Raw genomic sequence first — 230,686 nt, forward strand, 5'->3', positions numbered from 1 at the left:
CTGCGCGGTTTCGCCATCACGGATTTCGCCAACCATGATTTTGTCCGGGTCGTGACGCAAAATAGAGCGCAGGCCGCGCGCAAAGGTGAGGCCTTTTTTCTCATTGACGGGGATTTGCAATACACCTGGCAACTGGTATTCCACCGGGTCTTCAATGGTGACTATCTTGTCCTGCCCGGTATTGATCTCGGAAATCATGCCATATAAGGTCGTTGTTTTGCCGCTACCGGTCGGGCCGGTGACCAGGAACATGCCATATGGTGCCTCAGCCTGGGTTCGGATTTGCGTGAGCATGGCCGGTGCAAAGCCCAACACTTCCAGGCTGATGCCCTGCGCCTCGCTGAGCGCCTTGCGGTCCAACACCCGCAGCACGGCATCTTCACCAATCACACTGGGCATAATGGATACGCGCAGGTCGATTTCCCGACCCAGCGCATGCACTTTACAACGCCCGTCCTGCGGGATGCGGCGCTCGGCGATATCCAGTTCCGACATGACTTTGATCCTGGAAATCGCCTGCTCCGCCTGCATGACGCCACTCAGGCCGCCGACTTCATTGAGCACGCCATCAATGCGGTATTTCACGCGCAGGCCATGCACTGTGGATTCCAGGTGGATATCACTCGCGCCAGCTTTCAGCGCATCGTATAAAGTAGAACGGACGAACCGCACCACCGGACTGCTATCTTCGCTGATGGATTTGAGTGACAGCTGCTCGACAGGCACCTGATCATCACTGGCAACCCCGTCTTCGGTATGCATCTGGTCCAGCGCACGCATTTGCGATTCGTGGAACTGCAGACAGGTGGCAATATCGTTGCGGTGCGCCAAGCACCATTGCACAGGCAAGCGCACGCTGCTCTGCAAGCGTAATTGCAAGCCGTGATCAAACGGGTCTGCAATCACCAACCTCGCCTGGCCATCCTCGTGCTGCATCAATACCGCCTGCATGGCCACCGCCTCATTGAAGTTCAAGCGGTCAAACAGGGGTTGCATGGCATTCAAATCCAGGGCATTCAAGGGGGGATAATGCATCAGGCCAGACAGGGCAATCACAAACGCATCCGGCGATAAAGCAGATAACTCTTCCAGCACTTCGATCACAGGACGCCCGGTCTGTGCTGCCAGTTTTTTGGCTTCAGCCAGCAACTCTGCTGTCAGCGCGTGCCCTTCTGTTCCGGCCATTGGCAAATCCTGCATATTCATTCAATGGCTCCTTTGATTTTGGCTAGCCATCACGCGATGGACGTTTTGGTTTTGGGGTGCCATCATTCGATGGGGCTGTTTGCTTGGGGTAGCCATTATTCTATGGGGCTTTTTGTTTTGAGGTGCCATCATTCGATGGCTCCTGCCAACTCAAAAATCGGCATATACATCAACACCACCACCAGCCCGACAATCAGTCCTATCAACACCATCAGCGCTGGTTCCAGCAGCTTGCTCAACCACTCGACCCGCCGCGCTGTATCTTCGTCATAAAAAACACCAATGCGCCCCAGCATGTCATCCATTTGCCCTGTGCGCTCACCTACGCGTAGCATGCGATTGGCAATCGAGGTGGTCAGGCCATGTGCTTCCATCGATGCGGAGAGTTGTTTGCCTTCGCGCACTTCGCTGATCACCCGCTGTAATACTTGCTGCAACTCTTGCGGCAGCAAAGATTGCACCATGCCCAGTGCGGTGAGCAAGGGAATTCCTCCCTGCAATAACATGCCCAGCGTGCGGTAAAACCGCGCCAGCTGGTAAATGCGCAAGGCCTCGCCCAAACTGGGGATGCTCCACACGCGTTGCATGACCCAGATTTTGCTGGCCGGGCGTGAAAAGACCAGCCACAACAGCAGGCTGATGCCTACAGTGCCCATTAGCACTAACTCGCCATGACCCTGTAGCAATTGCCCCCAGCGCAATAACATGCGGCTGGCCCAGGGCAGGTTATCGCCGCCACTTTCATAGATAGTACTGAAGCGCGGCACCACATAACCGAGCAGGAACAAGATGACCATGCCGCCGACGACGATCAGCAACACCGGGTAGATGGAAGCAGAAATGATTTTTTTGCGGATGGCATCCACTTGCGCCTGATAAGCCACATGCCGCCGCAACGCCTGTGCCATATCACCAGTGCGTTCGCTGGCACGAATCAATGCGACATATAAGGCGCTAAACACCTCGGGTTGCAACGCCAGTGCCTGCGACAGTGGCAAACCTTCATACAAAGAAGTAGTGAGGCGGGTCAACACATAGCGTGACTGGTCGTGTTGCTCTTTCTCGGCCAGGCCTTCAATCGCTTCAATGAGGCTGAGCCCGGATTCCAGCAACGCCAACAACTCCTGGCTGAATAGGCTCAGATTAAAACGTTGCTTATTGAAGGGCCATTTCGGCAGCCAGCCGGCGCCATCCGCCTGGCGGATCTGCAAGATGCCATAGCCTTGTGCCTGCGCCTGCTGCCGTGCAGATTGCTGGTCTGCCGCGTCCAGCGACAGCCAACTCACTTGCGTGCCTTGCATGACTTTCAACTCAAACTTCATGCATGCCTACTTTCTTGACTGGCATGGTTAACAATGACGACCGATGCCTGAAATAAACAGGGTCTGAAATCAACTATGACTGAAATCACCAGTTACCGACATCACTATCCGCATCCTGCCCGCCGGCGACACCATCACTGCCCAGGCTCCAGACATCATAATCGCCATGTTCGCCCGGGTAGCGATATTGGTATTGCCTGCCCCAGGGGTCGGCCGGTACGCCTTTTGCGAGATAAGGCCCTTGCCACTTGGCCTCGTTATCAGGGTTACGGTTCAGCGCGGCCAGGCCTTGCTCTGTAGTGGGGTAATGCCCGACATCGAGGCGATAAGTATCCAGTGCGCGCGACAAGGCTTCGATTTGTGCCTTGGCAGTTTTGGTTTCCGATTTGCCGATCTGGGCAAAGTATTTCGGGCCGACATAGCCTGCCAGCAAACCGATAATCACCATCACCACCAGCAACTCCAGCAAGGTGAAACCTGATTGTTTCATTGTTTTCAAAACACTGTTTTTCTTCAAGATATAGCCCCTTCGTAAAGCTTTATTTTTTTGCTATAAATAACTGGCTGACACGACTTAATGTATCTAGTGTCAGCAGCCCACTACTGAACTGCAAGTTTACCCAGTCGCTAATCAGGCTGTAATAGGCCTTGGTCAGCGACAGTTGATTGGTAAATAATTTCTGCTGTGCATCCAGCACTTCGTGGTTGGTTTTAAAGCCAGCCTGAAACCCTTTTTGCGTGCCGTCCAAGGCCACTTTGGCGGATTGCACCGCCTGCTGGTAAGCGGTGATGGATTGCTGCTGGGCGATCAGGTTCTGGTAGTATTTGCGCACATTGAATTCAATCTCGCGCGACTTGGCGGTCATGGTTTCTTCACTCGCCGTGAGGCGGCTGGCGCTCTGGCGCACATTGGCATTCACATAGCCACCGGCAAACAAAGGCACGTTCATCTGCAAGGCGATAGTTGAGGTATCAAAGCGTGACCCAAGTGTGTTGTTACTGTCGTTCTGGCTATAGGAGCGCACACCGACCAGGTCCAGCGTCGGGTAATGCCCGGCCTGTTTTTTTTCTACATCTTTCCTGGCGACATCAATATCCAGCGTCGCCGCCATCAGCTCCGGATGATGTTGCCGGGCAGTCTCTATCCAGCGCTCCACACTATACTCGGTCACAGAGAGGGTATTTAAGCCATTGACAAGGAGTTCGGCTGACAACGTATGTGTACTGCCGGTCAGAATCTGCATGCTTTGCTGGTTGGAGAGTAAATCGTTGGCAGCCTGGATCTTCTCGACCTTGGCAATATCCAGGTTGGATTGCGCTTCATTCACCTCGACCACTGTGCCACTGCCGCGGCTATACCGTTGCTCGGCCTGTCGCAACTGCTGGTTCACGGCTTCCAGTTTATTGGTCTGCAAATTCACGCGGTCCTGCGCATACAGGGTTTCCAGATATACCGACACCAGCTTGAGGATCAGCTTGGCATTTTCTTGCTCCAGCAATGATTCCTGCGCGGTGACATAAGACTTGGCGCCGCCATAAATAGCAAAGGTTTCCTTGTTGTACAAAGGCTGGCGGACGGTCAGGCTATAGTTTTCAAGCTCATAATTGATGTCAGAATTGATAGCACCGATACTGGTCTGCGTGGTGCGGTCTGTATTGCCGCGCCCTTTCATCATCCCCAGTTGCACCTTGGGGTAAAACAGCGCTTTTGCCTTGGTCAGCTCTTCGCGTTCGGCTTCGGTATTGGCGAGTGCCGCGCGAAAATCCGCATTGTGGGTAACGGCTAACTGGTATAAACCATTGAGGTCATCTTGCGCCTGTACTGGCATCAGACACAGCAACAACGCAACACCAGACCATGCTTTTATTGTGGCACACAACCGCATTACTCTTCCTTCATCGAGGCTGCTAAACGCTTGCTCAGGGGATGCATCCAGTAATCCCATAGCGTACGTTCACCGGTTTTAATCACTACTTGTACCGGCATGCCAGGTTGCAGCTGGCGGCCTTGCAAGGCTTTGGTGCCTTTTTCCGTCAACACTATCCTGGCCAGGTAATAGCTTTGGCTGCCTTCAGCGGTCGCAGCGGGTTTGCTCAGCAAATCTTTTGACAGCGACTTCAACTGCCCTTCTACCAGCAATTGCGGGCTATTGGCAAAAGTGGAGAAGCGCACATCCGCCGCCTGCCCGGTGTGAATCTTATCGATCAAATGCGGCGGTATCTGCGCGTCAACGATCAGCGCCTCACCGGAAGGCACGATATCCATCAGCTTCTGACCGGGCTGGATGATGGCACCCAGGGTATGCACCTGCAAACCGACCACTTGCCCGGAGGCTGGCGAACGGATCTCGGTACGGCCTAACTCATCGCGCAACGCCAGCACTTTTTGGGCATCGGCTTCGACCTGCAACTTGACCTGTGCCATTTCGGCATCCATCTCTTTGCGCTCTAACTGGTTGCGTTGATTGATCTGTTGTTGCAACTCCATGATCGCGCGTTGGGCACGGATGATATTCGCCTGGGTATTGGCGCGTTCGCCGTGCAGCGCTGCCACGCGTTGTTCCAGGTCATTCTGCTGGTTACGCGGGGCATATCCTTCCGCAGTCAGGCCGCGCACGCCCTGCAATTGGTCTTCGAGCAGCACCAGTTGCGACTCGTGGCTGGAGAGCATGCCCTGGTAACCCTGCACCATGGCCTGGTAACCGGCGATAGACTCGCGTTTCCCGGCGATATCAGCCGCCAGCGCAGCTGTCCTGGCTGCCAGCAATTGTGTCTGGTTGCGCATTTGTTGCTGTATCAATGGGTCATTCTGCTGTTTCAATAAATCCGGATGGAAATCAATCACGCTGTGGTGCAATTGCTCGGCACGCAAGCGGTCTTCCTGCGCACGCAGGCCGGCATAGCGCTGACGCACTTCTTCATAGCGCGCTTTGCTGGCCATATCATCCAGTTTAAAAAGCACATCGCCCGCTTTTACTTCTTTGCCTTCGTGCACCAGCAAGGCACTGACGATGCCGCCAGATAAATGCTGCACCACCTTGTGGTTACTCTCTATGCTGATCTGCCCTTCAGTCGGCACACCTTCGTCGAGTGGCGCGTAAGCCGCCCACACGACAAAACCGATCACCCCGGCCAGCAAAATGAATGCACCTTTTCTGGTGTGGCCTGTGTTCTGCGCATAGCTTTCAATGGCATGCACATTGCCAGGAACAGGGTTGGTGATATTTGAAAGCCCAGTATTTAACTGCATAGGAATAAACTCATGTGGATTCTGCAGGCATGCTGGTAGCAGCAGACTGCAATTGATTCAGGTAGGCGATACCAGCATCACGCGGGCCATGATGTACCACTTCGCCGCGCTTGAGGATCAGTAAATCATCGGTGACTTTCAGCACGCCAGAGCGATGCGTCACCACCACAATCGTGGTGTGTACTGCTTTTAAGGCTTGTAGCAACTCCATCAGTCGCGCTTCGCCAAACTCATCCAGGCTGGCATTCGGTTCATCCAGCACCAGTAACGGCGGCTCTTTATAAATAGCGCGCGCCAATCCCAGCAACTGGCGCTGGCCGCCAGACAATGGCAGGCCTTGCTCATCCAGCCGGGTATCGTAGCCATGCGGCAAGCGCAGGATGGCTTCATGTAGCCCTACGCGCTGACAAGCCTGGATAATGTGCTGGCTTTCCAGTGTGCCAAACCTGGCCACATTCTCAGCGATCGTGCCCTCCAGCAATGACACCTGTTGCGGCAGATAACCCACGTGCGTCAGCAAGGTGCGTGCATTGTTGGCTTGAATGGCTGACTGGTTGATTTGATATGTACCTGCATGTGGCGAAATGACGCCCACCAGCAAACGTGCCAACGTGCTTTTGCCGGAACCTGATGGCCCCATGATGCACAACAACCTCCCGGGCGAAATGCCCAGGTTCAGGCCATTCAGGATACGGCGTGACTGGAGTTCAACAGTCACTGATTCCAGTTTTAAATGGTAAGGGCGCTGTAACGGCTGCAAAGCAGGCAATGCCTGCAGGTACTGTTGGCGGCTATCCAGGATTGATTGCAGATCGCTGGCCGCTGTATTGGCTTGCAACCATTGGCGCCAGCTATGCACGATCACATCAAACGGTTGCAGGGCGCGGGCGATGAGTACATTCGATGCAATCATGGAGCCGACACTGATCTGGCCTTTGATGGTCAACCAGGCCGCAATTGCCAGCATCAGCGATTGCATGGTGTAACGCACCCACTTGTTCACAAACTGGCTGCGGTCACTGGCGGCCAGCCACACGTTTTCGGCTTGCAACTGCTCGGATAATAAGGCCTGCCAGCGCTGGCGTAAGGTGTGCGACATACCCAGCACGTGGCTGGTCTGCAAGTGGCGGATTTTTTGCTGAATAAAGTTTTCAGTGACTTGCTTGGTCTGTTGCGCCTGTTGTGCCGGGCCAGCAATGACTGTCTGGTTCCACCATGCCACCGCACACTGCACCAGGCAGAATGCGATGGCCGTCATCCCCAGTACCGGGTGCAGCACAAATAATACCGTGATATACACCACACTCCAGGGCATATCCAGCATGGCAAACAAGCCTTGCCCGGTCATAAACTGCCTGACGGTAGTGAGTTGCTGCAACGACTGCACCGGCGGCTGGCGTTGCGTAGTGCGTGTATCAAAAATAGCGGAAAAGATTTGCTTGCCGTAAGTGAGGTCAAACTGCACGCCAGTTTTGATCGCATACAGATTACGCAGCCAGTCCGCGCCTGCCATCAGCAATAGCAAGCCAGCCGTCAACGCAGTGACCGCCACCAGCGTCAAGGTGTTCCGGCTCTGCATGACCCGGTCATACAGTTGCAGCATATACAGGGTGGGCACCAGCATCAGCACGTTGGTCAACAGGCTCAGCCAAGCCATCTGGATAAATTGCCGCCGGAATGGCTTGATCAATATCCATAATGAAGATTGATAGGCTGGCTTCATGGCTGTGCGACTTTCACTGCTTTAGGTTTTACTGTTTTTGCCTGCAATGCTTCAGCCGTTGCCGCCTCTGACTGAAAGCTCGCCAGCACATCATTCGGCTTGCCATAGCGGATCATTTGCCCCTGGCACATCACCAGCATGAAATCAGCGATGTTCAGGATATGCTGCAAATGGCTGATAATAATAAAGGTAGTGCCCTGCTGTTTCAGCCGCGCAATCGCATGTTGAAAAGTGCGCTCGGCAGCTGTATCAAGATTGGCATTAGGCTCATCGAGCACAACAATGCGCGGCTTGCCATAGAGCGCGCGGGCTAATCCCAGCAATTGCCTTTCACCACCTGAGAGAGGCACGCCAGATTGACCGATCAGGGTGTTCAATCCTTCCGGCAACTGATTGATCCAGTCAGCTAAGCCCAGCAAGTCAACCACTTCAGATAATGCCTGCGGGTCCGGGCTGTTAAAACGGCAGATATTGTCGATCACACGGCCATCAAACAGGTCCACTTCCTGCGCCAGGTATCCCACATAAGGGCCCAGCCTGTTTTTGTCCCAGCCATGCACATCGACGCCGTCATAGCGCACGCGGCCACTGGTTGGCGCGACCAGGCCCACCAGTAGTTTTGCCAATGTGGTTTTGCCAGAGGCCGAAGCGCCGGCCACCACCAGCACATGCCCTGCCGGTAAGCTGAATTGCACCTGGCGGATAAACACTTCCGCCTGCGCCTTGCCCGCCTGCGGTTGCGCATAAGCCAGTTGGTCTACAGATACTGCGCCGGTAGGCGGAGGCAGCACCAAGCCTTCGCTTTTTTGCGCCGCGCCAGCAAACAGGCTTTCTATGCGCTGAAAAGCAGTCCACGCCTGTTCGTAGGTTTTCCAGTGGCCCACGCATTGCACCAGCGGCGCCAGCACCCTGGCTGCCAGGATAGAAGCGACGATCATCATCGCGCCGCCATTGAATAACTCGCCCGCAATAAACAGATAACAGGCCAGGCCTAAAATCAGGCTGGTCTGCATGGTTTGCAACCAGCGCGAAGCCGCCGCGTTTTTGCCTGCCAGCTCAGAAGCTTGTGCCTGTTGCCATAAAAAGCCATGCTGGCTTTGCAACCAGCGTTGCTCCACCGGTGCCATCATTTGCATGGCCTGCATCGCATCCGAATGACGGCTGATACTAGCGAAATAACGGTGAGATTCCATGGCATGCTGGTTTGCCTGTTTCATCATGGGCGCCACGCGGGCCTGGTTTTGTACGGTTAATATCAGCTGAACAAATAACCCTAACAGCGTCAGCACGCCCAGTGCCGGGTGGATCAGAAATACGGCTACCAGGAAAATCAGGCAAAAAGGCGCATCCATCAAGCCTAATAAAGCAGAAGAATGCAGGGTACTTTTGAGGGTAGAAAAATCAGAAAACACTTGCTGAGCCGGAAACTCCGGCATGGCTAATTTGGCGGTAAACACACGCTCAAATAAACGTTGTTGCAGTGATTTCTCAAAATGGTGAGAGGCGGATTGCAGAAGACGGCGGCGTTGCCACTCGAGTGCTTCCATCACCAGATAAGCAAATGCAGCCATTAAAGTCAGCATCAATAATGTAGAGACATTACGGCTATTAATGACACGGTCATACACCTCCAGCATATACCAGGAGGGCACTAAAATCAGCAGGTTGGTCACGACGCCAAACAGCCACACTTTACGCCAGATGGGCCAAAGTTCAGACATGACTTGTTTGATGGTTTCGGATTGCGACAACATGTTCACCCGGGTATTTCTTTAACAAAAAACTGCGGACGCTAGGTCGTCCACAGCTATCGCAATTACACGATGATGAAGTCCGAAGTGGACAGAGTATTAACACCTGTCAGAATGGCAATATCTACCTTAGCACCGCTACCATTACCATCAGCGTCATAGCTCAGGGTTTTGGTTGTAGTGTTGTAAACCAGGTAGTCATTGGCATCTTGTGCAGTACCAGTTGAGTTCACACGCAGCATGCTGGCATTGAAACCAACCAGTTTGCTGTACTGATCAAGGTGCAATTCCAGCTTGTCAGAACCACGTGTAAAGTCAGTGATGGTATCTACACCAGTCAGGGTGAAGCCAGTGTTGGTGTAAGTTTGCACAGTGGTTGAAGAGCCTGTCACCACTTGCTCATACACTTTACCGAACACAAACTTGTCAGCACCGCCGCCACCAGTCAGCGTATCGTTACCGCCATTGCCGATAAACACATCAGCTTTGCTGGTGCCGATAAAGGTTTGCTGGTTAGCATTACCTTCAAAACGCAGACCATTGGTAGTCACGCCAGAAGCATCCACAACTACGTTGTTGATGGTGCCGCCGTTGTTACCCAGGGTATTGGAGAGATCAGCCACTGTACCGTTGGCTTTAAAGTAGTAGTGGTCACTCAGCAGTTGCAACGCTGTATTTTCAACGTTCAAACGACCAACAGTGCCACCCACTTGCACGACTTCCATAGATTTGAAGTTGTCGTTGTTGAGCACGATAGTACCGTTTGCTTTAGTGTTAGCGCCGATACCAGTTGTGATACGTAAGGTATCGATACCATCACCACCCACGATCACATCGTGCTTAGCGCCAGTAGCGATCCACTCTTTGTTACCGTCATCTGCTTTAGAAGTAGTGCCTTGCACACCACTACCGAAGCCACCGATCACGAAAATGTCGTTACCTTCACCACCATCCAGATAATCAGCACCGCCATGACCGATCAGCAAGTCATTGCCGCCGCCAGCATAGACAGTGTCATCACCTAAACGCATGGTGACATACTCAACACCGTCGCCACCATAAACGATTTCGTGAGCATCACTACCTTCGTTAGCGCCGTCAATGCGTGTATAGCTACCAGCTTCGCCTTCTGAAGCGTCGTAGATAACATCAACGTTGTAGTAGAGATGAGCTACGGAGAAATCATCAACCTCAAAAACGGCAGACTCATAAGTCACTGGCGTTGCACCAACGATGGTAGAAGCTGGTTCGAAAGTTGTTTCTTCAAACTCCAGCTCGAGAGTGACTGTTTCAACAGGACCACCAGCAACACCGTGAATTTGGAAGCCGGGATTTAACTCACCCAAACCTAGAGACTCACCATTTTCTTCTAATTGCTCGGCTTCTAAAGTGATATTCACACCACTTGCTAATTCGATGCGCTCAATACCAGTGAACTGTATACCTTCAAACTCACCAGATTTTGTGAACTCTATCGTATCAACTGCGTTGTAGCCGACGACTGTAGTAGCAAATGTACTGATTGCAGAAGAGCCTGGGCGAGTCACAATATTCAAGCGAACATCTGTTTCAGCTTCTTCAGACATTTCTTGGTCGTCAATTTCTACGTATTGATTGGTGACAGTATCAAAGGCAAATAACGGCCCCTCTTCACTTTCATCAGGGCCCTCTTCTTCATTAAGGCCAATATAACGAGCTGCATCACCAGCATTATCCAATCCCGATACGCCACCTGTGATTATTACGTTTTCAGCTTCTGATCCAACTCTGAAAGTATCATTACCTCGTCCACCAACAAGAATATCATTGTCTGTAACTAAATATAAATTACCGACAACAGCTTCATTTCCTAATGTACTTTCACCACCGTAGACAATGTCAAATCCTTCCCCACCGGATAGGATGTCGTCACCACCTCCTCCAAGAAGTACATCATCACCATCCCCTCCCAATAGAATATCTTGCCCGTCTCCACCAAAGATATTGTCATTGCCATCGCCACCATCAGCAAAATTATTACCTGATCCCACATCAATAAGATCGTCTCCGGCACCGCCAAAGATTACATCATTACCTTCACCTCCAAAGAGATTGTCATTACCGCTACCACCGATAATGATGTCATTACCATTTGCTCCGTCGATGAAATTCCCTAGATCATTGCCGACTATTAGATCATCACTTGCTGTACCTGTATATTCTGTTTCTGTTGAATTAAATTGTTTATAAGCCATTTTATTAAACTCCAGATTTAATTAAGAATGAGTCTACGGAGGCTAGCCTCCGTAGATAGAGGTCATTAAATATGATCAAAAAGGTGTAGTTGGTGTATTTGTAATGGCAGGTTGCGTTGGTAAAACATACCCACTAGTACTAATGGAAATAAACGGAGCTTTTTCTTGACCCGTTTGACGTAAGCGCAGCACATCTGGCCTTGTCCAGCCAGTACCAGCAGCAGTGGAATTAATCGTAGCAGCGTTATCGTTGTTGCAAGCCACTTTTACATAGGTTACGGCTGAAAGAGGATTGCTACTACCATCATCATCTACCGCGTTTGCATCGAAGGTAAAATCAACCCAATCACTATCAACACCAGCATCTTGTTGAGCCGTTGTCGGATTAGACAAAGGCGCTACAGTTATAGCAGTGACTGAAGGGGGAGCGTTGAAACGATTAACACCATTAATAGATAACGAAGGGGTTGCGCCAAGACCAGGCAAAGCCAGGTAGTTTGTTCCTGGATTTGGTCCACCATTATCCCCAAACATTGCTGGAGTATATGGAGGAGTAGCAGCTACTGTTGGTAAAGCACGATGTTGTACTGAAGTATATGTTCTGCCTATACGGAAAACTGGAGATGCTGTGGCTGCAATATTAGTTGTAATTGCGTATGCAGCATCAACGGTTAATCCACTAAGACCACCGCGGGCTAGATCATTTAACTCAAACCGAGAACCTGCTAAATCTGTCGCGTTGCTATAAGCAACATTAGTTAGAGAAACTCGAGCACCAATGATGCACATAGGAGTTGCTGTCACTGGTGCAGAAGCTGCCGGCTTGCGCCAAACCACCTCCAGAATATTACCAACACTTACGCTTCCCGCCGTGTAAATATTATTCACTGCTAGAGGACGTGTTGCTGAAGTTACAAAAGCATAATTGGTTTCAGGAGATGAGATTTCATTTGCGGGTACTGGACTAACTAAAGCGCAAGTATTATTTGCACCGGCGGTTGGATTAACAGGACTAGAAGCACCGCTGCCCGAACCAAAGTTCCCGGTAGTGTTACATGAAGTATATGCGCTAGTGGAAAAGCCTGTAGTTGGAATATTTACGAATCCTGCAGCCAAAACTTGCGCCGAAGCTCCTAATGCTGCTAAAACTGCTAATCTCAATGTAACGTTTTTCATTATTTTCTCCTAAGAGTTACAATAAGCAGGCATTTGTGGCTGCCTGCGTCACCAATTCACCTAAATCTTGTTTAAGCCCTGAAAGAATTAACTGGATTTCGGTTGAATTTCATAAGGCAGTTCACAAATGCATCCTAATAAAATATTTTTTTCAGTAGAATTTAATTTATTTTTTATCAGCATCGAATTTCCAGTTCACGCTTAACCAAATCCCACGTGGCGCCCCTGGAGCTAAGAAATTCGCAGCTAGCCAGTCATCAGAATTATGGTTGTACCCTCCTGGACCGATCGCACCATTAATACTGGGCGAAAATGGATTTCTCCCTAGACGCCCTGCACTAAAATATTCCTTATCAAAAATATTATTTATGAGCAAAGTAGCAGTCCATTCCTTATTAAATGCATAGCTAGTTTGCAAGTTGAATACGCTATATCCGCTGACTTTCCCAGGGTTTGTAAAAGGCTGTCTCGACGCTGTTCTAGTGATGAATTGACCTGGATTTGCAGGGTCTGGCGCGGTAAACGAATACGTTTCTGTTACCCCTTGCTTATGCTCGTTGTTTTCGTTGCCACGAATAATACTTTCACTATGCACTACTGCGCTTAACGAAAACCGCCAATTGGGCGTTAGCATGTAACTGACATTTGCATTCAAGTTATGCAAGGGGATTCCAGGCATCCGGTCCCCTGGCTCAACAGTTATATATTTGAACCCATCATTTTGTATGTTGCCTCTTCCGCTACTATTTTCATTCGAAATCATTTCGAAATTATTTTGAAAAGTAGCATCAGTTAATGCATAGTTCAGACCAAAGCTGAATTTTCCTGTATTGCCAGATAAACCGGCCTCAATCCCTTGACGTCTTGTGCTTCCAATGCTGTCAAAAAAACTGCTTGCGCCTCCAACTGCTACCAGGTAAATATCATCTTTCAAGTCGGTGCGATATGCACCTAAGTTCCATTGCAAGTTTTCGGTACCAAATAATTCATTAAAATTGCCACGCACACCTATGTCATAAGTGGTAGCCTTGATTTGCGGTAAAAACGGATCTCCAGACAAGGTCGTTGGCAATGTGCAAGCCCGGTTATCTTGCAAACTTTTTGCTATATAAAGCGATGGATCATTTCGATCATCATTAGGTCCGCCACGAAAAACCGGCGTTCTATCAAAAGCACAACCCAACTCAATCACGCTTGGCGTTCTAGTCCCTTTTGCAAAATTGCTGTAAAAGTTTAGACTTTCACTTGCTTGCCATGTAAAACCTAATGAAGGATTAAAAGAGTAATAACTAAATTTTTCAGTCTCAGCAGGCTTTAGTAATCTAGTGCCATCTCCCAACTTATAGCCAGTACTAGGGCAGTTAGCTATGCTACCTATGCATAAATTGAAGTCATCTGGATTAGAAGGATAATTGGCCAAATCGAAATACCTGAAAGCAGCGCGGGTTGCCACGGTATTTCTCACTTTTGTGGCGTTGTATCTGGCTGCACCTGTAATATGAAAAGTTTCAATTGGGCTCCATGTTTCGCTTGCATAAATGCTTCTAGTAGAGGATGTACCATCGAAATTATTATTCGAAATAGCAACATCAGCAGCGGCATATTGATCACGAATCTGATCTGGTGCTAGGTAAGCTTTGCGGTTCTCATCAAATAAACCCAATCGTTGGCTATTGGTGTAACTCGCATTAGCCACATCGATAGATGCACCGACCATAATTTTGTGTTTTTCTAAATTCCAGTTAAGCTGAATTGACCCACCATCTACTATTTGCTTGATATTATTATCAGTAATCACTGACACTGGCGTCCCTTCGACTAAGCCAGGCTCTCCTGAGCCATTTCCGTCCGGCCTAAATCGATCGGCAGCAGAGAACGGCGAAGGAACTAGCGTTTGAGGATTGTTATAACAAGCATCCTTATTAATTGGGGCTATGGTAGCAACCAGATGTTTAACACCGTCCGGGGTGTAAAAATAATTAAAGTTACCTTCAATATTAGGGTCAATATTCAAGGCATAAAATTTAGGGAAATTCCATAAAGTGGAATCTAATGTCTGATATGAAAAATCTCCATTAGAATAGGAAGTTGTAGGCCCTAAGTTAACAGGGGCAGGCGCATTTGGATCAAAAGCAAAAGAGACTTGAAAGTTTTTCCAATAATCAAAATTGTATGCTGCAGCATTTGCATACTCAGCAGTTAACTCACCATTTTTTCGAATTACTGGATTTTGAGCGGAAGTGAATGCTGCAAGTGCCGCGTCTAAGTTATAGCTAGGATCACCACTATTGGCATTAAAGTCGTCCAAAAAAGCGTTGGATCCAGTATTGGGATCAACATCCAAAACATAATAGTCGGGTAAGCGATAAGCATTAGTGCTGAGATACTGACAAGAGTATTGTTCGCCTGGGTCTAGGTTTCTTCGTACATAATTATTATCTCCAAAACCATCCATGTATGCATCTGCGCCGGTAGCTCTACGTTTACTATCCCTTCTATATACTTGGCCAGTAATTGTGAATTTATCGTTTACAAAATAATTACCAGAGAGTTGAAATTGTTGCAATTTATTTTCAGTAGTGTCTTCTGAAGTATATGTTCCATTGCGATCTTGCTGGTACATTTGGTTTGGTATTAAGCCATTTCCGACCAAGTCAGTGCCAACTAATAATGTACTTAAATTTAAGTCTAATTTATCCCCTCTATAACTGGCTTTTCCAAAAAACTGATTTACTTTGCTTGGGGAGTTTTTGCGCCAGCCATCCTCAAGAAAGAAGTTACCTGCGCCAAATAAGGCTACTGTGCCGTTATTCCAGCCTGCCTCCATACGAAGTTGCTTACGTCCAAATGAGCCAGTAAGAATCTCCGCATCAACCCCATCATAGTTAAACCCATCTTTTGTCTTGACTGTAAAAGCCCCCCCTAAAGTGTTTAACCCAAAAATTGGATTGGAGCCTGGAAAAACGTCTACGCTGGCTAATGCATTTAACGGAATCATGTCCCAATTCACCACATCCCCAAATGGTTCGTTAACGCGAATACCGTCGAAAAACACAGACAAACCTTGTGGGGTTCCGATTTGTGGACCTGCAGTAAATCCGCGATAGGTAACATCCATTTGAAATGGATTGCCTTGGTAGTCATTGACGTTAACAGACTGCAACTTCTTGTTGAGCAGATCTGTGAGACTTAATGAATGCGCTTCTTTAATTTCTTTAGCAGAAATGCTTTGTACGTTACCGGGAATTTCTTCTTTGGTTAAACCTAAGCCTGGCAGTGGTCCTACTTCGTAAAACCTTTTGGCACGGACTTCTACTTTATCCAACTGCACATTTTTATTATCTGTTTTGGGTGCTTTTTGAATAAATACATTCTCACCCTCTATCTTAGGTACTAAGTCATTTTCTCCAAGCACTCTTCGTAAAGCTTCGCTACGCGTCATGCGGCCCCTCACTTCTGGCGCAGTTTTGCCAGAGACTAGGTCATTTGGAAAAGAGATACTCATGCCCGTGGCTTTACCTAAAGCATGTAGCGAATTTGCCAATGGCTGCTGTGGAATATCAATATTGATAGGTACACTGAATGTCTCCTCCTGTTGTTTTGGCAGTTGTTTATTCAATGCTTCAGCACATACCAAATGTGTTGAAAGCCCCCCCCAAATTGCAAACAATGTGTACATTGCACATTGTCTAATTTTGTTGATTCGCATCACCTAAATCTCCCTCTATATAGACTCATCTCTGGGAGAGAGAAAAACCTGATGTTGTTTACTTAACTTTACATTTACCGCCCTATCAATCCGCTCTCAAGAAAAAAATATGCATTCTCTTTGAATGGATAAGGAAGAAAGCTGATTAGGTATTACCAAACTTGAGTGGGTGATTAAATATAATGGTGGAGCTTAATAATCCTCATACCCACACCTTTGCTACGGATAGCAGACGTAAAAAAAGGTGCCTGAAGGCACCTTACTTTTGAAACAAGAGCGAACTACCGGCTTTTAACCAAAGTATATTGCGGCGTTTCTTTAATTGAAACCGGGGCAATATTTGGTAACCCGCGCAGGAACTGGTCTATATCCCGGATATTGATATCCGCTGAGATATTACGGATATCTTTACCCATTGAATGGACAGGTTTCTGGCGATAACGCGAGACAGTTGCTGCGATCTCATTGACGTCCGCGCGATCAAATACCAACCGGCCATTAAGGAAAGAGAAGGCATCTGATGCAGGGCGGTTGACCAGTACAGTTGCATGATTTGGATAGACCTCTACCACTTGGCCATTGGTGATCACGCGGGTCTCAGGTGAAATATTTTGCGTTTCTTCGACCTTGGGTTCTACTTTCACAGTGCCATGGTCTACACTGACGCGCACTAATTGCTCTAATTTATTCACAGCGAAGCGCGTGCCTAGCACGGTGACTCGCGCAGTATCAGTCTCTACAATAAATGGGCGATCAGGGTCTTTGCTGACTTCAAAGATGGCTTCACCTTCTTTAAGCAGCACGTGGCGTTCATGGCGGTAATAAGTGACCTCCATATCACTTTTGGCGCTGAGCGTCACGCGCGTACCGTCATCCAGCGTTTTCAAAGCGATCTGTCCAACTGGATTTTGCGCAGCCAATTGCATGACAGGTGTTGCCTGCCAATCGAGGTATTGCTGGTGGAAGACAAAACTCATGATGCAAAGCAGAGAAACAAGAAACAGTTGCCCGACGCGGCGCTGCTTATTTTTACGTTTGGCTTCCTGCGCCAGAAAGGCATGTTGCTCGGCTTCATCCGCCAATGTCGACAAGGTATCTGGCGAGCTCATTCTATGCATGGCGCGCGTGATACTCTCATATTCGGAAGCATGGCGAGGATCATCTGCCAGCCAACGTTCAAATGCGTCGCGTTCAGGTGTACCTTGTGAATGCTCCCGCATCCGCAGATACCATCTAGCGGCCACTTCGCTGACTGTCATTGATTTAAGCATATTCTAAAGATTAATGTGCCATTTTTTGCTGGAATGCGCGGATATCAAGCATAGCACGAATAAGGTGTTTTTCGACCATGCTGGTACTAATGCCCAAATGGGTAGAAATGTCACTTTGTTTCATTTCATCCACATGATACAACCAGAACACCTGGCGACACTTTTTGGGTAGTAAATCGACAATACGCTGCAGGTTGTAAAGCATCTGCCGCGTTTCGTAAATCTGCTCAGGTGAACATTCAAGGATCATCGCCGTTTCGTCTATTTGATCTTCTTCGACAAAACGGGTGCGATAGCGATATTCATCCACCATCAGGTGATTCACGATACCGTTAAGATAAGCTTCAGGCGAGGATTCCCGGGCGGGATTACTAGATACAGCAAAAAACACCAAGGCATCATGCAAAATATCTTTGGCACGTTGCACGCAGGCAGTCCTGCGGCCAATGCGCCTCAGCTCCACTGTATAAGCCCACTTTAAATCAATTCCGCACCATGCAAGTGTGTCGCTCATATCCCATCACCAAAATTTTACATTTTAATAAATATGTGCAAAACGCGTGCCATTACATTCTTTTGCATTAAGAGACTGATTCTCAATTATAAAAATCTTTACTAGGGAATTTTTCCCGAATTAAGTCGGGTTGAATACAGCCATTTTTGATAAAATTGGTTTTTTATAGCCAATTTCAACCAATTTCTAAAAATACTGAACGCTGCTGCCATTTAACTGGCAGGTTAAATTTATTTGAAAAAATGCAAGGTGAATTTCTGGGCAGTTACAGACGTAAAAAAGGCCTTAAATCATTGATTTAAGGCCTTTTTTAAACTGCTATTTTATATCAGTGGTGGGAGCCTGAACCGAATGTTTCATTTCTCACTAGAATTTAAGCCACTTTAAGATAATTAAAAATATTTGTTACCCCCAAAGTTACCCCACTTTACCAAAAGTAACCTATTAGGCCACTCCAACGCTTTAACATCCTAAGCTCTACATTGATTAATTACTTAGTAATTGATATTTATTTTGTACCGACTGACTATCAGCGAGTAAATTGCGTATAATTTCTGCCGTTAAGTTCAGCCATTGTCCGTGAAAAATCACAAATGCCTAATGCGGTCTCATTATTTACAGGATGTGGTGGTTCAGATGCTGGAATTCTAAAAGCAGGCTTTGATGTCGTTATGGCCAACGACATATTGGCATATGCAAAGGATGCATATCTAGCAAACCACCCTCTAACAGACTATAAACTCGGATCAGTCGAGGATATAAAGTCATTCCCTGCGGCAGATCTGTTAGTAGGCTGCTATCCATGCCAAGGATTTTCGCAAGGTGGCTTGCGTCAAGCAGACAATAAATTAAATTATCTATACAAAGAGTTTGCAAGAGCTCTTGGATCAATTAAGCCTAAAGCGTTCATTGTCGAAAATGTTTCAGGAATGTTGCGCTCAAACTACCAACATTTGCTTGAGGATCAAGTAAAAGTATTCTCAGATGCTGGATATAAGGTTAAGTATAAAGTTTTGAATGCTGTCGAATACGGTGTACCACAAGAAAGAAAACGAATATTCATAGTTGGCATTCGTAATGATTTTGAAGCCGAGTATACTTTTCCTGAACCAACCCATACAAAAGATGGTGAGAATAAATATTTAACTATAAAGGATGCCATTGGCGATCTTCCAGAATGGCCAGAGGGCGATTTCTATGACATTGATTTTCATTGGTACTACATGTCACGAGATAGAAGAAGAGATTGGCACCAGCCATCCAAAACAATCGTAAGTAATCCGCGGCACATGCCCCTTCATCCGGTAAGTCCTGTAATGGAAAAAGTCACGCAAGATGAATGGAAGTTTATAACCGACACCCCTGCACGAAGATTCAGCTACTTAGAAGCTGCTCGCCTCCAGGGTTTCAGCAAAGAATTTACTTTCCCAGAAACAGACAACGCCAGTTTGAACATGAAATACAAAGTAGCAGGGAATGCGGTACCTCCCCAATTATTTGAAGCTGTCGCTAAAGCATTGCCCAATATTTGGGATTAGAAACAGTTATTCGAGTAAGCTGATTAAGTCAGGCTTCTTACCCTTAAAAATATTCTTTCGGTGATAGTCCAAATAAATCCGCTGTTCCAACGAAAAAATCCCTACGGACTTCTTGGTATCAACTCCCCAACAAGATAAAACGTCAATAATGGAAGTATCATCAACTATGATTCTTCCATCATCATTAAAGCTAATCCAACCACGATCGAAAAGCTTATCAATATGCGGTGAAAGCAGTAACCCATTGTTTCCATCAAGCCGCTCTTCATTTGTACAATTCCGCCAAGGTTTAATATGACTTGCAACCAATAGCGACTGATCTGAAACACCAGTAACTCGGCATACTTTTTCTTTATCTATAACTTTAAGGCGAAATATGCCTTGCCCTACCCTTGCCTTAATAAGCTGTTCAATTTCAGTAGTCTCAATAGGAGCCTTATATAATTGTTCCTGAATAGATTGAGCAACAGAGTCCACTCGAATATTCGCAAGATCATGGGTTAGTCTGTTTGCTTCAATTCCGAGCAATTCAAAAACTTTTTCACTAAGCTCTTTTGAGATTTCTGCCAAATAGCATTTTTGGTTACCGTTACCCTTATCATTTAATGGAGAATACTTTTTGGGTAGTAGGTCTTTTAATTGTTCAATATAAGTCTTCGGCTTGAATGAATAGTCAAGGGGTCTCCATTCAACAGGAACTAGCCAGCCAGTTGCTCCCCAATAACTACCAACATTACCAAACTCTGATGGCTTTATAGCTTCAACACAACTACCACTTATTATGCCGATAGCTTTAATTTTAGTGTCTGCATATGAAAATATCAGATCGCCGGGCTTGGTAAGTGTCATATTGGTATAGAACTGACTTCTTGCACCATTACTCTCTTGTTTAGGTGACCAAATATATCCACCCAATACTTCTGCGGAGAAAGTCTGCTTATGGTTCACCCACCAAAAATGCATAATTTAATAAGAGTACGAATAGTGTAGATATCTGCGACAAATATTAATGTTTGATCAACTCACAAGTAATTAAACTAAAGGCATTCTGTAAGCCAAAAAGTCGTCTAACAACGTTGGTGCATTGATTACATCCCAATCTATAGTTGGATTAATATTTAATAAAATGCGTAGCCTGTCATAAATAATACAAGAGGCTATTTCACCATCTACAGCCCATTTACCATGATTATTTCTAAAACTATGTGGTATACAAATCATCTGCATCCATGGATGACTTGGGTGAATCATATTATTTAGCCTGTCACGGCTTATTTCTGTTTGTTTCCTGGGCCATTCATTTCTAGAGCAAGCGCACTGTGCAAGTAAAGAGGGTTTATTCCTTCCTTCATAAGCATCTAACTCTAGCCAGGCGGCTATGTCAATGCCACCATCACCAGTATCTCGAGTCCTGAAAGTAGTAGCAGTGCATCTACCTGTACCGCCTATGTTTTCTGCCAAAGTATTTATTCGCTCCCATTTTGCACCCTGATAGTCTGTTTCATTCTTACCAAAAGCTTTTACCTGCGCATCATCAACCCAAATAGGCTTTAAAGCCTGTAAGGCAACTCTTTCAAACGCATCAGTAATTCCGACAGTATGTTCAAGAAATGGAAGGTTTGCAGATAACAGCAGGAAAATATAAAGCCGTTGTTTGTCAGTAAAAGTTTCTGGAGCAGAAAAGTTTTTAGCGCCGACATCTATGGTAAATGGATAAAAATCGCCAAAAGCGCTGACTCTCCACTCTATCTGGCTAAAGCTATCGTCTAAATCCGTTTCACTTAATTTAGAATCTCCAATATCCTTAACCTGATCGCTAATAGTTTCTCTTGAACAATCTCTATCTAATGTAACTAGACACAATAGTTCAGAAAAATCAGCAATAGTATGAATATCACTATCCCGGGGCTTATCCAAAAGAATCATAAGATCTACTCTTTTTGAGACATAAGACCGACAAGCGCAGAATGTAGAGCTATAGATCCCCTACGAATTCGATCTGCCTGAATAGTGTCTGCTTCATTTATGCCATCTGCCACATTAAGAATATCCATGGCACTTGCTAAATTTTCTTCCGTAACTCGTAACAAATTACGTAATGCATCTAATGGGCCGCTAGTATAAAGATCAGCAGTCTCTATAGATGCCCCTCGGCGAAATTGATTGAGCGCCTCTTCGTTAGCTACTACACGAGCCAATATTTCTAGATTTCTTGACTCACCGAGTTTAGTCGAACCTGCAGTTTTATCAAATATCCATGAAAAGAACTCTTCAAACTCCTGATTTTTAAGACCCTTCGCATCAACATCAGCCGCGGAATTAAGTCCTATAAAATGACATAGACTTGAATAGCCAATACCTGTTGTTAGCAAAGAGAACTGAACATCATCCTCAGAAAGTTTAATCTTTTCTAAAAGCCCACTGTCTCTTGCCCGTTCTAGCAATTCAAGCCCAGTAAGTAGTTTTGCGACAGTTCCGGATTTACTACCAATTTCTTTTGCAAGAGCCCGATGAGCCTCCTCATGACTTTCACCATGCCGTGCTCTCAACTGTTTTAGATATCTTGCTTTAGCTAATGCATCCCACTCTTTTATACCGGTGATATGCCTATAACCTAAATAGCTAAGGATAAGCTTTCTATCCTCAAACTTAAGAACCGGAATATCTGTAGGCGCCTCGCCTGTGGTTGCTCTTACCTCATTAACCTGACTAATTTTTACAGGAGCTACTGCATCTTTCTGTAATAACTTTAATGCTCCTAAGCGTCTATTGCCTTCTACAACAGTAAATCCCCCCTCTTGACGAGGGACTACAAGAAGCGGTTCGCCTTGGAAAAAACCATGTTGACCAACTGAAAGCATCAATTCGATTAAGTTACATTGCAACAGCAAATATTTTAGGACCTCATCGTCACCCTTATGCTTTAAATTATTGGGGAGCCGAGGGTTTTCTGGATCAAAATGTAAATCTTCTAATTTAACTTGTTCTAGCATCTTTTTTAGTCCGAGTCGGTGTCAGTTTAGATAATTCATAAACTAATCAAGTTTTGAACTTCTATGTATAGTCAGCATTCTCTTTGCCACCTTGGTTTGCCAACTGTCCCTGCTTGAATTTTTTGGGCACAAGTCTCGACATTTCTGATTATTTAGCCTAACGCATTATGGACAACCCTGTAGATTCAAGTCAATTGCCTTGTTTAATAAGCCAGTCAGCACTACGAACTATTATATGGCAAGACCTCTAAGGAATTACGAAAGATTATGACCCCCTTAGCGATCTCGTCACTGCAGAAAACTGGCGGTTCTCGCGCCCGCAGTGAAAATCTTCAGGAGGGACCCGTAATTTTTGACCACTATATATTGTGGTGACCACCCATCGACCACCTGAATGACCACCCCACAGTACTAAGAGGATCTAGCTTGATATCGCGGTTCGAATTACCCGCAGCACATGAAGGACTAGAAAGGACCCATAACCCTATGGCTGGTATTGATCACAATCAATAGGTGCAATCTGTATACGCTCACCTCCGAAGTGAGCCTCCATAATGTTGAATCCTTTGACACATCGCCAATGGAATAACCGCCGGTCCTTACCTCTATTAAAGACCTGCATGTGTAGGTGGTCACATTGACCACACTCAAACCCATTATCCGAAGCCTGAATAATCAAGACCGGATCTTGTTTTTTATCGCAATTCAACTGCCCGAAACCATCCTCCGCGCGCGCGTCTAAAGTTTGGAGTGTTTCCCCTTCCTTGTTTTTTTGTTGGGGATTCTGGGGATTTTGGGGATATATCGCTATAAGCCGCATAATTGCTAGATTCTTCAGTCCCCAAATAATCAGATTTTGGCCTAATAGCACTGGGGACGTCCCCAGATTCCACCTCCAAAGATTCGCTTATAAGGCTTGTCCAATCCTTTGAGTTATTCATTTTCGTCCTCAAAGATAGACCCATAAATTTGATACACACGACGCTTACCTTCAGGTAAATCACGTTTGGGTTGGCCCATATGGTCCTTGTCCCCTTTGTGCATATAACCCTTATCAATTAAAAGTCTAATCACCGCCTTATGGTCTAATCCCTTGCATACCTCAGTCTTAAACAGTTCGGGGTAAACATAATATTCAGTCTGCAAAGCAACCTTGTCATGCTTGCGGTAACCTGCCTTAGACATTACCCTGGCGGCATGGTCGTCTTCTATGGCATTCCGGCCTATATCTGCAAACCGGCCTTCCCCATGCTGCTCCAGAAACAACCGCACCTGAGCTAACATTGCACGATGTTCTTGACTTCCTTCACCACCAAAGCCTTGCAACCATGCCTTGAAGCAATTTGTTGCTGCTTTAAAGGCCTCTCCTTGTTGCCACCCAGTAATGCCAGCTCTCGTTGCCAACTCTCCAGCTGCCCCTACTAGAGCAAAGATTCCACAAACCCGATGAGCCTGACCACTTGCATTAATTGATAACAACCCCGTGTCAAAACTGTTTATGGCGGTTTGCAATTTATCCATCACATCTAGCCGATGCTTGATCACCCACTCAATAAATGCAGGAAATGCAACACCATAATTCTGTGAAACCAATTGAGTGATGGCTTTAGAAAATTCATTCCCGTTAGCGTAGCCGTGAAGATCCTCAAACACGCCCATGTTTGCCCCTGCATCGGCTGGTATATCTGCCATGCGTATTTCCTGCCCAGCATGCACTTTCTTGCCAGAGTCATTCATATGTTGGGCTAGGCTTAGCTCACCAGCCGACAAAAACAATATTCGCCATTGCTTTGTATTCTGTAAACCACCAGACGCCAGTGCCCTTCCCCTTCCGGCACCAGCTGCAAGCATATATATGGCTTCCCCAGCCTCCTTAGGGTCTATTTGTTTTAACTCATCAAGTAACAAAGGTGCATCAGAATGCATCATGGCTATGCTTTCCATTGCACTTGTTGAGTGGCGCCACTGCCTTAAATAATCTGTGCCACCGCACACACTCCCGGCCAGTCTCAATGCCGTACTTTTGCCATCACTGGACTGTCCACGATAATGAAAGCCGCCCAGATCTTTAATATCCATTAGATGACGTAACGGAGCTGCAAACGCGATAGCTACTGCAAATACCAGTCGACTATTACCCGCGCATAAAGCAGCTACATTATCGCGCCAGGCCTCTAATGTACCTTTGCGTTTAAAGGTCGAGGCATTAGGCTGGACGCTGTCATAAATCCACTCTTCACCAGCGTCACCCATTGCCCCTTGTGGCAATACAAATACAGACGCATCACCTTCACCGTGCCAGCCAGTTTTATTGGTTACACGTACACGCTTGGCTGGGTTTTCTTGTTGAAGGTACTCCAGAACCAGCGCACGGGCTTTAGGTGCAATAGTCAGGCCATTTTCATACAGTTGGCCGGTCGCATCCAAGCCTTCACCGTTAAAGCTTCGAGCCGGAATAATAAAACGGTGCTGCACCTGGTCACGATCTTTGAAGCTTACGAGAGAACCCCATTCACCGTTTAACGGTGATCGGCTTAAGGCTAACACTTCCAGCTTGTCGCAGATCCAGCGGGGCGGCTTATAGGCCGAATAATCAGGGGTTACATCCACCAGGTAGACACCAGCATCATCCACCATATAATGCCGCTTGAATGGTTGGGCTGGTGGCGTTGCTTCCTGCGCTGATGGCTGACTGTCCGGACTGCACAGTTTATTCACATTCGCGACCAGCGCTTGCATATCGTCAATACTAAATCCTGCCACTTTCAGATCGTGAGCATCATCCCCAGGGTGCAGTTTGTATCCAAGCTGATCCAGGTATTGATTTAGCAGATTCATATCCAGCACCTGGGCAGATTTTGCACCAGCTGCCAACAGGGCACGCTGGACATTATTGCCAGCCTGTATGCCTGGTGCATCATTATCTGGCCATACAATCACATTACGGCCAGCAAGCGTACCAAAATCTGCCTTACTTACGGCCTGCGCCCCACCCTGCCAACTCACTACAGCTCCATCTGGTAACAAATCGGCTAGCGCATCAGTGGCTTTTTCGCCCTCTACTGTCCAGACGTCTGCACTAATTGCGGTACTAAGTTTATGCAATCCATAAAGCGGCCTTCTATCAGGCGGTGCTTTATATCGCCACTCGCCCTTATTGACGGCCTGGTTAACCCAATATGTAAGCGGTGCGAATTGCTTTCGCTCTCCGTCTGCTTTTGGCTCAAAACGATCATGATAGAAATTGACCTCTCCGGCCGCGCCCAAGTATGCATAGCGCATTGAAGGCTTACCATGCCGCGAATGCGTGTTAGGTGGCTTAGTTGCATTTTCTGGGACTGGCATCACGCATACATAACCGTCTTTGGCCGGTTTTTTTGAAGCGGTAGATGCCGGAGTATTGGCAGGCTGGTTTTTTGTTGCCGTAATGGCCGGGCTTTTACCCTGCTTATCGTATGCCATGCCAAGAAACACCGCCAAACGGTGGGCGGCCTCGCTTTGTTTCACATCGTCAACATATGCCACCAGTGCAACCAGATCTCCGCCATTGTCACCTGTCGCAAAGTCTTTCCACACCCCGGTATCAATATTGATTGAGAATGATCCGGCTCGACTATCCGAGCGTGTCGGGTTGAGTGCCACATATTCACGCCCCTGCATGCGGCCACCTGGACACCACTCATTTAATACGCTGCTAACACTACTTACGGCGGCTTGTGCAATCTGTTTGATATTAGCCATGCTCACCGCCATAAATTGCCTGGTGCAACTTGTACCGCAAATCGTCTAATGACCACTCAGGCGGTATAACCAAGCCAATTTCCTTAGCTTTATCAATAGCGGCCAATTGGCTGGTCATCCAAAAATCAGTCCTTCTTTCGCCAAGGCAATCTATGCTTTCAACAATATCCTCCAGATGCTCAATAACTCGCCTGGTATTGTTGTCATCATTATTACTATTAGCCTCAAGTGTTTCTCTAATGTCATTAATGCACTGGGCGACTCTCTGACTCTCCAGCGACATCTGATACACGACCATGAAACCAATCATCAATGTGAATTCTTCTAGTGCTCGATCTCCACCTAACTCTAAAAAATCAGGCAAGTTTTCAACACTTGCTTTCAGTGCATCTTGAGCTTCTAGCGCTGCTTCACCTTGCATATTTAGAACGATGCTTTCTTGTTCATCCATGGTTATGCCTCACTTTCTGCTGAAAGCCTAGCGATCAATGTATGGATGTCTTCTGCTTTCCAAGCAGTTGTATTGGCTGATAACTTGACTGGCTTTGGATACTTCCCGGATTTAACACCATTCCACCATGAAGATCGGCAAACGGGAATTACACTTAGGATCGTTGGCAGGCGCACGAAGCCTGTTTTAGGGATTTCATTACTCATTCAATTAGCTCCTTTTGTCTAAACATGCCCATTGCGGTGCATGTGGAGCTAATTTTTAATGTTTATCAGATTATTAAAAACGAGTTATTTTTTCAAATACTGGATAGGAAATCCTATCAATTGCTAATGATCTTTTAATGCCGCCTGCACTGAAGTCCTACCTATATTTTCATCAATTAAGACATTTACTAAGTTAACCCAATAAACCTCCTTCATCTCAAAGTCACCTGGATAGGTATCAAGCATAAGCTCAAGATTATGACGAACCTCTGCCAGCCAATCACGCCAGCTAGATTTTTGACTAGACATACCTGGGACCTCAGAGAAAATAGTATCTGTTCGTGGATAATCACGAAATGTAGCTGCAAGTAAATCAATCACTTGGACAGTTCGTATACGTCTATAGCTAATATCCTCATTAATAGGGTTGTCACCCAGGAGAGGCTCAAGAAGATCGATTAAATGCAGCTCGCATGGAGAATACTTTGTTGTACTTTCAACAAGCTCCAATCTATCAGCCAGCTGCTCTGCCAAATCAGCTATTTCATCAAACAGTTTATCGGCTTTTTTCTGAGCATTTCTTATATTCACTTTTATTGTTGGCCTATCCACCGTGCCTGTCGCTGAATACATACCTAACGGATTTATGAATGAACCAACCAAAAAACCGGCTGCATCATCTCGCAATGAAGTATTGATTTGTAACAAGTATTTGGATGCCATTTGCCAGAAGGTTTTCAATCTAACATCGATAAAAAACGCTTCACTACGTTTATCTAGTTTCTGACGCTCACGCATTAAATGGCAGATCAACCAAAATAGATCAGCCAGGTAATCCGGCTTTGAAGCTTTCTCAGCTTTCATAGCACCCCTTCGAAGTGCACCTTCAATAAGGAAGCCACCCCAGGCGGGTGAAGGTTTCCCGCTTTTTGTCTGGCCGGACTAGGGGTAGCTAAACTGTTTAAGCTACTAAGCTATCAATCTTTGAGCAATCTTTAATACTCCCTGATAAAGCGGCCAAATCTAGCTGGCTTTCTACCTCTGATTTAAATATTTTAAACTGTTTCTCTCTTTCGGATTCCTCACAATAGGTTGCTAAGTGCCTATCAAATGCCTGTTGTGTCAAATTAAGCCGCTCTTTTATGTGATCATCCTCAGAGAAAATGAGGCTACTATTCAATGCCACATCAACTAAAGCGGCTACGGCAGCATTATATTTATCAATAGCTTGTTTAGTCATAGAATACCCACCTCGTTTAAAAACTATGCTCTCTTCGATTTTATGGATGCCATCTAAATAACGAGCTGTACGTTTTTTAAAATTAAGCTCACTAGTCGGCAGAGAATTTATCCACATTAAAGCCAGCTCCATTGCTTTCTTCTTAGCTTCATGAATTTTCATTGCCTTCTCGTTTTCGCGGACAATCTGCCACACAAAATATGCCGCTACATGGAATAATTTACTTTTCCCATCATGCCTTATGATCCTTATTCTCCTGAACTCTGCAGGTGAAAATCCTGTTTTGGATATTTCCTTACCTTCAATTTGATTAACAGTAACTTTATTGCCTTGCTCACCAGGGAAGTATTTATCTTTAAGTAACCCACAGGCCACCAAATTCTGTTTAGATCCCGAGTACTGTAATAAACAATTACTTTTCATTAAAACTACACCAGGAAAAGGTGTGGTATTTTGCTGAGCATCCATAATGCAACTCCAAATAGTCTTGCGTTGTGGTTAGGCTGTGCTGGTTATCCGCCAAGATTAAACCAGCACGGCCGCTTACTCATGAGCCGCATGAGTAACGGTATTGTCCCTTTCCAGTTTTTTATTCCATAGCTCAAGTATTAAAGGCAATATTGCTTTTGCAGCGACAACAGGATCTGGTTGGCCAATGGATACAAACTCGATCTCGAAGTCTTGAATTTTGGTGTCCTTACGTTTTGGCATGTGATTACCTCAGCTATACTTTTTTACAAAATCACGGTTGCTCTGGTGCATGCAGGAGATTTAATGCGCCAATTTTCAGCCTATTTTTGGGGACATCCCCAGTTTATTAAGTGCATAAATGCCAATTTTTGGGACTAAAGGATCTAGGCTACATAAGGGTTAGATTGAAATATCCCCAAAATCCCCAGAATCCCCAACAAAAAAACACGGGACGGACTAAGCCACCCTATCCCCTAGCGGAATTATTTTTGCCCCAGCCTTGAGTTCATCCAGATAATCAGCCCAGCGCTGCATCATTATTTTACGATCTTTAAGAAACTGTGCCCGCTCATAAGCAGTGCCCAGGGGGTTGGCCACTGAGTGGGCAAGCTGGCGCTCTATGTGTTTGGGATCTAACCCTAGTTCCTGTTCGCCTAATGTTTGCGCTATCGCCCTGAAGCCGTGGCCGGTAATCTCTGACTGGGTGTCATAGCCCATATTACGTAGCGCAGCATTGATGGCATTCTCACTCATTGGCCGCTCATGAGTACGGCCACCAGGGAAAACAAACAGGCCATTACCTGAGAATGGCTGCATGGCTTTAATGATTTCCAGTGCTTGCCTGGATAACGGAACAATGTGCTGTGTTTTGGTTTTAGTGACCAGGTAGCGCCACTCATTATTATCAAAATCCAAGTCAGCCCACTTCATATGCCGCAACTCACCGATCCGCTGAAATAACAAAGGGGCAAGTTTAAGGGCACATTGCACAGTCAGCGTGCCACGGTAGGCATCTATGCTTCGCAATAACTGGGCAACGTCTTTGGGCTCGATCATGACCGCCATGTTCTTAACAACTGGCGGAGGTAATGCACCTTTGAGATCAGGTGCTGGGTTGTATGTTGCAAACCCTTTTTGGATGGCATAACGGAATACTTGGCCAGCAGTTTGAATAACTCTGTGCGCAGTTTCCAGCTTCCCCTGCTTCTGCAATACGCTGGTGGTATCTAATACCATCGGGGCTGTTATGCTTGAAACTGTTTTATTGCCGAGGGTCGGATATAGATAGAACTCTAGCCAGCGCTGCACACGTTGCCGGTGACGCTCAGACTTGGTTTTATTATGAAGGGCATGCCACTCAGTGGCGACAGATTCAAAGGTGTTTTGCGCATCTAGCCTGGCCTGAATCTTTGTTTCTTTTCTGTGATGGCTTGGATCTGTATTACCGGCTACCAATGAACGAGCATCGTCACGCTTACCTCGGGCCTGAGCCAGGGTAACCTCGGGGTAAGTGCCGAGTGATATTGTCTTTTCTTTGCCGTCTAAACGGTACTTCAGCCGCCACCATTTACCCCCATTAGGGTTTACGATCAGATACAGGCCACGCTCATCATAAAGCTTGTATGGCTTATCGGTAGGTTTTGCGTTTCTTAAAGCAGTATCTGTGAGTGCCATTTAGGGGTAACTCCTGCTGGGGTAAGTTTTGTTACCCCATATGTTACCCCTAAATAATTGTGGATGCTAATGCACTACTTTGGACTGCTATAGACGTAAAAAAGGCCTTAAGTCATTGATTTAAGGCTTTTTTTGGATTGCTTTAGACTGCTTTGGATTATATTATGGTGCCGGGAGCCGGAATCGAACCGGCACGCCTTGCGGCGCTGGATTTTGAGTCCAGTGCGTCTACCAGTTCCGCCATCCCGGCATGGGATATAATGTAGGACATCAAGACAGCTATTATAACCATAATTTTGATTTATGAGAACTCTAGATTTCGATTTTTATCTCCCGCCACACCTGATTGCACAACATCCGCTCCCTGATCGTTCCGAAAGCCGCCTGCTGGAGGTCGATGCGATGACCGAGTCGATTCAAGACAATTTTTTCCGCCGGATCGGTGAACATTTTGAAGCCGGTGACGTATTGGTGCTGAACGATACCAAAGTAATTAAGGCGCGGCTGTTTGGGCAAAAGGCTACAGGCGGAAATATTGAGGTGATGATAGACCGCGTATTTGAGTCACAGGAGGCTTACGCGCAAATCAAATCTTCACGCTCGCCTAAGGCTGGCGGGCTACTGCATCTGGCCGATGGCTACCAGGCAGAGGTGCTGGGGCGTCATGCAGATATGTTTCATATCCGCCTGTTAGGCGATGCATCCTGGTATGACTTTCTGGAGCGCCATGGTCAATTACCGTTGCCTCCTTATATTGAGCATGCGGCTGATGCTGCAGATGACACGCGTTACCAGACCGTATTTGCCAAGCATGCAGGCGCTGTCGCGGCGCCGACAGCAGGGTTGCATTTTGATGAAGCCTTGCTGAGCACCCTCACAGCAAAAGGGGTGCATGTGCGCTACGTAACTTTGCATGTGGGCGCGGGTACTTTTCAACCGGTCAAGGTGGACAATATTGCCGAGCATCACATGCATAGCGAGGTGTATCACCTGCCGGAAGAAACCATCGCCGCAATCCTGCAAGCCAGATCAGCAGGCAAACGCGTGACTGCAGTCGGTACGACTTCTTTACGCACGCTGGAAAGCGCCGCGCGGGCAGATAAATTGTTTGCGCACCATGGCGAAACCGATATTTTCATCACGCCCGGATTTGAGTTCCAATTGGTAGACCGGCTGATCACCAATTTCCACCTGCCCAAAAGCACTTTGATGATGCTGGTTTCTGCGTTTGGCGGCTACGATTTGCTCAAGCGTGCTTATGCGCATGCCATTCAAGAATCTTACCGATTCTTCAGTTACGGGGATGCCATGCTGATCACCCGTGCACCATCACAAAATAAATAAAATTGCGCAGAAAAAACAAAAACTTGCCGCTTAAAATAGCGTCTATACAACACTTATAAAACAGGATCACGGAGATATGCAATTCAATACACACACACTGGGCGGACTGGCACTGCTATGCCTGTCGCTCACCAGCCAGGCGGAAATCCTGCCAGAAGCCGAAGTCGGCATTAAAATCCCGCTGGTAAAAAAACCCACCACCCGCCCGATGACGGTGGCTTATTTACCGGGCAACCAGCATTACTACATTGCGGATGGTGGGCTGGCGCCTATGGGCACGGAGTTTGAAGCGCCGATTTCAAAATCGGAAGTGCATGCGTACACAGCCAGTGGCCAATATGTGAATTCCGCCAAGCCCGGTTTTGATAACCGCTCGCTGTATTACAACGCCAACTCTGCAAAACTGGAAACCATCACTTATAACATTTCCACCGCAGCCGGTTTTTCACCTAACACAGGCATCTACAGCCTGGAAGTGAACGACAAGGGTGAAGTACTCACCAGTTCAAGTGATATTTCCCAGTTTAACCCGGCCTTTGGCGACGCAGGCACCATGCCCAGTTACGACGCGGCGACCAATCACTACTATGCCAAACAGGAACATGGCAACCTGGTGTTTGTGGTGGATGCCAAGCAGCGCGAAAAGCTAAAAGAAATCAAACTGGATTTCAGCAAAGCGCAAGTGGCTTACGATGATGTCAGCGACCATTTTATTGGCTTTACCGGTGTGGCAGGCAATGAGCTGGCTTTGCTCGACGTGGACCATAAAGCAGTATTGATTTTTGACCTGACCGGGCAATATGTCGGTAAAAGTGCATTGCCAAAAACCATGAAACTACGTTCTCATAACCATTTTAATGGTGCTGGTTACAGCAACGGCATGTTGTTCGTGTATCACGAGAACGAAGGCGAATTCGGCACTTATTACGGATTCAAGGTCGTTAAATAAAGCATTTATCCTGCAATAAAAAACCGCGCAATTGCGCGGTTTTTTATTGCTCAAGCCAGTGCTTACTGGCTGGCGACATTCAGTGTTAACGGTGAATCATAATGCCAGTGATTGCGCCAAGCACCCACCACCAGATTAGGGTATTCCGGTTTGCCCAGGCTACCGTTATAGCGTCCCAACGCGCGGTAATAGTCCCCGCGCTCGATATCCAGGTAATGCCGCAAAATAGTGCAGCCGTAACGCAGATTCAAGCGCATATCGAACAGGTTATGTTCGTTGGCGCCTATGCTTTTCACCCAGAATGGCATCACCTGCATATAGCCACGCGCGCCGACACTGGAAAGTGCATATTTTTTGAAACCACTTTCCACCTGTATCAAGCCCAGTACCAGTTGCGGATCCAGGCCTGCACGGGTTGCTTCATAGTGCACAGATTTCAGGAAGTCTTCCCGGTATTGTATATCCGGCATGCGTTTTGCCAGCCTGACCGACATCTCCTGCAACCATTGCTGCGCAGTCTGCTCGGTGTCAAACAACAAGCGAGGGGCTGCCAGGTCGCTGACAGATTTCTGCATCAGCGATTTAACGCTGTTGGCTAGGGGCTCTTCTTTCTGGTTACCGGCAAAAGTCATCGTCGACCACAACAACTGGCCGACCAACACCATCGCAGAAGGTAAAACATATGCTTTGTTCATCTTACCTATTCTATCTATTTCAGAAACGGTTCAGACGCCAAACAGAATGACTAAACGCTTCCAGTTACTGACCAAGTTTGTCACGTAAAAACGCAACGCTGTCAGCTACTTGCAAGTTTTGTGCCTCAGTATCAGTGCGGCCTTTATATTCCACTTGCCCCTCAGCCAGACCACGGTCACCAATCACGATACGGTGAGGGATACCCAGCAAATCGCTTTCGGCAAACATCACACCCGGGCGCTCGCCCCTGTCATCCAGCAATACATCCACCCCGGCTTGCTGCAGCTGCTGGTAAAGATCAAATGCCGCCTGTTTCACTGCGTCACTTTTATCCAGGCCTATCGGGCAGATCACCACATCAAACGGCGCCATGCTGCGTGGGAAGATAATGCCTTTATCATCATGGCCCTGCTCGATCGCCGCACCGACGATACGCGACACACCTATGCCATAACAGCCCATTTCCATCACTTGCGACTGACCGTTTTCGTCAAGATAAGTCGCCTGCATCGCCTCGGAATACTTGGTACGCAACTGGAAAATATGGCCGACTTCAATGCCACGACACAAGCTCAGCGTGCCTTTACCATCCGGGCTGATATCGCCTTCCACCACATTGCGGATATCGGCAACGATTGCGGGTTCTGGTAAATCACGGCCAAAATTAACGCCTGCCAAATGGAATTTCGGCTTATTGGCACCGCAGACAAAATCGCTTAGCACTGCGACGGATCTATCGGCAATCACACGCACGCTGGCATTGACACCGACCGGGCCGATAAAGCCAGGTGGGCAGTTTAGATTCGCGCGAATCTCTTCTTCTGTCGCCAGGCGGAAGTCCTGCACCCCGTCCACTTTGCCAAACTTCACTTCGTTCAACTGATGGTCGCCGCGCAACAAGGCCAGAGTGAATACTTCATCCACCATCAACGCCACCGATTTCACGGTTTTGGTCACTGGTATTTCCAGTAATTTCGCCACATCTTCACAAGTAGTCTGTTTGGGCGTATCCACTTCACGCATGGCTTCAGCCGCCGCTGGACGGCTACTATTGGCGATCCCCTCCGCCATCTCGACGTTGGCCGCATAATCGGATTGCTCACAGTAAGCCAACGCATCTTCACCGCTATCCGCCAGCACATGGAACTCCTGCGAACCATCGCCTCCAATCGCACCGGAATCGGCTTTCACGGCACGGAATTTAAGGCCAAGGCGCGTAAACACATTGCTGTAAGCCGTGTGCATGCCATTGTAGGTATTCACCAGGCAATCAACGCTAGTGTGGAAAGAATAAGCATCTTTCATCAAAAATTCGCGGGCGCGCATCACGCCAAAACGTGGGCGGATCTCATCACGGAACTTGGTCTGTACCTGGTAAAAATTCAGCGGCAACTGTTTGTAGCTGCTAATTTCTTTACGCGCGATGTCAGTAATCACTTCTTCATGTGTTGGGCCAAAGCAGAAATCGCGTTCGTGCCGGTCCTGGATTTTCAGCATTTGCGGGCCAAATACCGCCCAGCGGCCGGTTTCTTCCCATAGTTCTTTGGGTTGCACCGCAGGCATTAATAACTCTAGCGCACCGGCTTTATTCATCTCATCGCGGACGATATTCTCCACTTTGCGCAACACGCGTAAACCCAGCGGCATCCAGCTATACAAACCACTACCCAGTTTTTTGATCAGCCCGGCCCTGACCATCAGTTTGTGGCTGATCAGTTCGGCATCTGAAGGAGCTTCTTTTTGGGTAGCAATGAAAAATTGTGAGGCGCGCATAGGAATGGAGTTCTAACAGAATTCTAAAGGCCGAATTTTAGCCTTAATTGCGATGACAGTCAGCAAATAGCTAGGGAAACGCGGAATTTGTGATCAGGCGGGATGCAGTGCGAGACAGATGGAATGCCTAAACCCAGACCATGCTCCCTCCGATCCAAACCCACAGCCTGGAACAATGCTTAAGTACGGCGAAGCAGTATCTGGAAAAACCAGTACTGTTTTAAACCTATTTACTGGGCGATACGCACGCAGCTATTTACTCTGCGCCTTGCTGGCTTGATTCACGGTCATTGATAGGGCTATCTTGCGGAATATAGCCGTCTTTCCATTGCGCCATCGGCACAATGGTCGCGGCATGGCCGTTGTCGTAAAACCAGCTATCCACAGCAAACTCGGCCTGGGTGTCATTTTCACGAATCACCGCTGCGGTATGTGGCCAGCCGGTAAAGAAGAATTTGCGGGTACGTGTATCTAAAATGGTGTGCCAGCGTATCAGGCCAGTCTGCTGCATCAGTCGCATATAGGTCGTGCTGTTGATCGCCTCATCGTTACAGTCTTGCTGGTGCAGGTAATCGCGGTTACCAAACGTGCCAGCACGGTCTGCGGTGGTGCCTATCTTAGTGCCTATGATATCTTCGAGCATGCCGATGGCTTCGGCGATCTGGCGACGTTCCTGTTCAGCGTTTTCAGCCTGAGGGCTAAAAAGTTGCAGTACGTTATCCCATTCGGGCGCGGTCAGTCGCAATTGATCAGACTGGGTACAGCCGCCACCCTGGCAGATTTCAAATGCGTCCAGGCTGGGTTGGCTGTGGTAAATGCGATGTATCTCTTTAAGATCAGCCTGGGCGATCATGCTCCAGGCCAGCAAAACACTAGAGCACCAGCACGTGATTGCAGAGCTCGTTGCGCGGCGTCGCTTCGGGAGGAAAATGTGCGGCCAGGTGCTGGCCAATCGCAGTAATGCCGTGTGTGACGCCTTCTTCAAACTGCCCACTCCTGAACATCCCTTCCATTTGCTGGCAAATCTGCTGCCAGCCCTGCTCACGCACATGTCTGTGTATGCCACGGTCGGCGACGATTTCTACATCTTTGTCCGCCAACATGAGGTAGATCAGCACGCCGTTGTTGTGCTCAGTATCCCAGATATTCAGCTGGCCGAACAGTTGTATCGCCCGTTGCCGCGGCGACATGCGTTGCAAAATACAGGACAGCGGCAAACCTGACTCAATGACGACGCGCACTTCGCCAGCGTGCAGATGCTCACTCGCCGCGATTGCCTGTTCAATCTGTTGCAAGGCATCCTGCGAGAAATGGCGCCTGACCTGCCATGGGTGGCTGGTGAGATGCCGGAAAAAACGCCTGAAAGGATGTACGGGTTTCATTACCAATCTCCTGACGCGCCACCGCCACCAAAACCGCCGCCACCGCCACTGAATATATCGCGGCCGCCGCCTCCGCCCCCAAAGCCACCGGGGAAACCGCCTATAGGCAAGCCGCCCTGGCCACCACCCATCGCTAAGGTGAATATAAACGCCGCCAAGCCGACCAGGCCCATGATCAACAGCGTTGCGCCCAGGAAACCCGCCAGTACAGCAAGCGCGCCGCCCGTCAGGGCACTGCCAAAAAACGAGCCCAGCATGCCACGCAAAATAGCGCCGAGGAAAATAGCAGCAAACATCAGGATAGGCAGCCAGTGCATCAGGCCCTGCTGCCCTGCTGCCGCTTGGCCTTTGGCTGGCGCGGGCAATTGTTCGCCTTGTATCAATTGAATCAGCGTGTCTGTCGCAACGTGCAGGCCCTGGTAAAACTGGCCCTGCTTGAATGCGGGCGTGAGCTGTTCGGCAATAATGCGTTTTGCGACCGCATCGGGGATGGCGCCTTCAAGACCATAGCCGACCTCGATACGCATTTTCCGGTCTTGTTTGGCCACGATCACGATCACGCCATCATCCTGCTTTTCGCGACCGATTTTCCAGGCTTCCGCCAGGCGGATGCCGAATTGTGCAATATCTTCCGGCTGCGTGGTCGGCACTAGCAATACAGCAATCTGCGAGCCTGTCTGCTGTGAAAATTGCGAGAGTTTCTCGTTCAGCGCAGTTTGCTCTTCCGCCGAAAGTGTCTGCGTCAGATCAGTGACAGCAGTGCTGAGCGGTGGAATATCGACCAGCCCTTTGGCGGCATGGCTATCCATGCCTGCCAGCAGCAAGCCGCAAATCAGCAGCGTGCGCAGCCAGACCGCCCCCATAGCCTTCAATCGCATGAACAATTACTTGTCGCCAAAATCTACTTTTGGTGCAGATGAAATCGCTTTTTCATTTTCTACAGTAAAGGATGGTTTTGGCTGGTAGTTAAACATCATGGCGGTCAGGTTGTTCGGGAAGCTACGCACCGTCACGTTGTATTGTTTTACTGCTTCGATATAGCGGTTACGCGCTACGGTCACGCGGTTCTCGGTGCCTTCCAGTTGCGCCTGCAGATCGCGGAAGCTGGCATCGGCTTTCAGGTTAGGATAGTTTTCAGAGACCACCATCAAACGCGACAGGGCACTGGTTAACTGGCCTTGCGCCGCCTGGAATTTCGCAAATGCTTCCGGGTCATTCAGCAATTCCGGCGTCACTTGCATGCTACCCACTTTGGCGCGTGCTTCGGTCACTTCGGTCAGCACTTTTTCTTCATGGTTGGCATAGCCTTTCACGGTAGAAACCAGGTTAGGCACCAGGTCGGCACGGCGTTGGTACTGGTTCAGCACTTCTGCCCAGCTCGCCTTGGCTTCTTCATCCAGGGATTGAAACTGGTTATAACCACAGCCGGACAGGGTCAACACCCCGGCCAACAGCACAATCTTGAAAATTTGACGCATCAGATATTCCTCTCAAATGGATGTCATTTATATGGGGGCTAGGCACAGTGCTTCAACCAGCCCGGTTTTATATTTCTGCAATCTTATTGTTCTGCGAGTAGCAGACACAAATCATGCCAGACCTGTTTTTTTAGTAAAGGATTCTCGAGCATGGCCTGCGGATGGTGGGTGATCACATAAGTCAGGCCTGCTTGTGTTTGCAATTGGCCTCTGACAGAAGCAATTTCAGTATGATCGGTTCCCAGAAAACGATTAGCGGTTTGCAGGCCGAACAGGATGCAAAAGCGGCTTTGCACCTGCGTGAACTTCACATCTTCGTGAGAGATATGTAATGCTTCAGGCGGCAATTTCAGAGCTTGTACAATGTTTTGCAACAACTGCTGTGCAGCGGCATCACTAGTTTGCGGAGACAATAAAAGCCAGGGCGATGTAACCAATGCGCCTGCACTTACTTGCTCGGGCAGAATTTCAGTCGTGGTTAATTGCTGGGCAGCGATTTCTTCAACCAGTGGTGAAGCAATCACTGGCTCAGGGATAGCAAGCTGTGGGATAGCAGGCTCAGTAATTACAGGCTTGTTGATGACGGGCTCAGCGACTACGGCTACGTGCGGCTCATCCACAGCCTTTTCTAAGGAGGGTTCAGCTACTGGCGTAGCCAGCGCGACAGTCTCGGGCAGGGGAATTGCCGCTAGCGGGGCGCGCAAACGCCAGACGGGCAACAACTCTAGTTCGCGCAGCATGTCTTCGCGCACCAGGCTCATGCAATGCCCCAGGCCATCATTCTATTCACACGGCTGTTCTTCATAAAGCGACTCCCATCAACACGGCGTCTTCACGCCCCTGTTTGGTTGGATAATAATGGCGACGGATACCCATTTCACAAAAGCCCATCGTCTCGTACAAACCAATTGCTTTCGTATTGCTCGCGCGCACTTCCAGAAACATGTTAGTCGCAAGCCTTCGCCTCGAGACTTCTATCATCTGTGCGAGCAATGCGCGCCCTAAACCTTGCCCCTGATAATGCTGGCTGACGCTGATATTCAGCAGATGCGCTTCATCCAGCACCATCATCACCAGCGCATAACCTACAATCTCACCTGACATTTCCATGACCCAGGCACCGTAACCAGAGTCTAGTGAATCCTTGAAATTACCGTAGGTCCATGGGTGACTATAGATAGTCGGCTCAATACGGCAAATGGCGATCAGGTCTTCATAAGACATCACGCGGAATTGTGGCTGATGCTGAGGTAGTGCACTCATGATCTGTATCTACAAAGTTTGTCCTTGCGCGCGCTCGGCAGCAGTCAGCGCCACGCGGTTGCGTATATATAACGGGGCTGCCTGCTGTGCAGGTTGTGCGTTACCCGCCAGAAACTGTGGCGTGGCAATGGTTAACATGGCTTGTGCAGTCGGCATGATCTCCGCACGCACCTGGCTGATCTGTTGCAGATATTGTGCAGACAATGCCTCGCCAAATACACCCCAGCCAGAACCTGCCCCTAACCAACCATCTCCTTCAACAGCAGGTACAGCATGTGGTTTGCATACTATAGGAGGCGATACTTCCAGCCAGGCATCTTGCTGCCTAATTAACACTGCATGATACACCTCACCCATACGCGCATCGAGGCACACGATGACTTTTTCAGCTTGCGTTTCCAGCCATGCTGCCTGCGCTACTGCCTGCACAGAACTCACTCCGACCACGGATAAATCAGCACCAAATGCCAGCCCTTGCGTGACGCCTACCGCCACCCGCACGCCGGTAAACGCGCCTGGGCCAGTGCCATAGACCAGGCCATCCAGTTCAGTCAGTTGAATGCCTGCCTCTGCCAGCAAACGCTGGATTTCAGGCAGGATACGCTGTGAAGCGGCAGGCCCGGTAGCCTCATGGAAAGCAGTCACCCCGGCCGCGGTTTGCACGGCCAGTGACAGAAATTCAGTGGAAGATTCGATTGCGAGTAAATTCATGATGTACAGCCCAAGTCGTTATTTTGCCATAAGCAGTGAGATGGGGGAGAAATTTGCCGCGCTTGGTGCTTAATTACTTAAGGCCCGGTGATTTTCGGTAGGCATCAACGCTGGATTTCCCAAGCCTTATGATGAAACCACCCTCGGGCTTTCGCACTCCGCAACCACCCGATAGGACTAATCAGATAAAAAACAGGACATTGAATGAATGGCGGTTTTTTTGATAAAATTAAATGATATTAATTATCATTATAATACTGATAATTAATATCATTATAAATTGAACCCGAGGATACAACGATGTACAGACATTCAATGGCCGCTTTGGCTTTTATTGCAAGCATGGCATTTGCCGGACAAGCCGCCGCGTTAACGACACCCTATACAGAGACTTTCTCAGATGGTGTTTCCGGCTGGACAACCGGCACCAACCCGAATCAAGTTTTTGCTAGCGGTGGAGCGCTTGATAATGGCGCCTATTTCAGCACAACGGCCAGTATCACAGCAGGTAGCTCCCCACAATCATCCGTAGCGATTCTTTTTAGATGCGAGAGCAGTGCATGTAGCGACGGCGCTTTTCAGGGCGACTGGCGAGGTGGCAACATCGTTCTCAGTTGGTATTTCCGTCACGATGCCGAGGTTGCATTAGACGCTTATGCCCGTATTGTGCGTGCGCCTAATAACAGCCCTGCTGCCAGCGCCTTGATCTCTACTTCGATTGCGCCAAACACATGGACACGCATTGATTTGGAAATCGATCCAACGAATCCTGCATTTGATAATTTTGGTGGTGGTACATATGAGAGCGTATTCGCCAATATTGGCCGCATTCAGCTTGGCTTGACCTTGCCAACTGGTTTTAGCGACACAAATGTGAAGTTTGATTTGGACTCGGTAAGGATTTCTGCTGTGCCAGAACCTGAAACTTACGCGCTTTTTGCGGCAGGCCTGCTGTTGCTAGGCATCGCAGCGCGTCGTCAGCGCCAGTGATAAAAAAGCGGGGTAGCATGCGCTAACCCCGCTTTTGATATTGCGCCGTATGCAGGGAATAAACATACAGCGCAATGATTTACTCCAGCAAATCCTGCATCCAAAGTATTCTTCAAGCGCTTTAAGTTATTTTAATAACTATGCTTTTCCTCAGGGAACGCCCCTGATTTCACTGCTTGTACATAGCTGACAATCGCCTGCTGTATATCACCAGACTGCCCTAAAAAGTTCTGCACGAATCGCGGTGCTTTGTATGCCTGCGGTGCTTTTTCGGCCGGGCCTGTATAAATCCCCAGTAAATCCTGCAATACCAGCACTTGGCCACTACAGCCTGCCCCTGCGCCTATGCCTATAGTAGGGACTGAAATGCTTTTGGTAATATGCGTCGCCAGCACGGCAGGCACCATTTCAAACAGTACCATGCTGGCACCGGCAGTTGCCATGGCCTGCGCATCAACCAACATGGTGTTGGCAGCCTGTTCGGTTTTACCCTGGATCTTATAGCCGCCTAACTTTTCTACCGATTGTGGCGTGAATCCCAGGTGCGCACATACCGGGATGCCATTTTCAACAAGATGGCGAGCGGTATCTACCATATGACCGCCACCTTCGATTTTAACGATATGCGCGCCTGCCTGGATAAGCGCCTGCGCATTGGTCAAAGCCTGTCCCAGGTCATGCTCATAACTACCTACCGGCATATCACTCATGATCACCGTCTGTGGCGCGCCTCTGGCGACAATACGGGTGTGATAAAGCATGTCCTGCACTTTCACATCCAGTGTGCTGTCGCCCCCTTGAATCACCATACCCAGTGAATCACCAACCAGTAAGACATCTACCCCGGCCAGCGTCATCAGCTTGGCAAACGTAGCGTCATAGCAAGTGAGCATGGCGATTTTTTCGCCTGCTTTTGCGCGTGTTAATAGAGCGTTTAGCATAGTTGAATGTTACTTTTAAAATGTAGGTACGGGATAAAGGCCAGGGCGCACGGAGCGCACAAACCGGAATGCACATGTAGTACAAGAAGATGTTGAGCAACGTGCAACGCAGGAGTTTGCCCGTACAAGCATTTTAATTAGAAATTGGGATTAAAGTACTCGCGACTGCTCTTGATCTGGCCGATCCGTTCAATCAGTAGATTGAAAGCTTCCGGGTCTTTAATGATATTGAGTTTTTCATTATTAACGATCAGCAGCGGCGACGCATCATAAGTATGAAAAAATTCGCTGTAAGCCTCGGCCAGACGTGCGATGTACTCGCGCGGCATATCCTGCTCGTAACTGATATTGCGCTCTTCGATCCGGTCCACCAGCGCATCGATCGGTGTCTGCAAATACACCACCAGGTCAGGCTTAGGCGCTTTCAGTTGCAGGTGCTGGTAAATCTGGTGATACAAAGAATATTCTTCATCATCCAGGTTGAGACGCGCGAACAGCGGGTCTTTTTCGAGGAAGAAATCCGACACCGTGGGTTGGCCAAACATATCGCGTTGCGCCATGTCTTCAATCTGGCGCGAACGCTGGAACAGGAAGAATAGCTGTGTCGGCAAGGCGTAACGCTGAGCATCCTGGTAAAAGCGGGTCAGGAAAGGGTTGGATTCAGCTTTCTCTGAAAGCAGTTCCACCGAAAACTTGTCTGCCAGCATACGCGCCAGCGTGGTCTTGCCACTGCCTATCGGGCCTTCAATTACAACATAAGGAAAACGGGTAAACATGGTTAATGCTCGTTCAGCTAATTTAGTCTTTGCGCGTCCAGTTTTCGCACATCATCATGCGGGGATTCTGTTGCCCATTCTACAACAGTCTTTCCTTGCGGCAGCATAAAGTCAGGCACAATTTCCGCCAGTGGCAAAATAACGAAACCCCGTTCATGCATGCGCGGGTGCGGCAAAGTGAGTTGTTCTGTCGCCATTTGCAGCCCGGCGTAATCCAGCAAATCCAGGTCCAGGATGCGCGGCGCATTGGGGAATGGCCGCTCGCGGCCAAAGGTTTGCTCAATCGAGAGCAACAGTTGCATCAGTTCAGGCGCAGGGATATCGGTAGCAACCTGTACCACCGCATTAATAAAATCAGGTTGGTTGTCATAGCCGACTGGCGCAGTCGCATACAGGCTGGAAGCTTTCAGCATCGTCAGCCCAGGGGTTTCAGACAGCACCTGGATAGCGTTGGATACTTGTTGTTCAGGCTGCTGCAAATTGCTGCCCAGCGCAATCAGGGCCAGGGCCATTATGCAGACTCACCATTGGTGGCTGCCGGTTTTTTCTTGCGTGGACGGCGGCGGCGTTTCTGCACTCCGCTGTCCGGCAGCAGCATATTGGTACGCTCTTCGGTCCCGGCATCGGCAAAGCGTGTCCACCATGCCCCCAGCTCTTCAGGCAATTCGCCAGAAGCGCAACGCAACAGTAAAAAGTCATAACCGGCGCGATACTTTGGATTGGTCAGAAGTGCATAAGGGCGCTTGCCAGAACGCTGTTCAAAACGCGGCTGCATGGCCCAGATTTCTTTCATGGTGGCAGTATAGCGATTGTGGATCGCCATTTTCTCGCCCTGCTTATCGATGATTTCATTCATGGCGGCATGTAGCGCAGGAATCAAGGGTTCACCGCGCTTCTGGTTTTCCAGCCACGCTTGCAACACTTCATGCCAGAGCAAGGTGGCGAACAGGAAACTAGGATTAGAAGACTTGCCTGCCTGAATACGCTCATCGGTATTTTTCAGCGCCAGCATGACGAATTTTTCGCCTAAGGGCTGCTCCAGCACCACATCCAGCAGAGGCAGCAAACCATGATGCAGATGCTGGGCACGCAGTGCGCCTATGCTTTCAATCGCATGGCCGGATAAAAACAGCTTGAGCATCTCATCAAACAGGCGGCTGGGAGGTACATCTTCCAGCAAATCGGCCAGCTTGCGGATAGGCGCTTCCGTCGTTTGTTCGAGCTTGAGGCCCAGCTTTGCGGAGAGACGCACCGCACGCAGCATACGCACCGGGTCTTCCTGGTAGCGCTTCACCGGGTCACCGATGATACGCAAGGTTTTGGCACGGATATCCGCCACGCCATTGTGGAAATCCAGCACTTCATGGCGAGTGGGGTCGTAATAAAGCGCATTGGCGGTAAAGTCGCGCCTGACCGAATCTTCTTCAATCGAGCCGAAGATATTGTCGCGGATGATACGGCCGCTATCGTTGGTCTCGCCATCGCCATCACTCTGATGATGGCCGCGGAAAGTAGACACTTCTATCGTTTCCTGCCCCCACAGCACATGTACCAGGCGGAAGCGGCGGCCTATGATGCGCGAGCGGCGAAACGCTTTATGCACCTGTTCCGGCGTGGCATCGGTGGCGATATCGAAGTCTTTCGGCGGATGGTTAAGTAGCAGATCACGCACCGCCCCACCGACGATATAAGCCTGGAAACCGGCTTTTTGCAGACCATCGCAGGTCTTCAATGCCGCCTGGCTGATCAGCTTGTGGTTGATTTTATGTTTACTGGCTGGGATCACCAGGACAGCAGACGACTTGCCATGCTTGGGCGTTGGGTCTGAAGACTGACCACGCTTGCCAAATACTTTTTGCAGAAATTTTTTAATCATTACTCAGTGCACACAGGCGCTAATCGCGCATTACAGTTTATGTTGGTTATTCCACAGCACATCCGGAATCCCGGCATGCCTATTCAAGGTACGGCATAGTACAAACAGCAGGTCAGACAATCGATTCAGGTATTGCAAATTCACCGCCGTCACCGGCGATTGCGCGTGCAAGGCATGCATCACGCGCTCGGCGCGCCGGCAGACCGTGCGCGCTAAATGGCACACCGCAGCCGCGCGGCTGCCGCCGGGCAATATAAATTCTTTCAACGGGCTCAACTCGGCATTCCAGCCACCCAGGGTTTGCTCCAGAACAGCTACACGGCCTGCCTGCATAAAGGTATGGCCCGGCATACTCAACTCGCCACCCATATCAAACAGGTCATGCTGTATGGCCCCCAGACTCACACGTACATCCTCGGGCAACGCTTCCACCAGCAACATCCCTAACACGGAATTCAGCTCATCCACCTCGCCCATGGCCTGCACACGCAGATCAAACTTGCTGACGCGAGAGCCATCACCCAGGCCGGTGGTGCCATTATCTCCGGTACGTGTATAAATCTTGCTCAGCCGGTTGGCCATTCCTATAACCCGTTTGAAATCCTATATAATCCGTCCATTATAAATCATACCGTGCCATTTCGATGTGCCCAGCGATTGCAGTGAACGCCCCGGTCGGCGTGATGGATTCAGGTGTAGGCGGATTGACCGTTCTCAAACACCTCACGCGCCAGCTTCAGCACGAGCATTTTATCTATTATGCCGATAGCGCCTATGCCCCTTATGGCAATCAATCTGCGATAAAAATCCAACAGCGCTGCTTTGCCATCGCCGACATACTGATCGCGCAAGGCGCCAAGGCCCTGGTCGTCGCCTGCAATACCGCCACTGCGGCAGCCATCAGCCCCTTGCGTGACCATTATTCTTTGCCCATCATAGGCATGGAACCCGCTGTGAAACCGGCAGCCGCGGCCAGTAAAAACAGCATCATCGGTGTGCTTGCCACCACCGGCACCTTGCAAAGTGCACAATTTGCCGCCTTGCTCGAACATTACGGCCACGGCGTACAAGTGGTGACGCAAGCCTGTGTGGGACTGGTTGAGTGCATAGAGCAAGGGCAGCTGGACCATCCACACACGATTGCTTTACTTGAAACTTATTGCCAGCCGCTGATTGCCGCCGGCGCGGACACCATCGTGCTCGGCTGCACACACTACCCTTTTGTACGTGCGCATATTCAGAACATTGTCGGGCCGCAGGTGACACTGATTGATACAGGCGCAGCGGTCGCCAAACGCTTGCAGCAAATACTGGTCGAGAAAAATTTACTTCATGCAATTAACGACATCGCTTCCGGCAATGCTCAGGATGAAACAACAAATTTAAAACCTGCATTTCTCACCAGCGGCTCTGAAGAGACACAACGCGTCATGCAGCAGCTCTGGCAGATACTTTAAGCAATATAAACAAAACCCACGCGCTGCGTGGGTTTTGTTTAAGGACTCATGCTTTAGTGATGATGCACTTGTGTGCCAGGCTTGAGTTTGAATTTAGTGCCACAATAAGGGCAGGCCACTTGCCCGGTTTTAGCCACATCCAGGAATACACGTGGATGTGACGCCCATAAAGCGACTTCTTTGGTCGGGCAATGCAATGGCAAATCACTGCCATCCACTTCAAACTCTTTTACATCAGACATTCAGTTTCTCCCGCACACAGCCACTCAAAACAGAGAATTAAACCAAGGTCAGCCAGTGCTGATACTTGGCGTTTTTGCCTTTAACCACATCAAAATACAGGCTTTGCAGTTTTTCAGTGATTGGGCCGCGAGTGCCTTCACCAATGGCACGGTTATCCAGTTCACGGATAGGCGTGACTTCAGCTGCTGTACCTGTGAAGAAAGCTTCATCGGCACTGTAGACTTCATCACGCGTGATGCGTTTTTCAATCACTTCCAGGCCCAGTTCGTCTTTCGCCAGGGTGATGATGGTGTCGCGGGTGATGCCTTCCAGCGCAGAGGTCAGATCCGGCGTGTACAGTTTGCCATTGCGGATAATGAAAATGTTTTCGCCGGAACCTTCAGCCACGAAACCATCCACGTCCAGCAACAAAGCTTCCTGGTAACCATCTTGTGCGGCTTCCTGGTGTGCCAGGATGCTGTTCATGTAGTTGCCGTTGGCTTTGGCCTTACACATGGTGATGTTGACGTGGTGGCGCGCAAAAGAAGAAGTCTTGACGCGGATACCTTTGGTAATCGCTTCTTCACCCATATAAGCACCCCAACTCCAGGCACCAACGATCACATGCGTGGATAAGGTTTTAGCAGAAATACCCATCGCCTCGGCACCATAAAACGCCATCGGACGCATATAAGCCGATTCAAGGTTGTTTTCGCGCACAGCCGCTTTTTGCGCTTCTACCAGGGTCGCTTTATCAAATGGCATCTTCATGCCCAGAATATGCGCACTGCGGAACAGGCGGTCAGTATGCTCTTTCAAACGGAAAATAGCTGCGCCTTTATCTGTTTTGTAAGCGCGCACGCCTTCAAATACGCCCATGCCATAATGCAAGGTGTGGGTTAATACATGGGTAGTGGCATCACGCCAGTTGACCATTTTGCCGTCGTACCAGATAACGCCGTCACGGTCTGCCATCGAACTCGGTATTGCCATTTAAACTCGCCTCTAATCCGTCTATCGTCAAAAACCATTATTGTAAACCAATCTGCACCCTTTTCGCCTATGCTAGAATCCATTTCAATGATGATTTACAAGGATTTTTGTATGCGCGCTCGTTTCCTATGGCTTTGGTTTATCGCAGCATTGCTGGCTGGTCTGCTAACGGGGTGCCAGCCTGGCAAAACCACCAGATTTATAGGCACCGACCTGACGGGTACACAATTTGGCAAACCGCTGAGCCTGACTGACCATACCGGCAAATTACGCAGCATTGATGATTTCAAAGGCAAGGTGATTGTGCTGTTCTTTGGCTACACCCACTGCCCGGATGTCTGCCCGACCACCATGAGCGACCTCAAGCAAACAATGAAACTGCTTGGCGACAAAGCAAATGATGTGCAGGTGCTATTCGTCACTGTAGACCCGGAACGTGACACGCAAGAAGTCCTTGCGCAATTCGTACCGGGCTTCGATGCACGCTTTATCGGCTTGCGCGGCACCCCTGCTGAAGTCGCTGCCAACTTGTCCGAATATAAAGTCTATGCGGCAAAAGTAGCTGAACCAGGCCAGTCTGGCTACACCATGGATCACAGCGCCGGGTTATATGTATTTGATAAAACCGGTGCACCGCGCATTTACCTGGGCTACGGTGAAAAGCCTGCCAATATCGCCCATGATCTGCAATTACTGATGTAGCCGGATTCGTCTGTTGGAATCGGTCAAGCAGGCGAAATCACGAACGATTCTTGTTTAGATTTTTATTTAAAAACTCATTTTAAATCAATAAGTTACATAATATTTTTTATTGCATACTTTGCATTTTCCTGTATCATGCACTGCATTAAAGTGCATACAGGAGCCGAAGATGAAAGGCGATAAAAAAATTGTAGATATTCTGAATGATTTGCTGGCAGGCGAGTTAACCGCCACCGACCAGTACCTTATTCACGGTGAAATGTATGCCGACATGGGTTTGGGGGTGATCTCCCAGCGCATCCTGCACGAATCCCTGCATGAACGGGAACACGCCCGCGCGTTGATACAACGCATCCTGTTTCTCGAAGGCACCCCCAACCTCACCAAGCGCGATCCCATCCACATCGGCAAAGATGTAAAATCCATGCTGGAATCTGATCTTGACCTGGAATATGCCGTGGTCAAACACCTGAAGAAAGCCATGGAAGCTTGTGAACAGGCGCAGGACTTTGTCACCAAAGAAATGCTGCTGGTGCAACTGGAAGATACCGAAATGGACCACGCCTACTGGCTGGAAAAACAATTAAGCCTGATCAAACTGATCGGGATTGAAAACTATTGCCAAAGCCAGATGGGCGACGGCCCTGCTGTTGCAGTTTAAGGAGCCCGTATGAAAGGCGAAAAACACATTATCAGCACGTTGAACAAAGTGCTGAAAAACCAGCTGACCTCTATCAACCAGTATTTCCTGCATGCACGCATGTTCAGGAAGTGGGGCCTGGAGAGATTGAACGACTACCAGTACAAACAATCCATTCGCGTCATGAAAGAAGCGGACGAAGTGATTGAACGCATCCTGTTTCTCGACGGCCTGCCTAACCTGCAGAACCTGGGCAAACTGCTGATCGGTGAAGAAGTGGTGGAATGCCTGCAAGGTGATCTGACTTTTGAAAAAGACGTACAGCGCCCGCAACTGGTTGAAGCGATTGCCGAAGCAGAAAAACTGCAGGACTATGTGACGCGTGACTTGCTGACCGAACTGCTGGAAGCCTGCGAAGAAGCTATAGACTGGCTGGAAACCCAGCAACGCCTGATTACAGACGTGACCTTGCCGAACTACCTGCAAACCCAAATCGAATCCGATTAGTTGTTACATCGTTTTTGAACACCTGAATTAAGCCGCCTTTGCGGCTTTTTTCATGCCCTGCCGGAACCAATCTGACCTTGACAGAATCTCAATAAATGATAATAATTATCATTAGTAACTTAACTTGAGATCATATGTACGTTTGCGTATGTAATGCAGTGACCGAGCGCCAGGTGCATCAGGCAGTCAGGCAAGGCGCCAAGACCGTTAAGCATTTGAAAGAACAGCTGGGGGTAGGTGCAGAATGCGGCAAATGTGTCAGCTGCGCCAAGGCGTGCCTGAAAGAAGCGCATGCTGAACAGCATCCTGGCCTAGTCAAAAAACTGATTCAGTTAACGCCTGTGCAATTGGGCGCAGTCTAGTCACATTTATCACATCAAAATGTTTACAAAGGGGCTTCTAGCCCCTTTTTGCATTTCAGCCTTAAAGCTTTGCAGCTAACTTCGCAGGCACTTGCAGCCTGAAGCTTGTATGCTGACGCTTTGCACCTTACAGTGCCATATTTACAATCTTGGGCTCTCCCTTTTAAATAACACCATGCCAGACACTCCAGCCACCCGATTGCATGGGCGCATCTTATTCTTGCTATTGCTGCCGCCGCTGTTGTGGGCAGGTAATTTTATTGCCGGGCGTGCAATCAATACCGCTGTGCCGCCGGCCACTTTATCCCTGATCCGCTGGAGCATTGCTTTGCTGTGCCTGCTGCCTTTTGCCCTGCGGCCGTTTTTACGCGATCGCGCACATTACTATACTTATCGCTGGCATGTGTTCGGCACCGCCATTACCGGTGTCGCCGCCTTTAATTTACTGGTGTATTGGGGCTTGCACACCACCAGCGCAACCAATGGCATTATCCTTAATTCATTCATCCCGTTCCTGGTGGCGATATTCGGTTTTTTGTTTTATCGGCAAACCCTGGCTTCCAGCCAACTGATAGGATTGCTGGTATCACTCACCGGGGTATTGGTCGTCGTTTCCCATGGTGATTTGCAAGTGCTTTTAACGCTGGCTTTTGCGGAAGGAGATGTGATCATCTTTCTGGCCATGGTGTTCTGGGCGCTTTATACATTGTGGGTGAAAGAGATTCCCGCCACTATTAACCGCACCGGGCTGATGTTATGCCAGGTGATCATTGCACTGGTTTTCCTTTTTCCGCTGTACCTGTGGGAAAGCCAGACCACCACTGTGCATTTAGAAAGCCCGCAAACACTGTGGATACTGGCTTATATCGGCATTTTTCCGTCTGTGATTGCATTGCTGGCCTATTCCAAAGCAGTCACATTGGTGGGTTCTGTACGTGCCAGCGTTTTTATACACGCCATGCCCATCTTTGGCTCCGTGCTCTCCACGCTACTGCTGCGGGAAGCATTCCACTTGTATCAACTTCTGGGTATGCTGGCGATATTTACAGGCATCTGGCTGGCGAACAGATCACAAAAATCCGCGCTGCCAAGACACACTAAACTTTGAACGTTTGAGCAGGTCAGCACATTTACCTGTGCATGACCTTCTATGTAGACACTTAAAGGAGAAGCGGTATGACTACTTCAATCAACCCGGCACTGGATTTGATCCTTGAAAGAGAAGTCGATGTATCGCCTGCAGAAATATGGCATGCGTGGACGACGCCTGAACATCTCAAACAATGGTTCTGCCCACTGCCGTGGAAAACAGTGGAATGTGAAATCGATCTGACACCTGGCGGGCGTTTTTATACGGTGATGCAATCGCCTGAAGGCCAGCAGTTTCCCAATACCGGCTGTTACCTTGAAGTCATACCCAACCAAAAACTGAGCTGGACAAATGCACTGGAACCCGGCTTCCGGCCCGCAAAAACCCCGGAGCAATCGCCGGGGCATGAGTGCGCAGAATTACTGATGACCGCCAGCATTGTGCTGCAAGCAACCGCGAACGGCACGCGCTATACCGCTTATGTCATGCACCCAAGCACAGCATCCAAACAACGACATGAAGCAATGGGTTTTGAGCAAGGCTGGAGCATGGTGCTAGACCAACTGGTAGCGACCATCAAGCAGGCCCGCTAAATGCAGAAATCAGGTAATCGACGAATGTGGTCAGCTTGGGTTGCGACTGGCGATTACGCGGATAAACGGCGTGTATCGGCCTGGCAGGCGGGGTATAAGCAGAGAGCAGCTCTGTCAGCTGGCCAGAGGCGATGTCCGCTGCGAGCAACGCCCTGGGCATTAAAATAATCCCCAGCCCTTTGACTGCCGCCATGCGCAAGGCCTGGCCATTATCCGATTCAAACCGTTGTGTCGCTGAAACATTCAAGTAAGGGCTGATCTGTTTCCAGCCACCATGACTATGCCAATTACTGAAACCCAGGCATTGATGCTGCAATAAATCTTCAGGCGTTTGCGGCACACCATGTTGCTGCAAATACTCGGGAGAGGCACAAATGGCGACTTCAAACATACTCAGTTTTCGCGCGATCAGCGACGAATCAGCCAGGTTGCCAATACGGATAGCCACGTCATAACCTTCATCAACGATATCCACATACCTGTCCGTCAGCGACAGTTGCAGGTTCACCTCCGGGTACACTTTCAGGTAATCACATGCCAGCGGCGCCAGCGTCAGCGAGCCAAACCAGAGTGACGCACTCACGCGCAGCATGCCTTTGGGACTGCTACTCATGGCTTCAACACCCGCCTCAGCCACCGCCAGCTGTGCCATGATCTGCTTGCACTGTTCATAATAGGCTTGCCCGGCCTCGGTCAAATGCTGGCGACGGGTGGTGCGTTGCAGCAGTGGCGTGCCCAAGCGCTTTTCCAGCGCACTGATATGCTTGCTCACCATCGATGGCGTCATCTTCAGCAAGCTGGCGGACACGGTAAAACTTCCGCTTTCCACCGCAGTCACAAATACTTCCATACTTAAAAATCTATCCATATTAATGACTTTAATGACTATATATTTTTAATATTACATCATTTATCCGCATCAATTAATCATGGACAATGCGTTCACACCTTTTTATTCAGATGGAGAAACACATGAAAGTCTTACTCATAGGTGCCAATGGCACCATAGGCAAACTGGTCAAACAGAATCTTGCGCCCCGTCACGAGCTGATTGAGGCGGGCAAAACCAGCGGCCAGTTTCAAGTGGATATCAGCAGCGAAAGCAGTGTCCGGCAGCTATTCACACAAGTCGGCAAAGTGGATGCGATTGTCGTGACGGCGGGCGATGTGCATTTTGGCGCCATGAAAGAGATGACTTCAGAACAGTTCACACTTGGCCTGCACAGTAAATTATTAGGCCAGGTCAATGTGACCTTGATTGGCCAGCATTACCTCAACGAAGGCGGTTCAATTACCTTGACCAGCGGCAGCCTGAGCCACAACCCCACCTTTGGCGGCACTAACTTCTCCACCGTGAATGCAGCAGTGGATGGTTTTGTGAAAGGCGCAGCGCTGGAGTTGAAGCAAGACCGCCGTATCAATGTGGTCAGCCCAACGGTGCTGGAGGAATCATGGCATATCTATGGCGCGGCGTTCCCGGGCCTGGAAGCTGCACCTGGTATCAAAGTGGCACTGGCGTACCAGAGAAGTGTGGAAGGGTTTGAGACAGGGCAGGAATATCGCGTCTGGTAGTTTGCGTTCAGCAGGCACGCCTAAGCGCCCTGCTTAATCACGCCATACGATGCAAAATCGCCGACAGCGACTTCAGTTCTTTTTCCGCTTGCTCATGATTGGGAAACAAACTGGCCTGCACCGCATAAAACTTGGCTGAATGGTTCATCTCCCTGAGATGGGCCATTTCATGGCAAATCACGTATTGAATGATGTGTGGTGGTGCCTGTATCAAACGCCAGTTCAGGCGGATCTGCTTGCGGCTGTTGCAACTGCCCCAGCGCGAGCGCGCATTCGACAGTGCCACCCCACTGACCTTTTCACCCATTTGCGCAGCGATCAGCTCCACCCGCCGTTTAAAGTCCGGCAAAGCCTGCTGGGCAAACCACTGCAATACTTTGCGGGCGACAAACGCCTGCTGATCTATCTGCGGCGAGCGGACTAACAACTGGTTACCTTGCAGAATGACCGCTTTATTGGTGGCATGATGTTGCAGGGACAATACAATATCCTGCCCCATAAACATCAATGGCTCTCCATCCACCCACTGCATGGGGCTGACTTGATTCACTTCACGCAATGCGAGTTTTTGCTGTATCCAGCGCGCTTTTTGCAGCAACACCTGTTGCAGCTGGCTGGCAGCGATACGTTTGGGCGCATGCACCACCAGGCCTTGCGCAGTGATTTTAAGGCCTATGGTTCTGCGTACGCGCAGGTCGAGCTGGTAGGGAATGGTTTGCCCATCAGGCAATTGCAATACCTGTTCTATCATTTGGCGGCGGTCACAGAGACTGCATCTGCGTTTCTATCCATTCTTCCACCAGTTTGTTGACTGCATCCGGCTTCAGGCCTGTGGTATCTATCGGCGCACCGATCACCACCTGGATCACACCTGGATGTTTAAGGATAGAACTCTTGCGCCAGAAGCGACCGGCATTATGTGCAACCGGCACGACCGCGCTATTGCTATGTGTAGCCAGCCAGGCACCGCCGATATGGTATTTGCCACGGGCACCGGGCGCTGTGCGTGTGCCTTCAGGAAAAATAACCACCCATAAGCCGCGTTTGAGCCGGTCTTTGCCGTGATTGACCAGTTTTTTCAATGCCTCGCGGCCTGAGCTGCGGTCTATGGGGATAGAGCCCACTGCCCACAGTGCCCAGCCCAGGAATGGCAGCAGCAACAACTCTCTTTTTAGCACCCAGACTTGCGGTGGGAAGATGCATTGCAAGGCGATGGTTTCCCATGCTGATTGGTGTTTGCACAGGATGACTGAAGGCGTGGCGGGGATATGCTCGCGGCCTGTGACTTCGTAGCGCAGATTGCAGGTGACTTTGAGCCACCACAGCACACCGTTGGCCCACAGGCTCACCCAGCGTGAGCGCGTTACGGCTGAGGGTAATGGAATCAACACCAGCGCAAGCAATGAGAAGGGAATCGTCAGCGCGAACAGCCCGACATAAAACAACAAGGCACGCACATATAGTAAGGCATGACCCATTATCTATCCCCCGCAATAATATCTTGCACGGCAGCAGCCAGGTCGGCCACCACGATGGTATTCGGCGGCACTGTGGAAAGGTTATTGGTTTCTTCACCTTTACCGGTACGCACCAGGTAAGGCTGGCAACCGGCAGCGGCAAAGGCCTGCAAGTCACGCAAGGCATCGCCGACGCCAGCGACTTTGTTGAGTTCCAGATTAAAGCGCAGGCCGATCTCTTCTATCATGCCGGTTTTAGGTTTGCGGCAATCGCAACGGTCATCGGCAGCATGCGGGCAATAAAATACCGCATCTATGCGCCCGCCCACTTGCGCGACGGCTTTGTGCATTTTTTCGTGAATGGCGTTAAGGGTAGCCATATCAAAATAGCCACGTGCGATGCCTGACTGGTTAGTAGCAACCGCCACGCGGTAACCGCGCTGGTTCAATAAGGCAATCGCTTCCAGGCTACCGGGAATCGGGATCCACTCGTTGGGATTTTTAATAAAGGTCGCACTGTCCTGGTTAATCACACCATCGCGATCAAGGATAACGAGTTTCATCTAGGCTCTCCGGCATTCCCGCAGCCACGGGAATGTCTTAAATTAACTGGCTAATTTCGATAAATCTGCCACGCGGTTCATGGCCTGGTGCAAGGTCGCCAGCAAGCCCAATCGGTTCGCTTTCAGGGCCGGATCCTCGGCATTGACCATCACTTCGTCAAAGAAGGTATCCACCGGCGCTTTCAGTGCAGCCAGGGCTTGCAGCGAGGCCGCATAATCGCCCGCTTCAAATAACTGGTCCGCTTTTGGCTTGGTGCTCGCCAGCGCCTGATGCAATGCCTGTTCGGCAGACTCTTGCAACAGTTCGGCCTTCACCTCGGCTTTGACTTCGCCCTCCACTTTTTTCAGGATATTGCTGACACGTTTGTTGGCAGCGGCCAGTGCCGGCGCTTCCGGCAGGCTGGCAAACGCCTGCACAGCAGCCAGGCGACGTGGCACTTCAGACAAGTGATTAGGCGATAATGACAGCACGGCATCAACTTCCTGCGCACTCGCGCCCTGGTCTCGCAGATTCACCGCCAGGCGGTCAAAACAGAAAGCCTGTATCGCTTCGGCAACTTCGGCACTGCCATTAAATACGCTTAGGGTTTGGGCAATCAGCTTGTCAAACGTCAATGGCAAATCAGTTTCCATCAACATGCGCAAAATACCCAGTGCCTGGCGACGCAAGGCAAACGGGTCTTTGTCACCAGTTGGTTTTTCACCAATGCTGAACAGGCCAACCAGCGTTTCCAGCTTATCGGCCAGGGCAACTACAACCCCAACCTGGCTACGTGGTAAATCATCGCCGGCAAAGCGCGGGCGATAATGGTCTTCAATCGCATAGGCGACATCATCGGCCAGGCCTTCATGCTGGGCATAGTAACGCCCCATAATGCCTTGCAACTCAGGGAACTCACCCACCATATCGGTCAGCAAATCGACTTTGGATAATCGAGCCGCTTGTGCGACTTTGGCCACAAAACCTTCCGCACCCAGTTGCTGGGCGATCGCAGAAGCAATCGCCACCACGCGTTCGTTACGCTCGCCTTGTGAGCCGAGTTTGTTGTGGTAAACCACTTTTGCAAGCCCTGGCAAACGGCTGTCCAGCGTCTTTTTACGGTCCTGGTCAAAGAAGAATTTGGCATCCGCCAGGCGTGGGCGCACTACGCGTTCATTGCCGCCTATCACTTTACTGGCATCGGCCGGATTGATATTGGAAACGATCAGGAACTTATTAGTCAGCTTGCCTTGTGCATCCAGCAGCGGAAAGTACTTCTGGTTAGCCTTCATGGTCAGGATCAGACATTCTTGCGGCACCGCCAGAAACTCTTCTTCAAACTGGCCCAGCAAGACGTTAGGACGTTCCACCAGCGCAGTGACCTCATCCAGCAGAGCATCATCCTCAATCGGCTTAAGGCCCTGTTTGGCCGCCGCAGCTTGTAGCTGTCTGACGATCTCAGCACGACGATCATCAAAACTGGCAATCACGGCGCCTTCGTCCGCTAATTGTTGTGCGTAGCTATCAGCAGAAGTAAGGGTCACCACTGGGTTTTTTGCTTCAAAACGATGGCCTTGTGTGGTGTTACCCGCCGTCAGGCCCAGGGTAGAGACTGGAATGACATCACTACCGTGCAAAGCAACCAGGCCATGCGCCGGGCGCACAAAATTCACACTCTGCCAGCCGTCATTGATCTGGTAAATCATCACTTTAGGGATAGGCAACTTGGCCAATGTTTCATCCAGGGCCTTTTGCAGGCCTTCCTGCAGGCTGGCACCAGCCTGGGTGACATCCAGAAACAGGATATCCGCTTTGCCATCATGTTCTTTGCGCAGCTTGGCAACGGCAGAGTCATCTTCACCTAAAGCCTGTAACTTCTTTAATAAGGCTGGTGTGGCATGACCGCTGGCATCCAGGCCCACCGTGGCAGGCATCAGTTTTTGTGCGACCTGCTTATCGGCAGCTTTGGCAGAGACATTCTCAATATGCGCAGCCAACCGGCGAGGCGATGCAAATGTCGTCACCGCATGACCTTCACCCAGCAAGCCAGATGCTTTCAGGCTATCCGCCAAGACGCCGCTGAATGACTCACCCAGTTTGCGCAGGACTTTAGGCGGCAGTTCTTCTACAAATAATTCAACTAACAGGTTGCGGGTACTCATGCGGCAGCTTTCTTGTTTTGTTCGGCTTTATCGCTTTCTAATTTCGCGATGACTTCGTCGGCCCAGGCTTTGGGTGCCATAGGGAAACCCATACGGGCGCGGCTATCCAGGTAGCTGGCAGCCACTGCGCGGGCCAGGTTACGGATACGGCCGATATAGGCAGCCCGTTCGGTGACTGAAATCGCACCACGTGCATCCAGTAGGTTAAAAGTGTGTGCGGCTTTCAATACCTGTTCATAGCCAGGCAAAGCCAGTTTTTCTTCCATCAGGTGTTTGGCCTGTTTTTCGTGAGCGTTGAAAGCGGTCAGCAGGAAATCGACATCGCTATGTTCGAAGTTGTAAGCAGACTGTTCTTTTTCATTCTGCAGGAACACATCACCGTATTTCACGCCTGGCGAATATTCGAGGTCGTAGACGTTTTCCACGCCTTGCAGGTACATGGCCAGGCGTTCCAGGCCATAAGTGATTTCACCGGTGATCGGTTTGCAGTTAATGCCGCCTACTTGCTGGAAGTAAGTGAACTGCGTGACTTCCATGCCGTTGAGCCAGACTTCCCAGCCCAGGCCCCAGGCGCCCAGGGTCGGGTTTTCCCAGTCGTCTTCCACAAAACGGATATCGTTTTCTTTAAGGTTAAAACCCAAGGCTTCAAGCGAACCCAGGTATAGCTCGAGAATATTGGCCGGTGCCGGTTTCAGCACTACCTGGAACTGGTAGTAATGCTGCAAACGATTGGGGTTTTCGCCATAACGGCCATCTTTAGGGCGACGGCTAGGTTGCACATAGGCGGCTTTCCAGGGCTCAGGGCCCAGTGCACGCAGGAATGTGGCGGTATGGCTGGTGCCTGCACCGACTTCCATGTCATAGGGTTGCAGCAAGGTACAGCCTTGTTTATCCCAGTATTCTTGTAGTTTTAAAATGATTTGTTGAAAGGTCAGCACCATTTTGCCTGATCCGATGAAATGCAAAAGGCAGATTTTACCTGAATAACAGGTAGCCACGAAATGATTCGCGCTGCCGGCAGGCCTGATTTAGTGACCACAGTGAAGCGCCTACGCCCCTAACTGATGAGCGTCTATGTTTTGACTTTATAGCGAGCAGCCGCTACCAGGCCTATCACGCTCAGGAGGATAAACAGGTAGTTGCCCCACCACACATACGGTGTACTGCCCTGATAACTCTGCGCCTTGCCGACCAGGATCAAGCCCTCATCATGTGGCGCATGTTGTTTCACTTGCCCATCGTGGCCAATAATAGCCGTGGCGCCGGTATTGGTACTGCGCAATACCATACGCCCGGTTTCTATCGCACGCACCTGGCTGAATTGCATATGCTGTTCTGCCGCGAATGATCGCCCATACCAGGCGTCATTGCTGATATTCACCAGCAATTCCGCTTCTGGCAGCTGACGCGCAATCTCTTCACCAAACACATCTTCATAGCAAATATTCACGCCTACTTTTTGCCCGGCAATATGTAGTGGTTTCCTGGATGTGCCGCGTGACAGGTCACTGAGCGGCATATGCAATAAGTCTTCGTATATCCAGCCAAAGACGCTTTTTAATGGGATATATTCGCCAAATGGCACCAGATGACTTTTGGAGTACGCTTGCGCAGGTGACGTGCCAACGCTGATGGCGCTGTTGTAATAATTGTTGTTTTTTGCCTCTACCACGCCGAGCAAGATATCGCCTTGCTGACTGACGGCATGCTGTTTAAGTGCTGCCAGATAAGAGGGGTCAATCTGTTCCGCCAACATAGGCAGTGCGGTTTCAGGCAATACAATCAATTGCGCTTCTGCCATGCGCACCATATCCAGATATTGCCGCAAGGTACGCTCTGCCTGTTCAGGTGACCATTTAATGGTTTGGCTAATATTGCCTTGCAACAGGGCCACATTGATAGGCTGGCCGACCGGACGGCTCCATGGGATCACTGCCAATACACTGCCAACCGCCAATAACACTACCGGCAATGCGAATGCGCGTAAACGATTGGCGGCATTCAACCATGCATAGGCCAGACTGGCAGCGATACCTGCCGTCAATGCAGAGACGCCATACACGCCGATGACAGGTAAAAAACCCACCAACGGACTGGATGGCGCTTGCGAATAACCCAGCGTGAGCCAGGGGAAGCCGGTAAAGATCCAGCTGCGCACCCAGTCTGAAAGTGCCCACAGAATAGGGGCGGCCCACAATACATTACCCAGCCGTTTTGCCAGATAACCAGCCAATGCCGGAAACAAAGCCATAAACGCACACAGGCAAAAGGTGCTAAACCCTGCAAACCACCACGGCATACCGCCAAAATCATGCAGGCTGATATAGATCCAGTAAATGCCTACACAATATAAGCCGATGCCGAATGCCAGGCCCAGTTTAAAAACCTGGCCAGCGGTGCTGGCTTGTTGCCATAGCACCAACAAAATGGCTAACGATAACCAGGGCATCCAGAACAGGTAATAGGGTGCAAAACCGGAGACGGTGAGCGCCCCCAATACTATCGCCAAAAACGCTCGTTGCCAGAGTGGCGCATATTGCACCCATTGCATCACCTTGTTCACTACGACCCTTTCACAGGTTGAATATCAGCTTTCGACAGCCAGGTATTAAAGTCTGGCGACTGCATGACTTGCCATTCAATCACGCGCGCCTTTGCAATCGGGTCGCTGTCATCGTTTTTATCAGATGGCTTTGCCGGATGGCACATTAATACGGGCGGCAGACTATTTTCGTTGGATGCTGAGGGTTGTTTCAATTGACTGGCCCAGGTTAACCAATGCGCCTGGTAGGCGGCTGCATCGCCTTGAAAATCATAGACACCCAGCAAGCGGGGGGATACCCGAAACCCTAATTGTTCAGCTTTAGCTTGCAACGCTTCAGCACCTAGCCAATGAATAACTCTTGCTTTGAAACCACTCCCCGCAGGCGGGCTGGAAACCCTTAGCCAGGGTCGCCCAGAGGCCGGTAACCTTCCATAACGCTGTTGCAATTCCGTCAGCAACTCGTCACGTATCATTGGCAACTGGTGTACATGCAAATGACCATCCACATAATCTGGCGCTGTGCCGGTTGCCTGTTCAAAGGCATTCAACTGCTGCTGAATGTTAGTGCGAATAGATTCTTTATTAAGCAGGCCAAACAAACTGCGTAATACCAGAACAGCATGCGACAGCCGGAGTGATTGTGAGAACTGGGTGAAATCCAAATGCAGGCCGATATCGGCTTTGGCGCGAATCTCAGGTGTTAACTGCGCCGCGCTGTCAGCCCAGGCAGGACTGAGTGTCATACAGGATGTGGCAGTGAGTACGCCGCGTTGAATCAACGCAATAATCGCATCATCAATCGCTGCAGATTGTGCAAAATCATCGGCACATATAATCACCCTAGCCATGCTTGAAAGCCCAAAAGCGGCTAAGCAGCCAGGTGCTCACTGCAACAATCACCATCACCACACCCAACACGAACCAGAATGGCAATGGCGTGTAAGTGAGCGCCAACCACACTAGCGCCTGATTTCCCATAAAACCCAGCAGGGCAACACCTAAAAATTTAGGAAAGGCCTGCTGGTGGCTGGCTTGCGTACCGCGAAAAGACCACCAGCGGTGCCCAATGTAACTGACCGGAAATGCGGCAAGAAAACCCAGCCAGTTAGCATTTGAAGGTATCAAACCTAGCGCATGGGCCAACAGGGCAATCACATAATGCACCCCGGCAGCGACTGCACCTACACTGACAAACCCCACTACTGAAGCGCGCATTTTAAAAACTAAGCATCCGTTTTGGGTTTACGCCGACGCGGAGGTTTGGCTGCTGCTTCGGGTTTAAACGTAATCGGCTCCACCACTTCCGCCACGATGTAAGGCGGACGGCCTTTGACTTCGTCATATACCCGCGCCAGGTATTCACCGAGCACACCAATAAATAGCAATTGCACCCCGGCAAAAAACATCATGCTGGCGACAACTGTTGGCCAACCAGGGATGGATTCATGAAAGAATAAAGCATCAATGACGACCACTGCGCCATAGGCAAACGCAATCAACGCCAGGACCACACCCGTCAAACTTGCCAGTCGTAAAGGTAATACTGAGAAGCTGGTAATGCCCGTCCATGCCAGCGCGATCAATTTGAGTTTTGAATAGGCACTTTCTCCGTGCAGCCTTGGCAAGGGGGTATACGGTATCCCAATCGATTTGTAACCTACCCAGGCGTAGATCCCTTTCATAAACCGGTTACGCTCTGGCAGCGCACACAAAGCATCGACCACTTTCCTATCCATCAGGCGAAAGTCACCGGCATCGCGCGGAATATCGATATGGCTGCTGGAACTCATCATGCGGTAGAACAGGCGGGAACCCCATAGCTTGAATGACGATTCCTGTTCCCTGTCCTGGCGGACGGCATAGACCATGTCATAGCCTTCGCGCCATTTTTCCAGCATGGTAAACATAAGCTCTGACGCGTGCTGGCCATCGGCGTCCATACAAATCACCAGCTCACCTTTAGCAAAGCCTAAACCGGCGCTGATGGCGTTTTCCTTGCCGAAATTACGCGAGAACCTGACCAGGGTGACATGGTGAACATCTATCAGTGTTTGCACCACTTGCGCCGTTTGGTCACGACTGCCATCATCCACCACGACGATATCCCAGTGCGGTGACATTTGCTGCAGCACACTGCCGATATTTTGCAATGTACTGGCAATGTTTTTTTCTTCGTTATAAGCCGGCACCATCACCGTGATATGCGGCTGGGCGGTTGGTCTGGCAGAGTCTGTGATTGTCATGGCATTACTTCGGTAATGAACTGGTTAGATTGTAGCGGATTAAACCTAGTTTTTGGCGGGCGTAGCCAAACGATCTTTACCTTGCAGCATGCGGCGATCTTTCACCACTGCCAGAGACATCCCTTCTCGCTGGATGTTGATGATCACTTTGCCCTGCATGACTTCATGGCAGTGCATATTGGTGGTGGACAGGTAAAAATCAGCCTCCTCCCACCTGCGTGTGACACTGAAACGGCCATCAAGATAAGGCTCAATCTGCGGCGTATCCACGCAGGCACCCACCCAGTAAGGCCCCTGCCGTGCGGGCAATTTCATGTCAAGCAGCTGATCGGCCGCTGCACGTAAGGCACTGGACCAGTAATCGTCTTCCCACTTGAACTGGGCTTGTTTCTGGTCGCCTGCCAGCCGGTTGAGGCGCACGTATTCATAAGGATGCAGTTGCACGATATCGACAAAGGTGACCAGCATCAACCCGGACACGACCCCGGCCCAAACTGCTTGATAGGCGGCACGGCCAGCAAGCCTGCTATTAGATAACGCCTGCCACACGGATAGCACGGCCCAGGCTGATAGGATTGCCAGCAGGGGAAGCAGGAAAGTGAAATGACGTACACCGTTGTAAAGTGCGGGCTTGTCATTGAGGACAAATGCCAACGGAAACGCGATGCCCAGCAACAGCGTGTGCAAAGTGATGCGCGTTTGCATATCGGCAGTTTTGAAAGCTTTCCGGCACAACAGCCATAGCACTGGCAATGTGGCTAACCCTAATAAAGCAGCTTCTGGCAGTTTCACCGCCAGGTATTGGAACAGGTAGCTGCGCGGCACATCACCGATGTTGTACATGACTCCGTTAGCCATGGTTTGCATATTGAAATCAAAATGCGAGAAGGATTCAGCGGCTTCGAGCATGTTGTCTATATCAATCACGCTCCATGGCCAGCAGATCGCCATGAACACAAATGCCAGCACAGCGGCAGGCAGCAACACCAGTACCATACGCAACAAGCGGGAAAAAATTGGCGATGCGCTTTGCTGATGATCCAGCCAGGCACGCCATATCACCAGCAGGATCAGGTAGATCACTGCAAAGGCGCCGCCCACGCGCAAGCCCAATGCCCCGCCTACGGCAAATCCCAGCAGCACAATGGCTTTGCCACTGACATTTTCCATGTCGCGCACGACCAATGCCGTAGCATAAAGCGCCCACAACATGCAGGTGGCAAATGGCACATCCTTGGTATGGGTAAACATGGTGCCCGACCAGGAAACGGTCAGCAACAACATCGCCATCGCCAGTAACGCCAGGCGTTGGCCGCCTAATAAATGCGCAAAGCGGGAAACACCATAGAACCCAAGCAGGCCAAACAAGGCAGACAGTAAATGCCGTATATCCCAGATCATGATGGGGACATAGGGATCTAGCGCGGCGGCGATGATATCGAACAGGCCGCCATACAGGTAAAGATTGCGGTAATGAAAAGCGTCCTGGTCAGTAAAGCCGGAGCGATACCAGTCCAGCAACATCTGCCCGTAAGTATGCTGCACATACTCGTCATTACTGATGCCATGCTGCCTGAAGGTCAAGGCGACCCAGACGATCAACCCCAGCCAGAATAGACGCGTTAACCAGCTAAGCGTTGAGGCAGAAGCACATTGGGCAGGCACAGGTTGCATAGGCGTGAAGAACATAAAAAACGAACTCGCAAGCGTATCACGCCGCTACGCCTTAGGATAGAGCACGCCCACCCCTACACCCAAAATTCATTTAAACAATTCTGGGATAAGGCTGATTTATTAATTGCCTGGGTCTGTGTGTACCGAAAAGCGGTAGCCGGAACCCCGTACCGTTTGAATCATGTCCTGATGGTTAGAAGTGACCAATGCGTTACGCAGGCGACGGATATGCACATCTACTGTCCTGTCCTCTACGAAAACGCGGTCGCCCCAGACTTTATCCAGCAACTGGGTACGGCTATGTACGCGTTCAGGGTTAGTCATGAAAAAGTGCAGCAACTTGAATTCAGTCGGTCCGAGCGGAATATGTACGTTGTGACCGGTGACGCGGTGGGTGGTAGGGTCCAGATGCAAACCGGCGATTTCAATCGGGTCATCGGTCATTTGTGGCGCACGACGGCGCAAGACTGCCTTGATACGCGCATTCAACTCGCGCGGGCTAAACGGCTTGGTGACGTAGTCATCGGCCCCTACTTCCAGGCCGCGCACTTTATCAAACTCGTCGCCACGGGCGGTGAGCATGATGATAGGCACTTCTTTGGTCAGGCTGTCGGATTTCAGGCGGCGCGCAAACTCGATGCCACTCATGCCTGGCAACATCCAGTCGAGTAGAATCAAATCCGGCATGGTTTCACGCAATAACATTTGCGCATGTTCAACACTGGTTGCGCGAATCGCGTGATGGCCGGCCTGCTTGATATTCAATGCAAGCAATTCCTGAATCGCCGGTTCATCCTCTACAACCAAAATATTTGCTGCTGCCATGACACTCCCTTTTAAGCAATATTCAACAAAATGTACTTCTGTATTTGCTCGCCAGTTTATGAATGTATTATGACATTTTAATGACATACTCACATAAATTTAAATTGTTCTGGATTGCCTTTTACGCCAAATTGTAACAAGATGTAACCGCTTAAAATAAAAGGGGTGTTACATGTTGTTCAATCTGTCAAAAGAACATATCACGGCAGGTAAAGGTTTTAATCGCTGGCTGGTTCCGCCAGCGGCATTAGCGGTACATTTATCAATCGGCATGGCTTATGGATTCAGTGTGTTCTGGAAGCCTCTGGGCACAGCGCTGACCGGGCCAGATGGTGCGCCACTCGCAGCTTGCGCAGCAGGTGCCACCACCTTTGCAGACAAACTGGCCGGTACGGGCGAAGCATTGTTTGCCACCGACTGTAACTGGACCCAGTTTGACCTTGGCTGGATGTATACCCTGTTTTTCGTGCTGCTTGGTTGCTCCGCTGCACTGTGGGGTGGCTGGCTGGAGCGCGCAGGTCCGCGCAAAGCCGGGCTGGTCGCCACCCTCTGCTGGTGCGGCGGCTTACTGATTTCTGCATTTGGCGTTTATCACCACCAGTTATGGATGCTATGGCTGGGCAGTGGCGTCATAGGCGGCATCGGCCTTGGCCTTGGTTATATTTCACCGGTTTCCACCCTGATCAAATGGTTTCCTGACCGCCGTGGCATGGCCACCGGTATGGCGATCATGGGCTTTGGCGGCGGAGCCATGATAGGCTCACCGCTGGCGACCAAGCTGATGAGCGTGTTCTCCACCCCCACTGATCCAGGCGTATGGCAAACGTTTGTCGTTCTGGCCATGGTCTATACCATTTTCATGGTGTGCGGTTCTTTGGGTTATCGTATTCCAGCCCCCAACTGGAAACCGGAAGGCTGGACACCGCCAGACCAGCAGCACAAACGCATGGTGGTCAACAAACATGTACACCTGAAAAATGCCCATAAAACACCGCAATTCTGGCTACTTTGGCTGATCTTGTGCATGAACGTTTCTGCTGCGATCGGCATTATCGGCGCTGCCGCGCCCATGTTGCAGGAGACGTTTGGCGGCAAACTGATAGGACAGCCATCATTAAGTTTTGCCGATATCAAAGCAGATGAATCCCTGACTGTTGCCGCAGCGGCGGTTGGCGCCGGGTTTGTTGGCCTGATTTCTGTGTTTAATATCTTTGGCCGCATAGGCTGGGCCACTTCTTCAGACAAGCTGGGGCGACGCAACACTTATTTCATCTTTTTTGTGTTGGGTGCATTGATGTATGTCACCGCCACTTACGCGGCTAACCATCATCAGCTGGCGCTATTCCTGGTCTCATTTTGTGTGATTGCCTCGATGTATGGCGGTGGTTTTGCGACTATTCCTGCCTACCTGGCCGACTTGTTTGGCACCCAGTTTGTCGGCGCCATCCATGGCCGTTTGCTGACAGCCTGGTCTACCGCCGGCATCGTCGGCCCGGTGATTGTTAACTACATGCACGATGTCCGCCTGGAAGCGAAAACACCGTTTGCAGATATCTACGCACCAATTTTCCTGACACTTGCTGCGCTGCTCGGCATCGGATTTGTCGCCAACCTGCTGGTCAGGCCGGTTGCCAGTAAATACTTTATGACCGATGCCGAACTTGCCGCTGAACAATCGCTAGGCAAATCCAAAGAAACAGGCACAAAAGTGGTAAAGCTTGCCAGAGACGGCCAGCCAAGCCCATCATGGCTGGTCAAACTGGCCTGGCTGGCGGTGCTGATCCCCATCACCTACGGTATTTCCATGACGGTGCAAAAGGCCTGGGCGCTGTTTGCATAGTACAAATCATCTAAACTATTCATGACAATAACCGGCTAAAAAGTGGCGTGAACGCACACTTTTTAGCCGGTCCTACATTCAATCAAACGCGACAAGGGTCGTTTGGGTTAAAATACATGTTTTAAGCATTCGCCCACGGATTCCCAAGTGAACAAAATCTCTCCAAACCTGGATGGTACCGGCAAAAAAATCGGTATTGTTCTTTCACGTTTTAATGACAATATCGGTGCTGGCCTGTTACAAGCTTGCGAGCAGGAACTGCTGAAACTGGGTGTGAAAGCCGAAGACATCACGCTGGCTACTGTGCCGGGCGCACTGGAAAGCCCCCTGGTTTTACAGCACATGGCACTCACTGAATCCTACGATGCACTGATTGCACTTGGTGCCATTATCCGTGGTGAAACCTATCACTTTGAAGTCGTTTCCAACGAATCCGCACGTGGCATTTCTGAAGTGCAGCGTGATACAGGTGTGCCAGTGGCCAACGCCATCCTTACCACTGAAGATGATGAACAAGCAGAAGCGCGTGTCGCGGTTAAAGGTGCTGAAGCAGCGCAGGTCGCGATTGAAATGGCCAACCTGGTAAACGCACTATGAGTCAGGACAAGGCCACAGGGAATCAAGACCAGGCCGCAGGCAAGCCCCAGGCGTCGGCAGCAAAAGGCAAAGGCAGCAAGAACCGTCGCAAATCACGCGAGCTGGCACTCAAAGCGCTATATCGCAACCGCATGAATGCGGGTGATGTGAAACAGTTACGGCTGGACAGCCTGGATGACCCGGATTACAACAAAGCGGACGAAGCTTACTTTAAACAATTGCTGACCGGGGTACTCGACCACACGACTGACGTAGATAATATGATCAGCCAGTTTATTGACCGCCAGCTGGACGAACTCAGCCCGATTGAACATGCGATTTTGCGCATTTCCGGCTATGAATTAATGTTTGATGTCAGCATTCCTTACCGCGTGGTGATTAATGAAGGCGTAGAACTGGCCAAAACGTTTGGTGGCATCGATGGCCACAAGTATATCAACGGCGTATTGGACAAAATCGCTGCTCAGGCACGCCCCAATGAGTTTGGTCAGCAACTGAGAAAGTAACAAAAAGTATTTCCTGAAGCGTTACCCCTATCAGGCACGTCTACGAAAAAACAGCGCCCCATGTGAATCGGGCGCTGTTTTTGATTGCGCTTGCCAGACTATTCAGCTCACACATCCAGCTGCAATGTGACTAGCTCAATTGTATTGACATCAAGGCGACAAACGACCGCTGTGTCATGCCAATCCCCCAGTACCCATCGTTGGCACGCATATCCATCAACCGCCAGTGCATGCACATCTGGCCTGTGCGTATGCCCGTGCAGCAGTACCTCGGGGTAATCGTACTCACGTAGCAGTTGCATCACTGCAGTTGGATTGACATCCATGATATCTACAGGCTGCATGGCTTTGTTTTGCGAACTCTGGCTACGCGCCTGTTCGGCAAATGCGATACGTGCTACCAGAGGTTGCGCAAGAAACGCCTGCTGCCACTGTGCGCTACGCACCTGGGCCCTGAATTGCTGGTAAGCAAGATCGTCGGTGCATAAAGCATCCCCATGCGATAACAGAATACGCTTGTCACCCTGTTGAATCAGGGTGGGGTCAGCCAGCAATTGCATGCCACAGGCTTGCGCAAAGCGTTCACCGATCAAAAAGTCGCGGTTGCCATGCATGAAGTAAAGTTTGACGCCGCTGTCTGACAAGCTGCGTAACGCATCCACCACCGGCTGGAATTCTGCGCCATGCTCCGCATCATCCAATACATCGTCACCGATCCACACTTCAAAAAAATCACCCAGAATGTAGAGTGCTTCAGCGTGTGCGACATCAGTCTCCAGCCAATGCAAAAAAGCCTGCGTTACCGCAGGCCTTTGCGCACTCAGGTGCAGATCAGAGATGATCCAGGTGGTCATGCCTTAAGCAACAACAACCGCTTTTTCGATGATCACTGGTTCGACAGGCACATCTTGATGACCGGCACGGTTACCTGTAGCGACTGTTTTGATTTTATCGACGATATCGGTGCCTTCAACGACTTTAGCGAATACGCAGTAGCCCCAGCCCTGGGTCGTCGCTGAGGTGAAGTTGAGAAAGTCGTTATCTTTTACGTTAATAAAGAATTGCGCTGAGGCAGAATCCGGCACCATGGTGCGCGCCATTGCCAGCGTGTATTTGTCGTTGGATAAACCGTTATCGGCTTCGTTCTTGATAGTGGCATCCGTCGCTTTTTGCTTCATGTTGACATCAAAGCCGCCGCCCTGAATCATGAAGTCATTGATCACGCGGTGAAAAATCACGCCATCATAAAAGCCTTTTTCAACATAGCTTAAAAAGTTCGCCACGGTGATGGGCGCTTTGTCAGCAAATAATTCGATAGTGATATCACCAAAGTTGGTAGTAAGTTTTACCAAAACATTCTCCGTTTATTGATTTGAAAAGCCACATCTGAAATCTGAATAGACGCCAGGTGTAGCTTGAATTGACACTGAGGATTACTTGGCGCTGACTATCGTCGCGCGCTTGATAATGACAGTCCGAATAGGCACATCAGAAAAACCGCGCTGGTTACCCGTGGGCAGGTTACTGATTTTAAATACCACGTCCATGCCGGAAACCACTTTGCCAAACACGCAGTAGCCGATCATGCTGGCTTCCGGGCTGGTGTAATTCAGGAACTGGTTATCTGCCACATTGAGGAAAAATTGTGCCGTGGCAGAATTCGGGTCTTGCGTACGCGCCATGGCGATGGTGCCGGTCTGGTTGATCAAGCCATTGTTAGATTCGTTCACAATCGGTGCGCGGGTTGGTTTTTCGGTTAACTCACGGTCAAAGCCACCCCCCTGAACCATAAAACGGCTGATCACGCGATGAAAAACGGTATTGGTATAAAAGCCGTCTTTCACATATTGCAAAAAGTTTTCTACTGTTTTAGGGGCTTTGTCGGCATAGACTTCAACCGTAAAGTTGCCCTGGTTCGTTTCAAATGTCACTTGCGTGGCGGCATTGACTGATGGCATCGCTGTCATCATGCACAATAAAAATAGCCCTATCAGTTTATGCATCAAGCTGACCCTTCATATAAGATTTTCCATTGCCCGTTTTCCTGTACCCAGTACTGGCGTTTCTTCATCACATTGCGTAACGCGGGGCTGATATATTCCTGCTCAAAATCAACCACCACCATATTTTTGGCCGAATTCGGATAAGTGAACATACTCACTTCAGACAAATTAATATTCACTTTAGGCTTGGTCGCCTGTATCTGGCGCTTGTAGCCTGACCACTTGGTCAGCCCACCCTCTGAATAAAAGAAATCCCCCGCGTAATGCGATAAATACGCATCCGTATTTTGTGATACCCAATCCTTGCGCCAGTCTTCAAGCGCTACTTTTAGCGCAGACTTTGCCTGCGCCTGCTGTTTGAGCGATTCAGGACTAATCCACTGAAAATTCACACCGATCACCACCGGCGTATTACCAAGCTGCAAAATGTCCTGCAGCGCTTTCATGTCCGGATTCGAAAGCACAACACAACCATCGCTGGCACGTGGCGGGCGGCTGTAGGTGTCACGTGGCGTACCATGGATCCAGATACCTGACCCGGTCTTGCGCTCGTAACTATCGATTTCATTCGGGTAGTTGAGCGGGTAAGCCGCGTCACCATATAGATCAGGCAAAGGCCGATTAAGTTTCCGCGAGGCAAAGTAAACGCCAATTGGCGTACGTTTATCGCCCTGGTCCTTTTTACCGATGCCGTTCTTACCGATAGTCACATAGTAATCAGCCAGATATTTCAGGGTATCGTTGTGGCTTTTTTCGTAGACATACAAACGGGAACGCGCAGTATCCACGAACAACACATGCGTTTGCTTTTCAGACAACTCAACCAGCAAGTTAGGCTGGGTTAAGCCACGATTCTGGTCAAAGTAATTACGGATGCGGATTTCCGCTTCGTCTTTGAGGTCCTGGATGCGGCTTAGATTAGCAGGATTTGCATCACCAAATCCGTTGAGAATGCGGGCTTTGGCGGAAAGCAAATCGCCATGAATAAGGTGGGCAAGCGCAAAATTGGGGGAGATCGCCAGTAACTGGTCAACGTAATCCAACGCCTGTTGCAGGCGGCCTTCTTTGATGGACTGCAGCGTTTGCACCAGCATACGCTCTACGCTACCGGTGTTTTTATTTTGTATGAACAAGCGTGTGGTTAACGCTTCATGGTTCACCGCTGTTGCATTCCATGGCAATAGCGCAGCACTCACAAATGCGATACAGCAATATTTTCTCAAACTTCTCATGCCGATATTATACATTCGTTAATTCAAAAACTGCGCGCAACTCGCTGAATTTGCTAGTTATTCCTGACTTTAACCACCAAATTCAGCGGGTACATGCATTAAAACTTGCCAACGCGCTCCTGCTTGATCAACCAGCGTGAGCCTTCTTTGACCAGATTCAAGGTTTTATTGGAGTTAGCATCCAGGCCTGTTGCCTTGTAAACCTGCCTGAAAGTCACTTTTGCCGCGCTCTGGCTTTCCATCTTCACAGCGATATTCTGCAGATTCACCGAAATCTTAGCCGGGCGGCTTACACGGTCACGGCGGGTTGTTTCCCATTGCTTGCGCGTTTCACCTGCTGGTGTTTTGAAATCTTTGGCATAACTATCCAGATAACGGTCCACATTTTGCGCTGCCCAGGCATCTGCCCAGGCATTGACTGCGTCGGTCACGGCCTGCTCCTGCTGATCAACCGCTGGCTTTGATTCAACCGGTTTAGCTTCTACAGTGGCAGGCTTTTTGGTTTCGACCACAGCAGGAGGCGTTGACGCAACTGGTGCCGGATTCGCTGGCGGAGTCACTGTCGGCGTATTGCTGCTTGGTGGCATCACAGGCGCATTTGAAGCTGGCGGGGTTGCTGGAATGGAAGTGGCAGGACGGGAAACGGCACGTTTACCTCCAAATAAATCAGTAATCATCGCCAGCTTATTTTGTGCGCGACTGTTTGAAGTATCCAGCTTGAGCGCCTTGTCATAAGCCTCAGAAGCCATGCGCGCATAAATATCACCCAGGTTCTCATGGGCTGTGGCATAGCTTGGATGGGTTTTGATGGCAGACTCCAGCGCTTTACGGGCTTTGTCATACTGCCCTTGGTCCGCATACAAAACAGCCAGGTTATTGTAGGGTTCTGGCAGGTTTGGAAACTTTTCTGAAAGATCCGTGAATGCTTTAATCGCATCATCCCGCTTGCCGAGTTCGACCAGGATCACGCCGCGCATAAACATGGCTTCCGCATTTTTAGGGTTAGCCGCCAAATAGGTGTTCACTTTATCCAGCGCAGCCGCCTGATTACCCTGTTCTGAAAGCTGATTTATTTCGCGAAGTTCGACGTTTGTTTGACCAGCCATCACCACATTTGATACAGCGGCCTGACTGAAAATGACACTTAATACCAGCAAATATTTTTTTAATGTTGCATTCATGAGTTAATTACCTGAGCAATCGTTGATTTTTAGCAGTATGTTATACTTGAATTGTACAAGAGACGGTGCATATTTAGGTGATTATTACGCAATGATTTCTATATCAATTCGCGTTTTAATCGTTTGCCTGACAACATAATAATTCGGATTGTGAATAATGTTAAGCCAAGCACAAAAGGCGCCCACTTAACATTTGTCAAACATTCCTTACTTCTGCTAATTTTATCACGCATTAATCCACATTACATTTGTTAGCATGTTAAAACTACACAACACCCTTACCCGTAGCAAGCAAGATTTCAAGCCAATCCAGCCCAATAAAGTACGCATGTATGTCTGCGGAATGACAGTGTATGACTTTTGTCATTTGGGCCATGCTCGCGTGATGGTGGTGTTTGACATGGTCGCGCGCTGGTTTCGAGCCAGTGGTTACGAAGTCACTTATGTACGCAACATCACCGATATTGATGACAAAATCATCAAACGTGCGCAGGAAAACAACGAATCCATCCAAAGCCTGACCCAACGCTTTATTGAAGCCATGGATGAAGACTCAGCCAAACTGGGCATTATCCGGCCTGATATCGAGCCGCGTGCCACCGAACACGTGCAAGGCATGCTGGATATGATTAGCCAGTTGATTGCCAAGGGCTTTGCCTACCAGGCCGATAATGGCGACGTGTTTTATAAAGTGCGTAGCTTTAATGACTATGGCAAATTATCCGGTAAAACGCTGGATGACTTACGCGCCGGCGAGCGGGTAGATGTAGACGGCCACAAACACGACCCGCTGGATTTCGTGTTGTGGAAATCCGCCAAAGCAGGCGAACCTTACTGGGAATCGCCCTGGGGTAATGGCCGTCCGGGCTGGCATATTGAATGTTCAGCCATGAGTTCCGAGCTGCTGGGCGAACACTTTGATATCCATGGCGGCGGCCAGGACTTGCAGTTTCCGCACCACGAAAACGAGATCGCGCAATCCGAAGCCACCCATGGCTGCACCATGGCTAACTACTGGCTGCACAATGGTTTTGTGCGCGTGGATGACGAAAAGATGTCTAAGTCACTGGGTAATTTTTTCACCATCCGCGAAGTGCTGGAAAAGTACGACCCGGAAGTCGTGCGCTTTTTTATCCTGCGTGCGCATTACCGCAGCCCACTGAATTACTCAGACAAACATCTGGACGATGCGAAAGCCTCATTAACGCGGTTATATACCGCTTTGCGTGGCGTAGATGTACCTGCCAGCGAGATTGATTGGCAACAGCCACAAGCCGCCAAATTCAGATCAGCCATGGATGATGACTTTAATACCGCAGAAGCACTGGCGGTTTTGTTTGAACTGGCGAATGATTTGAACAAAGACAAATCAGACCAGACCGCCGCATTACTGAAACAATTAGCCGGTATTGTCGGCCTGTTACAGCGTGACCCGGAAGCCTTTATGCAAGGCGAAGTGGTTGACGGCGAACTGGATATCGACAGCCTGATCACGGCACGTATCACCGCCAAAAAAGCCAAAGACTTTGCCGAAGCGGACCGCATACGCAAAGCCTTGTCTGATGCAGGCATCGTGCTTGAAGATACTGCACAAGGCACCACCTGGCGTCGCGCCTGACATACTTAACAAACCCATTCTTTTGAAAGACTGAAGGAAAACGGATGCCCGTTAAATTAAACGCTCCCCTAGCTCAAGATTTATTACCTGTTGCAGGCGTACAACTTGGCTACACGCAAGCCCATATCCGCAAACCTAATCGCAAGGATGTACTGGTCATCACCGTACCTGAAGGTAGCAGTGTCTCCGGCGTGTTTACCTTAAATCGCTTTTGTGCGGCGCCGGTGACAGTCTGTAAAGAAAACTTACAGCTAGGCAACGGCATCCGCGCCTTATTAGTGAACACCGGCTGTGCCAATGCGGGCACCGGCCAGCAAGGGCTGGACGATGCCCGTGCAAGCTGTATCGCCGTCGCCCAAGCGCTGAATATCAGCCCTACGCAAGTATTGCCATTTTCGACAGGGGTGATTCTGGAAACCCTGCCTATGGAAAGATTATTGGCCGGCATCCCTCATGCTGTGGTGAATCTGCAGACTGACAACTGGCTAAATGCAGCCGAAGCCATCATGACAACCGATATTGTCGCCAAAGGCACCTCCCGCACCCTGATTATTGGCGGCAAAACCGTGACCATTACCGGCATCAGCAAAGGTTCCGGCATGATTCACCCGAATATGGCGACCATGCTGGGTTACATCGCGACCGATGCGGCGATCAGCCAGACCGCTCTGGATAAGATCATTCAACACGCAGTGAACAAATCGTTTAACTGCATTACGGTTGACGGCGATACCAGCACCAACGACAGCCTGATTCTGATGGCGACCGGCCAGGCTGACAATCCGGTCATCACTGAAGATAGCGCTGAATTCATCACCCTGCGTGATGCGCTGACAGAAGTAGCCACGGAATTAGCACAAGCCATTGTGCGTGATGGCGAAGGCGCGACCAAGTTCATGACCATCCAGGTCGAAGCGGGTAAAGACGAGGAAGAATGCCGCAAAGTCGCCTACGCGATTGCACATTCACCGCTGATTAAAACCGCATTTTTTGCTTCTGACCCTAACCTGGGGCGCATTTTGGCAGCGATCGGTTATGCCGGGATTGATGACCTGGATGTCAACACTTTGCAGCTATACCTGGGCGATGTCCTGGTGGCTGAAAAAGGCGGACGTGCAGCGGCTTATGTTGAGGAACAGGGCGCGGCAGTGATGAAGGAAAGTGATATTTTAGTGCGCGTTGTACTTAATCGTGGGGATGCAAATGCCACGGTATGGACGTGCGACTTTTCTTATGATTATGTGAAGATTAATGCGGATTATAGATCGTAGAATCAACCAGTATCGTTGCTACTAAGTGGCGCTGCTTTTCGCCCCTAGGCGACCCTCTTTCTTATGCTTGTCCATAAGAAAGAAGGCAAAGAACAAGACACCCTAGCTTCCGCTTATTTCCTGCGTTGCTCATCAACGTGGGCGTCCAACGAAACTCGCCCTGACAAGCCACACACACCATGGCTTGTTGCGGAACTCGAACAGCCGCTGGCCGACAACTCCCACGCTGACTGCGCTACTCGGCGCGTCAGATAGGGGCCCGGGAAAAACACTACGCGGTAACTTAAGTTAGAACTCTCACATTGAGTCCCGCACAACCTCTGAAGTAAAACATCGCAATAAAACACAACAAATCAATTGAATTGGGTTGTGGGGCTTTCATGCTTTAGAAATTAAAGAAGTCCCTAAGCGCCCTGATAGCAGTGCTCTTAACCAACATTCCATCGTGTTGGTTTTAACCGGGCCCCTATCTGACGCGCCGAGTAGCGCAGGCAAAATAAGGAGGAAGGGAGCGACTGTCTGAGTTCCGCGGTGGCTTGCGTTTTTTGCAAGTCGCTAGGGCGAGTTTCGCGACCGCTTATTTTGGCGAGCAACGCAGGATACAAGCGGAAGCTAGGGTGCCCTTTCTTTTGGTGACTTATTCTTTGGGCAAGCAAAGAAAAGTCACTCGCCTAGGGGCGAAAAGGAGTGCTGCAATAGAATACTGAACCACCCAAAGAAATACCGATTAGAACTTCCAACAAGTGTGAGATTTGTTCTTTATTATCATCAAGCTGAGGATCATCCTAGCCTGGATTCTGGCCTACGCCAGAATGACGAACTCAGCAGCTTTCGCAAAAGCAATCTGCTTCGCAGACTCAAAGCATGCTTTGAGCAGCTCCTGCTACACTCTCCGTCGAAGTGAAGACTTCTTATAGCACCCATGTTTTCATAAAATAAATCCATCGCAGCAAGAGACAGCGCACTTAAAAACTCAGCGCTATCTATTTTAAGAATCCTTTTGCTAATGCTCCTCAACAACTCTCCCCCGCCCTTGCTTAATCACTCCCCGCTGCATCTTCCCCGCAACCCTGCGCTTCTGCGACGCCCGTGTCGGCCTGGTCGCGTACCGCGTGGCATGCACATGGCAGGCCGCTTCCACAATCGCCTGCAATCTGGCAATCGCATCCTTTTTATTCGCCTCTTGCGTACGGTATTGTTGCGCTTTGATGATCAGTACGCCTTCAGCAGTGATGCGCTGGTCTTTGCTACTTAATAACCTGGCTTTCACAGCCTCACTCAGGCTTGAGGCCTGGATATCGAAACGCAGATGAATGGCTGAAGACACTTTATTGACGTTTTGCCCACCAGCGCCTTGCGCACGGATAGCGGTCAACGTGTATTCATTTGCGGGAACGGTCACCATGTTGATCAGCTACTTTGAGTTGGCTCAGGCTTTTCATCTACGCGCTCAAAAAATGCCTGCACTTCATCCAGTTTGCGTGTGCGTTTAAAAGGCGGCAAACTCTGCCAGATTCGGCGCCCATAGGGCTTGTCTACTAAACGCGGATCGCAGATCACCAGCACGCCTGAATCACTCTCATCGCGGATCAAACGGCCTGCACCCTGCTTTAAGGTAATCACTGCGTAGGGGAGTTGATATTCCATAAAGGCATTTTTGCCTTCGGTGTTCATCTTATCGATGCGCGCGGCAAGCACCGGGTCATCCGGTGGTGCAAACGGCAATTTATCGATAATCACGCAGGAAAGCGCTTCGCCACGCACGTCCACGCCTTCCCAAAAGCTTTGCGAGCCGACTAGCACCGCATTACCGTGTGCGCGGAATCTATCCAGCAACTCGGTACGGTTACTTTCGCCCTGCATTAACAATGGGTACTCCATGCCGTTTTCTTCAAATGCCTGTTTGAGCAAGGCATGCACTTCGCGCATGGCCCTGAGGGAAGTGCACAGCACGAAAGCCCGCCCGCGGCTAGCTTGCAACACCGGCAAGGCAATGGCGGCTACCGCTGCCGGGTAGGCGATGCTATTCGGCTCAGGCATGCCTTCTGGCACATACAGCAGCGCTTGCTGGTCATAATCGAACGGGCTTTGCCAATGCCGGGTTTGCGCGGCGAGCAGACCCATCTGGCCCTGATAATGATTAAAATCACTTTTCACCGCCAGGGTGGCCGAAGTGAATATCCACGCCCTTGGCTGGGCATTCAGCTGCTTGCCGAAGCCATCTGCCACACTGAGCGGCGTCGCATGCAATTGCACGCTTTGGCTAAACACCTCCACCCAGCGCACCAGGTTGGCGTGATTGCCTTTGTGCCAGGCTTCGAGCAAGGCGAGTAAGGTCTCACCACGTTGCCAGCATTTTTCCAACAGGGGGTCGCGTGCGGCCTGGGTTTCCAGTACTTTGGTCAACGCCGCCACCGTTTCCAGCATACGCTGATAGGCATCGGCAAAACTTTTTAATGACTGCGCTTTTTGCACCGGCATACGTGCGCCTTCAAACTGGAACACCAGGCGGAAATCACGGCAGGCTTTTTCCAGCGGCGTCACCGCCTCAGTGAGAGCGACACAATCTTTGGCAATCGTCAGGTAGGCCATCTGGCTATCGCGGGCCAAGTCCATCAATTGCGAGGTGGAAATATCTTCACCAAAAAACAATCCGGCCACTTCAGGTAGTTGGTGCGCCTCGTCGAATACCACGGTATTGGCGCTCGGCAAAAGCTCAGCCACGCCTTCGTCCCTTAGCATGACATCGGCAAAAAACAGGTGGTGATTGACCACCACCACATCGGCGGCCAGCGCCTGTTTACGGGCTTCCATGACAAAACACTGTTTGTAAAACTGGCAATCCTGGCCCACACAATTATCGCGTGTCGATGTCACCTGCTGCCAGACAGTGGCCTGCTCGGGCACTTCAATCAGTTCGGCCTTGTCACCGGTCTGGCTGTTCTCGGCAAAGCTTTGCAGAATGGGGATATATTGCGCGTCTTCACGTGACTGGAAGCGACCTTCCTGGCTGGCACGCAGCAGATGGTAATGGCAAATGTAATTCACGCGGCCTTTGAGCATGGCGACCGAAACTGGCACTTTGAGGGCTTCACGCACGGCGGGCAAATCACGCTGATAAAGCTGGTCTTGCAGGGTTTTGGTGCCGGTAGAAATAATGACTTTTCCGCCTGACAAAAGGGCGGGCACCAGATAAGCATAGGTTTTACCGGTACCGGTGCCGGCTTCAGCGACCAGCTGCTGCTGCTGGTCAATGGCCTGCGCAATTGCCTGGGCCATTTCCTGTTGTTGCGGGCGACTTTTAAAGCCCGGCATGGTCTGCACCAGACTTCCGTTCTCTGAAAATGCTGTCGTGACTTGCTGCATTAAGGACATCTCATAATTATCCCATGCACAACCGCAAATGATGCAGTTTTTTAATGATTTAATAAGATGAATGACGTATAAAAATAGCTGAAAACTTGCATCTGCGATTGAAGTATGGCAAGGTTTAGGCCGTAATACATATTCCTGACACAAAAATAACCTCTACCAACCTTTTGATTGTGATGAATAAATCAGTTTTTCAACTAGCTGTGTTAATACTCAGCACACTGCTTTACCAATCCCAAAGCTTCGCCGCGCCCGGTGATGACAGGCGTTGGCAAAGTGCGTACAGCTATTCGCAAGAAGAAGTGCTGGAAAGCCAGTCCGGCCTTTCCGGTTCCTGGTCAGAAAAAGTGGAAGAGATCATGATCCGGGCATTGAGCCTGACCGGCGTCGGCTATAAATATGGTGGCCGCAGCCCTGAGACCGGTTTTGATTGCAGCGGTTTTGTGCAGTATGTGTTTAAACATGCGGCGCAAATCTCACTGCCTCCCTCCGCCCGCACCATCAGCGAACTGGGCGATACCGTTAAGCGTGAAGATCTCCAACCTGGAGATTTAGTATTCTTTAATACCCTGAAGTCAGCGTTCTCACATGTTGGCATCTATGTAGGCAACAACCAGTTTATTCATGCACCAAGAGCCGGCGCTAAAGTGCGCATCGAGAACATGGATGAACGTTACTGGCGGACCCGCTATAACGGCGCCAAGCGGATGGAAGTCGAAACTGCCAATTAAACCTGTGGCTTTTCAACCTGCAACAACCCTATTCACTAACCCCTTTGACCGGGGTATCGCTATGTCCCAGAGACCGTTCCGGGTCAATTAAATCCCTGATGTGCTGTTTTAACTCTTTTGCTTCAGGAAAACGCCCCGCTTCTTTGCGTGAAAAAATGAGCTGGCCATCACAACGCACTTCCAGGATACCGCCAGTGCCAGGCACCAGATTAACGGATCCTAAATCTGTATCAAAGGTGGTCAGTAACTCTTGCGCCAACCAGGCGGCACGCAGCAGCCAACGGCACTGTGTACAAAACTCGATTTCTACGATAGGCTTTTGCATATTGCACTCTAATAACTTATTTGCGTTGAGAGTATAGTCAATTTTACTGAAATAGCGGAAAATGAACTTAACACTGTACTTTCTACTCTCTGAAAACAGGCTGTCATCAACAGATGCAACTTGACTCTGAATACAGTAATATCCCAACTGTAATCTTCTTCGCTTAATTGATCACAAGGCATTGTATGCGTTCCAAATTTGAAAAGTTCAGCTTGCTTGGTGCAGGCGTTTTTGTAGGTATTCTCGTCAGTATAAATATTTCTGCCTGGGCAGACAGAACTTCCGTCTCCCAATTGCCGATCGATGAATTGCGCGTCTTTGCCGAAGTATTCGCCAAGGTCAAGTCCGACTATGTAGAGCCGGTTGAAGACAAAAAACTAATAAACGAAGCGCTTGCAGGCATGCTGCAAGGCCTTGATCCACACTCCACCTTTATGGATGCTGATGCCTACAAAGAGCTGCAGGCAGGCACACAAGGGGAATTTGGCGGTCTGGGTATTGAAGTGGCCATGGAAGATGGCCTGGTCAAAGTAGTCACCCCGATTGAAGATAGCCCGGCTTATAAAGCAGGCCTAAAATCCGGCGACCTGATCTTGAAGCTGGATGACACGCAGGTGCGTGGCCTGACACTGAATGATGCGGTTAAGCGTATGCGTGGTGTGCCAGACACCAAGATCACACTGACGGTTGTGCGCAAAGGCGAAGACAAACCGCTCACATTCACCCTGACCCGCGCCATCATCAAGGCCCAAAGCGTCAAGAACAAACTGATAGAGCAGGATTATGGCTATGTGCGGATCACACAATTCCAGGAGCGCACTGGTGAAGACCTGGCCAAGGCCCTGAAGACCTTGCGTGCCGATAACAAAACACCGTTTAAAGGCCTAGTATTAGACCTGCGTAACAACCCAGGTGGCCTCTTGGATGCAGCAGTTGGTGTGTCAGCTGCCTTCCTGCCGAAGGATGACCTGGTGGTGTACACAGAAGGCCGTGTCGCTGATTCTAAAATGCGCTTGAACGCGACGCCTATGGATTACGCGCGCCGTGGCAAGTCTGATTACCTGAAAGACCTGCCGGAAGAGTATAAATCTGTACCGATTGTAGTGTTGATCAACGCAGGTTCTGCGTCGGCTTCCGAGATTGTGGCGGGGGCATTGCAGGATCATAAACGTGCCACCATCATGGGTATCCAGAGCTTTGGTAAAGGCTCAGTACAAACCATCTTGCCGATGAATAATGGCAGCGCGATCAAGTTAACCACTGCGCGTTATTTTACGCCTAACGGCCGTTCTATCCAGGCAAAAGGTATTGTGCCGGACATTATTGTAGATGATGGTTCAGACCCAAGCCTGAGCTTGCACGAAGCAGACCTCAAGCGCCATTTATCCAACCCGAGTGACATTGCAAAAGCAAACGCTGAAAAAGCGACTGAAGATGCAAAAGCCCGTGTTGGTGGCGATAAACCAAAAGATGAGAAATTTGCTGAAACCCGCGGCCCGATTGAACCTGCCAGCAAAGATGACTTCCAGTTTGTGCAGGCAATGAACCAGCTTAAAGGCTTGCCAGTGCAAAAAGCGCCTGAAGCTGTGAAAGCCAACGCCGACAAAGCGGCTGGCGCTGAAAAACCAGCTTCAGAGAAACCTGCTGACAAACCAGCAGCGACTGATAAACCAGCAAAAAGCAAAAAACCATGATGACGATGCCATTGCCTGCAAGATGCACAAGCGCCTGCAGGCAGTGGCGATTCACAGGGAGTAAGCAATGACTCTGCCTCCACCACTTACCCTTGACAAGGCGATTGCCGTCTTGGACATGGGCTTACGCACGGTGTTCAGCCAGGCAACCCCAAGCCGTCCTTACCCGCAAGCAGCATCGTCAGACGACAGTGCCCTGTCTGACAGCGAGCGCAAGCACGCAGCTGCCCTGATGCGCATTAATCATGTAGGCGAAGTCTGTGCCCAGGCTTTATACAGTGGCCAGGCACTGGTTTCCCGCGATCCAGCCAATGTTGAAGCGTTGAAAGAGGCCTCCCGCGAAGAAGTCGACCACCTTGCATGGTGTGAGCGTCGCATAGGCGAGCTCGGCGGTCGCAAGAGCCTGCTGAACCCTCTCTGGTTCGGGGCCAGTTTCGGCCTGGGAGTCACAGCGGGCCTGCTCGGCGACAAATGGAATCTGGGATTCCTGGCCGAAACCGAGCATCAGGTTTCTGCCCATTTAGGCAAGCATTTGCATGAATTACCCGCTCAAGACCATGCGTCGCGTGCTATTGTCACGCAGATGAAAGAAGACGAGGAGCACCATGCCGAGACTGCGGAGCATCTTGGTGGCGCCACGCTGCCGGCCCCGGTTAAACTGGCTATGCGCCTCGCTTCAAAAGTGATGACGCGTACCGCGTATCATTTATAGTATTCCCATATAGTATTCGAAGTCACCAAGAGTCAACCATGCAAAAATTTAGTGATAATTTACTCGCCCTGGATAGCGCCGATCATGTGAAACGCATTGAGCTATTCGATGAGAAAAGCCAGCCGGCGGGCCAGATCGAGAACAAACCGGGCACCCAGGGCTCCATCAAGGTGTACCATCATTTGTTCAAGATATATGGCGAGATCAACAGCGATGCTGCTGTTGAAGGCCTGGCGCTGTATGCAGAGCACACTGAAGATGCCGAGAACCATCCGGGCAAACACCCTAACATTGATCGCTTGCTCAATGTGCTGGATAAAGAACAAACACTTTCCATCAAATTAGTCACCAACTAAATCCCGGATACTTTTAAAAATAGCCTCCCGTTTGGAGGCTATTTTTTTGGCGCAGCCGCAATGTCCCCAGCTTATTCCTGAAATCACATCCCTATTTGAACCATGTTGCAAATAACCTGAACGATGAAATTGAATGGGCTGACATGGTGAGCCTGCCGCCTTTATCTCAAACCATTATAAATTAATAATTGCATGTTATTTGGACCGCATATAATTTCTTGTTATATTGGAAATCATGAATTTCCAACAATTAAAAATCGTACGTGAAGCGGTTAAACTCAATTACAACCTGACTGAAGTTGGAAAAGTCCTGTTTATTTCGCAGTCTGGCGTTTCTAAAAGCCTGAACGAGCTGGAAAATGAACTAGGAGTAGAAATTTTTAACCGGGCAAAAAATCGATTGATAGGCTTAACCAGTGAAGGTGAGGCCCTGATCCCTATCATCAGCAAGATATTGTCGGAAACCCAGCATTTAAATACGCTGTCCTCGCAGATGGCCAGTAAATCCAAGGGGAATTTGTTTTTAGCGACCACCCATGCCCAGGCTCGCTATGCCTTGCCTGAGGCAATCAAGAATTTTGTCATCGACTATCCCGATGTGCATTTCACACTGCATGAATCCAGCCCGCTGGAAATTTGCGAGCTGTTAAAAAGCGGTGAAGCAGATATAGGCATTGCAACTGAAGGTGTGCATCTGAATGATGCTTTGGTGACTATCCCGTGGTATGGATGGTATCACTCGATTATTGCCAAACCGGACCACCCGATTTTCGAATCCGAAGTGATCACGCTGGAACAGTTATGCCAGTTTCCTATCATTACCTACCATTCAGGCCTGACCGGCCGCTCCAGGGTAGATAAAGCCTTTTCTGACCACGGCCTTTACCCGGACATCCCCATCACGGCACTGGATGCAGATATCATTAAAACCTATGTTGAGCTGGGGTTAGGCATAGGCATCGTAGCTAGCATGTCGTTTGACCCGACCAGGGATATCAATTTGAAAAGTGTGTCAGCGGCACACTTGTTTGAAAAGAATATCACCAAGATTGCCCTGCGCAAAAATCATTACCTCAGACCCTATGTCTACGACTTTGTGTCACGTCTTTCACCCAGTTATAACACTGCAAGCATTAAGACCCTGATAGGCGTGTGAGCTACTTGCCCAGTTTAAGAATCAGGATGCCCGATAAAATAAACACCAGCCCGGCCAAATGCAGGGGTGACAGGCGTTCACCGTAATAGAGCCAGCCGACCAGTGCAATGATGGCAATACCTGCGCCTGACCAGATGGCATATGCGATTGCCAGCGGCACGGTACGCAGCGCCAGAGACAAAAAATAGAATGCGCACACATAGCCGGAAATGACCACCAGCGACCAGGCCAGATGCGTGAAATTCTCTGCATTCTTTAACGCCGAAGTCGCCACCACTTCGGCCAGAATGGCGACGACCAGGTATAACCAGTGCATTTACACAACTCCTTTGAAGCGCAATATACGGCTTGTGATCGCTATCCCAGCATCAACAGATGCTAGAAAGGTACATCGCCGACAATGGTGGCCCTGTGCATGGTGCGGCGCTCGGGTAAATAATCCGCGACAGCATAGTGCTGCGTCACCTGGTTATCCCAAAAAGCAACATCATTGACCTGCCACTGCCAGCGCAGGGTGAACTCAGGCCGTATACTATGCGCAAACAGAAAAGCCAGCAATGAATCACTTTCCTTCTGGCTGATGCCATCAATATGCGTGGTAAACCCCTCGTTAACGAATAACGATTTTTTGCCTGAGACCGGGTGCGTCCTGATCACCGGGTGACTGAGTGGCGGATGTTTTTTTACCGCCGCATCATAGCGTTCCTTAAAAGCGGCATCTGTGCCCCAGCGATCTTTAGGGAAAGACTTGGTCACGTCATGCGTCGCGGTCAGGCCTTCGAGGGAACGCTTGAGCGAGTCTGACAAGGCAGCATAAGCCGCGGTATTACTGGACCATAGCGTGTCGCCACCTGCAGAAGGCAATCTTTTGGCGGCCAGAATACCGGCTCTGGGCGGCGTTGCGCTAAAAGTGACATCGGTATGCCAGTTATCATTGTCTGGCAAAAAATGTTCATGCGTATCGATGTTCATGATTTCAGGCAAATCTGGCAACACCGGATAAATAGGATGGATATGCAATTTGCCAAAATTGGCTGCAAATCTCACCTGCTGGTGCGGCGTGATGGCCTGATGCCTGAAAATCAGGATTTCATGTTCAAGCAAAGCCTGTTCAATTGCGGCCTTGTGTTCAGCGGATAGCTCCTGGGAAAAATCCACGCCTTCAACTGTCGCCCCGATAGCAGGTGTAATTGTTTTTAATGTCAGTGCCATTACTTTCCTCTTGTACTAATAGTTCTTGCCCTTCCAGGGCACCAATTTTTGCTGAATGATGCGCAGGCCTATCTCCATGGCATACGCGATAACGGCAATGAACAAAATGCCGGTGATCACCAGATCCGTGATTAAGAACTGCGAGGCAGACTGGATCAGGAATCCCAGCCCCTCAGTTGCGGCGATCAGTTCAGCGGCTACCAAGGTTGACCAACCCAAGCCCAGGCCTATCCTGACACCGGTCAAAATATCCGGGAAAGCCCCTGGCAAGATCACTTCACGAATGACTTGCCAGCGGTTAGCGCCCAGGGTTCTTGCTGACCTGATCCAGAGCGGATTGACGGCACGCACCCCATTCGAGGTGGTGACCACCACAGGGGCAAAAATGGCCAGGGCGATCAGTAGCACTTTTGAAAACTCCCCTATGCCAAACCAGATCACAATTAATGGCAAATAAGCCAACGGCGGCACCGGACGGTAAAACTCGATCAGCGGATCAATCGCCGCATGCGCATTAGGGTTCACGCCTATGAGTATGCCCAAAGGCACGCCGACGGCCACTGCAATCAATAGTGCTAAAAACACCCGGCCCAGGCTGGCAGATAAATGCTGCCAGAAGCTGGCATCCATATAACCATGCTGGCTCAACTCAACGGTCTTACGCACAACACTCAACGGGCTGGGCAGATATAATGCCGGCAGCCATTCAAAATAAGTGGCGACTGACCAGGCAATGATGAGTGCCAATACCGTCGTTAGGCTAATCGCAAGCTGGCGCTTATGCAGATGCAAGGACATTGCTCACCTCTTTATCCTGCGCAAAAAAATAAGCCAGGACTGTTTCACGTACCTTAATAAAGTCGGGGTCAGATTTGATGCTACGCGCCGACTCGCCTTCTATATGCCGTTTGCCAAAATCCAATGGAATGACTTGCGCAATTTGCCCGGGATTCGCCTGCATCAATACCAGTTTGGTGGCTAAAAACACCGCTTCTTCAATATCATGCGTCACAAGTAAGATCTGCTTGTGCGTGGCGTGCCAGACCTTCAGCACCAGCGTTTGCATCTGCTCTTTGGTAAACGCGTCCAATGCGCCAAAAGGTTCATCCATCAACAATATCTGCGGGCTGGTGACCAGAGCCCGCGCCAGGCTGACGCGTTGCTTCATGCCTCCAGATAACTTCCATACCGGATAATCGACATATTGCGCAAGCCCTACCAAACCTAAATACTCGGCGCTGATGGCCGCACGGCTGGCTGGCGCGATGCCCTGCAACTTCAAGCCGAACTCAACGTTTTCACCTACTGTCAGCCATGGCAACAGGGTATGTTGCTGAAAGATGACGCCTCTTTCCGGGCTAGGCCCTGACACTGGCCGGCCATTCAGTTGAATATCTCCCAGAGTAGGTTGCTCGAACCCGGCGACCAGATTTAACAATGTCGTCTTACCGCAGCCGGACGGGCCGACAATCACCACAATCTCTTGCGGCAGAATAGTCAGTGAAAAATCATGCAGGACAGTGTGTTGCTCGCCCTGCGCGCCCTTGAAACTGGCAGTCACATGATTCACGGTTAATGTACTCATATCATGCTCACGGGATAAAACTATCCGTTGCATAAGCGCGGTAATCCGGCAGCAAGCGATCGATCTTGCCTTGTTCCTTGAGGAAAAGCGCCGTATCGGCAATCGCTTTAATCACCGAGGTTTGCAGCAAGGCCTTTTGCCTGTCGGCTACCGGATACTGGTTGCCGACCAGTAACGCTGGAATCTGCTCTACCGAGGCCCCGGTCAGGGAAGCAATCTTGTCCAGATAACTTTTATCAGCCAGGTATTGCTGTTTGTTGGCCTGGTAAGCCGCATAATATTCGGTCGAGGTTTTGCTGAATGCCTTGAGGAAAGCCGCATTCTTTTCGGCAAAGGGTTTGCGCGTGACCCATACATCAAAGGTGGGCGAGCCCCAGGCAGCGACCTCTTCCGAGCTCACCAGGACTTTGCCATTGGTTTTGATTTTGCTTAATGCCGGATCCCATACATAGGCGGCGTCAATATTGCCACGCTGCCAGGCGGCCGGGATTTCAGAAATACGCAAATTCACAATCTTGACTTTGGTCCGGTCTATGCCCCAATGCTTCAAGGCTGCCAGCAGGCTATAGTGCGAAGTCGAAACAAAAGGGACGGCAATCGTGCGACCGATCAAATCCTGGTAACGCTGGATGCCGGAACCGTTTCTCACCACTAACGCTTCTGAAGTGCCAAGTTCGGAAGCAATCAGGAAAGTCTGCACCGGCAGGTCACGGCTAGCCGCGACTGCCACGATGCTGGAGCCCACATTGGCAACATCGATATCCCCGGAAGCCACTGCGCGGATCAACTCGGCACCGTTATCAAAGCGGCGCCAATTGATTTTTGCACCGGTGGCTTTTTCATACTGATGGTCTACGATGGCCACTTTCGCTGGCTCTACGCCGGTCTGGTAACCTATATTCACTTCTAGTGCTTGTGCCATGGGCCCTATGCCTGATATTAGAAACAGCAAAATATACCGCAAAACTGAGATGTTCATCATGTGTTCCCGAATGATTGATGCCACCCCAAACCGGAGTGGCATATGGCGTGATTAAAATTCGCCAGCGAACCTGACAAACGCAGTGCGTGGTGCCCCGGCCAGCAGGTTGTAAGCGTTACCATTCGGATCTGCAGCTTCGTAAGGATTGTCACCAAATGCAAAATATTTCTTATCAAACAGGTTATTCACCCCGACTTGTATATTCACATTTTTGGCCAGTGAGACATTTCTCCAGCGGTAGCCGCCACTGATATCCCAAATCGGGTATCCGCTGACAGATTGGTCGTTGGTGTAGGTGTAATAACGCTGGCCGATATAATTGGCACCTATTTGCCCATACAATGACCCGTCGTTATATTTCAGCTGGCTGCTGATAATGGTTTTAGGCGCATCCACTACATTCTTGCCATCGATGCGGAAAACAGTGCCGTTATTACTAAAGTCATCGCGGTATTTAGACTGGTTTAAAGTCAGCGAGTTATTGAACCAGACATTGGTGATCGGTGACCAGTTTGCGGAGAATTCGGCACCTACCGTTTCGACCTTACCAACGTTGGTTAGTACGGCAGGGTTGCCAACAATGGCCGTGCCTTGCTGCAAGGCTAACAACCTGTTTTTAAAATCGATATGGTAGATTGCAACCGAACTATTGAAATTAGGTTGCCGGTAGCGCCAGCCGCCTTCAATCACTAAAGACTCTTCCGGCTTGATGTTACCCTTGATAGCATCAAACCCGGCTTGCTTGGTATCAAACGGCGAAGCGCCGCCTTTGACCACGCCCCTGAAAGCTGCGACATTTTCAGCTGCATCGGCAAAAAACTCATTTTGTTCATCCAGCTTAAAGTTAACGCCCAGTGATGGCAGGAAGTGATCAGAAGCAGTCAGTGACCCTCTCAGCTCGTTACCAGCGGCGGTATCTCTCAAGGTAGAGACCGAAGTGGTTGCATCCAGGGATTTGAAGCCGGCATTCACCGTCAACTGATCGCTTAACTTGATATTGTCCTGAAAGTGCAATTGCAGGGTATTGGTATCAAACTGGTAATTCCAGGCCGTAAAAAATGGATTTGAAGGTCGTTTATAAGGTGATGAAGGGCCGTTATCCTGTGCATAAAAGCGCATGGCATGCTGAAAATCATTGTTCTCATACCAGAAACCGGCATTAAAACTGTGTATGCCCTGATTATAGGTAAGGGCACTCAGTATCCCTGAACGGTTGATATCAAACTCCAGGGTACGCAGCGAGATCGGCGTACCGCCAGGCGATGCAAGATAGGGTGTCCACCAAGTGCCGGTGCCATCCTGGTTATGATGATAAATAGTCGTTTTCAGAGAGGCCTTGTCACTGAGGGCGAGTGCCAGGGTGCCGCCTACCAGCCAGTCTTCACGCAGCCCGGAGCCATTGTAATAAGCGTCATCCAGCGAGGTGATATTACCGACCGTACCACCTGCGCCTACTTGGGTGGCGACTTGCTGTGCGAGCGCCCAGTTGGGTGCAAAATAATCCCAGCGGTAACCAAGACGCCTGGCGCTCGATTTTGATAGATCCATGTAATCGACGTCTTTGCGATCAGAGTAATTGATAAAACCGGTGAATTTACCAATATCGAAATCTTGCGTCAGCTTAAAGTTAACCAGCTGGTGGCGTTGCTCACCCTGGCCTTTCCATTTATCGGCATTCTGCTCGGTGGCGCTGATGGCGAACTTGGTCCCTGTGCTCAGCAGACCGCTATCAAAGCGGGCAAAAGTGCGGCGATTATCGTACTCCGCAAAAGACTGTTCAAATTTCACACCGGTTTTATCAGAAGGCTCCAGGGAGTAAAACTGTATGGTGCCGCCCAGGTTGCTTGAAGAGGCTGTGCCTAACGCACCCGTGCCCTGCGATACCACGATGCGCCCGATATTCTCGCTGGAAACCGCCCTGGAGATATGCAGGCCGTTGTAGTTACGGTAGCTCATATCGCCAAGCGGCACGTCATCCAGGGTGAAGCCCAACTGATTCTGGTTGAAACCGCGAATGGAGATCCTTGAACCCCACTCATAGTTACCCAGGCTATCCGGCGAGTTGTAATTGACGCCAGGCAAAGTGCTTAACGCTTTGATCGGGCTGGTCCCAGGCGCCGTATTATCCAGATCGGCTCTGGAAATCTCGCTGACCTGGCGCGTCTTTTTCTTGCCGAACACCACCACTGAATTAAGTGCGCTGTCTTCTTCTTGCGCGCTTTCTTTGGCCTGAACCTGTGCTTCATCAGCTGCATGTGCTTGAATGCCGTACAGCACACCCATCACCGCAATAGTCACTGGTAAGCGTTTGAATCGAGAATGCATCACAACTCCCCTTTTTTATTAAGAATTTTAAAAAAGTATAGGGAGTGCCATCGGTTTAATCGAATGGCATTAAATCATCATACGATGAGTTTTAGTTATGGTGAGTAGAAGTGGTGAGAGGGAGGAGAGTCAGGGACGCGGCACAATCAGCAACGCACCCTGATCAAAAAAACTTAAGCTGTCGGCAATAGCAATGACTTTGCAATCGGCGGATGATAAATAAACTCAAGCAAATGCCCGACACTATCCAGGCAATAAAATCCGCGTGAGCCGTCTCTATGCGTTTTAGGGGCTTCGGTGATGCGCACCCCGTGTTTAACCACATGCTCATACCAGCCATCCACCGCCGCTTCATCCGTCAAGGCAAAGCCAATATGATCCAGGCGTTGCAACGGGTCTGCTTTGTAATCCACACGGTGCAAGGCAAACACATCACCATGGTTAGTCAGGTAAACATTGTCCGGGTCAGGCTGCCATTCGATTTGCATGCCGACGATACGCGTATAAAAATCGATCGCCGACTCCAGGTCTTTGATAAACAGCGCCACATGGCGGATCCCTAACATGCCGGCAGGAACAGTCATGGTTTACTCAACGCTAGGCGATCTGATTTCAAAGTCATGCGTAATTTCGCAAGCTTTTTGCAGCATGATACTGGCTGAACAATACTTTTCAGCCGACAGGCTGACGGCGCGCGCGACTTGTTGCTCATTGAGGTTTTCACCGGTGACCACAAAATGCACATGAATCTTGGTGAATACCTTGGGGATCGTCTCGGCACGTTCAGCCGCGATTTCAGCCACGCAATCGACAATCGGCTGACGGGACTTTTTCAGAATCGTCACCACATCAAATGCGGTACATGAACCCATGCCGATCAACAGCATCTCCATGGGGCGCATGCCGATATTACGGCCACCGTTTTCTGGCGCGCCATCCAGCACAACGGCGTGACCGGTTTCAGACTCGCCGACAAAACTGACACCGTCTATCCATTTCACTGTGACTTGCATTGTGACTTTCCTATCATTCTATTCATTTAAAACTGTGTGGATGCGGCAAAAAATGCAAAGCACTGACCGCATCCCAAGCATTACTTTTATTTGACGTTGAGCAACTCAACATCAAATACCAATGTTGCATTTGGCGGAATCGCGCCACCGGCACCACGCGCGCCATAACCCAATTCAGAAGGGATGATCAGCGTACGTTTGCCGCCGATCTTCATGCCTTGCACGCCTTCGTCCCACCCTTGAATCACCTGGCCACCGCCAAGGAAGAAGTTGAATGGCGAGTTACGGTCCAGGCTGCTGTCGAACTTTTTGCCTTTGAAATCTTTGGCATTGGCATCGTACAACCAGCCGGTGTAATGCACGGTAACGTTAAAGCCGACTTCCGCTTCACGGCCACTACCAACAACAGTATCAATCTTTTGCAACTCGGTGATATTGGCTGACATTTGTGTATTTTCCTTTGGGTTTGAAGAATTGGATTGCGCCTGGCAACCCGCTATCGCTAAAAGCAATACCATGCCCAAGCTTACTTTTTTAATTCCTGATTTCACATGCGCTCCTAGAAAACGACCATTATCATACGCGTTTTTAGTTAAAAAACGCTTACTTAAACACGCTTGGTTAAAAATACGCTACTCGCTAGCGCCCTTCAATCACGGCCTTGATCAAGCCATCCTGGATTGATCGCGATGCCGATGCCAGCGGATGATTCACCAGCATGACCACGGCATAGCGCTTACCCTGTGTACCTTGCACATAACCGGCAATACTGCTGACACCTTCCAGCGAACCGGTTTTCAGGTAGGCCATGCCTTGGCTAGGCGACTCCGGCAGGCGTTTTTTGAGTGTGCCATCCAAGCCCAGGATAGGCAACGAAGCCATCATTACCGGCATCGTAGGACGCTGATAGGCTGTGACGAGCAATTGTGCCAGATGTTCCGCACTGATGCGCTCATTGCGTGACAGCCCGGAGCCATTATCCAGTACCAGCTCAGGGAACAACAACCCTCGCTTGCGCAACACTTCTTTAAGCGCCGCAGCACTGCTGCTTTCAACTACCGGCGCCAGACCTGCCTCCATGCCTATGGTCAGCATCAATTGCCGCGCCATGACATTATTACTCCATTTGTTGATATCGCGAATCCCCACATCCAGCGGGGCGGACCACCAGGTAGTGACTAAAGTGGCCGAGGGCGGTAACACGGCGCCTATGGCCTGGCCATCCAGTCGCCCGCCTAATTGCGTCCATAGTTTTTTGAAAGTGTAGACGGCATATTGCTGCTGGCTGAGTACACTCAACTCAAGATAGCGCTCATCACACTGTTCCGGCAAGGTGCCGCTGAATGTAACGGTTGCACCTTCAGCGCTGGTAGTCACTCCGTAACGCAAGTTACTACGCCAGTCCCCGCAAGCGCCCTTGCTGACCTGCATGGTATTCACCACTTTGATCTGCGGCAGCTCGAATTCTTGCGTGACACCCGCTAGCGGCTTGCCGCCTTCCCTGGAGACGCCGAACCTGAAACTGCTATGGCCACCATTCACCAGTAATGCATGCGGATTGACGTTGTAAGCGCGCCATGGCTCGTCGTCCAGTATCGCGCGCTGGCTGAGCTCAGGCGCATAAATGGAAGCATCCAGCAGCAGGTTGCCTTTGATGTGTTTAATCCCTTGTTGCTGCACCTGCTGTAACAACCGCCAAAGCTCGGCATTATTCAGCGACGGGTCGCCATAGCCTTTGATGATGAGGTCACCTTCAAGCACACCATGATTGACTGTTCCGTTTCTGTAAACCTCTGTTTTCCAGCGATACGCAGGGGTCAGTGCTTCAAGCGCAGCATACGTAGTCACCACTTTCATCACACTGGCCGGGTTCATGGCCTTGGCCTGGTTATGGCTGATAAGTGGCGGTTCGCCGTTGAGGGGTTGCACCACAATCGCAACGCTATCCAGCGGCAATTGCGCTTTGGTCAAAGCATCCTGCAATGAAACCGGCAAAGCCGCCTGCGCAACGCCTGCCCACAAATAACAGCAACACAGCCACCAGCGCATCATTAGCGGCATGCCAGACTTTCTTCAATCGCGGCACGTGTCGCCTGCACCAGATGTTCAATCTCTGCCGCATGCAAACAATAAGGCGGCATCCAGTAAACGGTGTTAGCGATCGGGCGCAACAACAAGCCATGCCGCAATGCCGCTGCATAACAATCCTGGGCAAATTGCGGATGATTAGTCTCCACTTCAAAAGCGGTGATCATGCCGCGCTGGCGGATATGCCTTAGCGGCAAATCGTAAGCTTGCACAGCTTGCCATAACTGTTGCGCGGTTTTCTGGTTATTACCCAAGACGTCAGACGTCTCAAACAATTTCAGTGTCGCCAATGCCGCACTACAAGCCAGCGGGTTACCGGTGTAACTGTGGCTATGCAAAAACCCTTTGGCAGTCTGGTCATGGTAAAAAGCCTGGTAGATATCGTCAGTAGTCAGTACCACTGACAACGGCAAATAACCGCCGGTGATACCTTTGGAAAGACAAATAAAATCGGCAATATCACTGACCTTGCCACCTGCCTGCTCACATGCAAACAGGGTACCGGTGCGGCCAAAGCCAACGGCGATTTCATCGGCAATCAGATGTATGCCGTAACGATCACAGGTCTCGCGCGCTTTGCGTAAATAGACCGGGTGATACATGGCCATACCAGCCGCGCCCTGCACCAACGGTTCAATAATAAAAGCTGCCAACCCGGCATGATGTTCGGCGACATAAGTTTCCAGTGCCTGCGCACAACGCAAGGCAAAATCCTCTTCAGACTCGCCCGCCTCCGCCAGCCTGCTATCCGGGCTGGGCATATGTGCCGACTGCAAAATCAGCGGCGCGTAAGTGTCTTTGAAAATAGCCACATCGGTAACGCTAAGCGCACCCAGCGTTTCGCCGTGATAACTGTTTTGCAAACTGATAAACCTGTTTTTTCCTGGCTGCCCGCTATTACGCCAATAATGAAAACTCATCTTTAGCGCGATTTCAGTCGCACTGGCGCCATCCGAACCATAAAAGGCATGCCCCAGGCCAGTCAAGGAAGAAAGTTTTTCTGATAACTCCACCACCGGCACATGGGTAAACCCGGCCAGCATCACATGTTCGAGCTGGTCTAACTGGGTTTTAATCGCCTCTTTAATGATGGGCTGGTTGTGCCCGAATAAATTCACCCACCAGCTGCTGACGGCATCCAGGTAGCCTTTGCCATCGGCATCAAATAGCCAGGCACCATCACCTCGCGCAATCGGCACCAATGGGTAACGTTCGTGATGCTTCATTTGCGTGCATGGGTGCCATACAGCTTGCAGGCTGCGTTGTAGTAAATCCTGATTTCCGCTCATGGCGCTATTTTAAACCAAGCGTAAACAGCATGCTTGGTTTAAAATAGCGCCTTAAATCAAGTTGTTACACTGTATATAGCCATTCTGACATGCAAAAAACCCGCAAACACCTCGAACTGCTCGCCCCGGCCAAGAATGCTGATTTTGGCATAGAAGCTATTAATCACGGGGCCGATGCCGTGTATATCGGTGGCCCGGCGTTTGGTGCGCGCGCTAAAGCGCCGAATACCGTGCAGGATATCGCCAGGCTGGTACAGCATGCGCATAAATTCCATGCCGAAGTGTTTGTCGCACTGAATACGATTTTTCATGACAACGAGCTGGAAGGTGTACGCCAGCTGGTGCATCAACTGTATGACTCGGGTGTGGATGCGCTGATTGTGCAGGATATGGGCTTGCTGGAACTGGATTTACCGCCGATTCAATTGCATGCCAGTACGCAAACAGATATCCGCACCGTGCAAAAAGCCCAGTTTCTGGATCAGATAGGCTTTAGCCAGATCGTGCTGGCACGTGAGCTTGATATTGCCACGGTGAAAAAGATCGCCGATGCAACCACCGCCAACCTGGAATATTTTATCCACGGCGCCTTGTGTGTCGCCTTCAGCGGGCAATGTTTTATCAGCCATGCGCATACAGGCCGCAGCGCCAACCGTGGCGAGTGCTCGCAGGAATGTCGTTTACCCTACACGCTGGAAGACCAGAAAGGGCGCATCCTGGGTAAAGATAAGCATTATTTATCCATGAAAGACAACGACCAGAGCGCCAACTTGCGCGCATTGATTGCCGCCGGGGTCAGCAGCTTTAAAATCGAAGGCCGTTACAAAGACTTGCCGTATGTGAAGAATGCCACCGCGCATTACCGCCAGTTGCTGGATGAGATTATTGAGGAAATGCCGGAATACGCCAAGTCTTCTGCCGGACATGCCAGCTACACATTTACGCCGCAGCCGGAAAAAACCTTTAACCGTAGTGCCACCGACTACTTTGCCAATGGCCGCCAGGCCGATATCGGCGCGTTTGATACACCTAAGTTTTCCGGTGAAGCGTTGGGTAACGTGCGCAAGGTTGGTAAAGATTTTATTGATGTGACGACGGACATTACATTACATAATGGTGACGGCGTGTGCTTTTTTGATGTGCATAAAGAGCTGGTCGGCCTGCGTGTGAATACGGTACAAGCGCTGGATAAGCATACGCAACGCCTGTTCCCGAATGAAATGCCTGCGGATATCCGCAACAACACCCAGCTCTATCGCAACCGCGACCACGCCTTTATGCGCCTGCTGGAAAAAGACTCAACGTCCCGAAAAATCGCATTGGATATTGTGCTTTACGAGACGCATGACGGCTTTGCACTGACACTGACGGATGAGCAAGGCTTCAGCGCGACCACCCAGTGCACTGCCGAGAAACAGCCGGCGAACGATGTAGAAAAGGCAGAAGTATCGCTGAGGGAAAATCTGGCAAAACTGGGAAACACCGATTTTTCAGCCAGGGATATCGGCTTGGAATTGACTCAGTTGTGGTTCCTGCCCGCCTCTATTGTGAATCAACTGCGTCGTGATGCCGTAGAAGAGTTAATTGCGATCAGAGCATTAGGCTATGACCGCCCTCCGTTGCGTGCGGCTGCCGAACCCCCTGCGATCTATCCGCAAGACAGCCTGAGTTACCTCGCCAACGTTTACAACCAGAAAGCACGCGATTTTTACCATAAACACGGTGTGAAACTGATTGCCAGCGCGTATGAGTCGAATGAAACACTGGACGAAGTGCCGGTGATGATCACCAAACATTGCCTGCGCTTTAGCCACGGCTTGTGCCCGAAAGAAGCCAAAGGGGTGATAGGCGTGCAAGGGACAGTCACGGCTGAGCCCATGACTTTAATTAGCGGCAACGACAGATACACGCTCAAATTCGACTGCAAACCTTGCGAGATGCACGTGATGGGCAAAGTGCGCAAACATATCCTGCAGATGGCACCACCGCAACCAATTGCGTTTTTTGACAAGCGCCCGGCATAAGTTAGGCATCGCCCAGGTAAATTGCCAAGGTCATTCTTTTCAGGCAAGCTTGACGACTAGGACAGATGCTAAAAAGTGATGGCCATGAACGAATACACCTACCTGCTCAAAGTCGCGATTGCCTTGCTGGCGATTGTGAACCCCATCGGCAGCCTGCCTATCTTCATCAGTGCCACCAGCGGCTGGAGCAAACGGGAACGCGCCCGCACCGCGCGTACGGTAGGCATGACCGTTATGATTGTGCTCTGCGTCTCGGCGTTTATCGGCGACAAAGTGCTGGATTTTTTTGGCATCACCATCCCCTCATTCCAGGTGGGTGGCGGCATTTTGCTGTTACTGATTTCCATTTCCATGATGCATGGCAAGCAAAGTGGCACGCGGCAAACCGTTGAAGAAGCACAAGACCTGTCAGAACGTGAAGTGATTGCCATTGTGCCACTCAGCATCCCGCTGCTGGCCGGGCCGGGTGCCATTTCCAGCATGATACTCACGGCGCAACAACACCCCGGCTTTTGGGGGCACCTGAGCCTGATCATTCCCGTCGCCCTGATTTCATTGTTTATCTGGGGCCTGTTACTGCTTTCTGATGCCATCACTGATTACCTGGGCATCATAGGCATTAATATCGTCACCCGCCTGATGGGGCTGATTTTAGCGGCGATGTCGGTAGAGTTTATTGCGCACGGATTGACTGGTTTATTTCCGCAACTAGCGGATTAACAAGCTCAGGACTGCAGCCCAAGGACATTAAGATAATTACCCCAATCAATCACTTAACGTTAAAATAGCGCTTTTAACGAAACCCGCGTATTTTGAATTCACCTGCCTCTTCCAAGTCCTCCCAGCAGTGGAAACCCAACGTCACCGTAGCTGCGATTGTCGAGCAGGATGGTAAATTCTTACTGGTGGAAGAAACCACAGATCGTGGTAACCGCTTTAACCAGCCAGCCGGACATCTCGAAGAAAACGAGACCATCATTGAAGCCGCGATCCGTGAAACGCTTGAAGAAACTGCGTACGATTTTACACCGCAAGCCTTGATAGGCATTTATCACTGGCAGCATCCGGGAAATGGCATCACCTATTTACGCTTTGCCTTTAGCGGCACGCTGGGCGGACATTACCCGGAGCGCGCATTGGATGACGGCATCCTGCGCACAGTCTGGAAAAGTGAAGCCGAGATTGCTGCCGATGGCGAGTTGATGCGCAGTCCGCAGGTGCTGTTATGCGTGCAGGATTACCTCGCAGGAAAACGTTATTCTTTAGACATTTTGAAGCATTTGGGCCAGGCATTATGAGTAAACCACATGTGATCGTCGGCTTGTCCGGCGGCGTTGATTCTTCCGTCACGGCTTTGCTGTTAAAACAACAAGGCTACCAGGTCACTGGCTTGTTTATGAAGAACTGGGAAGACGATGACACCGACGAATACTGCTCCTCAAAGCAGGATTTGATTGATGCTGTGTCTGCCGCTGATAAAATCGGTATCGATATTGAAGCCGTGAATTTTAGCGAAGAATACAAAGAGCGAGTATTCACTAACTTTCTGCAGGAATACCAGGCTGGCCGCACGCCTAACCCGGATATCCTGTGTAACGCCGAAATCAAATTCAAGGCCTTTTTAGACCATGCCATGAGCCTGGGGGCAGATTTGATCGCCACCGGCCATTATGCACAGGTACGTGAAAACCCCCTTCAAGCGGGTAATTTTCAATTGTTGAAAGCAGACGATGGCACCAAAGATCAAAGCTACTTTTTGTCTCGCCTGAATCAGGCGCAGTTGTCCAAAACGCTCTTTCCATTGGGCACTTACCTCAAACGTGAAGTACGTGAGATTGCCCGCGAGCACGGCCTGGCCAATGCCGAGAAAAAAGACTCTACCGGCATTTGTTTTATCGGCGAGCGTCCGTTTCAGGAGTTTTTGCAACGCTACCTGCCAAGGCAACCCGGTATCATGCGCACCCCTGAAGGCAAGGTGGTGGGTGAGCACGAAGGCTTGATGTATTACACGCTAGGTCAGCGCCAGGGACTAAAAATTGGTGGCAGCCGTAATAGCAATGGCGAGCCATGGTTTGTCGCCGCTAAAGACATGGTCAATAATGAATTGATCGTGGTGCAAGGGCACGAACACCCGCTGCTGCAAAGCGACGGCCTGGTTGCCGGACAGTTGCACTGGATCAGTGGTGAACAACCACGTACTAACTGGGTCTACGCCGCTAAAACCCGCTACCGCCAGCCGGATGCGCCATGCGAAGTAGATGCAGTGAATGACGAAGAAGCCACCATCCGCTTTGGTCAGCACCAGTGGGCAATCACGCCAGGGCAAAGCGTGGTAGTCTACGAAAGCAATGTCTGCCTGGGCGGCGGCATCATCAATGGCGCCATTTAAATGACCGAAAGGCATAGTTATTGCTTCTACTTTTCGGATAAACAATAACTCACTGCCAAAGTGACAAGGAACGACACCTCATGGCCTATATACTTAAAAATAAAGAAGGTGCAATTATTGCTGCAAGCCCGGATACGCAAGTTTCAGCCGACTGGGTTGAGGTTGAAAATTCAGATGCCGAGTACTTGAATTTCCTCGGCGAAGAGCTGCAAAAAAACCACACCTTCCGTGAAAGCGATATTCAATTAGCCCGAGTGCTGGAAGATCTGATCAGCATCCTGATTGAGCGCAGCCTGATCAGCTATACTGATTTCCCTAGTGCGGCGCAAAAACGTCTGAACGAGCGCCAGACTTTGCGTCACAAAAATAACCTGCATACCCTGTTAAGTGACGATGACGTGGCGCCGCTTTAATACTGTAGAGATTTATTAACCTCTCATCCGCCGCTTCAAGTTAGGCTATAGGTCACCTTGGCTTAATCTACAGAATTGGCTGCGCTTGTGATCATTCACAGTTGTTCAAAACACCACCTTCATAATCCATATGGTGCCCGACTAATAAGTAAACTCAGCGTAAAACTTGATGTTTCGACCAGCGCCCGGCAGCCCTAATGTTCCGGCAAACCCACCGTCCAGATTATAAGCTTTGTCGCCTAAGTTCTCCCCCACCAATCTGAAGGCTACGTTGCGGCTGGGCGCCCATCTGGCACCCGCATTAAATAGTTCATAACCATCCTGCGTACCAAACGTGTATTGCGGCGGCTGGCTTTCTAACACCTGCCGCTCGGCCACTTTGCGATAGCTGAAATACAGGTCCCATTCATTGCCGATGCGTGCGCCCAAAGTCAGGTTGAAAGTATTTCCAGGCACTGTGTATAAGGGAAAGCTCTGCGTTGGCAGCGTTACTGTTCCTGATATACGTGAGTATCCCACGCGTGCGTAAAGGCTTTGATAATAGAGGCTGTTCTCGAACTCCCAGCCATTTCGGACTTCTTTACCATCTTGCGACAATACGGTAACGGGGTTGCCACCAGTGACAGCCGAAGTAATCAGATTGCTGGTATGGATATGATAAAAAGTGGCTTTGCTATTCAGTTGAATCTGGCTATCAAAGAGATTATTGTTGAAATAACTAACGCCAACCTCTGTGTTTTCTGAGCGCTGCGCTTTGTAGGTATCATCACAGGATTGCCCAACTGGACATGCGCTAGTACTAATAGGTACACCTGCAATGCGCCCACCATTGGTAAAGTACTGATACTCCATTGAAGGAGGCCTGAAGCCTTGACCATAATTGGCAAACAAACTGAGTTGCTTGGGTATTAAATCATATGCCAACCCCAGACTGGAGGTACGCTCTTTTAGTCGGATCGTATCATCCTGGTCTGCCGTACGCAGCCCAGTAAGGGTGTCATCAATCGCCTTGATGGTCACATGATCTTCCCGAAAACCAGGAATAATGCTTAGCGCGCCCCACTCTAAACGAGGCTGTATATAAAAGGCTTCCGTCGTCTTTATCCCTGAAACAGGGATATAGCCAGTAAAGGCTGCTAATGAGGCAGGGTTCTGGAAATCAAGATTCACAGTACGTTTTTGATCAATATGCTGATATCCAGTCAACACTTTCAAATTTAAATCATCAGACTCGTACACTCTTGCAGTATTGGCGATATCTATCGTGGTATTTTTAAAATTGTAAATCTCGAGGCGATCACCACGGCAGTTGCTCGCGGATTGTGCCGCAGTAGAAGCATTATTATTATCGATTCGACGTCTGGTAAAGCCATCGCAATAATATGTACCGGCATTTGCCAGCGCATTTCGTGGCCAACCAAATGGGTTAGTCTCATCGTTTTCGGTATGCCCTTGACCAAACGTGGCTTTTAAATCTATCCAGCGATTATCGGGCTTATAGATGATGTTTTCCGCAATAGTCAATTCATCAATAGCCCTCAAAACATAGCCAAACTGGGCATTAAATTCACTGATTGAGTCATAGAGCTGAATCGTTTTTCCCTGCTCATACTTGACTATAGATGTTGTTAACTGCAAATCTTCCGTTGGAAAAAGACTCACTTTCAACAATTGCGAGAGTGAACTGACTGCAGAATATCGCAGATGCTCACCGTCTCCTTGCATAATGTCACCAGAATTTCGATTGGTGTAGTTGTATAAGATATCAACCATTTCATGTGGACGTGCATAGGCTATATACGATCTCGTGTACTCGTCGTTATTGCTGCCGTAGCCGAATTTCAATTTGGCCCCGAACTTCTGGCCTGGTGCTAGCAAATCAGCAGCATCCTTTGTGGTCGCCAGGATTGTGCCGCCAAGTGACCCTGAACCACTGGCAATTTGTGGCCCACGTTGCACCTCAATCGTCTTAATTAATTCCGGCTCAATAAAAGTGCCGCTCATGCGATATTTCTCAAAATTCTTTTGCACACCATCGACCTTGATGGCGACATCTTCGTTATCGCTAAATCCACGAATATTGAAAGACATGCCGGTCAACCGAGGGCCTCCATCAATGCTGACACCTGGCACATCGCGAACTGCATCAAATATATTTGAAGGCTGTGATCTTTCGATATCTTGAGTGCTGATGATAGTAATCGATTGCGTTTTATTGATGCGCTCGTCCTTCACGCGTGTGTCATTTACTTTCACTTCGGGCAACACTGCGGGTGTGTCTTTATCGCTCGCTGCTGCAGACTGTGACTGATTGTCGACTTTCTGGTCAGTAGCGGCTGAGGGCTTTTCTTTTTGATTTATCACTGTTTCTGAAAATGCAGGCTGCGTAATCAACATTGAAGCAGCAGTTGTAAGCAGTAACAAAGAGTTAGTGATGGCGGGATATTTCATGATGGTGACTTTGCTCAGCCTGGAGTCAGATGCGCTTGTGCATATACAAAACCGTAGTCTCTTAACTAGCCAGCTTTGGATTACGGCAGCTTTTTTTTATAAAAAAATCTCCACTACAGCAACATGCCATAGTGGAGAAGCCTATTCACCTGAAGTGATCAAGCTCTTTTTGTTTTACGTCTTGCTACAAGCCCCATCAGCGCCAATCCTACAAACATCATGGCGAATGATTCTGGCTCTGGCACAGGCGTGGCCGGAAGGACAGAGCCTGTTACTTGTACAGTTGCTACAGCCAACTGATCCAGGCTGGTATGCGCTGTCAGATCGTTCCAAGTGAATGTATACAAATCAGCACCGGCGACATTGCTCCATTTGTAGTAGAACTCGTACTCGGCATCAACTTGGCCAAATTGCACACCATTCTCATGGTAGTAAGTTCTCTCATAGAGAGTCGCCGCTACACCATTGAGAGAAGCTGTCGTTGAAGGAGGTAATCCCATGGTGGCGGCACGTAAATAAACATCAAAAAATCCGCCAGTCGAACCGGCCAGACTTACGCTATAGGCAGTTGCATTCTCTTGCCAGCTGTAGATATTGGAAGTTGAAGTGATGATAGGCGTACCAGTTGCCTTTAAAGTACCGCTGCCAGCGACATCTGGAGTTGCATCGTAATAGGTCTTGGCGCCGGCATTAGCACTCGTCCAGCCGAATTCGTTCCATTCAGCATATTGAGCTGTGACAGAACTACCCCATGGAGTACCTGTTGAATCCCATTCGTCCATAGCGGCATATGCGCTGCTGCTCAATATTGCATTCAGTACAAGCGTCAGCGCTGATAACTTAATAGATAGTGACATGATTGTTACCTCATAATTAATGCGCCTGATCGTGCTTGCCAGGGTAGACGCGCTTGATGATTTAAGTGCGACTGGTGACACTGACCCGATCTATGGCAAATTGCCGAGATCACAGGGGCCGTTGACTGTTTCAACGGCCCCTGTGATTTTCAGACAGACGATTAAACTTGGTTACGGCGACGCGCTACGAAACCGAGTAAACCAAGGCCGACCATTAACATGGCATATGACTCTGACTCAGGAACTGCGCTTACAGCCACCACCTGGTTAAAAACGTCACTTTGAGTTAAACGTGCTGCGTAAGTTTGGCTATGCTCTACTACATCAAAAGTGATGTTGAAAGAGGCAATATTGCTATAGCTGCTCAGATCCCATTGGAAAGCATACAAATTGACCAAGATAGGCTCTGTACCAGTAGGCATATCAATTGTGCCGTTCTCCCCCTGGGCGCTCAATTCTGCCCAGCCTGCGGTCAATGTAGTCGAGCCGCCGCCAACGAAATTCAGATTCAGTTTTGGTGAGTAGTCAATATTTGTCAGAGCACCGATTGGCAAGCTTGATGCATCGCCTACTGTCGTAGTCCCTGTTGGTGTACCAGGGCGATAAAAGTCATAGCCATTAGCACTGCCAAGCTCTAGCTGAAATACAACGTTGGCCAGATTGTCGATGGCATCTGACTCTGACACGCCCAAAGTACCGCCCTTAGCGTTGAATTGATTGGAGAAAGAAATTGCGTAGAGGCCGTCACCAGCTGGATAAGGGCCAAAACCATTACCGTTAGCGAACTTGTTCAGTCCGGCGGTCGAATTTCCGCTATAGGACTTAACTTGTGAGGCAATGGCTTGAGGCCATGGATTAGTTGAGCCAAACACAGAAGGGTAACCTGTGTTACCAGCGATATTGACAGAATTACCATCGACTACTTTGGTTTTGCTGGTGGTTGTCAGGTTATACCAGCCATCATCTTTTGTATTGCCGCTCAAAGATTTAGCGACTGGAATAGCATCTTGAATCCCTGTAGCAGCAAAAGCTGTGGTTACATTCAAGCTAAATACTGCTAACGCAGCAATAGCCAAAGGCTTGAAATTTAATTGATTAATCATTTTTATCTTCTCCAAAGTGATACGGGCATATGCCCACCAATCCAGCCGCCTTCTCACAAAGCTGGCCAGCCTGCTCGTTTGCAGCAAAGGCTGCCCGCACGACATTAGCCATGCAGTAAAACGAATCTGCTGTTACGTTGAGTATTTGGTTGGATGACGGAGAGAGATGTTAGAAACGAGCCGACCTCTACAACCACGCTTTAGGAGCGTGGCGCCATGGATAATGCCGTTGACCCTTCCTCATGAAGGCGCTTGCGGGCGTAATACTCAACTTAACATTTCCACGGCCTCATACCGTCGGAATTTTGGGGAGGCTCCCCAGGTTTAATACGAACTACTTGCTTGGTGAGTTTTTACTCACTGCCTGATCATCTGCAGCAGCTTCAAAATCCACTACAAATCTATATTGCTTACCACAATCGATAATGACTTCTTTTTGACCGCGCTTTAAAAAACGTATATCGACCTTGATACTGCCAAAACCATCATGTGCGATGAGCTCATCTAGCAACTCAATCAGCCTAATTTTAACTGGTGCATTTGTAACTAACATGCGCGTACTTTAAGACAACTCAATAACATATGCAAATGATAACAATTATCATTTGCATTTTCAAATGAAATTCACACCTTATATAGCGATGAATGCATTTTTTACAAAAATTAATCTTTATCCAAGAATATTAATGTGATCTTTTAAGGAATTATTCTTGAAAGACGCGAAAGAATCAGTACGCTTGTGAATGAGCTCACAAATATTTCGGAGGTGACAGGGTCAAATAAAACAGCGTTTTTACTAAACCTTTGTGTTCACGTGACACATTTCTTAAGGCTGCGGCATGGTTTGTTTAAAGCTTGGGCGCTTGACCAGTACACCATAATGTTTGGCCAGGTTGGGAAACTTCTCCTGCCAGTATTTACCTTCCCATTGCGTGCTCTTGAAACGCAGATCGATGTAACCCAGCGTAGTACCCAAGGCGATATCGGCCAGGCTGAATGTTTCGTTGACACACCATTTTTTCTTGAGCAAATCGTTATCCAGAGCCGTCAGGCCAGCAATGACTTTCGCCATTTGCTTTTCTATCCATGCGCCAGATTGCAAAGTTTCTACCTTGCGTTGCTCTTGCATCACGGCAACCGCTGCATCACAGACACCATCAGCCAGCGCCTCCCAGCGGCGCACTTTCATTTTGGCCAGATGGTCCTGCGGAATTAGATGCGCCACTGGCGTGCGGTGATCAAGGTATTCGACAATGACACGGGAATCATACAGCGCTTCGCCATCATCCAGCACCAGCACAGGCACTTTGCCTAACGGGTTGTGTTGGTTCACCGGGCAATCAGGCTCAGAAAGCACCACACTGGTTAATGTCAGCTCCACATGTTTTTCGATAGCGACAATGCGGACCTTACGTGCATAAGGACTGTTTACCGTATATAAAAGCTGCATAGTGAGTTAGCCAGAGTGAATAGAGATGGTTTTTGGGGAAAAAGCCCGCAACGAAATACTGATGTTTTTGGGTCGCTATTTATTATAATAGCTTTTGGCATGGGCTTAGAATGGCACATGCAGAATTTTTCAAATCATGTAGATACCCTCATGGCACAATCCAAGCTTTATCACACCTTGCCCGCTTATTTAAATGCCAGTTTGATCGCAGCACAGGTCAAAGCTACCCTGGCTGAAGATATGGGTCATGGCGATCTCACCGCAGCATTGATTCCAGCCGGTACGCGTGCCTCAGCCACTATCATCAGCCGCGAAGAAGCAGTCATTTGCGGCTGCGCCTGGGTGCAGCAATGCTTTGAGCAATTGGACCCTACCATTAGCATAGACTGGCAAGTCGCCGATGGTGACCGTGTAACACCCAACCAGCCGCTTCTGGTGATCAATGGCGATGCCCGCGCCATGCTCAGCGCTGAGCGCCCGGCTTTAAACTTTTTACAAACACTGTCTGCCGTAGCTACGCATACCCGGCAATATGTAGATGCCATTGCCGGGTTGCCAACCCAGGTATTGGATACCCGCAAAACATTGCCGGGACTGAGATTAGCGCAGAAATATGCAGTCCTCACCGGTGGTGGTGCCAATCAGCGACTGGCGCTGTACGATGGCATACTCATCAAAGAAAACCATATTGCTGCAGCCGGCTCGATTGCCGCTGTGCTACAAGCGGCCTTTGCATTACAGCTCACCGATAATATCCAGATCGAAGTCGAAACACTGGATGAATTACAACAAGCCCTGGATGCAGGTGCAAAAAGTATTCTGCTGGATAACTTTACGCTGGATGATTTGCGCCTAGCGGTGGCAACTAACCAAAAACGTGCCTTGCTGGAAGCCTCGGGCAATATAGATTTAACCACCGTGCGTGCGATTGCCGAAACCGGCGTTGACCGCATTTCGATTGGTGGGTTGACCAAACATATCCAGGCAATTGATTTGAGTATGCGGATTCAGATGGCTTTGTAGATTGTTTAGATCAACGCTTTGATATAAACGCCACCAGCTATCAACACTGATGCGTTGGTAAGTCATAAACAGCTCGCTTTTTGCCACTAGCCGAGTTAACTCACTTAAACGCAAGCGTGATCGCTTAACGAAATGTGACCATTCCTGCCACTTTTCAATGGCATGAGTCTTGCATCACCTGCAAGTCCCCCTGCCAGCATGTGACATGAATAGTCCAACCAAATTTTTACTGCCAAAAGTAATCCACACCTTGCGCCTGTCTGACTTGCTGCGTTTATTAGTCACGCATGGCCGGGTTGAGAAAGCATTGGCAGAAAAACTGCACCAGGACCGCAAGCGTGACAGTTCAAAACTCCACCCGATTGTGATTGTGGCCGAGCAAAAATGGCCCGATCTGCAAAAACCATCCCAGCTACTGACCGTAGATGCACTCACCCGCTTTGTCGCCGAGAAAGCCGAAGTCCCTTTTTACCAGATCGACCCGCTAAAGCTGGACTTTAGCGCAGCGGCACAAATCGTTTCACAGGCGTATGCCGAACGCCTGCGCATTATGCCGATCACGGTGAAAGCGGGTGTAGCCACCATTGCCACCGCAGATCCGTTCCATCAGGAATGGCTGCCTGACCTTGAGCGCATGCTCAAGCTGCAAATCCAGGTGGTGATGGTGAACCCGCTGGATTTGCAGCGTTACCTACCCGAGGTCTACCAGCTTTCAGCTGCGATCAATTCTGCCAATGCGGCCAAGGCCGGGCAGATCGTTGGTGTACAAAATTTTGAGCAGTTGATCGAGCTGGGTAAGGACCGCCAGCTTGATGCGAATGAACAGCACGTGGTGAATATCGTGGATTGGCTGTTTAAATACGCCTTTGAGCAACGCGCCAGTGATATCCACCTGGAACCGCGCCGCAATATGGGGTTGATGCGCTTTCGCATTGATGGTGTGTTACACCAGGTGTATCAACTGCCCAGCAATATCATGAACGCGATCACCAGCCGCATCAAGCTGCTGGGCCGTATGGATATGGTAGAGAAACGCCGTCCACAGGATGGCCGTGTCAAAACCGTGAGTGGCGATGGCAAAGAGATCGAGTTGCGTCTCTCGACCATGCCAACCGCTTTTGGCGAGAAGCTGGTGATGCGGATATTCAAACCGGATATCCTGGTGCAGGATTTCCAGTTGCTTGGCTTTTCCAAACGGCAGAGTGATCAATGGGCGCAATGGACGCATCAGCCGAACGGCATTATTCTGGTTACCGGGCCGACCGGCTCAGGCAAAACAACCACCTTGTATACCACCCTTAAGCAACTGGCGACTGACGAAGTCAACGTGTGTACGGTGGAAGACCCGATTGAGATGATAGAACCTGCATTTAACCAGATGCAGGTGACACAGAATATTGGCCTGGGCTTTACGGAAGGCATACGCACACTGATGCGGCAGGACCCGGACATTATCATGGTCGGCGAAATCCGCGACCAGCAAACCGCAGACATGGCGATCCAGGCTGCGCTGACCGGGCATTTGGTACTTTCAACATTGCACACCAACGACGCACCCTCTGCCATCACCCGCTTGCTAGACCTGGGCGTGCCTGCTTACCTGATACATTCCAGCTTGCTTGGCATTATGGCGCAGCGCCTGGTGCGTACATTGTGTCCGCATTGCAAAACTGAGGGTGAGATTTCTGATGATGAATGGGCTAGTATCACCCGCCCATTTAAAGCGACCAAGCCACACAAGGTCATGAAAGCCGTCGGTTGCCAGGAATGTCGCCACACCGGCTATCGCGGGCGTACCGGCATTTATGAAATGCTCACGCTCACGCCAGCCATCCGTAAACTGATTACGCCAGAAACTGACCTGCTGCAACTACGCCAAACTGCAACACAGGCCGGGCTGCAGCCATTGATGTTGAATGGGGCGGAAAAAGTAGCCGCGGGCATGACGACGGTAGATGAGGTTTTAAAAGTCGCGCCACCGATTGAAATGGATTAATCATTTTTTCTGATGCCGCATGGGCAACAGTCACTGATAGCGCAATGCTTCAATAGGATTTAACCTGGCCGCTTTTCTGGCCGGGTAAAAGCCAAAGAAAATGCCTATGCTCACGGCCACACTAAAAGCGATGAGCACCGATTGACTGGAGACGATCACCTCTGCTTGCGTGAACACGCTCACCAGCACAGCCCCACCGACACCTATCACAATGCCGATCAGGCAGCCGACAGTAGAAATCATGATGGCTTCGAGCAGGAATTGCATGAGGATATCGCGCTCACGGGCACCGATAGCCATGCGCACACCGATTTCGCGGGTACGCTCAGTCACAGAGACCAGCATGATATTCATGATGCCTATACCGCCCACCAATAACGACACCGAAGCGATGGCACCCAGCAATAAAGACATGGTACGCGCGGTTTCAGCGGCCGAATTAGCGATAGCCGTCAGGTTGCGTACCGAGAAATCGCTATCGGCACCCTCACGGATATTATGGCGCTGATTGAGCAGGCCATTCAGCGCATCTTCCACCATGCCCATCACCGCATCGGACTCGGCCTGCACAATAATCTGCCGCACCGAGCCGGGTAGCTGGTTACCGAATAGTTTTCGCTGCGCCGTGGTCAACGGCACAATAATCGTATCATCCTGGTCACGGCCGTCCAGCGTCTGGCCTTTGCTATCCAGCACCCCCAACACCACGAATGGCCGCTGATTGATGCGTATGGTTTTCCCGACCGGGTCTACGTCATCATCGCCAAACAGGTTCTGCACCACGGTTTTACCCAAGAGCGCCACGCGGGTGGCAGAACGGGTATCCGAATCGAGAAAGGGATATCCGGCTGACAAGCTCCATGACCTGACATCCAGGTAACTGGCGGTGGTGCCTATGATATCGGTGTTCCAGTTGCTACTGGCATACACCACCTGCCCCTTGCCGGTCGTCACTGGGGCGACACCAGTCACGCCATATAATTCGGTTATCGCATTCGCGTCCTTCACGTTCAACGAAGGCGCATTACCGGTGGCTGAACGCGCACCGCCAATCCTGGGTGGTCCAGACAACACCACAAATAAATGGCTGCCCATTGCATTGATAGAACGCTTCACCGAAGCCTCGGCGCCCTGGCCTATCGCCATCATCAATACCACAGCGCCAACGCCTATCACCATGCCCAGCATGGTCAGGAAGGTGCGTAACCGGTTAGCGCCCATGGCGTGCCAGGCCTCGCCCAGCATGGCGCTAAACATGGCAAACCCCGACGAATATAAAGTATTGAGAAAGAGGCGCCATCAAACCACCCGCCCAGTCTGTGATTGATGGCTGGTATCTTCAACCACCTTGCCATCCAGGAAGCGGATCTGGCGCCTGGCATGTTCGGCAATATCCGTCTCGTGCGTGACCAGCACAATGGTAATGCCTTCCTGATTCAGTCCATCAAAAATCGCCATGATCTCTTCACTAGTAGTGCTATCCAGGTTACCGGTTGGTTCGTCGGCGAGGATCAGGCGCGGTTGGTTGACCAGTGCCCGGGCAATGGCCACCCGTTGCTGCTGGCCGCCCGATATCTGATTGGGGCGTGATTGCATATGTTTGCCCAGGCCCACCTTATTCAATAACTCACTGGCCCGGGCATGCCGCTCTTCTTTGCCCAGCCCAGCATATACCAGCGGCAACGCAACGTTATCCAGCAAGCTGGATCGCGCGAGCAAATTAAAGCCCTGGAACACAAAGCCTATGGTTTTATTACGCACCCTGGCGACTTCGTCCGCGGCCATGGTGGCGACGGCATAGCCATCCAGCACATAACTCCCCGCGGTTGGCATATCCAGGCAACCAAGTATATTCATAAAGGTCGATTTGCCAGAGCCGGATGGCCCCATGATGGCGACGTAATCGCCCTGAGCCACTTGCAGATTCACATCTTCCAGCACGGGGAATGGCCCGGCGGGCGTTTGGTACGCTTTATAGAGATGATTCACTTCAATCACGTGCTGTTGCATGGTGCGTGCTGGCCTAAAACATTCTTGGGCCGCGTGGGCCACTATTGTTGCTCGGTGCTTTGCCCTGGCCGTCGGCCTGCAGCTCGCTGACAATGACCTTGTCACCTGCCGCCAGCCCTTCGCCGGTGACAACGGTGGAGCGACCATCGGTCATGCCGATATGCACGCGCACCATTTCAGGTTTGCCTGCTTTTAACACGTACAGTTTACCCATCGCCAATTCATGACCGCCGTGGTGTTTCTCCCGTCCACCTCTGCCTGAACGGCCTTCTGCCCCTTCTTTACCAGGCCGGTTTTTCCAGTCTTTTTTACTCTCACCAGCGGCGCCTGCAGGTTTTTGATCCAACGCTTTCTGATCTGCCTCAGCCAGTTTTGGCTTGTAGCGCAAGGCAGCATTTGGCACCAGCAAGGCATGGCGCGCACGGTCCACAATAATGTTCACATACGCCGTCATGCCGGGCAGCAAAGTCAGGTCAGTGTTATCCACCGACACCACTGCGTTATAGGTGACCACATTGGAAGTGTTGGTCGAATTCAGCCTGAGTTGCTTCACCACACCATCGAAATTACGATCAGGGAACGCATCCACATTAAAACTGACTTTCTGGCCCTCTTTAATTTTGCCGATATCGGCTTCGGCAAAACTGGTATCGATCTGCATTTTTGCCAGGTCCTGTGCAATCTGTATCAGGGTCGGTGTCTGGAAACTCGCTGCCACTGTTTGTCCGACATCCACCACGCGATTGACGACCACGCCCGATACCGGCGAACGGATAATACTGAAGTTGAGGTTGGTCACATCCCGCGCCAGCAAACCACGTGCGGTTTCCAGCTGTGCTTTGGCTGATTTGAGTACCTGCACCGCCGTATCCAGTTCCTGCTTGGAGACATATTCCTGCCCATACAATTCACGCATACGTTTTTCATTAGCGACCGCCAGCTCTACCGTGGCTTCATTGTTTCTGACGCTGCCTTTTGACTGTGCGATCTGCGCATTGAAAATCGCATTATCCAGCTCCATCAATACCTGGTCTTTTTTAACCACGTCGTTAAAGTCGACATAGATTTTCCGCACAATGCCGGAAACTTGCGTACCCACACTGATCAGGCTGACCGGGTTCAGCGTGCCATTGGCGGCAACGGTCTGCTCGATATTGCCTTCTGTGATTTCGTCCAGCCGATATAGGTCTTCCGGCCGGGGTTGGTGTGTCTGCTTGTAATACAGATAACCGGCAGCCGCAACGCCAAGCAGCAAGAGCACAACCAGTATTTTTTTGATGCTTTTCATAGTGTCAAATCCGCTTAATTATTGGAGGCCGCTGTGCCTGGTAATGACTGGATCATGGCATGATCAAGCGACCCCATCGCCTGTGCCAGCGTTGCGCGCGCCACATTCGAATTGAGTCCGGCCTGGATATTCTGCTGGCGTGCGCTGGCCAGCGCACTCTGTGCATTCAGCGTATCAATAATATTGCCGACACCCGCTTTATAGCGCCCCAATGCGACGCGGTAGGATTGCTCGGCACTTTCCAGCAAGGTGTTGCTGGCAGTCATTGATTGCAAAGCGGTGCGCAGATTCTGGTAAGCGCCCCAGACATCCAGTGAAATCTGCAAACGCAAGCGGTCACGCTGGGCAGCGCGTAAATCGGCGGTCGCCTCAGCCGCACGAATACGGTAAGTGGGCGCGTAACCGGCAAAGATCGGGATAGCCACCGTCACCCCCAGGGTGGTTGCACTATTACCGGCCAGTTGAGAACCATCCTGCAAACTATTGGAAACACCAATCGAAATGGTCGGCTTGGTCAATGCTTTACTGGCATCAATACTCGCTTCAGCCGCTTTCACTTGCGCTTCGCTGGCAACCAGGTCCGGACGCCTCTGCCCGGCTTGCTCAATAAATACCTGCACATCTTCAAGAATATGCGGTGGGGCTTCAGTAGCGCTATTCGCCAACACAATGCTGCGGTTGGCAGGCAAGCCCATGATATTGGCCAGGTTGCCGTATGCAATTTTAAGGTTACCCTCAATGGTAATGCGCTGCAGGGTCAATTGCGCATAAGCGGTCTGCGCTTGCAACTTGTCAGCCGGCGTCGCCACGCCCGCCGTGTAGCGCGCATTCGCTGCCTTGAAGCTTTCCTCCCCAGCCCGCTCGGCTTCACGTGCAGCGGCTAGCGCGGCAATATTGGCCTGCACCTGGTAATACGAGATGATAGTCGTCAGCAATATGTTCTGTACCGTGCTGCTTTGCGTAGCACTGGCTGCCAGTAACAATTGCCGCGCATTTTCCAGATTGGCTTTACGATTGCCAAAATCATAAAGCAGGTAACTAGCCACCAGATTGTTAGACACCGTCATGTTTGGATTGCTACGCGTAGCCAGTTGCGGACTGAAGACACCCGCATTGCTGCCCAGGGTATCGGTCACCACCGGCAGATAAGCCGATTTAGCCACGCCCAGTTGCGCCGCCTGAATGCGCGCGCTGGCCCAGACTTCATTTGTTTGCGGATTGTTGCACAGGCTGATATCAGCTACGTCAGCCAGGGTTAACGCCTGGTCCAGACGCACCTGGCCACACGTGTTACCAGCGTAACCACCAGGTATTTTAGGCAGGGTATTTAGTTGCGTGTCCAATGGATCACCATCGTTGTACCACAGCGACTCCTGTGCCTGTGCCCATCCGGTCAGGCATAAGCATGCTAGAAATACAAACTTGCAAAGGATATTCAAATCATTCACTTAGGGAAACCAGATGCGCTATCTTAATGGAGAGGGATGACCACTGAAAGAGAGGGATACACTTTGATACGTTTAAGGCTTTTCTATCGTATCTTAATTAAAGCTTTAAAAACGAGATTATTTAGTGATGGACAATATCCTAATCGCACGTGAAAAAACCGCTAATTGGCTATAATTCCAGTCTGCGCTGAATACCGATTTCATCGGAATCCTGCTACTTAAGATATATAACCCCCATGTATCATTTGTGACAATTTCGCCACGCAATAGATAGCCAAGAGGAACTTTCATGCAACTCTGCATATTGTTGATTCACATACATAAGTATTAAAACTTGGCCTCAGAAAAGAATTGTATACTCCTCAAAAGTTTACTCACTTTTGATAAAGGCAATTTAACTCATCAATGAGCTCTAAATTAAACATGCGCATCCTCGTCATTGAAGACAACAAAGATATCCTGGCAAATATCGTAGACTTTTTGGCTAAGGACCATAAGGTTGATTGCGCTCAAGATGGATTAACCGGCCTGCATCTGGCAGTAACGCATGAGTTTGATTTAATTATTCTTGATGTGATGCTGCCAGGCATGGATGGATTGCAGTTTACAAAGCGATTACGGCAGGATGGCAATATATTCACCCCCATTATCATGCTTACTGCACGCGATACACTGGATGACAGGCTTAAAGGCTTTGAATCCGGCGCCGATGACTATCTTGTAAAGCCGTTCTCACTCTCAGAACTTGAAGCAAGGGCGCTTGCAATCCACAGGCGTAGCAAGGGCTTGGTACGTTCCAAACTAATGGTGCATGACCTCATTTTTGATCGTGAAAGCCTGGTTGTTACACGTGCAGGGACTATTCTGAAAATTCCCCCATTGGGACTAAAACTTTTGGAATGCTTGATGCAAAATAGCCCTAATCCGGTAAAGCGCAGCTTTTTGGAAGAGAATTTCTGGAGCGACGTATCTACCCGTGGCGATAATTTACGGGCACATATTTATCAATTGCGCATAGAAATAGACAAGCCCTTTGATGTTCCTTTGGTTCAGACCATCCACGGCATTGGTTACAGAATCGGCGTTGAACATGAATAAGATATCAATCAGATGGAGGATTGTCATTGCATTTACCCTTATCACATTATTCGTTGGGAGCGTTTTTTCTTTAGGAATTAATCAGATCATCCATGCCATGGAAGACGAGTTAATTTCCAGTGAAATGGATACAAACCTCAGGTTAATCGTTTCAAACCCTACCCATGATGATGCCACATTGAAAAAGCTTGGTTTGCATTTATTCACAGCAGATACACCTCAAGACCCTACAATATCCAAATACCTTGTTAATCTCCCTGCTGGATTTACCGAGGTGGAGGCAAAACCCTCCAGTTACTACATTTATAGGCAAACAGTTGAGGGAAACGATTACATTTTGGTGCAAGATCAAAGTCATTATGAAGATGGCTTCGAGCGAAACTTATTCATCGCCTTGAAATCGGGTTTATTTTTGACTGTTTTATTAGGTGGCTTGGTTGGCTGGCTACTGGCCCGGCAAATCCTTTCACCGATTATCAAACTGTCTGAAGTTTTTTCTCAAAGAAAATTGCAATCATTGAACGAAAGTGCAATGGCAGAAAAATTTTCTGATGACGAGATTGGTAGTCTTGCCCAAGCATTTGAAGATACGTATACCAAAATTAAAGATGCCTTGTGGCGTGAGAGGCTTTTCACCAGTGATGTCAGTCATGAGTTTCGTAGCGGCCTGATGATCATTTCATCCAGCTGTGAATTGTTATTGCAGCATAAAACAACAGATGACCCTGATTTCGACAGAATTGAAAGAATTGCACGCGCCAGTGCAGAAATGCAGCAGCTTATTCAATCACTGCTCATGATTGCCCGGGCTGAACATACCGCCATCAATCCTGCCCAAACTCAAACACTGGAACAAATCACGCAACGAGCATTCATATGTTGGCAACCAGCATTTCTGGAAAAGAGCATTGCCTTTCAACTGACTAAAAAAAATATTCAGACCGAAAAGAAATTCAATGCAGACCTATTATTAACAGTGATATCAAATCTGCTTAAGAACGCATTGAATTACACCGACAGCGGTCATGTAGAGTTACTCATGGATGGCTACTCGATCTCTGTGATGGATACAGGGGTTGGGATTGATTTGGACAAGCAAGGCCAGGTATTAAAACCTTTTATTCGTGGTAGCGAATTGCCATTGGACGGGCTGGGGCTAGGATTATCGTTAATCCAGCGCATATGTGAAAATCAGGGCTGGCGCCTCAGTCTACATTCCGAACCAACACGCGGTTCTACATTCACGATAGCTCTCTAGCGTCTTCACAAAAAAATCACTAAAAAACAACGAAAACTTAATTTCCCATTAATTAATATACGATAATGAGATGGATTCTCATTATCGAATGCGGTGATACTAATCAAAGGGATATGCTGTATAACACGCTCTTCCTGTATGCGTCCTCTGGCAGTCATACGTAGATTGTTCTTGCGAGCACACAATCAGTGTTAGCTGAAGAAACTCAGCAACTTCCAGACGTGGATGTAGTAACCACCAAAGATAAGCCGGTAGCAGCTGGCTTTGCATTTGATACAAAAAAATCCATTTAAATAATTCATTTTGTCTTAATTGCTTCATAAAGGGAGAGGTTTTTGAACAAACAGCATACATCCGTTCGGGTGCCGTCAAGTTTTCGCCAGAAAAAAGGCAGCGTTATTCTACAAACCAGTCTTGCAGTGGGTATTTCCGCTGCCATGGTGCTGCCGTTGCCATTAATGGCCGCAGAGGTTGAAGAGCTGGAAACCGTAAAGATACAGGACAAGGCTATTGACCCCAATCCTAATGCCGAGGTTGGCGCACCTTACAAGGCCAAGACATCCGCCGATGTGCGCCGCACCCGCCCGATTGCGGAAACGCCGCAGACCATCAACGTGATCACCAAAAATGCGATCGACGATTATGGGCAAACTGATTTGGCGAAAGTACTTCTCACCCAGCCCGGCATCACATTGGGCACTGGTGAGAATGGCAATATGTTCGGGGATAACTACAATATTCGTGGTCAGTCCGCCAAGAGCGATACCTTTATCGATGGCATGCGCGACCCTGGCATGAGCACGCGCGAAACTTTTGCGACCGAGCAAATTGAAGTAACCAAGGGCCCGAACTCCAGCTTTGCCGGTCGCGGCTCTGCCGGCGGCGCAATCAACATGGTGACCAAGCAGGCGACGGTCGACTACGATTTCATCAAAGCCGCCGTTGGTGCAGGCTCGGATAAGTACCAGCGTTACACGGTGGACCTGAACAAGGTTGTTAACGACAGCGTTGCACTGCGCGTGAATGCGCTGTGGGCCGACCAGGATATTCCTGACCGTGATCCGGCCACCCGTAAGCGTGAAGGCATTGCGCTTGCCGGCTTGTTTGAGGTCAGCAAAGACTTTTCCATCATGGCCGATTTCTATCATATGAAGGCCAGTCATGAATATCCAGATGCCGGCACCTTCCTCGTTGGCGGCGGTAACACAGGTACTGCCCGTAGGCCGACCTCAAGTTCCACGCTGGTCGGCGCCCAGAATGGCGACTTTCTGGACTCTAACGCCAACATCGGCAGCCTGCGTTTACGCTGGGCGATTTCGCCCACGCTGACGCTCAACAGCCTGACACGCTATGGTAAGAACGACAATGCCTACGCTTTTTATGCCTCCCAAGCCAGTGGTAGTGGCGCTAATGGTATTCGTGCGCAGGTTCAGGCGCACACTCGCTTTCAGGACTCGACGTATTTTGCTCATCAGGACAATTTGCGCTGGGATAAGGATCTTGGCAACGGCAGAAAGAACGAGTTTGTCGCTACTATAGAATATTCCGACAACCATGCCGAGCAAGGCAACTACTCGCGGATAGGCGGATCTAATCAATTCGTGACTGGCTTCGGTAGCAACTTCGATGTTGGTGCTGAGGTTGCAAATCCGCAAAGCGTAGTGCCCGGTTTTTGGTCGCGCGGTGCAAAAGCCGTCGATTGGCGCGTGAAAACGATCGCGGCTAGTTTGATGGATACTTACGACATTAGCGAAGACTTTACCGGTTTTGCCGGCTTCCGCGTGGATCGTCCGGAACTGAGGCTGGCGACAGGTCTTAATACTGCATCCCCGGTCGTCTATAAATACGACGACACGCTGAAAAACTATTGGGGCGGCCTGAGTTACAAACTCACCAAGGAAGGCATAGTCTATCTCAGCTACGGTACGTCACAGGACATTAACGGTGGCGAACCGGATTCAGGCACGAACCCCAGCTACGGTGGTCTGGTGACACTGAATAATAGGTTGATTGCGGGCACCAAGCCGGAAACTGCGAAGAACGTTGAATTGGGTACCAAGTGGAATCTGCTGAACCAGAAACTGCTGGCGACCGCTGCCGTGTTCCGTACCGAGAAGGAAGACCTGATGCAAACCACCAATACTGCGGAATTGGCTACCTCGGGTACCGTGAATTCGGCCGCGCTGCGTATTTACGGTATAGAGTTCGGCCTGGTGGGGAATCTGACGGACAAGCTCTCGGTTCAAGCAGGTGCTGCGCTCATGCACTCTGAAATGACAAAATCGAACGCCGCCTTTAGAGCAAACATCGGCCATCAACTGGCCAATTTTGCAAACAAAACCGCTACGGTACTGGGCCGTTATCAAGCTACCCGCGACTTTGCTTTCGGTGGCGTGTCTACCTATGTCAGCGAGCGTTGTGGTGGTCAGCCAGATACTGGCGTGACATATACCAATGGCTCTTGCTCCCAGCCGGTGCCTAGCTATACGGTTTATGACATATTCGCTGAATATCGCATCAACAAGAACTTCAAAGTCCGTGCAAATGTCCTGAACGCTTTCGACAAGGAATACTACCTGGCAGCATATCAGGCAGGCTTCTTCCTCTACAAGGGTGATGGACGCCGCGGCTATGTAACGTTAGATATGGATTTCTAAAATTTAACACGAATGTTCAGGCTGTTATCGCTTGAGTATGCAACCGGCAATATGTGTATTTTACCGGTTGCAAAGATCTTCCCCTGCACCAGGCACCTATTTCAGTAGGTGTATGATATTGCAGGGGAATTTTTTTTGGAACGACATACGCATGACTTTGCATTCTGGATTGCTACGGCATTAGGGTGGGGCATGCCCGCTCCCATTTGACAGGCGTGATGTTCTTCAAATGCACGGCTGTTAATTGGCTTTATAATCTGACTGTTTTGAATTTACCAGAATGCTGACTGACTATTAAATATGGCGACTACACACTCCAATCCGTTATCTAGCGATATTCCGCCAGAGATACGCCATGCACAAGACTACGAAGTGCTGGCACCGCGTCATCTGAATGCCTCTGTGTATGCGTACATTGCTGGGGGTAGCGGCAATGATATTACTGTGGCGGCAAATCGCACTGCATTTGCACAGCTCGCGATTGTACCGCGCCTGTTGCGGGATGTATGTGCTGGGAATACGCGTCTCACGTTGGCTGGACTAGCTTGCGCACACCCGTTGTGGCTGGCGCCGGTGGCACACCAGAAACTTGCGCATGAACATGCCGAGCTTGAAAGTGCGCGCGCTGCACAGGCGATGGAAGCCGGCATGATATTAAGTACACTGAGTTCGGCAACGCTGGAGGAGATTGCCCGCATCGCCGGACCGCAGCGCTGGTTTCAGTTGTATTTTCAGCCACAACGTGAAGTGACGCTGAATCTGGTGCATCGCGCGCACCAGGCTGGTTTTGGGGCGATTGTTGTGACCCTGGATGCTGCCATCCAGCTACCCAGTCGTCGTGCGATGGATGCGGGTTTTCGCCTGCCTGAAGAATGCGTGGCCGCAAACTTGCAGGAGTATCCTGTTGCGTCGCCACACTCATTAACCGCCAACGATAGCCGTATTTTCCAGGGCGTGATGCGTGATGCACCGACATGGCGTGATCTCGACTGGCTGATCCGGCAATCGCCGCTACCAGTTTGGGTGAAGGGTGTGTTGCACGCCGACGACGCGCATGAACTACAGCAACGTGGCGTAGCAGGGATAGTGGTTTCCAATCACGGCGGGCGCAGTCTTGACGGTGCACCCGCCAGCCTGCACATGTTGCCTGCTATCCGTGCGGCTGTTGGTGCGGAATATCCGTTGCTGCTTGACAGTGGCATTCGTAGCGGCAGCGACGTGTTCAAGGCGATCGCGCTCGGTGCCGACGCTGTGCTGATCGGTCGCCTGCAAATGTATGCGCTGGGCGTGGCCGGCGCGCTGGGCGTGGCGCATATGCTCAAGTTGCTGCGCGAAGAGTTGGAAGCCTGCATGGCACATTCAGGTTGCGCAACATTGGCCGATGTGCGGCACGCAACGCTGGTGCGAGTAAATAATGAAGGTTACGAGGGATTCTCATGTTGATGACAATAGATGGTGTCTTGAGTGCTGACGATGTACGCCAGTTCCGCACTTATCTCGATGCTGCCACCTGGCAGGATGGCAATACTACGGCGGGCTCGCTAGGACGCCATGTCAAACACAATGAACAACTGGCCAGTGATGACCCGGTGGCGGTTGACCTGGGAAACCGTATCCTGCAACGTCTGGGGCAGACGCCTGCATTTATTGCGGCAGCCTTGCCAAAACTGATTTATCCACCACGGTTTAATCGCTATGCGGGTGGCGGCACGTATGGCACACATGTTGATAATGCCGTGATGCCTGTGCCACGCACACAAACCCTGTTGCGTAGCGATGTGTCTGCCACGCTGTTTTTGGCCGGGCCGGATGAGTACGAAGGCGGTGAGCTGCAGATCGAAACTGCGTTCGGTATCCAGAGTGTCAAGCTTGCGGCGGGTGATATGGTGTTATATCCCTCATCAAGCATGCATTGCGTCACCCCCGTGACTAGTGGCGCGCGGGTTGCCTCGTTTTTCTGGATACAAAGTATGGTGGCAGATGAGGTCGAGCGCACCATGCTGTACGACCTTGACAATGCTATTCAGGAACTGACAGCGGCACATGGTGCCAACAATACGCATGTACTGACGCTGGCTGGTATTTATCACAATCTCTTACGACGCTGGGCGGTGACTTGAACACTGCACTCAAGCCTTTATTTCTGAAATCTGAAAGGAACTTATCATAATGAAAAAAATATTGATTCAATCGCTATCTGCTGCATGGTTAGTTCTGCCTGCCGTGGTATTTGCGCATGGCGAAGTCGACTGTACCAAACATCCGCAGGCGGAGTGGCGTCCGCATACGGAATTACAGCAGAAACTGGAAAAAGAAGGCTGGGTGCTGCGTCGTATGGAAAAAACGGATACCTGTTATGAAGTCTATGCCAAGACACCGGATGGCAAGCGTGTAGAGGCTTTCTTTGACCCGAAAACTTTTGAACGTGTCGAATAATTTTGAAAGTCGCGTTCGGGTCTGGGACAGGCCTGTACGGCTGATGCACTGGTCGCTGGTGATGACTGTTGTCGCGGCCTGGTTCACACGTCACAGAATGGATGATGTGCATATTTGGTTAGGTTATTTGAGTGCAGCCATTGTGACTTTCCGTATCCTGTGGGGTTTTACCGGTTCGCAGTATGCTCGCTTTGCGCAGTTTGTGCGCATGCCAGGTATCACGTGGCAATATGCACGTGACATAGCAACCGGCCATGCGCCGCGCTATCTCGGCCACAACCCGCTAGGAGGCTGGATGATTGTCATTCTGCTTGCCACACTCGCCGGGCTGGGCTTCACTGGCTGGCTGGGAACCACAGACATGTTCTGGGGATATGCCTGGCTCGCCAATTTGCACAAAATATTGGGCTGGACACTCTGCGCCTGCGTGTCAGTGCATGTCTCCGGCGTGATATTCATGAGCTGGCGCAAGCGCGAAAACCTGATGGCTGCCATGATAAGTGGCTACAAAGCTGAGCCACACTCCTGTGATATAGACTGAACCAGCATCAAGCTGGGCAAAGTGAAGCGATAAAAATAAACCTGCCATGTGGCAGGTTTATTTTTGATAAGCCTAGTTAGCGTGAGAAAGGCCGTACCTGCCCACTAGAAATTTCCTGCCCCTGAACAATATTGGAAGACACTTTTCTCGCTTTCCGTTTTTTCAACCATAAATACACGCCGGTGACTGAAAGCATGGCTACTACCAGGCCCATGACAGAAATCAAAACACGCCCAGGCACACCCAGAATACGGCCGGAGTGCAAAGGGAATTGTGCCTGTACGATCACATCTCCCGCTGTGCCTTCCCAGGGAATGCGCTTGTTCACGTAGTGTCCATCCAGCCCGTCGTAATACAAGCGCTTATGCCCGGCACCAGCGACGCCGTGGTCTGCATCCGGGTAATAGAAATCGACATTAAATAGCTGAAAAGCCGCACTGTATGAAATACGCCCGGCAGGCTCTTGCCAGCCTTGCACCTTGGCATCATTGATCGCCAATGCCAATACTTTTTCGTAATCGACTTTGGGTGGCTGTTGCTTCGCCGGAGGTAAACGCGGGCGCAAGTCTGAAGGGCTAGGTGTTAAAGTGAATGCCGACTTCATCACTGGCATAAAAATCTCACGGCGCAGATTCAGTGCCATGGCAGAAAAAGCCAGGATGATCAGCAATAGCCAGGTCCACAAACCAAACGCGCGATGCAAATCGAAATAGCGCTTATGCGTGCTGCTGTTCCAGCGCATCTTCCACGCTGGCCACCAACGCTGGCCGAAAGAAGCCTGGTTCGCAGCGCGCGTGGCTTGCGCCTTGTGCAACCGTGTTTGCGGTTTTCTGACAGCTTTTGGAAGGGTCAGGTAAAAGCCGACAAAGCTATCAATGAGCCAAATAATAGCCACACCACCCATCAGCCAAATGCCCCAGCGGTCTATGCCCCACATTTCAGGCAGGTGCAGACTGTAATGCAGCTTATAGAGGAAAGAAATGGCATTAGTGCGGTCTACAGGCCAAACAGCTCCCCACTCCCGCTTGCCTAATTCTTCACCGGTCACCGGGTCTACAAACACCTGATTAAACTTGACCGGCTCTAAACCATCAGGCGGATTTGGCAACGGCCTAACACCTAGAGACAGTGTATGCCCATGCTCCACTGTCAGCGGGATAGAAGTGACTTGCACCTGCGGGTAGCGCTCAGCGACTTGCTTAGCCAGCACCAGGCTGGATTGATGCAAACCGGTAGACTCACTATGCATTAACTCCGGGTTCAATAACTCATCGAGCTCGTGATCCCAGGAGATGATGGCACCAGTGAGGCCGGTGATGAGTAAGAACAGAGCACTTGCCAATCCTAGCCAGCGATGACAGAGAAGCAACAATTTGCGGGATGGATCTTTTTGGGACTTGGAGGACTGCATATACTTCCAGAAAAATAAAACGCTATAGACCTATAATACTAAAGAACATGGCGCACAATGTATGTGCAGGTAGATTTCTGCTTAAAAAAGTCCATCTATTCTTACGAAATGATAAAAGAAAAAAGGCTGCAGAATGGTACAGCAGCCTTTAAGTGATCACTGGATGCTATCAGTTCACATTAGAAATCAAGTTGAGCACTTACTGTAACAGTGCGCGGAGCACCTAGTACCAGATACCCATAATTACCAGTATCGCTAGAAGAACCGCCAGCTGAAGCCCAATAATCGCGGTCAGTGACATTATCAACACGTCCACGCACACTAAACAAGTGGCCTTTGATTTCAGTTGCATATCGCGCACCGATATCTAACCGAGTCCAACCTGGAAGGCGTTGTGTATTAGTGCCATCTGCATATACATCTCCGGTAGCAATCACGCGCGCATCAAAAGTTAAGCCTGGCAACATAAATGCGTCCCACTCCAAACCCAAGTTTGCTTGTCGTTCTGGGATGCCAATTGTTCGCTTATCTTCGGAGGCTGCGTTGCCCGTATTTTTTTGCTTGGCATCTAGCCAGGTGATACCACCTAACACACGCAAACTCGGTAAAAGCTGACCATACGTCATTAGCTCAACACCTTGGTGCTCTTCTTTACCTTGTGAAGTAAACACATTCGCTGCATTTATTAAACCACGCGGTTTTTCAGTGGTGAAGTAAGCAGTGGTCACACGAATCTTACCGAAATCAAATTTGGCACCAATTTCCTTCTGTTTTGATTCATATGGGGCCAGCGTCTGTCCTGGGTTGGCAATTGGCTGTGAAGGGGTTGGTTGTGGCGCAGTTGCACCTTGAGACAAACCTTCAATGTAATTCGCATACAAAGATATCCCGTCCCAAGGTTTTACCACAACACCCAATACTGGGCTTAACTTACTCTTATCATAAGCATTTGAATAAACCCCATTGTAGTCATAGGTAGTCGCGGCTATTTCCTGATGCCTTATGCCTAAGGTCAGTAACAATTGATTGTCTAGCATAGACAATGTGTCGCCTAATGCAATACTTCGCAATATCGTTCTACCCGTCGTGCTTGGATTACTTAGTACGCCACCTGCACCGGCAGATGCAGTAAAAGCTGGTAATCCAGAATAAACTGGCGCATACAAATTAGTGCTCAGTGAAGTACCTCCAAAATCAAATATATATGCTGCTTTTTTTTCAAAATGATACAAATTCGCATTTAGTACCACGTCGTGGTTGATAGTGCCGGTCTCAAACTTACCCTTTAAGCCTACCTCGCCCGTTCGCACAGAGTCTTCTCTGGTATTGTCAAATCGATATAAACTACCACTTCCCGTAGCAGAATTATTCACGCTCAAGTTTGCCAAAGAGTTAGCTTCATGCGACTCACGAAAACCGCCAGCAAAGTAAGCAGTGACTTTATCCGTCAAATCATACTCGCCGCGCAAAGTCCCGAATGTATCTCTTTCGTTTGAATATGACCAAGGTTGCGCCCAGTTTGAGTCGCTTCTAGGCGCACGGGGTACTCCCGTCGCCGCGTCAAGAGACACATTTGTGCGTGTTTGCCTTAAATGGTTATCTTGATAACCTATGTCACCAGACAATCGTAATTTCTCACCGCGCCAATCCAGCGCAAGAGAAACTAGATCTACTTCAGCATGCTCCTTATCAACGGCTGTACCACCATCTCTCCTGGAGACATTTAACCGGATACCGGCGCTATCATCCGGCCCAAAGCGTCTTGCAAGATCGGCTGAAAACAATTGTTGATTACCAGAGCTCCAACCCGCAGTAAATAGGTTCAATGGATCGTTTGGTGCTCGTTTCGGTAGAAGTGAAATCGAGCCACCAATACCATCGCCATTTGGGCTGGAACCATTCAAGAATGCAGATGCCCCACGCAAAACCTCAACGCGCTCAAACAGCTCTGCTGCAATATATTGTCTAGGTAGTAAACCATACAACCCGTTGTAGGCAACGCTATCTGAGTAGAGCTGAAAACCACGAATAAAATAAGATTCCTGGAAGTTACCAAATCCACGTGCCACACGAACAGAAGGGTCATTCAATAAAACGTCACCCACACTCTTGGCCTGTTGATTCTGAATCAGCGCATTGGTGTAGGCGTTAATTGAAAATGGAGTGTCCATTGCATCCTGGTTACCCATCACACCCACACGGCCACCTTTGGCCACTTGACCACCTGCATAGGGCTTCATTAAACCTTTGGCATTAGCATCAGCTGAAGCATTTACTTTTACTTCATCCAGCGTCACAGTGCCGTCTTTTTCAGGCTGCGCATCTTCTGCAAACGCTGCGCCTGCAGCAAAAGCTAACATCACAGCGATTGCAGTTTTCTTAGGCAGCAGGTTGATCATGGTGCTGCCTTGTTTATTGGTTAAGATCATCAAATCTCTCGTTTTTGAATAAAAATGCACTGGGCATAAAGAAAGGCCACTGATTTCTCAGCAGCCTCTTATTAACACTTGTTGTGCGGCCATAAGCTAAAATAAATGATAATAATTATCATTTATTTAGGCAACCGAATTTACATAAGAATACTTGTCCCGATAATCACTGTTGTATTAACCGCAACAAATTAATCGATCGCTTTTAAAACTTATAGTTTGCTGAAAGGACAGCATTCTGACGCTCTCCGTATCCACAATCCGTACCTGCACTGCGACACCAGGACAGGAATTCTTTATCTGCGATATTACGAACGGTCAAACGCAAATCCCATGGCCCTGTTGTATAGCCAACCATGGCATCAAATAATGTGACTGACGGCAGTTTTGGTGTTTCACCAGCAGCCACGTTTGAACCGATATAACGCGTACCCACACCTGCCCGGATATTAGGCGTGATGTGGTACTGCGCCCAGGCGGAGCCAATCTTCTCGGCTACATACGGCACCCTCAGCTTGGTGGTATCGTTAAAAGCATGCATACGCGTGTAGTTGCCCAGCAGTTCGAAGTCACCTATGCGATGACGCACATCGGTTTCCCAACCCTGGATAAATGCACCTATCTGCTGCACGCCGCCAGGTGTCGCCCCTTGAACGATACGATTCAATTGTTCAATTTCAAACCAGGCAAAGTTGGCAGAAGTATTGCCATCATTGGCCAAATATTTAACGCCAGCCTCACGTTGCTCGCCTTCGGTCGGCTTCAAATAACTATTTGTTGCAGAACCATCTGTGCCTAAATTCGGTATGAATGCTTCTGAGTAATTAACATAAGGTGAAATACCGTTCTCGAAGCGATACATCAAGCCAATACGGCCGGTCGTTGCTGAATTGCGCACATCAGAATCCGGGATGGCATTATTGGCAGTCAACAATGAGTTTGTTGCATGATCGCGCCTCAAGGCAGCCGATACTATCCAGGCGCCCCATTCCATATGCTCAGATAGATAGAAACCAGTTTGTACGATCTTGCTGTCGTCACGGTCCGCATTTCTCAACGCCGCGTAGTCAACTTGCCCATAAACCGGGTTATAGAGGTTGATGCCGAATGCCGAAGTGGTACTTGTATAGTTGTCCTCTTTCCACAAGGCGTTCTGGTAGTCCATACCCAAAGAAACCAAGTGTTTAGTTGGGCCCAATAAAAAGTCACCTTGCAGGCGAATATCACTGGCAAAAACCTCAGTATTGCGATCTGCAGTATGTATCGTTCGCTGCGCATTACCCGCCGCATCCGGCGCGAACCCCACGCGCGCCCAATGTTCACGCGTACTGCTTGAAGACCACGACTGTTTCAGGTTAGCCACCAGCTTCAGGTGGTCAGTCAATGCCTGATCAACAAACAAAGCGACTTCATCTTTTTTAGTGTTATAACGATCCCAGCCTGGTTCGCCTACAAAGGTACTACTTGAGACGCGCCCTTGAGGGCCTGGCAATACAGTGCCTTGGGCAGGTAGAAACTGCGCTGAAACCTGACTCTCAACTTTCTGATGCAGATACTGCATAGTGATGCTGGTTTTATCACTAGGCTGCCAAGTTACAGAAGGCATGAATAACACGGCATCATCATGCACATGATCCACTTGAGTGCCACTATCACGCTTGAGAGCTACAACTCGATATAACCACTCGCCATCTGCAGTGATAGGCCCGGTGAAATCCAATCCAATTTGTTTACGGTCATACATACCGTATTGCAGGTTAATTTCTTTAGATGCTTCTTTTTTAGGTTTTTTAGTCACGGCATTCACGATACCGCCTAAATCAGATTGACCATACAACACTGAAGACGGCCCTTTAAGCACTTCAATGCGCTCCAATGTATAAATGTCAGGGCGGGTATTATTGTATGAGCCATACAAGTTACGCAGCCCATCTACAAACATTGATGGATTCAGACCACGCACCGAGGCTGAGTCGCCACGTGTATCAAAACCAAATGCACCTGCATATACACCAGACGTATACGTCAATGCTTCCTGGATATTGATCGCTCCCATCTCACGCATTTGCTCGACATCAACCACTGAAATCGATTGTGGCGAATCTTGCACACTGACAGGGCTTTTACCCACAGAGGCGGATTGTTCCTGAGTGATGAACCTGTCTTTCTTTTTACTATTTTTGTCAGCCTTAACGGACACTTCAGGCAAGGTTTCTGCACCATTTGTTTTAGCAGCTTCCTCTGCAAAAACTGAAACTGTTGGAAACGCTAACATTAAAGCGAGAGAAATCGTATTGATACGATGAGAGTGCATAAAGGCTCCGATAACTATGGCGGCTGACAACTAGAGTGAAACGTGTTGCCTGGCAAACTTGAAAAAGTTGAGAATGATAACAATTATCATTAAATGACTCAAGCGAGAATTTAGAAAGTTATTGCCAGACCTGCGGAGGCCCGGCGACTTGATTTAGATGGAGATTGGCCTGGCGGCCACGTTAGCGCGATATTCGTTTTGCGTCTTGCTTGGTGCAACAATCACTTCGCCGCTTTCGCTGACGGCGCTGATCAGGCTGACATCGTAAAGGGCTTCTAATAAAGGAATGGTCATCTGCGGGCTCGCATAATCGCCAGTAATGGCTCCATTTTTGATAAAAACCAGCCGTTCAAAGCCCTGCAATGCCTGGTTGATATCGTGCAGAATCGCCAGAATGGCATGGCCGCGCTGGGCAGCAAACGTATAAATCGCATCCATTAAACTGAATTGCAGGCCGGGGTCCAGCGCAGCGAGCGGCTCATCTACCAGCAGCAGGCCTTTTTCAATATCCCACAGCTGCGCAAATACTCTTGCCATTTGCACGCGCGCTTTCTCCCCACCGGATAAGGTATCAAAGCGGCGATCCAATAAATGTCCGGCGCAGGCCAACTCCGCTGATTGCTGCACTATTTTCCTGATGTCAGGATCATAGGCTCTTGCAACCCGGCCAAGCCCGATGACCAGTTCAACCGGCAGGCCAAAAGCGACTTCGTGCGATTGCGGCAAAATGGCGCGGCGGCGACTTAAATCAACCAGCGACCACTCCTTGAGGTTGCGTTGACAAAATATTGCCTGACCAGCGGCTGGCGTTAACTCACGGGCCAGTAATTTGAGTAGCGTCGATTTTCCTGCGCCGCTAGGGCCCAGTATGGCGACACGTTCGCCCGCTTGCACCGAGAGTGTAAAGGGGCCGAAAGTGCGTTTGCCCAGATTGATAGTGACATCCTGCAGGGCCAGCAAAGTCTCGTTTGCGATTGGAGGAGACATGAATTATGTTCCCTTGCGTATACCGGCCAGCAGCACCAGGAAGAAAGGGGCGCCCAGCAAGGCGGTGAAGATGCCCACCGGGATTTCGGCTGGAATCGCCACGGTGCGCGCTGCAGTATCCGCAACCAGCAGGATGATGGCACCGACCAGCATGGCCAATGGTGCCAGGCGGCGTTGGTCGGGACCAATCACCAGCCTAACGATATGGGGTCCCACCAGGCCGATAAAACCTATCATGCCGCACCAGGCGACGGCAAAACCGCATAATAGCGCGACCAGCGTAATGACCCGCGCACGCAGATGGCGCACATTGACACCGACATGGGCTGCCGTGGCTTCGCCCAATGCCAGGGCATTCATTTCATTGACCAGGCGGCGTACGTACCAAATAGCCGCCAGCAGTAGCGCCAATAATGCCAGCAATAGTGGCCAGCTGGCACCCGCCAGTGAGCCCAAAGTCCAGAAGGTCAGGCTACGCAGTTGTTCGTCGGTAGCGAGGTAGGTACATAAGCCTATCACCGCTGTGGCCAGCGCATTGAGCGCAATGCCGGTTAATAACAGCCCGGCGATTGAATCTGCCGTTAGCCAGCGGGCCACGGTATCCAGCAGGAAACACACGCCGATCGCGCCTGTAAATGCGGCGACCGGCAATATCCAGTAGCGGAGTGAGATAGGGATATCGATGCCACTGTTAGCCAATAGCACGATGGTTAAAGCCGCAGCGCAAGCCGCACCGCTGGTGACGCCCAACAAGCCTGGGTCAGCCAGTGGATTTCGGAACAAGCCTTGTGTCAACGCACCGGACAAGCCTAATGCTGCGCCGATCAGCGCGGCAAAGAAGATGCGCGGTAGACGCAGATTCCACAGCACATATGCGCCGCCGGTCAGCGGTTGGTCAGTGCCAGACTGCAGCAATGCCAGCCAGTCAGCAGGCAGTACCGACACTGCCCCGGCCCACGCCGCAACCCAGACACAGAGAATCAGGATTACCCATAAAAACAAAGCTGGCCGAGTCATCAAGCCAGCTGTTAAACGTGATGCGAATGGCATCACGTTAATTGATGCACTCATCCGTTCATCGCTTTCACCAGTGCATTATCCAATGCGGCGACAGCTTGCGGCAGGCGCGGACCGAAACCCAGCATAAACATGGCTTCTAGCGAGGCGATGCGGCGTTTTTGGCCGGCCGGCGTTTGCGCCAGACCAGGCAGTTTCAACGCCCCGTCAATACCGCCAACAATACCCAGACCCTGATCAGTGAACAGCACGACATCTGGTTGTGCCGCGATCACAGATTCTGGCGTCAAGGGTTTGAAACCATCAAAGCCCTGAATCGCATTATGCGCGCCTACGTAGTGCATCATGGCTTCAGCACTGCTGCCTTTACCGCCGACCATGATTTGACCAGGGCTGTGTGACAACACAAACAGTACGCGCGGCATTGGCGTTTTACGTGCCAAGATAGGTTCACGTACCTTTTGCCAATCCGCTTTCATCTTCTCGACCAATTGACTGGCCTGTGCCGGACGCTCTATCAAGGCACCAATGCGGGTGATACGGTCCAGCACGCCTTCAAATTTATCATTGGCCGGCAGCACGGTGACTGGCACACCAGCGGCATTAATCTGCCGCAAGACGGCTGGCGGGCCCGCATCTTCAGTCGCCAGCACATGGTTAGGTGCCAGCGCCAGTATGCCTTCACTGGATAAGGTTCTGGCATAACCCACGCTAGGCAGTTTTGTCGCAGCTTCAGGATAAAGTGAGGTCGTATCGACGCCAACCAGCTCGCTATTCGCGCCCAGTGCATAAATAATTTCGGTCAGGCCGCCGCCGATACTGACGATGCGCCGCGCGGTCCTTTTCTGGTTCTCGGCAGCCAGGAGCAAGGTTTGTGGTAGGCAGGTAGCAATGACCAGCGCGCCCATTTGCAACAGGAACTTACGGCGCACCGTTGTTGCTGACGTTTCTAAATCATGCATAGGGTTGTTTAATTCAGACATAGTTCGTGATCCTTAAGCAGCGCTTCTACCAGCGCGCGCCACTCAGCAAGTTCAGGCTTTCCAGGTTTGCGTTCACCAAAGAGCATGGCGATGACATTGCCGTCACTGTCAAACAACTCCAGCGAAGTGACCAGGCCATCCACCGTTGGTTTACGCACGACCCAGGCACTGGCAATATGGTCTTCACGCAAATGCAGGTTAAAGCCAGGGTCCAGCACATTGAGCCAAGGGCCCATCACGGCCACTTTTTTAATGATGCCGGAATGAATCTGCACCATACCAGGGTTGGCGACAAATATCATCAAGGCCACACTGTCATCAGCAGCCGTTTCCAGCAGTTGACGGGCGCTTTCAAGGTTTAACTGCTGCACGTACTCCGGCTCTGCCAGCCGCATGCTTTGCAGTCGGGAGACACCAAATCGCTTAAGTAATCCGAAAAAATCGTGCGTGTCTTGCAGTGTGCGCCATGCGGACTGAAACCCTGCCACATCGACTTCGCTATCTGGTTTATCTGCGGGCGCTGGTGGCGCAGACTTGGTCACTATGCCCGGTGCCTGCTGATCATCGGCAAAGCGTTTGACCAAGGCTTCATAAGCTGCGACGTGGCTTTGCGGCTTGATAAATACCTTATGAATGGCAGTGCCTTCAGCATCAAAAAACTGTAGGCTTTGCTGCACGCCTTTTTCAACCGACTCCGTGACTGCAAAGCCGTGCGCCCAATAACCATAAAACGCACGTAAATCAATATCGCCAGCTAGCACCAACCCAACATGCCCGGTTTCGCTTACATTCTTGTAAACGCCGGTTTTTTCATGCACGCAAGAAAGATTGCGTGTCAGCGCCATCACTTCGCCCAATGGCTCCAGGGATTTGATCAGTGCTGGCCAGTCAGCTTGTAGCCTGGTCGCGCGCAGCAAAGCAGTTTCTTGCTGTGCACCTGCGTGCGCAGCGATCAGCTCGCCTTCTGAAATCTGCAATTTTTCTGCAATATCTCTATGGCGCGCTTTAGCCGTCTGGCGCTCAAAGGCAAATTGCTGGCGTATGGTTTCCAAACTCGGTGCGGCTAACTGAATACTCATCACTGGATCTGCCACTATTAGGCCAGCTCGTCCAATTTTTGTTGTGCAGAGGCATCTGGTGCTGCATGGCCCTGGTCATTGCGATGGGTGATTTGCAATAGATCCTGGCCGTTCAGGTGGTAGGCTTTTGCAAAACCGGCGACATAACTACCGTGTGATGGCGTCAACTCGACCATATGGAAATCAGTCAGCTTGCCAATCGCATCCATGAACTTACCAAATTTCTCGTAGAAAAGCGCCATCACTTCATCAAATTTGGCGGTGCTTCTTTCCACTTCTTGTGCAGTACATTTGAACACCAGGCGTTTTCTGGCAAACAGGTGTCCGGCGTCTTTTTCACTCTCAACAAACATGGCTGAACACAAGCCGGTCTCACGCAAATTGGCACAATGCGTGGCCAGTTCACTGACGTAGATATAAAACTTGTTATCGCGCTCGACGTACGCAGCATAACTTGCCTCTGGCACGCCCTGCGCATTCACACTCGCCAGTTGTACAGTTTTGAACAAGCCTTTAAACGCAATGGCTTCTTCACCCACTGATTGAAGTTTTTCCTGATCGGTCATAAGTCTATTTCCTTAAAGTTCATACATTGAAGAGGCACGACGTGATAACAGGGATGCGGGAGAACCTTTTCGCGCAAATTGCTTTACACGCCTGCTTCAGATTGTTTCGTAGCGATCTTTGGAATGGCTTGTCGGCACAACAAAAACTCCACCATTGAACGCAGAATGTTCTGATTGGTGCTGAAAAGTTATCAATTCTTACAGCGGTCATTCTACATGAGAAGCATTCCCATTTTCAAGTAGCGATCATGTATCAACGCCCGTCTTTGCTTGAGTTAACAATAGGCGACTATTTTAAAAAAGTAAAACAAAAATTCCCTGAGCAGAAAAAACAACTCCGCTACCTTGCGGAGAGCGGAGTGTTGATGGTACTGATCATTACACCCGAATAGAAACCGGGTAAGTCTGAAGACTTAGATCAATTTAAGTGTGCCCTTCATCAAGGCAGCATGGCCAGGGAAAGAACAGAAAAATACATAGTTACCTGCAGCGTCTAACTGAGAAGGTGCAAAAGAAGCCGTTGCGCTTTCGCCACCACCGATCACAGTCGTTGCCGCCACTACGCGTGCATCCTGTGGTTTAACGTAGGACTGAGCAGCACCTGCTTTACTGCCATCTTGCAATACGCCTTGCTCATCAGCCTGTTTGCTGACGACCAGGTTGTGGCCCATGATTGTTTTTTTCATGGCACCTACATGCTTCAGGTTAATCGTGAATGATTTGCAGGCTTTTGGCACAGCAATTTCTTTCACGCTGAATGTCATCTGGTCAGTGGCATCTACAGACACATCACATTTATCAGCTGCTTGAGCAGGCTGTTGCAGCAAACAGATTGCGCTACCAGCAACAGCGATTAATTGTTGCCATTGTGTACGTTTTAAATTCATGATTTCTCCGTTTCATCCATAACAAAAAATAGCTGGCTACTGAAGTTTTCACTCGTTGGCTGGCTCGGGTTTTAAAACTGCCTGAAGCACACCTGTTTCAGGCAAGATTAACTTTTTCAGTCTTTCGCGCGTGGCTTTATCCAGTAGTAATACGCGGCGATCAGTATTGGCAATCCGACTGCGGCATCGGACAACAGTTCCCGTGCATCATCTACCAGCAAGGCAGTCACCAAACCAGTGAATGACACCACTGCGATGACAGCAGGCCATAAAAAAATCTGTGTTAATGAATGATTGCGCATATCGCTCAGCTCGCTCTGTGCAGTATCGGGCGCGCACTTGTCACTGGTAAGTACTGATGGCGTTTTTTCCACCACAATTTCAGGCCGGTCCATAACACGATAATGCTCAATATATCGAGTATTGCCCATATGCCTTTCAGGCTCATGCCGCCGTAATCACCAAAATGCAGGGGTTGAGAGACCAGCAAAGCAACCAGATACCAGGGCAAGGGGCGGCTGTCTGTCAAGGTTGCGTTTTGCGCATCGATCAACACCGGTTTAAATAAGCGTTTGGTGAGTGGGCTGTCACCACGCATGAAAATGCCATAGTGGTGCTGGCTGGTATAAGCCGTGCCGGGGAAAGCAATAAAACCTAACAGCATGTCCGGTTCGGCTTTCTGCGCGACTTCTAATGACTGCTGCAAAGATGCAAACTGTGTGGGTGGCGGCAGATTTTTATAAGGCGCGATCATTTGTGACATCTGGTCGAATTGCCAGTATTTCACCAGCAAGTCCGACCAGGCATTGATCACGCCAGTGGCGCCCACGACCAGAAACCAGCTAAATGTCACGATACCGAGCATATTATGGATATCCAGCCGCTTCAGCTTTTCACCACGCTGGTGGCGTATTTCGCCGAATGGCAACTTACGCATAAAAGGCGCATACAGCACCACACCGGAGATGATGGCGATCACCAGCAGAAAGCCCATCAGGCCCAAAAACAGCATACCCGGCAAACCGGCAAACAAATCCACATGCAGTTTGAAGACGATGTACATAAAGCCTTCTTCAGCGGGCGGCTCACCTAACACCTGTGCGGTACGCGCATCCATCACCACATATTTAAAGCCACTGGTGGCGTCTGTAGTTTTGGCCATGCTGATGGTCCACTGCAATGGCTCATCATCGTCGCGGTACATGTACAAGGGCAAAAATCCCGTATTTTTCTTTTTTGCGGTGGCCAGCAAGCTGTCCGCACTCGCCATCGGCCCGTTATGCTGTATGGTCGGGGTGACGATATGATCACCCAGCACGTCATGGATTTCGTGACTGAAGATCAGCGGCAACCCAGTCAGGCAAAGCAGCAACATAAATACCGTGCAAATCAGGCTGGACCATTTATGGATCCATGCCCAACGACGAATAGATTGCTGCGTCATATCACACTGCCTGCGCTTTTATTTACGACGGTTATTTATGGCTGAGGCTGGCTGACAAAACCGACTTTTTTCATGCCTGCTGTTTGCGCTTGCGCCAAGACTTCTGCCAGCACTTGATAGCGTGTATTTTTGTCGGCACGTATTTGCAACTCAGGTTGCTGCTGTTTGGCACTTTCCTGATTCATGCGCACAATCAGCGCATCTTTGTCAATTTCGCTATCGTTCCAATATAGTTTGCCATCGGCATCCACTGCAAGGTCAATCACTTCCGGCTTTTCTTCCAGCGGTTGTGAGGTAGCCTGCGGCAGGTCGATCTTCACCGCATGCGTGAGCAAAGGCGCAGTAATAATAAAGATCACCAGCAGCACCAGCATGACATCCACCAATGGCGTCGTGTTGATTTCGCTCATTGGCTGTGTGTGCTCACCGGCACTGAATGGATTCTGACCTATCATGAATTGCCACCTTTGTTGACCACGCGTGCGTGAATGTCTGTGACATTGGCTGACTTGCTACCGAGCTTTATCATAAGCGGCGCCCCCGTCGTCAGCAGCGTATGCAGGTCTTGGGCAAAGCTTTCCAGCTCAGCCATAATCACACGGTTCGCCTTAATGAAAGCGTTGTACGCCAGCACCGCCGGGATCGCTACCGCCAAACCAATCGCCGTCATGATCAATGCTTCACCTACTGGGCCTGCCACTTTATCAATGGTGGCAACGCCGGATTGTCCGATGGCTGTCAAGGCGTGATAAATGCCCCACACGGTACCGAACAAACCTACGAATGGCGCCACACTACCGACTGAGGCCAGTACGGATAAACCGCTATCCAGGGTTGCCTGCTCTTGCGATAAGGTGCGGCGTAATTGGCGCGCGATAAATTCATCCTGACTACAGGCAGCACCTAATGATTGTGTCGCATACTGCTGATGGTGCTGTGTGGATTCAACCGCAGTCAGCGCTAACCGATATGCAGGAGAAGGCAGCTTGGACTCCTGCAACGCTTCTTGCAAGGTTGCCTTACGCCAGAACTGGCTCACATAAGCACTCACCTCGCGCTTGTGTTTGAACACCTGCCAGGATTTAACCACCACAAAATACCAACTCAATACCGACATGGTCAGTAAAATCAGCGCCACAATCACTGACACAACGCCACCTTCAGTGATAAATGCCAAACCGCTAGTAGATTCCATTAAAAAACTTCCTTTCCAGTCAAACTCAATATTTAATTTAATGTAAATGCCAATGGCACCATGACAAAAGCACTAATTGTTTTTTCGCCTTTGCGCGCTGGCACAAATCGCCATTGTTTTACTGCATTCAGGGCTGCAGTATCAAGACGCTCGAAACCACTGCCTTTTGAAATCTCTACCGAATCCGGGCGCCCCTCAGCCGAGACCAGCACTTTCAACACTACACGACCTTCCTCACCAGCGCGTTTGGCCAGCTTAGGGTATTCCGGTGCAGGGTTATTCAGGTAAGCCACACCAAACTTGGGCGGCTCCTCTTTTTCTTCAACAACTTCTTGTTTGGGCGGGGCTGCAGGTGCAGGCGCAGGTTTGGCCGATGCGGCAGCCGGCGCTTCCATTGGCGGTGCTGCTGGCTGGGTACTGGCTTCAAAACGTGGTGTATCGGCGGTCGGTTCAACGATGCGCTCAACCACAGGCGTTGGCCGCACGACGGGTTTCACCGGTGTTTCTTTTGGTTTGATGACAGGTTTTTCAACGGGCTGCTGCTTGATGATAGGCACGACTTCAGGGGCTGGTGCCTCTTCTTTTTTGGCCGGCAGGGTGATCAAAGAGACCGTCATTGGCTCTGGCTTTGGCTGAACAACCGGCGCTTCTGCATGTATAAACACCCACCAGACCAGCGTGGCATGCAGCAGGATAACAGCAGCCATGCCGACCCAAGACCCACGCTGTTGTTTATCACGTTTCAGCCAGGTCTCTGTCGCCAGCGCCGGCCAGCGGAAAACACCCGCTAATGGCTTGGGTTGACGATGATGCAAGCTCAGCTCAGGAACCTTGGAAGCTTGCGCCCGCGCAGGCCTTAAGGGTAATCCCGCTATAGATTCACGCTGAAACATCCACACACATCCTCATACTTGTAAAAATAGCCAGAAGGCAAGTTAATGCGCATCATTCTCATATTTGCTTACTCAAAGCCTAAACATTGAGTATATAAAAAGCATTGCAATACTATAACGCCTTATCGCAATTCAGGGCAATTGACAGGCAACTCATCAGCACTTGCTTGTAAGCAGCGCGAGAAAAGTGACAAAACGCCAAGAAATGGATCACGTGACAAATGACGATAAATACTGAGATTTACCATGCATCATGACAATCTATCAGCATTCATTTGCTTGAATTTGGTACACGCGAAACATTAGCGCGCGACAATGTAATCAAACAGTTGGCGGTGCTACCAAGCAATATGACCAGACATCTGTCATCTCCCAACAATCGCCCAGCATCAACCCTACCAAATACCTACTTATAAACCTTGCAACGGCAACTTTGCATCAAGGCAAAGACATTGGTTGCAATAAGTTATGCATTCCTATATGATTGGACCCCAAAAAAAAGCCGACTTACATGCAAAAGCACAGCGGCATCAGATTTCAAGGAACACCCTTACCAGGGGTAATTTGGCGCATAAAAACAACGCCTATTTGAGCAATGACATGTTGGGGTTAGGAGCATTGCTCAAACTCTTTATCGAGCAGCCTCAGGGCTGCTCGAAATTCTTCACTTCACTCAGTTAAACTTACACTCGGTTAGCGTAATATTCAACGACCTGCTGAACATCCAGCGGAAACGGCACATCATCAATCGATGGCAAATGTCCAACTTTCACAGAAGCAGTTGTCGTATCTACTGACACCCACTCAGGTAACGCCAGGCTTGGAGTTGCCAACGCTTCAACCACCATAGGGATCTTGCGGCTTTTCTCTTTCAGAGTCACCACATCACCCACCTTCAGACGGATAGATGGAATGTTGGCTGATTTGCCATTCAACAGAATATGGCCATGGCTTACCAATTGGCGAGCTGCAATACCTGTTGGCGCAAAACCTGCTCTGAAAACGACGTTATCTAAACGGCGCTCAAGCAAAGACATCAATTTTTCACCAGTAGGCTCATTACCTTTACGGGCTTCCAGCATCAAACCACGCATTTGCTTTTCGCTCACGCCGTAGTTGAAACGGATCTTTTGTTTTTCCACCAATTTCACCGCAAAGTCAGAGCGACGACGACGCGCTGCCTGATTGCCATGCTGTCCAGGTGGATTTGGACGATTTTCAATAGACTTGCGTGACAAACCAGGTAATTCGATACCCAATGCACGCATAATTTTCAGTCTTGGTCCTGTGGTTCTCATTGTTTCAAAGCCTTTCCTTTAAAATCTGAAGTTAAATATTAGTCGCTACTAAATTAGTGAACCCTATATTGTAGCGTATTATTGTATTGTTGAAGAGGGGGTAACAAAATCCGTGACCTCTTGTTGCAAAGAAAATTCACGATGCGCCTGTAAAAGCGCCTGCCAATCCTGTAACAATTGCCTGGCTGCCGACTCAATCAAATGACTTTCCGCATACTCTGGCGCGTTTAATGTCTGCGCCAAACTGCACCCCAACAATGCAAGGTCTTCGGAAGGATTGATTGCGTAGCGGGTGGCCACACAACTTAACGATACAAGCACAGCACTCGCTGTTGGCAAATCCGGATCAAACAACTCACTTGCTTTGATAGCGAAATCGGCTTGCATTATTTTGTTAACTTTCCTCAATCAGTTCGCAAATGATAATGTTTCTCATTTAGGAAGTCAACAATTATTTGCAAACTCTTTTTCAAATAAACAAATAGTTTTTATTACCTTCAAGTGGCAACCGCGATAATCTTGACCAAAACAGCAAAGCAAGCTAATGTATAGGGTTCAACATTAATTAGCATAATAATCAAGATTTTATGGACTCTTCAGCCCACTCTGCGACCGACACTCACGCCAAATCTATGACTGGTGCTGATATCGTCATCAACTGCCTGAATGAAGAAAAAGTCAAATTCGTATTTGGCTATCCAGGTGGTGCTGTCTTGCATATATATGATGCACTATATAAGCAGAATGGCTTTAAGCATATTCTGGTGCGTCATGAGCAGGCTGCCGTGCATGCAGCAGACGCCTACTCACGCGCAACTGGTGACGTTGGCGTGGCTTTGGTCACCAGCGGCCCTGGTGCTACCAATGCGGTGACTGGCATTGCAACGGCCTATATGGATTCCATTCCTTTAGTTGTGATCAGTGGCCAGGTACCAGTACCCGCCATCGGCATGGATGCATTCCAGGAAGTGGACATGGTTGGCATCACCCGCCCCTGTGTCAAACACAACTTCCTGGTGAAGCATGTAAAAGATATCGCGCCTACCATTAAAAAAGCGTTCTTTATTGCAAGAACCGGCCGTCCAGGCCCGGTTGTGGTCGACATCCCTAAAGATATCACTGCGCACATCGCTGACTTCATCTACCCGAAAACGGTAGAGATGCGTTCTTACAGCCCGATTTTGAAAGGCCATAGCGGTCAGATCAAAAAAGCCGTTAAATTATTGCTGGGTGCAAAACGCCCGATGATTTACACCGGCGGCGGCCTGGTATTGGGCAATGGCTCAAGCGAGCTGGTACAACTGGCCAAAGCGCTGAATTTCCCGGTAACCAACACGCTGATGGGCTTGGGCGGCTACCCTGCGACCGACAAACAATTTGTTGGCATGCTGGGCATGCACGGTAGTTACGAAGCGAACATGGCGATGCAGCACTGTGACGTGCTGCTGGCCGTTGGCGCGCGTTTTGATGACCGCGTGATCGGCAACCCGAAACACTTTACCGGCCAGAAACGCACCATCATTCATATCGATGTGGACCCTTCCAGCATTTCCAAGCGCGTAAAAGTAGATGTGCCGATTGTCGGTGACGTGCAATCCGTACTTGCCGACATGGTAGAAATCCTGGCGCAGGAAGAAAACAAAACCACAGACACCGCCGACTGGTGGGATCAGATCAACGAGTGGCGCGGCGTGCAATCGCTGGATTACGCCTACTCCGACACCGTGATCAAACCCCAATACGTGGTGCAAAAGCTGTGGGAAGTGACCAAAGGTGAAGCATACGTCACTTCAGACGTTGGCCAGCACCAGATGTGGGCGGCGCAATACTACAAGTTTGACAAACCACGTCGCTGGATCAACTCTGGCGGCCTAGGCACCATGGGCGTTGGCTTGCCATATGCGATGGGCTGTCAGTTCGCAGACAAGAATGCGCAAGTGGCCTGCATTACCGGTGAAGGCAGCATCCAGATGAATATTCAGGAGCTCTCCACCTGTGCGCAATATGGCTTGCCGATCAAGGTGATTCTGTTGAACAACCGTTACCTGGGCATGGTGCGTCAGTGGCAGGAGTTCTTCTACGAGAACCGCTATTCAGAGTCTTATATGGATAGCCTGCCTGACTTTGTCAAACTGGCTGAGTCCTATGGCCACATCGGCATGCAGATCACCAACCCGGCGGATGTAGAAGGCGCACTCAAAGAAGCGTTTGCCAGGAAAGATAAATTCGTGTTTATGGACTTCTTAACCGACCAGACCGAAAACGTATTCCCTATGGTTGAAAATGGCAAAGGCTTGTCAGAAATGGTCTTAAGCCCATTAAGCGGTGCACGCCTGAAGGGAGAGCAATAATGCGCCACATTATCTCCCTGCTGATGGAAAACGAAGCCGGTGCGCTGTCACGCGTGGCAGGCCTGTTCTCCGCACGTGGTTACAATATTGAATCACTCACCGTGGCCGTGACAGAAGACCCTACCCTGTCACGCATGACCATCGTCACCACCGGTTCCGATGATGTGATCGAACAAATTATCAAACAACTCAACAAGTTGATTGACGTGGTCAAAGTGCTGGACCTCAACGATGGCAAGCACATTGAGCGCGAATTGATGCTGGTCAAGGTTAAAGCCACCGGCGTTTATAAAGACGAAATGAAGCGTATGTGCGACATTTTCCGCGGCCGTATTATCGATGTGGCCGACAATAGCTACACTATTGAGCTTACCGGCTCTTGCAGCAAACTGGATGCATTTATCGAAGCCATAGACCGCAGCGCGATTCTGGAAACCGTGCGTACCGGCGCGTCCGGCATTGGTCGTGGCGATCGCATCCTCAAAGTTTAAACCACCTTATTTATTCATATATATACCAAAGCATTTGTATTGAAAGGCAAAAGCAGACATGAACGTTTATTACGACAAAGACGCCGACTTAAGCATTATTAAAGGCAAAAAAGTGACTATCGTGGGCTACGGTTCACAAGGTCACGCACACGCAGCAAACTTGCGCGACAGCGGTGTAGACGTCACTATCGGCTTGCGTAAAGGCGGCAGTTCATGGGCCAAAGCAGAAGGCGCAAAACACACAACCCTGGAAATCGCTGCTGCAGTGAAAGAAGCTGACGTTGTGATGGTATTGCTGCCGGATGAAACCATGGCAGAAATCTTCCATGCCGAAATCGCCCCTAACCTGAAAAAAGGCGCTGCCCTGGCTTTTGCGCACGGTTTCAACATTCACTACAACCAGATCGTGCCACGTGCTGACCTGGACGTGATCATGATCGCACCAAAAGGCCCAGGCCACACCGTGCGTTCAGAATACTTAAAAGGCGGCGGCGTTCCTTCACTGATCGCTATCTACCAAGACACTTCCGGCAAAGCCAAAGACATCGCATTGTCTTATGCAGCGGCTAACGGCGGCACCAAAGGTGGCGTGATTGAAACTGATTTCCGTGAAGAAACTGAAACTGACCTGTTCGGCGAACAAGCGGTTCTGTGTGGTGGCGCGGTTGAGTTGGTAAAAGCCGGTTTCGAAACCCTGGTTGAAGCTGGTTACGCGCCAGAAATGGCGTACTTCGAGTGCTTGCACGAGCTGAAACTGATCGTTGACCTGATGTACGAAGGCGGCATCGCCAACATGAACTACTCTATTTCGAACAACGCGGAATATGGTGAGTACGTGACTGGTCCTCGCGTGATCAACAGCCAATCCAAAGATGCGATGCGTGAGTGCCTGGCTAACATCCAGAACGGCAACTACGCTAAACAGTTCATCCTGGAAGGCCGTACCAACTATCCTGAAATGACTGCGCGTCGTCGTTTGAACGCTGCTCACCCAATCGAGCAAGTCGGTAACAAACTGCGCGGCATGATGCCTTGGATTGCGAAAAACAAATTAGTAGATCAATCTAAAAATTAATTTTTAGAAAATTGATCGACAATTAAAAGACCAATCTAAAAACTATTTTTTTGATTCGTTGGCCACAGCCTGAAGGTTTAATCTAAATTCTGATTAAACCGCCGTAGGCAAAAAGCACAGGCAGATGTAATATCGCCTGTGCTTTTTTATTTGCCAATAAAAAATTAAGATAGAAATAAAACCCGGATCCTGACTTAAACCAAGTTAGGAAAATCCATCAAAAATGAATAAGGGATAGAAGTGAAACTCTCCATTCTGCTGCAATACATCGCACCTAAACAACTATTGACAGCGGCTGCAGGCAAATTGGCGCGCTGGCAAGCAGGCGGTCTGACCACCGCTTTTATCGGCTGGTTTGTACGCAAATACCACGTCAATATGGAAGAAGCGTTAAATGGCGATATCGAAAGCTACAAAACGTTTAACCTGTTCTTCACACGCCCATTAAAGCCAGGTGCAAGACCTCTGGAAAGCAATGCTTTTGTCTGCCCGGTAGATGGTGCGATAAGCCAGTTTGGCGACATTAAAAATGGCCAGATCTTCCAGGCCAAAGGCCATCATTACACGGCACAGGCTTTGGTTGGTGGCGATGCCACATTAGCCGCCAAGTTTGAAAGCGGCAGCTTTGCCTGCCTGTACCTAAGCCCAAAAGATTATCACCGTATCCATATGCCCTGCGATGGCAAACTATTGCATATGACTTATGTGCCAGGCAATTTATTCTCGGTAAACCCCAATACTGCGGCTAACGTGCCCGGCTTATTCGCGCGCAATGAACGTGTGGTGTGTACATTTGAATCCGCCACGCATGGCACATTTGTATTAGTGCTGGTAGGCGCGACGATTGTTGGCAGTATGGCAACAGTCTGGCACGATGCCAAAGACCATATCATCAACCCGCCACGGCCAGGCAAGGTATTGCAGTGGGAGTACAGTGACCGCAACATCACCCTGAAACAAGGCGAGGAAATGGGACGCTTCTTGCTCGGTTCTACCGTTGTCATGCTGTTTGAAAAAGGCGTGCTGGACTTTAATGCCAGCTGGCATGCGGGAAAACCGATTCGCTTGGGTGAGGCCATGGGTCGCTAAACAATTACTTTGCCAATAAAAACGGGCGATGATATCTCGCCCGTTTTTTATTTAGATCAGCAAATTAACGACTTAGCCGTTCAAGCTTTTACTCACTATCTCAAACACATCCCCGGACAAGTTTGGCGTTGCCAAGATAGCTTCCAAAGCAGCTTTCATCTGCACCTGCAATGCAGGGGTATAACGCTTCCACTCCCGCAATGGTGTCACCATACGCGCGGCGATTTGCGGATTGATCGTATTCAGTTCAATAATCACATCGCGCAAGAAAGCATAGCCTTTGCCGCTAGGGTCGTGGAATTTCACCGGGTTGTTGATGGCAAATGCGCTGTAGAGTGAGCGTACGCGATTAGGGTTTTTGATATTGAAATCCGCATGGCTGCGCAACATCGCCAGGTCATCAAAAATCTGTTCACGGCTGGCTATCGCTTGCAGCGAGAACCACTTATCCACCACCAGTGGATAGTTTTTAAAGCGCTCATAAAAATCAGCAAATGCTTCTGCACGTTGTGGTTGGCTACTATCTGCCAGGCATGCCAATGCGGTCACGCGGTCAGTCATATTATCTGCAGCATCATAATGTGCTTTTGCGCGCGCAGCGCAGCCAGTGCCATTGGTCACGGTGAGGATATCCAGCACCGCATGCTGCAATGCACGGCGGCCCATCGCCTCCGGCGTGATGGAGAACTCACCCGTATTGCGGTTTGCGTCGTATAAAGCGGCTAATGCTTCTTTATGCGCGCTTTTGATTTGTTTAAGGATGGAGGTGCGCGCTTCATCAATCGCTGCTGGATCAACCACCACCTGATGCTGCGCGATCACGCCCAGCAGCGGCAAACTTAACGCACGCGCCAGCAAGGCTTTGTCGCCCTGTCCGACCAAACCCTGTGCTATCAAGATGCCGACATCAGCCACAAATCGTGAAATATCGGTATCTGGCTTTTTCATCACACGCTGGATGGTGCGCAACGCCAATGTCTGGCCCGCTTCCCATTTATTAAAGCCATCGCTGTCATGCACTTGCAGCAAGCGCAAATCATCGTCACTCAGATCGGTTTCCAGTTTCACCGGTGCCGAGAAGCCACGCAAAATAGAAGGCACAGGCTTAGCGGGTAAATCAGCGAAAGTGAATGTTTGCTCACGTCCGGTGACTTCCAACACGCGGGTTGGCAGGATTTCTTTACCGTTGGCATCCAGCAGGCCAAATGCGACCGGGATATGCAACGGCTGTTTATTGGTCTGCTCAGGGGTATCCGGCTGCGATTGCTTGAAGGTCAGCGTATAGGTTTGCTGTGCAGTATCGTATTGGCTGCTGACCTGCAGTGTTGGGGTACCCGCCTGTTTATACCAGCGGAAGAATTGCGATAAATCGCGCTCGGACGCATCAGCCATGCACTGCACAAAATCATCACACGTCACGGCATGGCCATCATAGCGGTCAAAATACAGATCGGTGGCTTTGCGGAAAGTCTCTGCGCCCAGCAAAGTATGCTGCATGCGTATCAGTTCAGAGCCCTTTTCATAAATGGTCTTGGTGTAAAAGTTGCTGATCTCGATAAACTGGTCTGGCTGTACCGAGTGCGCCAGCGGACTGCCATCTTCAGGGAACTGCAAGCGACGCAAGCCGTTGACATCGTCAATACGCTGCACCGCACGTGAGTTCAAATCGGCACTGAATTCCTGGTCACGGAACACAGTAAAACCTTCTTTCAATGACAGCTGGAACCAGTCGCGGCAAGTCACGCGGTTACCAGTCCAGTTGTGGAAATACTCGTGACCAATCACGCCTTCCACACTCATAAAATCGCTGTCGGTCGCGGTTTCCTGATGCGCCAGCACCAGCGCCGTATTGAAAATATTGAGCGAGGTGTTCTCCATCGCGCCCATATTAAAATCGCTCACCGCGACAATATTGAACAAGTCGAGCTGATACTCGCGGCCATATACTTCCTCATCCCACTTCATCGACTTTTTCAGTGATTCCATCGCATGGTCGCACTGTTTCTCATCACCAGCGCGCACATAAATATGCAGATCCACCTTGCGGCCTGACATGGTGGTGAACGTATCCGGCACGCGCTCTAAATCGCCCGCCACCAGCGCAAACAAATAACAAGGTTTGGGGAAAGGATCATGCCAGACGCGGAAATGACGGCCATCCGCCAAACCGCCCTCTTCCTGCAAATTGCCGTTTGAAAGCAGCACCGGATACGCCTTGGCATCTGCCTCAATACGCACCGTAAAAATACTCAATACATCTGGCCGGTCCTGGTAATAAGTGATGCGCCTGAAACCTTCCGCCTCACACTGCGTGCAATAGTTTCCCTGCGATTGATACAAACCTTCCAGCGCCGTATTTGCCGCCGGGTCAATTTCGCTGATGATGGTTAAGGTGAATTCATCACCAGGACTCACAATTGTCATTTGCCCATCGGCCACCGAATAACTCTCAAATCGCTGCCCATCCAATGCCACCGAAAGAATCTGTTGATCTTCACCATCCAGCACCAGGTCATTGGAAACACCGGCCGGATTCTTCACATATTTCACTTCAGACGTAACGATGGTTTTACCCGGCAACAGGTTAAAACTCAAATTCACCTGTGCGGCGTTATAAGGCGCAGGGGTGTAGTCTTTGAGGTAAATGGTTTTTGGCGCAACTGCGTTTTCTGTTCGCATGGGGATGACCTGATGAATGATTAGTAGGGATTATATTTGAGAGTTGGTTTAAGCGGATTGGTTTAATCAGGTTGACTACGGTTTTCCATGAAAATCACTAAGCGTATGGAGACGTTGCTTAAGGTTTCAGCAAAAACATCGCTTAGACAATCATCAAACAACCTGCAATATATGCAGCAGCACTTGTTTAAAAGCTGAGTGAAAGGCCAAGATGAATGCAGATAGATGGACAAAAAAATAAGGGTGCCGAGGTGGATTTGGCACAATGGAATATCGCTTGAGTGACCATGCAGCATAAGCAACCCGCATTATGCTGGCATCGCTGACCCAATACTCTGGAAGTCAGCGCTGCTCAGTTAAAACATGCGCACCAGCTGATGCCTGATGATAATTAAGGTTTAGCTGGCTTCTCAGGTCGCTGAAATCTACCAACCAGCTCACCTTTGGCAACCACATGCCCTGCCATTGCTTTTAGCACTGTGTCGCGATTTGCGCCTGGCGGGATTTGCAGCACTGTATCCAGGGCAAACACCTGCACATGGTAATGGTGCCAGGAATCGCCTGCGGGTGTTCTGGGGCCGACATAGCCTATCTTCCCGGTAGTTGCCTGGCCTTGCATCAGCCCTTCCATCCCTTCCGCTTTATCTTCCAGCCTATCCTGCTTTTGCAGGCCTTCACGCAAGCTGGTGATGTTTTTACCAATATTCCATGCCACCCAATGCACAACAGGCGTGATGGGCTTGGCATCTGGATCTTCCATGATGATGGCATACGATTGCGTTGCAGCAGGCCCTTTGCTCCACTGTAGTTCAAAGCTGGCATCCTGGTCATAACTGGAATGCATGTCAGGGATTTTTTCGCCGTCGGCAAACGCAGTGCTGCTCACCTTCAAACTGCTGGCTTGTTTTCCTTTGATTTCCGTTTCACTACGCAGTGAGGCGATCAGCACGCCGCTGCCTTGCGCCGCCTGTTGCTTCATGCTGGTTGCAGGAACCAGCACTGGCAGGCTGGCGGCTGTGTTGCCATCGCCTTTGTAGCTGACCTGGTAAATAGCCCCGTTCACATCGTCGCTGAACAAAAGATTGCCCTGCTTATCAATGGCCAGGCCAAATGGACGGCCACTCTGGCCTTTGGAGCCGACAAACCCAGTGAGGAAAGGCGCGATGGTAACCGCCTTGCCGCCTTCAAAATGGATACGTACGATTTCATAGCCGGAAGGTGTCTGCCGGTTCCACGAACCATGCATGGCGACAAAGGCATCGTTACGGTATTCAGCAGGAAACTGGCCCGCATTATAAAACGCCATCTGCATAGGCGCTGCGTGGCCGGTATAGCCCAGCACCATAGGCACGCTGGTTTTCTTCCATTCCGCTTTCTCCAGCTTGCCGGAAGGGATTAAACGTGGATTTTCGACGTTATTTCCAAAGAAATAGGGCCAGCCGTAGCGCTTGCCCTGCTCTATTTTGTTGACTTCCTCAGGCGTCACATCGTCGCCCAGCCAGTCTATACCATGGTCCATGCCCCATAACTCGCCGGTCTGCGGGCTCCAGTCGAAACCAATGGTATTACGCAGGCCAGAAGCAAAAATGACGCGCTTTTTGCCGTCCAGCGTACTGCGCAGCATGGTCGCGTTTTCGATATTGGTTTCTATGCATTCATTACAGGTAGAGCCGACAGAAATATACAGCATGTCATCTGGCCCAATCGCAATCGTGCGGTCATGGTGCTGGCCAGCGTCTGGCAAGTCCGCAATGATCATTTTCAACGGCCCGAAATTGCCATCCGGCAGCACTGGTGCAGTAAACACCTCTTTCACAGTCACCATATATACCGTGTCGCCACGGAAAGCGATGCCATGCATGCCAGAACGGCTGGCAACACGCACCGGCTTGGCAAACGTATCACCGCTCTTTTTCAGCATCAACACATCGCCCTGCTCGCGTCTGGTCACATACAGATCACCTTGCGGCGAAATAGCCAGCACGCGCGCATTGCCCAGGTTCTCCGCCACTTTAGTCACAGCAAAGCCTGGCGGCACCTTGAGTTCACTCATGTCAGGCGGCGGCAGTTCAGTTGGCTGCACAATATGGCTTTGTAACGACACATTCACTTTTGCAGACACATTCGCATCTGCTGCATAGAGAGTCGGCGCACATAGCAAAGACAGGCAAACAGCGATGCCTAACTGGTTGAACGCCACTTTATTAGATGGCCTGGCTAGCAAAAGCATTGGGGAATCCTTAACAGGGAATGATGAGGTGATACGGCACCATCATGGCTACAGCCAGATACTGCTTAGCGTTTTGCAACTTCAAGCTCATCCACAATGCCCTCGTTAACGACAAACTCAGACACAGGATGCCCGCCCTGATACAACAATGCCACATTGGCTTCTGTAGCTGGCACGGTAATGCGCGAATTGTTGATCATAAAAATGGTGAAGTACTTATTGGCGTTTTTATCGAAGTGTTCCCATACAGAAAATACATCTTCAAGATACAAACCAGCAATCTCCAGCCCATCGAGCTGGAGATCAGTTTTATTAAGATTGTTCATTACATTCGATTCAGAGAGTTAGTTTTGCTGCGGTGAAGCTTGTTGGATAACAAAGGAAGTACTTAGTTGCGGGAAATATCTTTAGTTCTGGTATGTGATACCGCTTTTAATATGCCGATACCTGTGAGAATCACTGATGCAATAATGATATATAGATGCGGCACACCCGCTTCAACCAACGCCCATGCAATCCCGCTAATCAGAATAGCGAACCCGATAAGATACAGAACGAACGATGACATACAGCCTCCTCATTAAATTAGATTTTTAGTAACTAAATGATAGTTTTTGAGGAAGATAGTGGTATCAGACAGTTGCTGAAAACAGTGTAGGAAAAGAGGAAGTGATTTATTTTATTGCTTTATCACCAAGCAAAACTGTATTTGACTTTCTAAGATATAAGACTGGCTAAATATTCAACAGCATGTGTATTCATCCTTATGCCGTGATAAAAACATGAGCGCCAAGAATTAGGTGACTTTCCATTAGCAGTTTCAATATTCTCTAATCTCTCCAATTCATGCCGAATATCGTCAGGATTGGAATTGTTATCAAAGTAAGTTTTCGGCTCTTTAGTTAAAGTTACCCATAAAGAATTGCAATACTCTACAAATCCAGTTGGGGTAATGATATTCTCAATGTGCCAATTAACTAAAGCTAGGTTTTGCCCACTAAGATTGAAGGCAATTGGTTTGATTAAAGGGGCTCGCCAATCAGGTTGAATCTCAATAGATAGAATTCTATTCGCCGCAATCGGATCGTAATAAGGATGTAGGGGGCGATCATCAAAGTTTAGACCTTTGTAAGTAGCATTCTTATGATTATTACAGCGATAGCAGCATGGAATAAGATTTTTGGACAAAAATGAAAACTCGGGATAATCATCCTTAGGTAGATAGTGATCTAAAGTACCTAAAACATCACTACCGCAAACTGGACAAGCCCCATTAATATTCTTCCTTAATGCAGGAATAAAACTTAATACTTTTGGAGGTGACTTGTATAAATGTTTGAGACTTACTACCTTTTTCTCAGAAAATACAGCATCCTCTACCTCCACATTCCATGGATTACCATTTTGAGCCAGATACAAATTAAATCTAGCTTTAAGTTTTGTCTTTTTAGATACGATATTTCTGGCGTGTTTTCCAGTTGACTTCAATAAGGCATCCAAAATCATTTGATCATTTATATTTGGCGCATCCAGTTTTCGCATTATCGCTTCTCGACTCTTTGTCTAAGCAACATTAATGCCTCAGTACTTAGTACATTAGAATATTTCTCAATGACTTGATCAAACGTCATATTGGAAATATTCTCCTTCTGTAGTAATTCTTCATAAAGGTGAGTCGGTAAATCATCTCCGAAAACGTCTTTTGAAATTAACCCAACATTTGCACCTAAAGTATTTAGCCTTGGATGCATTACGCTAACATCGTTATCAGACTGACAGATTACATGCACTTGCTGCGACTCGACTTCCCTAACAATAAAAGGAGAATGTGTTGCAACAATTGCGATCGACTTTGTCCCTTCCAAAATCCTGTTTAATAAGCGCATAAATTGCGAAATCAGGTTTGGATGCAGAAAATTCTCAGGCTCATCAATTAGGAAAACTGATGCTGGACCGGCATTTGATAATGCATTTAAAGAAAAATGCAAAAAAGAAAGTTGGCCAAGACTGAGCTTTCGTTGTTCGTGGTCATGATTTAAAAATATTACATTTCTATGCCACTCTATTTTAGATAGAGCCTCCAATCTACTTTGCTCGCCTCGCTTGATAATATCCTTTACTTTTTTGTATTTTCTTTCACGTTTATCTCTAAAGTCTTCATCGATAAAGTCATCATTAACTGGAATATAAACTTCAATATCTGGCAGAGCTTCTTTTAGAGTCAACAATAGTAATTTGATATAACTACCATCTGAATCACTTGCTCTTGCAATATCAGTGATTAATTGTGCAATTCCATCCCGCCTTGCCACTTGATAGCTTTTTGGTTCGAAACCGAAAATCCTTACTGCCGCCGATCTTAATTCAGCCTTATTGTTATCAAATAACTTCAGAGAACTTGAATGAATAAATGCGATTACCTGATTAACTTCGGGTCTATTAGAAAATTGAACGCCCTTATATGTAGTGTCGGCTAGCCCATGCGCTATTTGCGCTAATGAAGCAGTCTTGCCAACTCCATTCTTACCAATAATTACCGCAATTCTCCCTCTTAGTCGGGAATCAGGATTGAATCCAAAATCAAACTCTAACCTAGGTTTATTTTTCTTGATTCTTATGGAGAATTGCCTAGAGGAATCTTGCTCATCATTAGCATTACCGGATGCAACTGCTGCACCTCTTCTAAATGCAAAATAAGATTCACTTGCACGGCATATCGCAAAATGAAACACCCGCTCTTTAAAAAAGTCTGGCCAACCGGGAACAACTTTCTTATTGAAATTTAAAAGCGAGATATCGTTTAAACACTTCAGAACAGATAATGTATTCGGCTCACCCAAAATGTTCCTCAATATCTGGTATTGCTTATCGTCATATAATAAAAACGCAAATGGATCCTCTAAATTTAGCAAAGACATCAACCCGTCATTAGCGAAGTCTCTAAATTTCTTCTCTAAAAAATATGAAGTATCTTTTTGATCTTTAAATGCTAGATAAGCTGGAAGCCAGATTAGCTCATCTACAACGTTACCAACCCCAATTTCGACTCTGACTCTATACCCGAAGTCATTCCACTCATCAAAACTAGGCCTTATATAAATTTGACCTGGTTTAGATTCAACCCTTTTATTGAAGGTGACAAAAATCAATATGTCATCAGAAGTATTCTTTTTATTCTTTATCATCTACTTTCACTCAATTCCTGTCTGGAATATGGCGTTAATTATTCATTATCTAGTTTATTAAGACCATACCTTAAAGAATATCAATCACTACTGCATATCAAGTGAGACTCTTTGAGAAGTAGTTTATTATGCCTTCTTCACAAACTCCGACTTCAACTTCATCGCTCCAAAGCCATCAATTTTGCAATCGATATCGTGATCCCCATCGACCAAGCGGATGTTTTTTACTTTAGTGCCAACCTTCACCACTGATGAAGAGCCTTTGACTTTAAGGTCTTTGATCACCGTAATCGTATCGCCATCTTGCAGCACATTGCCGTTGGCATCACGTACAACTTTCACGTCTTCCGAATCAGCCGCAGCCGTCTTGCTCCACTCATTCGCGCACTCCGGGCAGACGTAATTGTCGCCATCTTCATAGGTGTATTCGGATTGGCATTGCGGGCAGGCTGGGTAAGACATAGAGACTTTCATGGGGCAAACAATAAAGCGGCATATTTTACAGGGTTATTATTGAATGACTTTGTTGTTTATCAATCCAGCGTAAATCTTATGAATCACTTGTAGGCGTCACCCCGACTTTTTTATTGAGTTGCTTAGGCTACACTTCAGCCATTCTAAATCTCGGTTTATTGCAACCAATGATTTTTGCAAACATGCGTTTGATGTCCAATTTAAGTTCTACTCGGAACATCGCCACACTCATCACATTGCTGATTGGACTGCTCGTTCAAAGCTGTGCGGTGATCCCTGATCACGAGCGCACACTTGAGAAGGTCGATCCACAATCCCAGCAAGTTGAGATCGTTGGGGCAAAAGATACCTTATCCCAAGCCAAGGTGGATAAGGCACTGCAAAAGCTCTCGCCTGACGAGCAGATTCGGGCGTCACTTGAAAATCACCTTAAAATTGAACAAAGCATCTCTGATAGCCACTTGTTTGCCGATAACGCATTCACCTTGCTGGTGGATGGCGAAACGACCTTTGGCAAAATAAAAGAGTTGATCGGCCGCGCCGAGAAAAATATTCACCTGGAATATTTCACTTTTGAAGATGTGGATTTGGGTGGCGTGACGCTCAAGCCATTATTACTTGAAAAGCTTGCCAAAGGGGTTGAGGTGCATGTGATTTATGATGCTTATGGCTCCCAGCAAACGCCGCCCGAGTTCTTTGAATCACTGAAGAAGGCTGGGGCCAAAATCACGGTGTTTCACCCGCTGGAAGGGGCATCACTCAAGCAAATCAATCAACGCGATCATCGCAAGATCCTGATTGTGGATGGCAAGGTGGCGATTATCGGCGGCGTGAATCTGAGCAAAACTTACCAGAGCAAAGGCTCATTCAAAACTTATAAAAAGGAAACGCCCAACCCTTTAACCGATGCGGCCTGGCGCGATATGGATGTGATGATTCAAGGCCCGATTCTGGGCGACATTCAGCGCGTTTTTCTGGAAAACTGGGATCAAACGCAACCATTAGATCAGACACACTTCTTCCCCAAATTGAACAAACAGGGCAACCAGTTTGCCCGTGTGATCGCCACACCAGCTATCAAACGTAAAGATACAGACTCGCCCTATTATCTCTCCATGCTTTCAGCCATTGAAAGTGCAGAAAACCGTATCCTGATCAACGCCGCCTATTTCGTACCGACCAAGGCGCAATTAGAGGCGTTAGTGCAAGCGGCTAACCGTGGAGTGCGTGTGGAGTTAATGGTGCCCAGTTTTACTGATTCCACATTATCGCTACTGGTACAGCGCTCCAGATACAGCCTGCTGCTTAAAAACCACATTGCAATTTACGAAATGCAAGGGCAGGTGTTGCATGCCAAGACCATCACTATTGATGGCGTATGGTCTGCTATCGGCAGTTCAAATTTTGATTACCGCAGTGCCGGGATCAATGCAGAGGTAGACGTAGTGATTTTGGGCAAAGAAATCGCCAAGGGGCTTGAAGACCGTTTTAAAGAAGATATGAAAGATGCCAAAAAGATCGAGCAAGATGCATGGCAAAAACGTGGCCTGCTGGACAGGATCAAACAACAATCAGCACGGTTGTTTGAGGGCTTCTTGTAGCCATCCATACGGCGTGCCCATAAAATATCGCCTCATGAACAGGCGATTTCCATGCCACAACAGCGCCAAACCTTCAGAATCGTTTCGGCCTGGGTAATGTGGCTTTCGCCTCTGCCAAGCGCATTTGTCGCGCGGCTTCTTCATCGCGTACGGCGTCGATCACGCGCACCACGCTTTTCAAATCCACCGGCGTGTTGTCTTGCTTGAAATGGCCAGTCAGCACTGTTTCTGGCGTGAGTACGCCATGTGCGTAGAGCGCCCAGATCTCTTTGCCATATTGCGTGTTGAGTAGCTCAGGCGCGAACTGGCCAAAGAAATCGGCCAGGTTTCTGACATCGCGCTCCAGCATGCTCATGGCGTGGTTATTGCCTGCGGCATCGACAGCCTGGGGCAGGTCTATGATCACTGGACCATGCTCACTGAGCAGGATATTGAATTCGGAAAGATCGCCATGCACGATGCCAGCGCACAGCATGCGCACGACTTCCTTAAGTAGCGCCTGGTGATGCTGGCGTGCCTCATCAGCCGTGAAGACGACATCGTTGAGCCTGGGCGCGGCGTTACCTTCGGCGTCGGCGACCAGATCCATAATCAATACGCCCTCGTAAAACTGATAAGGGGTAGGCACGGTGACGCCCGCCGCTGCAAGTCTATACAGGGCATCGACCTCTGCACTTTGCCAGGCTTCTTCTTGCGCCTGTTTGCCGTATTTTGAACCCTTGGCCATGGCCCGCGCCTGGCGGCTGCTTTTGACTTTGCGGCCTTCGGTGTAATCGACACTCTGGCGGAAGCTGCGGTTATTCGCTTCTTTATACACTTTGGCGCAGCGGGTTTCTCCGCCGCAGCGCACAACATATACCGTGGCTTCTTTGCCGCTCATTAACTGGCGGATCACATCGTCAATAATGCCATCTTCTATGAGGGGTTCTAATCTTTGCGGGGTTTTCATAAGGCTGAATAATAAGAGGTGTGCTCAGGGTAACATTAAACCTGTGGCATCGGTAATTAGGCGTTGTATTACGCATTCCTACACATAGTTATAAAAAAACCGCTTCACTAGGAAGCGGTTTTTTAAACTGCGAATCTGTTTAATTACAGAACAGATTTAACAGTAGCAACTACGTTCTCAACTGTGAAACCGAAGTGTTTCATCAGTGCGCCGCCTGGAGCAGATTCGCCGAAGGTATCGATACCAACAACTGCACCTTCCAGACCAACATACTTACGCCAGAAATCTGGGTGAGCAGCTTCAACCGCTACGCGAACAACGCCTGGAGTCAGCACGCTGTCTTTGTAAGCCTGGTCTTGGCGGTCAAATACGTTAGTAGATGGCATTGAAACCACACGCACTTTAGTACCGGCAGCATTCAGTTCAGCGGCGGCTTTAACAGCCAGGTCCAGCTCGGAACCGTTAGCGATCAGGATCACTTGTGCACCAGCAACATCAGAGAACACGTAGCCACCCTTACGGATCGCTTCGAGTTGTGATGCTTCGTGCTTGATACCTGCCAGGTTTTGACGGCTCAGTACCAGGCTGGTTGGGCCTTCTGTACGCTCAACGGCAGCTACCCATGCTACGGTAGTTTCTGTCGCTGAACCTGGACGCCATACATCCATACGAGGGATGTAACGCAGGCCAGAAGTGTTTTCAACTGGTTGGTGAGTCGGGCCATCTTCGCCTTGACCGATAGAGTCATGGGTCAGCACGTAGATCACACGTTGATGCATCAACGCAGACATACGCATGCCGTTTTTCATGTAGTCAGAGAACATGTGGAAGGTACCGCCGAATGGCAACAAGCCACCGTGCAATGCCACACCGTTCATGATCGCAGCCATACCGAATTCACGTACACCGTAAGAGATGTAGTTACCTGGTTTTTTCGCATCAACGTGCACGAAGCTGCCAGTTGAAGTCAGGTTAGAACCTGTCAAGTCAGCTGAACCGCCCAGGAATTCTGGCAACAATGGAGCCAAGGCACCAATCGCGTTTTGTGACGCTTTACGGGAAGCATTGCCTTCCGCTTTTTCGTTCACTGCAGCGATGATCTTGTCTGTTTCTGCTTTCCAGTTAGCTGGCAATTCATTAGCCGTACGGCGTTTGAACTCTGCAGCTTCTGCCGGGAATGCTTTTTCGTAAGCTGCGAATTTTTCATTCCAGCTAGATTCTCTGGCAGCACCTTTTACTTTTTGGTCCCAGCCTTCGTATACGTCAGCAGGAATCACGAATGGCTCATGCGCCCAGCCGATTTCAGCACGTGTCGCAGCAACTTCAGCGTCGCCCAATGCAGAACCGTGGCAGTCATGTGAACCAGACTTGTTTGGTGAACCTTTACCAATGATTGTTTTACAGCAGATCAATGATGGTTTGTCAGTCACTGATTTAGCTTCGTCAATCGCTTTTTGGATTGCTGCTTGATCATGACCATCTACAGAAACAACATGCCAGCCGTATGCTTTAAAGCGGCCTGCGGTGTCGTCTGTGTACCAGCCTTCGATGTGGCCATCGATAGAGATACCGTTGTCATCCCAGAAAGCCATCAGTTTGCCCAGGCCCCAGGTACCAGCCAGTGCACAAGCTTCGTGAGAAACGCCTTCCATCATACAACCGTCACCCAGGAACACGTATGTGTAGTGGTCAACGATGTCGTGGCCTGGCTTGTTGAATTGGTCAGCCAGCAGTTTCTCTGCCATTGCAAAACCAACACCGTTAGCAATACCCTGGCCCAAAGGACCTGTAGTTGTTTCAATGCCTGGTGCGTAGCCGAATTCTGGGTGACCAGCACAGCGTGAATGCAATTGACGGAAAGTCTTGATATCTTCGATACCCAAATCGTAACCGGTCAGGTGCAGCAAAGAATAAATCAGCATTGAGCCATGGCCGTTAGACAGTACGAAACGGTCACGGTTAGCCCATTGTGGATTTGTTGGATTGTGGCTCAAATTGTGGTTCCAAACCACTTCAGCAATCTCTGCCATGCCCATAGGTGCGCCTGGGTGACCGGAGTTTGCTTTTTGTACAGCATCCATGCTCAAAGCACGGATAGCGTTGCACAAGTCGACACGTGTTGCCATTGTTTTCTCCCAAATGAAAATAAGAGCGGTCTTACACAAAAAGCTGCAAAACCTTGATTGAATTCTTTAAAAAGGGCGAGAAACCGGCCCTTTTACGGAAAGGGTAGATTATTCCTTAGAACCCGTTTTTCATCAAGGGTTAAAGCCATTTAATTGTTGCGGGCAACGGTAGCACTGAAATCTAAAACCTGTTAAATCAACAGGCTTGGATAGCGTAGCCTGACGTTTTCCCCTACCATGTAAAAAAACATTGATCACAAAGGAGTATGTAAATGTCTGACGATAGAATCATTATGCGTGTCGGTGAAGCCCTGGTCGCTGGCGGCCCACCGGGAACGGCAGCAGAACCAGAAGTAGCGATCGGTGAAATGAATGGCCCTATGGGCACGGCTTTTGCCAACCTGCTGGGCGACCAGGTCAAAGGTCACACCCGCGTGCTGGCGATCATGAATACCGACATCATGGTGCGCCCGGCGACACTGATGGTCAGCAAGGTGACGGTGAAAGACCCGCGCTATACCAATATCCTGATGGGTACTGTGCAAGGCGCGATCGCCAACGGCGTGCTGGATGCCGTGCGTAGCGGCGATATCCCCAAGGAAAAAGCCAATGACCTGGGCATTATCGTGTCAGTCTGGTTAAGCCCGGCGATTCTGGAACAGGATAAGATCGACCATAAAGCCTTGTTCGATATTCACCGCGAAGCGACTTTCAAGGCAATTCAAAAAGCCCTGCGGAATGAGCCTAGCATAGACTGGTTACTGGAGAACCAGGAGAAGATCGTGCATAAGTATTACCAGATGGGTTTAGATAACAAAATCTAAAAGGAAATGGCGGCGTTGAGTGGGTTTTTAGTGCAGGCAGCACCTGAAGGTGCGTCTGCACTAACCAAAGCCACTATGCCTGAGCCCCAATTTTTGTTGTAGAAAAAAAGGGGCTTACGCCCCATAAGACTTGTAGATCAGCAAGTTAACGATTTACAAGGAGGTGATCCATTGAACGACTTCCTTAAACTCTTCGTCGCTTAATTTTCCGGCATTGGGTGGCATCGGCAGTACACCCCAGGTGCCTCGCCCACCAACTTTTATTTTTTCAATCAACGTCGCCTGCACGTCCTGGTCTTTATATTTGGCTGAAATATCTTTGAATGCTGGACCGACTTTCCGGCTATCCACATTGTGGCAGGCCAGACAGCCCCCTTTATCAGCGATGGCTGCACCATCAGCCAATGCTATCTGCGCTGAAAAACCAAGTATTGCTGCTAAAAGACAATGAATCGTCGGTTTAGAGATGCGACCAAACGAATGTAATGATAGGGTGACCATAATAATGAATCCAGTGAATGTGGTAGCCGAATTTTAAATTTGGACGTCAATCGCTGATGGCAATAATCGGCAGTACGTCGCTCAGTGCATAGCAAAAAACGGCAAGACTATGACTGTTTGCTATTCCTGGCTAACCACGGGGATACCCTTAAAAGTGCTGGCTTTTTTAAAGCTGATATTCATCGCTAGCGCACCAGTAGCACATTGGTCCAGACAGGCCCCGCAACGCGTGCAATCACCAGATGTCACATAGTCAGTTTTGTTTGACACAACCGGGGCAAGCACATGGGGTTCTGGGCAGACCTTGATACAAGCTGAACAGCCGTTACATGCCCCGGACTCTGTCGCTTTCACCCTGAGTTTGCCATAGCGGCCAAGCGCTGAATAAAACGCGCCTACCGGACATACATGGCTACACCACCCCCTGCGCGTGACGAAAATATCGAACAGGAAAATACTGGCCAATACCATCATCCCGGCCCTGGAAGTCCACATCAACTCCCGTTGCAGCATGGTGATGGGGTTCACCGCTTCCCACGCCAAAGTACCCCCTATCAATGACAGCACCAGCGACAATACCAATATCGACACCCTGATGTCTTTGGAGAGGGTGAAATTACTTTTGATGTTTAATTGCTGGCGTATCCAATAAGATAGATCCGTCAGCAAATTAATCGGGCAGACCCAACTGCAATAAATTCGGCCACCAAACAACGCATACAAGCTACCCACAATGAGCATGCCTATCAATGCGCTTTTACCCAACGGCGCCCCTGCCAGCATGGATTGCAACCAGATATAGGGGTCGGTTAATCCGATACCGAACCAGACACTAGAGGATAAATTACCTTCAGCAAAATGCCCGCCCTCAGGCAGTTCCACTGCAAATGCCAGCATGATGAATATTTGCAACACTCGTCGGCTGAAAAGCCATCGATTGCGATACAGCATGCCACGAAAACGGCGCATGGCTGACCTCTGCTTACCAGCGTCCAACAGACTGCGCACCCGACACACCCAAACCAAGCTCACGTGGCAAGACACGAATTGCCGCTTCAGATAATACACAGTGTTTTTCACAAGTGCCGCAACCGGTACATTTGGTGCTATCCACGGTAGGGATCTGCAATAAACCGCGCTCATTTTTAATCGGCTTCAACGAGATGGCTTCACCAATAATTGGGCACACGCGCACACAGATACTGCAGGTCAGGCCTTTGTAATTGAGGCAGGTCTCATGCCCTACCAGGACTGCCACGCCCATATCGGCTTTTTTGATATCGGTCAGCAACGGGCTGAGCGCGCCGGTCGGGCATGCGCGTGCGCAAGGGATATCGGCACACATGCGGCAAGGGTCATCCCGACCAACAAAATAAGGTGTGCCAGTGGGCGCCGGATCGCTCCATGTGGCCAGGTGCAGAATGTCATAAGGACATGCTTCAACGCATAACCCACACCGGATACAGGCAGCATTGAATTCCAGTTCAGGTAAAGCGCCAGGCGGCCTTAACACATTGGCCGCACGTGCCGGGCGTGATTCCAGAATGGCCTTGCCAAATACCGTAATCACGGTGGCGGCGCCCAACTTGCGAAATACTTTACGAAAGACTTTGCGTCTTTCAGGTTCGGCTATTTCTGCTGCTACAGATATTTTGTCTGCCATTGAATATCTCCTGGCTGGTAAGTGCCGATGAAGTCGGTATAGACGATGAAACAGAAGATGAAACGTTTGTTACGTTGACAAACAATTGTGCGCGAATGATGGGATGGATCCAGCATTGCAGCAAAAACTCGCCTTTGGCATCTTTGGGAATCACCCAGCTACGTTTGGCACCAGGCAGCTGCACGCCCAGATTGACGACAGTGCCATCCGGGTAGGTCACATAAATACTATGTGCGATATCCGAGCCATTGATAATCAGGATTGTTTCACCCGCTTGCGGCACAAATTCAACCGCTGCGAACTCGTGATGCGACAACGTCATCGTGTGTGTCGTCACAGCGCTAGAATGGCCTGCGGTTGCACAACCGGTCAGATACAATGCCAGCAACATCAGCAATGTATACATCACCACCCAGGATGATAATTTGCGTGACAGACCCACTAATATTTGCGCTTTCATAAACAACTCATCATTCACTTTTTATTGCGGCATCGCCGGTGCCTGAATATTCAGCGGCCCGCCATCCAGGCTTTTAATAAATGCAATCAAATCGCTTTCTTCCAGTTCTGAAAGCTCAAAGCGACGCATCTCTTTGGACAGGCTCTGACGTTGTATCGCCTCTCGCTTGTAATGCTTGATGACTGTTTTCAGGTCATGCATGGAACCGTCATGCATATATGGCCCGTCAATCGGCAAATCTCGCAACGACGGCGTTTTGAATGCATGCTGCATCAGGGTGATTTTCGCGGGCACTTTGGCGCCACGGCCCAGGTCTTTACTGGCTAGCCCGATGTCATGAAAACTATCATCGGTAAAACGCCATGAGGTATGGCAAGCCGCACATTTGGCTTTATCATTAAACACGGCAAACCCGCGCTTGGCTGCAGTACTGATCGCCTGTTCATCGCCGTTGACCCAATGATCAAACGGCGCTGGATTCGAGACTAGCGTACGCTGAAAGCTTGCCAGTGCTTGCGTGATACGTTGCTGATCAATGGTTTCATCGCCAAACGCTTTCTCAAATAAGGGGCGGTAACCTTGAATCTGGTTTAAACGACTCACCAGGCTGGCGAGATCGAAATTCATCTCATGTGCAGTGGTGATTGGCAAGACTGCCTGCGCTTCCAGCGAGCTGGCTCTGCCATCCCACATCAACGCGCTCAACCAGGCACTATTCAACACGGTAGGTGTGCGGCGGGCATTGTTCACGCCGTCGGCTAACAAGGGTAAGGGGCGTGCATCACTCCAGCGCTTATCGGGTGCATGGCAAGTCGCACAAGCCATCTCCCCGGACCTGGAAAGCCGTATATCGAAAAACAGGGTTTTACCTAGCGTTGCTTTTTCTAATGTCAGGGGATTGGACATGGGCGCCGGGATACTGTCTGGCCGCTTGAATTTTTCCCTGGCAGGAAGTTCAGCAGAACAGACAGTACCCATCGCCATCAGCGTGCTTGCGATTAGAACAAGGCGTCTAAACAACATACTGATGTTCTTCTACAACAAGACTTTTGCTTAGCAGCCATTAGCTTGCTTTGCCAACGATCGGTGAAATGGTGCAGTGATAGGTCATTGCGTCATTGTCAGCACCGAAGCACCAAACGATGTCGTTGTTGAACTCCGGACGATAAACCGGCAACTCACCTTGTGTGTTCACGCAGTTACAACGACCACACGTTTGTTTACCACAACAATCGCGGTAAGCGATCAGGTAAGTCTGCTGATCACCAGGGTTAAAGCAACTGGCTACCCAGGAACTTGGAGACAAGCTGCTGCCTGGCGGGCAAGAAGTTAAGGTGCCGCCGCAGCAGTCACACAAGTTGCCGTCGATCGTACAATGGCGCCAGTAGTCACATGCCCGTGGATCTTTATCCTGCGGTTTAAAACCAGCCCTGGTCAGGTTACCAGTGGTTGCCGCCTGTACTTCACCACCCAAACGGGAACGGCGATCTACCGGCAATAACGGCAGTAACGTTGAACCTGCGATAAAGGCGCCAAGGCGGCCAATAAAACTACGTCTTCCAGTTTTGCTGGCTGTACCACGCGCCAGCTTCTCAATTTTTGAGTCAAACCCAGTGTTGTTTTTCATTTCGTTTACTCTCTCCGTATTGATCGCGAATGTGTGATTAATGCACTTTGTTCGCGGTTACTTTTTTGAATTTGGTCGCAGTGGAATCATCTTTCAGATAATTCTGCAACGTTGAGTGGCCATGACGAATGGTTTCAAACAGGCTCTCTACATGCTCCCTGGTGTTGCACAGGCCTTTTGCCAGAATCTTGCCATCCTGATCCAGCAGTACGCCGTAAGGCACTTTGGAAACCTGGTAACGCATCCCGATTTCAGCGGAAACGACATACAGCTCGCCATCCAATGGATGGTCTTGCAGGAACTGGCGATGCTCAGCTTGCGTACCATCACTGATCAAGACAACATCAGTCTCTTCAATACCGGCGACTGAGCGGATGATAGGCAGTAGTTTTTGGCAGATTGGGCATGACGGGCCGGTAAACATCAGCAAGCTTGGACGGCCTGGCGTGATAGAACGGCCAACCATGACAGACTCGCCATCAAAGGTATTTGCATTAAAGACGGGTGAACGTTCCCCGACATCCGGTCCGTTATCAATCATCATCGCGCCTAGTGGTGCAGATCTTTCATGCAGTAAACCGATTTGACGGATAACCCCCAGCATTAAGGCGGCTAGTGCCAAAAAAGAACCCCATAACAGTACATTTGAAGCAATCAGAATTCCGTTACTCATTTGTATTTCCTTTATAAATATCTAAATTGTTTTTTGTAGTTGGGAAACCAACAATCATGTCAGCGCCCAGATAGAGCAAAGACAGCATGACTGCCGATACCAACCCGATCAGGCCAGTTTCAAGCGTGATGCCACTGGCCTGTAATGGAACAGCGACGGCATACAGGCTGACGCCTGACAGCGCGAGTGCGCGCAAGACATGGAACATGCCAATACGGCTCATGCTGGTCGGACGCCTGACGCACCCGCAATCAATATGCGTACGTCCCCTGCCGACATTGATGGCAATCGCAATCGCAAACAGCATGAACAAGCCAGCAGCCACGCTGGCCGCGATCGGGCGCAGTGTGGGCACCAGCAAGGCAATTGCGCAGCCCAGTTCCAGCCATGGCAATAACTTTGCAAACGGGGCGACCAGAAAGCCAGGCAACAGCTTGTAGTTCGCCACCACGCCGAGGAACTCATCCTGGCTGCGCAGTTTGGGAATTGCTGCCGATGCGAGGATCAGCGCCAGGAACAATGACGCAAATATCGCAACCGTAGGATCATTCAGCATAGCGTCCATAGCGATCTCACTTATCCGCAATAAAAATCATGGAAGGTGCACGACCCAGCTCATCCAGGCTAGACAATGCCTTACCGTTGACTGCATCAAAGGTAAACAGTGTTTTCGCCTCTTCAGACACGGCGTATAAGTACGGCTTGTCATCCTGGCTGACGGCGATAGAGTTGATTTCATGCTTCAACTCTATACGGCGCAAACGTTTACCTGAAGTCGCATCGACCACGAACACAAAACGGCTAGGCAGTTTGTGCGTCCATTTTTCGCGTTGGTCCGCCAACAAATACAGCTCGTTACGTGCTTTGTGGAAAGCAATGGTTTGCCAGCCACCCGGACGCCATTTATCGGCCTTTTCCTTATCCGTAAACACTTCTATGGTTTTCAGGAATTCTGCGCCGGACTCAGACAACTTGGCCTGGAAGATCTTGCCTTCATAAGTAGGCCATGCCAGGTGATTGTTTGAGTTTGAGTAGTACGGGTTATTCAGCAGGTACTCTTTCTCGGTATGGAATACCTTGGTCGGCTTCTGCTTGGTCGTGCCCTTGTTGTCATAGGTGAATTGCATCAAGGAACCATCTCTACAGTGCATAAAGAAGCTCTGATTTGCCGTCGGGAAAATATGGTAACAATCAGGCACATTCATGATTTTCACGAAAGCCTTTTGCTGCAGATCGACCAGACCTACCCCTGGAGAGGGTGAGAACTGCTGGAACAACAAGTGTTTATTATCGACACTTAAACCAGCTGTACGCTCGAACACGCCAGTCAGGAAACGACCTTCAGGAATATCAATATCGGCGATGGGTTGATGCGTCTGGGTGTCTATCAATTCCAGATAGTCATCACGCTTACCACGTGCCACGCGGGAGTACATGGTGTTGGCAATGGCCAAAAACTTGCCATCTGAAGCCACCATGACGTTAGGCAATTTACCGGCATCGGTCATGCCCAGCAACTTGCTGGATTTGCCATCTACCGTGTAAACGGTAGAAGTCATATGGAAATTGCCTGGATCCAGCACATAGACGCGTTTGGCATCGCTAGGGGGCGCAATCGCGATTGAGGTCTCGTCCTGTAACTTGGCGGTAATTTCTGAACCAAGCTGGTTAGGCGTTGCATCAGCCCTGGCCAGGCCGCTGGATAACATGAGTGCTGCTAGTACAAGTCCTCCTGCGAAGCCTGCTGCCTGCTTCGATTGACGAATCATCGATGGATGATCGAGTGTTGTCATAAATCCTCCTGATATTTTTAAAATGGATGACATCTTCTGATTTCCAGCCAGGCTTACAGCGCCAGCAGCATGAGTGCTGCTGAACCAATCGCCAACAACAGGAAACCATCGATTTCTACTGCGCTTTCCTGCCAACGGGCCAACCAGGCTTGAACTGACTGATCCTTAACAGGTAAGAAGTTAACTGCCACTGGCAAACAGCGGCCGATATTGAATATGGCAATGGCGATCACGGCTGCTTTCACGCCACCGCTGAACAGTGCAACGCCGGTAACGATATAAAGCATGGGCGTTTGCACATAAGTCAGGTAATTCATACCCAGCGAAAAGCCATATAACAAACCAATGACAGAGGACCTGAAACGGAAACGCGCATCGTGTGGCACTTGTGCGCGACGTTGCGGGTAAGGCATTCTCAGGAAACCAAACTGGTGTGCCCCGTAAGCGATTGCCAATAACGCCAGGCCTGAAATGGAATATTGCGTTGGGACTTCAGAGAACAGCAGCCAGCCGGTAAAGCCCAGCATGCTGCCCAGCACCACGGCCCCAATGGCATAGCCTACTGCATGGGTGAAAAAGGTCGGCGCCCAACGCAAGACAGCGCCCAATGAATAGCGGCCGGCAGGTCTTAACAGGCTCAGGCTGGAATAACCGCAAGGAGACCATGTTGATAACAGGCCACCTACAAATGCCAGCAATACAAACATTGAAGTGAATGCTGACTGCATGGACATCGTGTCATGCATGAGTTTGCCTGCAAATAAACCCGTCACAATCGCAATCACCATCATGACCAATCTAGTGCCTGTGGATTGCGATTTTGAAAAGTGATATGCATCCGGGACACAGGTCTCAGCTGCATAAGTTTGTGATGGCCGGCTACGACCAACGCTTGCCCCCATATTCATACTCATATTTCCTCCTTAGGCTTTTTGGCCTGGCGATGTTTTTAAATGAAGCATGAATATAGCGGCCTTGCTGAGCGCGCTTTAGCAATAATCGGCATATCCCTTTTTACAGCGATGCCACAGGGCCAAGTCATGCCAGTTTTTACTATCTGAAAAAAAAGCCCCCTTCGAAGTGAAGGATTTTCTGGAGATGAAAGGGGCTTATAAAGTGACTTTTGGTTGAGATGAAATGTCGCGGAATGCAATCCATCCCAACCGGTTAGTGATCGATTGTTAAGTGAACACAGATGGCTTACATATTCAGGCGGATATAGCCAAAGAATTTATTCTCGGCAGTTTTATAGCCATCACTCGCCACATACCAGTCATGATCGGCATCCAGTGCGACATAACTGATTCCGGCGTTCCACCCTTTGACACTGGCAAAGGTGAAGTCTTTGTTAAGGCCGATGGAATAGTCGGTGTAATCAGCGATGTGGTAATTTTTGACTGATTGATGGCCAACGTGAATGACACAGTTGATAGTGGTATTCGGCAGTTGCGCCGTGTAACTGCCTTCCCAATAGTGGCTACCTTTAGAGTCGCCATCCCCCATCTCATGGCTACCTATCATCCCGTGCCCCATGGAGACGGTGTTAACCCCGAACCAGTCCGTCAACGAATGGGAATATTTAACATTGAACTGGCGATAATCGATGGCGAGATTTAATTCCGACACATGAGGATGCTGTCCCACATAATGGTTATTTTGTGGGTAGTAGTAGGTAATAAACCCTGCCGTCACAGTCAGGTCGTTGGCAAATGTTTTCTTGAATCCTGCATACAAATCTGTTTCATAGGTATTGCCATAGATGGCGTCTTTATCCACATTGGTATAGCCTAAACCAATGAAAAACCCATGATCATTTGAGTAATCAATGGCAGCCTGAAACGCGCCCCTACCCCTGCCGTATGAAATCCCCCTGAACAAGTAATCGGTATAAATACCGACATTGCCATTGATATGATGTGTGGATGGGCTCACTTCATGCGAGCCTATGCCCTTTGCATCACTTGCCTCCTCCGCTTGTATCAGCGAGGTGGTTGCGAATAAAAATACCGACGCCAGCAGGCGCCCTCCTTTGTGTGTCATACAAACCCTCTCAAATCGTTATAAATTTTTAAGTCATCTATAACCAGGCCAGCTTGAAAGGTGCGGAATATATAAGCGTGGATGACGCTCAATCACAGCGAGTGAATCGCATTGAAACTTTAAAATCCTGAATGCTTGCGACAGCAACTCACCGCCACTGAAAATCCATCCGTTTCCCATACCCCTCACCCAGATTCTTGCGTCTGGTCGATAAATAAGCATTGAAGCAATGCGACAATAACTTTGTTAACTGAGGGGGTTTAGCAAGATTTGGCAAACCCGTATTTCTGATTGAAAAATATAGATTGGTTATGCCATTTATTGCTATTCATAGAGTTATTTCAGGTCTAAAGTAGGATTTGGATCATCATATTCAGAACAAAAGCATAAAACTGAATAAAAACGGGCACTTAAAAGTCCGAAAAAACAATAAAAACATCAAATTAGTCCTTTAAAGCTGTCATAAATGGACTTTTGAGAGGTATTACCACAACAAGTTGATGGTGAATATCAGGAGCGATAACATGGGGTTTAGAGAAGTATTATTGGGGATTGACTCGTCGGTCAGTCCTGGCTTTCACTTGGTCAGACGAGATACCACAGACGTACTTGAGCAGGCCGAGGCGGTGCCTTTTTGGTCCCAGGACTATACACAGCTAGCTAAAGGTTCCTTTACGGGATCGGTCAACAGCATTAGTTACAATGGGATTCAAATATTCACCGAAACGATGAATCGAGCGGTTGATCAAATCGCCAGTGCGCCACAGGACTGTTATGTGATCGGCTTGCCAACCATTATTGAAGGTGAGGCGAGCTGGGGTTTACTACCCGTCAGGGCGCACTCCCTGATCACGCTTGATAAAAATGCTGAGCTTTATTTCAAGACATCGATGATCTCTGAGATCACGGTGGCGGTCATCCCTGCAAAACGCCTGGAAGAGTATGCAGAAAAGATGGACTGGATAGATTTCAGGATGGTCATGAATACGATCAAACCGGTTGAATCGCTTAACCCTCATGTGGCCAAGCTACTGCTGACCACCCTGATGTATGGCATGGAATTCGATACCAGTAATGAGCAGGATATCAACCTCAAGGAAAAGTGGGAAAGCTTCGAAGAAGATCTGATGTCGGCGTGCTTACACGCGTTATTTCATGCCAGTGCAAATACGCACCCGCATTTTGATCATCGCATCCCGCGCTATATCGTCAACCGCGTGAGAAACTCTACACTGACCAATGCCGCTTTTCCGCTTTCGATTGAAGAGCTCTGCAAGGTCTTAAAAGTGAGTCGCAGAACCCTGAACCATGCCTTTATCAGGGTGCTGGGCATCACGCCTGTCACCTATATGCGCAATGTGCGTTTACAACGGATCAGGCTGGAATTGATGAGCGCATCTAAGGACTTTTCCAGCATTGCCCATGTTGCTTCCAAATGGGGCTTCTGGCATATGAGCCTCTTTTCACGCTATTACCGTGAGTTATTTGGTGAGTGTCCGATTGATACGTTACAACGCGCAAAAAGCCTGAAATGACTTACAACGCCAATCTAACAAGATTGGCGTGACACACGAATATTGATCTATGGGTTTGGTCATACCGGTGCCACTTCCCGATCACGCTGATGAATTAACAAACTGGCAACCAGTACTCCGAGTTCGTAAAGCACCCATAATGGGATGGCCAGCATGAATTGTGAAATGATATCCGGCGGTGTGAAGATGGCGCCGATGACAAACGCGCCAACAATCACGTAACTCCTGATTTCCTTTAAGGTTTTGACTTCGACAACACCCATATATGCGATCGCTACAACAATGATAGGTGTTTGAAACGAAATGCCAAATGCCAGCGTGATCGACACCAAGAAATCCAGGTAATTACCTATCTCAGTCATCACTGCTACCCCTGCGGGTGCGCTGCCAATAATAAACTTGAAGATGACCGGGATGACGATATAAAAGGCAAAGCTGGCACCCAGAATGAATAGAACGATGCTAGACAAAACGCCTATCAGACTGATAAGCCTTTCCTTTGGGTAAAGACCTGGCTGCACAAATTTCCAAAGTTGGTACAGGGTGTTTGGCAGGCTGAGTGCGATCGCTACATACAAGGCGATTTTCAGGGGGATCAAAAAAGGGGAAGTCACCGAAGTGGCGATCATCTGCCCGCCAGCAGGTAGCTGGCTAAGCAATGGCCTCACGAAAAATTGATGCAGTTCGTTCGCGTAAGGGAGTGTCACACCTAGTGCGAGTAATAAACCGATCACTATGCGTATGCATCTGGTTCTTAACTCATAAAAATGGCTGAGCGTATCGCTTTGTGTTTGTTGTGCCATCACTGATCACTCACTTTACCGTTTCTGGCGTTTGAGAGCGTGTTTGCGCCTCTTCCAGTTGCAGTTCAGAAATAACCTCAGCCTCGCCTTCTAGCGTGATCATTTGTGACTGAAATGCAAGCAGTTTCTGCTGCGCCTCGGCGGTGGCTTTTTTCATCTGGTCAAGCGCCACTTCACGCTCCATGTCTTGTTTAATGCCGGATACATAGCGTTGCACCCGGCCATAAAGCAAGCCATAGGTTCTTGCCAGCTTAGGCAATTTTTCCGGACCAATGACGATCAATGCGACCACCACGATCACGATGATCTCAGAGAAGCCGACCTCAAACATTCCTCGATTGGTCCTCAATGGATGCAGGCTGCTCATTCATTGCTTGTTTGAAGTTTTTGACAGCGCCACCCACATCTCCGCCTATATTACGCAAGCGCTTGGTGCCGAAGATCATCGTGACGACAGCCAAGACTATTAACCAATGCCAGATACTGAAACTTCCCATTTGCGGATCTCCATGTTTTTACTGCAGTCATCATCCTCTTAATGGATGCATTCAGTTAGTAAAAAATGGCACAACTTTCAAACATCAGATAGCGCCAGTTTGCAGGGCATGCATACAGCCTTTCCAACAGGCCAGGCATCAAAGGTGTTGGGTGCACTGCTGCACCCAACACGCTTCGTTAAACGCTCCCGTTACTTTGCTGAGCAACGCCCTTTCTATTGTTTTGCCTGCTTGCAACCTGGCAAAACTCAAGTTCTGTTAATAGACAAACCACCATCCACCAGCGAAGCGGTACCCGTCACAAATGAAGCATCATCTGAAGCGAGGTACAATACAGATTGTGCGATTTCTTCTGGTTTACCGACACGTTTCAACGCGTGCATGCCAGTCAAAAATGCTTGTGCTTCTGCCGTATTATTTTTTTCACGGTACATATCGGTATCCACTGCACCTGGTAACACCGCATTCACCCGCACGCCTTTAGGGCCATACTCTGTTGCCAATGCCTGGGTCAAACCGATCAAGCCTGCCTTACTCGCAGCATAGGCGGCAAACTCAGGAAAAGCTGCGCTATAGCCGACAAAAGTAGAGGTGAAAATAATGGAGCCGCCACCTTGTTTCGCCATTTCCGGAATCTGGTATTTAGCGCCCAGGAACGCACTGGTTAAGTTGATGGCCAGGGTATCGTTCCAGCCTTGCTGCGACACTTCATGCGTTGGGCCGGTTTCTCCCAATGTGCCTGCATTATTAAAGGCGATATCCAGCTTGCCAAAACTGTTGACGGCCAATGCAACCAGCGACTGGTTAAATGCTTCAGACTGCACGTCACCGGCAAACGCAATCGCTTCGCCACCGTCAGCAATAATTTCAGCCACCAGGGTTGCCAATTCTGATTCACGGCGCGCAGCGACCACCACTTTAGCACCATGCTGGGCGAATAATTTGGCAGTGGTGCGGCCTATCCCTGAACTGGCGCCAGTCACAATGGCGACTTTACCGGCCAGGCGTTGATAAGCTTTATTTGTAGCATTTGTCATGATGAACTCCTTAATTAAATGAAAGATGTATTGCAACGACGAATGCAGTATGCGCTTTCTATTCAATTACAATTAGTCACCAATAAATACAAATACTTTATACTAAAGGTATAAGATAAAACGGATTTTCATATGGAAACGCTCAGCAGCATTGAATCTTTTGTCCGCAGTGCCGAGCTAGGCAGCTTCTCCGCCGCTGCGCGCAGGCTAAGCCTGACACCAGGTGGAGTAAGCAAAAACGTGGCGAAACTGGAAGCGGATTTGGGGGTGAGGTTGTTTCATCGCAGCACGCGCAGCCTGACGCTGACCGAAGCTGGAGAGCAGTTTTCAGCGCAGGTGACAGGCGGGCTGGATGCCATACAATCAGCCATCGCCAACACCAGCACGGTCGCCGGCCAACCAGCCGGTACGCTGAAGGTCGGCATGGCGATGGCGTTTGGACGCGATCATATCTTACCTTTACTCGGGCAGTTTCTGGACGCTTACCCAGCGATCAAACCGGATTGGCGCTTTGATAACCGCCAGGTCGATTTGATTGGTGAAGGGTTTGATGCAGCGATTGGTGGCGGCATCGATATTGCGCCTGGTGTTGTGGTGCGAGAGCTGGCTAAAATCCATTTGGTGCTAGTGGCTTCACCTGGCTACCTTGCCAATCAATTCGCACCTGAAACACCGGCTGATTTGGCGCGACTCGATGCGCTTATACGCTATTCTCAAACCACAAACCGTGCCACGCCCTGGCATCTCAAAACAGTCGCGGGTGAGCAAGTGACGCTAGAACTGCCGCCGCGCGTGACCTTGAATGATCCTGAAATGTTGTGCAACGCCGCCATCGCTGGCCTGGGTATCGCGCATGTACCGATGCCACATGCATTACGCCATCTGGAAAGCGGCGCGTTGGTCAGGGTGTTACCCGACTGGTACACAGAAACCGGCGTGATTTCTTTGTACTTTGCTGCGAAAAAACTGATGCCCGCCAAAACCAGGGTATTTGTAGATTTTATTGTGGAGCAATTCCGCGCGCAGCAATTATCGGAAAAGTGGTCAGCGATCTAATCACAACCCTGGATAATGCTTGCGGAAAAGAAAAAATGATTAACGGGGCCAAACGCCCCGTTTTTGAATTATGCTTTTAATGCATCGATAACCATCTCAATGGCGCGACAATTCCCTTTTGCATCATCAAAGGTCAGTAACGGCGCTTTGCCATTGAGGATACAGTCGCCGAAATGCTCAATCTCGAGGTTAAAGTGATTCGCTTTAGGCAACACGATGGTTTCTGACTTGCCACCCGCCTCCCAGCTGATCACCGGGTCATCCACAGGATAAGTCCACATGTTGTGGCACCTGATCCAGCCTTTGTCGCCGATGATTTCATATTCGGCTTTGCGGCTACGCTCGAAGCTGACATCAAAATGGCCATAACGCGCACGGCCTTGCGCATCTGCGCCAAAATCCAACACACCGCTGGCGACCACATCGGCGCCATGCTCATTGAGTTTGCCGTAAGCCACGACATTTTTCGGTTCGGCAGGCGCATCGCCGCCGCCGAAACACCAGCGCAAGGCATGGATCGCATAGGGTCCAATATCCCACATGGCGCCGCCGCCATTGGCCATGCTACGGTTGATACGGTACATACGCGCAGGCGGCATCAGGAAAGAAAAACTGGCGCGGCAGGACAACACATCACCGATCAAACCGCTATCGACCAGCGCTTTGATTTTAGCGTGCTGCGGATGAAAGCGGTACATAAAGCCTTCCATCACGATCACGCCTTTGGCTTTGGCAGCGGCTTCAATCTTGCTGATATCTGCCAAGTTGGTCGTCATCGGTTTTTCTATCAGGATATGCTTGCCGGCATTGATGGCTTTCAAGGCCCACTCCGCATGTTCCTCATTCGCCATCGGGCAATACACTGCCTGCACGTTGCTGTCGTTGATCAGGCTATCCATATCGTCATAGCAAGTGACGCCAGTGGCAGCGGGCGCATATTTATCGAGGACGGCTTGGGCCGCGCCTTGACGACGGCTGGCAATCGCCACCAGTTGCGAGTTGTTTGCCTCGACGATGGCAGGCAGTAAGCGTTCATTGACGCGCGCGGCACCTAAAATGCCCCAGTTAACTCGTTGAGAATTCATCAAGTGCTCCTAAAAACCGTTTATTAAAACAAAGCAAAGAGCCGGGGTTTCCGGCCCTTTTTTCAACCTTTACAAATACAAAGCAATAATTTCTTTAGTCCATTTTGCCTCTTTATCAGTACGACTCTGTAATTGCGTCAATTGTTCTTGTAAATAAGCACGTGTTTCTGGCGTATCGATATCTCCCAATGCTTTCAGCGCCATCGCACGGTCTTGCCACAACCCGGCTTTAGTTGAGAAAAGTTTTTTCAGGAAATCGATTTGGTCAGATGCTTTTAAAATGCCAAGTGATGAAATCGCAGACAAACGCACATATTCATTTGAGCTAGAGGTGTACTTTACCAGCTCTGGAATGGCGAGTGGGTTATTACCAAACCCTAACTGATACACATCCAGATAGGCGCTGCCTTCTTCCTTGCCGACATTCTGGTTGATTTTTTGCACAAGGTTACGCACTTGCTCATCACTGATGGCTGTATTGAATAACTGCTGATTCAATTTGGCAGCGAGCTCTTTAGTCAGCAACGCCAACGGGGCATTGTAGGTCGGGTCAATCACCTCATCAAAGCTCCAAACCGGCACTTTGCCTCGCTTGATATAAGCAGTGATGCGGCGGTTGCCTTGTGGCGTCTCTAGCTCAGCACGCAAAGAGGTAAAGGTGACGAAAGGTGAAAAGCCATTCGATCTATGGTTCTCAATATGCAAGCGCTTGATCAGCACATTCGGGCCTGCAGCTGACTGGGTAGCAAGCGCAACCGGCAAGCCTCTGGCAACCATTTCTTTCACAGTGTGTTCGGCGATCCATGGCACGGCATCAAACGGTTTATTGTCGTAAACCAGTTGCATGGGAATAGTGCCGCCAAGTAGCTTGGTTTTATCCTCTGCAGGTTGTTCATCTTTAAAGAAAAGCGCCACCGGCTTTGCCGCACTTACCTGGTGCAGGGTATTCGATGCTGCGGGGTCCGTGATGGGTACTTTCATATTGAGCGCGCAGCCAGACAACAAAAGCAGTGACAGGCTGACCATTAGCTTAGAGCTGGATTTAAAAGCAGAGACAAACATATGCATCGTACAGTCCTTTTTTAGTATTTTTATCGAATGATTTATGCGCCTTGCAAACTAGCGCGGTCACATTATATTGACTGCAAAGTGTACGCACAATCACCACACCGTAAGCCAGTGATCATGCTTGGTATTTGATGTGTATGTGACGGGTGGCTATCCCTGAACCTGGACTCTACACACTGAATCCAGGCGTTTATTGTGGAAAATTATATGGCGTTTATCGCGTGTTTTAATTCAAGGTGACGTCAAGCGTGACTATGCTAAATCAGCCCCATTTTCTGGGCACTGATGGCGGCTTCAGCACGTGAGGAGACATTCAATTTACGATAAATCTCCTTCACATAACCGGCAATGGTATTGCGTTTCAGGCCAAGCATATTGGCAGTTTCTGCCATGGTCATGCCTTTGGCAATAATCGATAACACTTCTTTTTCGCGCTCCGTCAGCAACTCTTGCGGTTGCTGGCTATAGGGTTCGTGAAAGTGGCGCAGCAATTTTCTGGCAATGGCGGGAGATAAAGGCGGCTGACCGGTGACGATGCCATTCAGTGCTTGTACCAGGGCAGCTTGTGGCTGATCCTTAAGCAAATAACCATGTGCACCTGCGCGCAGTGCGGGGAAAATGTGCCTATCATCGTCAAAAATGCTGGCAACCACGCAAATAGTCTGCGGACTATGCCGATTAAACCATTCAATCACCGTCACGCCACTGCCATCTGGTAGACTTAAATCAATGAGCGCGATATCGACTGGGCGGCTAGTAGAAATGACAGCAATCGCTTGCGCAACACTATTTGCAGAACTAATCGCAATTTTCGGGAAGCTATTATGTAATACTTCTGATAACCACAGTTGTGACTCTGGCGTATCTTCAAGTATGAAAGCAGTTTTCATTGGCTGGTTTGTGCGCGTGCGCTCAAAAAGTATAGCGTGACTATATACGAATTTAAAATGAATACACTCCCGCAAACGTGGGGGATCCAATACAAACAACAAAAATAACCAGCGCCATGACCTACCTGTTACAGCACGTATCAAAAATGCATACTCCCGCCTGGCTGATGTTATGGGCATCGTCCCTCGCCACAGCGCATGCCATTGCCGCTGAGAATATCCCCACTGCGTCCTATTTCGCACTGGATACCATGGCACCCGAAAGCAGCTGGGCAGTACGCTTTGAACAACGCAGCAGCCATTTTGATGCGCGCTATGATGACCGCGGCCATTTGTCTCCGCTAGGCAGTGCTTTTAATAACATGAACTTGAATGCAAGCATGTTTCCAGCCCTGTCAGCACTTGGGCCAGGCGCTTCTTTAGGCACCACGCGTTTCGATCACAAAACCGATAACCAGATCAGCATTTTAACCATAGGCTACGGCCTGACGCCCAACCTGACCGTGGGCGCCATCATCCCTTATGGCATTTCTCGATCACGTGTCAATTTTGCTGTCGATGGTGGTAATGTCGGCTTCAACCCCGCTTTCAATGCCAGTCAACCCATAGGGCCTGGCAACTTCCCCTTCGCTCCGGCAGGGGGTGGCATTCCGCCTATGGGCAGTGCCGGTGTGCAAAATATCCTGACCAACCCTGCATTCGGCTATCAATATAAAGCATTGAAAGACACCCGCAACGAAGGTTTTAGTGACCCCACGCTAGGCGTATTATGGCGTGCCATGAAATCACCGCGTGAAAGCCTGATTCTTGGCCTGGGATTGCGCATGGGCCTGGCAAAAAAAGATGATCCCGATAATTTGCTGGATACACCATTAGGCGATGGCAGCACAGATATACGCAGCCGGGCTGAGTATTTTTATGACCTGGGTGCCAATTTCGATCTGCGCCTGCTGGCCGATTACAACTGGCAGTTCTCGGACAAAGCCCGCATGCGTATTCCAGCCTCCAGCCAGGGGCTGGCACTGGCAAGCTCGAAACAAAAACTGGACCGTGACCTCGGGGATTATTACGAAACAGATATTGAATTAGGCTATCGCTGGTCGAACTGGCGGTTCGCAAGTACCTGGCATCGCTTCGAGAAAAAATCCGATGATTATCGTTCAAGCCAGGGGACTGACACTGCACCGCTGGAGGTTTATACCGACAGGCGCGCAGACCAATACCGTGTCAGCGCCACCTGGAGCGGCGTGCAGGCATGGCAACAGGGTAAATTGCCTTTACCGATGATCGTAAAACTGGAGTTCCAGGATACCTATGCCGGGCGTAACTTTGTCAATGTGCAGGATATTAACCTGCAAGTGATCACCCTGTTCAAATGAAAAAGCGCACGCCCTTTCACTGCTGGATGTGGCTAGTTGGCTGCTTGCTCGGCTCTTTACTTAGCCCCAATGCCGCACTGGCCGACGAGATACCTGCCACGCCCGCTGGAGTAGAAATAAGCCAGGCAGCGTTTGTCCTCAGTGATAGCGAAACCCCTCCGACGTCGGCGGCCTGGTCACCGACCAAATTGCCGGATTTATGGAAACTCACTCACCCGAACGCATTCGGCACCGGCTGGTACCGCTTTCAGTTTGATTACCCAGGCCTGAATGCGCATGACATCTACGCCTTGTACCTTTCCCGGATGAGCCTCAATGCAGAGGCTTACCTGAATGGCAAAAAAATTGGGTCGGGCGGCTCATTCACAGAGCCTATCTCGCGCAACTGGAATCGCCCGTTACTATTTACGATTCCACCCGACACGCTGAAAGCCACGGATAACACTTTATACATCCGTGTAATTGCGCCGCAGAACTCCCAGGGCATGTTATACCCGCCAAAAATCAACCTGCTGCACACGCTACAGCCAGCCTATGAGAAAGCCAGGTTTATCCGTATCACGCTAAACCAGACTTCCAGCCTGCTGATCGTCGGTATCGGCCTGCTGATGCTCAGCCTGTGGTGGCGCAGGAAACAGGATACCGCTTACGGCCTGTTTGGGCTGGCGGCGTTTGTCTGGGCACTGCAATCGCTTAATTTTTACATTATCACCGCGCCGTTGCCTACCGCGCTGTGGGAGATCCTGGTCAATGCCAGTTTCCAGGCGATTTCGACTTTGTGGCTGATTTCGCTGCTCGATTTCGTCGGCATCCGCTTGAAACGTTTTAATCAATTATTGTGGGGGATTTTGATTTTAGCCCCGGTGACTTTGCTGCTAACACCAGCAGACTACTTTATGCTGGCGACCGATTTCTGGCATCTGATCACCATGGTGGTAGTGATTTTCGGCCTGGCTTTACTCGCAAAAACCGGCTTTGTCGATCACAACAAAGATGCCAAATTATTGCTGACGACACTGAGCATCATCCTGCTGTTTGCGTTTCATGACTGGCTGATCCACACCAATGTCCCTGGCATCAATGCCTGGCTAATCACTGAAGAAGAATACCTGATGCAATTTTCGGCACCGGTGCTGTTCCTGATTGTCGGGTTGATGATGACTTCGCGCTATGTCGGGGCGCTCAACAATTATGAGCAACTGAACCAGGAACTGGAACAGCGCGTAGTCTCCAAACACCAGGAGCTGAATGACAACTTCCAGCAACTGCAATCCATCCTCAAGGAACAGGCCACACTGGAAGAGCGCGAGCGCATCTACCAGGATTTGCACGATGACCTGGGCGCCAAACTGCTGACACTGGTTTACCGGGCGCAAAACCCGAACAATGCTGAACTGGCACGCTCGGCGTTACAGGATTTGCGTGATGTCGTGTCGCGCGCCGGCGATGAAAGTAGTGCGCTGAATGACATCATGGCCGATTACCGCATTGAATGCGAAAAGCGGCTAGGTGACGTGCAGATCCAACTACGGTGGGATAACCAGGTTAATGACGACACCTTGCAGCTTACGCAACCGCAGGCGTTAAATCTGGGCAGGATCATCCGCGAGACCATCTCCAATGTGATTCGTCACGCGCAAGCGACCGAGCTGGCTGTCACTTTGCAGCCCACCCAACATCACTTGCTGCTGGAAATCCAGGACAATGGCATTGGCTTGCCTCCAAGCAGCGATAAATCGGTGGGGCGCGGCTTAAGCAATATCCAGAAACGCGCAGTATTGCTTGGCGGAGAAGTCCATTTCGCACCAAGTGCTACCGGCGGATTAAAGCTCAGCCTTTACCTGCCCTGGCAACTGATCTCACGTCAGCCGGCCTAGTTCACCCAGCCACACCTTTTCTCCGCACCATGCGCACCCCCTGTTCAAGGGGGTCACACGCCCAAAGAATCCTTTTAAGATGCAAGCAACAGGTATTGTCACGAGCCTGGCGCGCACAAGTTGTCATAAGAAAGGGTACTGATGTCCAAGCCACTTTTAATGCTCATGCTATTCGCAGGCATGCTAACCACCCCTGCTAGCCAGGCAGATGAAATCAAACCGCAGGCACAGCGCACCAGCAGAAAGCCCGCTATCACACCGGCGGCGGCGACCAATCGAAAACCTGAGCCTGCAGCGACAGCCAAAGGCACTTCCTCAGAAAATAAAAACACTCAGGAACAAAGTAAAAACCAGTCCCCTGCCGCCAGGGAAGAAACTCTTATGTTGCAGGATGATGCGCGGAATGTACTGGATGACCTGCGCGTAAAACCAGATATCGCCGACAAGCTGGTCAAAGAGGTGGCTGACCCTGACAAGAAGGAAAGCGCTATCGACAGAGTCAGGGACATGGCAAACGCGGCGGGAGAGTTGGATGTGGTGGGCGTTGACGCCAAGGCACGTGATCGCGTCGTTGATGCCATCAGCCGTAGCGAAAACCCGAAAGAGGTAGCCAATGAAGCAGTAGGCGAGGCGGCCACTGAGAGCGTGTTTGGCAAAGAGGTTGCCAAGCTGGTGCCTGGTGGCAAGAAGGGGAAATTTAGGGAATTGTTTATGTCTCTGCTAGAGATACAAGGTTCCCTGGAGCATCTTGGCGCTGAACCAGATGCGCCAGAGGTCGTGGAGGCGATTAAAGAAGGTGCCAGGGAAGGAGTGACGACCAGGCAGGAAGCACGCGCCGTCATGGAAAAAGCAGCACACAAGGTGCTGGACAGGCAAGGTTTCACACCAGGAAAACCAGGCGAAACGCTCAATGCGCGCCTGGCGGCCATGGCCGAAGAACAAAAAATCCTGCAAGCGGAGCTGGATGCCAAGAAAGCAGCCAAAGCCAAAGCGGACTTGTTAGCACGGCAAAGGGCAAAAGTCGGTGCTGGCAATCTTGGAAACAGTGCGATTACCCAGGGTGCCGCAGGTTCAACTGCCACTGGGCGCAGTGTTTCATCCAAAGTAACCGTGGCGGTGGGCGGTGGCAAGAGCAATACCAGTGGCGCGGGGACAGCGCAACACGGCACCGGCACAGACGCAACAAAAACAGTGGGTAGCGGCGGCCAAAACCGTGCGGATATGGCATCCACCCGCCTCAGCGCAGATAAAGGTGGCGTGAGCAATGCCGGTCAACCAGCCACGGGCAACCAACCGACGACCAACCCCGCCGGCGGCAACACCCCACCTGCGGCAATTACACCACCAGCTGGGGATAGTGCACCTGCCAATATCGATACGAATAATGCGCCGCAATCGCCTATCCTTTCCGATGCCGATGTCAATACACCGGCCACCAGCCAACCAGCGACGACGACTGCGCCAAACAATCCGCAAGCCGATAGAGGCAACCCGAACTCTCAAGTCACCAGTGGCGGGAGTGAGGTGCTAGTCGGCATGAATGGGCCGCATGTATCCGTAGGCACCGAGAACTACCAGATGGGTGACAACTCCAGGACATCGACGACCTACTTCGCAGATGGTACTTTTGAACAAACAACGGTGACGGTCACTAGAGATAGTAGCGGTCACATCACTAGCAGTACTGAAACCAAAAGTACCGGGACCTGGGCACCTGACAGCCGCGGGAACAAAGAGCAAACAAGCACCACGAGCTCTAACAGCACGACAACGGCAAGCAACGATCAGGGCAGCACAAGCACCAGCAATCAGAGTGATAGTGACGACGACGATGATGACGATGACGACAAAAACCAGTCCGAAGACCCGCCGCCGGCTGAACAAGCATCCACTGAACAAACTGAAGAAACATCCACCTCTGAAGAAAGCAAAGCAGCGAGTACAACCCCTAATCCTATGGATATAGGCGGTGGCGACCCATCTCAACTTTCAACCAGTACCGGTGGCCGCCTGGGTAACCAGGAGGCACGCCGTCAGCAACGCGGACTTGAGCTGGCTCGCGCCGGAGGTGGCGCAGCCGGGCCTAACCCTGAAGGCAAAGGGGGCTCATACACCCTGCTGACGCCTGAAGAAACGGCCAACGCGGAAAGAGCCCTGAACATGCGGGCAGGCGCAGGGGTGACCAATCCTAACCCACTGAGAAAAGACAGCGTCACCGCCACCGATCGCGACTTAAAAGAACTGTATCTACGTGGCAATGGCGGCGCCAAAGGGCCTACGGATAAACCCCCCCCAACCAAGCCACAAGACCCGCGCAGCCCGGTAGGTGGAAATACGCCAGGCCTGGCGCCCACTGGTGGCACCCGCATCAATGCGTCTAAAGCCACATCCGCCACCACACAGCGCAAGCTGAACGGAAACAGCCGGATCGCAGTGGATGGTTTGAAATCCAACCTCAGAAATTAACCTCGTATCTATTATTTGCTAGCAAGGCGTATATGGCACTTCATACCAACAAATACATTCCACTGGCTGTCATGCTGTGCTGCCTGAATAGCTGCGGTTCCTTACAGACAAGTGCTACAGAAACCAGCAAGGCACCAAGTGCTTTGACAGACCATACCTTGCAGGCGAAACGCCTGGCAGTTGTGGATGCGATTAGAAACGGGCAGTTTGACCAGGCAAAAAAATTAGCCGAAGAGTTAGTACTGCTAGATCCGAAATCAGCTATCTCGCACTTGTTGCTGGGCCTGAGCTATCACTCCCAAGGAGATGCCGAATCCCTGAATCTTGCCAGCTCTGGCTACAATGCCTCTCGCCAGTTTGCTGGCCAGGATATGTGGCCTAACTACCTGGCAGGCGTGGTGGCCATGCAACAGCAAAATGCACAGCAGGCGATGGAGTCTTTTTCAACTGCAGTACTGGCAGATCCGGATAACCCTTATGCATTTGAAGGCCTGGCTGCGGCAGCCTATCTTTCGGGCAGGCTCACCATCGCAAAACATGCAGCACAACGTGCATTGCATTTACAGCCAGACTCAGCCATTGCCTGGCGCATGCTGGCACTTACCCTGGCCGCACAAGGCAATGGCCAACAGCTTTCAGTAGTACTTGACCAGAAACCATTGCAGGTGACGCAAGAACAGCAATACTGGCTTAAAACCAGAACGCAAAACCTTATGCGCACCAAACAGGTGGATGAATATACCCAACTAGCGCTGAACGAAGACGAAAATCAGGAACTACGCACGATCAGGAAAAGGATAACTCCGGCAAAAGCAGCAGTATCGCAACAATTAACGGTAGATGTCACCCTGATACTCTCAGATAAAAGAAATACCAGCCGCACAGGTGTGAATCTGCTGGATGGGTTGCAAGCTGTTTTCGGCTACGACCGCACCCTGACGTCCACCAAATTCCGTGAAACCGGATTTCCGGAAATCAACACGTCTAACCGCACAATCACGCGCAGCATCAGCATTCCGGATGTCACTTACAACCTGAATATTTTCAACCGGGGCGACCGTTATTACGACGCCATTGCCAGGCCAAGCCTGACGGCATTTGTCGGTGAAACCTCGCGTTTTTTTATTGGTGACCAACTCAACGTCAATGTGGCAGGCATCCAGTCTGCACAAATCGAGAAAATCAACGTCGGCGTCTCGATGAAAATTGTGCCTTCGCTCATCACTGAAGATGGTGCCCGCTTTCAACTCGAAGTCGATAGAAGCTTTTTAAGTGATACCAATGCCGGCACGTTTACGCAGGCGGTAGGTACATTCAAGCAAACGGTGAGCGCCACAGCGGATATCAAATTCGGTGAAACCCTGATCTTGAGCGGACTCTCGGAATCGGTAGGAGATAATACCGAATCTAAAACACCGATAGTGGGTGATATTCCAGTGATTAAGACGTTTTTTTCGAACAGGAACACCCTGAAAAGAGCGCGTTCCGCCATTATTTTAGTCACGCCTTCACTGCCCAGCAGCTTTGCCAGGACAGTCAACTATCTGCCCGCAACGACCAAGCTGCTCGAGCTGTGGGATAAGGTCATTGAGCCTTCTGTAGGAAGCGAGAAGTTAATTCAGGATATTGCCCAGAATCCGCAATTTAGCCGTTTCTCTCACGGCGATGCCCATGTACGAGGGCTGGAAGACGAGGCGCTGAAAAAAGTATTACTCGATAATATTAAAAACCACGCGAATATTTAAGCCATCCCGCACGAACGCGCCTGGAAACTCGTCTCTGGGTGCCTTAACCATCTCAGCCTCAGCGCTAACTCAGAAGCGCTTCAAACAAATGTATACTCCACACCCCCTGTTCTGGGGGTGCACGTTTTCCTCACCATCCGTTAGTCTTATCAGGAAATTAGAACATTGCTAATAGTGACTTCTGAGAGAGAGGAAGGCAGCATGAAATTCACAGAGTGGACACAACCCACAGGCCAACAAAAAAATCAGTTCGGCCTGGCTTTATCAGCCTTGTTAGGCATCAGTCTGTTAACGTCCAATATTTCTCATGCCAGTGAAATCGCGACCAATATGGTGTTGTCGTTTAATGAAGCGGCTGACTTTGGTCAGGGTATAGATAAATTCCTGACGCTCAATGCCACGACGGCAAATGCGCGCTTTCTGACAGATCGTCTGGGCACATTTAGTGGTGGCAATGTGATATTCACATTAAACGGGCATCAAAGTGTCTCTATCAATGACCCGGGGGTAGACACACTGCCAGATGCTCCGCGTAATTTGCTACGGGTGTATGCCAGCACCACGGCCAGCGGCGCTTTACTTACCGAGCCGGCTGCATTGACCTTCAACACTAACTGGTCTTGTACAAACGCCTCGCTCAAATGCAGCAGTAATACATCCGTCAGCACACCCAAAAGTATTACGCCAGCAACACATGCACTGGTAGATAGACAGTCAGTGTTACAGCCCATTCATTTACAGGCCACTGCCACTGTCGAGCCGCTGGTTGACAATGTGACCATCAACTCCGGCAAGTTGCACGTGAGCGGCACTGTACAAGTCAATGCCAGTTTTACTGCCAAGACCACTGCGCAGTATGCGGCAGACGCACTAGCGGCGACGTCCGCCACCACTGGCACCCTGCGCTGGGGAGCAGCGGCTTCAGACATACGACTGTTACGCAACGCTACATGGACAGATGCGCCAGTCGCCAGCAACCTGCAAGCCAGCCGCACGCCTGGGTTGGAAAAAGCTCAACAACTGCTGACTGTGGCTCGTGACAGTGCTAACTTACTGGCAACCGGCAGCGCCTCTGGCACCAGCTACAACGCTGGCACCACCCTGACACAACAGCTGTGGAATTTGACGGCAACGGTTGAGCCGGCATTGGGCCGTAGCCTCGCTGGGCACACCGGAGAATACTTTTCGGAATCCGATGCCGCTGCTGAGATCGCGGTACTGCGCAGCATGCTGAATGGCGCTACCGACACCAGCTTTGTGGCTGACCTGGAACAGGCATTGAACAACCCATTGGCAGTAGGGCCTGCGCCAGTATTATCGTTTGACGGCTCTCTCATCGGCATCAATGGTGCAACGATGTCAGTGTTTTATCTAGGCGCTGAAAGCAATGGCCGCGTGGAAATCGAGCTAGCCGCTGCAGACCGCTATGCATTTTGGCGCACCGCTTACAGTTTCAACAATATCGCTTTTCTGCAAGGTGCAGCAGAGGGTGTTACCGTCTTTGGTGGCAATTATGATGGCACCCAGATTCGCCTGTACGATCAACAACACGTCGGTGAAGTTAACAGTGATGAACTGTTTTATTTAAGCGGCAACCAAGCGGCGGCGCGGCTGCAATTAAATAACTTCTACAACAACCAGCTGTTAGTGGTTGCCAGCTGGGCGGTTACCCCGGTGCCAGAACCAAGCATTTACGGCTTGCTTCTCTTCGGGCTGGTGCTCATAGGGCGTATGAAAAAGATCGCCTGAACCCTGCTTAACTAATAACAATAAACTGATTGTATTACCCTCCGGCAAGCTTTAAGTGGGCACTCGCGGCCTTCTTAAAGCTTGCAAATTTTTCCACACTCAGTCGCATTCAATACCACTGCCTAGTGCTCTGATCCTCTCAAAACCTTAAAGTCTGCTTCAGGATATTCACTTAATTTCGCCGGGTTTGCTGCCAATTTGCGCTAGCTCAATAGTGTGATTTATCATCGCGGTTATATTGAAATTTTGCTTTTGCATTTTAAGGATGTCATATGCAGCAGCTGATTCAAATTTCACCACCGCAGCGAAAAAAACCGGTCAATAAATTCGCTTTATTCAATCTCGGTTTCCGTCCGTTTTTCCTGCTCGCCGCAGCGTTTGCCGCCATTTCTATCGCCGCCTGGATGTGGTCATATCTCCGTTTCACGCTACCTCCCTTATTCTATGTCTCGGCTTCACAATGGCATGCGCATGAAATGTTATACGGCTTTGCATTTGCGGTGATTGCCGGTTTTTTACTCACCGCGGTGAAAAACTGGACTGGTATCCAGACATTACAAGGCCTTGCTTTATCAGGGCTGTTGGCATGCTGGGCAGGTGCGCGTATCGTGATGCTGATGGCTCCCGACCTGGTCATCCTTGCCGCCATTCTGGACCTGTCATTTAACCTGTGGCTGATATTAGCGGTTGCACGCCCTATCGTTAAAGTGAAGCAATGGCGGCAACTGGGCGTGCTTTCAAAAGTGGGGATACTCACGCTGGGCAATGCAGCTTTTTATGCCCAGGCATTAGGCTGGTCCATGAGTGGCGCACGTGCTGCGTTATGGGTGGGTTTGTTGCTTAATGTAAGTCTGATTCTGGTGATCAGCCGCCGCATCCTGCCAGGGTTTATAGAACGTGGTGTGAAAGAAGAAATCTCGCTGAAAAACTCGGCCTGGATAGACCGGCTATTAATGTTATCGCTGGTGGCATTACTATTGAACATCCTGACTGTTGATTCAACCATGATACATATAGTGTTAGCGCTCACTATCGCCATTGCCAGCAGCATACGGTTGTGGCGCTGGCATGCACCGGGCATATGGCGGGTGCCACTGCTGTGGAGTTTCTACGGCGGGTTGTGGCTGATTAATGCCGGTTTCTTATTGTATGCTTTCAGTTTTATGAATAGCGGCGTGTCACTCATTCTTGCTATCCATTGCTGGGCCATCGGTGGTGTTGGCGTCATCACACTGGCGATGATGGCGCGTGTATCGTTAGGCCATACGGGCCGCAATATTCATGCGCCGCCGGGTAGTCTATCCTGGATATTTGGGTTGTGTATTGCAGCTACGTTATGCAGAGTCTTTTTGCCACTCTGGATACCCGAGACTTACCGCATCTCCGTCATGCTGGCTGCGGCTTGCTGGATAGTCGCGTTCACCTGGTTCTGTATCAGCTATTGGCCCATCCTCAGCAAACCTCGAATTGATGGAACGCCAGGTTGATCACGCTTTCCACTTGATTGAACAACCGATACTCTGCACCTGTTCCTTCGGTCCATGGCCAGTTTGACTCACCTGCTTCATCGCCCTGAATAAATCGCGCGTACTATCTGGCGCGGTTTCCTTGCGGCTTTCGTCAAAGCGTCCACGATATTGCAGCTCGAAGTGCTTATTGAAACCAAAGAAGTCTGGCGTACACACGGCATCATATGCCTTGGCGACCTGCTGGGTTTCATCGAACAGGTAAGGAAAAGGCAGCGCCAATTCTTCAGACAGTTTTTTCATATTCTCCGGGCTATCTTCCGGATAATCAGCAGGGTCGTTGGACATAATGGCGACGGTATTGATGCCTAATGCTTGCAACTCAGTGACATCAGCAATCAGGCGCGGCAAAATCGCTTTGACATAGGGGCAGTGGTTGCAGATGAACATGACCAGCAGGCCTTTGGGACCCATGCTAGCTTGAAGATTCACCAGCTTGCCGTTGACATCCGGCAGGTTGAATTCAGGGGCTTTCCAGCCGAAATTGCATGCTGGAGGATTGATACTAGCCATGTGATTCCTTTCAAAAACTTTCTAGACCTTCACTATATAATTTTGTGCAATTTCGGCGAAGGCTAACTCGGTGAAACTGATGTTAAGCGAAACGGCCGTAGCCAAAATCGCACACGGGTGGGCTAATACTCGCCATCGTCACTCTCCAGCCATATAACAATCAAAGCCGTATGGTACGTGATTAAGTCGTACACGTGAATGCCAGTACTGAATGTCACTCGCCGGCATTTTGGTTACAATGTGATGCATGAGTAACTTACGCTTTTACAGCCCCACCCCTCTCACCATTGGCCAAACCACCGCGCTCAGCGAAAACGCTGCCGCGCATGCCATCCGCGTTATGCGTCTGAAAGCCGGTGATACATTGATTTTGTTTTGCGGCGATGGTTTTGACTACCAGTGCACACTGACTAGTGTAGAGAAAAAAGCCGCGCATGTTGAGGTTCAGAGCCGCGCAGCAGCCAGTAATGAATCCCCTCTCAGCATTCGCCTGCTACAGGGGGTTTCCAGTGGCGATCGCATGGATTACACCATCCAGAAAGCGGTTGAACTCGGTGTCACCGAAATATTCCCGCTAACGACGGAACGCAGCGTCACAAAACTAAGTGGCGACCGTGCCGAAAAACGCGTCGAACACTGGCAAGGCGTCGCGATAGCTGCCTGCGAGCAAAGCGGCCGCGCCTTACTGCCGACAGTGCATGCACCACTCACGCTGGCCCAATGGCTGGGGCAACATGAAACGCAATCCAGCCTGAATATCCTGCTAAACCCGGTGGGGGCGAAACGACTTGCACAACTCGAGAAACCATCCGCTCATATCCACTTGTTGATTGGCCCTGAAGGCGGCTTAAGCGGTAACGAAATTGCACTGGCTACGCAACACCACTTCCAATCGATTGTGATCGGGCCAAGAATCCTCAGAACCGAAACCGCCGCAGTGACTGCGATTGCGAGCATGCAAACGTTGTGGGGCGATTTTTAAAGACTGATGATCCTGCTGTACAACCATCGCCAGCGTATGGAAGAAAATACCAATGTTTAATGTCATGCTACAAATGGCGCTGCTAATCATCGCAGGTATCGCCTGGCAACGGTTCGCGCCTGACCATATCTCTGCGACATCCCACCGCCGGGCACTGACAGACCTGGTGTTTTACATTTTGCTGCCTGCGTTAGTGATAGACGTTCTGTGGCTAGCGCCGCTGGATGCTGACACTTTCAGTATCCAGCTCACGGCCATCACCAGGTTAGTGACCGCGGCAGGGTTGATGTGGTTGAGCCTGCAAATATTCAACCGATTCAGGCCTCTCTCGCGTGCACAGCAAGGTGCGCTGATGCTGGCGGCCACGTTTCCTAATGCCACTTACCTTGGTTTACCCGTGACTAGCGAAGTGCTTGGTGACTGGGCACAGGAGATGGTGCTGAAATTTGATTTGTTTGCCTGTACACCGATCTTGTTATCCATAGGCATGCTGATGGCGCAAGCTTATGGTAAGGCAGAACTTAGTTCAAACCCACTCAGAGAATTGATGCGTGTGCCGCCACTATGGGCACTACTGGTCGCCTGCATGCTCAACCTGGCACAAGTGCCGCAGCCTGAAATGTTAGGTCATGCCCTGCACACCCTGGCAGGCGGAGTGGTGCCACTGATGCTGATCGCACTAGGCATGAGCATACGCTGGGATACTTTCAGGTTTGCACTGATCCCAAAATTATTACCAGTCTGTTTTATCGGCCTGCTGATTGCGCCGCTCACTGCCATGCTGGCAGCAGAATTTTTAGGGCTGGACGGGCACACACTCACCGCCATCACCTTATTAAGCGCCATGCCGACCATGGTCTTTGGCGTTATCATCTGCGAGCGCTACCATTTGGATGGCGCGCTGTATGCCGCCGCCGTGTTCTCTACCACCTTACTCAGCATGTTCACGTTGCCGGTGTGGTTTCAATTCCTTTCCCACTAATCTTCACCTGCGCCGGTAGAACAAATCACGTCATCGCTGGTCAATCTTCATACGTAATATGACGAGTATCCAGGCATGCTTACCCCGTTTAAGATACGCCTGAATGCTATGTAATCTGTACGCGTTTTGGAGGAGTGTCACCGCGATGCCAAAAACTACATTTAATCATTTCGCAACGCAGCAGCCTGCGCCGCCAGAAACCTTGGTCAAGCTACTGGGCAAGACAGGCATTACCATTAATGGCGATGCGCCGTGGGATATCCAGGTCTATGACGAAAGCGTGTATCGCGACGTGCTCACACGTGGCACGCTGGGATTCGGACAAGCCTATATCGAAGGACGCTGGGATTGCGCCCGGCTGGATGAGTTTTTCACTCGCGTGATGCGCGCGGATATCGACGAAGAAATGGGCGGCTGGGGAAAGCTGCAATTATTAGGCGATATCCTGCGGCACGCATTATTCAATCTGCAGGCACCTCACCGCGCCTTCCAGGTCGCGAAACTGCACTACGATATCGGCAATGATGTGTTTGAGGCCATGCTGGATTCAAGCATGAGCTACTCCTGTGCCTATTGGCAACACGCCCATACGCTGGAACAAGCACAAACCCACAAACTGGATATGATCTGCCGCAAACTCGACTTACAGCCCGGCGAGCGTGTACTTGAAATCGGTTGCGGCTGGGGCGGGCTGGCCAAACATATGGCGCAGCATTACGCGGTGAATGTGGTGGGTATTACGGTGTCAGTAGAACAGCAGGCGATGGCAAAAGAACGCTGTGCCGGTTTGTCTGTCGATATCCAGTTGATGGATTACCGAAAGTTGCAAGGACAGTTCGACAAGATAGCCTCAGTCGGCATGTTTGAGCATGTAGGCCCGAAAAACTACCCGATTTATTTTGAAACAGTGCATCGCCTGCTAAAAGACGATGGGCTATTTCTGCTGCACACCATAGGCAACCATAAAACCGCACTGTATACCGATGCCTGGATAGACCGCTATATTTTCCCTAACGGCAAGTTACCTTCTGCAAGCGAGGTGAGCAAGGCCATAGAGAAAAAATTCCTGATCGAGGACTGGCATAATTTCGGCCCGGATTATGACCGCACACTCATGGCCTGGTGGGACAAATTCAGCCGTGCCTGGCCCGAACTGCAATTTAAATATGATGAAAGTTTTTACCGCATGTGGAAATACTACCTGATGTGTTGTGCCGGGTATTTCCGCTCGCGGCAAGGCCAACTTTGGCAACTGGTACTGAGCAAGCGGCAGAGCAACCGTATTTATCGCTCGGTGCGTCCAGGGGCCTTAAGTTAATGTAAACGTCGTCTCTCTCTGTATCATTTAACATGACGGCCCAGGCCGTCATTTTTTATGTTTAATTTGCATAAAAAACCAACTTGCTTTATTGTTTTGCAAATTACATTTAACAAATACTCAAATGATAGGCTCAAATATCAGGAATTTGCGAAAATCGCAAAATCTAACCTTGCAACAGCTTGCATTACGCATGGGCACGGATACCAGCAACCTGTCGCGGATAGAGCGCGGCGAAATCGGGATTTCGGATGCTTTATTGCGCGCTGCTGCCCAGGCTTTGAGCACCACGCCCGGCCGCTTGTACGATGCCGACCTCACCCCGAGCAACCTGACCAATACGCCACCAGCCATCCTTTCCAGCGCCAACAGCAAAGATTTTGTGCACTGGTTTCGTTCTGCCGCGCCTTATATCCATGCGTTTGGCGGCAGCACCTTTGTGATCGCCTTTGGTGGCGAAGTGGTCAGCGAACAACAGTTTATCGCCCTTTCGCACGACTTGAACCTGCTTGCCAGCCTGGAAGTACGTTTGGTGCTGGTGCACGGCGCACGTCCGCAAATCGAACATAGATTGAAGCGCGACCACCTGATCCCCAAAATGCACAATGGCCTGCGCATTACCGATGACACGGCGATGGAAGCGGTGAAAGAAGCCAATGGCACGGTGCGGGTGGAGATTGAATCGTTGTTATCGATGGGTATTTCCAACTCGCCGATGGCAGGCAGCGATATCCGTGTCGCCAGCGGCAATTTTGTCACCGCCAAACCACTGGGCGTGCGTGACGGCGTAGACCTGCAACACACCGGCGAAGTACGCAAGATCGATGCGGTAGGTATCCAGAAACGACTGGATGATGGCGAACTGGTATTACTTTCGCCTATGGGCTACTCGCCGACTGGTGAAATCTTCAACCTGACGCTGGAAGATGTGGCGGTGAGTGCCGCGATTGCCCTGGATGCAGAAAAACTGATCTTCCTGATGGGCTCTGAAGGCATTCATAATTTGCGTGGCGAATTGTTGCGCGAAATGACCTCCGCCAAAGCCAAAAACATGCTACGCAATGTGCAGGAAAGTGATGACCCCATCAACTTTTCGGAAGATGTGAATTATTACCTGCCAGCGGCCGTGCGCGCCTGTGAGCATGGCGTTGCCAGGACACACCTGATTTCAAGGCATATTGACGGCGCCATTATCCAGGAACTGTTTACCCGGCAAGGTATAGGCACCATGATTACCGAGCTACCGCTGGAAACCATGCGCCAGGCCAATATTGATGACGTCGGCGGCATCCTCATGCTGATAGAACCACTGGAAAACGAAGGCATATTGGTGCGGCGCGGACGTGAACGTATCGAAATGGAGATCAACTACTTCTACGTCATGGAACATGACAACCGGGTGATCGGTTGCGCGGCGCTGTATCCGTTTCCTGCTGAGAAAATGGTGGAGTTTGCCTGCCTGGCCATAGACCCGGCCTATCGTGGTGGCGGACGCGGTGACAAACTGTTTAACTATTGCCAGGAACAGGCAAAAGCAATGGGCCATCAGTTTTTGTTTTGCCTGACCACGCGTACCGAACACTGGTTTCTGGAGCGCGGTTTTACTGAGAAAAGTGTAGACCAGTTGCCGCAAGAAAAGCAGCAGCTGTATAACCTGCAACGAAAATCCAAAGTGTTTGTGAAAGTGCTTACCTGATAAACGCAGCAATCAATCACAGTTCCTCCTCACAAAATGGCTGGTGAAACTCACCAGCCATTTCTTGCAACGTCTTAATTACTTCATATCCCACGAATAAAGTGGAACAAAGTTGGCGAATCGCCTTCTTATTAAACATCCTGAACAAAATTAACCCTCTAATGCATTCACTGTTTAACTATCAGCAGATAGAATACGCATATCCTTAATTGCACACCCATATGATGAATATTTCAAAAGCCGCCCAAAAGGCGCAAACCCTGTCCGAAGCCCTGCCTTACATCAAACGTTTTTTCGATAAAACCATCGTCATCAAATACGGCGGCAATGCCATGACCGATGAACGCCTGAAAGAATGCTTCGCGCAAGATGTGGTGCTGCTGAAACTGGTCGGCATGAACCCGGTAGTGGTCCATGGCGGCGGCCCGCAAATCAATGAGATGCTGGATAAGCTGGGCAAAAAAGGCGAGTTCATCCAGGGCATGCGCGTGACCGATGAAGAAACCATGGACGTGGTGGAAATGGTGCTTGGCGGCCAGGTCAATAAAGAGATTGTGAACCTGATTAACCGCCACGGCGGTAAAGCGGTCGGGTTGACCGGCCAGGACGGTAACTTTATCCATGCACAAAAATTGCTGATGGAAGACCTGAAAGACCCGACCAAAATGATCGATGTCGGCCAGGTCGGTGAAATTACGGCGATTGATCCCAGCATCATTACCTTCCTTGATAGTGGCGACTTTATCCCAGTGGTGGCACCGATTGGTGTCGGTCGCGAAGGAGAAACCTACAATATCAATGCTGATGTGGTGGCTGGCAAACTGGCAGAAATCCTCAATGCCGAAAAACTGATCCTGCTGACGAATACGCCTGGCGTACTGGATAAAGAAGGCCAGTTGCTGACCGGGCTGACCCCAAGACAGATTGATGACCTGGTTGCCGATGGCACTTTAAGCGGTGGCATGCTGCCAAAAATCAGTTCGGCATTGGATGCTGCCCGTAGCGGTGTGAAAACAGTGCATATTATCGATGGCCGCGTGGAGCATGCCTTGTTGCTGGAAGTGCTGACCGATGAAGGCGTAGGCACTTTAATCAAGGCAAAATAAAGCCCAAAGCCCGATAAGCCGTAAGCAAATACTTACTTTAGTTATATTCTATGTCTCGCAGGGTGTGGATTTTCGATCTGGATGACACCCTGCACAATGCTTCCGCGCAGATTTTCCCAGTCATGAATCAATCCATGACGCGTTACATCATGGATCTACTGACGCTGGAAGAATCTGCGGCCCACCAGTTACGCCAGCATTACTGGCGCATCTATGGCGCCACCCTCAAAGGGCTGATGCGCCACCACCATGTCGATCCGCATCACTTCCTGGCGGAAACCCATGCTTTCCTCACCGATGACATGGTGCAAACCACCAGGCAATTGCGCCAGCTGTTGCAACGCCTGCCAGGACGCAAATGCGTGTTCACCAACGCGCCGCGCGCTTATGCGGTACGCGTGCTGGAAGTGCTGGGCATCAGTGACTGCTTCACCTTGGTATTCAGCGTTGAATCTTCGGGCTTCCATGCCAAACCATCTGTACGCGGTTTCCGCATGCTGTTACGCCAGTTGCGTTGCTGCGCAGCCGATTGCACATTATTTGAAGACAGCCTGCCAGCCTTGATGACCGCAAAGCGACTGGGCATGCGCACCGTGTGGATCAGCCGCCGGCTGCACAAGCCAAACTTTGTGCAATATAGATTACCGCATGTGTTGGCACTCACTCACAGTGCACTGAAAAAACACGCTTCGTGCATTCCCGCCTCTGGCGAATCCGGTTAAAATAGCCGCAAAACGACAATAGCTGCATTCACAGGGATCCCGGAACACATCATGGCGACTATCAACAAAGAAGTAAGAGCAAACCGCAAACAACAAATTCTGGAAACACTGGCAAGCATGCTGCAAACGCCTAAAGGTGAAAAAATCACTACGGCTGCTTTGGCGGGCAAGCTGGAAGTGTCAGAAGCGGCGCTCTACCGTCACTTTGCCAATAAAGCCAAAATGTTCGAAGGCCTGATCGAGTTTATTGAAGGCGCATTGTTTGGCGTGATCAACAAAATCACCAGCGACGAAACCGATGGGCTGAAGCAAGTGCAACTGATGCTGCAAACCATGCTGAAATTCGCCGAGCGTAACCCCGGCATGTCACGCGTATTAATCGGCGATGCACTCGTGAACGAAGACGAAGCATTGCAGGCCCGCATCAATCAATTGATAGACCGCCTGGAAGCCAGCGTGAAACAATCGCTGCGTATCGCCGAGGCACAAGGCAACCAAATCACCAATGCAGGCATTGCAGCAAACACCATGATCAGCTTTGTTGTTGGCCGCTGGCACGCGTTTGCCAAAAGTGGCTTCAAACGCAAGCCTAGCGATAACCTGGAACAGCATATTACGCAGTTGATTACTGCCAGCCTGCAGTAAAACCCCTTTAGATTTTTAATCCACTGAAAGTTTTAATTCATGGAAAACACGATTTTTGGCATGACCGAAGCCCAACTGACTGAAGTTGGCATGACTTATGGCCTCGCCGCACTGATACTCTTCCTTATCTTTATCGTCGGCAACCTGGCCTGGAAATCCAAGGCCGGCAAAGTGGGCACATTTGCCCTGTTCCTGGCGCTCACCTTAGGCATGGTGGGGTTTCTGGCCAAGCTGGTGATCCAGCACTTCCTGCATATCCAATAACGTAAAAACCGACAACAGCCCATGAATATCCTTAAGATTTCCGGGCTGATTTTCTTGGTGTGTGGCGTGTATCTATTATTTGATCACCTGATCTTGCCCTGGATGATCGCTCACCAGCCTCAGCACATCACCAGCCCTGCTGAAGAAGCACCAGTTCGTTTTACCCGGCCCCTCAACGCCAGGTCGGCACCTGCGGCCCCAACCTCAAATGCAATTCAGCCCAATAGCCGCTGCGATGGCCGTACCCACTGCTCGCAAATGACATCGTGTGCTGAAGCACACTTCTTTCTGGCAAACTGCCCTGATACCGAAATGGATGGCGATAACGATGGCATCCCTTGTGAACGCCAGTGGTGTCAGCCACCTCCGCGCTAACGCATGCACCGCTCAAGATGAATAACTTTTAATCAGGAGCAAACCATGCAGCATATCCTGGTGTATTCAGACTCACTGACCTGGACACCAGGATGTCGATCAACACCTGGTACTTTGCCTGGCCATCACCCAAAAAGTTAACGCTTTCTTACGCGAATAAGCCTGGCGGGCTATTGCGTAGTATTTGTCACTTATGTAACCTGATTAACATATTGTGATAAATAAGTTCGCGAAATGAATACACCGCCTGTTGATAGCGATAGCACCATTTATAAAACCCTGCTGGAATCCACCAAAGCCATTCCGTGGAAAATCGACTGGGCAAACAAGCAGTTTGCTTATATTGGCCCGCAGATCGAGCAGGTGCTAGGCTGGTCACAGGATAGCTGGAAAACGGTAGAAGACTGGGTCAACCGTATTCATGAAGAAGACCGTGAACGCGTGTTCAATTTTTGCGTGCAACAATCACTACAAGGGCTGGATCACGAAGCAGACTACCGCGCACTCAACGCCGATGGCGACTTTGTCTGGATACGTGATGTGGTGCATGTGATGCGCACACCGACCGGCGAACCAGAAGCATTGATAGGCTTTATGTTTGATATCAGTGAACGTAAGAAAACCGAAGAGCAATTGCTGCTCATGCAAAAAAAACTGGAAGAGCTTTCTTACAAAGACGGATTGACCGGCGTCGCCAACCGCCGCATGTTCGACACCGTATTGGAACGCGAATGGCTGGAAGCCAGGCAACACCAGCATCCACTGTCATTAATCATGATAGATATCGACTATTTCAAGCAATTTAATGACTTTTACGGGCATTTGCAAGGCGATGAAGCACTCAGGCAAGTGGCAAATACACTCACGCACGCTGGTGTACGTGCCAAGGACTTTTTTGCCCGTTTTGGTGGCGAAGAGTTTGCTTTGATCCTGCCTCAAACCAACGAACTGTCAGCCAGCAAAATTGCCGAGCGTTGCCATAACCTGGTGTTCAAGGAACAAATCCCGCACGCCAAGTCCGAAGTCAGTCAGATACTGACCATCAGTGTCGGTGTCGGCAGCATCACGCCCAACCACAGCGACGACTTCAAAACATTCGTTGAATCGGTAGATGCCATGATGTATCAAGCCAAACGTAGCGGCAGAAACCGTACGGCAGTCAACAGCCGCTAAGAACCAGGGCAATGATGCATACAGCAAACGACTGCTATGCCATGCTGAAGACAGTTATTACAAGTGCTTAGAGAAGTATGAGACGTGCTGAAGGCATGTCATCCACGCCTATGGATGAAGGGAAGCAATTCACTTGTCAGGCAGTAGCGACTACATTAAACAGCATGGCTGTTTAAAATTGCCTGCAAGCGCGCTTCAAAAATCGCCTGTTTAATCGATTGCGGATTGCTATGTTGTTTGGCGATTGCGCCTGCATCTACCGCGAGTGCCGCGTGCAAGGCGGCGGCCAGATGTTCGGCATCATGCAGTGGGCAACTCTCCAGCCCTAGTCGTCCCCGGCTATCACTCTCGCAGGCCAGCAAAAAATCATCGAAACGTGTGCGCTGCCTGAACGCATCCAGCTCTTCCAGAAAGTTTAACAAGGTACTGGCTTTCATCTCCCTGGCGGCATGCAGTTTGCCATGATATTTAGCCACCACTAGCGCTAAGTCCCTGCAATCATTAGGCACTTTAAGCCGCGCGACCACATCGCGAATTTGGTCTACACTGCGTAACTCATGCCCGATGTGCCGTGGCAGCACCTCTGCCGGTGTCGTGCCTTTACCCAGGTCATGCGTGAGCGCAGCAAAGCGCACTGGCAAACTAAAGCCCTGTTTAGCGGCGTAATCAATCACCATCATGACGTGCACGCCAGTATCGATTTCTGGGTGATAGAGCGCCGTCTGTGGGACGCCCCACAAGCGGTCCAGTTCGGGCAGGATGACCTGCAAGGCACCGCAGTCGCGCAACATTTCAAACATGCGGCTAGGCTGTTTCTCCATCAGGCCTTTGGCGATCTCCTGCCAGACACGTTCCGGCACCAGGGCACCGACTTCGCCTGCGGCGACCATTTCACGCATCAACGCCAGCGTTTCGGGCGCAACGGTAAACTCGGTGAAACGGGCCAGAAAACGCCCTGCCCGCAAAATACGCACCGGGTCTTCGCTGAAAGCAGCAGTGACATGCCGTAATAATTTCTTCTGGATATCCTGTTGCCCGTGAAAAGGGTCAACCAGCGTGCCATCTTCACCTTGCGCGATGGCATTCATGGTGAAGTCACGCCGGGCGAGATCTTCTTCCAGCGTGACTTCGGGCGCGGCATAGACACTAAAGCCTTTGTAGCCTTTGCCGGTTTTGCGCTCGGTGCGCGCCAGTGCATGTTCTTGCTGCGTGTCAGGATGCAGAAATACCGGGAAATCCTTGCCAACTGCGCGATAACCAGCCGCCAGCATCTGCTCAGGCGTGGCGCCGACGACGACATAGTCGCGGTCTTTGACTGGCAGACCTAGCAGGCCATCGCGGACTGCGCCGCCTACCTGGTAGATCTTCATGGGAGGGTTATGCTTGTGATTGCTTTGCACGCAATAGAATGGCGTTTAGCGCCTGGCATTAATCACGCGCCCTGCCGCAGCGCGAAACTGGTCATAAGCACCACGGGGGTTATTTTCCACCAGGTAGCCGGAAATCACGGCAAACATATCGGTAGGCACCACGCCCAGTTCATTGGCCATCGGTTGCTGACAGACATTATCTACCTGCATGGATTTCACATTGTCGCGAGACAATAATTTGATAGGCAGCAATTGCATAAAGCTGCCTTGCAGCAGCGAAAGCCGGGTACTCAAGCCTATGATGGGGCGCTGCACCCCTGTAGTTTTCATCACGGCTTCCATCACCTGTTGCAAGGTCATGATTGCCGGGCCGCCCAATTCATAGATCCTGCCGTAGGTGGCTGGCTCATTCACCGCATTCACGATGGCAGCGGCCACATCTTCTACCCAGATGGGTTGGAACTTGGATTGTGGCATCGCCAGCGCCAGCACCGGGATATACTGGATCAGCTTGGCAAACAGGTTAATAAACCGGTCGCGCGCGCCAAAGATGACAGAGGGACGGAAAATGGTGACATGCAGTTTTTTACTGGTCTCCATCACCGCCTCATCACCGGCCGCTTTGCTACGCAGATATTCGCTCGGTGCACTGACTGAGGCCTGCAATGCGCTCATTTGCAGCAGCCGTGGGATACCCAGTTCCACACACAGTTGCGCCACGCGACGCGGCAACTGGTGGTGCATTTTCTCAAAGCCATTGTCACTGGTCTGGTGCAAAATGCCGATCAGGTTGATCACGACGTCACTGCCTGCCAGTTGTGCGCGCAACGCGGCCTGGTCGTTGACATCGCATTCGACCACTTGCACATAAGGCAACAAAATCAAGTGCTTGGCCTGTTCCCTGCGGCGGGTTAATACTTTCACCTGGTAGCCTGCCTGATCCAGCCCGGCCACCACACTGCTACCGACAAAACCGCTACCACCCAATACTGTGACTGTCTTCATATTGCTCATTCCCAATGCATTTTGGTATTAAAGAGATTGTACAGAAAAATGCCGCACTCACTTACTCTTGATCTGTAATGGTGATGGTGGTTGTCACCGTTTCCGCCTCGGCGATGCCAGAGCTACGGGCCGGAATCGTCCCCAAACGTCTTTTAAGCGTAATGACAGGCAAGCCCAGCCTGGGCGCGTACATATGGGCATTCGCCAGCACTTTTTTCACGTAATTGCGTGTTTCGCTAAACGGGATGGTTTCTGCATAAATCGCCCCTTCCAATGGCGTGTTGGCCGCCCAGCGCCTGGCGCGGCTAGGGCCTGCGTTATAGGCTGCAGTTGCCATCGCTTCCTGGCCATTGAAGGTATCCAGCGTGTAGCGCATGTAATAGGTGCCAAGATTCACATTGGTATCTATGTCGTGCAGCATGGCATCACTGTAGCTACTCCAGCCCAGTTTTTTGGCTATCCACTTGGCTGTGGCAGGCATCACCTGCATCAGCCCGCCCGCGCCCACTGACGACTTGGCATAATGCATAAAGCGGCTTTCCTGCCGGATAATGCCATACACCCAGGCTTCATCGATCTCACGCGCCTTGGATGCTTTTTGCAGGTAATCTCGATAAGGCGTGGGGTAGCGCAGCTCAAAGTTATGCGTCCGGCTGGTTTTATCGGCCGCCAGCACGGTCAAATCGTACCAGCCTTTGAGCAAGGCATACTGCGCGGCCACAATGCGCGATGGGTCATCCAGTGCCTCGAGTAGATACATCCACTCCAACCTGGCTTCATAACGTGCGTCAGCGTCAAACAGCGCCTCCATGCGTTTGATGCCTGGAAGCCTGGCAAACTGGCGGACTTGCTCATCGGCTGGTTGGAAAGTCGCCATGGGCTCGCCTGCGACGGGCCCCAACTCCTCAGCCGCCAGCCAGCCATAAAAATGACGCTCCTGCGACAGTTTTGCCAGTAACAAATTGGCTTCTGCCACCTGGCCTTTGCTCTTGAGCGCACGCGCTTTCCAGTAACGCCAGGTATGTTCATCTGCCAATGCATTCGGCATATTGGCTATGACCTTCAGCAGCACCGTCCAGTCTTGTTCCCTCAATGCACTGCGGGCATACCATTCCCATTGTTCATTATTCAGGGTGCCGGGCTCGACCTTGGCAAAAGCCCGCACTGCTTCTGGCTCATGTTTACGGGCTGATTCCAGCGCGATATATGCTTGCATCAGCTGTTTTTCTTCGTTGCTGAGCACGCCACTGTATTTTTGGTAACTGCTCTGCGCCAGGGCGATATCCGCCTTGGCCTGACGGTGAATAGCGTATAAATACAGCGCACGACCATAGGCCGATTTGTCCTGCACATTGTTCTTTTTAAGGACCAACGCCGGGTTCTGCGCCACGTCATCGATTTGTTTCAGCAAGGTGGCATCGGTTTTCCTGCTCCGTTTCGCCAGGCCTTTAGCCATACCTGGTTTATTCGCAAACAAGGCATTGCGGTAAAGCGTCAGCAGAAATGCTTCATCCAATACGCCTACCTGTTGCAAAGCTTCCAGCATGCCCTGGCAATCGGCAGGCAACTCCTTGCCTGATAGCAATAATGTTTTACCGTCTTCGTAAGCAACCGGGTCATCCAGCGCAATGCCTGCCTGCACCTGGAAGCACTGGTTACCGGTGTCATTCAAATTGTAATAGTTGGGAATTTGCGCACGCATCTCGACAAACTGGTCCCAGAACTGCACACGCCCCAGCCGCTTGAGCCATAGCTCGCGTACACGCTGAGAAAGCAGTGATTCGTTGTTTTCCTGCAGAAATGCTTGTACCTGGTAATAGGAAAGCTGATCCATGGTCAGGATCATCTGCCAGTATTGCAGGTAAGGCGCGAGTGGTGATTTACGTTGCTTGAGCGTCTCCAGCGACTCGGTCAGCAGCGGCAGGTTCCTCGTCTGGTAGGCCTGTTTGGCCTGCAGGTAGGTCTCGGTATCGCCAGCATGGGCAGCCGCTGACAGTGCAAACAGGCAGGTGCCTAACATACAGGTGGCAAGAGAAAGGAGATGTCGGAATTTAGTCTTCATGAGTCAATTAATCACGGGGCTTACTATGCTCACGTCCGATTGAATATTTAAGTGCAGTTACGTAGTGCACACTACGCATCACGTGTGCTTGAGGGTGGCAATCAAATTCTGGCCAGGCGACTCAGGAAGAAAAACAATAGCAACAGCAGCAAGACGACAAAGCCACTCTTCCATACTTTTTTTAGCCATTGCCAATAGCGCGCGTTGCCGGTTTGCCAGCCTAATAAGGCCAGCACCAGGGTACTTAACACCAGCACCGCAAATAATATCCGTATCCACCACATAATGTTGTTTTACTCTCTAGGCCGCAGGCAAAAAGGGCGCCGGGCTAAAGTAGTCGCGTTGCCGCACAAAACCAACCGGTGCCTGGCTGTCGTCAAAGGTACAGTATTCCCAGGCTGTGTCATCTTTAAGCAAGGCACGCAGCAATTGGTTATTCAAGGCATGTCCGGATTTGAATGCCGAAAATTGGCCGACGATCGGATAACCGAGAATATATAAATCGCCTATCGCATCCAGTACTTTGTGCTTGGCAAACTCATCTTCATAGCGCAAACCGCCGCCATTCAGTACTTTATATTCATCGAGCACAATCGCGTTATCCAGGCTGCCACCTTTAGCGAGGCCATTGGCGCGCAGGTACTCGACCTCGTGCATAAAACCAAAGGTACGTGCACGGCTGATTTCGTCAACGTAACTCTGGCTATCGTAATCTATGGTCACGGTTTTACCGGAAAACTCGAACACCGGGTGTGCGAAATCAATGGTAAATTCGGCTTTAAAGCCATGGTGCGGCGTAAATTTTGCCCATTTATCGCCTTCTTGCACTTCTACCGGTTTCAGGATGCGCACAAATTTCTTGGGTACGTCCAGTTCGGCTAATCCGGCCGTTTGCAGTAAATAGATAAACGGCCCCGAGCTACCATCCATAATGGGCACTTCGGCTGCCGTTAACTCTATCAATACATTATCTACCCCCAGACCGGCGAGGGCAGACATTAAATGCTCCACAGTAGCAACGCGCGCACCTGAAAACTCTAGGGCGGAGCTCAGGCGAGTGTCGTTCACTGCCGTCGGGGTGACCCGCATGGCAGGCGTATCGGGCAAATCGATGCGCTTGAACACTACTCCATGATCAGCGGGCGCAGGTTTGAGCGTCAGCGTGACTTTCTCACCGCTGTGCAGCCCAACTCCGGTCGCGCTAATCTGTTGTTTAAGCGTGCGTTGCTTTAACATGGTTTTCTCTTTATCAGTGTCTAACGACTATTATAAGCCAATCCCACTTCCAAGCCGACAAGCAATCACTGCCTGAGGGTTAATCAGCCTGCTTACGCAAGAAAGCCGGAATGTCATATTCTTCAATCCCGGAGTTCTTCATGGCTTCAACCTGGGCACGACGGCTGTTGCTGGTGAATACGGCTGGCTCATCTTCTTCAACCATATTCTGGAAGATAGGCTGGTTAGTCGTACCGTCACGCAATGTCGTCGTGGTCATGACTTTCAACTCAGGTTTCGCCTGACGCTTGCCGATAGAACCGTTCAAGCCGGTAGCTACCATGGTCACACGCAGGTTATCACCCATCTCTTCGTCAATCACGTTACCGATAATCACGGTCGCATCTTCCGCAGTGAACTCTTTGATAGTATTCATCACATCATAGTATTCACGCATCTTGAAGCTGGTGCTGGCGGTAATATTCACCAGTACACCACGTGCATTGGCCAGGTTCACGTCTTCCAGCAGTGGGCTGGCAACCGCTTGTTCGGCTGCGATACGTGCACGGTTTGGTCCGGTGGCTTCAGCAGAACCCATCATCGCCATGCCCATTTCAGACATCACGGTACGCACATCGGCAAAGTCAACGTTGACTGTGCCCGGGCAATTGATGATTTCAGCAATGCCAGAAACCGCATTCTGCAATACATCGTTAGCCGCGCGGTAAGCTTCAACCACAGTCACATCTTCACCCAGTACATCCATCAGCTTTTCGTTAGGGATAACGATCAGAGAGTCAACGTACTGTGAAAGTTCTTCCAGGCCTTCTTGTGCGACTTTGGCGCGCTTGCCTTCAAAAGCAAATGGCTTGGTCACGACAGCAACTGTCAGGATACCCATTTCACGTGCGACTTCCGCAATGATAGGTGCAGCGCCGGTACCTGTACCGCCACCCATCCCTGCAGTGATGAACAGCATATCGGCACCATCAATGGTTTCCGCGATACTGTCACGGTCTTCCAGTGCGGCTTCGCGACCGATTTCCGGTTTTGCGCCAGCACCCAGGCCCTTGGTGATATCTGCACCGATTTGCAATACCACTTTGGCATTACTTTTCTTCAACGCCTGCATATCGGTGTTGGCGCAAATAAATTCTACGCCCGGCACCATCTTGGTCATCATGTGCTCAACGGCGTTACCACCGCAACCACCGACACCAATTACCTTGATAACAGCGCCTTCATTCTCTTTATCAAAAATTTCAATCATACTAACCCTCCATTGCCTAATTATCTGAGTGATTGGTTTGCCCCGCACACTCGCCCTAAAAAAAATTAAAAATTACCTGTAAACCAACTCTTCATTCTCTCCAGCAACCGGCCAACCGAGCCCGACTGCAAATTCCCTACCATTTGTTTTTCTACCTGCTGCTTGGCCATCAACAGCAAGCCTATGCCGGTGGCATAACGAGGATTACCCACCACCTCGGATAAGCCTTCCACGCCTCTGGGCACGCCTAGTCGCACCGGTGTATGGAAAATCTCTTCGCCTAGCTCTACCATGCCGCGCATTTGCGCCGCGCCGCCGGTAATCACGATGCCGGAAGCAATCATGGATTCCATGCCGCTGCGGCGCAGTTCTTGTTGTACAAACTCGTAAATCTCTTCGACGCGGTCTTCAATCACCTCGGTCAATGCCTGGCAAGACAATTGACGTGGTTCACGACCATCGACAGCCTGCACTTCCACAACTTCACGCGGATCGGCCAGCTGGCGCAAAGCACAGCCATGCTTGACCTTGATTTCTTCCGCTGACTGCGTAGGTGTACGTAAAGCCACCGCGATGTCATTGGTGATCTGGTCACCCGCGATAGGGATCACAGCCGTGTGGCGAATCGCGCCATTCTTGAACACCGCGATATCGGTAGTCCCACCACCGATATCGACCAGGCAAACGCCCAGCTCTTTTTCATCTTCGGTCAGCACAGACTCACTGGAAGCCAGAGGTTGCAATATCAGGTCACTCACTTCCAGGCCGCAACGCTTGATGCACTTGACGATATTCTGGGCCGCCGCAATCGCGCCGGTCACGATATGCACACGCACTTCCAGGCGGATACCGCTCATACCGAGTGGTTCGCGCACATCTTCCTGGCCATCGATAATGAATTCCTGGGTCAGGATGTGCAGGATCTGCTGGTCTGCTGGCAAGGCAATCGCACGTGCGGTATCCACTACGCGGTCAATATCGCTTTGTGAGACTTCGCTCTCCTTGATTTTCACCATGCCATGCGAATTCAGGCTTTTGATATGGCTGCCAGCAATCCCTGAATAAACGTTGTTGATTTTGCAATCTGCCATCAACTCCACTTCTTCAATCGCACGCTGAATCGCCTGCATGGTGGAATCAATATTCACCACCACACCTTTTTTCAGGCCGCGTGATGCATGCTGGCCAACCCCGATCACCTTCAATGTACCTTCCGGCAATATCTCCGCCGCAATCGCTACGATCTTGGATGTCCCGATATCCAGGCCGACGATTAGATTTTTATCTTCTCTTGCTCTACTCATGTTTTTTCCTTGCTTCCGGCTATCCCTTAAGCACCATTACGTGGCATACGTAATGCGAACCCATTGGGATAGCGTAAATCTGCATACCGCCAGTCGCTTTCAGCGATGGCTGGCTGTTGGCTGTAAGCGGCCACAAACTGTTGTAATCGTTGCTTGGCGGCTTCGCGGCCGAGCATCATTTGCCGCTTATCGGTAGTCCTGATCTCCCACGCACGCCGCGAAGACAAGCTCAGTTGCTGGATCTGCAGCGATGTCACCGACAACGTTTGTGCAAAACTGGCATAGCCTTGCGCGAGTTCCTTCACGGCATCACCCGGGCCATAAAACACCGGCAACTGCGCATCCGAAGCCGCCTGGAATAACTCGCCATGCCGGTTAACCAGGGCCACACCGCCCCAGCGGCCTAATGCCTGGTGTTCTTCAATCTGCACCACTATCGTATCCGGCCACTGACGGCGCACACTCACCTTGCGCGCCCACGGCAACTTCTCGAAGGCAGTGCGGGTACGTTGTAAATCCAGCGTGTAAAAATTACCTTTTAAATACTTGCTCACAATCAACTGGATCTGCTCGTGATTGACATGGTCCAGATTGCCTTCCACCTGCACGTGCTTGACCGGGAAGATCGGCAAATGCAGCACGACAAACAACAAGGCGTACAACAGCAACACCACTGCCAGTGAAAACAGCAGGTTGGCAGTCCAGTTCAGCAATGTTGGTCTATTCCACATGGTCTATCCCGTTACGCCTTCAATGTTTGTTGCAAAATGCGCACAACCAATGCGTCAAAATCCAGCCCGGCCGCTTTGGCAGCCATAGGCACCAGGCTATGGTCCGTCATGCCTGGGCTGGTATTCACTTCCAGAAAGTAATACTTGCCAGCCTCATCCATCAGAAAATCCACCCGGCCCCAGCCACTACAACCCAGCACTTTGAAAGCCTGCAAAGCTTCGGCCTGGATCTGTTGTTCCTGCGCTGCAGGCAAGCCACTTGGGCAGCGGTATTCGGTATCGTCACGCAGGTATTTGGCTTCGTAATCGTAATATTCGTTTTTCGGCACGATGCGTATCACTGGCAGCGCGGTATCACCGAGGATGCCAACGGTGTATTCGCCACCGCCGACAAACTGCTCGGCAATCACCAGTGGATCAGACGCTTTTGCCAGCGCATAAGCTGAAGCCAGTTCGTTGGCTTGCTTGACCTTGCTCACGCCTATGCTGGAGCCTTCGTTGGCCGGTTTTACAAACAGGGGCAAACCTAGTTTCTCAACCACCGCGGCGACAGATGTAGCGTCATCCATCAACACATAATCAGGCGTCACCACACCGGCGGCAGTCCACAACAATTTGGTGCGCCATTTATCCATACCCAGTGCAGAAGCCATCACACCACTGCCGGTGTAAGGGATATCCATCAGTTCCAGTGCGCCCTGGATAGTGCCATCTTCACCATAGCGGCCATGCAAGGCGATAAAGGCGCGGTCAAACGCTTTCAAGGCAGATAACTCCTGTGTCGCCGGGTCAAATGCATGCGCATCGACACCCTGGCGCAGCAGCGCAGCCAGTACCGCTGAGCCGCTTTTGAGCGATACTTCGCGTTCGCCGGAACGGCCTCCGAATAACACGGCGACCTTGCCAAATTTTTGCTGTGTTGCACTCATACTATTGTTACGCTTTCCCCAATAACCTTCACTTCTTGTATCAATTCCACGCCTTGTTTTTCATGCACGGTGGCTTTCACGCGCGCAATCAGTGCCTCAATATCTGCCGCACTTGCATGACCCAAGTTCACAATAAAGTTGGCATGCTTTTCTGAAACCTGTGCACCGCCAATGGTGGTGCCTTTCAAACCTGAAGCCTCAATCAACCTCGCGGCAAAATCGCCTTCCGGGTTGCGGAAAGTGGACCCTGCACTCGGCATATTCAGTGGCTGGCTGGCCAAACGCTTAGCCAGCAATTGTTTAATCTTTTCAGCAGACGCTTTGCCATCGCCTTGTGGCACAGCAAACCAGCCGCCCAGAAACCATTCATCCGCCACCGGGTGTGTCACATGCCGGTATACCGGCTGGTACTCTGCACGATCGCGCACTTGCACGGTGCCGCTGCGATGTATGGTTTTCACCTGGTCTACCCATTGCCAGGTTTCACCGCCGTAGCAACCGGCGTTCATCGCCAGTGCACCACCCACTGTGCCGGGAATACCAGCCATAAACTCGGCACCTGCGCGATTGTGGCTGGCAGTAAAGCGGGCCAGCTTGGCGCAGGTGACACCGGCATCGGCATACACGCGTTCGCCTTGCATCTCTAACTGTTGCAAGGCCTGGTGCATCACAACGACTGTGCCGCGTACACCACCGTCGCGCACCAGCAGGTTGCTACCCAAACCTATGAATGTCAGTGGCTCATTGGCTGGCAGCTGTTGCAGAAACCGCTGTAACTGTTCGACGTTATCTGTCAGCACCAGTTGATCAGCCTCGCCACCTACGCGCCAGCTGGTGTAGCGGGCCAGCGGTTCGTGTTTCAGCACTTGTAATGCAGACACACTCATAGCACTGCCAGCTCCCGCGTTTTTGCTGCCACGCTACCAATATTGCCTGCGCCCATCACAACGATGACATCATCCGGCAACAGGCTTTCCAGAATAGCCTGCGGCAATTCTTCAGACGTTTCTACAAAGCGAGGCTCCACTTTGCCATTCACACGCACGGCACGGATCAGGCTGCGCGTATCGGCCGCCACAATCGGCGCTTCGCCTGCCGAGTAGACTTCAGTCAGCAACAGGGCATCGACGGTAGAAAGCACTTTCACGAAATCTTCAAAGCAGTCACGGGTGCGGGTGTAACGATGCGGCTGGAAAGCCAGCACCAGGCGGCGTCCTGGAAAAGCCCCACGCGCAGCGGCAATCACCGCCTGCATTTCAACCGGGTGATGACCATAATCATCCACCAATGTCGCATGCCCGCCCGTGACGGGGATCTCGCCATAACGCTCAAACCTACGGCCCACGCCCCTGAACTCGGCCAGCGCTTTCAGGATGGCGGCATCTGGCACACTCAGCTCTGTTGCAATCGCAATTGCGGCCAGCGCATTCAATACATAGTGATGGCCTGGCAAGTTCAGCGTGACTTCATTGCGCACTGTGGTGCCGTTTTTGCGTATCAGCGTGAAATGCATCTTGCCGCCATCAGCGACGATATTCTCGGCGCGGATACTGGCTTCTTCATGCGTGCCATAGGTGGTCACCGGACGCGTCACGCGCGGCAGGATTTCACGCACATTAGCGTCATCAATGCACATCACCGCCATGCCCCAGAAAGGGATCTGCTGCAAAAACTCGACAAAGGCTGTCTTCAGCTTGTCGAAGCTATGCTCGTAAGTATCCATATGGTCCTGGTCGATATTGGTGACCACTGCCAGCACCGGGTTCAGGTGCAGGAAAGACGCATCAGACTCATCGGCCTCGACCACTATCCATTCACCCGTACCCAGACGCGCGTTGGCACTGGCTGCTTCCAGTTTGCCGCCAATCACAAAAGTCGGATCCATATCCGCTTCGGCCAGAATGCTGGCGATCAGGCTGGTGGTGGTGGTCTTGCCATGCGTACCTGCCACAGCGATGCCCTGCTTGAAGCGCATCAGTTCCGCCAGCATCAGGGCACGTGGGATCACCGCCACTTTGCGGGCACGGGCGGCCATGATTTCCGGGTTTTCTTCGTTAATGGCACTGGAAACCACCACCACGTCAGCATCGCCCAGATGTTCAGTCGCATGACCCTGGTACACTTTGGCACCAAAGCCTTGCAGGCGTTTAGTGGTCACATTGCTGGCCAGGTCAGACCCGCTGATTTCAAAGCCTAGATTCAGCAATACCTCGGCAATGCCGCTCATGCCTGAACCGCCTATACCGACAAAATGAATTTTTTTGACTTTATGTTTCATAGCGAACTTTGTTTCATATGTGTATTGGCTGCTGCCAGTTGCCGACAAATGTCTGCCACCTGGCGTGTTGCATCCGGTCTGGCCAGTGCCCGTGCTTTTTGTGCCATCGCCAGGCAGGTGATACGGTCCAGCGTTTTCAAAGTATTCGCCAGCTGGGTTACATCTAAATCCCTTTGCTGGATCAACAACGCAGCTCCCGCCTGTTGCAGGTAAGCGGCATTAGTCGTCTGGTGGTCATCCACCGCAAACGGAAATGGCACCAGTATGCTGGCAGCACCTACATTCGCCAGTTCAGCCACAGTCAGTGCGCCCGCACGGCAAATCACCAGGTCAGCCCAGTCATATACCTGTGCCATGTCCTGGATAAACGCGCGGCAATCGGCCGCCACACCAGCGTCTGCATAGGCCTGTTTAAGTGCCTCAATATGTTTTTCACCTGCCTGGTGAATGATCTGCGGCCGTGCATTTGCTGGCAGCAGTGAAAAAGCTCTGGGCAACTGCGTATTCAATGCGGCTGCGCCCAGGCTGCCACCGACCACCAAGATGCGTAACTCGCCTTGATGTTCTGCAAAGCGCGCCTCCGGAACAGGCAAAGTGGTAATGTCTTCACGTACCGGATTACCGACCATCTCGCCTTTGCTACCTAGCGCTTGCGGGAAACCGGTCAAGACACGGTTGGCAATTGTTGCCAGTGATTTATTCGTTAATCCCGCGACAGAATTCTGCTCATGGATGACCAGCGGCACACCTGCCAGTTTCGCCATCACCCCTCCCGGGAAAGCAGCAAAACCGCCCATACCCAGTACCACGTCAGGCTGATGCTGTTTAATCGCCTGCCTGGCCTGACTAAACGCACGCACCAGTTTCGCAGGCAATGTCAGCCAGCCTAGAAGACCTTTGCCGCGCACGCCCTGCATGGTCATCATGGCTTTGGCATAAGGCTTGTCGGCAATCAGGCGATTTTCCATGCCACCTTCGGTCGCCAGCCAGACGATCTTCCAGCCTTGCGTTTGCAGAGCATCTGCCACCGCAATCGCCGGGTAGACGTGACCACCAGTGCCGCCAGCCATCACCATCAGTTTGTACTGACGGCTCATGTCGTCAATCCTTTTTGCAGCCGTCTATTTTCAAAATCAATGCGCAGCAACACCGCCATGGCGATGCAATTCGCCAAAATGCCACTACCGCCGTACGACAACAGCGGCAACGTTAAACCCTTGGTCGGCAGCAAACCCATGTTCACGCCCATATTGATAAAGCCTTGCACACCGATCCAGACACCAATGCCTTGTGCCAGTAACGCAGCGTAATAACGTTCGTTGGCAACCGCTTCTTTGGCGATGCTGAACGCGCGGATGACCAGCCAGGCAAACAGGAGCACCACGACCATGACGCCGACATACCCTAATTCTTCAGCCACCACAGCGAGCAGGAAGTCGGTATGCGCTTCCGGCAGGTACAACAGTTTTTCTACGCTGCCACCCAGGCCTACACCCCAGAATTCCCCACGACCAAAGGCAATCAAGGCATGTGACAACTGGTAGCCGGTATCAAACGGGTCATCAAACGGATTCAGGAAGCCTTTCATACGCTCCAGGCGATAGGGTTCCATCACCACCAACCCCACTACTGCCAGCGGTAACGCAGCCAGCATGGCAAGAAATATTTTGATATGCACGCCGCCCAGCCACATGATGGAGAAAGCGATTGAAGCAGTCACGGCAAAGGCGCCGAAATCCGGCTCGCGCAACAGCAATACGCCGACAAATACCATCACGCCCAGCATAGGCAAGAAGCCTTTGGTGAAACTATGCATGCTGCTGGCTTTGCGCACTGCGTAATCAGAGGCATACATGGCAATAAACAGTTTCATCAGTTCAGAAGGTTGCAAATTCATGACCAGTAACGAGATCCAGCGACGGCTGCCATTGACCACTTTGCCTATGCCGGGAATCAACACCAGTACCAGCAAGACAATGCCGAACACAAACAGGTAAGGCGACATCTTTTGCCACCAGGCCATGGGGATCTGGAACACGATGACGGCAGCCACCAGCCCGACCGCGATATACAGTGCCTGGCGCATCAAGAAATACGTACTTTTATGGCCGAACATTTTGCTCGCATCGGCATAGGCGATCGAAGCCGAATAGACCATGACCATGCCGAACGCCAGTAATGACAGAACTACCCACAGCAGCGACATGTCGTAGCTGGGGGAGTTGTAACGCTCGCGTGTCATCATCAACGGACCAAGCATGCGGCCTCCATGGCTTTGACGGCTTCAACAAATACCTGCGCCCGGTGCTCGTAGTTCCTGAACATATCGAAACTGGCGCAAGCTGGTGAAAGCAGTACGGCATCGCCGGCTTCTGCCAGCGTTTTCGCGATATGCACGGCCGCGGTCAAATCGACGGCATCTACTACCGGCACTTGAATGTTCTGCAACACCTGCTGAATTTTTGGACCATCGCGCCCGATCAGCACCACTGCCCTGGCATGTTTTACAACGGCCTCCCTCAAGGGGCTGAAATCCTGGCCTTTACCATCACCACCGGCGATCAGCACTACTTTCTGTGGTTTGCCCTGTTTGAGCATGCCGCTGATGGCAGCGGTCGTGGCACCAACGTTAGTGCCTTTGGAGTCGTCATAAAAATCGACCTCATCTATCTTGGCTACCCACTCCACGCGATGTGGCAAACCTGCGAAAGACTGCACGGTATGCAGGATAGAAACCTTGTCTACGCCTATCGCCTGGGTCAAGGCGATCGCCGCCAGCGCATTGGCAATATTATGCTTGCCACGGATATGCAAACTGTCGGCTTCGATATAGTGCCTGTGCCCGGCGCACAGCCAGCCGAGGTCATTCAAGCCGTAATCGTTAATGGTCGGTGCCGGGTTCACACCAAACGATACCTGTGGCAACTGGCCTGCCAATGCAGCACTGGCAGGGTCATCGCGATTCACGATCGCGATACGGGCCTGCTGGTAAATGCGAGCCTTGGATTGCGCGTAATCTTCCATGCCGGAATAGCGATCCATGTGATCTTCAGAAAGATTGAGCACGGTCGCCGCATCCACCACCAGGTGATGGGTCGCTTCCAGCTGGAAACTGGACAGTTCAAGCACGTAGACGTCAGGCGCAGTCATCTGCAAGGTATCCAGCACCGGCACGCCGATATTGCCAGCGACTATGGTATTCAACCCGGCCTGTTTGCAGATTTCCCCGACCAGGGTAGTGACCGTGGTTTTGCCGTTAGAGCCAGTGATTGCAATCACTTTGGCATACGGCGCACGGAAGCGGGCAAACAACTCGATATCGCCAATCACGCTCTTGCCCTGCGCGATCAACTGTTGCAGCACCGGCTCTTTCAGTGAAACGCCGGGGCTGGTGACTATGGTATCCATGCTGGCTAGTAGCGCAGCATTGAATGGCCCGAGGTGGCATTCCACCGTCGGGAATTCTTCGTGCAACCTATCCTGCCCAGGCGGATGCAAGCGTGAATCAAACATCACCACTTCGGCACCCATTTGACGCAGCCAGCGCAAAGCCGAGAACCCGGTGTCACCCAGTCCTATCACTCCTACCCGCTGTTGTTCAAATTGTTTTTTCATGACTCGCGTTCGATTGGATTTACTTTATATCTAGTTCAGTTATCTCAGTTTCAAAGTGGATAAACCCACCAGTACCAGCATCATGGTGATGATCCAGAAACGGACCACGACCTGTGTCTCTTTCCAGCCTTTTTGTTCATAGTGATGATGCAAAGGCGCCATCAGGAAGATACGTTTGCCTGTGCCTGTCATTCTCTTGGTGTATTTGAAATACAGCACTTGTGCGGCCACCGAGAACGTCTCCACCACGAACACACCACCCATAATGAACAGCACGATTTCCTGGCGCACGATGACAGCCACTACGCCCAGGGCAGCGCCCAGCGCCAGCGCGCCGACATCACCCATAAACACTTCGGCCGGATAGGCGTTAAACCACAGGAAACCCAGCCCGGCACCAGCCATTGCGGCACAGAACACCATCAGTTCACTGGCGCCCTCAACGTAAGGAATACCCAGGTATTTAGCGAATACGATGTGCCCGGTCACATAGGAAAACAGTGCCAGCGCAGCAGCCACCATCACGGTAGGCAGAATCGCCAGACCATCCAGGCCATCGGTCAGGTTGACGGCATTGCTGCTACCCACAATCACCAGATAAGTCAGCACAATGAAACCAACTGCGCCGAGTGGAAGCACCAGATGTTTAAAAAATGGCACGATCAATGTGGTTTCAACCGGCGTGGTAGAGGTGGCATATAAAAACACCGCCACACCAAAACCAATCAGGCTTTGCCAGAAGTATTTTTCTTTAGCGGCCAGCCCTTTCGGGTTTTTATAAACCACTTTGCGGTAGTCATCGACCCAGCCCACTGCGCCAAAACCCAGTGTGGTGATCAGCACCACCCAGATAAAGCGGTTATGCAAATTGCCCCATAACAGGGTAGAAATCGCAATCGCCACCAGTATCAATGCGCCACCCATGGTCGGTGTACCAGCTTTCACCAGATGTGTCTGCGGACCATCATCACGTACAGCCTGACCAACCTTGTATTCAGTCAGCTTGCGTATCATGGCTGGCCCGACCAGGAACGAGATAGCCAGTGCAGTCAGCGTCGCCAGCACCGCACGCAGCGTGATGTAATCAAATACGTGGAACCCACGTACATCCGATGACAGCCACTTTGCCAATTCCAATAACATAAGCTTCCCTATTTCCCCACCAGTTCGGCGGCTTGTGTTTCCACCAGCGCATTGACTACCCGCTCCATTTGCATGAAACGCGAGCCTTTCACCAGTACGATGTCTTCTGCGGTTGTATTTGCCTGTAATGCGGCAATCAAGTTTTCTATCGCGTCAAAATACTGCGCCTGGCTGCCAAAAGCGTTGACCGCTGCTTTGGTGTGATTACCCAGGGCATACATGGCATCCACGCCATGGTCTTTGGCATAACGCCCGATTTCGGCATGCATGGCTTCGGCGTCATCGCCCAGTTCACCCATATCACCCATGACGAATACGGTGCGTTGACTGGCGTTTTGCAATACATCCAGTGCCGCTTTCATTGAATCCGGATTAGCGTTATAGGTGTCATCAATCACCTTGGCGCCATTGGCAGCCGTTTTCTGTTGCAAACGGCCTTTCACACCGCCAAAGCCTTGCAGGCCTTGGGCGACTTCATCCAAGGTTGCCCCGGCGGCCAGGCTGGCAGCAGCGGCAGCCAGTGCGTTTATCATGTTGTGTGCGCCCGGAACGGCCAGTGTCAGCGTGACTGATGCCTGCTGATAATGCAGTTTGAAAGCATCGTTGACTAATGCCTCAGCGCGGACATCCGCTTGCGCATGCAAGCCAAATGTCAGCACGCGCCGTGAGGTATTCAGGCCGCGCCAATAACTGTAAAACTCGCTGTCTGTATTAATTACGGCAATGCCGTCATCGGCCAGCCCGGCGAAAATCTCGCCCTTGGCTTTGGCAATGTTTTCACGCGAGCCCAGTTCACCAATATGCGCAGTGCCAGCATTGTTGATGACGGCCACATTCGGCCTTGCAATCCGGGTCAGGTAATCAATCTCACCAAGGTGGTTCATACCCATCTCGATCACGGCACTGCGGTGAAACGGGCGCAGGCGCAGCAAGGTCAATGGCATGCCGATATCGTTATTAAAGTTGCCGGCAGTCGCCAGCACTTTGTCGGCCCCGCCCACATGCAACCGCATGACTGCGGCGATCATTTCCTTGGTCGTGGTTTTACCATTGCTGCCGGTCACCGCGATTAAAGGCGTGCCCAGATGCTGGCGCCAGTAAGCCGCCAACTGCCCCATCGCCAGACGCGTGTCTTTGACTTCTACCGTAGGTAATTCTGTTTTCACGGCGCGTGAAACCAATGCAGCAGAGGCGCCCAGCGCAGTGACCTGTGGCAAGAAATTGTGCCCATCAAACTTTTCGCCCGGTAATGCAACAAACAACTGGCCTGGCTGCGCGCGACGGCTATCGGTATCGACGGAGGTCACTTCGACATCCGCACTAAGCCCTTCGGCACGTAACGTGCCTTGCAATACTGCTGCGATGGTGTGCAATGACATCATGCTTGCGCCCTCTTTTTCAGCGCGTTGAGTACCCACTCGGCATCGCTGAACGGATAACGGATACCTTGGACTTCCTGGTAATCCTCATGGCCCTTGCCAGCCACCAGCACGACATCGCCTTTGTTGGCACGTGACACAGCCAGCGCAATCGCTTTGGCGCGGTCTGTCTCCATGGTGAATTCACGGGTCAGGCCTTCGGAGATCGCGGCAATAATCGCGTAAGGGTTCTCGCTACGCGGGTTATCGTTGGTCACGATCACATGATCTGCCAGTGTGCCGGCAATGCGGCCCATTTCGCTGCGCTTGCCGGTATCGCGGTCACCGCCACAACCAAATACGCAGCTCAATTTTCCGCGTGCCTGTATACGTAAAGTATCCAGCGCTTTTTCCAGGGCATCCGGCGTATGCGCATAATCGACCACGACCAATGGCAGGTCACCGCCACCGAACATCTGCATGCGTCCTGCCACTGGCACCAGCCCGGATACCGCCTGCAAGGCCGCGGGCAAAGCGACACCATTGACCAGCAAGCAAGCCAGCACCGCCAATACGTTATAGACATTAAACTGGCCCAAGGCATGCAATTGCACAACGCCATTGCCTTGTGGTGTTTGCACCTGGATTTCAAAGCCGGTCGCATGCATGGTCACTGCGGTCGCGCAGACATCGGCCTCATGCATGCCGTAACTCAATACCTGCTTGCCTTGCTGACGCAAGCGCTCAATCAGCGTGACACCAAAGGCATCATCCGCATTGATGACGGCTGCCGCTAAGGTTTGCCAGTCAAACAGTTTTTGCTTGGCTTCCTGGTAAGACTCCATCGTCACGTGGTAATCCAGGTGATCACGGGTCATGTTGGTGAACACCGCCACGTCAAACGACACACCATTCACACGCCCCTGATCCAGGCCATGTGACGAGACCTCCATGGCGACCATCTTGATATCTTCCAGCACAAAATTGGCCAGGATCTTTTGCACTTCCACCGGGCCTGGCGTGGTGTTCTGGGTAGGCTGCAAATCATCCAGCGTGCCATTCCCCAGGGTGCCTATCACCGCTGATTTTTGCTGCAGGAAACGGTAAGCCTGTGCCAGCCAATGGGTGACGGTTGTTTTACCGTTAGTGCCGGTGACGCCTACGCACCATAACTGCTCTGATGGGTCTTTATAGAATTGGCTGGCAATATGCCCGACCTGGAATTTCAGGTCAGGAATGGCGATATTGTGTACCGTCCACTCCGGGTTCCAGTCAAACCCCAGGCTATCCCAAATCACCGTATTGGCGCCTTTGGTAATGGCATCTGGAATATATTCACGACCATCGCCATGCTGCCCAGGATAAGCGAGGAATAAGCCATGTTTTTCAACCTGGCGGCTATCTGCGGTGATGCCATGTACCGGCGCTGGAATAATGTATTTACTCACATCGCCTCCGGTACGGCATTGGCTTCTGTTGGCGTTGCCAGTGGTACGGCATTGCCATCTTGTGGAATCGCCAGCATACGCAAGACATCATTCATGACGGCGCTGAATACCGGTGCTGCGACGCTGCCGCCGTAATATTCGCCATTATTGGGTTCATCTATCATCACTGCCATGATCAGGCGTGGATTGGACGCAGGTACCATACCGACAAACGAACCGACATATTTGTCATGTTCATAGCCATGTGGGCCTAACTTATGTGCAGTACCGGTTTTGCCGCCGACGCGATAGCCGGTGACTTGGGCTTTCAAGGCGGTACCGCCCGGCTGTACCACCAGTTCCAGCATGTCTTTCACCGAATTGGCGACCTTGGCGGAAAACACCTGGCGGCCCACTGGCGGCTCAGGTAATTTGGTCAAGGTCACAGGCAATAATTCGCCTTCATTGGCGAATACGGTATAGGCACGGGCCAGTTGCAATAAAGTCACGCTGATGCCGTGACCATAGGACATGGTCGCCTGTTCAATAGGACGCCAGGTTTTGTAATCACGCACCTTGCCGGAAGCTTCACCCGGGAAACCGATTTTTGTCGGTGAGCCAAAGCCGAGCTGGATATAGGTATTCCACAATTGTTCGCGGTTAAGTTCCAGCGCCATTTTGGCGGAGCCGACATTGGAGGATTTCTGGATGATCTGTGACACGCTCAACATCTGGTTAGGATGCGCGTCATGGATAGTGGCAGTCCCTACGCGCAGATAACCAGGCGCAGTCTGGATTTTGGTATCCGGCTGATAGGGGCCGAATTCCATGGCAGCAGCGGCAGTCACCGGCTTCATGGTAGAACCCGGTTCGAAAATATTGACGATGGCTGAGTTACGCAGCTTGCTGGCGACATTGCCCGGGTTATTCGGGTTATAGGTAGGGATATTCACCAGTGCCAGCACTTCGCCGGTTTTGGCGTCGAGCACGACGGCCGCAGCGGCCTTGGCTTTATGTTTTTCTACTGCGCGTGACAGTTCGCGATGCACAACGTATTGCACGGTACGGTCTATGCTCAGCACTAGGTCCTGGCCATCGTGTGGCAATTTAATGGCGACCAGATCTTCAACCACATGGCCTTTACGGTCACGTACAAAATCGCGCTTGCCGGAAGTACCGGACAGCACGCTGTTGCGGAAAAGCTCCATGCCCTCCACGCCAGTGTCATCCACCCCGGTGAAACCGACGATATGCGCCGCCACTTCTGCCGCAGGGTAGAAGCGTTTGTATTCTTTCTGACTGAATACGCCGGGCACTTTCATCGCCATCACCAGTTTTGCCACATCGGGCGCCACTCTCCGTTTGATATATACAAATTCTTTTTTCTTTTGCTGCACTTTTTGCTGCAGCTCTTTTGGCCGCATTTCCAGCAATTTGGCCATCTGTTTCAACTGCGCCGCCGAGATATTCACATCGGTCGGGTTCATCCATAACGATTCCACCGGCAGGCTGATCGCCAATGGCTTGAAGTTACGGTCATAAATCTTGCCGCGGTGCGGCATCAATTCCACTTTGCGACGCGAAAACGCTTCGCCTTTTTTAATCAGGTAATCCTTATGCAGGGTTTGCAGGTAAAACCCGCGACCCAGCAGCAAGGCAAAACTCAGCAACAGCAATATCAGCAGCGTTCTTCTGCGCCAGGCTGGCAACTTGACCAGCTTATGTTGACTCTCTTTAAGCAGCATGTGCGTTCACTGATTCACACCACTTCAAGGCGCTGCCGGCGCAACTACAGGTGTTGCCGGCAGGTCTACCACAATCACTTGCGTCTGTTGCATGCTCGGGCTGTGCATGTGCAAGCGCGCCGTGGCGAATTCTTCCAGGCGCGAATGCATGGCCCAGGTACTTTGCTCAATCTGCAACTGGTCATACTCGGTCATATATTGCTTGGTTAGCATCTCCTGCCGATCCAGTTCAAAATACAACTTGCGCGCCTTATACTGCGCGGTCACCACACCCAATGCCATGGCGATGGTGACTGCAAATAAAATCAGGTTCAGGCGTATCATTCAGCACCACTACTGCACACTAGTACGTTCAGCCACGCGCAACACCGCACTGCGTGAACGCACATTCGCTGACACTTCAGCCTTGCCCGGCTTGATCGCCTTGCCAACCGCATTCAAACGCGGCTGCGGCAGGTCCTTGGCACGCACTGGCAAGCCGCTAGGCAAGTTATCCCTATCCATTTCAGACTGGATAAAGCGCTTGACGATGCGGTCTTCCAGCGAGTGAAAGCTGATCACCGCCAGACGGCCACCTTGTCGCAGCAAGCGCAAACAGTCAGGCAGCACTAGCGAGAGTTCCTCAAGCTCTTGATTGACGAAAATCCGTAGAGCCTGAAATGTGCGCGTTGCAGGGTTCTGGCCCGGCTCAACCTTGTGGATGGCGCCTGCCACGATCTTGGCAAGTTGTCCCGTAGTGGTGATGGCATGCCCATCTTCGCGCTCCTTAACAATCGCCCTTGCAACCTGCTTAGCAAACCGTTCTTCACCATAATCCCTTATCACCTCACCCAATTGCTTCTCTGAAATAGTCGCCAGCCACTCTGCGGCGGTTTTGCCACGACTCTGATCCATACGCATATCCAGTGGCCCGTCAAAACGGAAACTGAAACCGCGCTCTCCTTCATCAATCTGCGGCGACGAAATGCCCAGGTCGAGCAAAATCCCGTCTACCGCGTCTATGCCTAATTCAGCCAAAACAGCTGTCATGCCGGAAAAATGTACATGGGCAATGCTAAATCGCGCATCCGCAATGGTTTGCGCATGCGCAACCGCTGCCAGATCGCGATCCAGCGCAATCAGGCGGCCTTTGGCACCCAGCTTGGAAAGTAACAAACGGCTATGGCCGCCACGCCCGAAAGTGCCATCGACATAAATACCATCGGCACGCACATTGAGCGCATCTACAGCCTCATGCAATAACACCGTGATGTGGCTGGCGGCTGGCGACACAGACGTTTCCGTCGAAGACGCGGGCGCTGACTTCGCGCCCGCCATCATAGTGAGAATCCCTCTAGTTCTTGCGGGATTTGCAGTTGATCGGTGGACATCAGTTTTTCCAGCTGCGCATCCCAGGCGGCGACATCCCATAGCTCAAAATGGCTACCCTGACCGACCATCATCACGTCTTTATCCAAGTGAGCGAATTTGCGCAGCACGGCATTCACCAGCAAGCGGCCGGCAGAATCGAGATGCATCACATCGGCCTGGCCGACGATCATGCGTTGAATACCACTGATTTGAGGGTTAAAACTGGACAAGCTGGTCAGCTTGCTTTCGATGGGCTCCCAGGCGGCCTGGGGATACAGGATCAGGCAACGGTGCGGGTGCGCGGTCAGCACCAGCTCACCCTGCCCACCTGCGGTCAGGGCGTCACGGTGCTTGGCTGGCACACTGAGCCGACCTTTTGCATCCAAACTTAACTGTACTGCACCGCGAAACATGGTTACCTGACTGTCCTTTTCACACTTTGCGCTCGTTAATGAGAAAATTTCCCACAATTCAACACAAAATCACCCTTTTGCACACTATAGATAAATTAAAAGTGCTTGGCAAGCACTTTGATGGAAAATTTTCTTTAAAGACAAAGACTTACGTTATTTTAACAAGTCACTTTAAATCAACATATTGGCGCATTAAACAAACAAATTCGTTTAATAAAAATAGCTATCTCATTGAAAATATTGAATAATTAAAAAATGTTAGTTTTACTGCCATTTTTTGCATGAAAACCGGTCGAATATTCAGCACTTAACCAGGATGGCCCGCACCTATATGTCACACAAATTGAAGTTTTTCTTGATAGGAACAGGCATTTTATTGGCCATGGAATGGCGCTCCCTGTCCTTCTACTTGTTCCCCACACCGAATTTTGGTCAAGGCAAAGTAACTTTGTATGCCACTGACTGGTGCCCTTACTGTGAAAAAACACGCCAACTACTTGAGAAGGAACAGATTACCTATAAGGAGTACAACATTGAAACCTCAGAAGAAGGCAGGAGCCAGTACCAACGTGTGGCCGGAAAAGGCGTGCCGGTCTTGCTGATTGATAAGGAAGTGGTGCGCGGGCACAACGAAAAAGCCATCATTGCCGCACTGGCGCATTGGCAAAGCAGCCAGGGCCAACACGACAAAAGCAAACTGGAGATAAAGCAGGCTGAAGATAAAACAGAAAAGTGAAGCCAACCGATAAGCCGGGTTCTGTGACTACTTGCGTAGACGACAGTCATTCCTCTAGGCGTGCAATTGCTCACACACTCAAGCTATCTACCCGCTGGCAGCGCGAGCCACGCCTTATTACTTGCGTAAAATGCCAGCCTATTTGATATTGCTGCAGATGGAGGTTACCGCGTTTCACCGTAACTAAATACGCTCGTCTCTGTGGCCCTATTCCTCACCTTATACTGTTACCAGCTTTCAGCGTACGGCCGTTAGCCGTCATCCCGCTCTGTGCAGCCCGGACTTTCCTCCCCTTGTTTGCACAAGCGGCGACTGTCTGGTTGGCTTCATTGTCATTTTAACATGCTACACGCTGGCAACACGCTTCATGTGCAAGGCGTCGTATAATTTCAGAATCGAACCTTAGAGCACTCTATACATATGTCTTTAGAAAAAACCGGCCAACTGCATACCTCATGGCAAGCCAAGATTGGTGAAGAACTTGATAAGCCTTATATGCAATCGCTCAAGGCATTTTTACAGCAGGAAAAAGCAGCAGGCAAAACGATCTACCCGCCTGGCCCTTATATATTCAATGCATTCAACCATACCCCATTTGACCAGGTACGCGTCGTCATTATCGGGCAGGACCCATATCACGGCCCCGGCCAGGCGCATGGCTTGAGCTTTTCAGTGCAGGCAGGTGTTGCCTTACCGCCATCGCTGATGAATATTTTCAAGGAGATACAAACAGATATAGGCATCCGCATGAGTGGCAGCGGCGATTTAACCCCTTGGGCAGACCAGGGTGTGCTGCTGCTGAATGCGACGCTGACGGTGCAGATGGCAACGGCGGGTTCACATCAGAACCGCGGCTGGGAGCAATTTACCGATGCGGCGATCAGCGCGCTGAATGCAGAGCGTGAAGGCCTGGTGTTCGTGTTATGGGGTAGTTATGCGCAAAAGAAAGGGGCCATGATAGACCCCGATAAACATTTGATTTTAAAGTCAGTGCATCCGTCGCCATTATCGGCACATCGCGGTTTCTTTGGTAATCGCCAATTCTCGCAAATCAACGACTATCTTGTTTCGCGCGGGCAAGCCCCTATCAACTGGCAACTTTAATGTTTTAGCAACCGGGGATCTTGGCTGGTTTTATCGCTTACGCAACGCGTGTGCAACCAGCCTTATATGGAGCGTCCTTCTTGAAAGCCAGCGATGAATAAGCAAGCCCCTGCTTATTCATCACCTGAATCCCAGGGCAGGGTGTTATACCAATTTCCAGGCGATGGTTTGACCGGCACGTAACGGCACAAGCACATCATCTGCAAAAGGAATACTTCCTGGCACCAACCAGCTTTCTTTGCGCAAGGTGATTTGCTCAATATTGCGTGGCAAACCGTAAAAATCGGCACCATAAAAACTGGCAAACCCCTCCAGCTTATCCAGCGCACCTGCCGCTTCAAAAGCTTCAGCATACAACTCAATCGCGGCATGGGCGGTATACATACCGGCACATCCGCAACTGGCTTCCTTGGCGGATTTGGGATGCGGGGCACTATCCGTGCCCAGGAAAAATTTAGCCGAACCAGAAATCGCTGCTTTTACCAGCGCCTGCCTATGCGTTTCGCGCTTGAGCACTGGCAAACAATAGTGATGCGGACGGATGCCACCGGTAAACATGGCATTGCGGTTCATCAACAAATGATGCGCAGTGATAGTCGCAGCGAGATTGGCTGGGCCTTGTGCGACAAACTCAGCCGCATCTTGTGTGGTGATATGTTCGAACACTACTTTCAAGCCGGGGAAATCTTTGAGCAATGGCTGTAAATGGCGTTCGATAAACACTTTTTCGCGATCAAACACATCGATCTCGGCATCGGTGACTTCACCATGGATCAACAATGGCAAGCCCAGCTTTTCCATTTCTGCCAATACGGCGGCACATTTGGCCAGGCTGGTCACGCCGGAATCGCTGTTGGTGGTGGCACCAGCCGGATACAACTTCACCGCTTTGACGACACCATCCTGATGCGCACGCGTGATTTCTTCCGCCGCCAAGTTGTCGGTCAGGTACAAAGTCATCAGCGGCTCGAAATCCAGGCCCGCAGGCAACGCTTGTCTGATGCGCTCATAATAGCCACGCGCAGCCTCGGCAGTGGCGACTGGCGGGCGCAGGTTGGGCATCACAATGGCGCGGGCAAATTGCTTGGCGGTATCAGGTAATACTGCTTTTAAAGTGTCGCCATCCCTTAAATGCAAATGCCAGTCATCGGGGCGGGTGATCGTCAGTTGGGTTGTCATCTTTTGCTATCGTCTTAAAAAATTTATACGGCGGCCTTGTATGCCAATGCCGCTTCATAGAGTTCGTTTTTCTTGTGGCCGGTGATATCTGTGGCGAGGGCCACCGCCTGTTTCAACGGCAGCTCCTGCAACAAACGCTTGAGGATACGTTGCGTATTTTCGTCCAGCCCCTCTTGTTTTTCAGCGGGTGCCGGATGGATCAGCAGGACGAACTCGCCGCGTTGCTGGTTACTATCCGCTTCTAACCAGGCAACAGTCTCGGGCAAGTTGCTGGTGTGTATGGTTTCAAAGGTTTTGGTCAGCTCACGCGCCACGGTCAGCAAACGCTCGCTGCCGAACACTGTGAGCAGGTCTTGCACGCACTCGACGATACGATGCGGGGCTTCATATAACACCAGGGTCACCGGGGCAGTTTTTAAGGTTTCCAGCCGTTTGCGCCGTTGCGATCCGCTGGCAGGCAAAAAACCTTCAAAACAGAAACCCGGTTGTGTAATGCCGGCAGCAGATAATGCCGCAATCACGGCACTGGCGCCGGGAATAGGCACCACTTTCAACCCTGCCGCGCGCACTGCCTGCACCACCACGGCACCAGGGTCGCTTACGGCTGGCGTGCCGGCATCCGTGACCAGCGCAATAGACTCCCCCGCCTGCAAGCGCTTGAGCAAGGCTTCAGCTGAATGCTGCTCATTGTGCTCATGTACTGCGATCAATGGTTTGCTGATGCCAAAATGCCGCAACAAGCCTACGCTATGCCGGGTATCTTCAGCCGCAATCGCATCTACCTGCTTCAGGGTTTCCAGCGCGCGCAGGGTGATATCCCCCAAATTGCCGATCGGTGTCGCCACCACATATAATGTACCCAACTCACTCATGCCGCTATTTTAAGGCATAGAGGGCGTTTCGCTAAGCAATATAGAAATGCGCACGATAGAATGAGCGGCTAAAGAAATGAATACCAAAATAACAAGAGCCAGGCAGAGATGAAACTTAACCTGAATAATAAAGGCCTTGCGGCTGAAGCGGCGGCGGCCAGGTTTCTCAAACAGCAGGGGCTGGTCTTGCTGGAACAAAACTATAGCTGCCGGTTTGGCGAAATCGACCTGATCATGCGCGACCAGCAATCACTGGTGTTTGTAGAAGTCAGGCTGCGCAGCAACCTTAAATTCACCAGCGCTGCCGACAGCATCCATCCGCACAAACAGCAAAAACTAATACGCGCTGCCCAGCATTATTTGCAAAATCAGTCTTCCAGCAACCCGTGCCGGTTTGATGTGGTGCTGTTTGATAATGCGAGTTACGAGTCACCCAACTGGATTCGTAATGCAATCGACACATAAAAAGCGTAGAATTTTATTTATTACCTGCTGTCACACTACACATCTTCACGGTTTGTCTCGTGAACCTAAGTTTTTATCGTAGAACAAGGAACCTCATGAATCAAAAAATTCACGCCAAAAAAATCTCCGTCATCGCCATGTTATTGATCAGCACGCAGCTGAGCGGCTGTTTTCCCGCGATCGTCGGTGGTGCCGCAGCAGGTGGCGCCATGGCAGCAGATCGCCGCTCTTCAGGTATTTATGTAGAAGATGAAAATATCGAACTTAAAACCCTGAAACGTATTTCCCAATACATGGATAAGTCTTCGCATATCAATGTGACCAGTTACAACCGTATCGTACTGTTGACTGGCGAAGTGCCAAATGCAGGCCAGCAAGCGCAGGCCGAAACACTGACACGCGAGATTGCCAATGTGCGTGACATCCATAATGCCATCACGGTCGGCTTTACTTCTTCTATCAGTGATCGCAGCAATGACGCTTACATCACCACTAAAGTGAAAGCGCGCTTCCTCAGCGAGAACCTGTTCCCGGCCAATGTCGTGAAAGTGGTCACTGAAGCGAGCGTGGTTTACCTGATGGGCATCGTCTCAGAAAAAGAAGCCACTGATGCGGTGGAAATCGCCAGAACGACCGAAGGCGTGAGCAAAGTCGTTAAAGTCTTTGAATACTCCAAATAAATTTTAATACCAAGCTTTAAGGAAACTGAATGGAAGACCAGGAAATTATCATTCAAGGCATCACGCTTGCCGGAAAACCCTTTCGCCCCAGCGACTGGGTGGACCGGATGTGTAGCACTTACGCCAGTTTTGGCGTCGACAAGAAATTACGCTACTCGCCTTATTTGAAGCCCAAGCTGGTGAATAATGTGCGCAGCCTGTCAGTAGATATGAAGCTGAAGCAGGTCAACCCTGAAGGTTTTGAGCAATTGATCCAGTTTGCCAAGGAAAACCAGTTGAGCATCATCAACCCGGCAGGTGAAGCGGTGACTATCGAGGATTAACTTCCCTGGTATCAGCCGACGCGGCTTCTTTCAGCAATTGCTCTAACCAGTGCTTGCTGACAGCGCCGCGTTTTACTTTATACAGCCGCCCATCCGGGTGATATATATAAGTCGTCGGCAATACTTCAGGCTGTGGCAATGGTTTCTTTTGTGCGTCCCCTAAAATAATCGGGTATGAGATCAGCATATCTTCGGCAAAATCCATGACCGACTTTTCGCTTTTGTACTGCACGGCCACCCCCAGCACCATGACATTTTGCTGGCGGTGCTCATCATAAAATGCCACCAGCTCAGGCATCTCTTCCAGGCAGGGCGGGCACCAGGGCGCCCAGTAATTCACCACCAGCCAACGGCCTTTGTAATGAGACAACTGGTGGGTTTTGCCTGCCGTGTCCTGCATGACCCAGGTAGCGGAAAGCTCAGCCATCAGGCTATTCACCCACAGCAATCCAAGCAAGCCAATGAGCCATTGCCTGTAAATGTTATGTTTCATTAAATCCCATCAGCCAATATTAACTACTTGCTCTTGAAAACCACACTATGGACACCATCATAGTATATGTATAGAAAAAGACTTGATTCTGCTGGAAATGTGTTGCTATACTTATCGCAAACACATTTAGTAATTTCATATTTTCAGCAAATTACTAACTCAACCAATTTAAGCCAAACACATTTTTAGCACCAAATAACCAGAATTATTCTGTTTAATTCCACTCTATTTATTCTCCACCCATTCTTACGAGGCAATAATGAGCGACAACATTACCCATTTAAGCGATGCCAGCTTTGAACAGGAAGTTTTACAATCGACGGTTCCCGTATTGGTTGATTACTGGGCAGAGTGGTGTGGCCCTTGTAAAATGATTGCGCCTATTCTGGATGATATCAGCAAAGAATACGCCGGCCGCCTGAAAGTTGCCAAACTGAATATCGATGACAACCAGAATACGCCGCCTAAATACGGCATTCGTGGCATTCCTACTTTAATGCTGTTCAAAAACGGCAATGTAGAAGCCACCAAAGTAGGCGCATTATCCAAGTCCCAACTCAGCGCCTTTATCGACAGCAATATTTAAGACATCCTACCCGGTTTCAAATAGCCTCGAAACCGGGTTTTTCAATCCCACTCTCCGCCGTCTCTCAATCTAGCGAGTCACTCATGCACTTATCCGACCTCAAACACCTCCCTGTTACCGAACTGGTAGAAATGGCCACCAGTAACGAAATCGAAAATGCTAGCCGCATGCGCAAGCAGGACCTGATTTTTGCCATCCTGAAAAACAAAGCAAAAAAAGGCGACAGCATTTTTGGAGATGGGACGTTAGAAGTATTGCCTGACGGCTTTGGCTTCCTGCGTTCGCCAGATACTTCTTATCTGGCTGGTCCGGATGACATTTACGTTTCGCCTTCACAGATCCGCCGCTTCAACCTGCACACTGGTGACAGTATCCAGGGTGAGATCCGCACCCCTAAGGATGGCGAGCGTTATTTTGCCTTGGTCAAAGTTGATAGCGTCAACGGCGAAGCGCCAGAGAACACCAAACACAAGATTCTGTTCGAGAACCTGACACCATTGTTCCCGACCGTACCGCTGACGTTGGAACGTGAAATCCGCGGTGAAGAAAACATCACCAGCCGCATGATCGATATGATCGCACCTATCGGCCGGGGCCAACGTGCTTTGCTGGTCGCCAGCCCCAAGAGTGGTAAAACAGTCATGCTGCAAAATGTAGCGCACGCGATTACAGCTAACCACCCTGACTGTGTGCTGATCGTATTGCTGATTGACGAACGTCCGGAAGAAGTGACCGAAATGACCCGCTCAGTGCGCGGCGAAGTCGTAGCTTCTACCTTTGATGAACCAGCCACGCGTCATGTTCAAGTCGCTGAAATGGTGCTGGAAAAAGCCAAACGCCTGGTTGAACACAAAAAAGATGTAGTCATTTTGCTGGACTCCATCACCCGCCTGGCCCGTGCTTACAACACGGTGATCCCTTCCTCCGGTAAGGTATTGACCGGTGGTGTGGATGCCAACGCGCTGCAAAAACCAAAACGTTTCTTTGGTGCCGCGCGTAACGTAGAAGAAGGCGGCTCACTGACCATTATCGCGACCGCGCTGGTAGATACCGGCTCACGTATGGATGATGTGATTTACGAAGAATTTAAAGGTACCGGCAACATGGAGATCCACCTGGATAGACGTATGGCCGAGAAACGTATCTACCCAGCTATCAACGTCAATAAATCCGGCACACGCCGCGAAGAATTGCTGCTGGATAAAGATGTACTGCAAAAAATCTGGGTATTGCGTAAATTGCTTTATCCTATGGACGACCTCGAGGCGATGGAGTTCTTGCTGGACAAAATCAAGGCCACTAAAACCAATAACGACTTTTTTGACAGCATGCGTCGCGGCTAGCCCGCCTGCGCGTGAAAATTATTTCCATGCATCTATTGATTAATAGAATGAATTGGGTGATAATCGCGCGCTTACCGCAACTGCTTAAAGATTAGAGAGAAAGCATGAAAGCCGACATTCACCCAACATACCCTGAAATTAACGTCACTTGTAGCTGTGGCAATAAATTCAAAACCCGTTCTACCAGCAGCAAAGACTTGAACATCGAAGTATGTTCACAGTGCCACCCTTTCTACACTGGCAAACAGAAGATTGTGGACACCGCTGGTCGCGTTGAGAAATTCCGCCAAAAATACGGCATGTAATTGGGTGGGATGTATATCAAAAAAGGCAGCATGGCTGCCTTTTTTGTTTTCAACGCATGCTGGCTAGTATTCATGTTTGCGTTAAGATAACAACACATAAAATGCCTTACACGAGCACACCGCTGACACATGCAGTTTTTTATTGATCACGACTGGCAGGAAAACATGGCCACCCCGCGCGCCAAGGTGGGGGAACGCGCCAAAACACACCTGCTGATTCTACTGTGTGCCATCTGGCTGTGTGTCGGCCTGATCGGCCACTCACCGTGGAAGCCATTTGAGTCGCAATCTGCCAGCATTATCCAGAGCCTGATCGAGCATCCATTCCTATCTGTGCAAAGCTGGGCCGATGGCCACTGGATCGCCCCGATCTCAGCCGGCCATCCCGCGCTCGAAACACCGCCCCTGTTTTACTGGGTAGCCACCGGATTTTCACAAGCACTCTCCCCCCTACTACCCATTCATGATGCCGCACGACTCAGCGTTGGCATCTGGATGCTGCTCACACTGTTGATGATGGGCTTGAGTGGCCGTGAATTGTGGAACCTGGGCGCCGGACGCCAGACCAACTTCATTTTTATTGGCTGCCTGGGCCTGGTCGTCAGCGCGCATACCATCATGCCAGAGGTATCGGCACTCAGCGGCATCAGCATGGCGTTTTATGCATTGACACTCGTGTTACGCAAGCCGGTACGTGCTATGTGGTTACTTGCTGGCGGGTTATTGATCGCATTTTTATCAGCCGGTGTGCTACCGGCCGCCATGGTTATTGGCAGCACGATAGGCGTGCTGTTTTTACCAGTGATCTGTCAACATGCGGCGGCCAAACGCGCCTTATTATCCGGCCTGGCACTCGCATTGCCTGGCATTTTACTTTGGTGCTGGCTATGCCAGCAGTGGGCGCCGGGCTTGTGGGCTGGCTGGTGGCCGACGCAGGTGAGCATCCAGATGCCGAGCAAGCACTTATACTTTTTGCGCACCCTGGCATGGTATGCCTGGCCGGCTTTGCCGCTTGCGATGTGGGGCATCTGGCGCTTCCGGCATGCTGTGCTGCACACCTATCGCTTCCAGTTATGCCTGATTTTTTTTATCGTTGCATTCATCCTCATCGGCTTTTTTAGTGACCGCAGTGAAGTCAACGCACTACCATTATTGATCCCTCTTACTGCACTGGCAGCTGGCAGCATAGAAACGCTCAAACGCGGCGCGGCTGGCGCGTTAAACTGGTTTGGCCTGATTCTATTCGGCTTGCTGATTGCCATTGCCTGGCTGGGCTGGTGGGCGATGCTCACTGGCAACCCGGTCAAACTTTACCAGCGCCTGGCTTATTTATCCGGCCTGCAAACCATACCCCTCAGCGTGCTATACGGGACGATTGCAGTGGCTGTCACTTTAATATGGCTGTCTGGCGTCATACGTTCCAAACACTCTAACCGCTCCAGCGCAACTAACTGGGCGATAGGCATGACCTGCGCCTGGACAGTATTTATGAGTTTATGGTTACCAATGATAGAAGCCGCACGTACCTATCAACCGATATTTGAAGATTTGCGCAAGCAATTGCCCACTCATTACCGCTGCATTAGCAGCCATAACATCGGCTCATCACAATCTGATTTACTGCATTACCATGCGGGTATACGCCTGGCAGCAGACGCTTCAGGCTGTGACTTGTTATTGATTGAAGATCAGCCAGGCAAACGGCACGCATCGCCGGGTCAAGAGTGGTCGCTGATCTGGGAAGGCGAACAAAGTCGCCAAAGCAAAGAATCTTACAGGTTGCTTCAGCGCCGTTAAGCAACTAACGCGTGCGCAGTTTTAAGCCTGCATATGCTGTTGAATCGCAGCGAGCACCCTGGGGTGCAAGCCAGCGCCCTGCTGCTGTTGCACATAGGCCACCAATGATTTAATCATCACCGAGTTCCAGAATTTTTTAAGATGCCCAGCTATCTCCAGCTTGGCATCTTCAACATCCGGATTCGCCTCAAAAAAATCACCTATCTGGTTGGCCATTTTGATTAACTTGTCTACTTCCATCTCGTGCTCTTTTCAACTCAACAATAGATTACAGGCATCTAGCTTTAATTAGAGTTAGTCAACACGCCGTGATACACCACGCATTGAGTAGGTCTGGCGAAACCCACCAGTAAAAAGTCGTATTCCTGTGCCAGGCCGACAGCTAACGCAGTCGGGGCCGAGATAGCGACCAGTGCCCGACCTCCAGTCATGGTCACCTTCTGCACCATTTCGTAACTGGCCCGACTGGTGGTTAACACCCAGTGCTGGCGCCATAACTCGCTAAAATCCTGCGATTGCCGCAACAATGACCCTATCAGTTTATCCAGGGCATTGTGCCTGCCTACGTCCTCACGCACCTGCAACACTTGCCCCTGGTCATTGGCGATGGCACATGCATGGGTGGCACCCGTTAGCTGTTGTAATGGCTGCTGTGATTTAAGCTGCGCCATGGCTGCATCAATCACTTGCAACGATAAAGAGGGCATGGCCGCTTTCGGCTGCGCAGGCATTTTGAATACTTGCTCCAGGCTTTCAGCACCACATAAACCACAGCCAGTACGCCCGGTTAAATTACGCCGCTGCTCTTTAAGCGCCGCAAATTGCGCGGTGGCGAGCTCGATATGCAATTCAATACCGCGCAGCTGGCCGTTACTGTGATAGATCGCTTTTGCATCAATGCCATAGATCTGCGCCCGCTCACTGATAATGCCTTCAGTGTATGAAAAGCCATAGGCAAAGTCTTCCAGATCAGCCGGGGTAGCCAGCATGACCACATGCGAAATACCGTTATAGACTAATGCGATCGGTATTTCTTGCGCGAGCGTATCGATGACACTGCTTGGCAGTTGCTCACCGCGCCAGCGCGTGACAGTGAATTCACGCACCGTTTCACTGGCGGTAACTGCCTGCCAGTCAACGCTTGCATCATCAGAAAGGCAACTGTTAACTTCAACTTGCGCCATCAGGAAACAACCGTCTGTGGATCCATTCCCGACAACTCTATCTGCGTATCGCTGAAATTACGGTACTCTTTCTGCCAGTCGGACAACTGATTCACTTTGGTTACCTGCACGGCAGTGACTTTATACTCAGGGCAATTGGTCGCCCAGTCAGAGTTGTCAGTCGTGATCACATTGGCGCCAGATTCCGGATGGTGGAAAGTGGTATAAACCACGCCGGGCTGGACCCGCTCGGTGATCTTGGCACGCAACACGGTTTGACCAGCGCGGCTGCTAATGCCTACCCAGTCACCTTCCTGGATACCGCGATCTTCAGCATCATGCGGGTGGATCTCAATTTTATCTTCAGGATGCCACACCACATTTTCAGTGCGCCGCGTCTGCGCCCCAACGTTGTACTGCGACAGGATACGGCCAGTCGTCAAAATCAGTGGAAACTTGCCATTGACCCGCTCTGTCGTGGGCACATATTGCGTCACAAAGAATTTACCTTTGCCGCGCACAAACTCATCCACATGCATAGTCGGCGTGCCTGCAGGTGCTTCATCATTGCATGGCCACTGGATACTGCCCAATTCGTCCAGTTTCTTAAAGCTGACGCCATTGAAGGTAGGGGTGAGCGCTGCGATCTCGTCCATGATATCGCTGGCATGCGTATAGTGCATGGGGTAACCCAGCGCCTCTGAGAAGCGTGCCGTAATCTCCCAGTCTTCCAGGCCAGCTTCGTGTTTGCCATCATCCCTGAGGCCATTCTTGGGTGACATGACTTTGCGCACGGGTGAAATACGGCGCTCAGCATTGGTAAAAGTGCCATTTTTCTCCAGGAAAGAAGCGCCAGGGAAAAATACGTGGGCAAACTTGGCGGTTTCGTTCAGGAACAAGTCCTGCACGATGACGCACTCCATGCTTTCTAGCGCATGTGTGACGTGCTGAGTATCAGGGTCGGATTGCGCAATGTCTTCACCTACGCAATAGACGGCTTTAAAGCTGCCTTCTGCCGCCAGGTCCAGCATATTCGGGATACGCAAGCCTGGGTCTGCACTCAATGTCACGCCCCAGGCGGTTTCAAACAATGCGCGGGTTTCGTTATCCGACACATGGCGATAGCCTGGGAACTCGTGTGGCATGGAACCCATATCACAAGAACCTTGTACATTGTTCTGTCCACGCAGCGGATTGACGCCTACCCCTTCACGGCCGATATTGCCGGTTGCCATCGCCAGGTTGGCAATACCCATCACGGTGGTTGAGCCCTGGCTATGTTCGGTCACGCCCAGGCCATAGTAAATAGCGGCATTGCCGCCGGTGGCAAACAGGCGTGCGGCTTCGCGTATTTTTTGCGGATCCAGCCCTAGGTCTTTTGCCAGCGCTTCGGGAGAGTTTTCCGGTTTGGCGACAAAATCACGCCAGGCGACGAAAGAATCCCATTCACAACGCGCTTTAACGAAATCTTCCTTGACCAGGCCTTCGGTGACCACCACATGCGCCAGGGCACTGATCAATGCGACATTGGTGCCAGGGCGCAGATTCAGGTGATAGTCGGCACGGATATGCGGTGAGTTTTCTACCAGGTCAATCGCGCGCGGGTCGGCGACGATAAGTTTGGCACCTTCACGCAGGCGGCGTTTCATCAATGAGCCGAAAACCGGGTGCCCATCAGTTGGGTTAGCACCCATCACAAAAATCACATCAGACTTCATCACCGAATCAAAGGTCTGTGTACCGGCAGATTCACCCAGCGTTTGCTTCAAGCCATAACCTGTAGGGCTGTGGCAGACGCGCGCGCAGGTATCTACGTTATTACTGCCGAATACAGCCCGGATCAGCTTTTGTGTCACATACACTTCTTCGTTAGTACAACGGCTGGAAGTAATACCACCGACCGCATCTTTGCCATATTTGGCCTGGATACGCTGGATTTCACTGGCGGCGTAGTTGATCGCCTCATCCCAGCCCACTTTTTGCCATGGGTCATGGATACTCTTGCGTATCATTGGGGTAGTAATACGGTCAGCATGGGTGGCATAACCCCAGGCAAATCGGCCTTTGACACAGCTATGGCCATGGTTGGCACCGCCGGCTTTGGTCGGCGTCATGCGCACCACTTCTTCGCCCTTCATCTCGGCATCAAAGCTGCAACCGACACCACAGTAGGCACAAGTCGTAGTCACGCTATGCTCTGGCGTACCCGCTTCAATCACGGTTTTTTCCATCAGGGTGGCGGTAGGGCAAGCCTGCACGCAGGCACCACAAGAGACACATTCAGATTCGAGGAAGTTCTGGTTACCGGCGGAGACCTTGCTATCGAAACCGCGGCCCTGAATGGTCAAGGCAAAAGTGCCTTGTGTTTCTTCACACGCCCTTACACAGCGGGAACAAACGATGCATTTTGACGCATCAAAGGTAAAGTATGGATTGGATTCGTCTTTCGTCTGGCCGAGGTGGTTTTCACCCTCATAACCATAACGGACTTCACGCAGGCCTACTGCACCCGCCATGTCCTGCAACTCACAGTCGCCGTTGGCAGCACAGGTCAGGCAATCCAACGGATGATCAGAAATATATAATTCCATCACGCCACGGCGCACATCGGCCAGTTTTGGTGTTTGCGTTCTGACCTTGATGCCAGAAGCCACCGGCGTGGTACAGGAAGCCGGGTAGCCGCGCCGCCCTTCAATCTCGACCAGGCACAAGCGACAGGAACCAAACGCTTCCAGCGAATCGGTCGCACACAGTTTAGGCACGGTCACACCACTCAATTGCGCGGCATGCATGATCGAGGTACCTTCCGGCACCGTCACATCCACACCGTCAATGTTCAGCGTCACCATGACGTCGCTGTCAGACTTGGGCGTGCCATAGTCTTTGTCCGCATCGTATTTCAGGATGGTGGGGTGGGAAGGGGTATATTTGATGTCATCCATAATGTCACCTCTGCTGCCTAGGCAGCCGCTTCTTTATTACTTAGACCAAAATCTTCAGGGAAATGATTGAGGGCGCTCAGCACCGGATAAGGTGTCATGCCCCCCAATGCACATAAAGAACCATTTAACATGGTGTCAGATAAATCACGCAGCAACTGCACATTTTGCGGATGGTTCTTGCCGGCCACTATCTTGTCCATCACTTCTACGCCACGGGTAGAACCAATCCGGCAAGGTGTGCATTTGCCGCAACTTTCTATCGCACAAAACTCGAACGCATAGCGGGCCATTTTCGCCATATCGGCGGTATCATCAAACGCCACAATGCCGCCATGGCCCAACACTGCCCAGATTTTGCTGAATTCTTCATAATCCAGCGGCGTATCAAATTGTTCTTGCGGCAGATAGGCGCCTAATGGCCCCCCTACCTGCACTGCACGAATCGGGCGACCAGAAGCTGAACCACCGCCATAGTCATACAGCAATTCGCGCAAAGTCGCACCAAAGGCCAGCTCAACCAAACCGGTTTGTTTTAGGTTACCCGCCAGTTGAATCGGCAGCGTGCCACGTGAACGGCCCATGCCGTAATCAGCGTAATACTGCGCGCCTTTATGCAGAATGATAGGCACGGTCGCCAGTGAAATGACATTATTCACAATGGTCGGTTTGCCAAACAGGCCCTCTATGGCTGGCAGTGGCGGTTTGAAACGTACCAGGCCACGCTTGCCTTCAAGGCTCTCGAGCAGCGAAGTTTCTTCACCACAGACATAAGCCCCAGCGGCACGGCGGACTTCCAGATGGAAAGTCTTGCCAGATGCCAGGATATTTTCACCCAGATAACCCGCCAGGTTTGCCTTGCGTATGGCTTCATTCAAAGTGTTGAGCGCATGTGGA

220 protein-coding genes, 1 tRNA gene and 1 other RNA gene (2 of these 222 cut by a window edge) are annotated in these 230,686 nt (G+C 50.3%); 70 read left to right on the forward strand and 152 right to left on the reverse strand.

Annotation, left to right across the window (positions count from 1 at the left end):
* The 12 genes from ACSSVF_RS01115 to ACSSVF_RS01170 form a co-directional block, all read right to left on the reverse strand.
* Window positions 1-1,206 carry the 5' portion of a GspE/PulE family protein gene (locus ACSSVF_RS01115; protein WP_492404802.1) on the reverse strand. It extends 495 nt beyond the left edge of the window, so only the first 1,206 of its 1,701 coding nucleotides appear in the window; the start codon lies at window positions 1,204-1,206; its stop codon lies beyond the left edge, outside the window.
* 128 nt (window positions 1,207-1,334) lie between these two features.
* A complete protein-coding gene (locus ACSSVF_RS01120; protein WP_492404804.1) occupies window positions 1,335-2,528 on the reverse strand; it encodes a type II secretion system F family protein in 1,194 nt (397 codons plus the stop codon).
* Window positions 2,529-2,613: 85 nt separating this feature from the next.
* Window positions 2,614-3,018 carry a type II secretion system major pseudopilin GspG gene (gene gspG / locus ACSSVF_RS01125; RefSeq protein WP_492404806.1) on the reverse strand — a complete coding sequence of 135 codons (405 nt, stop codon included), beginning with the start codon at window positions 3,016-3,018 and terminating at the stop codon, window positions 2,614-2,616.
* Window positions 3,019-3,067: 49 nt separating this feature from the next.
* Window positions 3,068-4,414, reverse strand: a complete 1,347-nt coding sequence (locus tag ACSSVF_RS01130) for a TolC family outer membrane protein (protein WP_492404808.1) — start codon at window positions 4,412-4,414, stop codon at window positions 3,068-3,070.
* Window positions 4,414-5,778, reverse strand: a complete 1,365-nt coding sequence (locus tag ACSSVF_RS01135; RefSeq protein WP_492404809.1) for an HlyD family type I secretion periplasmic adaptor subunit — start codon at window positions 5,776-5,778, stop codon at window positions 4,414-4,416. The genes ACSSVF_RS01130 and ACSSVF_RS01135 overlap by 1 nt, the downstream gene beginning before the upstream one ends.
* A gap of 10 nt (window positions 5,779-5,788) precedes the next feature.
* A complete protein-coding gene (locus ACSSVF_RS01140; RefSeq protein WP_492404811.1) occupies window positions 5,789-7,501 on the reverse strand; it encodes a type I secretion system permease/ATPase in 1,713 nt (570 codons plus the stop codon).
* Window positions 7,498-9,255, reverse strand: coding sequence for a type I secretion system permease/ATPase (locus tag ACSSVF_RS01145; RefSeq protein ID WP_492404813.1), 1,758 nt, complete (start codon window positions 9,253-9,255; stop codon window positions 7,498-7,500). The genes ACSSVF_RS01140 and ACSSVF_RS01145 overlap by 4 nt, the downstream gene beginning before the upstream one ends.
* 62 nt (window positions 9,256-9,317) lie before the next feature.
* Complete coding sequence (locus tag ACSSVF_RS01150) at window positions 9,318-11,486, reverse strand: calcium-binding protein (protein ID WP_492404815.1); 2,169 nt, start codon at window positions 11,484-11,486, stop codon at window positions 9,318-9,320.
* Between the two features lie 75 nt (window positions 11,487-11,561).
* Complete coding sequence (locus tag ACSSVF_RS01155) at window positions 11,562-12,662, reverse strand: hypothetical protein (protein ID WP_492404817.1); 1,101 nt, start codon at window positions 12,660-12,662, stop codon at window positions 11,562-11,564.
* A gap of 166 nt (window positions 12,663-12,828) precedes the next feature.
* On the reverse strand, window positions 12,829-16,371 hold the full coding sequence (locus ACSSVF_RS01160) for a TonB-dependent receptor (protein ID WP_492404819.1): 3,543 nt from the start codon (window positions 16,369-16,371) through the stop codon (window positions 12,829-12,831).
* A 281-nt stretch (window positions 16,372-16,652) separates the two neighbouring features.
* Window positions 16,653-17,630 carry a FecR family protein gene (locus ACSSVF_RS01165; protein ID WP_492404821.1) on the reverse strand — a complete coding sequence of 326 codons (978 nt, stop codon included), beginning with the start codon at window positions 17,628-17,630 and terminating at the stop codon, window positions 16,653-16,655.
* 22 nt (window positions 17,631-17,652) lie between these two features.
* Entirely contained in the window at window positions 17,653-18,156 is a 504-nt protein-coding gene (locus ACSSVF_RS01170) for an RNA polymerase sigma factor (RefSeq protein ID WP_442585614.1), read from the reverse strand.
* Between the two features lie 593 nt (window positions 18,157-18,749).
* Here ACSSVF_RS01170 and ACSSVF_RS01175 point away from each other — a divergent pair.
* Window positions 18,750-19,694: a DNA cytosine methyltransferase gene (locus ACSSVF_RS01175; RefSeq protein WP_492404823.1), complete on the forward strand. Its 945-nt coding sequence runs from the start codon at window positions 18,750-18,752 to the stop codon at window positions 19,692-19,694.
* Between the two features lie 6 nt (window positions 19,695-19,700).
* Here ACSSVF_RS01175 and ACSSVF_RS01180 read toward each other — a convergent pair whose 3' ends face one another.
* The 11 genes from ACSSVF_RS01180 to ACSSVF_RS01230 form a co-directional block, all read right to left on the reverse strand.
* The gene (locus ACSSVF_RS01180; protein WP_492404825.1) at window positions 19,701-20,642 is read right to left on the reverse strand and encodes an HNH endonuclease; all 942 of its coding nucleotides are present in this window, start codon (window positions 20,640-20,642) and stop codon (window positions 19,701-19,703) included.
* A gap of 84 nt (window positions 20,643-20,726) precedes the next feature.
* Window positions 20,727-21,620, reverse strand: a complete 894-nt coding sequence (locus tag ACSSVF_RS01185) for a hypothetical protein (protein WP_492404826.1) — start codon at window positions 21,618-21,620, stop codon at window positions 20,727-20,729.
* A gap of 5 nt (window positions 21,621-21,625) precedes the next feature.
* Window positions 21,626-22,687 carry a ParB N-terminal domain-containing protein gene (locus tag ACSSVF_RS01190; RefSeq protein WP_492404828.1) on the reverse strand — a complete coding sequence of 354 codons (1,062 nt, stop codon included), beginning with the start codon at window positions 22,685-22,687 and terminating at the stop codon, window positions 21,626-21,628.
* 933 nt (window positions 22,688-23,620) lie between these two features.
* On the reverse strand, window positions 23,621-26,428 hold the full coding sequence (locus tag ACSSVF_RS01195) for a DUF927 domain-containing protein (RefSeq protein ID WP_492404829.1): 2,808 nt from the start codon (window positions 26,426-26,428) through the stop codon (window positions 23,621-23,623).
* Complete coding sequence (locus tag ACSSVF_RS01200; protein ID WP_492404831.1) at window positions 26,421-26,879, reverse strand: hypothetical protein; 459 nt, start codon at window positions 26,877-26,879, stop codon at window positions 26,421-26,423. The genes ACSSVF_RS01195 and ACSSVF_RS01200 overlap by 8 nt, the downstream gene beginning before the upstream one ends.
* A gap of 2 nt (window positions 26,880-26,881) precedes the next feature.
* On the reverse strand, window positions 26,882-27,085 hold the full coding sequence (locus ACSSVF_RS01205) for a helix-turn-helix transcriptional regulator (protein WP_492404833.1): 204 nt from the start codon (window positions 27,083-27,085) through the stop codon (window positions 26,882-26,884).
* Between the two features lie 123 nt (window positions 27,086-27,208).
* Entirely contained in the window at window positions 27,209-27,949 is a 741-nt protein-coding gene (locus ACSSVF_RS01210; protein WP_492404835.1) for a hypothetical protein, read from the reverse strand.
* Window positions 27,950-28,046: 97 nt separating this feature from the next.
* Complete coding sequence (locus ACSSVF_RS01215) at window positions 28,047-28,793, reverse strand: hypothetical protein (protein WP_492404837.1); 747 nt, start codon at window positions 28,791-28,793, stop codon at window positions 28,047-28,049.
* A 75-nt stretch (window positions 28,794-28,868) separates the two neighbouring features.
* On the reverse strand, window positions 28,869-29,036 hold the full coding sequence (locus ACSSVF_RS01220) for a hypothetical protein (RefSeq protein WP_492404839.1): 168 nt from the start codon (window positions 29,034-29,036) through the stop codon (window positions 28,869-28,871).
* 216 nt (window positions 29,037-29,252) lie between these two features.
* Window positions 29,253-30,470, reverse strand: a complete 1,218-nt coding sequence (locus ACSSVF_RS01225) for a tyrosine-type recombinase/integrase (RefSeq protein WP_492404840.1) — start codon at window positions 30,468-30,470, stop codon at window positions 29,253-29,255.
* Between the two features lie 165 nt (window positions 30,471-30,635).
* Window positions 30,636-30,720, reverse strand: a tRNA-Leu gene (locus ACSSVF_RS01230).
* 53 nt (window positions 30,721-30,773) lie between these two features.
* Between ACSSVF_RS01230 and queA the strand changes: the two genes are divergently transcribed.
* On the forward strand, window positions 30,774-31,814 hold the full coding sequence (gene queA / locus ACSSVF_RS01235; protein WP_492404842.1) for a tRNA preQ1(34) S-adenosylmethionine ribosyltransferase-isomerase QueA: 1,041 nt from the start codon (window positions 30,774-30,776) through the stop codon (window positions 31,812-31,814).
* Between the two features lie 76 nt (window positions 31,815-31,890).
* Window positions 31,891-32,763: a hypothetical protein gene (locus tag ACSSVF_RS01240; protein ID WP_492404843.1), complete on the forward strand. Its 873-nt coding sequence runs from the start codon at window positions 31,891-31,893 to the stop codon at window positions 32,761-32,763.
* A 62-nt stretch (window positions 32,764-32,825) separates the two neighbouring features.
* On the opposite strand, the gene ACSSVF_RS01245 is transcribed toward ACSSVF_RS01240, so the two are convergent.
* The 9 genes from ACSSVF_RS01245 to tsaB form a co-directional block, all read right to left on the reverse strand.
* Window positions 32,826-33,428 carry a lytic transglycosylase domain-containing protein gene (locus tag ACSSVF_RS01245; protein WP_492406285.1) on the reverse strand — a complete coding sequence of 201 codons (603 nt, stop codon included), beginning with the start codon at window positions 33,426-33,428 and terminating at the stop codon, window positions 32,826-32,828.
* Between the two features lie 94 nt (window positions 33,429-33,522).
* Entirely contained in the window at window positions 33,523-35,232 is a 1,710-nt protein-coding gene (locus ACSSVF_RS01250) for a proline--tRNA ligase (protein ID WP_492404845.1), read from the reverse strand.
* A gap of 256 nt (window positions 35,233-35,488) precedes the next feature.
* Window positions 35,489-36,085, reverse strand: coding sequence for a hypothetical protein (locus tag ACSSVF_RS01255; protein WP_492404846.1), 597 nt, complete (start codon window positions 36,083-36,085; stop codon window positions 35,489-35,491).
* Between the two features lie 19 nt (window positions 36,086-36,104).
* Window positions 36,105-36,614, reverse strand: a complete 510-nt coding sequence (locus ACSSVF_RS01260; protein ID WP_492404848.1) for a TPM domain-containing protein — start codon at window positions 36,612-36,614, stop codon at window positions 36,105-36,107.
* Entirely contained in the window at window positions 36,614-37,492 is an 879-nt protein-coding gene (locus ACSSVF_RS01265; RefSeq protein ID WP_492404849.1) for a TPM domain-containing protein, read from the reverse strand. The genes ACSSVF_RS01260 and ACSSVF_RS01265 overlap by 1 nt, the downstream gene beginning before the upstream one ends.
* A gap of 6 nt (window positions 37,493-37,498) precedes the next feature.
* A complete protein-coding gene (locus tag ACSSVF_RS01270; protein WP_442585607.1) occupies window positions 37,499-38,092 on the reverse strand; it encodes a LemA family protein in 594 nt (197 codons plus the stop codon).
* Between the two features lie 83 nt (window positions 38,093-38,175).
* Window positions 38,176-38,853, reverse strand: coding sequence for a uracil-DNA glycosylase family protein (locus tag ACSSVF_RS01275; protein WP_492404852.1), 678 nt, complete (start codon window positions 38,851-38,853; stop codon window positions 38,176-38,178).
* A 40-nt stretch (window positions 38,854-38,893) separates the two neighbouring features.
* A complete protein-coding gene (gene rimI, locus ACSSVF_RS01280) occupies window positions 38,894-39,355 on the reverse strand; it encodes a ribosomal protein S18-alanine N-acetyltransferase (RefSeq protein ID WP_492404854.1) in 462 nt (153 codons plus the stop codon).
* Between the two features lie 9 nt (window positions 39,356-39,364).
* A complete protein-coding gene (gene tsaB, locus ACSSVF_RS01285) occupies window positions 39,365-40,066 on the reverse strand; it encodes a tRNA (adenosine(37)-N6)-threonylcarbamoyltransferase complex dimerization subunit type 1 TsaB (protein WP_492404856.1) in 702 nt (233 codons plus the stop codon).
* Window positions 40,067-40,366: 300 nt separating this feature from the next.
* Here tsaB and ACSSVF_RS01290 point away from each other — a divergent pair, with 300 nt between their 5' ends.
* Window positions 40,367-41,056 (forward strand): PEP-CTERM sorting domain-containing protein, encoded by a 690-nt coding sequence (locus tag ACSSVF_RS01290; RefSeq protein WP_492404857.1) that lies wholly within the window; start codon window positions 40,367-40,369, stop codon window positions 41,054-41,056.
* A gap of 131 nt (window positions 41,057-41,187) precedes the next feature.
* Here the strand turns inward: ACSSVF_RS01290 and panB are convergent, their stop codons facing one another.
* The 5 genes from panB to ACSSVF_RS01315 form a co-directional block, all read right to left on the reverse strand.
* Window positions 41,188-41,997 (reverse strand): 3-methyl-2-oxobutanoate hydroxymethyltransferase, encoded by an 810-nt coding sequence (gene panB, locus ACSSVF_RS01295; protein ID WP_492404859.1) that lies wholly within the window; start codon window positions 41,995-41,997, stop codon window positions 41,188-41,190.
* A 137-nt stretch (window positions 41,998-42,134) separates the two neighbouring features.
* Entirely contained in the window at window positions 42,135-42,773 is a 639-nt protein-coding gene (locus tag ACSSVF_RS01300) for a deoxynucleoside kinase (RefSeq protein ID WP_492404860.1), read from the reverse strand.
* 17 nt (window positions 42,774-42,790) lie between these two features.
* A complete protein-coding gene (gene folK, locus ACSSVF_RS01305) occupies window positions 42,791-43,285 on the reverse strand; it encodes a 2-amino-4-hydroxy-6-hydroxymethyldihydropteridine diphosphokinase (protein ID WP_492404862.1) in 495 nt (164 codons plus the stop codon).
* Window positions 43,285-44,649: a polynucleotide adenylyltransferase PcnB gene (pcnB, locus tag ACSSVF_RS01310; RefSeq protein ID WP_492404864.1), complete on the reverse strand. Its 1,365-nt coding sequence runs from the start codon at window positions 44,647-44,649 to the stop codon at window positions 43,285-43,287. The genes folK and pcnB overlap by 1 nt, the downstream gene beginning before the upstream one ends.
* 30 nt (window positions 44,650-44,679) lie before the next feature.
* Complete coding sequence (locus ACSSVF_RS01315) at window positions 44,680-45,231, reverse strand: cob(I)yrinic acid a,c-diamide adenosyltransferase (protein ID WP_492404866.1); 552 nt, start codon at window positions 45,229-45,231, stop codon at window positions 44,680-44,682.
* A gap of 62 nt (window positions 45,232-45,293) precedes the next feature.
* On the opposite strand from ACSSVF_RS01315, the gene murI reads away from it, so the two are divergent.
* Entirely contained in the window at window positions 45,294-46,106 is an 813-nt protein-coding gene (gene murI, locus ACSSVF_RS01320) for a glutamate racemase (protein WP_492404868.1), read from the forward strand.
* 53 nt (window positions 46,107-46,159) lie between these two features.
* On the opposite strand, the gene ACSSVF_RS01325 is transcribed toward murI, so the two are convergent.
* Window positions 46,160-46,348, reverse strand: a complete 189-nt coding sequence (locus ACSSVF_RS01325) for a zinc-finger domain-containing protein (RefSeq protein WP_492404869.1) — start codon at window positions 46,346-46,348, stop codon at window positions 46,160-46,162.
* Between the two features lie 37 nt (window positions 46,349-46,385).
* Window positions 46,386-47,303, reverse strand: coding sequence for a branched-chain amino acid transaminase (locus ACSSVF_RS01330; protein WP_442586931.1), 918 nt, complete (start codon window positions 47,301-47,303; stop codon window positions 46,386-46,388).
* Between the two features lie 129 nt (window positions 47,304-47,432).
* On the opposite strand from ACSSVF_RS01330, the gene ACSSVF_RS01335 reads away from it, so the two are divergent.
* The 6 genes from ACSSVF_RS01335 (at window position 47,433) to ACSSVF_RS01360 (ending at window position 51,215) form a co-directional block, all read left to right on the forward strand.
* Window positions 47,433-48,023: an SCO family protein gene (locus tag ACSSVF_RS01335; RefSeq protein ID WP_492404871.1), complete on the forward strand. Its 591-nt coding sequence runs from the start codon at window positions 47,433-47,435 to the stop codon at window positions 48,021-48,023.
* Window positions 48,024-48,192: 169 nt separating this feature from the next.
* Window positions 48,193-48,684, forward strand: coding sequence for a bacterioferritin (bfr, locus tag ACSSVF_RS01340; RefSeq protein ID WP_492404874.1), 492 nt, complete (start codon window positions 48,193-48,195; stop codon window positions 48,682-48,684).
* A 9-nt stretch (window positions 48,685-48,693) separates the two neighbouring features.
* Window positions 48,694-49,170, forward strand: a complete 477-nt coding sequence (bfr, locus tag ACSSVF_RS01345; RefSeq protein ID WP_492404875.1) for a bacterioferritin — start codon at window positions 48,694-48,696, stop codon at window positions 49,168-49,170.
* A 134-nt stretch (window positions 49,171-49,304) separates the two neighbouring features.
* Window positions 49,305-49,532, forward strand: coding sequence for a (2Fe-2S)-binding protein (locus ACSSVF_RS01350; RefSeq protein WP_442585593.1), 228 nt, complete (start codon window positions 49,305-49,307; stop codon window positions 49,530-49,532).
* Window positions 49,533-49,707: 175 nt separating this feature from the next.
* The gene (locus tag ACSSVF_RS01355; RefSeq protein ID WP_492404877.1) at window positions 49,708-50,640 is read left to right on the forward strand and encodes a DMT family transporter; all 933 of its coding nucleotides are present in this window, start codon (window positions 49,708-49,710) and stop codon (window positions 50,638-50,640) included.
* Window positions 50,641-50,708: 68 nt separating this feature from the next.
* Complete coding sequence (locus tag ACSSVF_RS01360) at window positions 50,709-51,215, forward strand: SRPBCC family protein (protein WP_492404879.1); 507 nt, start codon at window positions 50,709-50,711, stop codon at window positions 51,213-51,215.
* Here ACSSVF_RS01360 and ACSSVF_RS01365 read toward each other — a convergent pair.
* Window positions 51,199-52,083 (reverse strand): LysR family transcriptional regulator, encoded by an 885-nt coding sequence (locus ACSSVF_RS01365; protein WP_492404881.1) that lies wholly within the window; start codon window positions 52,081-52,083, stop codon window positions 51,199-51,201. The genes ACSSVF_RS01360 and ACSSVF_RS01365 overlap by 17 nt on opposite strands.
* A 104-nt stretch (window positions 52,084-52,187) precedes the next feature.
* Here ACSSVF_RS01365 and ACSSVF_RS01370 point away from each other — a divergent pair, with 104 nt between their 5' ends.
* Window positions 52,188-52,787 (forward strand): short chain dehydrogenase, encoded by a 600-nt coding sequence (locus ACSSVF_RS01370; protein ID WP_492404882.1) that lies wholly within the window; start codon window positions 52,188-52,190, stop codon window positions 52,785-52,787.
* A gap of 37 nt (window positions 52,788-52,824) precedes the next feature.
* Here the strand turns inward: ACSSVF_RS01370 and ACSSVF_RS01375 are convergent, their stop codons facing one another.
* The 11 genes from ACSSVF_RS01375 to phoB form a co-directional block, all read right to left on the reverse strand.
* The gene (locus ACSSVF_RS01375) at window positions 52,825-53,538 is read right to left on the reverse strand and encodes a M48 family metallopeptidase (RefSeq protein ID WP_492404883.1); all 714 of its coding nucleotides are present in this window, start codon (window positions 53,536-53,538) and stop codon (window positions 52,825-52,827) included.
* Between the two features lie 10 nt (window positions 53,539-53,548).
* Window positions 53,549-54,265 (reverse strand): lysophospholipid acyltransferase family protein, encoded by a 717-nt coding sequence (locus ACSSVF_RS01380; protein ID WP_492404884.1) that lies wholly within the window; start codon window positions 54,263-54,265, stop codon window positions 53,549-53,551.
* A complete protein-coding gene (gmhB, locus tag ACSSVF_RS01385; RefSeq protein WP_492404886.1) occupies window positions 54,265-54,807 on the reverse strand; it encodes a D-glycero-beta-D-manno-heptose 1,7-bisphosphate 7-phosphatase in 543 nt (180 codons plus the stop codon). The genes ACSSVF_RS01380 and gmhB overlap by 1 nt, the downstream gene beginning before the upstream one ends.
* Window positions 54,808-54,849: 42 nt before the next feature.
* Window positions 54,850-56,949 carry a glycine--tRNA ligase subunit beta gene (gene glyS / locus ACSSVF_RS01390; protein WP_492404887.1) on the reverse strand — a complete coding sequence of 700 codons (2,100 nt, stop codon included), beginning with the start codon at window positions 56,947-56,949 and terminating at the stop codon, window positions 54,850-54,852.
* On the reverse strand, window positions 56,946-57,887 hold the full coding sequence (glyQ, locus tag ACSSVF_RS01395) for a glycine--tRNA ligase subunit alpha (protein WP_484181024.1): 942 nt from the start codon (window positions 57,885-57,887) through the stop codon (window positions 56,946-56,948). The genes glyS and glyQ overlap by 4 nt, the downstream gene beginning before the upstream one ends.
* A gap of 134 nt (window positions 57,888-58,021) precedes the next feature.
* Window positions 58,022-59,500: an apolipoprotein N-acyltransferase gene (gene lnt / locus ACSSVF_RS01400; protein ID WP_492406286.1), complete on the reverse strand. Its 1,479-nt coding sequence runs from the start codon at window positions 59,498-59,500 to the stop codon at window positions 58,022-58,024.
* A gap of 11 nt (window positions 59,501-59,511) precedes the next feature.
* Complete coding sequence (locus tag ACSSVF_RS01405) at window positions 59,512-60,342, reverse strand: ChbG/HpnK family deacetylase (protein ID WP_492404888.1); 831 nt, start codon at window positions 60,340-60,342, stop codon at window positions 59,512-59,514.
* The gene (locus tag ACSSVF_RS01410) at window positions 60,335-60,709 is read right to left on the reverse strand and encodes a GtrA family protein (RefSeq protein WP_492404889.1); all 375 of its coding nucleotides are present in this window, start codon (window positions 60,707-60,709) and stop codon (window positions 60,335-60,337) included. The genes ACSSVF_RS01405 and ACSSVF_RS01410 overlap by 8 nt, the downstream gene beginning before the upstream one ends.
* Window positions 60,710-60,717: 8 nt before the next feature.
* Window positions 60,718-61,737 (reverse strand): glycosyltransferase family 2 protein, encoded by a 1,020-nt coding sequence (locus ACSSVF_RS01415; RefSeq protein ID WP_492404891.1) that lies wholly within the window; start codon window positions 61,735-61,737, stop codon window positions 60,718-60,720.
* A gap of 45 nt (window positions 61,738-61,782) precedes the next feature.
* Window positions 61,783-63,426, reverse strand: coding sequence for a hypothetical protein (locus ACSSVF_RS01420; protein WP_492404892.1), 1,644 nt, complete (start codon window positions 63,424-63,426; stop codon window positions 61,783-61,785).
* 105 nt (window positions 63,427-63,531) lie between these two features.
* Window positions 63,532-64,236, reverse strand: coding sequence for a phosphate regulon transcriptional regulator PhoB (gene phoB, locus ACSSVF_RS01425; RefSeq protein ID WP_492404893.1), 705 nt, complete (start codon window positions 64,234-64,236; stop codon window positions 63,532-63,534).
* Between the two features lie 172 nt (window positions 64,237-64,408).
* On the opposite strand from phoB, the gene ACSSVF_RS01430 reads away from it, so the two are divergent.
* The 3 genes from ACSSVF_RS01430 to nusB all read left to right on the forward strand — a co-directional run bounded on the left by ACSSVF_RS01430 (window position 64,409) and on the right by nusB (window position 67,179).
* Window positions 64,409-66,076 (forward strand): OFA family MFS transporter, encoded by a 1,668-nt coding sequence (locus ACSSVF_RS01430; protein ID WP_492404895.1) that lies wholly within the window; start codon window positions 64,409-64,411, stop codon window positions 66,074-66,076.
* 147 nt (window positions 66,077-66,223) lie between these two features.
* The gene (ribH, locus tag ACSSVF_RS01435) at window positions 66,224-66,673 is read left to right on the forward strand and encodes a 6,7-dimethyl-8-ribityllumazine synthase (RefSeq protein ID WP_492404897.1); all 450 of its coding nucleotides are present in this window, start codon (window positions 66,224-66,226) and stop codon (window positions 66,671-66,673) included.
* The gene (nusB, locus tag ACSSVF_RS01440) at window positions 66,670-67,179 is read left to right on the forward strand and encodes a transcription antitermination factor NusB (RefSeq protein ID WP_492404899.1); all 510 of its coding nucleotides are present in this window, start codon (window positions 66,670-66,672) and stop codon (window positions 67,177-67,179) included. The genes ribH and nusB overlap by 4 nt, the downstream gene beginning before the upstream one ends.
* Before the next feature lie 107 nt (window positions 67,180-67,286).
* Here nusB and ACSSVF_RS01445 read toward each other — a convergent pair whose 3' ends face one another.
* The 5 genes from ACSSVF_RS01445 to ACSSVF_RS01465 form a co-directional block, all read right to left on the reverse strand.
* Entirely contained in the window at window positions 67,287-68,033 is a 747-nt protein-coding gene (locus ACSSVF_RS01445; protein ID WP_492404900.1) for a UDP-2,3-diacylglucosamine diphosphatase, read from the reverse strand.
* 3 nt (window positions 68,034-68,036) lie between these two features.
* A complete protein-coding gene (locus tag ACSSVF_RS01450; RefSeq protein WP_492404902.1) occupies window positions 68,037-68,531 on the reverse strand; it encodes a peptidylprolyl isomerase in 495 nt (164 codons plus the stop codon).
* A gap of 81 nt (window positions 68,532-68,612) precedes the next feature.
* Entirely contained in the window at window positions 68,613-69,182 is a 570-nt protein-coding gene (locus ACSSVF_RS01455; protein WP_492404904.1) for a peptidylprolyl isomerase, read from the reverse strand.
* Window positions 69,182-70,429: a L,D-transpeptidase family protein gene (locus tag ACSSVF_RS01460; protein ID WP_492404906.1), complete on the reverse strand. Its 1,248-nt coding sequence runs from the start codon at window positions 70,427-70,429 to the stop codon at window positions 69,182-69,184. Before ACSSVF_RS01460 ends, ACSSVF_RS01455 begins: the two co-directional genes overlap by 1 nt.
* 83 nt (window positions 70,430-70,512) lie before the next feature.
* Window positions 70,513-71,595, reverse strand: a complete 1,083-nt coding sequence (locus tag ACSSVF_RS01465) for a tetratricopeptide repeat protein (RefSeq protein WP_492404908.1) — start codon at window positions 71,593-71,595, stop codon at window positions 70,513-70,515.
* Between the two features lie 256 nt (window positions 71,596-71,851).
* On the opposite strand from ACSSVF_RS01465, the gene cysS reads away from it, so the two are divergent.
* A complete protein-coding gene (gene cysS / locus ACSSVF_RS01470; RefSeq protein WP_492404909.1) occupies window positions 71,852-73,213 on the forward strand; it encodes a cysteine--tRNA ligase in 1,362 nt (453 codons plus the stop codon).
* A 44-nt stretch (window positions 73,214-73,257) separates the two neighbouring features.
* Complete coding sequence (gene argJ / locus ACSSVF_RS01475) at window positions 73,258-74,484, forward strand: bifunctional glutamate N-acetyltransferase/amino-acid acetyltransferase ArgJ (RefSeq protein WP_492404911.1); 1,227 nt, start codon at window positions 73,258-73,260, stop codon at window positions 74,482-74,484.
* Window positions 74,485-75,487: 1,003 nt separating this feature from the next.
* Here argJ and arfB read toward each other — a convergent pair.
* Window positions 75,488-75,889 (reverse strand): alternative ribosome rescue aminoacyl-tRNA hydrolase ArfB, encoded by a 402-nt coding sequence (gene arfB / locus ACSSVF_RS01480; protein WP_492404913.1) that lies wholly within the window; start codon window positions 75,887-75,889, stop codon window positions 75,488-75,490.
* A 5-nt stretch (window positions 75,890-75,894) separates the two neighbouring features.
* Entirely contained in the window at window positions 75,895-77,859 is a 1,965-nt protein-coding gene (gene yoaA / locus ACSSVF_RS01485) for a DNA repair helicase YoaA (RefSeq protein ID WP_492404915.1), read from the reverse strand.
* A gap of 173 nt (window positions 77,860-78,032) precedes the next feature.
* Between yoaA and ACSSVF_RS01490 the strand changes: the two genes are divergently transcribed.
* A complete protein-coding gene (locus ACSSVF_RS01490) occupies window positions 78,033-78,587 on the forward strand; it encodes a C40 family peptidase (RefSeq protein WP_492404916.1) in 555 nt (184 codons plus the stop codon).
* A gap of 28 nt (window positions 78,588-78,615) precedes the next feature.
* On the opposite strand, the gene ACSSVF_RS01495 is transcribed toward ACSSVF_RS01490, so the two are convergent.
* A complete protein-coding gene (locus tag ACSSVF_RS01495) occupies window positions 78,616-78,912 on the reverse strand; it encodes an Rdx family protein (protein ID WP_492404918.1) in 297 nt (98 codons plus the stop codon).
* A gap of 185 nt (window positions 78,913-79,097) precedes the next feature.
* Here ACSSVF_RS01495 and ACSSVF_RS01500 point away from each other — a divergent pair, with 185 nt between their 5' ends.
* The 4 genes from ACSSVF_RS01500 (at window position 79,098) to ACSSVF_RS01515 (ending at window position 82,830) form a co-directional block, all read left to right on the forward strand.
* On the forward strand, window positions 79,098-80,606 hold the full coding sequence (locus ACSSVF_RS01500; protein ID WP_492404920.1) for a S41 family peptidase: 1,509 nt from the start codon (window positions 79,098-79,100) through the stop codon (window positions 80,604-80,606).
* Window positions 80,607-80,673: 67 nt separating this feature from the next.
* Window positions 80,674-81,318, forward strand: a complete 645-nt coding sequence (coq7, locus tag ACSSVF_RS01505) for a 2-polyprenyl-3-methyl-6-methoxy-1,4-benzoquinone monooxygenase (RefSeq protein WP_492404922.1) — start codon at window positions 80,674-80,676, stop codon at window positions 81,316-81,318.
* A gap of 38 nt (window positions 81,319-81,356) precedes the next feature.
* The gene (locus ACSSVF_RS01510) at window positions 81,357-81,674 is read left to right on the forward strand and encodes a DUF2322 family protein (protein WP_492404923.1); all 318 of its coding nucleotides are present in this window, start codon (window positions 81,357-81,359) and stop codon (window positions 81,672-81,674) included.
* 235 nt (window positions 81,675-81,909) lie between these two features.
* Window positions 81,910-82,830: a LysR substrate-binding domain-containing protein gene (locus tag ACSSVF_RS01515; protein WP_492404925.1), complete on the forward strand. Its 921-nt coding sequence runs from the start codon at window positions 81,910-81,912 to the stop codon at window positions 82,828-82,830.
* A 1-nt stretch (window position 82,831) separates the two neighbouring features.
* On the opposite strand, the gene ACSSVF_RS01520 is transcribed toward ACSSVF_RS01515, so the two are convergent.
* From ACSSVF_RS01520 to bioA, 11 genes are all read right to left on the reverse strand, one after another.
* The gene (locus tag ACSSVF_RS01520; RefSeq protein ID WP_492404926.1) at window positions 82,832-83,146 is read right to left on the reverse strand and encodes a DMT family transporter; all 315 of its coding nucleotides are present in this window, start codon (window positions 83,144-83,146) and stop codon (window positions 82,832-82,834) included.
* A 62-nt stretch (window positions 83,147-83,208) separates the two neighbouring features.
* Window positions 83,209-84,042 (reverse strand): taurine dioxygenase, encoded by an 834-nt coding sequence (tauD, locus tag ACSSVF_RS01525; protein ID WP_492404928.1) that lies wholly within the window; start codon window positions 84,040-84,042, stop codon window positions 83,209-83,211.
* 15 nt (window positions 84,043-84,057) lie between these two features.
* Window positions 84,058-84,840, reverse strand: coding sequence for an ABC transporter permease subunit (locus ACSSVF_RS01530; RefSeq protein ID WP_492404930.1), 783 nt, complete (start codon window positions 84,838-84,840; stop codon window positions 84,058-84,060).
* Complete coding sequence (tauB, locus tag ACSSVF_RS01535) at window positions 84,821-85,627, reverse strand: taurine ABC transporter ATP-binding subunit (RefSeq protein ID WP_492404932.1); 807 nt, start codon at window positions 85,625-85,627, stop codon at window positions 84,821-84,823. The genes ACSSVF_RS01530 and tauB overlap by 20 nt, the downstream gene beginning before the upstream one ends.
* 7 nt (window positions 85,628-85,634) lie before the next feature.
* Window positions 85,635-86,549 (reverse strand): taurine ABC transporter substrate-binding protein, encoded by a 915-nt coding sequence (gene tauA, locus ACSSVF_RS01540; protein WP_492404934.1) that lies wholly within the window; start codon window positions 86,547-86,549, stop codon window positions 85,635-85,637.
* A gap of 111 nt (window positions 86,550-86,660) precedes the next feature.
* On the reverse strand, window positions 86,661-88,934 hold the full coding sequence (locus tag ACSSVF_RS01545; RefSeq protein WP_492404935.1) for a TonB-dependent receptor: 2,274 nt from the start codon (window positions 88,932-88,934) through the stop codon (window positions 86,661-86,663).
* Between the two features lie 173 nt (window positions 88,935-89,107).
* Window positions 89,108-89,518 carry a VOC family protein gene (locus tag ACSSVF_RS01550; RefSeq protein WP_492404936.1) on the reverse strand — a complete coding sequence of 137 codons (411 nt, stop codon included), beginning with the start codon at window positions 89,516-89,518 and terminating at the stop codon, window positions 89,108-89,110.
* Window positions 89,519-89,521: 3 nt separating this feature from the next.
* On the reverse strand, window positions 89,522-89,947 hold the full coding sequence (locus ACSSVF_RS01555) for an OsmC family protein (protein WP_492404938.1): 426 nt from the start codon (window positions 89,945-89,947) through the stop codon (window positions 89,522-89,524).
* 86 nt (window positions 89,948-90,033) lie between these two features.
* Window positions 90,034-90,465: an FKBP-type peptidyl-prolyl cis-trans isomerase gene (locus ACSSVF_RS01560; protein ID WP_492406287.1), complete on the reverse strand. Its 432-nt coding sequence runs from the start codon at window positions 90,463-90,465 to the stop codon at window positions 90,034-90,036.
* A gap of 121 nt (window positions 90,466-90,586) precedes the next feature.
* Window positions 90,587-92,008 carry a D-alanyl-D-alanine carboxypeptidase/D-alanyl-D-alanine endopeptidase gene (gene dacB, locus ACSSVF_RS01565; protein ID WP_492404940.1) on the reverse strand — a complete coding sequence of 474 codons (1,422 nt, stop codon included), beginning with the start codon at window positions 92,006-92,008 and terminating at the stop codon, window positions 90,587-90,589.
* On the reverse strand, window positions 91,999-93,324 hold the full coding sequence (gene bioA, locus ACSSVF_RS01570; protein ID WP_492404941.1) for an adenosylmethionine--8-amino-7-oxononanoate transaminase: 1,326 nt from the start codon (window positions 93,322-93,324) through the stop codon (window positions 91,999-92,001). The genes dacB and bioA overlap by 10 nt, the downstream gene beginning before the upstream one ends.
* Before the next feature lie 89 nt (window positions 93,325-93,413).
* Here bioA and ACSSVF_RS01575 point away from each other — a divergent pair, with 89 nt between their 5' ends.
* The 5 genes from ACSSVF_RS01575 to ACSSVF_RS01595 all read left to right on the forward strand — a co-directional run bounded on the left by ACSSVF_RS01575 (window position 93,414) and on the right by ACSSVF_RS01595 (window position 98,150).
* Window positions 93,414-95,348 (forward strand): peptidase U32 family protein, encoded by a 1,935-nt coding sequence (locus tag ACSSVF_RS01575; RefSeq protein ID WP_492404943.1) that lies wholly within the window; start codon window positions 93,414-93,416, stop codon window positions 95,346-95,348.
* 84 nt (window positions 95,349-95,432) lie between these two features.
* On the forward strand, window positions 95,433-96,068 hold the full coding sequence (locus tag ACSSVF_RS01580; protein ID WP_492404944.1) for a MarC family protein: 636 nt from the start codon (window positions 95,433-95,435) through the stop codon (window positions 96,066-96,068).
* A gap of 92 nt (window positions 96,069-96,160) precedes the next feature.
* Complete coding sequence (locus ACSSVF_RS01585) at window positions 96,161-96,646, forward strand: NUDIX hydrolase (RefSeq protein ID WP_492404946.1); 486 nt, start codon at window positions 96,161-96,163, stop codon at window positions 96,644-96,646.
* Window positions 96,643-97,737, forward strand: coding sequence for a tRNA 2-thiouridine(34) synthase MnmA (gene mnmA / locus ACSSVF_RS01590; protein WP_492404948.1), 1,095 nt, complete (start codon window positions 96,643-96,645; stop codon window positions 97,735-97,737). Before ACSSVF_RS01585 ends, mnmA begins: the two co-directional genes overlap by 4 nt.
* Window positions 97,738-97,817: 80 nt before the next feature.
* Window positions 97,818-98,150 (forward strand): hypothetical protein, encoded by a 333-nt coding sequence (locus ACSSVF_RS01595; protein WP_492404950.1) that lies wholly within the window; start codon window positions 97,818-97,820, stop codon window positions 98,148-98,150.
* Between the two features lie 141 nt (window positions 98,151-98,291).
* Here the strand turns inward: ACSSVF_RS01595 and ACSSVF_RS01600 are convergent, their stop codons facing one another.
* The 5 genes from ACSSVF_RS01600 to ACSSVF_RS01620 form a co-directional block, all read right to left on the reverse strand.
* Window positions 98,292-100,601: a TonB-dependent receptor domain-containing protein gene (locus ACSSVF_RS01600; protein WP_492404952.1), complete on the reverse strand. Its 2,310-nt coding sequence runs from the start codon at window positions 100,599-100,601 to the stop codon at window positions 98,292-98,294.
* 158 nt (window positions 100,602-100,759) lie between these two features.
* Window positions 100,760-101,458 carry a PEP-CTERM sorting domain-containing protein gene (locus tag ACSSVF_RS01605; protein ID WP_492404953.1) on the reverse strand — a complete coding sequence of 233 codons (699 nt, stop codon included), beginning with the start codon at window positions 101,456-101,458 and terminating at the stop codon, window positions 100,760-100,762.
* A gap of 161 nt (window positions 101,459-101,619) precedes the next feature.
* Window positions 101,620-102,561, reverse strand: a complete 942-nt coding sequence (locus ACSSVF_RS01610) for a PEP-CTERM sorting domain-containing protein (protein WP_492404954.1) — start codon at window positions 102,559-102,561, stop codon at window positions 101,620-101,622.
* Window positions 102,562-102,895: 334 nt separating this feature from the next.
* Entirely contained in the window at window positions 102,896-103,114 is a 219-nt protein-coding gene (locus tag ACSSVF_RS01615; RefSeq protein WP_492404956.1) for a hypothetical protein, read from the reverse strand.
* 273 nt (window positions 103,115-103,387) lie between these two features.
* Window positions 103,388-104,011: a glutathione S-transferase N-terminal domain-containing protein gene (locus ACSSVF_RS01620; RefSeq protein ID WP_492404958.1), complete on the reverse strand. Its 624-nt coding sequence runs from the start codon at window positions 104,009-104,011 to the stop codon at window positions 103,388-103,390.
* A 150-nt stretch (window positions 104,012-104,161) separates the two neighbouring features.
* On the opposite strand from ACSSVF_RS01620, the gene nadC reads away from it, so the two are divergent.
* The gene (gene nadC, locus ACSSVF_RS01625; RefSeq protein ID WP_492406288.1) at window positions 104,162-105,034 is read left to right on the forward strand and encodes a carboxylating nicotinate-nucleotide diphosphorylase; all 873 of its coding nucleotides are present in this window, start codon (window positions 104,162-104,164) and stop codon (window positions 105,032-105,034) included.
* Window positions 105,035-105,239: 205 nt separating this feature from the next.
* On the forward strand, window positions 105,240-107,030 hold the full coding sequence (tfpB, locus tag ACSSVF_RS01630; protein ID WP_492404959.1) for a type IV pilus assembly ATPase TfpB: 1,791 nt from the start codon (window positions 105,240-105,242) through the stop codon (window positions 107,028-107,030).
* A 30-nt stretch (window positions 107,031-107,060) separates the two neighbouring features.
* On the opposite strand, the gene ACSSVF_RS01635 is transcribed toward tfpB, so the two are convergent.
* The 4 genes from ACSSVF_RS01635 to ACSSVF_RS01650 are packed head-to-tail and all read right to left on the reverse strand — an operon-like array spanning window position 107,061 to window position 111,761.
* On the reverse strand, window positions 107,061-108,287 hold the full coding sequence (locus tag ACSSVF_RS01635; protein ID WP_492404961.1) for an ABC transporter permease: 1,227 nt from the start codon (window positions 108,285-108,287) through the stop codon (window positions 107,061-107,063).
* 42 nt (window positions 108,288-108,329) lie between these two features.
* Window positions 108,330-109,040: an ABC transporter ATP-binding protein gene (locus ACSSVF_RS01640; protein WP_492404963.1), complete on the reverse strand. Its 711-nt coding sequence runs from the start codon at window positions 109,038-109,040 to the stop codon at window positions 108,330-108,332.
* A gap of 13 nt (window positions 109,041-109,053) precedes the next feature.
* A complete protein-coding gene (locus ACSSVF_RS01645) occupies window positions 109,054-110,328 on the reverse strand; it encodes an efflux RND transporter periplasmic adaptor subunit (protein WP_492404965.1) in 1,275 nt (424 codons plus the stop codon).
* A gap of 14 nt (window positions 110,329-110,342) precedes the next feature.
* Window positions 110,343-111,761: a TolC family protein gene (locus ACSSVF_RS01650; RefSeq protein WP_492406289.1), complete on the reverse strand. Its 1,419-nt coding sequence runs from the start codon at window positions 111,759-111,761 to the stop codon at window positions 110,343-110,345.
* Window positions 111,762-112,199: 438 nt separating this feature from the next.
* Here ACSSVF_RS01650 and ACSSVF_RS01655 point away from each other — a divergent pair, with 438 nt between their 5' ends.
* The 7 genes from ACSSVF_RS01655 (at window position 112,200) to ACSSVF_RS01685 (ending at window position 119,766) form a co-directional block, all read left to right on the forward strand.
* On the forward strand, window positions 112,200-112,874 hold the full coding sequence (locus ACSSVF_RS01655; RefSeq protein WP_492404966.1) for a response regulator transcription factor: 675 nt from the start codon (window positions 112,200-112,202) through the stop codon (window positions 112,872-112,874).
* On the forward strand, window positions 112,867-114,132 hold the full coding sequence (locus ACSSVF_RS01660; RefSeq protein WP_492404968.1) for a sensor histidine kinase: 1,266 nt from the start codon (window positions 112,867-112,869) through the stop codon (window positions 114,130-114,132). Before ACSSVF_RS01655 ends, ACSSVF_RS01660 begins: the two co-directional genes overlap by 8 nt.
* Before the next feature lie 335 nt (window positions 114,133-114,467).
* Complete coding sequence (locus tag ACSSVF_RS01665) at window positions 114,468-116,789, forward strand: TonB-dependent receptor (RefSeq protein ID WP_492404970.1); 2,322 nt, start codon at window positions 114,468-114,470, stop codon at window positions 116,787-116,789.
* Window positions 116,790-117,089: 300 nt separating this feature from the next.
* The gene (locus ACSSVF_RS01670; protein WP_492404971.1) at window positions 117,090-118,232 is read left to right on the forward strand and encodes an alpha-hydroxy acid oxidase; all 1,143 of its coding nucleotides are present in this window, start codon (window positions 117,090-117,092) and stop codon (window positions 118,230-118,232) included.
* A complete protein-coding gene (locus tag ACSSVF_RS01675) occupies window positions 118,226-118,909 on the forward strand; it encodes a Fe2+-dependent dioxygenase (protein ID WP_492404972.1) in 684 nt (227 codons plus the stop codon). Before ACSSVF_RS01670 ends, ACSSVF_RS01675 begins: the two co-directional genes overlap by 7 nt.
* Before the next feature lie 49 nt (window positions 118,910-118,958).
* Window positions 118,959-119,225 carry a PepSY domain-containing protein gene (locus ACSSVF_RS01680; RefSeq protein WP_492404973.1) on the forward strand — a complete coding sequence of 89 codons (267 nt, stop codon included), beginning with the start codon at window positions 118,959-118,961 and terminating at the stop codon, window positions 119,223-119,225.
* 43 nt (window positions 119,226-119,268) lie between these two features.
* On the forward strand, window positions 119,269-119,766 hold the full coding sequence (locus ACSSVF_RS01685; protein ID WP_492404974.1) for a cytochrome b/b6 domain-containing protein: 498 nt from the start codon (window positions 119,269-119,271) through the stop codon (window positions 119,764-119,766).
* A 76-nt stretch (window positions 119,767-119,842) separates the two neighbouring features.
* Here the strand turns inward: ACSSVF_RS01685 and ACSSVF_RS01690 are convergent, their stop codons facing one another.
* The 8 genes from ACSSVF_RS01690 to ACSSVF_RS01725 form a co-directional block, all read right to left on the reverse strand.
* Window positions 119,843-121,177 (reverse strand): PepSY-associated TM helix domain-containing protein, encoded by a 1,335-nt coding sequence (locus tag ACSSVF_RS01690; RefSeq protein ID WP_492404976.1) that lies wholly within the window; start codon window positions 121,175-121,177, stop codon window positions 119,843-119,845.
* 179 nt (window positions 121,178-121,356) lie between these two features.
* On the reverse strand, window positions 121,357-123,606 hold the full coding sequence (locus tag ACSSVF_RS01695) for a TonB-dependent receptor (RefSeq protein ID WP_492404978.1): 2,250 nt from the start codon (window positions 123,604-123,606) through the stop codon (window positions 121,357-121,359).
* Between the two features lie 205 nt (window positions 123,607-123,811).
* Complete coding sequence (locus ACSSVF_RS01700; RefSeq protein ID WP_492404980.1) at window positions 123,812-125,920, reverse strand: TonB-dependent siderophore receptor; 2,109 nt, start codon at window positions 125,918-125,920, stop codon at window positions 123,812-123,814.
* A 153-nt stretch (window positions 125,921-126,073) separates the two neighbouring features.
* Entirely contained in the window at window positions 126,074-126,907 is an 834-nt protein-coding gene (locus tag ACSSVF_RS01705; protein WP_492404982.1) for an ATP-binding cassette domain-containing protein, read from the reverse strand.
* Between the two features lie 3 nt (window positions 126,908-126,910).
* Window positions 126,911-127,978, reverse strand: a complete 1,068-nt coding sequence (locus ACSSVF_RS01710; RefSeq protein ID WP_492404984.1) for a FecCD family ABC transporter permease — start codon at window positions 127,976-127,978, stop codon at window positions 126,911-126,913.
* Complete coding sequence (locus ACSSVF_RS01715) at window positions 127,975-128,907, reverse strand: heme/hemin ABC transporter substrate-binding protein (RefSeq protein ID WP_492404987.1); 933 nt, start codon at window positions 128,905-128,907, stop codon at window positions 127,975-127,977. Before ACSSVF_RS01715 ends, ACSSVF_RS01710 begins: the two co-directional genes overlap by 4 nt.
* Window positions 128,895-129,986 carry a hemin-degrading factor gene (locus ACSSVF_RS01720; protein WP_492404989.1) on the reverse strand — a complete coding sequence of 364 codons (1,092 nt, stop codon included), beginning with the start codon at window positions 129,984-129,986 and terminating at the stop codon, window positions 128,895-128,897. Before ACSSVF_RS01720 ends, ACSSVF_RS01715 begins: the two co-directional genes overlap by 13 nt.
* A 17-nt stretch (window positions 129,987-130,003) precedes the next feature.
* Complete coding sequence (locus ACSSVF_RS01725) at window positions 130,004-130,552, reverse strand: HugZ family pyridoxamine 5'-phosphate oxidase (protein WP_442585528.1); 549 nt, start codon at window positions 130,550-130,552, stop codon at window positions 130,004-130,006.
* 248 nt (window positions 130,553-130,800) lie between these two features.
* On the opposite strand from ACSSVF_RS01725, the gene ACSSVF_RS01730 reads away from it, so the two are divergent.
* Entirely contained in the window at window positions 130,801-130,944 is a 144-nt protein-coding gene (locus tag ACSSVF_RS01730; RefSeq protein WP_492404991.1) for a hypothetical protein, read from the forward strand.
* Between the two features lie 21 nt (window positions 130,945-130,965).
* Here ACSSVF_RS01730 and azu read toward each other — a convergent pair whose 3' ends face one another.
* From azu to ACSSVF_RS01770, 8 genes are all read right to left on the reverse strand, one after another.
* Window positions 130,966-131,439, reverse strand: a complete 474-nt coding sequence (gene azu, locus ACSSVF_RS01735) for an azurin (protein WP_442585527.1) — start codon at window positions 131,437-131,439, stop codon at window positions 130,966-130,968.
* 116 nt (window positions 131,440-131,555) lie between these two features.
* Entirely contained in the window at window positions 131,556-131,741 is a 186-nt protein-coding gene (locus ACSSVF_RS01740; RefSeq protein ID WP_492404993.1) for a hypothetical protein, read from the reverse strand.
* A gap of 5 nt (window positions 131,742-131,746) precedes the next feature.
* Window positions 131,747-132,883, reverse strand: a complete 1,137-nt coding sequence (locus tag ACSSVF_RS01745; RefSeq protein WP_492404995.1) for a PepSY-associated TM helix domain-containing protein — start codon at window positions 132,881-132,883, stop codon at window positions 131,747-131,749.
* A gap of 35 nt (window positions 132,884-132,918) precedes the next feature.
* Window positions 132,919-133,338, reverse strand: a complete 420-nt coding sequence (locus ACSSVF_RS01750) for an ExbD/TolR family protein (RefSeq protein ID WP_492404997.1) — start codon at window positions 133,336-133,338, stop codon at window positions 132,919-132,921.
* The gene (locus ACSSVF_RS01755) at window positions 133,335-134,078 is read right to left on the reverse strand and encodes a MotA/TolQ/ExbB proton channel family protein (RefSeq protein ID WP_492404999.1); all 744 of its coding nucleotides are present in this window, start codon (window positions 134,076-134,078) and stop codon (window positions 133,335-133,337) included. Before ACSSVF_RS01755 ends, ACSSVF_RS01750 begins: the two co-directional genes overlap by 4 nt.
* Window positions 134,079-134,110: 32 nt before the next feature.
* A complete protein-coding gene (locus ACSSVF_RS01760; protein ID WP_492405001.1) occupies window positions 134,111-134,971 on the reverse strand; it encodes an energy transducer TonB in 861 nt (286 codons plus the stop codon).
* Between the two features lie 683 nt (window positions 134,972-135,654).
* A complete protein-coding gene (gene rpsD / locus ACSSVF_RS01765; protein WP_442585521.1) occupies window positions 135,655-136,269 on the reverse strand; it encodes a 30S ribosomal protein S4 in 615 nt (204 codons plus the stop codon).
* Window positions 136,270-136,347: 78 nt separating this feature from the next.
* Window positions 136,348-136,656 (reverse strand): hypothetical protein, encoded by a 309-nt coding sequence (locus ACSSVF_RS01770; protein ID WP_492405003.1) that lies wholly within the window; start codon window positions 136,654-136,656, stop codon window positions 136,348-136,350.
* A gap of 200 nt (window positions 136,657-136,856) precedes the next feature.
* Here ACSSVF_RS01770 and ACSSVF_RS01775 point away from each other — a divergent pair, with 200 nt between their 5' ends.
* The 4 genes from ACSSVF_RS01775 (at window position 136,857) to asd (ending at window position 141,275) form a co-directional block, all read left to right on the forward strand.
* Entirely contained in the window at window positions 136,857-138,620 is a 1,764-nt protein-coding gene (locus ACSSVF_RS01775) for an acetolactate synthase 3 catalytic subunit (RefSeq protein WP_492405005.1), read from the forward strand.
* Entirely contained in the window at window positions 138,620-139,111 is a 492-nt protein-coding gene (gene ilvN / locus ACSSVF_RS01780) for an acetolactate synthase small subunit (RefSeq protein ID WP_055828089.1), read from the forward strand. Before ACSSVF_RS01775 ends, ilvN begins: the two co-directional genes overlap by 1 nt.
* 58 nt (window positions 139,112-139,169) lie before the next feature.
* Window positions 139,170-140,186, forward strand: coding sequence for a ketol-acid reductoisomerase (ilvC, locus tag ACSSVF_RS01785; RefSeq protein WP_492405007.1), 1,017 nt, complete (start codon window positions 139,170-139,172; stop codon window positions 140,184-140,186).
* A 240-nt stretch (window positions 140,187-140,426) separates the two neighbouring features.
* Window positions 140,427-141,275 (forward strand): archaetidylserine decarboxylase, encoded by an 849-nt coding sequence (gene asd, locus ACSSVF_RS01790; protein WP_492405009.1) that lies wholly within the window; start codon window positions 140,427-140,429, stop codon window positions 141,273-141,275.
* Between the two features lie 72 nt (window positions 141,276-141,347).
* Here the strand turns inward: asd and pepN are convergent, their stop codons facing one another.
* The 7 genes from pepN to ACSSVF_RS01825 form a co-directional block, all read right to left on the reverse strand.
* Window positions 141,348-143,954: an aminopeptidase N gene (gene pepN / locus ACSSVF_RS01795; protein ID WP_492405011.1), complete on the reverse strand. Its 2,607-nt coding sequence runs from the start codon at window positions 143,952-143,954 to the stop codon at window positions 141,348-141,350.
* Window positions 143,955-144,345: 391 nt separating this feature from the next.
* Window positions 144,346-146,184: a YbhB/YbcL family Raf kinase inhibitor-like protein gene (locus ACSSVF_RS01800; RefSeq protein ID WP_492405013.1), complete on the reverse strand. Its 1,839-nt coding sequence runs from the start codon at window positions 146,182-146,184 to the stop codon at window positions 144,346-144,348.
* Between the two features lie 65 nt (window positions 146,185-146,249).
* Entirely contained in the window at window positions 146,250-146,510 is a 261-nt protein-coding gene (locus tag ACSSVF_RS01805) for a hypothetical protein (RefSeq protein ID WP_492405014.1), read from the reverse strand.
* A 62-nt stretch (window positions 146,511-146,572) separates the two neighbouring features.
* Window positions 146,573-146,752, reverse strand: coding sequence for a hypothetical protein (locus ACSSVF_RS01810; RefSeq protein WP_492405016.1), 180 nt, complete (start codon window positions 146,750-146,752; stop codon window positions 146,573-146,575).
* A gap of 149 nt (window positions 146,753-146,901) precedes the next feature.
* Entirely contained in the window at window positions 146,902-147,726 is an 825-nt protein-coding gene (locus ACSSVF_RS01815) for an HNH endonuclease (protein ID WP_492405018.1), read from the reverse strand.
* A complete protein-coding gene (locus tag ACSSVF_RS01820; protein WP_492405019.1) occupies window positions 147,726-149,369 on the reverse strand; it encodes an AAA family ATPase in 1,644 nt (547 codons plus the stop codon). Before ACSSVF_RS01820 ends, ACSSVF_RS01815 begins: the two co-directional genes overlap by 1 nt.
* A 126-nt stretch (window positions 149,370-149,495) precedes the next feature.
* Window positions 149,496-149,831: a zinc ribbon domain-containing protein YjdM gene (locus ACSSVF_RS01825; protein WP_492405020.1), complete on the reverse strand. Its 336-nt coding sequence runs from the start codon at window positions 149,829-149,831 to the stop codon at window positions 149,496-149,498.
* 203 nt (window positions 149,832-150,034) lie between these two features.
* Here ACSSVF_RS01825 and ACSSVF_RS01830 point away from each other — a divergent pair, with 203 nt between their 5' ends.
* A complete protein-coding gene (locus ACSSVF_RS01830) occupies window positions 150,035-151,444 on the forward strand; it encodes a phospholipase D-like domain-containing protein (RefSeq protein ID WP_492405021.1) in 1,410 nt (469 codons plus the stop codon).
* 73 nt (window positions 151,445-151,517) lie between these two features.
* On the opposite strand, the gene ACSSVF_RS01835 is transcribed toward ACSSVF_RS01830, so the two are convergent.
* Window positions 151,518-152,393 carry a PA4780 family RIO1-like protein kinase gene (locus tag ACSSVF_RS01835; protein WP_492405023.1) on the reverse strand — a complete coding sequence of 292 codons (876 nt, stop codon included), beginning with the start codon at window positions 152,391-152,393 and terminating at the stop codon, window positions 151,518-151,520.
* 143 nt (window positions 152,394-152,536) lie between these two features.
* Window positions 152,537-154,519 carry a transketolase gene (gene tkt, locus ACSSVF_RS01840; protein WP_492405025.1) on the reverse strand — a complete coding sequence of 661 codons (1,983 nt, stop codon included), beginning with the start codon at window positions 154,517-154,519 and terminating at the stop codon, window positions 152,537-152,539.
* Window positions 154,520-154,791: 272 nt separating this feature from the next.
* Here tkt and fae point away from each other — a divergent pair, with 272 nt between their 5' ends.
* A complete protein-coding gene (gene fae / locus ACSSVF_RS01845) occupies window positions 154,792-155,343 on the forward strand; it encodes a formaldehyde-activating enzyme (protein ID WP_055828134.1) in 552 nt (183 codons plus the stop codon).
* Window positions 155,344-155,496: 153 nt separating this feature from the next.
* Here the strand turns inward: fae and ACSSVF_RS01850 are convergent, their stop codons facing one another.
* The 11 genes from ACSSVF_RS01850 to ACSSVF_RS01900 form a co-directional block, all read right to left on the reverse strand.
* Window positions 155,497-155,844 carry a c-type cytochrome gene (locus tag ACSSVF_RS01850; protein ID WP_492405027.1) on the reverse strand — a complete coding sequence of 116 codons (348 nt, stop codon included), beginning with the start codon at window positions 155,842-155,844 and terminating at the stop codon, window positions 155,497-155,499.
* Between the two features lie 120 nt (window positions 155,845-155,964).
* Complete coding sequence (gene napH, locus ACSSVF_RS01855) at window positions 155,965-156,813, reverse strand: quinol dehydrogenase ferredoxin subunit NapH (RefSeq protein ID WP_492405029.1); 849 nt, start codon at window positions 156,811-156,813, stop codon at window positions 155,965-155,967.
* Between the two features lie 13 nt (window positions 156,814-156,826).
* Complete coding sequence (gene napG, locus ACSSVF_RS01860; protein ID WP_492405031.1) at window positions 156,827-157,507, reverse strand: ferredoxin-type protein NapG; 681 nt, start codon at window positions 157,505-157,507, stop codon at window positions 156,827-156,829.
* Window positions 157,464-157,967: a cupredoxin domain-containing protein gene (locus tag ACSSVF_RS01865; RefSeq protein ID WP_492405032.1), complete on the reverse strand. Its 504-nt coding sequence runs from the start codon at window positions 157,965-157,967 to the stop codon at window positions 157,464-157,466. Before ACSSVF_RS01865 ends, napG begins: the two co-directional genes overlap by 44 nt.
* A gap of 21 nt (window positions 157,968-157,988) precedes the next feature.
* The gene (gene mauG, locus ACSSVF_RS01870) at window positions 157,989-158,990 is read right to left on the reverse strand and encodes a tryptophan tryptophylquinone biosynthesis enzyme MauG (protein ID WP_492405034.1); all 1,002 of its coding nucleotides are present in this window, start codon (window positions 158,988-158,990) and stop codon (window positions 157,989-157,991) included.
* A 40-nt stretch (window positions 158,991-159,030) separates the two neighbouring features.
* Entirely contained in the window at window positions 159,031-159,594 is a 564-nt protein-coding gene (gene mauA, locus ACSSVF_RS01875; RefSeq protein WP_442585502.1) for a methylamine dehydrogenase (amicyanin) small subunit, read from the reverse strand.
* A 37-nt stretch (window positions 159,595-159,631) separates the two neighbouring features.
* The gene (gene mauD / locus ACSSVF_RS01880; RefSeq protein ID WP_442585501.1) at window positions 159,632-160,267 is read right to left on the reverse strand and encodes a methylamine dehydrogenase accessory protein MauD; all 636 of its coding nucleotides are present in this window, start codon (window positions 160,265-160,267) and stop codon (window positions 159,632-159,634) included.
* Window positions 160,260-160,832: a MauE/DoxX family redox-associated membrane protein gene (locus tag ACSSVF_RS01885; protein WP_492405036.1), complete on the reverse strand. Its 573-nt coding sequence runs from the start codon at window positions 160,830-160,832 to the stop codon at window positions 160,260-160,262. The genes mauD and ACSSVF_RS01885 overlap by 8 nt, the downstream gene beginning before the upstream one ends.
* A gap of 7 nt (window positions 160,833-160,839) precedes the next feature.
* The gene (mauB, locus tag ACSSVF_RS01890) at window positions 160,840-162,060 is read right to left on the reverse strand and encodes a methylamine dehydrogenase (amicyanin) large subunit (RefSeq protein WP_492405038.1); all 1,221 of its coding nucleotides are present in this window, start codon (window positions 162,058-162,060) and stop codon (window positions 160,840-160,842) included.
* A 53-nt stretch (window positions 162,061-162,113) separates the two neighbouring features.
* On the reverse strand, window positions 162,114-162,974 hold the full coding sequence (locus tag ACSSVF_RS01895) for a methylamine utilization protein MauF (protein ID WP_492405040.1): 861 nt from the start codon (window positions 162,972-162,974) through the stop codon (window positions 162,114-162,116).
* Between the two features lie 286 nt (window positions 162,975-163,260).
* Window positions 163,261-164,100, reverse strand: coding sequence for a TorF family putative porin (locus tag ACSSVF_RS01900; RefSeq protein ID WP_492405042.1), 840 nt, complete (start codon window positions 164,098-164,100; stop codon window positions 163,261-163,263).
* Between the two features lie 728 nt (window positions 164,101-164,828).
* Here ACSSVF_RS01900 and ACSSVF_RS01905 point away from each other — a divergent pair.
* Window positions 164,829-165,635 (forward strand): helix-turn-helix domain-containing protein, encoded by an 807-nt coding sequence (locus tag ACSSVF_RS01905; RefSeq protein ID WP_492405044.1) that lies wholly within the window; start codon window positions 164,829-164,831, stop codon window positions 165,633-165,635.
* Window positions 165,636-165,694: 59 nt separating this feature from the next.
* On the opposite strand, the gene tatC is transcribed toward ACSSVF_RS01905, so the two are convergent.
* The 4 genes from tatC to ACSSVF_RS01925 all read right to left on the reverse strand — a co-directional run bounded on the left by tatC (window position 165,695) and on the right by ACSSVF_RS01925 (window position 167,972).
* Window positions 165,695-166,438 carry a twin-arginine translocase subunit TatC gene (tatC, locus tag ACSSVF_RS01910; protein ID WP_492405046.1) on the reverse strand — a complete coding sequence of 248 codons (744 nt, stop codon included), beginning with the start codon at window positions 166,436-166,438 and terminating at the stop codon, window positions 165,695-165,697.
* A 10-nt stretch (window positions 166,439-166,448) separates the two neighbouring features.
* On the reverse strand, window positions 166,449-166,805 hold the full coding sequence (tatB, locus tag ACSSVF_RS01915; RefSeq protein ID WP_492405048.1) for a Sec-independent protein translocase protein TatB: 357 nt from the start codon (window positions 166,803-166,805) through the stop codon (window positions 166,449-166,451).
* Window positions 166,762-166,935, reverse strand: coding sequence for a Sec-independent protein translocase subunit TatA (tatA, locus tag ACSSVF_RS01920; RefSeq protein WP_442585493.1), 174 nt, complete (start codon window positions 166,933-166,935; stop codon window positions 166,762-166,764). The genes tatB and tatA overlap by 44 nt, the downstream gene beginning before the upstream one ends.
* 248 nt (window positions 166,936-167,183) lie before the next feature.
* Window positions 167,184-167,972, reverse strand: a complete 789-nt coding sequence (locus ACSSVF_RS01925; protein WP_492405049.1) for an SDR family oxidoreductase — start codon at window positions 167,970-167,972, stop codon at window positions 167,184-167,186.
* 132 nt (window positions 167,973-168,104) lie between these two features.
* Between ACSSVF_RS01925 and ACSSVF_RS01930 the strand changes: the two genes are divergently transcribed.
* Complete coding sequence (locus ACSSVF_RS01930; protein ID WP_492405051.1) at window positions 168,105-169,028, forward strand: LysR family transcriptional regulator; 924 nt, start codon at window positions 168,105-168,107, stop codon at window positions 169,026-169,028.
* Between the two features lie 68 nt (window positions 169,029-169,096).
* Here the strand turns inward: ACSSVF_RS01930 and ACSSVF_RS01935 are convergent, their stop codons facing one another.
* From ACSSVF_RS01935 to ACSSVF_RS01945, 3 genes are all read right to left on the reverse strand, one after another.
* A complete protein-coding gene (locus ACSSVF_RS01935) occupies window positions 169,097-170,113 on the reverse strand; it encodes a Gfo/Idh/MocA family protein (RefSeq protein ID WP_492405053.1) in 1,017 nt (338 codons plus the stop codon).
* A 69-nt stretch (window positions 170,114-170,182) separates the two neighbouring features.
* A complete protein-coding gene (locus ACSSVF_RS01940) occupies window positions 170,183-171,181 on the reverse strand; it encodes a HEAT repeat domain-containing protein (protein ID WP_492405055.1) in 999 nt (332 codons plus the stop codon).
* Between the two features lie 257 nt (window positions 171,182-171,438).
* Window positions 171,439-172,071 carry a response regulator gene (locus tag ACSSVF_RS01945; RefSeq protein WP_492405056.1) on the reverse strand — a complete coding sequence of 211 codons (633 nt, stop codon included), beginning with the start codon at window positions 172,069-172,071 and terminating at the stop codon, window positions 171,439-171,441.
* 116 nt (window positions 172,072-172,187) lie between these two features.
* Between ACSSVF_RS01945 and ACSSVF_RS01950 the strand changes: the two genes are divergently transcribed.
* The 6 genes from ACSSVF_RS01950 to ACSSVF_RS01975 all read left to right on the forward strand — a co-directional run bounded on the left by ACSSVF_RS01950 (window position 172,188) and on the right by ACSSVF_RS01975 (window position 182,774).
* Entirely contained in the window at window positions 172,188-173,450 is a 1,263-nt protein-coding gene (locus ACSSVF_RS01950; RefSeq protein WP_492405058.1) for a hypothetical protein, read from the forward strand.
* Window positions 173,447-175,327, forward strand: a complete 1,881-nt coding sequence (locus tag ACSSVF_RS01955; RefSeq protein WP_492405059.1) for a sensor histidine kinase — start codon at window positions 173,447-173,449, stop codon at window positions 175,325-175,327. Before ACSSVF_RS01950 ends, ACSSVF_RS01955 begins: the two co-directional genes overlap by 4 nt.
* A 141-nt stretch (window positions 175,328-175,468) precedes the next feature.
* On the forward strand, window positions 175,469-177,793 hold the full coding sequence (locus ACSSVF_RS01960) for a hypothetical protein (protein ID WP_492405061.1): 2,325 nt from the start codon (window positions 175,469-175,471) through the stop codon (window positions 177,791-177,793).
* Window positions 177,794-177,825: 32 nt separating this feature from the next.
* Window positions 177,826-179,538, forward strand: coding sequence for a secretin GspD/PilQ domain-containing protein (locus tag ACSSVF_RS01965; protein ID WP_492405063.1), 1,713 nt, complete (start codon window positions 177,826-177,828; stop codon window positions 179,536-179,538).
* 201 nt (window positions 179,539-179,739) lie between these two features.
* Window positions 179,740-181,287 carry a PEP-CTERM sorting domain-containing protein gene (locus tag ACSSVF_RS01970; protein WP_492405065.1) on the forward strand — a complete coding sequence of 516 codons (1,548 nt, stop codon included), beginning with the start codon at window positions 179,740-179,742 and terminating at the stop codon, window positions 181,285-181,287.
* A 272-nt stretch (window positions 181,288-181,559) separates the two neighbouring features.
* The gene (locus ACSSVF_RS01975; protein ID WP_492405067.1) at window positions 181,560-182,774 is read left to right on the forward strand and encodes an NnrS family protein; all 1,215 of its coding nucleotides are present in this window, start codon (window positions 181,560-181,562) and stop codon (window positions 182,772-182,774) included.
* Here the strand turns inward: ACSSVF_RS01975 and ACSSVF_RS01980 are convergent, their stop codons facing one another.
* Window positions 182,775-183,326 carry a thioredoxin family protein gene (locus ACSSVF_RS01980; protein WP_492405069.1) on the reverse strand — a complete coding sequence of 184 codons (552 nt, stop codon included), beginning with the start codon at window positions 183,324-183,326 and terminating at the stop codon, window positions 182,775-182,777. It lies immediately after the preceding gene.
* A 247-nt stretch (window positions 183,327-183,573) separates the two neighbouring features.
* Between ACSSVF_RS01980 and ACSSVF_RS01985 the strand changes: the two genes are divergently transcribed.
* The 10 genes from ACSSVF_RS01985 (at window position 183,574) to ACSSVF_RS02030 (ending at window position 192,589) form a co-directional block, all read left to right on the forward strand.
* A complete protein-coding gene (locus ACSSVF_RS01985; RefSeq protein ID WP_492405070.1) occupies window positions 183,574-184,308 on the forward strand; it encodes a 16S rRNA (uracil(1498)-N(3))-methyltransferase in 735 nt (244 codons plus the stop codon).
* 52 nt (window positions 184,309-184,360) lie between these two features.
* Window positions 184,361-185,290 (forward strand): AEC family transporter, encoded by a 930-nt coding sequence (locus ACSSVF_RS01990; RefSeq protein WP_492405072.1) that lies wholly within the window; start codon window positions 184,361-184,363, stop codon window positions 185,288-185,290.
* Between the two features lie 145 nt (window positions 185,291-185,435).
* Entirely contained in the window at window positions 185,436-186,608 is a 1,173-nt protein-coding gene (gene cfa / locus ACSSVF_RS01995; protein WP_492405073.1) for a cyclopropane fatty acyl phospholipid synthase, read from the forward strand.
* A 124-nt stretch (window positions 186,609-186,732) separates the two neighbouring features.
* Window positions 186,733-188,304: an amino-acid N-acetyltransferase gene (gene argA, locus ACSSVF_RS02000; RefSeq protein WP_492405074.1), complete on the forward strand. Its 1,572-nt coding sequence runs from the start codon at window positions 186,733-186,735 to the stop codon at window positions 188,302-188,304.
* A gap of 221 nt (window positions 188,305-188,525) precedes the next feature.
* Window positions 188,526-189,410, forward strand: coding sequence for an acetylglutamate kinase (argB, locus tag ACSSVF_RS02005; protein ID WP_055828162.1), 885 nt, complete (start codon window positions 188,526-188,528; stop codon window positions 189,408-189,410).
* A 50-nt stretch (window positions 189,411-189,460) separates the two neighbouring features.
* A complete protein-coding gene (locus ACSSVF_RS02010; RefSeq protein WP_492405076.1) occupies window positions 189,461-190,132 on the forward strand; it encodes a pyrimidine 5'-nucleotidase in 672 nt (223 codons plus the stop codon).
* A gap of 51 nt (window positions 190,133-190,183) precedes the next feature.
* Window positions 190,184-190,777, forward strand: a complete 594-nt coding sequence (slmA, locus tag ACSSVF_RS02015; protein ID WP_492405078.1) for a nucleoid occlusion factor SlmA — start codon at window positions 190,184-190,186, stop codon at window positions 190,775-190,777.
* Window positions 190,778-190,816: 39 nt separating this feature from the next.
* The gene (locus ACSSVF_RS02020) at window positions 190,817-191,041 is read left to right on the forward strand and encodes a DUF2788 domain-containing protein (RefSeq protein WP_492405079.1); all 225 of its coding nucleotides are present in this window, start codon (window positions 190,817-190,819) and stop codon (window positions 191,039-191,041) included.
* 21 nt (window positions 191,042-191,062) lie between these two features.
* On the forward strand, window positions 191,063-191,416 hold the full coding sequence (locus ACSSVF_RS02025) for an excalibur calcium-binding domain-containing protein (RefSeq protein ID WP_492405080.1): 354 nt from the start codon (window positions 191,063-191,065) through the stop codon (window positions 191,414-191,416).
* 234 nt (window positions 191,417-191,650) lie between these two features.
* Complete coding sequence (locus tag ACSSVF_RS02030; RefSeq protein WP_492405082.1) at window positions 191,651-192,589, forward strand: GGDEF domain-containing protein; 939 nt, start codon at window positions 191,651-191,653, stop codon at window positions 192,587-192,589.
* Between the two features lie 155 nt (window positions 192,590-192,744).
* Here ACSSVF_RS02030 and ACSSVF_RS02035 read toward each other — a convergent pair whose 3' ends face one another.
* The 21 genes from ACSSVF_RS02035 to mraZ form a co-directional block, all read right to left on the reverse strand.
* Complete coding sequence (locus ACSSVF_RS02035) at window positions 192,745-193,959, reverse strand: multifunctional CCA addition/repair protein (protein ID WP_492405083.1); 1,215 nt, start codon at window positions 193,957-193,959, stop codon at window positions 192,745-192,747.
* 45 nt (window positions 193,960-194,004) lie between these two features.
* Window positions 194,005-194,964 (reverse strand): complex I NDUFA9 subunit family protein, encoded by a 960-nt coding sequence (locus tag ACSSVF_RS02040; RefSeq protein WP_492405085.1) that lies wholly within the window; start codon window positions 194,962-194,964, stop codon window positions 194,005-194,007.
* Window positions 194,965-195,025: 61 nt separating this feature from the next.
* Window positions 195,026-196,984 carry a transglycosylase SLT domain-containing protein gene (locus ACSSVF_RS02045; protein WP_492405088.1) on the reverse strand — a complete coding sequence of 653 codons (1,959 nt, stop codon included), beginning with the start codon at window positions 196,982-196,984 and terminating at the stop codon, window positions 195,026-195,028.
* Between the two features lie 143 nt (window positions 196,985-197,127).
* A complete protein-coding gene (locus ACSSVF_RS02050; protein ID WP_442585470.1) occupies window positions 197,128-197,310 on the reverse strand; it encodes a hypothetical protein in 183 nt (60 codons plus the stop codon).
* Between the two features lie 16 nt (window positions 197,311-197,326).
* The gene (lpxC, locus tag ACSSVF_RS02055; RefSeq protein ID WP_492405090.1) at window positions 197,327-198,262 is read right to left on the reverse strand and encodes a UDP-3-O-acyl-N-acetylglucosamine deacetylase; all 936 of its coding nucleotides are present in this window, start codon (window positions 198,260-198,262) and stop codon (window positions 197,327-197,329) included.
* Between the two features lie 79 nt (window positions 198,263-198,341).
* Complete coding sequence (gene ftsZ, locus ACSSVF_RS02060; RefSeq protein WP_492405091.1) at window positions 198,342-199,511, reverse strand: cell division protein FtsZ; 1,170 nt, start codon at window positions 199,509-199,511, stop codon at window positions 198,342-198,344.
* Between the two features lie 65 nt (window positions 199,512-199,576).
* A complete protein-coding gene (ftsA, locus tag ACSSVF_RS02065) occupies window positions 199,577-200,815 on the reverse strand; it encodes a cell division protein FtsA (RefSeq protein WP_492405093.1) in 1,239 nt (412 codons plus the stop codon).
* 26 nt (window positions 200,816-200,841) lie between these two features.
* A complete protein-coding gene (locus ACSSVF_RS02070; protein ID WP_442585466.1) occupies window positions 200,842-201,546 on the reverse strand; it encodes a cell division protein FtsQ/DivIB in 705 nt (234 codons plus the stop codon).
* Window positions 201,547-201,557: 11 nt separating this feature from the next.
* Window positions 201,558-202,475 carry a D-alanine--D-alanine ligase gene (locus ACSSVF_RS02075; RefSeq protein ID WP_492405094.1) on the reverse strand — a complete coding sequence of 306 codons (918 nt, stop codon included), beginning with the start codon at window positions 202,473-202,475 and terminating at the stop codon, window positions 201,558-201,560.
* Window positions 202,472-203,362 (reverse strand): UDP-N-acetylmuramate dehydrogenase, encoded by an 891-nt coding sequence (murB, locus tag ACSSVF_RS02080; RefSeq protein ID WP_492405096.1) that lies wholly within the window; start codon window positions 203,360-203,362, stop codon window positions 202,472-202,474. The genes ACSSVF_RS02075 and murB overlap by 4 nt, the downstream gene beginning before the upstream one ends.
* A complete protein-coding gene (gene murC / locus ACSSVF_RS02085) occupies window positions 203,359-204,753 on the reverse strand; it encodes a UDP-N-acetylmuramate--L-alanine ligase (protein WP_492405098.1) in 1,395 nt (464 codons plus the stop codon). The genes murB and murC overlap by 4 nt, the downstream gene beginning before the upstream one ends.
* Complete coding sequence (murG, locus tag ACSSVF_RS02090) at window positions 204,750-205,850, reverse strand: undecaprenyldiphospho-muramoylpentapeptide beta-N-acetylglucosaminyltransferase (RefSeq protein WP_492405100.1); 1,101 nt, start codon at window positions 205,848-205,850, stop codon at window positions 204,750-204,752. The genes murC and murG overlap by 4 nt, the downstream gene beginning before the upstream one ends.
* Window positions 205,847-207,013 (reverse strand): putative lipid II flippase FtsW, encoded by a 1,167-nt coding sequence (gene ftsW, locus ACSSVF_RS02095; protein WP_492405101.1) that lies wholly within the window; start codon window positions 207,011-207,013, stop codon window positions 205,847-205,849. The genes murG and ftsW overlap by 4 nt, the downstream gene beginning before the upstream one ends.
* Window positions 206,998-208,368, reverse strand: a complete 1,371-nt coding sequence (gene murD / locus ACSSVF_RS02100; RefSeq protein WP_492405103.1) for a UDP-N-acetylmuramoyl-L-alanine--D-glutamate ligase — start codon at window positions 208,366-208,368, stop codon at window positions 206,998-207,000. Before murD ends, ftsW begins: the two co-directional genes overlap by 16 nt.
* A 39-nt stretch (window positions 208,369-208,407) precedes the next feature.
* Entirely contained in the window at window positions 208,408-209,511 is a 1,104-nt protein-coding gene (mraY, locus tag ACSSVF_RS02105) for a phospho-N-acetylmuramoyl-pentapeptide-transferase (RefSeq protein WP_492405105.1), read from the reverse strand.
* A gap of 8 nt (window positions 209,512-209,519) precedes the next feature.
* Window positions 209,520-210,893 (reverse strand): UDP-N-acetylmuramoyl-tripeptide--D-alanyl-D-alanine ligase, encoded by a 1,374-nt coding sequence (locus ACSSVF_RS02110; protein WP_492405107.1) that lies wholly within the window; start codon window positions 210,891-210,893, stop codon window positions 209,520-209,522.
* Complete coding sequence (locus ACSSVF_RS02115) at window positions 210,890-212,317, reverse strand: UDP-N-acetylmuramoyl-L-alanyl-D-glutamate--2,6-diaminopimelate ligase (RefSeq protein ID WP_492405109.1); 1,428 nt, start codon at window positions 212,315-212,317, stop codon at window positions 210,890-210,892. The genes ACSSVF_RS02110 and ACSSVF_RS02115 overlap by 4 nt, the downstream gene beginning before the upstream one ends.
* Window positions 212,314-214,041 (reverse strand): peptidoglycan D,D-transpeptidase FtsI family protein, encoded by a 1,728-nt coding sequence (locus ACSSVF_RS02120; RefSeq protein WP_492405111.1) that lies wholly within the window; start codon window positions 214,039-214,041, stop codon window positions 212,314-212,316. The genes ACSSVF_RS02115 and ACSSVF_RS02120 overlap by 4 nt, the downstream gene beginning before the upstream one ends.
* 24 nt (window positions 214,042-214,065) lie before the next feature.
* Window positions 214,066-214,365: a cell division protein FtsL gene (gene ftsL, locus ACSSVF_RS02125; RefSeq protein ID WP_492405113.1), complete on the reverse strand. Its 300-nt coding sequence runs from the start codon at window positions 214,363-214,365 to the stop codon at window positions 214,066-214,068.
* A gap of 9 nt (window positions 214,366-214,374) precedes the next feature.
* Window positions 214,375-215,361: a 16S rRNA (cytosine(1402)-N(4))-methyltransferase RsmH gene (rsmH, locus tag ACSSVF_RS02130; protein ID WP_492405115.1), complete on the reverse strand. Its 987-nt coding sequence runs from the start codon at window positions 215,359-215,361 to the stop codon at window positions 214,375-214,377.
* Entirely contained in the window at window positions 215,358-215,804 is a 447-nt protein-coding gene (mraZ, locus tag ACSSVF_RS02135) for a division/cell wall cluster transcriptional repressor MraZ (RefSeq protein ID WP_492405117.1), read from the reverse strand. The genes rsmH and mraZ overlap by 4 nt, the downstream gene beginning before the upstream one ends.
* A 382-nt stretch (window positions 215,805-216,186) precedes the next feature.
* On the opposite strand from mraZ, the gene ACSSVF_RS02140 reads away from it, so the two are divergent.
* Entirely contained in the window at window positions 216,187-216,540 is a 354-nt protein-coding gene (locus ACSSVF_RS02140) for a glutaredoxin family protein (RefSeq protein ID WP_492405119.1), read from the forward strand.
* On the opposite strand, the gene rnpB is transcribed toward ACSSVF_RS02140, so the two are convergent.
* An RNA gene (rnpB, locus tag ACSSVF_RS02145) (RNase P RNA component class A) lies at window positions 216,535-216,868 on the reverse strand. The genes ACSSVF_RS02140 and rnpB overlap by 6 nt on opposite strands.
* 92 nt (window positions 216,869-216,960) lie before the next feature.
* On the opposite strand from rnpB, the gene ung reads away from it, so the two are divergent.
* On the forward strand, window positions 216,961-217,644 hold the full coding sequence (ung, locus tag ACSSVF_RS02150; RefSeq protein ID WP_492405120.1) for a uracil-DNA glycosylase: 684 nt from the start codon (window positions 216,961-216,963) through the stop codon (window positions 217,642-217,644).
* Window positions 217,645-217,788: 144 nt separating this feature from the next.
* On the opposite strand, the gene pyrC is transcribed toward ung, so the two are convergent.
* Both pyrC and rsmI read right to left on the reverse strand, forming a co-directional pair.
* Entirely contained in the window at window positions 217,789-218,823 is a 1,035-nt protein-coding gene (gene pyrC / locus ACSSVF_RS02155; RefSeq protein ID WP_492405122.1) for a dihydroorotase, read from the reverse strand.
* Window positions 218,824-218,846: 23 nt separating this feature from the next.
* On the reverse strand, window positions 218,847-219,695 hold the full coding sequence (gene rsmI, locus ACSSVF_RS02160; RefSeq protein WP_492405123.1) for a 16S rRNA (cytidine(1402)-2'-O)-methyltransferase: 849 nt from the start codon (window positions 219,693-219,695) through the stop codon (window positions 218,847-218,849).
* A gap of 108 nt (window positions 219,696-219,803) precedes the next feature.
* On the opposite strand from rsmI, the gene ACSSVF_RS02165 reads away from it, so the two are divergent.
* The 3 genes from ACSSVF_RS02165 (at window position 219,804) to ACSSVF_RS02175 (ending at window position 221,163) form a co-directional block, all read left to right on the forward strand.
* Window positions 219,804-220,160 (forward strand): YraN family protein, encoded by a 357-nt coding sequence (locus ACSSVF_RS02165; RefSeq protein WP_492405125.1) that lies wholly within the window; start codon window positions 219,804-219,806, stop codon window positions 220,158-220,160.
* A 95-nt stretch (window positions 220,161-220,255) separates the two neighbouring features.
* Window positions 220,256-220,840 carry a BON domain-containing protein gene (locus ACSSVF_RS02170; protein ID WP_492405126.1) on the forward strand — a complete coding sequence of 195 codons (585 nt, stop codon included), beginning with the start codon at window positions 220,256-220,258 and terminating at the stop codon, window positions 220,838-220,840.
* 29 nt (window positions 220,841-220,869) lie between these two features.
* Window positions 220,870-221,163 carry a DUF3579 domain-containing protein gene (locus ACSSVF_RS02175; protein WP_492405128.1) on the forward strand — a complete coding sequence of 98 codons (294 nt, stop codon included), beginning with the start codon at window positions 220,870-220,872 and terminating at the stop codon, window positions 221,161-221,163.
* Here the strand turns inward: ACSSVF_RS02175 and ACSSVF_RS02180 are convergent.
* Complete coding sequence (locus ACSSVF_RS02180; RefSeq protein WP_492405130.1) at window positions 221,150-221,656, reverse strand: TlpA disulfide reductase family protein; 507 nt, start codon at window positions 221,654-221,656, stop codon at window positions 221,150-221,152. The two genes, ACSSVF_RS02175 and ACSSVF_RS02180, sit on opposite strands and share 14 nt — an antisense overlap.
* A gap of 259 nt (window positions 221,657-221,915) precedes the next feature.
* On the opposite strand from ACSSVF_RS02180, the gene trxA reads away from it, so the two are divergent.
* The 4 genes from trxA (at window position 221,916) to ACSSVF_RS02200 (ending at window position 225,687) form a co-directional block, all read left to right on the forward strand.
* Window positions 221,916-222,242, forward strand: coding sequence for a thioredoxin TrxA (gene trxA, locus ACSSVF_RS02185; protein WP_019883507.1), 327 nt, complete (start codon window positions 221,916-221,918; stop codon window positions 222,240-222,242).
* A gap of 83 nt (window positions 222,243-222,325) precedes the next feature.
* Window positions 222,326-223,585, forward strand: coding sequence for a transcription termination factor Rho (rho, locus tag ACSSVF_RS02190; protein WP_379034478.1), 1,260 nt, complete (start codon window positions 222,326-222,328; stop codon window positions 223,583-223,585).
* A gap of 104 nt (window positions 223,586-223,689) precedes the next feature.
* On the forward strand, window positions 223,690-223,890 hold the full coding sequence (rpmE, locus tag ACSSVF_RS02195) for a 50S ribosomal protein L31 (RefSeq protein ID WP_379034476.1): 201 nt from the start codon (window positions 223,690-223,692) through the stop codon (window positions 223,888-223,890).
* A gap of 129 nt (window positions 223,891-224,019) precedes the next feature.
* On the forward strand, window positions 224,020-225,687 hold the full coding sequence (locus ACSSVF_RS02200; protein ID WP_492405133.1) for an ArnT family glycosyltransferase: 1,668 nt from the start codon (window positions 224,020-224,022) through the stop codon (window positions 225,685-225,687).
* 21 nt (window positions 225,688-225,708) lie between these two features.
* On the opposite strand, the gene ACSSVF_RS02205 is transcribed toward ACSSVF_RS02200, so the two are convergent.
* The 4 genes in view from ACSSVF_RS02205 to ACSSVF_RS02220 are tightly spaced (at most 44 nt apart) and all read right to left on the reverse strand, a layout consistent with a single transcriptional unit that may run on beyond the window.
* A complete protein-coding gene (locus ACSSVF_RS02205; RefSeq protein ID WP_492405134.1) occupies window positions 225,709-225,927 on the reverse strand; it encodes a formate dehydrogenase subunit delta in 219 nt (72 codons plus the stop codon).
* A gap of 44 nt (window positions 225,928-225,971) precedes the next feature.
* Window positions 225,972-226,871, reverse strand: coding sequence for a formate dehydrogenase accessory sulfurtransferase FdhD (gene fdhD / locus ACSSVF_RS02210; protein WP_492405135.1), 900 nt, complete (start codon window positions 226,869-226,871; stop codon window positions 225,972-225,974).
* Window positions 226,871-229,792 (reverse strand): formate dehydrogenase subunit alpha, encoded by a 2,922-nt coding sequence (gene fdhF, locus ACSSVF_RS02215; RefSeq protein WP_492405137.1) that lies wholly within the window; start codon window positions 229,790-229,792, stop codon window positions 226,871-226,873. Before fdhF ends, fdhD begins: the two co-directional genes overlap by 1 nt.
* Window positions 229,793-229,809: 17 nt before the next feature.
* Window positions 229,810-230,686, reverse strand: the 3' portion of a protein-coding gene (locus ACSSVF_RS02220; protein ID WP_492405139.1) for a formate dehydrogenase beta subunit. The gene runs 689 nt beyond the window's last position; only the last 877 of its 1,566 coding nucleotides appear in the window; the start codon falls outside the window, past its right edge; the stop codon is at window positions 229,810-229,812.

It is taken from the genome of Methylophilus sp. E2MeOHC9 (genome assembly GCF_058744375.1).

Excerpts from the sequence above, each read along its gene's own strand:
- ACSSVF_RS01120 (WP_492404804.1), bottom strand. The coding sequence starts at position 2,528 with ATGAAGTTTGAGTTGAAAGTCATGCAAGGCACGCAAGTGAGTTGGCTG.
- gspG (WP_492404806.1), bottom strand. The coding sequence starts at position 3,018 with ATGAAACAATCAGGTTTCACCTTGCTGGAGTTGCTGGTGGTGATGGTG.
- ACSSVF_RS01130 (WP_492404808.1), bottom strand. The coding sequence starts at position 4,414 with ATGCGGTTGTGTGCCACAATAAAAGCATGGTCTGGTGTTGCGTTGTTG.
- ACSSVF_RS01135 (WP_492404809.1), bottom strand. The coding sequence starts at position 5,778 with ATGCAGTTAAATACTGGGCTTTCAAATATCACCAACCCTGTTCCTGGC.
- ACSSVF_RS01140 (WP_492404811.1), bottom strand. The coding sequence starts at position 7,501 with ATGAAGCCAGCCTATCAATCTTCATTATGGATATTGATCAAGCCATTC.
- ACSSVF_RS01145 (WP_492404813.1), bottom strand. The coding sequence starts at position 9,255 with ATGTTGTCGCAATCCGAAACCATCAAACAAGTCATGTCTGAACTTTGG.
- ACSSVF_RS01150 (WP_492404815.1), bottom strand. The coding sequence starts at position 11,486 with ATGGCTTATAAACAATTTAATTCAACAGAAACAGAATATACAGGTACA.
- ACSSVF_RS01155 (WP_492404817.1), bottom strand. The coding sequence starts at position 12,662 with ATGAAAAACGTTACATTGAGATTAGCAGTTTTAGCAGCATTAGGAGCT.
- ACSSVF_RS01160 (WP_492404819.1), bottom strand. The coding sequence starts at position 16,371 with ATGCGAATCAACAAAATTAGACAATGTGCAATGTACACATTGTTTGCA.
- ACSSVF_RS01165 (WP_492404821.1), bottom strand. The coding sequence starts at position 17,630 with ATGACAGTCAGCGAAGTGGCCGCTAGATGGTATCTGCGGATGCGGGAG.
- ACSSVF_RS01170 (WP_442585614.1), bottom strand. The coding sequence starts at position 18,156 with ATGAGCGACACACTTGCATGGTGCGGAATTGATTTAAAGTGGGCTTAT.
- ACSSVF_RS01175 (WP_492404823.1), top strand. The coding sequence starts at position 18,750 with ATGCCTAATGCGGTCTCATTATTTACAGGATGTGGTGGTTCAGATGCT.
- ACSSVF_RS01185 (WP_492404826.1), bottom strand. The coding sequence starts at position 21,620 with ATGATTCTTTTGGATAAGCCCCGGGATAGTGATATTCATACTATTGCT.
- ACSSVF_RS01190 (WP_492404828.1), bottom strand. The coding sequence starts at position 22,687 with ATGCTAGAACAAGTTAAATTAGAAGATTTACATTTTGATCCAGAAAAC.
- ACSSVF_RS01195 (WP_492404829.1), bottom strand. The coding sequence starts at position 26,428 with ATGGCTAATATCAAACAGATTGCACAAGCCGCCGTAAGTAGTGTTAGC.
- ACSSVF_RS01200 (WP_492404831.1), bottom strand. The coding sequence starts at position 26,879 with ATGGATGAACAAGAAAGCATCGTTCTAAATATGCAAGGTGAAGCAGCG.
- ACSSVF_RS01205 (WP_492404833.1), bottom strand. The coding sequence starts at position 27,085 with ATGAGTAATGAAATCCCTAAAACAGGCTTCGTGCGCCTGCCAACGATC.
- ACSSVF_RS01210 (WP_492404835.1), bottom strand. The coding sequence starts at position 27,949 with ATGAAAGCTGAGAAAGCTTCAAAGCCGGATTACCTGGCTGATCTATTT.
- ACSSVF_RS01215 (WP_492404837.1), bottom strand. The coding sequence starts at position 28,793 with ATGGATGCTCAGCAAAATACCACACCTTTTCCTGGTGTAGTTTTAATG.
- ACSSVF_RS01220 (WP_492404839.1), bottom strand. The coding sequence starts at position 29,036 with ATGCCAAAACGTAAGGACACCAAAATTCAAGACTTCGAGATCGAGTTT.
- ACSSVF_RS01225 (WP_492404840.1), bottom strand. The coding sequence starts at position 30,470 with ATGGCACTCACAGATACTGCTTTAAGAAACGCAAAACCTACCGATAAG.
- queA (WP_492404842.1), top strand. The coding sequence starts at position 30,774 with ATGAGAACTCTAGATTTCGATTTTTATCTCCCGCCACACCTGATTGCA.
- ACSSVF_RS01240 (WP_492404843.1), top strand. The coding sequence starts at position 31,891 with ATGCAATTCAATACACACACACTGGGCGGACTGGCACTGCTATGCCTG.
- ACSSVF_RS01245 (WP_492406285.1), bottom strand. The coding sequence starts at position 33,428 with ATGGTGTTGGTCGGCCAGTTGTTGTGGTCGACGATGACTTTTGCCGGT.
- ACSSVF_RS01250 (WP_492404845.1), bottom strand. The coding sequence starts at position 35,232 with ATGCGCGCCTCACAATTTTTCATTGCTACCCAAAAAGAAGCTCCTTCA.
- ACSSVF_RS01255 (WP_492404846.1), bottom strand. The coding sequence starts at position 36,085 with ATGATCGCCCAGGCTGATCTTAAAGAGATACATCGCATTTACCACAGC.
- ACSSVF_RS01260 (WP_492404848.1), bottom strand. The coding sequence starts at position 36,614 with ATGAAACCCGTACATCCTTTCAGGCGTTTTTTCCGGCATCTCACCAGC.
- ACSSVF_RS01265 (WP_492404849.1), bottom strand. The coding sequence starts at position 37,492 with ATGCGATTGAAGGCTATGGGGGCGGTCTGGCTGCGCACGCTGCTGATT.
- ACSSVF_RS01270 (WP_442585607.1), bottom strand. The coding sequence starts at position 38,092 with ATGCGTCAAATTTTCAAGATTGTGCTGTTGGCCGGGGTGTTGACCCTG.
- ACSSVF_RS01275 (WP_492404852.1), bottom strand. The coding sequence starts at position 38,853 with ATGAGCCTGGTGCGCGAAGACATGCTGCGCGAACTAGAGTTGTTGCCC.
- rimI (WP_492404854.1), bottom strand. The coding sequence starts at position 39,355 with ATGAGTGCACTACCTCAGCATCAGCCACAATTCCGCGTGATGTCTTAT.
- tsaB (WP_492404856.1), bottom strand. The coding sequence starts at position 40,066 with ATGAATTTACTCGCAATCGAATCTTCCACTGAATTTCTGTCACTGGCC.
- ACSSVF_RS01290 (WP_492404857.1), top strand. The coding sequence starts at position 40,367 with ATGTACAGACATTCAATGGCCGCTTTGGCTTTTATTGCAAGCATGGCA.
- panB (WP_492404859.1), bottom strand. The coding sequence starts at position 41,997 with ATGCTAAACGCTCTATTAACACGCGCAAAAGCAGGCGAAAAAATCGCC.
- ACSSVF_RS01300 (WP_492404860.1), bottom strand. The coding sequence starts at position 42,773 with ATGTTTACCCGTTTTCCTTATGTTGTAATTGAAGGCCCGATAGGCAGT.
- folK (WP_492404862.1), bottom strand. The coding sequence starts at position 43,285 with ATGGCCCTGGCCCTGATTGCGCTGGGCAGCAATTTGCAGCAGCCTGAA.
- pcnB (WP_492404864.1), bottom strand. The coding sequence starts at position 44,649 with ATGATTAAAAAATTTCTGCAAAAAGTATTTGGCAAGCGTGGTCAGTCT.
- ACSSVF_RS01315 (WP_492404866.1), bottom strand. The coding sequence starts at position 45,231 with ATGGCCAACCGGCTGAGCAAGATTTATACACGTACCGGAGATAATGGC.
- murI (WP_492404868.1), top strand. The coding sequence starts at position 45,294 with ATGTGCCCAGCGATTGCAGTGAACGCCCCGGTCGGCGTGATGGATTCA.
- ACSSVF_RS01325 (WP_492404869.1), bottom strand. The coding sequence starts at position 46,348 with ATGTCTGATGTAAAAGAGTTTGAAGTGGATGGCAGTGATTTGCCATTG.
- ACSSVF_RS01330 (WP_442586931.1), bottom strand. The coding sequence starts at position 47,303 with ATGGCAGACCGTGACGGCGTTATCTGGTACGACGGCAAAATGGTCAAC.
- ACSSVF_RS01335 (WP_492404871.1), top strand. The coding sequence starts at position 47,433 with ATGCGCGCTCGTTTCCTATGGCTTTGGTTTATCGCAGCATTGCTGGCT.
- bfr (WP_492404874.1), top strand. The coding sequence starts at position 48,193 with ATGAAAGGCGATAAAAAAATTGTAGATATTCTGAATGATTTGCTGGCA.
- bfr (WP_492404875.1), top strand. The coding sequence starts at position 48,694 with ATGAAAGGCGAAAAACACATTATCAGCACGTTGAACAAAGTGCTGAAA.
- ACSSVF_RS01350 (WP_442585593.1), top strand. The coding sequence starts at position 49,305 with ATGTACGTTTGCGTATGTAATGCAGTGACCGAGCGCCAGGTGCATCAG.
- ACSSVF_RS01355 (WP_492404877.1), top strand. The coding sequence starts at position 49,708 with ATGCCAGACACTCCAGCCACCCGATTGCATGGGCGCATCTTATTCTTG.
- ACSSVF_RS01360 (WP_492404879.1), top strand. The coding sequence starts at position 50,709 with ATGACTACTTCAATCAACCCGGCACTGGATTTGATCCTTGAAAGAGAA.
- ACSSVF_RS01365 (WP_492404881.1), bottom strand. The coding sequence starts at position 52,083 with ATGGATAGATTTTTAAGTATGGAAGTATTTGTGACTGCGGTGGAAAGC.
- ACSSVF_RS01370 (WP_492404882.1), top strand. The coding sequence starts at position 52,188 with ATGAAAGTCTTACTCATAGGTGCCAATGGCACCATAGGCAAACTGGTC.
- ACSSVF_RS01375 (WP_492404883.1), bottom strand. The coding sequence starts at position 53,538 with ATGATAGAACAGGTATTGCAATTGCCTGATGGGCAAACCATTCCCTAC.
- ACSSVF_RS01380 (WP_492404884.1), bottom strand. The coding sequence starts at position 54,265 with ATGGGTCATGCCTTACTATATGTGCGTGCCTTGTTGTTTTATGTCGGG.
- gmhB (WP_492404886.1), bottom strand. The coding sequence starts at position 54,807 with ATGAAACTCGTTATCCTTGATCGCGATGGTGTGATTAACCAGGACAGT.
- glyS (WP_492404887.1), bottom strand. The coding sequence starts at position 56,949 with ATGAGTACCCGCAACCTGTTAGTTGAATTATTTGTAGAAGAACTGCCG.
- lnt (WP_492406286.1), bottom strand. The coding sequence starts at position 59,500 with ATGCAATGGGTGCAATATGCGCCACTCTGGCAACGAGCGTTTTTGGCG.
- ACSSVF_RS01405 (WP_492404888.1), bottom strand. The coding sequence starts at position 60,342 with ATGGCTAGGGTGATTATATGTGCCGATGATTTTGCACAATCTGCAGCG.
- ACSSVF_RS01410 (WP_492404889.1), bottom strand. The coding sequence starts at position 60,709 with ATGCGCGCTTCAGTAGTGGGGTTTGTCAGTGTAGGTGCAGTCGCTGCC.
- ACSSVF_RS01415 (WP_492404891.1), bottom strand. The coding sequence starts at position 61,737 with ATGACAATCACAGACTCTGCCAGACCAACCGCCCAGCCGCATATCACG.
- ACSSVF_RS01420 (WP_492404892.1), bottom strand. The coding sequence starts at position 63,426 with ATGTTCTTCACGCCTATGCAACCTGTGCCTGCCCAATGTGCTTCTGCC.
- phoB (WP_492404893.1), bottom strand. The coding sequence starts at position 64,236 with ATGGCAGCAGCAAATATTTTGGTTGTAGAGGATGAACCGGCGATTCAG.
- ACSSVF_RS01430 (WP_492404895.1), top strand. The coding sequence starts at position 64,409 with ATGTTGTTCAATCTGTCAAAAGAACATATCACGGCAGGTAAAGGTTTT.
- nusB (WP_492404899.1), top strand. The coding sequence starts at position 66,670 with ATGAGTCAGGACAAGGCCACAGGGAATCAAGACCAGGCCGCAGGCAAG.
- ACSSVF_RS01445 (WP_492404900.1), bottom strand. The coding sequence starts at position 68,033 with ATGACCACCTGGATCATCTCTGATCTGCACCTGAGTGCGCAAAGGCCT.
- ACSSVF_RS01455 (WP_492404904.1), bottom strand. The coding sequence starts at position 69,182 with ATGCATAAACTGATAGGGCTATTTTTATTGTGCATGATGACAGCGATG.
- ACSSVF_RS01460 (WP_492404906.1), bottom strand. The coding sequence starts at position 70,429 with ATGTATAATATCGGCATGAGAAGTTTGAGAAAATATTGCTGTATCGCA.
- ACSSVF_RS01465 (WP_492404908.1), bottom strand. The coding sequence starts at position 71,595 with ATGAATGCAACATTAAAAAAATATTTGCTGGTATTAAGTGTCATTTTC.
- cysS (WP_492404909.1), top strand. The coding sequence starts at position 71,852 with ATGTTAAAACTACACAACACCCTTACCCGTAGCAAGCAAGATTTCAAG.
- argJ (WP_492404911.1), top strand. The coding sequence starts at position 73,258 with ATGCCCGTTAAATTAAACGCTCCCCTAGCTCAAGATTTATTACCTGTT.
- arfB (WP_492404913.1), bottom strand. The coding sequence starts at position 75,889 with ATGGTGACCGTTCCCGCAAATGAATACACGTTGACCGCTATCCGTGCG.
- yoaA (WP_492404915.1), bottom strand. The coding sequence starts at position 77,859 with ATGTCCTTAATGCAGCAAGTCACGACAGCATTTTCAGAGAACGGAAGT.
- ACSSVF_RS01490 (WP_492404916.1), top strand. The coding sequence starts at position 78,033 with ATGAATAAATCAGTTTTTCAACTAGCTGTGTTAATACTCAGCACACTG.
- ACSSVF_RS01495 (WP_492404918.1), bottom strand. The coding sequence starts at position 78,912 with ATGCAAAAGCCTATCGTAGAAATCGAGTTTTGTACACAGTGCCGTTGG.
- ACSSVF_RS01500 (WP_492404920.1), top strand. The coding sequence starts at position 79,098 with ATGCGTTCCAAATTTGAAAAGTTCAGCTTGCTTGGTGCAGGCGTTTTT.
- coq7 (WP_492404922.1), top strand. The coding sequence starts at position 80,674 with ATGACTCTGCCTCCACCACTTACCCTTGACAAGGCGATTGCCGTCTTG.
- ACSSVF_RS01510 (WP_492404923.1), top strand. The coding sequence starts at position 81,357 with ATGCAAAAATTTAGTGATAATTTACTCGCCCTGGATAGCGCCGATCAT.
- ACSSVF_RS01515 (WP_492404925.1), top strand. The coding sequence starts at position 81,910 with ATGAATTTCCAACAATTAAAAATCGTACGTGAAGCGGTTAAACTCAAT.
- ACSSVF_RS01520 (WP_492404926.1), bottom strand. The coding sequence starts at position 83,146 with ATGCACTGGTTATACCTGGTCGTCGCCATTCTGGCCGAAGTGGTGGCG.
- tauD (WP_492404928.1), bottom strand. The coding sequence starts at position 84,042 with ATGGCACTGACATTAAAAACAATTACACCTGCTATCGGGGCGACAGTT.
- ACSSVF_RS01530 (WP_492404930.1), bottom strand. The coding sequence starts at position 84,840 with ATGTCCTTGCATCTGCATAAGCGCCAGCTTGCGATTAGCCTAACGACG.
- tauB (WP_492404932.1), bottom strand. The coding sequence starts at position 85,627 with ATGAGTACATTAACCGTGAATCATGTGACTGCCAGTTTCAAGGGCGCG.
- tauA (WP_492404934.1), bottom strand. The coding sequence starts at position 86,549 with ATGGCACAAGCACTAGAAGTGAATATAGGTTACCAGACCGGCGTAGAG.
- ACSSVF_RS01545 (WP_492404935.1), bottom strand. The coding sequence starts at position 88,934 with ATGCATTCTCGATTCAAACGCTTACCAGTGACTATTGCGGTGATGGGT.
- ACSSVF_RS01550 (WP_492404936.1), bottom strand. The coding sequence starts at position 89,518 with ATGACTGTTCCTGCCGGCATGTTAGGGATCCGCCATGTGGCGCTGTTT.
- ACSSVF_RS01555 (WP_492404938.1), bottom strand. The coding sequence starts at position 89,947 with ATGCAAGTCACAGTGAAATGGATAGACGGTGTCAGTTTTGTCGGCGAG.
- ACSSVF_RS01560 (WP_492406287.1), bottom strand. The coding sequence starts at position 90,465 with ATGGTATTGCTTTTAGCGATAGCGGGTTGCCAGGCGCAATCCAATTCT.
- dacB (WP_492404940.1), bottom strand. The coding sequence starts at position 92,008 with ATGCCGCTAATGATGCGCTGGTGGCTGTGTTGCTGTTATTTGTGGGCA.
- bioA (WP_492404941.1), bottom strand. The coding sequence starts at position 93,324 with ATGAGCGGAAATCAGGATTTACTACAACGCAGCCTGCAAGCTGTATGG.
- ACSSVF_RS01575 (WP_492404943.1), top strand. The coding sequence starts at position 93,414 with ATGCAAAAAACCCGCAAACACCTCGAACTGCTCGCCCCGGCCAAGAAT.
- ACSSVF_RS01580 (WP_492404944.1), top strand. The coding sequence starts at position 95,433 with ATGAACGAATACACCTACCTGCTCAAAGTCGCGATTGCCTTGCTGGCG.
- mnmA (WP_492404948.1), top strand. The coding sequence starts at position 96,643 with ATGAGTAAACCACATGTGATCGTCGGCTTGTCCGGCGGCGTTGATTCT.
- ACSSVF_RS01595 (WP_492404950.1), top strand. The coding sequence starts at position 97,818 with ATGGCCTATATACTTAAAAATAAAGAAGGTGCAATTATTGCTGCAAGC.
- ACSSVF_RS01600 (WP_492404952.1), bottom strand. The coding sequence starts at position 100,601 with ATGAAATATCCCGCCATCACTAACTCTTTGTTACTGCTTACAACTGCT.
- ACSSVF_RS01605 (WP_492404953.1), bottom strand. The coding sequence starts at position 101,458 with ATGTCACTATCTATTAAGTTATCAGCGCTGACGCTTGTACTGAATGCA.
- ACSSVF_RS01610 (WP_492404954.1), bottom strand. The coding sequence starts at position 102,561 with ATGATTAATCAATTAAATTTCAAGCCTTTGGCTATTGCTGCGTTAGCA.
- ACSSVF_RS01615 (WP_492404956.1), bottom strand. The coding sequence starts at position 103,114 with ATGTTAGTTACAAATGCACCAGTTAAAATTAGGCTGATTGAGTTGCTA.
- ACSSVF_RS01620 (WP_492404958.1), bottom strand. The coding sequence starts at position 104,011 with ATGCAGCTTTTATATACGGTAAACAGTCCTTATGCACGTAAGGTCCGC.
- nadC (WP_492406288.1), top strand. The coding sequence starts at position 104,162 with ATGGCACAATCCAAGCTTTATCACACCTTGCCCGCTTATTTAAATGCC.
- tfpB (WP_492404959.1), top strand. The coding sequence starts at position 105,240 with ATGAATAGTCCAACCAAATTTTTACTGCCAAAAGTAATCCACACCTTG.
- ACSSVF_RS01635 (WP_492404961.1), bottom strand. The coding sequence starts at position 108,287 with ATGTTTAGCGCCATGCTGGGCGAGGCCTGGCACGCCATGGGCGCTAAC.
- ACSSVF_RS01640 (WP_492404963.1), bottom strand. The coding sequence starts at position 109,040 with ATGCAACAGCACGTGATTGAAGTGAATCATCTCTATAAAGCGTACCAA.
- ACSSVF_RS01645 (WP_492404965.1), bottom strand. The coding sequence starts at position 110,328 with ATGAAAAGCATCAAAAAAATACTGGTTGTGCTCTTGCTGCTTGGCGTT.
- ACSSVF_RS01655 (WP_492404966.1), top strand. The coding sequence starts at position 112,200 with ATGCGCATCCTCGTCATTGAAGACAACAAAGATATCCTGGCAAATATC.
- ACSSVF_RS01660 (WP_492404968.1), top strand. The coding sequence starts at position 112,867 with ATGAATAAGATATCAATCAGATGGAGGATTGTCATTGCATTTACCCTT.
- ACSSVF_RS01670 (WP_492404971.1), top strand. The coding sequence starts at position 117,090 with ATGGCGACTACACACTCCAATCCGTTATCTAGCGATATTCCGCCAGAG.
- ACSSVF_RS01675 (WP_492404972.1), top strand. The coding sequence starts at position 118,226 with ATGTTGATGACAATAGATGGTGTCTTGAGTGCTGACGATGTACGCCAG.
- ACSSVF_RS01680 (WP_492404973.1), top strand. The coding sequence starts at position 118,959 with ATGAAAAAAATATTGATTCAATCGCTATCTGCTGCATGGTTAGTTCTG.
- ACSSVF_RS01685 (WP_492404974.1), top strand. The coding sequence starts at position 119,269 with ATGCACTGGTCGCTGGTGATGACTGTTGTCGCGGCCTGGTTCACACGT.
- ACSSVF_RS01690 (WP_492404976.1), bottom strand. The coding sequence starts at position 121,177 with ATGCAGTCCTCCAAGTCCCAAAAAGATCCATCCCGCAAATTGTTGCTT.
- ACSSVF_RS01695 (WP_492404978.1), bottom strand. The coding sequence starts at position 123,606 with ATGATCTTAACCAATAAACAAGGCAGCACCATGATCAACCTGCTGCCT.
- ACSSVF_RS01700 (WP_492404980.1), bottom strand. The coding sequence starts at position 125,920 with ATGCACTCTCATCGTATCAATACGATTTCTCTCGCTTTAATGTTAGCG.
- ACSSVF_RS01705 (WP_492404982.1), bottom strand. The coding sequence starts at position 126,907 with ATGTCTCCTCCAATCGCAAACGAGACTTTGCTGGCCCTGCAGGATGTC.
- ACSSVF_RS01710 (WP_492404984.1), bottom strand. The coding sequence starts at position 127,978 with ATGAGTGCATCAATTAACGTGATGCCATTCGCATCACGTTTAACAGCT.
- ACSSVF_RS01715 (WP_492404987.1), bottom strand. The coding sequence starts at position 128,907 with ATGTCTGAATTAAACAACCCTATGCATGATTTAGAAACGTCAGCAACA.
- ACSSVF_RS01720 (WP_492404989.1), bottom strand. The coding sequence starts at position 129,986 with ATGAGTATTCAGTTAGCCGCACCGAGTTTGGAAACCATACGCCAGCAA.
- ACSSVF_RS01725 (WP_442585528.1), bottom strand. The coding sequence starts at position 130,552 with ATGACCGATCAGGAAAAACTTCAATCAGTGGGTGAAGAAGCCATTGCG.
- ACSSVF_RS01730 (WP_492404991.1), top strand. The coding sequence starts at position 130,801 with ATGTATCAACGCCCGTCTTTGCTTGAGTTAACAATAGGCGACTATTTT.
- azu (WP_442585527.1), bottom strand. The coding sequence starts at position 131,439 with ATGAATTTAAAACGTACACAATGGCAACAATTAATCGCTGTTGCTGGT.
- ACSSVF_RS01740 (WP_492404993.1), bottom strand. The coding sequence starts at position 131,741 with ATGCGCAATCATTCATTAACACAGATTTTTTTATGGCCTGCTGTCATC.
- ACSSVF_RS01745 (WP_492404995.1), bottom strand. The coding sequence starts at position 132,883 with ATGACGCAGCAATCTATTCGTCGTTGGGCATGGATCCATAAATGGTCC.
- ACSSVF_RS01750 (WP_492404997.1), bottom strand. The coding sequence starts at position 133,338 with ATGATAGGTCAGAATCCATTCAGTGCCGGTGAGCACACACAGCCAATG.
- ACSSVF_RS01755 (WP_492404999.1), bottom strand. The coding sequence starts at position 134,078 with ATGGAATCTACTAGCGGTTTGGCATTTATCACTGAAGGTGGCGTTGTG.
- ACSSVF_RS01760 (WP_492405001.1), bottom strand. The coding sequence starts at position 134,971 with ATGTTTCAGCGTGAATCTATAGCGGGATTACCCTTAAGGCCTGCGCGG.
- rpsD (WP_442585521.1), bottom strand. The coding sequence starts at position 136,269 with ATGAGAACCACAGGACCAAGACTGAAAATTATGCGTGCATTGGGTATC.
- ACSSVF_RS01770 (WP_492405003.1), bottom strand. The coding sequence starts at position 136,656 with ATGCAAGCCGATTTCGCTATCAAAGCAAGTGAGTTGTTTGATCCGGAT.
- ACSSVF_RS01775 (WP_492405005.1), top strand. The coding sequence starts at position 136,857 with ATGGACTCTTCAGCCCACTCTGCGACCGACACTCACGCCAAATCTATG.
- ilvN (WP_055828089.1), top strand. The coding sequence starts at position 138,620 with ATGCGCCACATTATCTCCCTGCTGATGGAAAACGAAGCCGGTGCGCTG.
- ilvC (WP_492405007.1), top strand. The coding sequence starts at position 139,170 with ATGAACGTTTATTACGACAAAGACGCCGACTTAAGCATTATTAAAGGC.
- pepN (WP_492405011.1), bottom strand. The coding sequence starts at position 143,954 with ATGCGAACAGAAAACGCAGTTGCGCCAAAAACCATTTACCTCAAAGAC.
- ACSSVF_RS01800 (WP_492405013.1), bottom strand. The coding sequence starts at position 146,184 with ATGCTTTTGCTAGCCAGGCCATCTAATAAAGTGGCGTTCAACCAGTTA.
- ACSSVF_RS01805 (WP_492405014.1), bottom strand. The coding sequence starts at position 146,510 with ATGAACAATCTTAATAAAACTGATCTCCAGCTCGATGGGCTGGAGATT.
- ACSSVF_RS01810 (WP_492405016.1), bottom strand. The coding sequence starts at position 146,752 with ATGTCATCGTTCGTTCTGTATCTTATCGGGTTCGCTATTCTGATTAGC.
- ACSSVF_RS01815 (WP_492405018.1), bottom strand. The coding sequence starts at position 147,726 with ATGCGAAAACTGGATGCGCCAAATATAAATGATCAAATGATTTTGGAT.
- ACSSVF_RS01820 (WP_492405019.1), bottom strand. The coding sequence starts at position 149,369 with ATGATAAAGAATAAAAAGAATACTTCTGATGACATATTGATTTTTGTC.
- ACSSVF_RS01825 (WP_492405020.1), bottom strand. The coding sequence starts at position 149,831 with ATGTCTTACCCAGCCTGCCCGCAATGCCAATCCGAATACACCTATGAA.
- ACSSVF_RS01830 (WP_492405021.1), top strand. The coding sequence starts at position 150,035 with ATGTCCAATTTAAGTTCTACTCGGAACATCGCCACACTCATCACATTG.
- ACSSVF_RS01835 (WP_492405023.1), bottom strand. The coding sequence starts at position 152,393 with ATGAAAACCCCGCAAAGATTAGAACCCCTCATAGAAGATGGCATTATT.
- tkt (WP_492405025.1), bottom strand. The coding sequence starts at position 154,519 with ATGGCAACACGTGTCGACTTGTGCAACGCTATCCGTGCTTTGAGCATG.
- fae (WP_055828134.1), top strand. The coding sequence starts at position 154,792 with ATGTCTGACGATAGAATCATTATGCGTGTCGGTGAAGCCCTGGTCGCT.
- ACSSVF_RS01850 (WP_492405027.1), bottom strand. The coding sequence starts at position 155,844 with ATGGTCACCCTATCATTACATTCGTTTGGTCGCATCTCTAAACCGACG.
- napH (WP_492405029.1), bottom strand. The coding sequence starts at position 156,813 with ATGCGCCGTTTTCGTGGCATGCTGTATCGCAATCGATGGCTTTTCAGC.
- napG (WP_492405031.1), bottom strand. The coding sequence starts at position 157,507 with ATGGCAGACAAAATATCTGTAGCAGCAGAAATAGCCGAACCTGAAAGA.
- ACSSVF_RS01865 (WP_492405032.1), bottom strand. The coding sequence starts at position 157,967 with ATGAAAGCGCAAATATTAGTGGGTCTGTCACGCAAATTATCATCCTGG.
- mauG (WP_492405034.1), bottom strand. The coding sequence starts at position 158,990 with ATGTTGTTTAGACGCCTTGTTCTAATCGCAAGCACGCTGATGGCGATG.
- mauA (WP_442585502.1), bottom strand. The coding sequence starts at position 159,594 with ATGAAAAACAACACTGGGTTTGACTCAAAAATTGAGAAGCTGGCGCGT.
- mauD (WP_442585501.1), bottom strand. The coding sequence starts at position 160,267 with ATGAGTAACGGAATTCTGATTGCTTCAAATGTACTGTTATGGGGTTCT.
- ACSSVF_RS01885 (WP_492405036.1), bottom strand. The coding sequence starts at position 160,832 with ATGGACGCTATGCTGAATGATCCTACGGTTGCGATATTTGCGTCATTG.
- mauB (WP_492405038.1), bottom strand. The coding sequence starts at position 162,060 with ATGACAACACTCGATCATCCATCGATGATTCGTCAATCGAAGCAGGCA.
- ACSSVF_RS01895 (WP_492405040.1), bottom strand. The coding sequence starts at position 162,974 with ATGAGTATGAATATGGGGGCAAGCGTTGGTCGTAGCCGGCCATCACAA.
- ACSSVF_RS01900 (WP_492405042.1), bottom strand. The coding sequence starts at position 164,100 with ATGACACACAAAGGAGGGCGCCTGCTGGCGTCGGTATTTTTATTCGCA.
- ACSSVF_RS01905 (WP_492405044.1), top strand. The coding sequence starts at position 164,829 with ATGAATCGAGCGGTTGATCAAATCGCCAGTGCGCCACAGGACTGTTAT.
- tatC (WP_492405046.1), bottom strand. The coding sequence starts at position 166,438 with ATGGCACAACAAACACAAAGCGATACGCTCAGCCATTTTTATGAGTTA.
- tatB (WP_492405048.1), bottom strand. The coding sequence starts at position 166,805 with ATGAGCAGCCTGCATCCATTGAGGACCAATCGAGGAATGTTTGAGGTC.
- tatA (WP_442585493.1), bottom strand. The coding sequence starts at position 166,935 with ATGGGAAGTTTCAGTATCTGGCATTGGTTAATAGTCTTGGCTGTCGTC.
- ACSSVF_RS01925 (WP_492405049.1), bottom strand. The coding sequence starts at position 167,972 with ATGACAAATGCTACAAATAAAGCTTATCAACGCCTGGCCGGTAAAGTC.
- ACSSVF_RS01930 (WP_492405051.1), top strand. The coding sequence starts at position 168,105 with ATGGAAACGCTCAGCAGCATTGAATCTTTTGTCCGCAGTGCCGAGCTA.
- ACSSVF_RS01935 (WP_492405053.1), bottom strand. The coding sequence starts at position 170,113 with ATGAATTCTCAACGAGTTAACTGGGGCATTTTAGGTGCCGCGCGCGTC.
- ACSSVF_RS01940 (WP_492405055.1), bottom strand. The coding sequence starts at position 171,181 with ATGCATATGTTTGTCTCTGCTTTTAAATCCAGCTCTAAGCTAATGGTC.
- ACSSVF_RS01945 (WP_492405056.1), bottom strand. The coding sequence starts at position 172,071 with ATGAAAACTGCTTTCATACTTGAAGATACGCCAGAGTCACAACTGTGG.
- ACSSVF_RS01950 (WP_492405058.1), top strand. The coding sequence starts at position 172,188 with ATGACCTACCTGTTACAGCACGTATCAAAAATGCATACTCCCGCCTGG.
- ACSSVF_RS01955 (WP_492405059.1), top strand. The coding sequence starts at position 173,447 with ATGAAAAAGCGCACGCCCTTTCACTGCTGGATGTGGCTAGTTGGCTGC.
- ACSSVF_RS01960 (WP_492405061.1), top strand. The coding sequence starts at position 175,469 with ATGTCCAAGCCACTTTTAATGCTCATGCTATTCGCAGGCATGCTAACC.
- ACSSVF_RS01965 (WP_492405063.1), top strand. The coding sequence starts at position 177,826 with ATGGCACTTCATACCAACAAATACATTCCACTGGCTGTCATGCTGTGC.
- ACSSVF_RS01970 (WP_492405065.1), top strand. The coding sequence starts at position 179,740 with ATGAAATTCACAGAGTGGACACAACCCACAGGCCAACAAAAAAATCAG.
- ACSSVF_RS01975 (WP_492405067.1), top strand. The coding sequence starts at position 181,560 with ATGCAGCAGCTGATTCAAATTTCACCACCGCAGCGAAAAAAACCGGTC.
- ACSSVF_RS01980 (WP_492405069.1), bottom strand. The coding sequence starts at position 183,326 with ATGGCTAGTATCAATCCTCCAGCATGCAATTTCGGCTGGAAAGCCCCT.
- ACSSVF_RS01985 (WP_492405070.1), top strand. The coding sequence starts at position 183,574 with ATGAGTAACTTACGCTTTTACAGCCCCACCCCTCTCACCATTGGCCAA.
- ACSSVF_RS01990 (WP_492405072.1), top strand. The coding sequence starts at position 184,361 with ATGTTTAATGTCATGCTACAAATGGCGCTGCTAATCATCGCAGGTATC.
- cfa (WP_492405073.1), top strand. The coding sequence starts at position 185,436 with ATGCCAAAAACTACATTTAATCATTTCGCAACGCAGCAGCCTGCGCCG.
- argA (WP_492405074.1), top strand. The coding sequence starts at position 186,733 with ATGATAGGCTCAAATATCAGGAATTTGCGAAAATCGCAAAATCTAACC.
- argB (WP_055828162.1), top strand. The coding sequence starts at position 188,526 with ATGATGAATATTTCAAAAGCCGCCCAAAAGGCGCAAACCCTGTCCGAA.
- ACSSVF_RS02010 (WP_492405076.1), top strand. The coding sequence starts at position 189,461 with ATGTCTCGCAGGGTGTGGATTTTCGATCTGGATGACACCCTGCACAAT.
- slmA (WP_492405078.1), top strand. The coding sequence starts at position 190,184 with ATGGCGACTATCAACAAAGAAGTAAGAGCAAACCGCAAACAACAAATT.
- ACSSVF_RS02020 (WP_492405079.1), top strand. The coding sequence starts at position 190,817 with ATGGAAAACACGATTTTTGGCATGACCGAAGCCCAACTGACTGAAGTT.
- ACSSVF_RS02025 (WP_492405080.1), top strand. The coding sequence starts at position 191,063 with ATGAATATCCTTAAGATTTCCGGGCTGATTTTCTTGGTGTGTGGCGTG.
- ACSSVF_RS02030 (WP_492405082.1), top strand. The coding sequence starts at position 191,651 with ATGAATACACCGCCTGTTGATAGCGATAGCACCATTTATAAAACCCTG.
- ACSSVF_RS02035 (WP_492405083.1), bottom strand. The coding sequence starts at position 193,959 with ATGAAGATCTACCAGGTAGGCGGCGCAGTCCGCGATGGCCTGCTAGGT.
- ACSSVF_RS02040 (WP_492405085.1), bottom strand. The coding sequence starts at position 194,964 with ATGAAGACAGTCACAGTATTGGGTGGTAGCGGTTTTGTCGGTAGCAGT.
- ACSSVF_RS02045 (WP_492405088.1), bottom strand. The coding sequence starts at position 196,984 with ATGTTAGGCACCTGCCTGTTTGCACTGTCAGCGGCTGCCCATGCTGGC.
- ACSSVF_RS02050 (WP_442585470.1), bottom strand. The coding sequence starts at position 197,310 with ATGTGGTGGATACGGATATTATTTGCGGTGCTGGTGTTAAGTACCCTG.
- lpxC (WP_492405090.1), bottom strand. The coding sequence starts at position 198,262 with ATGTTAAAGCAACGCACGCTTAAACAACAGATTAGCGCGACCGGAGTT.
- ftsZ (WP_492405091.1), bottom strand. The coding sequence starts at position 199,511 with ATGATTGAAATTTTTGATAAAGAGAATGAAGGCGCTGTTATCAAGGTA.
- ftsA (WP_492405093.1), bottom strand. The coding sequence starts at position 200,815 with ATGAGTAGAGCAAGAGAAGATAAAAATCTAATCGTCGGCCTGGATATC.
- ACSSVF_RS02070 (WP_442585466.1), bottom strand. The coding sequence starts at position 201,546 with ATGTGGAATAGACCAACATTGCTGAACTGGACTGCCAACCTGCTGTTT.
- ACSSVF_RS02075 (WP_492405094.1), bottom strand. The coding sequence starts at position 202,475 with ATGAGTGCAACACAGCAAAAATTTGGCAAGGTCGCCGTGTTATTCGGA.
- murB (WP_492405096.1), bottom strand. The coding sequence starts at position 203,362 with ATGAGTGTGTCTGCATTACAAGTGCTGAAACACGAACCGCTGGCCCGC.
- murC (WP_492405098.1), bottom strand. The coding sequence starts at position 204,753 with ATGAAACATAAAGTCAAAAAAATTCATTTTGTCGGTATAGGCGGTTCA.
- murG (WP_492405100.1), bottom strand. The coding sequence starts at position 205,850 with ATGAGCCGTCAGTACAAACTGATGGTGATGGCTGGCGGCACTGGTGGT.
- ftsW (WP_492405101.1), bottom strand. The coding sequence starts at position 207,013 with ATGCTTGGTCCGTTGATGATGACACGCGAGCGTTACAACTCCCCCAGC.
- murD (WP_492405103.1), bottom strand. The coding sequence starts at position 208,368 with ATGAAAAAACAATTTGAACAACAGCGGGTAGGAGTGATAGGACTGGGT.
- mraY (WP_492405105.1), bottom strand. The coding sequence starts at position 209,511 with ATGTTATTGGAATTGGCAAAGTGGCTGTCATCGGATGTACGTGGGTTC.
- ACSSVF_RS02110 (WP_492405107.1), bottom strand. The coding sequence starts at position 210,893 with ATGATGTCATTGCACACCATCGCAGCAGTATTGCAAGGCACGTTACGT.
- ACSSVF_RS02120 (WP_492405111.1), bottom strand. The coding sequence starts at position 214,041 with ATGCTGCTTAAAGAGAGTCAACATAAGCTGGTCAAGTTGCCAGCCTGG.
- ftsL (WP_492405113.1), bottom strand. The coding sequence starts at position 214,365 with ATGATACGCCTGAACCTGATTTTATTTGCAGTCACCATCGCCATGGCA.
- rsmH (WP_492405115.1), bottom strand. The coding sequence starts at position 215,361 with ATGATGGCGGGCGCGAAGTCAGCGCCCGCGTCTTCGACGGAAACGTCT.
- mraZ (WP_492405117.1), bottom strand. The coding sequence starts at position 215,804 with ATGTTTCGCGGTGCAGTACAGTTAAGTTTGGATGCAAAAGGTCGGCTC.
- ACSSVF_RS02140 (WP_492405119.1), top strand. The coding sequence starts at position 216,187 with ATGGAATGGCGCTCCCTGTCCTTCTACTTGTTCCCCACACCGAATTTT.
- ung (WP_492405120.1), top strand. The coding sequence starts at position 216,961 with ATGTCTTTAGAAAAAACCGGCCAACTGCATACCTCATGGCAAGCCAAG.
- pyrC (WP_492405122.1), bottom strand. The coding sequence starts at position 218,823 with ATGACAACCCAACTGACGATCACCCGCCCCGATGACTGGCATTTGCAT.
- rsmI (WP_492405123.1), bottom strand. The coding sequence starts at position 219,695 with ATGAGTGAGTTGGGTACATTATATGTGGTGGCGACACCGATCGGCAAT.
- ACSSVF_RS02165 (WP_492405125.1), top strand. The coding sequence starts at position 219,804 with ATGAAACTTAACCTGAATAATAAAGGCCTTGCGGCTGAAGCGGCGGCG.
- ACSSVF_RS02170 (WP_492405126.1), top strand. The coding sequence starts at position 220,256 with ATGAATCAAAAAATTCACGCCAAAAAAATCTCCGTCATCGCCATGTTA.
- ACSSVF_RS02175 (WP_492405128.1), top strand. The coding sequence starts at position 220,870 with ATGGAAGACCAGGAAATTATCATTCAAGGCATCACGCTTGCCGGAAAA.
- ACSSVF_RS02180 (WP_492405130.1), bottom strand. The coding sequence starts at position 221,656 with ATGAAACATAACATTTACAGGCAATGGCTCATTGGCTTGCTTGGATTG.
- trxA (WP_019883507.1), top strand. The coding sequence starts at position 221,916 with ATGAGCGACAACATTACCCATTTAAGCGATGCCAGCTTTGAACAGGAA.
- rho (WP_379034478.1), top strand. The coding sequence starts at position 222,326 with ATGCACTTATCCGACCTCAAACACCTCCCTGTTACCGAACTGGTAGAA.
- rpmE (WP_379034476.1), top strand. The coding sequence starts at position 223,690 with ATGAAAGCCGACATTCACCCAACATACCCTGAAATTAACGTCACTTGT.
- ACSSVF_RS02200 (WP_492405133.1), top strand. The coding sequence starts at position 224,020 with ATGCAGTTTTTTATTGATCACGACTGGCAGGAAAACATGGCCACCCCG.
- ACSSVF_RS02205 (WP_492405134.1), bottom strand. The coding sequence starts at position 225,927 with ATGGAAGTAGACAAGTTAATCAAAATGGCCAACCAGATAGGTGATTTT.
- fdhD (WP_492405135.1), bottom strand. The coding sequence starts at position 226,871 with ATGGCGCAAGTTGAAGTTAACAGTTGCCTTTCTGATGATGCAAGCGTT.
- fdhF (WP_492405137.1), bottom strand. The coding sequence starts at position 229,792 with ATGGATGACATCAAATATACCCCTTCCCACCCCACCATCCTGAAATAC.